The sequence below is a fragment of the Bacillus sp. FJAT-27986 genome, assembly GCF_001685035.1.
GTDB lineage: Bacteria > Bacillota > Bacilli > Bacillales > Pradoshiaceae > Pradoshia.
This window is the reverse complement of the sequence record NZ_MAYV01000001.1, coordinates 57,672-288,357: the sequence shown is the minus strand read 5'-3', so window position 1 is coordinate 288,357 and position 230,686 is coordinate 57,672. Positions and strand designations below refer to the sequence as shown.

Below are 230,686 nucleotides of genomic sequence, written 5' to 3'. Positions count from 1 at the left end.
GGACAGATTTGATAGTTTGATTTTTATTCTTCCCATATTGCATTTCTTCATTTTTTAAACGTAACTATACAATTGCTGGGGGAGGAGCTTTAATTTGAAAAGGATCATTTTATTAGGGGCTACAGGGTCTATCGGTATGCAAACGATAGATATTGTACGCAATCATCCAGAGGAATTTAAATTAACAGCTGTTTCAGGCGGAAGAAATGTGGACGGAATTCGGAAAATCATTCAGGAATTCCAGCCCGAGCTGATTTGTGTACAGCTAAAAGAAGATGCAGAAAGACTCAAGACGGAATATCCGGGTAAGAAAATTGTATACGGACATGACGGCTTAATAGAGGCAGCTACTTATGTAAATGGAGATATTGTAGTGAATGCCGTGATGGGAAGCATTGGTTTAATTCCTACCATGCAGGCAATGGAAGCTGGTAAACAAATTGCCCTTGCTAATAAGGAAACATTGGTGACAGCCGGACATTTAGTTATGGAGGCTGCCAAGAGGTTTCAAACGCCTATACTGCCGGTTGACAGTGAGCATTCTGCTATATTCCAGGCATTACAGGGTGAAAAGGCTAAAAATATTGAACGCTTGATTATCACAGCATCTGGCGGAAGCTTCAGAGACCGAACAAGAGATGAGTTAAAGAATGTTACAGTAAAGGATGCACTCAATCATCCTAATTGGTCCATGGGCGCAAAAATAACAATAGATTCTGCCACAATGATGAATAAGGGACTTGAAGTGATTGAAGCCCATTGGCTGTTTAATTTGCCATATGACCAGATTGATGTCCTATTGCACCAGGAAAGCATCATCCATTCCATGGTGGAATTCCACGATTCAAGTGTGATGGCACAGCTAGGGACCCCAGATATGCGTGTTCCTATCCAATATGCTCTTTCTTATCCGGATCGGTTACCGCTTATCTCTTCAAAGAGACTTAATTTAGCAGAAGCGGCAACTTTACATTTTAAAAAGATGGACTTTGACCGCTATCCATGTTTACAATACGCTTATAATGCCGGAAGAATTGGCGGATCAATGCCGACTGTTTTAAATGCTGCCAATGAGGTGGCTGTCGAATTGTTCTTACAGGGCAAGATTCCATTCTTGGAAATTGAGGCACTGGTGGAAAAAGCTATGGAGCGTCATCAGCTAATCAAAAATCCTGAACTCGAGACTATACAGGAAGTCGATCAGGAGACAAGAAGGTATATCGAGTCACTATATTAAAAGGGATGGTCGATTAAGTGGAAACAATATTAGCGTTTATACTTATTTTTGGAGGATTAGTGTTTTTTCATGAATTAGGCCACTTAATCTTTGCAAAAAGAGCTGGTATACTCTGTCGAGAGTTTGCCATCGGTATGGGTCCGAAAATCTTCACCATAAAAAAGAATGAAACGGTCTATACCATTCGTTTACTTCCGCTAGGAGGCTTTGTACGGATGGCTGGTGAAGACGCAGAAACAGTTGAGTTGAAACCAGGCTACCGAATTGGGGTACTATTTAACGAAAATCAGGAAATTAACAAAATCATTGTCACTAACAAGGATAAATATCCTGAAGCAAGAATTATTGAAGTGGAACAAGCGGATTTGGATCATCAGTTAATCATCCGTGGATATGAAGATGGAAATGATGAAACTATCCAAACCTTTAAGGTTCATCCAAAAGCGGTAATGGTAGAAGATGGCCTTGAGCTTCAAATTGCACCATATGACCGCCAGTTTAATTCTAAAACATTACCACAAAGAGCGATGGCAATCTTTGCGGGACCGATGATGAATTTTGTTTTAGCGGCTCTGTTATTCATGATTATTGGGATTGCCCAAGGTGTTGTGGTCGATGAGCCGAAGCTTGGCAAACTGACAGAAGATGGACCTGCTATTAGCTCTGGCCTTAAGGCAGGAGATATCGTACACTCCATTAATGGCGAAAAAGTTGATTCATGGAGTGATATTCAATCAACTATTCAAAAGAATGCCAATAATCAACTGACTTTTGAGGTTGAACGTGATGGCCAAAATAAGGAGATAAATGTCACACCTAAATTGGTGGATGATTCAGCCGGCAAACGGGGAATCATAGGGGTCTATGCTCCGACGGAGAAATCCTTTATCAAAGCGATTGGTTATGGATTTACGGAAACGTATTTATGGACTAAACAAATTTTCATTGTACTTGGTGATTTAATCACAGGAGGATTCTCCATAGATGCATTATCGGGTCCTGTGGGTATATATGTTTCCACAGAAGAGGTAGCAAAATCAGGTATTTTTTACTTGATAAAATGGGCAGGGGTCTTAAGTATTAACCTTGGGATTATGAATCTCTTGCCGTTGCCCGCGTTGGATGGGGGAAGGCTGTTATTCTTTGCAATTGAAGCAATTAGAGGGAAACCGGTTGATAAGCAAAAGGAAGGTATGTTCCATTTTATTGGATTTGCCTTATTGATGCTATTAATGATCGTCGTCACCTGGAATGATATACAGCGATTTTTCTTTTAAAATAGTCAGTAGCAGGGGTTAAACACGTGTTAAGCTCCTGCTATACATTAAGTAAAGTGATTTGGATAGAAAGGTGAATAGATATGAGACAAAGTATGACGATGATTCCAACATTAAGAGAGGTGCCATCAGACGCTGAAGTAAAAAGTCATCAATTATTGCTTCGTGCCGGATTTATGCGCCAAAATGCAAGTGGAATATATAGTTATCTTCCACTTGGTTTAAAAGTAATTCAAAATGTTGAAAAAATTATTCGAGAAGAAATGGAGCGCGCAGGGGCGGTAGAATTACTAATGCCGACACTGCAGCAGGCAGAGCTATGGCAGGAATCCGGCAGATGGTATTCTTATGGTCCTGAGTTAATGAGAATGAATGACCGCCATAATCGTGAATTTGCAATGGGACCAACCCATGAAGAAGTCATTACAAGCTTACTTCGTGATGAGGTGAAATCATACAAGCGTTTACCTCTAACTCTTTATCAAATTCAAACAAAATTCCGCGATGAGAAGCGTCCCCGTTTCGGTTTGCTTCGCGGCCGTGAATTTATTATGAAGGATGCGTATTCATTCCATTCCAGCCAGGAAAGCCTGGATGAAGTGTATGATCGTATCTTTACAGCCTATTCCAATATTTTCAGCCGTTGTGGTCTTGATTTCAGAGCGGTTATAGCAGATTCTGGAGCTATGGGCGGAAAAGATACACATGAATTTATGGTGCTTTCTGAAATAGGTGAGGACACAATCGCTTATTCGGATACATCTGACTTTGCAGCTAATATTGAAATGGCACCTGTTGTTAACACGGCTGTAAAAACAGGTGAAGAGCTTAAAGAACTGACTAAAGTATCAACACCTGATCAAAAAACAATCGAAGAAGTATCAAGATATTTAAATACAACTAATGATAAGTGTATTAAATCACTTCTTTGGAAAGTGGACGATCAGTTTGTGCTTGTATTGATCAGAGGAGATCATGAATTAAATGATATTAAACTAAAAAATATCTTTAATGCTACAATCGTTGAACCTGCAAGTCCGGAGGAGACACAGGATATACTGAATTGCAGCGTTGGTTCTATTGGACCAATTGGAGTGGATGAAAACCGCGTGACAATTATTGCTGATTTCGCTGTTGAAGTTTTGGAAAATGCGGTTTGTGGAGCCAATGAAGAAGGGATACATTACATTAATGTAAATCCTGACCGTGATTTTACTAATGTGAAATATGAAGATCTTCGTTTTATACAGGCTGGTGATGCTTCTCCAGATGGAAAAGGCACCATTCAGTTTGCTAAAGGAATAGAAGTGGGTCATGTATTTAAGTTAGGAACACGATACAGTGAAGCAATGAACGGTACGTACTTGGATGAAAATGGTCGCAGTCAGCCGATGATTATGGGTTGCTATGGAATTGGAGTATCCAGAACCGTTGCGGCGATTGCTGAGCAATTTAATGATGAAAAAGGTTTAATGTGGCCTGCTAATATAGCTCCATATCAAGTGCATCTTATTCCAGTTAATATGAAGGATGAAAATCAACGGAATCTAGGTGAGAAATTATATGACGAGCTTATGCAAGCTGGATATGATGTATTAATGGATGACCGTAATGAACGTGCAGGTGTTAAATTTGCTGATTCTGATTTAATTGGACTACCTGTTCGAGTCACAGTTGGTAAAAAAGCTGCCGAAGGAATCGTAGAAGTTAAAGTGAGACGAACAGGGGAAAGTTTTGAAGTGCCTGTTACTGATCTTGCTGGTCGATTAAACGAAATCCTGTAAAATATTAAAGTACAAGCTCTCCCTTTTGCAATGGGGAGAGCTTGTTTTTTACGTGCCGATTTTTTTTGATAGTTGTTTTAAGGTTTGGATAATGCTTTTTACTCCCAACACCGGTTTTTAATAAGTATGGCTAAAGGTGTTTTCTGAATTGATGAAAACATTAATCTTTGCAAGAAGGGATTTGAATAAAAAAGAGTTGTGTTATAATTACAAGACGGAAAAGGAGAATGACGTTTGGGAGAGATAGAAATGGAAGAGAATTCTCGTATTAAACAAGATAAATTCAGAACGTTGCTCCAGCAACTTCAGCTGACGGAAGATGCGGTTGTTGTGCATTTTTCTAATGCGGAAATCGATAAAGTAATCATTGAAAAAGTTGCCCGCAAATGGCATTTCTTTTTCAGATTTGAACATATAATTCCTTGCAGTATTTGGACCAGATTTACGACACAATTAATGCAGGTCTTTTCTCCAATAGCCACTGTCGGGTATTCAGTTGAGGTTAGGAATCCACTCATCACGAATGAATTGATTACGGATTATTGGAAAAACTGTATTAGCGAAATCGATGGAATTTCTCCGGCAATTCTGGAATTATTGCATGGACAAGCTCCAAAGGTTGAAGGGAATAAGCTGATTGTAACTGCTCGTAACGATGCAGAGGCCGGCCAGCTTAAACGGAAATATACCGGCTTAATTTCAGAAGTTTATCAGCGTTTTGGTTTTCCGCCATTGCAGCTCGATGCCATTGTAGATAAAGATGCATACAGTGAGGCAATGGAGACATTTAAAAAGCAAAAGCAAATAGAAGATGAAGAAAAAGCTCTGCAGGCAGTTCAGGATATGAAGAAGGCCGCAGAGGCTAAGGATGATGGCGGAGTACCTGAAGGCCCATTGGTTATCGGGTACAAAATCAAGCCGGATGCTGATTTTAAGACACTTGATGAGATAGTTGAAGAAGAACGTCGAATTGCCGTTGAAGGGTATGTCTTCGATGCTGAAACAAGAGAGTTAAAGAGCGGACGCACCTTATTAACCTTTAAAATTACGGATTATACAAATAGCATTCTTGTTAAAATGTTCTCACGCGACAGAGAAGACGCAAGCCAATTGGCACGTGTGAAAAAAGGTATGTGGGTACGTGTACAAGGAAGTGTACAAAATGATACATTCGTCCGTGACTTAGTAATGATTGCAAATGATATTAATGAAATAGCAGGTAAAAATCGTAAGGATACAGCACCCGAAGATGAAAAGCGTGTTGAATTACATTTGCATACACCAATGAGCCAAATGGACGCTGTTACACCTGTCTCTACACTAGTGTCCCAGGCAGCTAAGTGGGGACATAAAGCGATTGCTATAACAGATCATGCGGTCGCACAGTCATTCCCTGAGGCTTACGCTGCCGGAAAGAAAAATAATATTAAAATCTTATATGGCGTAGAAGTAAATTTAGTGGATGATGGCGTGCCGATTGCTTACAATACGGCAGATTTAAATTTGGAAGAAAGCACATATGTTGTATTTGACGTGGAAACAACAGGACTTTCTGCCATATATGACACCATTATCGAGCTTGCGGCAGTTAAGATGAAAAATGGTGAGATTATTGATCGCTTTGAGTCTTTTGCCAATCCACATCATAAATTATCATCTACAACCATTAATTTAACAGGGATTACCGATGACCTTGTAGAGAATGCTCCTGAAGTCGATGAAGTTTTGACGAAGTTCAGGGATTGGTCTGAGGATGCAATTTTTGTTGCGCATAACGCGAGCTTTGATATGGGCTTCTTGAATATGGGTTATAAAAAGCTTGGGTTTGGTAAAGCCACCAACCCGGTCATAGATACATTGGAGCTGGCTCGTTTCCTCTATCCGGATTTGAAAAATCACCGCCTGAATAATTTGGCGAAAAAATTTGATGTTGAGCTTGTTCAGCATCACCGTGCGATTTATGATGCTGAAACAACCGGTCATTTGTTAATGAAAATGTTAAAGGATGCCAATGAAAAAGGCATTACGAATCATAATCAATTAAATGACAATATGGGAAAAGGAAAGGCATTCCAGAGAGCGCGTCCGTATCATTGCACATTACTCGCGCAAACACAGGAAGGTTTAAAGAATTTATTTAAGCTTGTTTCCATTGCTCATATTGATTATTTTTACCGTGTCCCAAGGATTCCAAGATCCGTCCTTATGCAATATCGAGAAGGGATTTTGGTTGGATCCGGCTGTGATCGCGGCGAAGTATTTGAAAATATGATGCAAAAATCATTTGAAGAGGCAGAGGATGTCGCTGAATTCTATGATTATCTTGAGGTGCATCCAAAAGAAGTTTACGCTCCTCTTATCGAAATGGAACTGGTTCAAAGCGATAAGGCTCTTGAATCTATAATCGCCAATATTGTAAAGCTGGGAGAGAAATTAAACAAACCAGTTGTGGCGACAGGCAATGTTCATTACCTGAATCCAAATGATAAAATCTATCGAAAAATATTAATCAATTCACAAGGGGGAGCAAACCCTCTAAATCGCCACAGCTTGCCTGATGTACATTTCCGTACAACAGATGAGATGATGAATTGCTTCTCGTTCCTTGGGCAAGAAAAAGCAAAAGAAATTGTTGTAACAAACACCAATAAAATTGCCGATTTAATTGATGAAATCAAACCGATTAAAGATGATTTATATACACCGAAAATCGAGGGTGCTGAAGAGGATATTCGGGAAATGAGCTATACAAGAGCACGGATGATCTACGGTGAAAATTTGCCGGAGATCGTGGAAGCTCGTCTTGAAAAAGAATTGAAGAGTATCATTGGTCATGGATTTGCGGTTATTTACTTAATTTCGCATAAGCTGGTTAAGAAATCACTTGATGATGGATACTTGGTTGGATCCCGTGGTTCCGTAGGTTCATCCTTTGTGGCAACGATGACTGAAATAACGGAAGTGAATCCATTGCCTCCCCATTATGTATGTCCGAAGTGCAAGAAGTCTGAATTCTTTAATGATGGATCGGTCGGGTCAGGTTTTGACCTCCCAGATAAGGATTGTCCGGACTGCGCTGTAAGCTATGTGAAAGATGGACATGATATTCCGTTTGAAACATTCCTTGGCTTCAAGGGGGACAAAGTTCCAGATATTGACTTAAACTTCTCGGGTGAATATCAGCCGCAGGCTCATAATTACACAAAAGTCCTGTTTGGTGAAGATTATGTATATCGAGCAGGAACGATTGGTACGGTAGCTGAAAAAACGGCATATGGATATGTTAGAGGATATGCCCAGGAAAATAATCTTCATTTCCGTTCAGCAGAAACAGATCGTTTAGTAAGTGGATGTACAGGTGTTAAGCGTACAACCGGGCAGCATCCGGGCGGAATTATTGTAGTTCCTGATTATATGGATATTTATGATTTCTCGCCTATCCAGTTCCCGGCTGATGCGAGTGACTCTGAATGGAAAACGACTCACTTCGACTTCCATTCCATCCATGATAATATTTTGAAGCTTGATATTCTGGGTCATGATGATCCAACTGTAATCCGGATGCTACAGGATTTAAGCGGAATAGATCCAAAAACGATTCCTACAGACGATCCTGAAGTCATGAAGATTTTCAGTACACCGGAAGTACTTGGTGTTACTGCAGAACAAATCAATTGCAAAACAGGTACACTGGGTGTACCCGAATTTGGTACTCGTTTTGTAAGGCAAATGCTTGAGGATACTAAGCCAACCACTTTTGCAGAGCTTGTTCAAATATCCGGGCTCTCACACGGTACAGATGTGTGGCTGGGCAATGCACAGGAATTGATTCAGGATAATATTTGTAATCTAAGCCAGGTAATTGGCTGTCGTGATGATATTATGGTGTATTTAATTTATCAGGGTCTTGATCCATCACTTGCCTTCAAAATTATGGAGTCTGTCCGTAAGGGGAAAGGGCTCTCTGAGGAAATGGAAGAAGAAATGCTGAAGAACAATGTACCAGGATGGTATATTGGCTCATGTAAAAAGATTAAATATATGTTCCCGAAAGCCCATGCGGCAGCATATGTATTAATGGCTGTCCGAATTGCTTATTTTAAAGTGCACCATGCACTCCTGTACTACGCAGCTTATTTCACGGTTCGTGCAGATGATTTTGACCTTGATGCGATGGTGAAAGGATCAGAAATGATTCGTTCCCGCATTGATGAAATCAATCAAAAAGGTCTCGAAGCCTCTACTAAAGAGAAAAACTTGATGACTGTTCTTGAAATAGCACTTGAAATGTGTGAGCGAGGATATAGCTTCCAAAAAGTTGATTTATATCGATCCAGTGCAAATGAATTTATTATTGACGGAAATACTTTAATTCCACCGTTCAATTCAATCCCAGGACTTGGAACGAATGCGGCTTTCAATATTGTGAAAGCTAGAGAAAACGGCGAATTTTTATCTAAAGAAGATTTGCAGCAAAGAGGCAAAGTTTCCAAAACTATATTAGAATACTTGGATAATCACGGTTGCTTGGGCGATATGCCTGATCAAAACCAACTTTCTTTATTCTGATACAGAATCGCTAATTTGCAAAAACCAACTCTTTATGTTATATTCAAGTAAGAATTACTGCTGATACGTATGTGCTAAAGAGTGGGGAAACCCACTCTTTCGTTTGTATTAGGATGATATTCAGTCGTTTACATAGACGTAAAGGAGTGAAAGCATGAGCAAGAAAGTCACTGAGATTGTCGAGGAAATGGCTGCCCCGATCCTCGAAGAATTAAACCTCGAGCTCGTTGAAGTAGAGTATGTAAAAGAGGGCAGAAACTGGTTCCTTAGAGTGTATATCGATAAGGAAAACGGTGTGGACATTGAAGAATGCGGTATTGTTTCTGAAAGGTTGAGCGAGAAGCTCGATGAAAAAGATCCAATTTCCAATAACTATTTCCTGGAGGTTTCTTCTCCAGGTGCTGAACGCCCATTAAAAAAAGATAGCGATTTTATGAAGGCAGTCGGTAAAAATGTACATATTAAAACATATGAACCGATTGATAATGAAAAAGAGTTTGAAGGTATCTTAAAAGATTTTGATGGTGACACCGTTATAATCGAAATTAAAATTAAAACACGTAAAAAGGAAATAACTATTCCTTATGATAAGATTGCCAAGGCAAGATTAGCGATTAGTTTTTCATAAGGGTTTAAGATTGTAAGGAGGGGATTAGTAAAATGAGTAATGAATTACTCGATGCACTGACCATTTTAGAAAAGGAAAAAGGAATTTCAAGGGATGTGCTCGTAGAGGCGATTGAAGCCGCTCTTGTATCAGCCTATAAGAGAAATTTTAATCAGGCTCAAAATGTCCGTGTGGATTTTAATTTGGTGAATGGATCCATGCGTGTATTTGCTCGTAAAGAAATTGTTGATGAAGTTTTTGATTCCCGCCTTGAGATCTCTTTGGAAGAAGCAAAAAGCATCAATCCAAACTATGAAGTAGAAGATGTTCTGGAGCTTGAAGTTACACCAAAAAACTTTGGTCGTATCGCAGCTCAAACAGCTAAGCAAGTTGTAACTCAACGTGTACGTGAAGCTGAAAGAGGCATTGTATACAATGAATTTATTGACCGTGAAGAAGACATTATGACTGGAATTGTCCAACGCCGTGATTCTAAATATATATATGTAGCTCTCGGTAAAACAGAAGCATTGCTTCCAGCCAATGAGCAGATGCCGAATGAATCCTATCAACCGCATGAACGTTATAAAGTATTTCTAACAAAAGTAGAAAAAACTTCAAAAGGGCCGCAAATTTTCGTTTCACGTACACATCCGGGCCTTTTAAAGAGATTATTTGAACTTGAGGTGCCTGAGATTTTTGACGGCACAGTTGAAATTAAATCTGTTGCCCGTGAAGCAGGAGACCGCTCAAAAATATCAGTTCATACTGATAATCATGAGGTGGATCCGGTAGGTGCTTGTGTAGGTCCTAAAGGCCAACGTGTTCAAGCGATTGTAAACGAACTAAAAGGCGAAAAAATTGATATCGTAAAATGGTCAGATGACCCTGTTGTTTTCGTAGCTAATGCTTTAAGTCCTTCAAAAGTACTTGAAGTCATTGTGAATGAAGAAGAGAAGGCAACAACAGTTATTGTACCTGACTATCAGCTTTCCCTGGCAATTGGTAAACGTGGGCAAAATGCTCGCCTTGCTGCAAAGCTTACTGGGTGGAAGATAGATATTAAGAGTGAAACAGATGCGCGTGAAGCGGGAATCTATCCTGTTAATCGCCTGACTGAAGAAAGTGATGAAGACGAGCTCGAATTTAAAGGCTTTACTTTCGGACTCGATGATGAAACAGAAGAATGATCCTATTGGTGAGGTGAAAATGGTGAACAACCGAAAGAAAGTACCGCTGAGAAAATGTATCGGCACCGGTGAAATGAAACCAAAAAAAGAAATGATCCGGATTGTTCGCTCCAAGGAAGGAGAGGTTTCAATAGATCCGACCGGCAAGAAATCAGGCCGCGGGGCCTATTTGAGCCTATCTGAGGAAGCCATTAACGCTGCCAAAAAGAAGAATAGCCTATCTAATCATCTGGAGGCAGATGTAGATTCTTCTATATACGAAGAACTTTTAAAGCTGGCTGCTAAGGAGAACAAATCACGACCATGATGCAAAAACAATGGATGTCCCTTTTGGGACTCGCATATCGAGCGAGAAAAGTTATTTCCGGGGAAGAATTGGTTATAAAAGAAATACGCTCTCGTCGAGCGAAAATAGTTTTATTATCAAAAGATGCTTCTTTAAATACGGAAAAGAAAATCACCGACAAATGTCATTTTTACAAAGTACAGATATGCCGAGTTGAAAACCGAACCGTGCTTGGTCAAGCAATAGGCAAGGATTCAAGAGTGGTAGTCGCTGTACTTGATGATGGATTTGCAAAGAAATTAATCTCCTTGCTCGATTAACTAATTCGGGGGTGAAGGAATGGGTAAAGTACGTGTATATGAATATGCGAAGAAGAACAATGTTTCTAGTAAAGTGGTAATTAATAAACTTAAAGATATGGGGATTGACGTCAATAATCATATGACGGCTCTAGAGGATCAGGCAGTAGAAAAATTAGAAAAACTGTTTAATCCTAAATCGGAAAAGATAAATACCGAGAAACCTCAAAATACTAACCAAACTAGAACTAGTCAAAATCAGAACCAGAACCAAAACCGAGGAAATATAAACGGGCAACAACAAAAACAGCAAACAAATAGTAACCAGCAAAGAGGTGGCCAGCAAGCTTCAAGGCAATCTCAAAGTTCCGCAAGACCTAATCCTGGTGTAACAGCAACTAGGAATAACCAGGGAACTAATCAAAATACAAAGAATAAACCGGCATCTAAGGGTAATGAAGGGAAAAAAAGCGTGCAAGATAATCAAAAAAGAGGTAACTTCAGAAATAATCGAAATAAAAAAAATAACCAACGTCATCAAAGTAAGTCAACTTATCAACCAACACCTAGAAAAGAAAGAGAATTACCGGAGAAAATCACATTCACCGAATCTCTGTCTGTGCAGGAGTTAAGTAAAAAGATTTATCGTGAACCAAGTGAAATTATTAAAAAACTATTTATGCTTGGAGTCATGGCAACGATTAATGCAGAATTAGATAAAGATGCAATTGAACTTATTTGTGCTGATTATGGCGTAGAAGTAGAAGAAATCATTAAAATTGATGTAACAGATCTTGAAGCTGTCATTGCGGATGATGAAAATCCAGATGAAAATACAGTGGAAAGACCGGCAGTAGTTACGATTATGGGTCACGTTGACCATGGTAAAACAACATTGCTGGATGCAATCAGAAATACAAAAGTTACTGAAGGCGAAGCAGGCGGAATTACGCAGCATATCGGTGCTTATCAAGTTGAGGTAGATGGTAAGAAAATCACGTTCCTTGATACACCGGGACATGCTGCCTTCACTACAATGCGTGCGCGTGGTGCTCAAGTAACGGATATTACAATTATCGTTGTAGCTGCTGACGATGGAGTAATGCCACAAACAGTTGAAGCGATTAACCATGCTAAAGCAGCAGAGGTTCCAATTATTGTGGCAGTTAACAAGATGGATAAAGAAGGAGCTAATCCTGATCGCGTAAAACAGGAATTGGTTGAAAATGGCCTGGTACCAGAAGAGTGGGGCGGGGATACTATTTTTGTACCAATGTCTGCGAAAAAAGGTGAAGGTATCGAGACATTGCTTGAAATGATTTTACTTGTAAGTGAAGTAAATGAATATAAGGCAAATCCTAAACGTAAAGCCATTGGTACGGTTATTGAAGCGGAATTGGATAAAGGACGTGGATCTGTCGCTACTTTACTTGTTCAAAATGGAACACTGCGTATAGGAGATCCAATTGTTGTTGGAGATACTTTTGGTAAAGTACGTGCGATGGTAAATGATTTAGGCCGCCGTGTTAAAGAAGCGGGTCCATCCACTCCGATTGAAATTACCGGATTAAACGAGGTGCCTCAGGCAGGCGATCGCTTCGTTGTATTTGAAGATGAAAAAACAGCACGCCAGGTTGGGGAAGCTCGTGCTCAAAGACATATCTTAGCTTCACGTAATGAAAGCTCCCGTGTAACACTTGAAAACTTGTTTGATCAATTAAAACAAGGGGAAGTAAAAGAAATTAATATCATTGTAAAAGGTGATGTTCAAGGTTCTGTTGAAGCGGTAGCTGCTTCCTTGCAAAAAATTGAGGTTGAAGGCGTAAAAGTTAAAATTATTCATGCGGGTGTTGGTGCAATTACTGAATCCGATATTATTTTAGCGACTGCCTCTAATGCAATTGTAATTGGTTTCAACGTGCGTCCGGATGTTAATGCTAAGCGTGCTGCTGAAGCTGAAAAAGTAGATGTACGTCTGCACAGAATTATCTATAAAGCAATCGAAGAAATCGAAGCAGCGATGAAAGGGATGCTTGATCCTGAGTATGAGGAGAAAGTAATCGGTCAGGCTGAAGTTCGTCAAACCATCAAAATTTCCAAAGTAGGAACAATTGCAGGAAGCTATGTAACAGATGGTAAGATTACACGTAACAGTGGAATCCGTCTAATCCGTGAAGGCATCGTAATCTTTGAAGGTGAACTGGATACACTTAAACGCTTCAAAGATGACGTGAAAGAAGTAGCTCAAGGCTACGAATGCGGAATAACGATCAAAAACTTTAATGATATTAAAGAAGGCGATGTTATCGAAGCATATGTAATGGAAGAAATTAAAAGAGCATGATTGCTGCGGCAGAATGTGAATGTTTGATTCCTAATGCTCAATCCTTAAAGGAAAAAAGAGCGGTTCTGCAGCGCGTTATGACGCGATTAAAACAAAAATTTAATGTTTCTGTCGCAGAGGTTGACTATCAGGACATGTGGCAACGCACGGTTATCGCAATCGTGGTTGTCTCGTCGTCCAGAACCAGTTCTGAAAGGGAATTGCAAAAAGCATTATCCTACCTCGATTCTTTTCCTGAATTGGAGAGTATTGCGACAAATATAGAATGGCTTTAAAAGAGGTGAAAAATATGAGCCTTAGAGCTACCCGTGTGGGAGAGCAAATGAAAAAAGAACTCAGTGATATACTTGGCAGAAAAATCAAAGATCCACGAGTTGGATTTGTGACTGTCACAGATGTTGAAGTTTCTGGAGACCTTCAGCAAGCCAAAGTCTATATATCGGTTCTCGGTGATGCCGAAAAAAGAGAAGATACACTTAAAGGTCTTGCTAAAGCTACTGGATTTATTCGTTCTGAGCTGGGCCAGCGTATTCGATTACGAAAAACTCCGGAAATTATTTTTGAATTTGATGAGTCGATTGACTATGGAAACAGAATTGAAAATCTATTGCATCAAATTCATCAGGAAAATAAAGAACCCAATGAATAAGGACTAGGATAGACGTTATGTCTATCCCCTTTTTATATAAAAAATTAGGAGAACAGGGTGATAGTGATGGAAGAGTTAAATGGAATCCTGATTCTCAATAAACCGGCAGGATTTACTTCTCATGACTGTATTATGAAAGTCAGAAAAATACTGAGGATGAAAAAAGTCGGACATACAGGAACGTTGGATCCGGATGTCACAGGTGTACTGCCTATATGTCTTGGAAAAGCAACCAGAGTTGCGGAGTACATAACGGATGCTGGTAAAGAATACATAGGTGAAGTGACTATTGGCTGGTCCACAACCACAGAAGATGCTTCGGGCGACATGGTGGATAAGAAGGTAATTGAGAAGCCGATAAAACGTACTAAGATTATCGAGATTTTGAACTCGCTCACAGGAACGATTGTTCAAACACCTCCAATCTACTCAGCTGTTAAAGTAAATGGAAAGCGCTTGTATGAGTACGCATTAAAGGGAGAAAAGGTAGACATCCCCTCGCGTAAGGTGAATATTTATGAAATTGAACTTTTGGACGATAGAGAACTATTTGAAGGTGAATCCATTTCGTTTTCTTTTCGTGTCTCATGTGGGAAAGGAACGTATATCAGAACGCTCTCCTGCATGATAGGTGACCAATTAGGTTATCCAGCCCATATGTCTAAGCTCATCAGGTCACGCTCAGCGGCTTTCACCCTTGAGGAGGCAATTACACTTGAACAGCTGGCTTTACATGCGGAGAAGGGCACTGTAAGCGACGTACTGAAGCCTATAGAAGAAGGTGTTCCCAATCTGCCGATTATTAAGGTTTCCAGTGAAATTGCAGAAAAAGTCCGTAATGGTGCTGTACTGACCTCTGACAACCTATCTGCTGAAAATACGGAGAGTCCTTTTGCTATTTTTAATGAACAAGAAGAACTAATGGCAATTTATCAGCATCATCCAGAGAAAAAAGGATTGTGTAAACCGGTTAAAGTTATTCCATTTATATAGTATGATATGGATGGAGATTGAAATTAGAGGGGAATAGAGATGAAAATAATCAATATTACACATCCCCATGACTATAAGCGGGGGGACTTTCCGCCAATAGCAGTAGCTCTTGGTTATTTTGATGGCGTTCATATTGGCCATCAAAAGGTTATTGAAACGGTAAAACAAATTGGTGAAGAAAAAGGGCTGGCAACAGCGGTGATGACATTTGATCCTCACCCATCTGTCATTTTGAATAAACATATAAAGCACGTGAGGCTTTTAACACCATTGCAGGATAAAATTGAATTAATGAAGAACATAGGGTTGGATTATCTTTTTATTGTCCAATTCACACCTGATTTTTCAAGTCTTTCACCACAAAAATTTGTGGATGATTATTTGATTTCATTGCATATTCAGCATGTGGTTGCCGGCTTTGATTATTCATATGGACAATACGGAAGAGGAACTATGGAAACTCTTCCGCACCATGCAAAGGGTATGTTTGATGTAACAACCGTGTCAAAGCAAGATATTGGAGAGGAAAAAATCAGTTCCACTCGTATTCGAGAGGAATTAATTAACGGCCATACTGAAACAATTAATCAATTATTAAGCAGGTATTTCACTGTTAAAGGATGTATTGTAGATGGAGAGAAACGCGGGAGGTTATTAGGGTTTCCTACTGCCAATATAGAAGTGGACCCCGATTATTATCTTCCTGGTACCGGAGTTTATTGCGTACGTATGAAAGTACGAGGTAATTGGTATAATGGTATATGTAATGTAGGCTATAAACCTACTTTTCATACGGAAAAAGAAGAGATTCCCACTATAGAAGTACATCTATTAGATTTTGAGGCTGATATCTATCAAGAGAGAGTTGTGGTAGAGTGGCATAAACGCATACGGAGTGAACAGAAATTCAGCTCTGTGGAACAATTGGTTACTCAGCTTGAAAAAGATAAACAATTCGCAATAGAATATTTTGGAGTGAATTAAGTACTTGCTTTTTTAACCGAGAAGTAGTATTCTTAATATCGTATGAAAAGAACCTTTCCTTGGCTAAGCGCATCACCAACGTTCGCTCAGGAATAGGGGATTTTGAAAATTTTAGGAGGTGAATTAGGATGGCATTAACGCAAGAGCGTAAAAATGAGATCATTAATGAGTATAAAACTCATGAGAGCGACACTGGTTCTCCAGAAGTTCAGATCGCTGTCCTTACTGAACAAATCAACACACTTAACGAACACTTACGCACTCACAAGAAAGATCACCACTCACGTCGCGGTCTTTTGAAAATGGTAGGTAAACGTCGTAACTTACTTACTTACCTGCGTAATAAAGACGTTACTCGTTATCGCGAATTAATCAACAAGCTTGGTTTACGTCGATAAACTACTCAGAAAAAGCGGGATTTTTCCCGCTTTTTTGTTATACATAGAGGAGAAAGAGGAAAGTTAAAGGGTAATGTCGCTTTTTAACTCGACAACTATGGAGTATACTAATATTAATTTGATTGAAATCCAACAGATCTTGTCAAAATGATGAGAAACAGGATAAATTTTGTAAGATTATTGTAAGTAGAGAGGAGCAATGAAGAAATGGAGCAAACAAAACGCACATTTTCTTTAGATTGGGCAGGACGTCCATTAACGGTTGAAATCGGCCAATTAGCAAAGCAAGCTAATGGTGCTGCTTTGATTCGCTATGGCGATTCAGCCGTATTAAGTACAGCTGTAGCTTCAAAGGAACCGAAGAATTTAGATTTCTTCCCATTAACTGTAAGCTATGAAGAAAAATTATACGCAGTAGGTAAAATCCCTGGAGGGTTCATTAAACGTGAGGGTAGACCAAGTGAAAAAGCGGTACTTACAAGTCGTCTAATCGACCGTCCAATTCGCCCGCTGTTCGCAGATGGGTTCCGTAATGATGTACAAGTAGTCAGTATGGTTCTTAGTGTAGATCAAAACTGCCCAACTGAAATGGCAGCTATGTTCGGATCCTCATTGGCACTTTGTGTTTCTGATATCCCGTTTGAAGGACCAATTGCCGGTGTTATTGTAGGTCGCGTTGATGGTAAGTTTGTCATTAATCCAACGATCGAACAACTTGAAAACAGTGATATTCATTTAACTGTTGCAGGAACAATGGATGCTATTAACATGGTTGAAGCAGGAGCACAGGAAGTGCCGGAAGAAACCATGCTGGAAGCTATCATGTTTGGACATGATGAAATCAAGAAACTGATTGCATTCCAAAATGAGATTGTGGCTGCAGTTGGTAAAGAAAAACGTGAAATAACTCTTTATGAGCTAGATGCAGAATTAATCGAGGAAGTTAAAGGTATGTGTTTAGAAGAAATGAACACTGCTGTGCAAGTTCAAGAAAAACATGCTCGTGAAGATGCAATCAAAGCAGTAAGAGAAAAAGTTGTTGCTGTCTTTGAAGAAAAAGAAGCTGATGAAGAAAAGCTTAAGCAAGTAAATGAAATCTTGAGTAAATTGGTGAAGGATGAAGTTCGCCGTTTAATTACGGAAGAGAAAATCCGCCCTGATGGAAGAAGTCCTGAAGAAATTCGTCCATTATCCTCTGAAGTTGGCTTATTGCCTCGTACTCATGGTTCCGGATTATTTACTCGTGGACAAACTCAAGCCCTTTCTATTGCTACACTGGGTGCATTAGGAGATGTTCAGATATTGGACGGGCTTGGCCTTGAAGAGTCTAAACGTTTCATGCATCATTATAATTTCCCGCATTTCAGCGTTGGTGAAACTGGACCTATCAGAGGACCAGGCAGACGTGAAATCGGACATGGTGCATTAGGTGAGAGAGCGCTTGAGCCGGTTATTCCAAATGAAAATGATTTTCCATATACTATTCGTCTTGTGTCAGAAGTACTTGAATCTAATGGCTCTACGTCTCAGGCAAGTATTTGTGCAAGCACATTGGCATTAATGGATGCGGGTGTTCCAATTAAAGCGCCGGTAGCAGGAATTGCAATGGGTCTTATTAAAAAGGGAGAACATTATACAGTTCTTTCCGATATTCAAGGAATGGAAGACCACTTGGGAGATATGGACTTTAAAGTAGCAGGTACAGCAAAAGGTGTAACTGCACTTCAAATGGACATAAAAATTGCAGGTCTGACTCGTGAAATCTTAGAGGAAGCATTAATGCAAGCTCAAAAGGGCCGGAATCATATTCTGAATCACCTTACAAGCACATTAGAGCAGCCAAGAAAAAATCTTTCTCAATATGCGCCTAAGATTTTAACGATGGCTATTAAACCTGACAAAATCAGAGACGTTATTGGACCAAGCGGAAAACAAATCAATAAAATTATTGAAGAAACCGGTGTAAAAATTGATATCGAGCAGGATGGTACAATCTACATCGCATCCACTGATCAGGAAATGAATGAAAAGGCTAAAACGATTATTGAAGATTTGGTACGCGAAGTTGAAGTTGGCCAAATTTATCTTGGTACGGTTAAACGTATTGAGAAATTTGGATGCTTCGTTGAAATCTTCAAAGGTAAAGATGGTCTTGTCCACATTTCTGAACTGGCAGAAGAACGTGTAGGAAAAGTCGAGGATGTAGTAAAAATTGGTGATGAGATCCTTGTTAAGGTAACTGAAATAGACAGACAAGGAAGAGTCAACCTTTCTCGTAAAGCAGTTCTAAAAGAACAAAAAGAAAAAGCAGAACAGAAATAAACATGACTTGGTCGGCTAGGAGACATTGGTTTCCTAGTCTTTTAATCATGTTCATATCTAATTATGGATTCTTGCGGTTCTAACCTGTCCTACCTGCTCATACATTTTGTGTGAGGAGGAGAAGAGATGGATAAAAAAATGTTGCAATTTCTTGCATTTTGTACCATTTGCGTTATATCATGGGTGTTGGTGCAAAGCTCATTTATGGACCAATATGTAAAAGGTATTCCAAATGGAACTGTCGCTTATGTTACAAATACAAATGATGAACTGTACCAACAAATTGAACAAGCAGCTAAAACATATAATCAAGAGCCTGTAGACGCTGTTATAGATAAGGTGTGGAAGAAAACACCCGGATACAATGGCATTCAGGTCAACATTGAGAAATCTTATAAAAAGATGAAAACTAAGGGGAAATTTCAGGAAGCTCAACTCATTTTCAAAGAAAACAGCCCTAATGTTCATTTACAAGACTTGTCACCATCGCCAATATACCGTGCGAATCCAAATAAACCCGTTGTATCCTTTATTATTAATGTAGCCTGGGGTAATGAGTATATTGAAGGAATGCTGGACACTTTAAAGAGACATAAGATTCATGCTACATTTGTATTGGAAGGACGCTGGGTAAAGAATAATCCGGATCTAGCCAAGCGGATAGCAGCAGCCGGTCATGAATTAGGGAATCATTCATATACTCATCCAAATATGCAACAATTATCAGCTGCGGCTGCCGAGAAAGAAATCAGCGAAACAAACCGGGTCATCCAGGAGGTAACAGGATATACTCCTAAGCTATTTGGACCTCCGAGCGGAAGTTTTAATGATCGTACAGTTAAGGTTGCAGCAAGTCTTGGAATGGAAACCATATTATGGACAGTTGATACAGTAGATTGGAAAAAACCCACACCGGAAGTCTTAACAAAAAGGGTCCTTGACCACATACATAAAGGTGCGCTTATTCTTATGCACCCAACAGAATCAACATCAAAATCAATGGATATATTAATCAAGAACATTGAGAAGGAATATAAAATTGTACCTGTCAGTGAGGCATTCAAAGAAGAACGTATAAGTCCCTGAAGACTTTCCTGCCTTTATTTTGGCGGGAAAGTTTCTCTATGCTATAAAAATGTATACATATTGGGTATGGTAATAAAGAGGGGCATCATGAATAGGAGGAACATTTGTTGATAAAAAAATATACTTGTCAAAATGGGGTCCGTATCGTATTGGAAACAATCCCTACTGTTCGTTCAGTGGCGATTGGTATTTGGATTAAAACCGGTTCCCGAAATGAAGATTCCTTAAATAATGGAATTTCGCATTTCTTGGAGCATATGTTTTTTAAAGGAACAACAACAAGATCTGCCAAAGAAATAGCCGAATCATTTGATCGGATTGGCGGTCAGGTAAATGCTTTCACCTCAAAAGAATATACGTGCTACTATGCCAAAGTATTGGACGATCATGCACCTTATGCGCTGGATGTTCTTGGTGATATGTTCTTTAATTCTACATTTGCTGAAGAGGAATTGAAAAAAGAAAAAAATGTAGTTTGCGAAGAGATTAAGATGTATGAAGACACACCTGATGATATTGTTCATGATATTTTAAGCCAGGCTGTTTACGAAAAACACCCGCTTGGTTACCCTATTTTAGGTACAGATAAAATTCTTGATACCATTAATTCAGAGACATTGAAACAATATGTCTATAATCACTATACACCTGATAAAGTGGTAATCTCGATTGCAGGGAATGTGGATGAGAGTTTTATCAAGCAGGTTGAAGGTTTATTTGGAAGCTATGAAGGCGGTACAGCACGTCCTGAATTGGAAAAACCAACTTTCCATACCAATAAGATTGTCAGAAAAAAAGATACCGAACAAGCCCATTTATGTCTTGGGTACAACGGTTATGATATAGGCAATGAAAATATTTATAGCTTAATCACTCTGAACAATGTACTTGGAGGATCTATGAGCAGCCGTTTATTCCAAAATGTGCGAGAAGAAAAAGGGCTTGCTTACAGTGTCTATTCCTATCATACCTCCTATCAGGATAATGGTATGGTGGTTATTTATGGTGGAACAGGGGCAAACCAAGTTCATCAGCTTTATGATACAATACAGGAAACTCTTACTGAATTGCGTAATGACGGCATTACTGCCAAAGAGCTTGATAACTGTAAAGAGCAGCTGAAAGGAAGTTTGATGCTAAGCTTAGAAAGCACAAACAGCCGAATGAGCCGTAACGGTAAAAATGAGCTATTATTGGGTAGACATCGAACTCTTGATGACATAGTTGAATTAATCGATGCTGTTTCGCTTAACAGCGTAAATCAGTGTATAGAAGATATTTTTACAGACTCCTATGCAGCAGCTTTATTGGGTCCGCAAGATGAGTGGAACTTAGATTAAAAAATAAATCTCTGGCAAGCTGGCGTGAACATCCATTGGATTTTGCGCTGGCTTGTTTTTTTGCGTGTTTGGAACAACTTTTTCTTCTAAAAGGATGTCACTCATTCATATAGTGAGATTAAGCAGAATGTGATAGGAGTGTCCTAAAATGAAGCTGAGCGAATTAAGTGGCAAAGAAATTGTGGATGTAAAAAAAGCAGAACGATTGGGCGTCCTTGGTCAAACAGACCTTGAGATCGATGAGTTAACCGGACAAATAACCGCCCTTTTAATCCCATCTGGAAAATGGTTTGGTTTTAGAAAGAATGATGATGAGGTCCGTGTGCCATGGAGTCAAATAAAAAAGATTGGTACGGATATGGTCATCATTGATATTCCTGACTGAAATTCAATAAAGGAAACTTAAAAAACGCCGAAGGGCGTTTTTTTTTTGTTTACCTCGTTTTTATCACGTCTGGTTCCTGTATTTCATACTATGGGTTGTATGAATTGATCTTTAAAAAATAAAGAAGGTGAAAATCTTCCATGCTCACAGGAATGAATATTGCCGTTCTTGGTGGAGATGCCAGGCAGCTTGAAGTGATTCGAAAATTAACCGAGTTGGACGCAAAGGTATATTTAACAGGTTTTGAACAGTTAGCACATGCATACACGGGAGCAGTAAAGGAAAAACTGGAAGATTTGCCGGTAAAAGAGCTGGATGCGATTATTTTGCCTGTTGCTGGCACAAATATGGAAGGTAAGCTGGATACCATTTTTTCAAATATGCAAGTCATCCTGACAGAAGCTTTTTTAAAGGAGACACCGGAACATTGTACAATCTATTCCGGTATAAGCAATGATTATTTAATAAATATAACGAAACAGGCAAACCGTAAACTAGTTCAATTATTTGAACGAGATGATGTAGCTATTTATAATTCTATTCCCACAGTAGAAGGTACCATTATGATGGCCATTCAGCATACAGATTTTACGATACACGGATCAAATGTGATTGTTCTTGGATTAGGAAGAGTGGGAATGAGTGTGGCACGTGCTTTCCATGGACTGGGGGCCAAAGTTCAAGTTGGTGCCCGTAAATCAGAACATATAGCCAGAATAGAGGAAATGGGGTTAACTCCCTTCCATTTATCTGCGTTGGAATCTGTGGTTGAAAATGTGGATATTTGCATTAATACGATTCCTCACAAAATCATTACCGCAGGAATTATTTCAAGGATGCCGTCCCGAACGTTGATTATTGATTTGGCTTCGAAACCGGGCGGAACAGATTTTAGATATGCAGAAAAACGTGGAGTTAAAGCCATATTAGCACCAGGGTTACCCGGTATAGTGGCCCCAAAGACAGCCGGTCAGATTATTGCAAATGTGCTGGGACAGTTATTGTTGGATGATTTAGGAAATGGAAGGGAGACACCATGATGGATGTTAAGGGGATGAGAATAGGGTTTGGATTGACAGGATCGCACTGTACGTATGATGAAGTATATCCACAAATTGAAAAGCTGGTACATGCAGGAGCCGAGGTTGTCCCTGTTGTCAGTTATACTGTTAAAAATACCGACACAAGATTTGGCAAGGGAGAGGATTGGATAGCAAGAATAGAAAAACTGACAAACAGAAAAGCGATTGATACCATCGTCGATGCGGAGCCTTTAGGTCCCAAATATCCGTTGGATTGTATGGTGATTGCACCCATGACAGGTGTTTCGATGAGTAAATTTGCAAATGCACAAAATGATTCACCCGTTTTAATGGCTGCAAAAGCTACACTTCGGAATCATCGCCCAGTTGTTCTCGGTATATCGACAAATGATGCCCTAGGTTTAAATGGTGTGAATTTAATGAGACTCTTAAGCACTAAGGACATATACTTCATTCCATTTGGCCAGGATGATCCTGAAAAAAAACCAAATTCTATGGTTGCCCGAATGGAAAGTCTCGTGGAAACGGTGGAATATGCTCTTGAGGCAAAACAAATCCAGCCTATTATCATCGAAAAATACAGAGATTAAAGTGCATGATTTAAAAAAAAGATATCTTATGATATATTTTATAGAAGAATATATTCATTGTTCTGAAAAGAAGGTTGCTCCTTTTATAAAAAATATATAAATAGCTATGACAGCATATCTTATTATTTCTAGTAGTTTACATGAAAATAAATACCTAATTTTATAGGAAGGGGTAACAAACATGAATGAAAAAAAATTACACGTAGCTGTAGTCGGGGCTACTGGTGCAGTTGGACAGCAAATGATTGACACTCTTCAAAAAAGGAATTTCCCTATTGGGAAGATAAGTCTGTTATCCTCTTCTCGTTCAGCAGGTAAACAAATCGAATTTAATGGAGAGACCATAACAGTACAGGAAGCAAAGCCAGAGAGCTTTGAAGGGGTAGACATTGCCCTGTTTAGTGCTGGCGGAAGTATATCTAAAGCATTAGCTCCTGAGGCTGTTAAAAGGGGTGCTATCGTTGTGGATAATACAAGTGCCTTCCGTATGGACGAAAATGTTCCGCTTGTAGTTCCTGAGGTGAATGAGGATGATCTTCGTAAGCATCAGGGAATAATAGCTAACCCTAATTGTTCGACAATCCAAATGGTAGCAGCACTTGAACCAATCAGGAAAGCCTATGGACTTAAAAAAATTATTGTTTCCACTTATCAGGCTGTTTCTGGAGCGGGTGCAGCAGCTGTTGAGGAATTAAATACGCAAGCAAGCGATATTTTAGCCGGTAAGACTGTTAATCCATCTATATTACCTGTTAAAGGTGCGGAAAAACATTATCAGATAGCTTTTAATGCTATTCCTCAGATTGATGTTTTCGGTGAGAATGGGTATACATTTGAAGAAATGAAAATGGTAAATGAAACGAAGAAAATTATGCATTTGCCGTCACTGCAGGTAGCAGCAACATGCGTTCGCCTTCCAATCGCAGTTGGTCATTCAGAATCCGTGTATATAGAAATTGAAAATAACGGTGTCAGTGCTGAGCAAGTAAAAGAAATATTACTAAATGCTCCTGGAATTGTCCTTCAGGATGATCCCGCCAATCAAGTCTATCCAATGCCGGCAGATTGTGTTGGGAAGAATGAAGTTTTTGTTGGGAGAGTAAGGAAAGATTTGGACGAAGATGCCGGGTTCCATATGTGGGTTGTTTCCGATAACCTATTAAAAGGGGCCGCCTGGAATTCTGTTCAAATTGCAGAGAGCCTTATTCGATTAGGGCTAGTGTAATTATTGAAATGATAGGATATCTTGGCCTTCTTATTTTCTCTAAAGTAGGAAGGCTCATTTTGGGGTGTAAAAAGTGAAGATCATCATTCAAAAGTTTGGCGGTACCTCTGTAAAAGATGCAGAGAGCAGAGAGTATGCGTTTCAACATATAAAAAGAGGTATAGACAAAGGGTACAAAATAGTGGTTGTTGTATCTGCAATGGGAAGAAAAGGTGATCCATATGCAACGGATTCCTTACTTTCACTTGTTAATGAAAAAGGAATGTACTTGGGGGAACGTGAGCAGGACTTGCTATTATCTTGCGGAGAGATAATCTCAGCGGTTGTATTTACCAATATGCTCTTAGAAAAAGGAATTCGAGCGACTGCCTTAACTGGCGGACAGGCCGGTTTCAGAACAAATAATGACTATACAAATGCAAAAATAATGGAAATGAAGACCGATAGACTGATTGATGAGCTAGGAAAATCAGACGTTATCGTTGTGACCGGTTTTCAGGGTATTGCTGAAAATGGCGATATTACAACGATAGGGCGCGGCGGCAGTGATACATCTGCTGCAGCCCTTGGAGCTGCACTGAAGGCAGAGTATGTTGACATTTTTACGGATGTAGAGGGAATTATGACAGCTGATCCCCGTATTGCGGAACAAGCCAGACCGCTGTCAGTAGTAACCTATACAGAGGTATGTAACATGGCCTACCAGGGGGCTAAGGTCATTCATCCACGTGCTGTTGAAATTGCGATGCAGGCAAAGGTGCCGATGCGAATCCGTTCAACCTATGCTGAAGGTGAGGGTACGCTGGTTACAGGTCATCCGAAACACCGTCGAGGCAGTGATATACAGGAACGTCTTGTTACTGGTATTGCCCATGTAAGCAATATCACTCAGATAAAAGTAAAGGCTAAGGAAGATCAGTATGATCTGCAGGCGGAAGTCTTTACAGCGATGGCGAATTCAGGCATAAGCGTTGATTTTATTAATATTTATCCAAATGGTGCTGTGTATACTGTCTCCAACAACGATGCTAATAAGGCAATTTCGGTATTACGTGAATTAGGATATGAGCCTGGTATCCAATCAAACTGTGCCAAAGTGTCTGTCGTTGGAGCCGGGATAACGGGAGTGCCGGGAGTAACAGCGAAAATTGTTACTCCATTATCAGAACGAGGCATACAGATTCTGCAATCCGCAGATAGCCACACAACGATATGGGTATTAGTTAAAGAAGAAGATTTAGTAGAAGCTGTAAATGCTCTTCATAATGCCTTTAATCTCCATTTAATGGACGATGATCTGTTTGAATGGGAAGAACTTGCTGAATAATAAAATATAAGATTGGAAGTGGAAATATGGGTCTTTTTGGACGCGTGTCCACCGCGATGGTTACACCTTTTGATAATAAAGGAAATATTGATTTTGGTAAGACTGCAAAACTCATAGATTACTTAATTGAAACAGGCACAGATTCACTGGTGGTTTCAGGAACTACTGGTGAATCCCCAACCTTGTCAACAGAAGAAAAAGTGGCATTATTTGAATATGTCGTGAAAATTGTAAACAAACGCATCCCTGTGATAGCAGGAACTGGCTCAAATAATACGTATGCGTCCATCCATTTAACAAAGAAGGCGGAAGCGGCCGGTGTAGATGCGATTATGCTTGTAGCGCCTTATTATAATAAACCAAACCAAGAGGGGCTATATCAACATTTCAAATCTGTGGCGGATGCTACTACTCTGCCGTGCATGATTTATAATGTGCCAGGCAGAACGGTGACGAATATTCATCCGGAAACCGTTATTCGCCTGTCAGAGATTCCGAATATTGTTGCTGTAAAAGAGGCCAGCGGTAATTTAAATGCAATGACAAAAATTATTGCCAACACACCGGATGATTTCGATTTATACAGTGGAGATGATGGTTTAACTTTACCTGTACTTTCAATTGGAGGAGCAGGTGTGGTCTCGGTGGCCTCCCATATAATCGGACGTGACATCCAAAAAATGATTGAACATTTCTACGCTGGTGAAATGGCTGAGGCAGCCCAAATGCACCAGAAATTACTGCCAGTCATTGAGGGGTTATTTTTGACACCAAGCCCAGCTCCTTTAAAGACAGCCTTGCAAATCAAGGGTATGAGCGTTGGGTCTGTTCGTTTGCCTCTTGTACCAATGAATGAAGTTGAACGGAACACATTGATAAATCTATTAAATACATTAAAATAATGCTTAGTTTGTCTGTTTTTAGAGTCTGCCTGAGGATAAGCCAATCCAATGCGATTGGCTTATCTATCTATTTAGTACAATTTTGTACATATTCTTTTTTATACATGTTTAGTTAGCATTGAAGATGTCTGCTTTTTTGTTATGCCTATAGCAAACAAACAGCAGTGTATATATATTATGAACCTAAAGAAAAGCATATTTTCAAAAAAAGAACGATAGTCGGAATTCATAGATAAATCTAAAAAGATGATGTCAGTGGCATGCCGATACACTATCGGTTATAATGGATTCAACTGGAAAATGGACGAGTAGTTGATAACAGGAGGAACAATAAATTGGTTAAACAAATTAGACAGAAGATCAAAGTAATTGCATTAGGCGGAGCAGGAGAGATTGGAAAAAATATGTATCTCGTCGAAGTAGACGAAGATATATTTGTGCTGGATGCCGGGTTAATGTTTCCGGAAACCGAAATGCTTGGAATAGATGTAGTAATTCCAGATATCTCTTACCTTATCGAAAATAAAGAAAGAATTCAGGGGATTTTTCTATCCCATGGTCATGAGGATCATATTGGTGCACTCCCTTATATTATTGAGGAATTGGATGCACCGGTTTATGGTACAAGATTGAGCATAGAATTAACAAAATCCAAAATCGCAGAAATTAACGAAAATTTAAATGTTGACTTTGAAGTAATAGATTCAAATACATCCCTGCGTTTTTCTTCTGCAAGAATCACATTTTTTAAAACGAATCACAGCATTCCTGATTCTGTTGGAATCTGTATTGAAACAAAAGATGGTGCAATTGTTTATACGGGTGATTTTAAATTTGATCAGGCTGCCCAGGGACTTTACAAAGCGGAAATTGGCAAAATGGCAGCAATCGGTGAGTCAGGAGTTCTCTGTCTATTATCAGATAGCTCAGGAGCAGAACGGATTGGATTTACACCTTCTGAATCCCTTGTTGCAAGAAATATGTCTGATGAATTTTACAATGCAAAAGGCAGAATTATTGTAGCATGCTATGCATCTAATCTTAACGGTCTTCAGCAAGTGTTCAATGCTGCGTTTGATAATCATAAAAAAGTAGCGGTTGTCGGTAAATCCATGGAAAAAGTATTGGAAATTGCCTTGGAATTTAATTATTTGGATGTCCATGAGGATGTGTTGATTCCGATAACTGAGATCGACCAATATGAAGATCGTGAAATAATTATCCTTGCGACTGGATTGCAGGGAGAGCCATTTGAAGCACTGCAAAAAATGGCTAAGCATGGTCATAAACAAGTTAATATTAAGCAAGGTGATACTGTATTATTGGCGGCTAATGCTGTCCATGGCGGAGAATTGCTTATGTCCAGGACTATCGATTTATTATTTAGAGCAGGTGCAAAGGTAGTAGCTGGTAAAAATCAAATCCATGTATCGGGCCATGGCAGCCAGGAAGAGCTAAAAATGATGCTTAACCTCATGAAACCGAAGTATTTTATTCCCATCCAAGGTGACTATAAAATGCTAATTGCTCATATGCGCATTGCAAAATCAATTGGCTTTAACCAAAATCAAATCCATATACCAGAAAATGGTGAGGTTATTGAAATAACAAATGACGCGATTGAAAGCGCTGGAAAAGTGACTGCTGGGAATGTTTTGATTGATGGAAGTGGCGTTGGGGATGTAGGAAATATTGTCTTGCGTGACCGCCGTTTGCTATCTCAGGACGGAATTCTAATTGTAGTTGTGACTTTAAGCCGTGCGGATAAGAGTATAGTAGCAGGTCCTGAAATCATTTCACGTGGATTTGTGTATGTTCGAGAATCAGAATCATTAATGGAACAATCAACAAATATTGTGCGTGAGATTGTAATCAAAAATACTTCTAAAGATCATTTTGACTGGGCCGGAATGAAACAGGAAGTCCGAGATAGTCTAAATCATTATCTGTTCGATAAAACAAAACGACGCCCAATGATTTTACCAATTATTATGGAAGTGTAATAAAGGACGTAAATGGCTATCCAGCGGATAGCCATTTTTCTTATTCGGGTAAGTTCCTGGTGAAAAAGATAGGCTAGTTTATGAATTAAAGAAGAATGGGAGAGTGATACATAGTGATTACATTTGAACGCGTAACAGAAGAGAATTTATATATAGCAAAAGAAATGATGGATTCTAATTCTTCCTATTTTGATAATGAGTACGGTATATCGAAAAATAGGGAGGAAGTGTTAAAATTATTGACTCCAAACCAAGGTGATTATTTGATTAAAGCCGAGGATACGTATATTGGACTAACTGCTTTTATGGAGCATAAAGAGGAGCAGCTCGTTACGATTAATCTGATGATCATTCATGCAGATTACCAGGGATTTGGTTATGGTACTACAGCCTACTATGAATTGGAGGATCTATTTATCAAGCGTGGATTTAAAAAAACTACACTGAATGTGAGAAGTGATAACAACAGAATCAAATTATTTTGGGAGAGAAATGGGTATACAGCTAGTGAACAAGATACAAGTAATGAGAAAGATAGGGTTCATTACGAAAAGCATCTAGTTTAGTTTTAAGGTTACAGGCGGCTTGTTATAGAAAAGCCGCTCTGTTTTGTTTCTGCTCACATTTAAGACTGATGATATGGAAGTAATTTCACCAATCAAAAAAAATAAAAAAAATTTAAATGAAAACGGTTTATTCTCTTAGAAATGGGTATTATATAAATAAGAAAGGAGGAAACAATAAAGTTTAACACTTCAGGTGACTCAATCATATAGTGTTCGTTCCGTAAAAGGAAGCTTAAGTAATAAGAGTGAACGATATATGATCGAAACTATTTCTAAAAGGATTATGTGAATCTTAAACAAATGTGATAATGTGGTTTAATTCTAATGGTGAATTCTTAGGAAATTAACTCAAATGGGGAAGGATTGAAAGACAGATTTATACTGGATAGTAAGAAGTTTCAGTATAAAAAAGTCCAGATATGTTTAACCAAAAGCCTTTCACCGGATATTTTTCAAAAGGGTGGAGTTAATAATAATAGGATTCTTACCAAATGAAAAAACCAAAAAAGGCAAGGTGATGGTCACAATTGGATAAGAGTGGAATGGTTGTTTAGTTCCACATAATCAGGATTGATTGAAATGGAAAATCGGGTATGAGTAACCAATAATTGAATATGCAGTGTGTTTTCAAGGTAAACGTAAAAGGTGTAAAGAAACCTTTATAATGCGGAACTAACACACTTCAGCTGAAAAGTTTGTACAGAAGTACCGGGCAGTAAAAAGTTATAATCAGCTGATGCATGGTTGAGTCTCCTAAGGTGTTAAACGATTGTTTCTCCTCAAGAATCCTAAATAAGGATTCTTTTTTTTGTATGTACTAAGTGCCCCTCAAATTGAATGGAAATGATTCCGCTGTACATACTAAAGGGGAGAGCGTTTTTGTAGAGGGGGATTAAGAGTGGATAAAAAGTTAGAGGTACCTCATGAGGAAAAGCCAGTGGATGATAATAAGGGAGCTCCCAGTGCACTTGTAGATAAGATACAAGCTTTGGGACAAACCAATGTGCCGCAGTTGCCAAAAGATTCAACCATCCATTGTTTAACGATTATAGGGCAAATAGAGGGTCATGTACAATTACCTCCACAGAATAAAACAACAAAATATGAACATGTTATTCCACAGCTGGTGGCAATAGAACAAAATCCTGATATTAAAGGGTTATTGGTTATCTTAAATACCGTTGGGGGTGATGTGGAAGCAGGGCTTGCTATGTCAGAAATGATTGCTTCTCTATCAAAGCCGACTGTATCTATCGTTTTGGGGGGAGGTCATAGTATCGGCGTCCCTATTGCAACTAGTTGTGACTATTCTTTCATAGCAGAAACAGCTACTATGACAATTCACCCTATTCGTCTTACAGGACTTGTAATCGGAGTACCCCAATCATTTGAATATCTTGATAAAATGCAGGATCGGGTTGTGAATTTTGTGGTCAAGCACTCAGAAATTAATGAAGACACATTTAAGGATTTGATGTTTGCGAGAGGTAACCTTGCGAGAGATATTGGAACAAATGTAGTGGGTGAAGATGCTGTGAATACAGGTTTAATTGATGAGGTTGGCGGAATCGGTGCAGCGATTTCTAAGCTTAACGAGATGATAAGAGAAAAGAGTGATCCTTCGAAAGGAGATTAAGTATGACTTTTTATACAATTATGCCTTTAGATACTTTGATGTATGAAGAATTATATCAAGCCAGCCATGAAATGTTTAAGAAGGATGGTATTCCGTTTATTGGTGAAAGATTACCTAATGGATCAGTAAAGGTTAACCGGATTATCAGTACAGATCCGAATGATTTCTTATCAGAGACACTTGCGCCAGGAGCGGTAATTAACAACCTGTAATAGCAGTCAGTGTGTATTATTTATGCTATAATAAAAGGTGAACGGGGTAAAGGCAGCCAAGTTGGCTGCTTTCTTTCGTTTTTAATTCTATATGAAATACGGGTGGTCGAATGAGTAAGAAAAAAAGGAAATCTCGCTCCAAAAAAGGTGACCAAATAAAGTCAACTTTAAAATATGAAATATCGGGACTTTCTATTTTTGGGTTTTCTGCGATTGCGATGGCAAAGCTTGGGGCAGTAGGTACTTCATTCGTGTTTCTTTCTAGGTTTTTTATGGGTGAGTGGTACATTTTACTTCTACTTGGCTTAATGGCCTTTGGTGTGTTCCTAATGTGGAAAAGAGAGATTCCATTCTTTTTTAAACGCCAGCTGGTCGGTATATACTTCATTATTTTAGCAATCTTACTCTCTTCACATATTATTTTATTTGAGAATTTGTCCTCTAATAATGGATTTACCCAGCCAAGTGTCATTTTAAATACCTGGGAAATCTTTTGGATGGAATTACAGGGAACAGCGAGTACCATTGATCTTGGCGGTGGGATGATAGGTGCAATTCTTTATGCTGTCTTCCATTTTTTATTTGCAGATGCCGGCAGTAAATTTATTTCATTTTTATTGATTGTTGCAGGTTTAATTCTTATAACCGGTAAAGGTTTAAGTGATTCAATTGGCAAAGTACTTGGTGCGATTGGAAGATTTATCGTCAGCCAGTGGAAGTCGTTTATGGCAGAACTGCGAGAGCCTAAGACCTCAAAGAATAAAAACAAAAACCAGAAAGCTAAAAGTAAAAGTGAAACGGTACAAGCTTCCTCAGTACTAGAAGATGAGGGAAGTAATCCAGAAAAAGAAGATACACTTGAAGAAAGAATTATTTCGAATTTTGCTGATCGTGCCTATTTGGATGAGGAAATTGATGATAAGAAAAATGATGATCAGATAAGTAAACCAAATGATAGCACAGAAGCCCCTGCTGAACCTGTGCCACATATGAATTTTACAGAAGTTGAAAATGTGGACTATAAACTGCCAAAATTATCGCTATTGAAGTCACCAAAAAAAGCAGATCAAAGTGGAGAATATGAATTAATACATACAAATGCTGAGAAATTAGAGAGTACTTTTAAAAGCTTTGGAGTGAAAGCTAGGGTCACTCAAGTTCATTTAGGACCTGCAGTTACGAAATATGAAGTACATCCTGATGTAGGTGTAAAGGTTAGTAAGATTGTGTCATTATCAGACGATCTGGCATTGGCGCTCGCTGCTAAGGATATACGTATTGAAGCACCAATCCCAGGTAAATCAGCTATTGGGATAGAAGTGCCTAATTCAGATGTGGCAGTCGTTTCATTAAGAGAGGTTCTCGAGGTACAGCCTTCTGAAAAAAGCGGTTCTAAACTATTAATTGCTTTGGGTAGAGACATATCAGGTGAAGCAGTTTCTGCTGAACTGAATAAAATGCCTCACTTACTCGTAGCCGGAGCAACTGGAAGCGGGAAAAGTGTCTGTATTAACGGAATCATTACTAGTGTACTCATGAGAGCAAAACCTCATGAAGTTAAAATGATGATGATTGATCCAAAAATGGTGGAGTTAAATGTTTATAATGGAATTCCTCATCTATTAGCTCCAGTTGTAACGGATCCTAAAAAAGCAGCTCAGGCATTAAAGAAAGTTGTTATGGAAATGGAAAGACGTTATGAGCTGTTTTCCCACTCAGGAACTCGAAATATTGAGGGGTACAATGACTTAGTGACGAGACAAAATTTAGAAGAAGGCGAAAAAAATCCTTTATTGCCATATATTATTGTCATTGTGGATGAGTTGGCAGACCTTATGATGGTTGCGTCCAGCGAGGTGGAGGATGCGATAACAAGGCTTGCACAAATGGCAAGGGCTGCAGGCATACATTTGATTATTGCAACCCAGCGGCCATCTGTAGATGTTATAACAGGAGTTATAAAAGCTAACATACCATCAAGGATTGCCTTTAGTGTTTCCTCCCAAATTGATTCAAGAACCATATTAGATATGGGAGGGGCAGAAAAACTTCTCGGTCGCGGGGATATGTTATTCCTGCCTGTAGGTGCGTCAAAGCCAGTACGGGTACAAGGTGCCTTTTTATCAGATCAGGAAGTGGAAGATGTAGTAGACTTCGTGATTTCTCAGCAAAGAGCCCAATATCAAGAGAATATGATTCCGGATGAAGTTCAGGAAACAGTAAGTGAATCAACAGATGACTTATATGATGAAGCCGTCAAATTAATTGCTGATATGCAAACCGCCTCTGTTTCGATGCTCCAAAGACGATTCAGGATTGGGTATACAAGGGCTGCACGTTTGATCGATGAGATGGAAGCTCGCGGTGTCGTTGGTCCGTATGAAGGAAGCAAACCAAGAACTGTACTTGTTCCCAAGGACTTCGATCAAGCTAGTAATTCATAAAAAGAGCAGTATAGATACCAAACCCGAAAGTTAGATTAAAAAACTAACTTTTGGGTTTTTTAGTATGTTAAATAACTGAATTTTGAACTGTAAAGAAATTTTATAAGTGAGTATTTTTTCAAAAAGTTATCAATAATTTTATATTAGGATAATTTATTTATTTTTACTTAAATTCATGTTAAATTAAAATCGAATTAGCAAACATATATATATATAATTATCAGGAAATAATTTTTCCGGATAAGAAGTACATGCACTTATTTATTGTACATATTTGTATAATACAAAAGCGAAAAATTGTACCCAAGTACACAATGCACCATTTAAGTATGGATTTTCTATAATCATTTAACAGATTCATCTAAAACGATGTTATGTGTAAAAGGATAGGGAAAAGCTCATACTATATGGAGCACCGACTAATTATTTTGGAGGTTGTTATGTTGAAAAAGAGTAAATTTGGACTGGCTTTGTCTCTTGTGCTAGCTGCTAGTACCATTCTTGGTGCTTGCGGAAGCAAAGAGGAGAGCAATGAAGGCGGCACGGCCAATGAGAAAAATAATTTCACTGTCGCAATGGTTAGTGACACAGGTGGTATTGATGACAAATCCTTCAATCAATCTGCATGGGAAGGTATTCAAGCTTTTGGTAAAGAGAATGGATTAAAAGAAGGTAAAAACGGCTATACCTACCTGCAATCTGAATCAGATGCTGATTACACCACAAACTTAAACCAACTTGTACGCCAAAAGTATAATTTAATATATGGTGTCGGATTCACAATGGAGGATGCAATTAAAGAAGCGGCTGATCAAAATCCGGATGGGAAATTTGCAATTATCGACTCAGTGGTTGAAGCTGATAACGTTGCAAGTATCACATTCAAGGAGCATGAAGGTTCATTTATTGTAGGTGTTATTGCCGGTATGCAAACAAAATCCAATAAAGTTGGCTTTGTAGGTGGAATAGAGAACCCGCTAATTCAAAAATTTGAAAAGGGCTTTATTGCTGGTGTTAAAACAGTAAATCCTAATGCTGAAGTACAAGTGAAATATACAGGAAGTTTCAGTGATGCATCTCTTGGTAAAGCAACAGCATCAGCTATGTATAAATCAGGTATTGATGTCATTTATCACGCAGCAGGAAATGGTGGTAAAGGAGTCTTCACTGAGGCAAAAAACATTAAGAAAAGCAATCCTGAAAAAGATATATGGGTAATTGGTGTAGATAAAGACCAAGCTGATGAAGGTGAAATCAGCGGTACAGACATGAACGTAACGCTCACCTCCATGGTTAAGCGTGTTGACTTAGCTGTACAAGAAGTTTCAAAACAAGCGATGGAAGGATCCTTCCCAGGAGGAAAGAACGTAGAGTTTGGTCTTGAAAATAACGGTGTTGATATTGCACCGACTAAAGATAACTTATCTGACGATATACTTAAAAAAGTTGATGAATATAAAGGTAAAATTAAGAATGGTGATATAAAAGTACCATCTACTCAAAAAGAACTTGATGCATTTTTAAAATAAGATAAAGGGATAAGGGCCTCGGTCCTTATCCCTTTAATCTCTAAAGGACCTATTAGGACTTAGCAAAGGGAAAATAGTTTTGAGGATGGACCATGATGCCAGTCTTTCGTAATTAGGCTAGAAGAATATGAAAGGTATTTTAGAAAAATATTAAAAGTCAGTCACATGGTACAAAAGGGTAGCCTAGCGATTAGATGGAAAATAGATATTTATTGAATTTTTTTCAGTTTATGTTTTAACAGAATATTTATAATATATAAACTTTTTTTGTAGGAAAAAAGACTTACGTGAAAAAAAGTCAGATATACCAGGGTTTTTTCGACATTTCCGTGGAAAAAAACGGATAAGGTAACGCTTCCAAAATATGATATTTTTGTGAATAGCTATTTCTTTCTTTGGAAATACATGATAAATTATGAGTGGTTAGTAGATAACATCAATAGAATGAGAGTGGGAAATTTCCTGGGGGAAAAGAGTATGTCTATCAGACACGACAACCGACAATTATATCTGCAAGTAATCGACAAGATTAGACAGGACATAAGAACCGGTATCTATAAGGAGCATGAAAAATTGCCATCTGAGTCTGAATGGGCCAAAATACTCGGTGTGAGTAGAGCGACATTAAGAGAAGCACTCAGAATTTTGGAAGAGGATAATGTGATTATACGCAGGCATGGGGTAGGTACTTTTGTGAATTCCACTCCTTTATTCTCTTCGGGAATTGAACAATTAAAGAGTGTGACAGATATGATTTGCGAAGCGAACATGAAACCAGGAACAATTTTTTTAAACTCATTCATAGAGGGTGCAACAGAAGAAGATATGCGAAGGTTCGACTGTCAAATTGAGGATCAGTTTTTAGTAATCGAGCGAGTCAGAACTGCTAATGGGGAACCTGTCGTTTATTGCTTGGACAAGATACCTGTTCGTGTGTTACCGGAACCATCTCTTTATCAAGAGGAATCATTACTTCATGTCTTAGAAAGAACTGCCGGTATACAAATTACATACGCTGTGGCTGATATCGAACCACATGGCTATCACGAAAAGATTTCACCTATTTTAAATTGCAAATTGGACACTGCTCTGCTTTTACTAAAACAAACTCACTATGATAGTAAGGACAAACCATATCTATACTCGGCCAACTTCTTTAAAGCGGATACATTTCGCTTTCATATTTTGCGTAAAAGAACATAATTTATGCGCAAAATAAGAGAACTACTGCCAAAAAAATATAGGGGGTTAAGACCTTGAAAAAACGCAAATTTGGAATGGCATTGTCACTAGTTCTGGCTGCGGGCACAATTTTAGGTGCTTGTGGAAACAAAGAAGAGAAAGGTAACAGCAGTGAAACAGAAGGTAAGGACAATTTCACAGTTGCCATGGTAACAGATACAGGCGGGGTTGATGACAAATCCTTTAACCAATCCGCTTGGGTAGGTATACAACAGTTTGGTAAAGATAACAATCTTGAAAAAGGTAAAAACGGTTATGATTACCTCCAGTCCAAATCTGATGCTGATTACACTACTAACTTAAATCAGCTGGTACGACAAAAATTTGACCTTATTTATGGGGTAGGTTTCTTATTGTCTGACTCCATTACAGAAGTTGCCGAGCAAAATCCTAAGAGCCAATTCGCATTAATTGATTCTGTTGTAGATGTTGATAACGTGGCAAGTATCACATTCAAAGAGCATGAAGGATCCTTCCTGGTAGGTGTAGTAGCCGCGATGCAAACTAAATCCAATAAAATTGGATTTATTGGTGGAGTTGAAAGTGAACTTATTAAAAAATTTGAGAGCGGATTTATAGCAGGTGTTAAATCAGTTAAACCTGAGGCAGATGTTCAGGTAAAATATGCAGGTGATTTTAATAAAGCTGATATTGGTAAAGCTACAGCACAAGCAATGTATAAATCCGGTATTGATATTATCTACCATGCAGCCGGCGGAACAGGTAAAGGCGTATTTACAGAAGCAGTTAACATCACTAAAAATGATCCAAGCAAAGAAATCTGGGTTATTGGGGTTGACTCTGACCAAGCAGCATTAGGTGATGTACCTGGTACAGACAAAAATATCACATTAACATCTATGATTAAACGTGTTGATTTGGCAGTTGTGGAAGTATCCAATCTTGCTAAGGAAGGCAAATTCCCTGGCGGAGAAAATGTTGAATTTGGTTTAGAAAATGATGCAGTTGATATCGCACCTTCACAAGAAAACTTGTCAGATGAAATTAAAACTAAAGTTGCAGAATATAAAGAAAAGATTAAGAGTGGAGAAATTAAAGTACCATCTACTCGTGAAGATTTAGATACATTCTTAAAATAAGCACTTCCTAGTAAGGGATGAGGATGTGATCCTTATCCCTTGCGATTACCTTGGCTGATGTCAGTCTGACATCAGACCTTTAAGCAATATGGTAAAGGAAAGGTTGCTAAAACTAGATTGGCAACTTTTCTTTTGTCATCTTACTTATGAATCTTCTCTGGAAAAAGGAGTGAAAAAACTGTGGACTATGTTATTGAGATGTTGCACATCCGTAAAGAGTTCCCGGGCATCGTCGCAAATGATGATATCACCTTGCAATTAAAAAAAGGTGAGATTCATGCGTTGTTGGGAGAAAATGGTGCAGGAAAATCCACGTTAATGAATGTCTTGTTCGGTCTTTACCAGCCAGAACAAGGGGAAATCCGTGTAAATGGTAAGGAAGTAAAAATTACAAGCCCAAATATTGCAAATGACTTGGGCATAGGAATGGTGCATCAGCATTTCATGCTTGTTGATACGTTCACAGTAACAGAAAACATTATTCTTGGTAAGGAGCCCACCAAAGGTGGAAAAATTGATTTAAAAGAGGCTGCCCAGGAAGTTAGGCAGTTATCAGAAAGATATGGATTGAAAATTGATCCGGATGCCAAGATTTCTGATATCTCTGTAGGTATGCAGCAAAGGGTTGAAATCCTTAAAACTCTATATCGTGGAGCTGACATTCTTATTTTTGATGAACCTACAGCCGTATTGACACCACAGGAAATCAAAGAGTTAATACAGATCATGCAAAATTTGATCACTGAAGGTAAATCCATCATACTGATTACTCACAAACTTAAAGAGATTATGGAAGTCTGTGACCGTTGTACGGTTATTCGTAAAGGAAAAGGAATTGGTACTGTAAATGTCAGTGAAACGAATCCTAATGAATTAGCGAGTCTGATGGTAGGGCGAGAAGTGGTTTTTACAACTGTGAAGCAGGATGCAAATCCAAGTGGAGAGGTATTGAATATACAAGATCTTGTAGTTAAAGACTCCCGTGGTGTTGAAGCAATTCGAAGCCTTAACCTATCCGTTCGTGCAGGAGAAATTGTGGGGATTGCAGGTGTCGATGGAAATGGACAATCTGAGCTGATTGAAGCAATCACTGGCCTGAGAAAACCAGAATCCGGTACCATTTCTATAAATGGGACTGAAATCCAGAAGAAGAGTCCAAGGAAAATTACAGAAACAGGAATTGGGCATATTCCTCAGGATCGACATAAATATGGTCTTGTACTAGACTATTCAATTGGCGAGAATATGGTTCTCCAAACATATTATCAAAAACCACTTTCAAAATGGGGAATCTTAAATTATAAAAATATCTTTAATAAAGCTCGTACTTTAATTAAAGAGTTTGATGTTCGTACTCCAAGTGAGTATACTCCGGCAAGAGCTTTGTCTGGAGGAAACCAGCAAAAGGCGATCATTGCTCGTGAAATAGATCGAAATCCTGATTTGTTAATTGCTGCTCAGCCAACACGTGGCCTTGATGTAGGAGCTATTGAGTTCATTCACAAACGTTTAATTGAGCAACGAGATCAGGGGAAAGCAGTATTGCTTGTTTCCTTTGAGCTGGATGAAATTTTAAATGTTAGTGACCGAATTGCTGTTATATATGAAGGTTCCATTGTGGCTATTGTTGATCCTAAGAAAACGACTGAACAGGAACTCGGATTATTAATGGCAGGAAGTAAGGTTAAGGAAGCGGGGAAAAGCTAATGTATAAAAGATTATCGAACTTATTAATCCCTGTTATAGCTGTCTTGCTCGGTTTAATCGCAGGTGCTATCGTAATGTGGGTCAGCGGTTATGATCCGATAGCTGGTTATGGAGCTTTATGGGATGGTATATTCTATGATTCCTATGCAATAGGTGAGACAATCCGTCAAGTGAGCCCTTATATACTTGCAGGTTTAGCCGTTGCCTTTGCATTTAGGACTGGACTTTTTAATATTGGTGTTGAGGGCCAGTTTTTAATGGGATGGTTAGGTGCTGTTTGGATTGGAACGTTATTTACTGACCTTCCTAAAATCATCCATTTGCCGCTTGCGGTCATTGTTGCTGCTTTAGCTGGTGCTTTATGGGCATTCATTCCAGGTCTCTTAAAAGCTAAATTTAGAGTGCATGAAGTTATAACAACCATTATGATGAACTACATTTCTCTTCATGTAGTTAACTATATTATCACTTACGTTTTAACAGATAACATGGACAAAACTGAAAAGATTGCTCCATCAGCATCTTTACGTTCTGACTTTTTAGCTGAAATGACGATTAACTCTAGATTACACTGGGGATTTGCGATAGCTATTCTTGGAGCAATCATAATGTGGTTTTTATTAGAGAAAACAACAAGAGGCTACGAATTAAAAGCTGTCGGTTTTAACCAGCATGCATCTAAATATGCAGGTATCAGTGTAGATCGCAATATAGTTTATGCCATGCTGATCTCTGGTGCTTTTGCAGGACTTGCTGGTGCTATGGAAGGACTTGGAACATTCGAGTATATTGGTGTAAAAGGGGCGCATACAGGAGTAGGTTTTGACGGAATCGCAGTTGCATTACTAGGTGCTAATACAGCGATTGGAGTTGTGCTTGCAGCTTTATTATTCGGTGGATTGAAATATGGTTCATTAAATATGCCAATGGAAACTGGAATACCAACTGAAATCATTGATGTAGTTATAGCTTTAATCATATTCTTTGTTGCATCCAGTTATGTTATTCGTCTCATGCTGAGAAAGTTTAGCAAGAAAAAGGGGGTGGAATAAGTGAGTTTTTTAGAGATACTAGCGATACTTGTTCCTTCTACACTTGTTTACGCCTCTCCACTTATTCTGACAGCCCTCGGTGGTGTATTTTCTGAGCGTTCTGGTGTAGTAAATATTGGATTAGAAGGTTTAATGGTAGTTGGTGCTTTTACAAGCATTGTATTCAACTTGACATTTGCAGATACATTTCATGAATGGACTCCTTGGATTTCATTAGTTGTAGCTATGGTAGTTGGTGGGATTTTCTCCCTATTGCATGCAGTTGCATCTATAACATTCAGGGCTGACCAAACAGTCAGTGGGGTAGCTATTAATATGTTGGCGCTTGGAGCTTGTATGTTCCTTGTGAAATTAGTTTACGGAAAAGGACAAACTGATAAAATTGCTGAACCATTTTACAGTTTTGATATACCTGGTTTAAGTGATATACCTGTATTGGGTAAAATTTTATTCTCAGATGTATATTTAACCTCGATTCTGGCGATTGTGATTGCTGTGATTTGCTGGTATGCCATTTATAAAACACCGTTTGGTTTACGCCTTCGTTCAGTTGGTGAACATCCAATGGCCGCTGACACAATGGGGATAAACGTTAATAAAATGCGTTATATTGGTGTTATTTTAAGTGGAATTCTGGGAGCGTTGGGTGGAGCTATTTATGCTTCGACTATTGCTTTAGACTTTACTCATGCGACAATATCCGGACAAGGTTTTATGGCGCTTGCAGCTATGATATTCGGTAAATGGCATCCAATTGGTGCAATGGGCGCAGCGTTATTCTTTGGATTTGCGCAATGTTTAAGTATTGTAAGCTCAATGCTGCCATTCTTTAGTGACATTCCGAATGTATATATGTTAATTTTGCCATATGTATTAACGATTCTGGCTTTAACAGGATTTATTGGACGTGCAGATGCTCCAAAAGCATCCGGTACGCCATATATCAAAGGAAAACGTTAAAAGGTAAACTCATTCATGATTTAATCAAAGACAAGTGCTGTTCTTATTGCAAGAGCAGTCCTTGTCTTTTTTTTTCTAACCTAAAGCGTGTCGATTTTAATTAGATCGAATTTAGAAGAAAGAATGAAAGAAGGTCAGGGTCAGTTCCTTGATTTACATTCCATTTAACCTGTATATTCAAACTAAAGGTTTAAAAAAAATCCTTGAGACGAACAATATGGTTAAGAACCTGCATAACATTGAGTAAAGGGAGGTCAAAAATATGGCAGTTATTGATGAGATTAAACTAAAACAAGCTGGCATTACGATTCATTTTGTACCAACTAAGAAATTTAAAACAACGACGCTTGTTTGGAAGATGAAAGCACCTTTAAAGGAAGAAACCGTTACATATAGAGCTTTGTTGCCAAATGTCCTGCAAAGTAATACAGCTGCATATCCAACATCTACAGCTTTCCGCTCCCATCTAGATCAATTATATGGAGCCAGTCTTTTTACAGATGTCAGTAAAAAAGGCGAATATCATATTATGAGTTTTCAAATGGAAATGGTAAATGAACGATTTTTATCCAAGCCTGAACCGCTGTTGGAACAAGCGTTTAAGCTTTTACATGATGTTTTGATTAATCCTAATGTAAAGGGAGATGCTTTTGATGCGGATACAGTTGCAAAGGAAAAGCGTGCTCTGAAACAAAGGCTGCAGGCTGTATATGATGATAAAATGCGTTATTCTTCATTACGCTTAACTCAGGAAATGTGTATGGAAGAAAATTATCGGCTGGAAGCAAACGGGATTATAAGCGAAGTCGATGAAATCACTCCTGAATCCCTATACAATTATTATAAAAAAGCGTTTGCCGAAGATGAATTGGACCTCTATGTAATTGGGGATTTGGATGAAGCCAGGGTAACGCAAATGTCTAGTGAATACTTTCAGTTCGCGGAGAGAAAACCTGAACGGGTTATGCATAATAAACATGATATCCTTGAAGTGAAAGAACTGAAAGAAACGCAGGATATCAAACAGGGTAAGCTGAATATTGGCTACCGAACAAATATCACTTATGGCGATCGAGATTATTTTGCTTTGCAAATGTTTAATGGGATATTTGGAGGGTTTTCACACTCTAAACTTTTCATAAACGTTCGTGAAAAAGCAAGTTTGGCGTATTATGCCGCATCACGACTTGAAAGTCATAAAGGTCTTTTAATGGTTATGTCCGGCATTGATAATAAAAATTATAATCAGGCAGTAACGATCATAAAAGAACAAATGGAAGCTATGAAAAAGGGCGAATTTTCGGATCAAGAAATGGAACAAACAAAAGCAATCATTAAAAATCAATTGCTCGAAACGATCGACACCTCCCGTGGTCTAACAGAAGTTCTATATCATAATGTGGTTGCCGCTGTTGATAAACCATTGGATGATTGGTTGTCTTCGATTGATAGAGTAACAAAGGATGAAATTGTGGCTTGTGGAGAAAAAATTCAAATGGATACGATCTATTTTTTAAGTGGAGATGAGGTGACTGAGTAATGGAGAAAATACTATTTGACCAGCTTCAGGAAGAATTATATTTCGAAAAAATGGATAATGGTTTGTCTGTGTACATCCTTCCGAAAAAAGGATTTAATAAGACCTATGCCACTTTTACAACTAAATATGGATCAATCGATAATCATTTTAAAGAGCCCGGTGCAGATGAATATTCCAGGGTCCCGGATGGAATTGCGCACTTCCTAGAGCATAAATTGTTCGAAAAAGAAGATGGTGATGTATTCCAGCAGTTCAGTAAACAAGGTGCAGCGGCCAATGCTTTTACATCCTTTACTCGAACAGCGTACCTTTTTTCCAGTACAACGGATGTAGAGAAAAATTTAGAAACATTAGTTGATTTTGTCCAGGAACCATATTTCTCGGATAAGAGTGTGGAAAAAGAAAAAGGGATTATTGGCCAGGAAATTACCATGTATGATGATAATGCAGATTGGAGATTATATTTCGGTATTATTGAAAATCTATATCATAATCATCCTGTGAAAATTGATATAGCTGGTACCATTGAGTCGATTTCAGGAATAACAAAAGAACTGCTCTATAAGTGCTACAATGCATTTTATCATCCAAGCAACATGCTTCTGTTTATTACAGGGCCATTGGATCCGGAAACAATCATGCAGCAAGTTCGTGACAACCAGGCTAAGAAAAACTTCGATAAACGTGGGGAAATCGAACGGAAATTTGATGCAGAGCCGGCTAATGTCGCTACTAAAAAACGCTCAACCAATATGCATGTCCAGACGCCTAAGTGTGTGGTTGGATTGAAGGCAAATAATCCAACTCTCCAGGGGATTGATTTATTAAAACAAGAGCTATCTATCAACCTCTTTCTGGATATGACTTTTGGAAAAAGCTCCGAGTATTATGAAAAACTATATTCTGAAGGGTTAATTGACCATTCATTCTTTTATGATTATACACAGGAATATGGATTTGGATTTGGAATGGTCGGCAGTGATACAGATAAGCCGGATCATTTAGAGGAAGAATTGAAAAATATTCTTTTTGCGGCCCGCGAAGGAAAAATTGTAACAGAGGAAAAATTAAATTCAATTCGTAAGAAGAAAATTGGTGCCTTCCTCAGGTCATTGAATTCACCTGAATCGATAGCCAATCAATTTACACGATATGCTTTTAATGACATGAAGCTATTTGATGTTGTGACTGTTTTGGAAGCTTTGACCTATGATGAAGTGAATAAAGCAGTACAGGAATTTATAGATGAGGATAGAATGTCAGTATTTCAAATACTTCCATCCTGAATGGGTAAGAGCCAAGCCGTAATGGTTTTGGCTCTTTTTGTATTTAAATTTGTTTATATAATACAAGGTAAACGGACAATTAACCAGCTTAACTGATTCACTGGTTTACGATAACTATTTGGTAGGATTAAAGAAGCTTATATTAGAAACAATTGACTATTTTCAATTGGTGGTTTTACTTTTCATCTTCAAGCTTTATAATGAAAAGTATTGTAAGTGTTATTTACGGCAAGGGGTTTTTATTATGAATGGAAAATATGCACTCATTACGGGTGCTAGTGGAGGAATTGGTCAAGCAATTGCATTACGTTTGGCTGCAGAGGGCTGGAATCTATATCTCCATTATAACCGTAATCTTAGCGGAATTAATTCGCTTTTAGATCAGTTAAAACCATTTCAAATACAGGTGAAAGTAATTCAGGCTGATCTAAGTAAAGATGGCGGACATCAAGTTATAATTGACGAAATTAATCAAATTGATACGATAATACTAAATAGCGGTGACAGTCATTTTGGTTTAATAACAGATATAACCGATGACCGAGCCAAACAGATGGTTTCATTACATATTACATCTCCCTTTTTATTGACTAAAGGACTAGTTCCTAAGTTAATACAAAAAAAAGATGGCAGTATCATTGCCATTACTTCTATTTGGGGAGAAGTGGGTGCTTCCTGTGAAGTTCTTTATTCAATGGTAAAAGGTGGACAGAATTCTTTTATCAAGGCACTTGCGAAGGAGCTTGCACCTTCTGGAATCCGTGTAAATGCTATATCACCCGGTGCAATTTCCACACCTATGCTCAATCGATTCGATTCTGAAGAGCTTAGAGAATTGGAAGAAGAAATCCCAATGGGGCGGCTGGGGCATCCGAAGGATATCTCTGGAGTTGTTTCCTTTGTCCTCTCAGAAGACTCCAGTTATATAACAGGGCAGATTATCAGTGTGAATGGCGGATGGAATACATAAGTATTTAATGCTACACTATGTATTTTGCTTTCCACTCGTCAGTAAATCAGATATGATAGGATATAGGGAAAATATTGAAGGAATTTGTCAAATATTTCTCTTAGGGGGAACGGTATGGACAAGAAGGAATGGTATTTTGAATATGAAATTAAAATTAACCGTCCCGGTTTGTTAGGGGATATTTCTTCTTTGCTAGGAATGCTCTCCATAAATATCGTAACCATCAATGGTGTGGATGAGGGGAGAAGAGGTATGCTTCTCTTGGCGAAGGATAATCGTCAAATTGAACGCCTGGAATCAATTCTGCAAACAATGGATACGATAAAAGTAACTAAACTTAGAGAGCCGAAATTAAGAGATCGGTTAGCAGTCAGACATGGTCGTTATATACAAAGAGATGCAGATGATCGAAAAACATTCCGATTTGTAAGAGAAGATCTTGGGCTTCTAGTTGATTTTATGGCCGAGCTTTTTAAACAGGAAGGCCATAAACTAATTGGAATCAGGGGTATGCCCCGGGTTGGTAAAACTGAATCGATTGTTGCTGCAAGTGTTTGTGCGAATAAGCGGTGGTTATTTGTATCTTCCACCTTATTAAAACAAACCGTTCGAAATCAATTAATTGAAGATGAATACAATGAAGATAACTTATTTATTCTGGATGGGATTGTTTCAACTCGCAGAGCCAATGAAAGGCATTGGCAGCTTGTGCGTGAGATCATGAGACTTGATTCAATTAAAGTTGTTGAACATCCTGATGTGTTTGTACAAAATTCAGAGTATACAATGAACGATTTTGATTATATTATTGAACTACGTAATGACCCGAACGAAGAGATCACATATGAAGCAGTAGACCAACAGTCCTCTTTATTTGGAGGATCCGAATTTGGATCGTTTGATTTTTAGTGATTAGAAGGTGTTTATATGACGGAATTAGGTAAAGTATTAAAGGAAGCCAGAGAGTCTAAAGGATTAACCCTGGATGACCTTCAACAGATAACCAAAATACAAAAGCGTTATCTTGTTGGTATAGAAGAAGGCAATTATGAAATGATGCCGGGCAAATTCTATGTCAGAGCGTTTATTAAACAATATGCTGAAGCAGTTGGATTAGATCCTGAACAGCTTTTTGCGGAGCATCAAACGGATATTCCTGCGGCAGTTCAGCAGGAGGAGATTCCTCAAAAATTATCTAGAGTGCAATCGAAAAAAACATTGCCAGTACAGCATTCAAAGTGGATGGAAGTACTTCCTAAAATTTTGATAGCTGTGTTCCTTGTTGCAGTAGTGGCTATTATTTATTACTTTGTAGCAAAAGCCATTGGTAATAATGATGACACAGGGACAGTTAATCAAAACGGTGACCCTGTAAGACTTGAGCAGGGTGAATCCACAAACCAAGAAGAAAACACCAATGAGAAAGAAGAAGCGGAAACAGAAGAAGAAAGTAATCCAGAGAATGCTGAGGAAGAATCTAAAGAGCCGGAAGAAGCAGGTTCTGCTGAGCTGAAAGTGACCTCCGCGAATGGAAAAAATACAACATATGAATTAAGTAATACAGATGAATTTAAGGTATCAGTAAAATCTACCGGCGAGACATGGGTATCTGTTAAAAACTCCAAGGGAGAAAATCTCTTCAATGGGGTGATTCAAAATGGAGAAAGCCAGGATTTTGATCTTTCAGATGATAATCAAATAGTCATGAATATAGGGAAAACTCCAGACACTGAAATTTTTGTTAATGATGAAAAACTGGAGTATGAAAGTGAACTGATTGTTCAAAACATAACGATTGATTACACGAAGGAGTAAGATTGGAAGGTCATCAATGGATGGCCTTCTCTCGTCTATCCTTTTATAAATAAAATTTAAAAGTAAAGTGAGGAACATCAAGTGAATTTACCGAACAAGATAACGATTTCCAGAATTTGCATGATCCCTGTGTTTATGATTATCATGCTTCCATCCATTGATTGGGGAACGTGGGTGATTAACGATGTGGAGTTGCCTATCTCTCATTTTGTTGGAGCTATCATTTTTATCATTGCTTCCACTACTGATTGGATTGATGGATATTATGCTAGAAAACATAATCTGGTCACAACCCTTGGAAAGTTTCTTGATCCGTTGGCAGATAAACTTCTTGTATCTGCAGCATTAATTATCCTTGTAGGATACGAGTTGGCCCCTGCTTGGATTGTTATTTTAATTATCAGCCGTGAATTTGCGGTAACAGGTCTTCGCCTGGTTCTAGCCGGTGAAGGTGAAGTGGTTGCAGCGAATCAATTGGGTAAAATTAAAACATGGACTCAAATCATAGCTATAGCTGCATTACTATTGCATAATCTACCATTTGCGTGGATTAATTTCCCGTTTGCTGATATAGCTCTTTACGTAGCCTTATTCTTTACTCTATGGTCTGGCTGGGATTACTTTGCTAAGAATAAACATGCGTTTTTAAATTCTAAATAAGGGTATCATTCTAAATATAACTTGTTAAATGGCGGGTGACAGAATGAATGCAGAATTAATAGCGGTAGGCTCTGAGTTATTACTTGGACAGATTGCAAATACCAATGCTCAGTTTATATCAAAAAGCCTGGCAGAGATAGGTATTAACGTATATTACCATACAGTAGTTGGGGATAATCCTGTACGATTAAAAAAGGCTATTGAAATTGCAGAATCCCGAGCAAATCTCATAATATACACTGGTGGGTTGGGACCAACAAAGGATGATATAACAAAAGAAGTTGTAGCTGCCCATATAGGTAAAACATTAATAACAGACCAAAAAGCTATGGAAAATATTGAAGAATATTTCAAGAAAATAAAACGGGTGATGACAGAAAACAACCGGAAGCAAGCATTGGTTATTGGAGGATCGGAAGTATTCCCTAATCAAAATGGAATGGCTCCCGGAATGGTTGTGTCTCATGGGGATATTCTTCACATTTTATTACCAGGTCCTCCAAGTGAAATGCAGCCAATGCATCAAAATTTTGCAGTTCCTTATCTTTTGAGATTAATGGACAGGGTGGAGCGTATAGATTCCCGAGTCCTCCGTTTCTTTGGTATTGGGGAATCACAGCTTGAAACAGAAATAGAAGATTTACTGGATCAGCAAAGTAATCCGACAATAGCGCCTCTTGCCTCAGATGGAGAGGTAACTCTTCGTATTACAGCTAAACATGAATCTATTGAAGAAGCTGACAAACTATTAAAAGAGACAGAAGAAAAAATTCTTTCGCGTGTGGGAGAATATTTTTACGGATATGATGATGCGACTATTATGACTGAACTTATCAATCTTTTAAAAGAAAATGAGCTTACAATATCGGCAGCAGAAAGCTTAACCGGCGGAATGTTTCAGGAAAAAATGACGGATATACAGGGAGCCGGTTTAATCCTTAAGGGCGGTATTGTTGTTTATACCAATGAAGCAAAGGAAAAGCTTTTGAAGGTCGAACAATCAACCATCGACCAATATGGAGTTGTCAGTGAGCAATGTGCTATGGAAATGGCTGATAATATTAAAGCCATGCTCCAATCTGATATTGGGATTAGTTTTACTGGAGTAGCTGGACCAGATGAATTGGAAGGTCATCCGGTAGGGACTGTTTATATCGGTATAGCCATTTCCGGTCAGAAAACGTACGCAAAGAGATTGGACTTAGGCGGTATGCGTGAGGTTAATCGGGTAAGAAGCATGAAGTATGGCTGTCATTTTCTTATCCGAAAGTTGAGAGAGTTATATGCATAATAGAAAACCCCAACTTATATGGTTGGGGATTTCTATTGTTTATAAAATTGAGATAATTTTAGTTTTACTTTAATTACTGCTAAAAGCATTCTGTTTGCTAGAGAGTTTCTTTAAATTTATTAGCAAAATTACCATTAAAACAATACGAATAAATGTTCGCTTTTTTACTTGTTAAATGGGGACAGATGAGGTATAGTATAAATAAGTTCTAAATTATACATGTAATGTTTTTATATAGATATGGGGAGGAAATAAACTGTGAGTGAACGTCAAGCTGCGCTCGATATGGCGCTAAAACAAATTGAAAAGCAATTTGGTAAAGGTTCAGTAATGAAGCTGGGGGAAAGAGCAGACAGAAAGGTTTCTACCATTCCAAGTGGTTCGCTTGCTCTTGATTCAGCCCTCGGTGTGGGTGGATATCCAAGAGGTAGAATAATTGAGATTTATGGACCGGAGAGTTCCGGTAAAACGACAGTAGCTTTACATGCAATTGCTGAAGTACAGGCACAGGGTGGACAAGCAGCATTTATTGATGCAGAACATGCTTTAGATCCGGCATATGCACAAAAGCTTGGCGTAAATATAGATGAATTATTACTTTCCCAACCAGATACAGGTGAACAGGCATTGGAAATTGCTGAGGCGCTTGTACGAAGTGGTGCAATTGATATTATCGTTGTTGACTCAGTGGCTGCTTTAGTACCAAAAGCTGAGATTGAAGGTGAAATGGGAGATTCTCATATGGGTCTACAAGCCCGTTTAATGTCTCAGGCTCTTCGTAAACTTTCTGGATCCATTAATAAATCTAACACCATAGCAATCTTTATCAACCAAATCCGTGAGAAGATTGGTGTTATGTTTGGTAACCCAGAAACAACTCCAGGTGGTCGTGCTCTTAAGTTCTATTCTACGGTTCGCCTTGAAGTAAGACGTGCAGAACAACTGAAACAGGGAAATGATATTGTAGGGAACAGGACTAAAGTAAAGGTTGTTAAAAATAAAGTGGCTCCACCTTTCAAAGTGGCAGAACTTGATATTATGTATGGTGAGGGTATTTCCAAAGAAGGAGAAATCATCGACATTGGTTCTGAATTGGATATTATTGAAAAGAGTGGGTCTTGGTACTCATATAATGGAGATCGCTTAGGACAGGGAAGAGAGAATGCGAAGCTCTTCTTAAAAGAAAATCCAGATGTTCGGGATGAAATTTCCATTAAAATCCGCTCAGCCTATGGATTAAACGGTGAAGCGAAAGTGGTTGAAGCAGCAGAGGAAATGGATAAATTTGATTTACCTGAATAAGTAGTTTGTAATGGGCAAACCTGATTATGGGTTTGCTCTTTCTATAGGTGGGCCTCAGGGTGTGTTTTATTATAAATTTAGCTGTTTCTGAAGAGAATCATGAAAGAAATAATATTTAGGTAGTATTGTGACTGGCAGAGTATGATCAATCAGTAAGTGTTGTTTGAGAAAAATCTATAACTTTATTAGAAAAGATGCGAAAAACAAATAATTTCTTCGGCTTTTGTACTTTTACTCAACTTAATGGGAAGCGGCTGTCTTAAAGTGGAGAGTATTATTAGAAACTATGACCTAGGTGGATAGGGTCACGAAAATTGTATATCTGTCTGTATTTTCTAAAAACGATTAAAAGAGCGTCAGGACTTGCTCTTGACAACAAATTTTCATAACTTTACAATAGAAATGTATTAATATCTTTTTTTATGACATGCCTAAAAGCGATTGTGCTGTATATTTTTAGATGATGTACATGCCAGAATTGAAAACAATGTAGTAAAAGAGATTAAAAAAGTTAATAGCAAGAGGAGGTGTAATGATGGATCCAATCGCTATCATCTCCATTTTGCTTGGCCTAATTGTTGGTGCAGTTGTTGGCTATTTGTTAAGAAGATCTATAGCTGAATCTAAAATATCCGGCGCAACGAACGCAGCTGAAAAAATTATTGAGGACGCAAAGCGTGAAGCGGACGCCTTGAAAAAGGAATCCCTTCTTGAAGCAAAGGATGAGATTCATAAGCTTCGGACTGATGCTGAAAAGGAAGTTCGTGATCGACGAACTGAATTACAGAGACAGGAAAATCGAATTCTACAAAAAGAAGAGAATCTGGACCGTAAAGCAGACTCTCAAGATAAACGTGAGGCTTTATTGGAGAAGAAAGAAGATTCTCTGAACCAAAGACAACAGCATATTGAACAGATGGAAAGCAAAGTGGACGAGATAATTCAAGCTCAAAGTTCTGAACTTGAACGTATTTCTAGCCTGACTAGAGAAGAAGCAAAAGCCATTATCCTTGATCGTGTTGAGAAAGAGCTATCACATGATATTGCAATCATGATGAAAGAGAGCGATAACCGAGCGAAGGAAGAAGCAGACAAAAAGGCACGTGAAATCTTGTCACTTGCGATTCAACGTTGTGCAGCAGATCATGTGGCCGAAACGACCGTTTCTGTTGTTAATCTTCCAAATGATGAAATGAAAGGTCGAATTATCGGTCGAGAAGGACGTAATATTCGAACACTTGAAACGTTGACGGGAATCGATTTAATTATTGATGATACACCTGAAGCTGTCATTTTATCTGGATTTGATCCAATTAGACGTGAAACTGCAAGACTTGCCCTTGAAAAGCTTGTTCAGGATGGGCGTATCCATCCGGCTCGTATTGAAGAAATGGTTGATAAAGCAAGAAGGGAAGTCGATGAGCATATCCGTGAAATCGGTGAGCAAACAACATTTGAAGTTGGGGTTCATGGCTTACACCCAGATTTAATAAAAATTCTTGGCCGCTTAAGATACCGTACAAGCTATGGTCAGAATGTGCTTAAACATTCGATGGAAGTAGCTTATTTATCCGGCTTGATGGCAGCAGAACTTGGTCAAGATATTACATTGGCAAAGCGCGCTGGACTATTGCATGATATCGGTAAAGCGATTGACCATGAAGTAGAAGGAAGCCATGTGGAAATAGGAGTGGAACTTGCTACGAAGTACAAGGAACATCCTGTTGTCATTAATAGTATTGCTTCTCACCATGGAGACGCCGAACCAAAATCTATAATTGCCATTCTGGTAGCAGCTGCTGATGCATTATCTGCAGCTAGACCTGGAGCTAGAAGTGAAACGCTTGAAAACTATATTCGTCGCCTTGAAAAACTTGAGGATATTTCTGAATCCTATGAAGGTGTTGAAAAATCATTTGCAATCCAGGCAGGACGAGAAGTTCGTATTATTGTTAAGCCTGAAAGTATTGATGATTTAGAGGCACACCGATTAGCCAGAGATATTAGAAAACGTATTGAAGATGAACTGGACTATCCGGGACATATTAAAGTGACGGTTATTCGTGAGACCAGAGCAGTTGAATATGCAAAATAAAGCGGTGTTCCTCACCGCTTTATTTTTTTGGAGATCGAAACTTTTTTAAACAAAAAAGTTAAACTATACCAAAGATAATCTTGGCCTAGTTTCAAAGAAAGGAAAGCGAAAATGAGGTTATTATTTATAGGGGATATTGTTGGATCACCTGGAAGAGCAATGGTGAAAGAATATTTAGGGAAGTTAAAGGAAAAATATAGACCGCAGTTTGTCATCATTAATGGAGAAAATGCTGCAGCTGGAAGAGGGATTACCCAAAAAATTTATAAAGAATTACTTGAGTACGGAGCTAATATCATTACACTTGGTAATCATTCCTGGGACAATCGTGATATTTTTGAATTTATAGGAGAAGCAAAATATCTGGTGCGCCCTGGGAATTTTCCGGAGGGAACACCGGGCACGGGACTTTCCTTTGTTAAGATGAATCAGTTTGAATTGGCTGTTATTAACCTGCAGGGCAGAACCTTTATGCCTGCGCTTGATGATCCATTTTTATGTGCAGATAAATTGGTAGAAGAGGCCAGTAAGCGAACGCCATTTATATTTGTTGACATGCATGCTGAAGCAACCAGTGAAAAACAGGCAATGGGATGGTATCTGGATGGACGAGTGTCAGCGGTAGTTGGGACCCATACACATGTCCAAACAGCTGATAACCGAATTCTGCCTAAAGGAACTGCTTACATGTCTGACGTAGGAATGACAGGGCCTTATGATGGTATTCTAGGAATGGAACGCGATGCTGTCATCAAGAAATTCTTAACAAGCCTGCCTGTGAGATTTGAAGTACCAAAAGAGGGAAGAGCTGTACTTAGTGGTTTAATTATTGATTTAGATCCTAAAACGGGCAAAGCGAAAAAAACTGAGAGAATTTTAATTAATGAAGATCATCCATTCTTTTATTAAAAACGATTGCGAGGAGCCAACCTATAGGGGTTGGCTTTTTTGTATGGTATATCTTTTGTTCATTATGAATATAGTTAACAGAAAAAACATACTCACTAGGGGACATGTCTTGGAATAAGATGAGGAGGACCAGAAATGGAAATATTAAAGGTTTCAGCAAAATCTAATCCCAACTCTGTGGCTGGAGCGCTGGCTGGAGTACTTAGAGAAAGAGGAGCAGCAGAAATCCAAGCAATAGGTGCAGGTGCATTAAATCAAGCAGTAAAAGCCGTAGCGATTGCAAGAGGATTCGTCGCACCCAGCGGGATGGATCTTATATGCATTCCTGCTTTTACAGATATCTTAATTGATGGTGAGGAACGTACCGCCATAAAACTAATTATAGAACCACGGTGAAATGAAACTGCAGTAAAACTGGAGCTGACTCTGATAAGGGATCGGTAGGCGTATTCTCCGACCGGGAGGATGCTCCTTTTTGTTAACCGAAGCTAACATAACATGGGGGATTAGCTTAAATGAGAATATTTGATGCACATTGTGATGTGTTAATGAAGCTGTTTCTTAATCCAAAATTGGACTTTTATCATAGCAGGGAGCTAGAGGTAACAAATCTTGGTTTGAAAGCAGCTAATATACAAGTACAAGTTTTCGCTATTTATATACCGGAAAATGTACATCCTTCTATCCGCTTTGATGCAGCTCTTGCCATGGTGGATATTTTTTATGACCAAATAATTGGCACAGGGAAGTTAAAATTCATTCGAAAGTATAAGGATATTGGCAGGCTTAAAGAGGGAGAGACAGGTGCGATTCTCATGTTGGAGGGTTGTGACTGTATTGGCGACGACATGTTGAAGTTGAAGCTATTACTGAGGCTTGGTGTTACAGTGGTAGGGTTGACATGGAACTGGGCTAATCTGGTCGCTGATGGTGCATTGGAAAAACGCGCTGCCGGTCTAACCGCCTTTGGGAAAAAGGTAGTTGAATTGTTGAATGTTACGAACAACTGGTGTGATGTATCTCATTTATCGGAGAGAGCATTTTGGGATTGCATGGAAATACATAGCAGACCAATTGCTTCTCACTCAAATTGCCGATCGCTAGTTGATCATCCAAGAAATTTGAGTGATGAACAAATTAAAGCATTAATTCAAAAAAAATCGGTTATGGGACTTACATTTGTCCCTGAATTTTTAACAGGTACCAATCAGGCAAACTTGACTGATGTATTGAGGCATCTGGAACATGTTTGTTCACTTGGAGGTGCCCGTCATGTAGGATTTGGATCTGACTTTGATGGGACGACAACAAGCGTACATTCTCTCAGCAGAGTGGAACAATATAGTAATCTGGTTAACGAGCTGCTGAAGTATTATAAGGAAGAGGATGTCCGTCACTTCTTATTTGATAATTTTGCATCAAGATATGGCCAATAGGGGTTGAATTGAATACGCTATTTCTTTATTTATGGTTTTTTTAGAAACTTAAGCTTAATATTGTAGACATAATGGTATATTCTAGTAAATAATAAAATTATTGTTAATAGTTTTATAGCTGACATGAAAAACCAATATTTCATATAAGGGAATCGAAGGGGTGTAAAGGAAATGAATAAACAACTTTCATGGAAAGTTGGAGGGCAGCAAGGTGAAGGCATAGAAAGTACTGGAGAAATTTTTTCTATTGCATTAAATCGTCTGGGATATTACTTGTATGGGTATCGCCATTTTTCTTCCCGTATTAAAGGGGGCCATACAAATAATAAAATTCGAGTAAGCACAACACAGGTTCGATCAATAGCCGACGATTTGGATGTGTTAGTGGCATTTGACCAAGAAACCATTGATGTGAATTATAAAGAATTACATAAAGACGGTATTATTTTGGCCGACACCAAGTTTGATCCCAAAGCTCCTTTAGATACCGAAGCAGTACTCTATTCCGTCCCATTTACAGAAATAGCCTCTCAGCTTGGGACATCTTTGATGAAGAACATGGTAGCTATCGGCGCTTCTAGTGCTGTGCTTGGTTTAAATATTCAGGTATTTTCAGAAGTGGTTGAGGAAATATTTGGAAGAAAAGGAGCCGCTGTCGTTGAAAAGAATTTAGAAGCGATTCAAGCTGGCTATGACTTTTTAATGGAACAAATGGGTAACAAGGCTGGAGTGTTGCAGCTAGTAGAAGCTGATGGAAAAAAACGTTTATTCATGATTGGTAATGATGCGATTGCCATGGGTGCTCTGGCTGGTGGAACTCGCTTTATGGCTGCCTATCCGATTACGCCTGCCTCTGAGATAATGGAGTATTTAATTAAGCAACTGCCAAAGTTTGGAGGAGCCGTCATACAGACAGAAGATGAGATTGCTGCTTGTACGATGGCAATTGGCGCAAATTATGCAGGTGTACGCAGTTTAACAGCTTCAGCTGGTCCAGGTTTATCGCTAATGATGGAGGCAATTGGATTGTCGGGTATTACAGAAACTCCGCTTGTAATTGTCGACACACAACGTGGAGGCCCTTCGACAGGTATGCCTACAAAACAGGAACAATCCGATTTGATGGCAATGATTTATGGAACTCATGGTGAAATTCCAAAAATCGTTCTTGCACCAAGTACAGTGGAGGAAGCATTCTACGATACAGTAGAAGCTTTTAATTTAGCTGAAGAATATCAGGTTCCGGTGATTATCCTTTCCGATTTACAATTATCATTGGGTAAACAAACCGTTGAGCCTTTAGATTTTAGCAGGGTTGAGATTAGGAGAGGTAAATTAATTTCTGAGGAGTTACCTGAGCCTACTGATAAAAGTTATTTTAAGAGATATGCTGTAACGGAAGACGGGATATCACCAAGACCTCTTCCAGGAATGAAAAATGGAATCCATCATGTTACAGGCGTTGAACATGATGAGACGGGAAAACCCTCAGAGGTTGCTTCCAATCGTGTAGCTCAAATGGATAAACGAATGCGCAAAATCGAGTCTGTAAGATTTAAAGATCCAATCCATATAAATGCTGTCCATGAGAATCCAGACTTGCTATTGGTCGGATTTATTTCTACTAGAGGTGTCATTGAAGAGACGATGAAAAACCTGGCTGATGACGGGATTAAAGTCAACCATGTACATGTAAGGCTTCTTCATCCATTCCCTGCCCATGAGTTACTGCCCTATGTTCAGGATGCGAAAAAGGTAGTTGTTATCGAGAATAATGCAACAGGACAACTTGCCAACATTCTGAAAATGAATATTGGCCATGCCGAGAAGATTACGAAGCTTTTAAAATATGACGGCAATCCATTTTTGCCGTACGAAGTGTATACAAAATGCAGGGAGTTGGTTTAAATGGCTACATTTAAAGACTTTAGAAATAATGTAAAACCAAACTGGTGTCCCGGCTGTGGTGACTTCTCTGTTCAGGCCGCTATCCAGAGGGCAGCAGCTAATGTAGGTCTGGAACCGGATCAACTTGCTGTGATTTCCGGAATAGGCTGTTCAGGCCGTATTTCCGGTTATATCCAATCCTATGGGTTTCACAGTATACATGGCCGTTCTTTACCAATCGCACAGGGTGTCAAAATGGCGAATCGTGATTTAACCGTCCTTGCCTCAGGTGGAGATGGTGATGGATTTGCAATTGGCATGGGTCATACAGTACATGCGATTAGGAGAAATATTGATATCACCTATATTGTTATGGACAATCAAATATACGGTTTAACGAAGGGTCAGACATCACCGCGCTCTGCAGCCGGCTTTAAGACGAAATCTACGCCTGGAGGTTCGATTGAACAGGCGATATCTCCAATGGAAATGGCCTTGTCAGTTGGTGCGACTTTTGTGGCGCAAAGCTTTTCCAGCGACTTAAAAGATTTGACAGCATTGATTGAAGCAGGTATTCGTCATAAAGGTTTTTCTTTAATTAATGTTTTCAGTCCATGCGTGACCTATAATAAAGTGAATACGTATGATTGGTTCAAGGGTAATTTAACAAAGCTTTCAACAATTGAAGGTTACGATCCATCCAATAAAGAAGCAGCGATGCAGACGTTAATGGAGCATAAAGGCTTAGTTACCGGCTTAATTTATCAAAATACTGCTCAGCCTTCCTATCAGGAATTAATTCAGGGGTATGCTGAAAAACCTTTATCTTCTGCTGATTTGAAATTGACTCAGGAACATTTTGATAAATTGACAGCAGAATTTATGTAATTGAATAAACACCGGCCGAGTAATCGGTCGGTATTATTTTTATGTAATGTGAGGTAAGTATTCATGGAGAAATCTCTTGAAGAATGAACCCCTTGATATATCAGGGGTTTTTATTATGATTAGCAGATACCTTTGATAACGACTTATACATGGGGATTCATTCTTAGATGACAATGTAGGTTGTCTTAGTCCGGAAAAAATATTCACTTTAGTATACTTTTTTAAAAAAATATTCTTCTTATAATCAACTGTCCGCCATACGAGGAATAGCCTATTTACATAATTAAGTTAAAAATTTAAAATTTTGGTATAAACCAGGTTTTTTTAGACAGGAGTGTGTATACGGTGGATGGAAAAATGAAAGCGGTTGTAAAACATAAAAGAGGTTATGGAGCAGAACTCCAATTGATTGATATTCCTTCTATCAAAGAGGATGAAGTGTTGATTAAAGTAAAGGCGACGTCCATATGCGGGACGGATGTCCATATTTATACTTGGGATGAATGGTCTCAACATAGGGTTAATCCTCCTTATGCATTTGGGCATGAATTCTCAGGAGAGATTGTTGAAGTGGGAAATAAAGTACAGGATTTCCAGATAGGTGATTATGTTTCCGCTGAGACACATTTAGTTTGTGGAATCTGCCCTCAATGTATGACGGGACAATATCATATATGTAAAAACACAAAGATAATTGGGGTTGATACACAGGGGTGTTTTGCTGAATATGTAGCTTTACCGGCATCTAATATTTGGAAAAATCCTGTAGATATGCCTATAGATGTAGCTTCTATACAGGAGCCTATGGGGAATGCGGTCCACACCGTATTGTCAGGTGAAGTAGTCGGGAAAACGGTCGCTATTATCGGTTGCGGTCCAATTGGTATTATGGCAGTGGGAGTGGCAAAAGCAGCTGGGGCTTCACAGGTCATTGCGTTAGATCTTAATGATTACCGTTTAGAGCTAGCGGGTAAATTGGGCGCTACTGTGATGATTAATTCATCGAAGACAGATCCTGTTCAGGCAGTTTATGATTTAACGGGTGGCAATGGGGTTGATATTGTTTGTGAAATGAGTGGTCATCCTATAGCCATCGATCAAGGATTTAAAATGATTACGAATGGAGGCAGGTTTTCTATTTTAAGCTTACCCTCTAAGCCTGTGCCTCTCAATATTACTGATGATATCGTTTTTAAGGGGATAACCGTTCAAGGAATTACAGGGAGACAAATGTTTAAAACGTGGCAGCAGGTTTCCCGATTGCTGGAATCAGGGCAGGTTGATGTTAAACCATTAATCACCCATCACTTCCCTTTAGAAGAGTATGAAAAAGGCTTTGACCTTATGATCAAAGGTGAGTGTGGAAAAGTGATATTACTGCCGTAAAAGGGTGCTGAATGAGGAAGAGTAATAAATTTATTCAATACTATTGATATAATGCAAAAATATAGGGAATAGAAGGAATATAAGGTAAACAATTGGATGAGGAGGAAGCGATTTGAAGGGGTTTGAATACTTGCAAACAGAATTAGACGAAATGAAAGGAACAGGTTTGTTCCATCCATTAATTCCTCTGGAATCAGAACAAGGTACAAAAGTTAAGATTAATGGGGAAAATTTGATTCAATTATCATCTAACAACTATCTTGGATTGACTTCACATCCTCGTTTAAAGGATGCAGCGCTTGATGCCATTGAAGAATATGGAGTGGGAACAGGTTCGGTACGTACAATTGCCGGTACCATGGATATGCATATAGAGTTAGAAGAGAAGTTGGCGAAATTTAAACATACGGAAGCGGCTTTAGTATTTCAATCTGGATTTACAACGAATCAAGGAGTTCTATCCGCGATTCTTACACAGGAAGATGTGGTTATATCGGATGAATTAAACCATGCTTCCATAATCGATGGAATAAGACTAACAAAAGCTACACGCCGTGTTTATAAGCATGTCGATATGAACAGCTTGGAGGATGTCCTGAAAGAGACTCAATCCTATCGTAAACGCTTAGTTGTAACAGATGGTGTCTTTTCCATGGATGGCAATATCGCACCGCTACCCGAGATTGTGGAGTTAGCAGAAAAATATGATGCACTTATTATGGTCGATGATGCGCATGCCTCAGGAGTACTTGGCCAAAATGGGCGTGGAACCGTCAATCACTTCGGTTTGGATGGACGTGTTCATATTCAGGTAGGTACGTTAAGCAAGGCTATAGGGGTTCTTGGAGGATATGTGGCAAGCAGCCGTACATTGGTTGATTATTTAATTCATAAAGGCAGACCTTTCTTATTTAGTACATCACACCCGCCTGCAGTGACAATGGCTAATATAGAAGCAATTGATGTATTATTGGAAGAACCGGAATTAATTGAGCGTTTGTGGGAGAATACAAAGTTTTTCAAAGAAGGACTAGAATTTATGGGCTTTAATACCGGAAAAAGCGAAACACCGATCACTCCCATTATCGTTGGGGATGAGGCTTTGACAAATAAGCTGTCTAATAAATTAATGGAATATGGTGTATTTGCTCAGGGGATTGCATTCCCAACTGTTGCAAAGGGTCATGCACGTGTCAGGACCATTGTAACAGCAGAACATTCCAAAGAGGAGCTGGCTAAAGCATTAAATGCATTTGAAAAGGCTGGTAAAGAGCTGGGGATTATTAAATAAACTGTATGAATGGTCTTTCGAAAATAGTTATTTAAAATAATAGGCTACTTAGAGGGAACTTCAGATATCTCTAATTAACAAGTTAATAGTAATACAGAAAAGCATTAATTCATGAAGAACGTGAATTAATGCTTTTTTTAGTTAGTTAGTCTGTCGCTTGTTCCATTCTTCTCTCAGTAAACCATATACATGTACATCATGGAATGACCCAAATCTGAAGATTTCATTTCGTAATGTACCCTCCTTACTAAAATAGCATTTTTCGTAAGAGCGGATAGCATTGGTATTAAAACTGAACACCTGAAGTTTGATTTTATGGATATGGATGTAATTAAAAACAAAAGAAATTAATGTATTCATAGCATCTGTGCCAAAGCCTTTATTGTGCCACTCGTTGCCAATGGATATCCCAACAAAACACGTGCTATTCTTCCAGTTAATTGCGAATACACCACATGATCCAATAAGTTCATTTGATTCTTTCTCAAAAATACCAAACATAAACTCTTCTTTTTTCCCACTAATCGTTTTGAAAAAATTTGTGTGATCTTCAGCTGTTAATGGAAATGGAATATCATCATTTGCAAGTAATAGTGTACTATTTTCATTTTCAATTTCAGCAAAGCGCTCAAAATGATGTGGTTCCATTTGTTTCAATAAAACTGTTTTACCTGATAAATAGTTATCAAAAAATTGTTTCATGTTTTTCTCCCTTTAATAAGGGGTGCAGTCGGAGATACACTCCCTCAGATTATTTGTTGGTTAACAAAACATCTACTGCCATATGCGCGGACATATCCACAACTCCTTTTTATTAATAGTATAACTATATCCCAAAACCAAATATTTGAGAATTACAAATAGTATTTAAAAGGATTCTCGCTTGTTTAATTACTTAGGATGAGTAACCTTTAGGGTCGATATCTCTGAAAGTAGTTTCAATGAACAAAATGAAGAAAAAGCAGTGGGGGGAAACTTGTCATTGATTCACTAGGTAATCCTATTCAGGTGGCTTTATTCTATGTAATTGTCCTATTGCGCTATCTGTTTTTTTGCTATTCTCCAACAGTCTTTAAGTGGTACAGAAAATTCATTAAGAATGATAGAACATAAAGGCTTGTTAGCTCATTGACATTGTACGTCTTATACATCCAACACGTTTGTATTTTTCTTTGTAAGGGAATGAATGAAGAAGAGAACAGAGCGGGTGTACATGAATTAGGTTAAAGGAGTACGGTTTATGAATGATAAGATAAATATAGGAAAAGAAGCTATGTCAGTGTTTAAATCTGTCGTATTGGCAATTGTTATTGTGACTTTAATGCGTCAGTTTGTTTTTACGCCAACTACAGTGAGGGGAGAATCTATGCTTCCCAGTCTCGAGGATGGAAATCGGGTTATCTTAAGTAAAATGACAACGATTAACCGTTTTGATGAGGTCGTATTTCATGCAACAGATTCATCTGATAGTTATGTAAAACGTGTAATTGGTCTTCCAGGAGATACTGTTGAGATGAAGAATGATGTTCTATATATCAATGGAAAAGCGGTTGATGAACCTTATCTGGTGGAATTTAAGAAGGATTTACAAGAGAGGGAACGTCTGACTGAAGATTTTACATTGAAGAATTTGACAGGTAAACAAAAAGTTCCAAAGGGACAAATGTTTGTTCTTGGAGATAATCGCTTGTACAGTAAAGATAGCAGGATATTTGGTTTTGTGCCGATGGATCGAATTATTGGTGAAGTGAAACTGCGCATTTGGCCAATAAGTGATATTGGTTTTGCGAAGTAACATGAATAGTGTTGTTGGAGGATGTTTGTCTGCCTTATATCAAAGAATACATTGGTATAACGCAGACAAACATTTTTTTTGGAGACATATGTGATTGATTTAGGGATTGTTTAGAAAGACAAATGCTCTTAAGTAATAGGAAGAACTAAAAAAATTGTATATATGCCTGTACAGGTATTTTTATCTGCATGTTTATCCCAAAAAAGGCTATTTTACACTTCATATTGAGAAATTTGCCCAAAACCATTATACTAAATGAATGTGACAACGATAGTTTTAAAAATGATTGCAATACAGTTTGTAATTGTTATTTTTGAGTTTAGTGCTTTTATAATTGTGTTTATGAGTGGTTTGGTCTATTTAATAATATATATAGATTTAATCAATAAGTGTGGATACATGGAAGGGGATTTATATGAACGAGCAGCAACGATTGGATACGACGACCGCTGTTAAAAATGACAAAAAGCAAGAGAAAGATTATAGCAAGTATTTTGAAACGGTTTACATGCCACCATCCTTAAAAGATGCTAAGAAACGCGGAAAAGAAGCGATTAATTATCATAAGGATTTTAATATTAATGAACAATTCCGTGGTATGGGTGAAGGACGCAAGTTTTATATCCGTACGTACGGTTGCCAAATGAATGAGCATGATACTGAAGTTATGTCCGGTATCTTTTTAGCTCTTGGATATGAACCAACTGACAGCGTGGAGGATGCCAATGTAATTTTATTGAATACATGTGCCATTCGAGAAAATGCTGAAAATAAAGTGTTCGGTGAACTTGGCCATTTAAAAGCATTGAGAAAAAATAAGCCTGATTTATTGCTTGGTGTATGTGGATGTATGTCACAGGAAGAATCTGTTGTGAATAAAATTTTACAAAAGCATGCCTTTGTAGATATGATATTTGGAACACATAATATCCATCGTTTACCGGAAATACTGATGGAAGCATATATGTCCAAAGAAATGGTTATTGAGGTTTGGTCCAAGGAAGGGGATATTATTGAGAACCTTCCAAAAGTAAGAAAAGGAAACATCAAGGCTTGGGTTAATATTATGTATGGCTGTGATAAGTTCTGTACGTACTGTATTGTTCCATTTACACGTGGAAAGGAACGGAGCCGCAGACCTGAAGATATCATTCAGGAGGTTCGTCAGCTGGCTGCTCAAGGATATCAGGAAATCACATTGCTTGGGCAAAATGTAAATGCATACGGTAAGGACTTTGAAGATATCGACTATCGTCTAGGCGATTTAATGGAAGAAATTCGTAAAATCGATATCCCGCGTGTGCGCTTCACGACAAGTCACCCTCGTGATTTTGATGATCATTTGATTGAAGTTCTGGCTAAGGGCGGAAACATGATGGATCATATCCATTTGCCTGTTCAATCCGGTAATAATGATGTCTTAAAAATCATGGCTCGTAAATACACTCGTGAACAATACTTGGAATTGGTTCGTAAAATCAAGGAAGCAATCCCTAACGTCACACTGACAACTGATATTATAGTTGGCTATCCGAATGAAACGGACGAACAGTTTGAAGAAACGATGTCTCTTTATAAAGAAGTTGGATATGACTTGGCTTATACATTTATTTATTCTCCGCGTGAAGGTACACCAGCCGCAAAAATGAAGGATAATGTTCCGATGGAAGTCAAAAAAGAGCGTCTTCAACGCTTGAATGCACTGGTAAACGAAACAGCCAACAAAAAAAATCAATTATATAAAGGCCAGATTCTCGATGTTTTAGTTGAAGGGGAAAGCAAAAACAATCCGGATGTACTGGCAGGATACACAACTAAAAATAAATTAGTTAACTTTAGAGCTCCAAAATCTGTTATCGGTAAAATTGTAAAAGTAAAAATTACAAATGCTAAAACATGGTCACTTGATGGTGAGTATGTGGAAGAAACAAATGAGGTAGAGGTGGGAGTTTAAAAATGGGGAACTACACGAAAGAACAAATTATTGACAAAGCAAAAGACTTGGCTAAAATGATCTCAACGACTAATGAAGTTGATTTCTTTAAACGAGCGGAAGCACAAATCAATGAAAATAAAAATGTAGCTGAGTTAATGTCAGTAATCAAGGGGTTACAAAAGCAATCGGTCAACTTCCAACATTATGGAAAGACAGAAGCCTTTAAAAAGACAGAGGAAAAATTAGCGAAGGTAGAACGTGAATTGGATGAAATTCCGATTGTCCAGGAATTCAAACAATCGCAGATGGAAGTTAATGATCTTCTGCAGATGGTAGCTAATGTCATCTCAAATACAGTGACAGATGAAATCATTAAAGCAACTAATGGTGATTTGTTACGTGGGGAAACTGGCTCAAAAGTAAAAAATAATTCTCACAGCCATAGCTGCTAATTTTAGAAAGCCATACATTACTCCTTTATTAAAAAGGTGTGATGTGTGGCTTTTTTACTTATTTAATAATATGGATTCATTTACACATACTAAGCAAAAAGGAAGATGTAATTTGTCTTCCATTCAAAGGACAGTCAGGATGCTGAAAAAAATAATTATATATTTCATTAACGGTCTTTTACTGTTTAGTACCTTTATAGGCTTGCTTTTAGTATGGGTGAATTATGATATTAAAGCGGGAAGAGAAGCGGCGGAAGCAGGTAGCCAACCTCATACCTATCCAATTCGTAACAGTAATTTTGGATTGTACACGGATTGGAAAACTTTTTATCCTCAGTTTTCAAAAGATATTTTAGAGGCTAAGGAATATGTGTATATTCATTATTTTTCAATTGGTAGCGGTGAAGCAAGCGAAAAATTTTTCGATTTATTGAAGAAAAAGGCGAATCAAGGAGTCGAAGTTTATTATTCGGTAGACCGAGCAGGCTCTTTAAAGGGTAAGAATGATTGGTTTGATGAACTGAGAAAAGCAGGGGTGCATATAACCTATAGCAATGATCCTCATTTTCCTCATATTTGGTACTCCATCCAGCATAGAAATCATCGTCGAATAGCTGTGATAGATGGGAAAATCGGATACACAGGCGGACTTAATGTAGCACAAAAATATACAAAGAATACATGGCATGATTATCAGATCCGTATGACAGGTGAGGGTGTTCAGGACTTTGAACAACAATTTTGCGAGGATTGGAAGGTAAATACAGGTAACTCTCCACCTATACATAAGGTTGACTTGGAAAAAGGAGAAACCAATCATTATTTGAAGGTATATTCAAGTGGATTTGGCTTGGTTGAGGATTTTATTCAAGAATTCGATGCGGCAAAAAAACAAATTATCATTGCGACCCCCTATTTTATTCCAGATAATCGTGATTTTATGGATGCTTTAAAACGGGCAAGAAAACGTGATGTGGAGGTTATCATCATGTGGCCCAAACATTCAGATGGATTAATGTTAACCCAGGCTGCGTATCCTTTTGTCAGAGAAGCACTCGAAAACGGAATGAAGGTATACCAATATGATAAAGGAATTTTCCATGGGAAGGTTGTCCTAGTAGATTATGAAAGATTAATGACTGGAACAGTCAACATCGATTCACGTTCATTTAGGTTGAATGATGAAATGACTTTATTTATGAAATCATCACCATTTAGTCAAACGGTTCAAAAACAATTAGATGTAGATCTCGGGGATTCAAAGGAAATTAAATTAGATTATTTTGATAACCTTAAAATGAAAGATAAAATACTGATGAAAATTGCCAAATGTGTACATTATTATCTATAATAGAAGTAACTTCTAAGAAACGGATCATTGTAATGATCCGTTTTTTTTAGGACTTTGGAAAGGAGAAATAAGAATGCCAAAAATAAAATGGGGTATTTTAAGTACGGCAGATATTGGGCAAACTCAAGTGATTCCCGCCATTAAACGTTCTGTCCATGGAGAGGCAACAGCGATTGCCAGCCAAAGTCAAAAGGCTAAAGATGTGGCTGCAAGCTTGGAGATTCCGAGGACATATGATTCATACGAAGAATTATTAGCGGATCCTGAAATACAAGCTGTTTATATTCCATTACCAAATCATTTGCATGCAAAATGGACAATGGAAGCAGCAAAAGCTGGTAAACATGTGTTGGTTGAGAAGCCAGCTGCTTTGACAGAGGCAGAAACAATTGAAATGATGAATGCGTGTGAGCGTTATGGTGTGAAAATGATGGAAGCGTTCATGTACCAATTTCATGCCCAACATAAACGTGTAAAAGATATTATTAAAACGGGAGAAATAGGCGAGGTAAAGTATATGTATGCCAGTCATTCGTTTTTATTAAGTGATGATGAGGATAATATTCGTTTATCTTCGGAAAAAGGGGGAGGGGCCCTATATGACGTTGGCTGTTATAATATCCATGCTATCAGGCATATTTTAGGAGCTGAACCAATAGAAATAATGGGCTTTGCAGATCTGAATAATCCTTATGATGTAGACTTAACTACCACAGCGCATATGACGATGGATAATGGTGTGCGAGCGATGTTTGATTGCAGTTTTGAAATGACTAATCGAAATGAATACCGCGTGGTTGGCACTCTAGGAGAGATTATATGCAGAAATGCTTATCGTCCAGATCTTGTTGGACATCAAGGGGAATTATTGGTTAAAAGCGGAGGGGAGACCCGAAAAGAAGTGATTATGTGTGATCAATATATGATGCAAGTGGATCATTTTGCAGAATGTATACTTAACGATCAAACCCCAGCATATACGCCATTGGATACCGTGCAAAATATGAAAATAATTGAAGCTTGTTATAAATCAATCAAAGATCAAAGTATTGTTAAGTTGTAACTTTTAATTGAGGTCTGTTAAGTCCGAAACATAAGTTTTTTCTGTGAGTATATGAAAGAAGAGTTTAGACAGATCAACATTGATTATACTTACTATATACTGCCAGACGAGCAAAATTTCCAGTTTGTGTATCCAGTTGTGGAAGAGCTGGTTATGTAAAAAACAAAGAAGTGGAAAGAGGCATTCAGGATCTTGGATGCCTCTTTAAGTTTTCAAACCAATGATTAAGGCTAAATGGCAACCCAGTGTCCGGCAGACACTTCCACTAGTTTTGTGTTTTCAACATTATACTCTTTTTTCTCTGTTTTAATTGATCCATCATTTTTTCTTTTTTGTGTTTCAATCTTTGGATCCGGGATAGGGATCGAGGCCAATAACGATTTTGTGTAATCATGCTGAGGGTTAGAATATAATTCTTCACTTTCGGCCAACTCTACTATTTTTCCTTTATACATGACGGCTACCCTATCGCTAATGTGTTTAACCATGGAAAGATCATGAGCGATGAACAGGTAGGTGAGACCGAGCCGTTGTTGCAAATCTTCCATCAATTCAACGATCTGTGCTTGGATGGAGACATCGAGGGCTGATAATGGCTCGTCACACACGATGAAGGCAGGGTCGACTGCTAAAGCCCTGGCGATACCGATTCGTTGTCTTTGCCCTCCAGAGAATTCATGCGGATATCTCATCGCGAATGCAGGATCCAAACCAACCATATCAAGCAAAGTCTCAACCCGTTTCTTTCGATTTGATTTATTGGTGGCGAGATGATGGACATCCAGTGCTTCACCTATGATATCCAATACCCGCATCCTTGGATTGAGAGAAGCATAAGGATCTTGAAAGATCATTTGCATATGACGCCGCATGATGAGCATTTCATTAGGAGAAAAGTCGTTTAGCGCCATACCTTTAAAAAGAATATCCCCTCCGGTAGGGGTATGTAATTGAAGGATTGAGCGTCCGGTAGTGGATTTACCGCTTCCTGATTCGCCGACGATTCCTAATGTTTCCCCAGCTTTAATACTGAAAGAAATATCATCTACTGCTTTTATTGTATTGCCTTTGCCAATATCGAAGTATTGCTTAAGATTGCGCACTTCCAGCAACGGGACATCTTCAGTATTTCTGATTATATTAGGTACCGGTTTCAATTTCTTCTTTTCATTTAGTTTCGGAAGTGCATGAAGTAACTTCTTTGTATAAGGGTGAGTGGGTGAGGTAAAGATTTTCTCTGTCGAACCAGTCTCTACAATTTCCCCGTTTTGCATGACGGCTACTCGGTCGCACATTCCAGCTACTACACCAAAGTCATGCGTGATTAAAATGATTGAAGTTCCGAACTTTTCTTGCATCTTCTTCATTAGATTAAGGATTTGCGCCTGAATGGTGACGTCAAGAGCAGTTGTAGGTTCATCTGCTATTAGCAAAGACGGTCGGCATGCCAATGCTATTGCAATCATTACCCGCTGTCTCATTCCCCCAGAAAATTCATGAGGATACTGTTCATAGCGAATTTCGCTGTCCTTAATACCGACCAATTCCAACATATCGAGCGCTTGGTTTTTGGCTTGTTTATCGGATAGATTTTCGTGTTTTATTAATCCTTCTGCAATCTGATCTCCGATTTTCATGGTCGGATTCAAAGATGTCATTGGATCTTGGAATATCATTCCGATATCGCGTCCACGAATGACCTCCATTTCTTTTTCTGAGTATTTCCCAATATCTTTTCCGTTAAAGAGAACCGTTCCGTTCTTTCGTCTGGCGCTCACTGGTAACAGCTGCATGATTGAACGTGCAGTGACGCTTTTACCACTGCCTGATTCACCGACAATTCCTAAGGTTTCTCCTTTATTAAGTGAAAAGCTGATATTTTGTACAGCTTGAAATTCCTGTTCTTCTTGTTCAAAAGATACCGATAAGTGTTGCACTTGCAATAATGAATTCATCAAAAGACACCTGCCAAATCATCATATTGGTCCAAAAAAGACTAATGGATATATTTCCTCGTACTGTTGACTTTTACCAATTGCTAAAATAAAATATACTATACCACTCGGAAAAGTGCAATTATTCTTAAATCTTTTGTTTATACGAATGATTATATGTATTCGGCTAAACGCTGAAGGAAAAAAGGAGGGGATATTATTGATTAATGAGCAGGAGTGGAAGGGGAACCATTCTTTTGTAAAGAGGATAGATCAAATTTTTAGGAAAATGATGGCTAACTCTGCATATAAAAGTTTCCTCCTGATTTTGGGGGCTCCGCTCTTTTTAATTGTTATGTTTTATTATCTTTTCAAAAGAAACAAAGGTAGTTATACAGCTGCAGAAGCAGAGCTAAAGCAATCCCTTATCGATTCTGGCCATTTCACTGCTTTTAAGAAGGACTATCAGGATCAGCTTAGAAAAAAGCGGGATTTCTTTGACAAGAAAGTAGACGATAAGGAGATTGAGCAAAAAGCAACCCAACTTGCCGAGCATCGATTAAATGTCTATATATCAGAGTTAATGGTCTCTTCGACTCGCGATGATAGTGAACCGTGGAAAGGGAAGATGCAGTTCGAGGATGTATTTTCTGTATTGCTCCGCGAAAGGTGGTTCTTCTTCATTTCCTTCATTGCTGGTTTTTTTATGTACATATTGATGTTTATCTTTAGTTACCCTTATGTAAAATACGTGATGGAACGTTTAATCATGACTATTTTCGTTGTTTTGGGTGTAAGTATACTTGTCTTTACGATTTTGTATATTTCACCGTTCAATCCTGCTGCTAACATATTGGGAGAAACGGCAACGAAGGAGCAGATTGCCGCATTCAATACTTTGCATGGATTGGATCAGCCCTACTTTATTCAATTACGAGACACCATAATCGGAATCTTCACTTTTGATCTAGGTAGTTCTTTTGCTGGAAATGAAGACGTGATATCTTCCATTATGCGTAAGTTTCCAATTACATTGACGATCGCCGTCTTTTCTTTATTGCTCGCAGTACTGGTCGCATTACCAACCGGAATCATTTCGGCTATCAGAAGGAATACAATCTTTGATCATTCTTTTATGTTAATTGCCTTGCTTGGACTATCAATTCCGAGTTTCTGGCAAGGGCTGATCTTCATATTGGGCTTCTCGGTTCATTTAGAATGGCTACCTGCAACGTATCGTGCTAACAATTGGCTTTCGCTAATCATGCCTGTCGTGGTACTTGGAACAGGACTGACAGCTGCAGTTGCCAGAATGACCAGGTCATCGACACTTGAAGTCATACATGAAGATTATATGTTGACGGCAAGGGCAAAAGGTTTAAGTGGAAAAAGAGTTGTCATGAGACATGCAGTACCAAATGCTCTTATCCCAATTATTACGGTGATAGGACTACAATTTGGAGGAATGCTCGGAGGGGCAGCAGTCACAGAAAAAGTGTTTAATATCAGCGGTCTGGGCAGTTATATTGTCGATAAACAATTTATACCGGATGTGCCGGCAGTAATGGGCGCTGTCATCTATACAGCCATTATCATTTCTATTGTTAATATGTTCATCGATATCTTGTATGCATTCTTTGATCCGCGGATTCGGCATAAGATGAAACAATACTAAAGCAGGTGTATGAAATGAATAGTTTAAAAGCTTCACAGGAATATAGACAGGCGAAGTTCGCTTTAGGTATTTCTTTGATACTTACAATCATTTTTCTGCTAAATGTCTATGATTTCAAAAGTATGGAAAGTAGAGGATTTTTCTTATGGATGTTTGGGATTTATACCTGCTTTACTGCCATACAGGGCATTTTGCTGAGGAGAATGAAAATAGACTTACTGGAAAAAGGAGATATTTCGATTATTACCAGGAGGTTGGGGATTATTCAACTGGCAAGTCTATTCAGCGGGAATGTCTTTTTGACAGCAGCTGCGTTGATCTTGATTAAAAAGAAGAAAAATCTCTATTACTCTCTTGGAATTTATATGCTATTGGTTGATTGCTTTGTAATAGGTGTTTCTGCCCTTAATTTGTTTAAACCGTATGTGTCAAACAGTTTTATGACAGGAATGGCTACCTTGATTGCGATAACATTGTTCCATCTGTTAGGTGTTTTGTTGCTCCTGAAAGGGAGACTGCATAAGAAGGCATCCATCGTTGTCGCTATTTTCTTTCTGTTGAGCACCCTTACCGGAAATCTGTTTTCTCTAGTGTTTGGAATAACGATCCTACTAAGGGCTAGAAATCTGCAGTATGGTGTTAAGACAGAGTGGGAATCAATATGGGAAAGGTTATCAAAGCATTTTGCAGCGATGCTGAGTTTGTTTTTTATCATCTTTCTGTTCATGATTTCAGTGTGCAGTATGTTTACTTTTGAAATGAGTCTTGCAATCGAAAATAATTACGGAGCAATCTTGCAATCTCCGAGTCTCGTTTATCCATTCGGTACGGATAATTTCGGCAGGGACGTTTTTTCCAGGCTTGTATTCGGTGCTAGAATATCACTCATTGTTGGTTTCCTGGCTACCCTTATTCCTGTATTGATCGGAGGATTCCTAGGTGCCATCTCAGGCTATTATGGCAGACATACTGATAATATCATCATGCGGCTTTTAGATATTTTATATGCTATCCCAGGTATTTTGCTGGCGATTACAATCATTGCTGCCTTTGGAGCTAATACTGTTAATTTGATTATCGCCTTAAGCGTAGGGGCTATTCCTACATATGCCAGGACGATGCGCGCTAATGTGCTCCAGGTTTCTAATTATGAATTTGTAGAGGCTTCGAGGGCTCTTGGAGTAAAGGATCGTGCCATCATTTTCAAACATATCATCCCTAACTCCATGGCTCCTATGATCGTGAAATCCACTTTAACAATAGGTGCAGCTGTCATATCGACAAGCAGCTTAAGTTATCTTGGACTTGGGGTTGAACCACATATACCAGAATGGGGAAATATTTTGCGAATTGGAAGCGCCTACTTGGAATCTAATCCTTATCTTGCTATTTTTCCTGGAGTAGCAATCGTTTTGCTTGTGTTGTCATTCAATTTTCTTGGGGATGGTCTGAGGGATGCACTTGATCCTAAGCTTGATCGATCATCCTGATTATGAAAAGAAGCTTTATCAAATATGAATCATTTGGGGGAGTTATTTTGAAGATAAAAGGATTTATGCCGTTATTGCTTGTATTCTTATTGGTTCTTAGCGCATGCACAGTCCAAACAAAAGATGATGTAAGTAATAAAGTTAATGATGGTGAAAAAAAGGAAGCTATTGAGATTGAAATATTGAGTACGAGTGCCAACGAGTCAGATGTAAATATTCTTCGTGATCAACTTACGAAAAATGGATTTGAAGTCAAATTGAATCTTCAACCGGATTTCGGAAGCTTTAAAGCACAGGAAGATGCAGGCAATTTCGATGTGTCTATGTCGAGTTGGACCACAGTTACGGGTAATCCGGATTATGCGGTGCGATCGTTGTTTATAACAGGAGGGGATTATAGCATTATATCAGATCCTAAATTGGATAAATTGATTAATAAAGCATCTACTCAAACTCCAGAAGAATATAAAGGAACCTACAAAGAGTTAGAAGACCACCTTGTATTTGAAAAGGCTTATATTGCTCCTTTGTATATATCCAACAAAAATCAAGCGGTTAATACAGATATATTAAAGGAAAAATCCGTACGTTTGTCGAAGTCGCGGGCCTTGGCGTGGGATTCAATTGATTTTGCCGATACTACAAAGCGTGATAAGGAACCTTTGAAATTGACACAGTCGATGTCTACGCTAACTTCTCTTGATCCAATCAAAGGGAATGATGGTTCCATCAACCAATTGAATACGAATATGTATATACGTTTGGTGAATTTGACTGACGATGATAAAATCACCTCGGATGCATCCTTATCGTTGAATCATGCCATTGCTGAAGGAAATACGGAATATTATTTTGTACTCAGAAATGACATTCGGTTTGCTAAAGTAGAAAATAAAAAGGCAGTTGACTCAGGTGAAAGAGTCGGAGCAGAAGATGTCATATTTTCCTTGAATCGTGCGAAAGACAAAGATTCCGTACCGGACCACAGAACATACAGCTTGCATGAGCATATCAAGAAAGTAGAAATCGTTGAGGACGTGGCGAGCCTTGAATCAGTGAAGCTTTCCAATGAGAAAGGCACCGTAAAGGACGCTCTTAATAAAGATCTGGAAAGTGAAATAACGGGACTAGTCAAAGCAAAAGAGGATGCCGATCAAAAAAATGGGAAGTATCAAGTCGTAAAAATGACAACAACTGAGCCATTCCCACAGGTGTTGAATTATCTAGCCCACCAATCTGCAGGAATTGTTTCGAAAAAACAAGTTGAAAGCATCAATACTTATGATGTAGCTTCTTTCGATGTCAAGAAAGATATCCCTTATGGAGATCAAAGTACGGTAACCGAGGGCAGCCAATATAATAACACGTTATATACAAGCGGACCTTATATAATGCTGTACAAAAATGACTATGAAGCTGTATTCCAAAAGAACCCTGCTTATATGGAAGGGGGAGAATACGAACCATATATTAATAGAGTTTCCGTACGATTTATCAAAGACCCTGATAGCGCATTTAGTGCACTACGAAGCAGTGAAATCGACATGCTATCCGGTGTACCAGAAACAAAGTTTGATATTCTTAAGGAAGACAGCAAGATGAAACTACAAAGCATCCAGAGTAATGCCGTTTCTTACTTGTTATTTAACACGAAAAATCGTGATGTTGCACAAAGTGAGAACTTAAGAAAGGCAGTTCTTTATTCCATTAATCAGGATGAGTTCATTCAATTCTATAAAGGCGATAAAGCAAAGGCTATTTCAACCGTCAGCCCGCTTGTTGATACAGGTAACGAATTATCCCCTGATGCTGAAAAAGTCAAAAAAGCTTTAGAAGCCTATCGCTCTGAAAAGTAAATAGAAACAAAAAAAGAATCCCGAAAAGGATTCTTTTTTGTTCAGTATGACTGATTAAGAATATATTCTGTATATACAAAATACGAAACTGGGAAAGGAAAACAAACTGATTTTCTATCGCCGGGTTCAATTATGGTATTGATTAGTTATAGGTATTTATAATTTACCAGCCTCTCGAAGCCCCGCCGCCGCCAGATGAACCGCCACCGCCGCCGCGATTTCCACCTCCACGACCTCCGCCGTTCCTTGAAAATGCAGACAGAATGTGAAGAAGCATATAAGTAAATGTACCACCAAAGAAAGTCATATCAATAATGATAAATGTAACAAGTGCAGCTCCTATTAATAGTTTTTTCCAGGTCGCCATACCGCCTTCATTATTTACTTCGGAGACATAAGCTTTCGAATCGGTTGATTCATTTAGTTGATATTCCTGAGAGACGACATTAAATAATTCCTTATACGTATTGATGACAGCCTCGTTAGGTTGGTTAGATTGCATATATGGAATAGTATACGTGTCCAATATTCTGCCAACCTTTCCATCAGGCAATGCCCCTTCAAGACCGTATCCAACTTCAATACGGGCTTTTCTATCCTTATTCGCTATTAATAAAAGGACACCATTATTAAGTTCCTTATCACCTAGCTCATATGTACGGAAGGCATCCAGTGCGTATTCTTCAGGTGTTTGATTATCTAAAGTATTTACGGTTAACACAGCAATTTGGGCTTTTGTTTGATCTTCCAATGTACGACCTAACTGAATCAACTGTTGTTTCTCACTGTCATCTAATAGATTGGCGAAATCCTGAACGTAAATATCCCCTTGTGGTTTGGGAACAGCTGCGGACACTGGACTTCCAATCAAGCTGACCAATAAGAATAAGAAAGTCGCCATTGAGTGGAGAATTCTTTTAAACATCATTCAGTTCCATTAAAATCTACTGTCGGTGCCTGCTCTGCGCCATCAGCAGCTTTAAAATATTCCTTGCTATCAAAATTAAATAATCCGGCAATCAAGGCACCGGGAAATTGCTTCACTTTTTTATTATAAGTGGATACTTCCGTATTATAATCCTGTCTTGCTACAGCAATCCGATTTTCAGTACCGGCCAGTTCATCCATTAATTGCTGGAAACTTTGATTGGCCTTCAGATCAGGATAGTTTTCAACAACAACTAATAGTCGATTTAATGCACCTGTAAGTTCATCATTGGCCGTTGCTTGTTCCTGCGGTGTATTAGCACCGGCAAGATTTGCACGAGCAGTTGAGACATCATTTAAAACGGCTTCTTCATGCTCGGCATACCCTTTAACGGTATTAACTAAATTAGGAATTAAGTCCATCCTTCTTTGTAATTGGTTGTCGATCTGGGAATAAGCTTTATCGACATTCTCTTCTGCGTTCACAAAGCCATTATAACTCGAAGCAAACATAGCGATTATAATGCCAATAACCACAACCCCAGCAAGTAATATGATTGATCCTCTTTTCAATATTTTTGCACTCCTTTCTTACACTATATAACGTTTGATGGGTGAAAAAGTTTCATTAATCATCATACCCCTAAATATAAAAAAGCAATCTTAGTTGAAAGGCTTCATTTCCTAATTATAATTGGGTTTACCTAATAAAAAGAATGTTTTAATTAATATTCTTGCCAAATTGTCAGGTTAGTATAGTAAAGAGAAATGTTAAAGAGAGGTCAGTCTAAATCAGATAATAATTTGCAAGCAAGTTGAAGCCAATTGAATAAAATGCGACAGAGTACTGTCGGCCATTTATTATCTAAACAGTATAGGAAGAGTTTTGTTGAACTATTCTCCAAGTTCTAGGTGATAACCTGGCTATTGTATTAAATGGTTAAAGGGTTGTGAATTGAGGAATATATTGACTATCTTATTCTTGGAAGGGGTTGTTTATGATTAGACGGGAGTTAAATACTCTTGTCTTTATCTTAATTGTGGTTATTAATGCTTTGGCTAACTTGCTGCCAATCAACGGTCAGACGACAGGAGAAATATCAAATCGAATTGATGTATTAATCACACGTGCAGGTTACGCATTTTCTATCTGGTCTTTAATATTTTAATAGGTATATGGATTATTCGACAGTATCCAAGGGAGCGTCGAGGATTGCCTGTTTATACAAATACTAGCATTATATTTATGTTAAGCGGGCTATTGAACTGTACGTGGATCCTGACCTGGCATTATGAATATTTCATAGCTAGTCTTGCTGTTATGTTTACCTATTTAATCAGTTTGATCATCTTGTATAGGCGAATGAAAAATAGCAATCCTGGCTTATTAGACATCGCACCATTTTCAATCAATCTTGGATGGATTAGTGTTGCGACAATTGTTAATGTAGCTTATGTATTGAAAGAATATGGGTGGGACGGCTTTGATTTATCCGGTGAGATATGGACAGCTATTATGCTTGTGGTTGGTACAGGACTGGCGATTATCTTTAAATTTAAGGAATCGAATTATTGATATCCCTTTGTCTTTGTTTGGGCATACAATGCGATTGGAATTCGTAATCAGGAGACTTCAGAGGGCATTGCCTACATGGCATATGGGTTGGCTGTTATCATCTTTATTGCATCATGTATCCCGGTAAACAAACAAAAACAAACATATAATCACAACGTAAGGTAGATAAATAGTTAATGTTAAAGAGGCTGGGACAAATAAAACGAAATAAAGACAATAGAGCTCAGCATAATCCTCCTTCAAATATACCGATCAGAATGCTAGTTTATAAATTTGAAAGGGATATGAAGGGTATACATAAAAGAAAGTTTGGAGAATTATTCCGTGATTGGCTGAACCGGATTCATTTAAATAATGATGAGCTGAATCGTCAATTAAGCGAAATATATGAAAGATCTCGTTATGGGGAAGAGGATATTCCGAAAAACGATGTAAAGGTATTTAAAGAGATGCTTAAGCAAATTAAGAAACAATTGGATAAATCAGCTGAATAATTGGATATAAATAGATATGATAAGCACCGACTGGATAATAAATAACAAAAATATATTATAGCACGTGCAATAATGAATTAAATTTATAGCAATGTAATAATACAGCTGCCCACAGATTTTCTTCTAGAAGGATAAAAATTTCATGATTATTAGTTAGATAAATAAGTAAAAGGGCTTATCTTCCTTAAATATTAAAATGACTTTGGGCATCTTTTCATATCCGTAGGTAACGACTTATACTAAAAATATAAATTAGTCAGAATATTTGGTATTATGGAATTGGAAAAACTCTAAAGCAGGGAGGATGAAAGATTTGTTGATTCATTCACACGAAAAGAGTTTACATAAAAATAGAAGCAGGATAAGTACACAGGTATCCTATATGGATAATCCGGATCAAAAACTTGATGTTTTATTAAATGTAGCCGGGAATGTACTTTTGGTTCAAGGTTATCTGATGGAATTTGAGAAGATGATTCAATTATCTAAAGATGCAAAAAGGATAAAGAGACAGTACATAAAAATTATGAATTATATTAATGCGGAATTGCATGAAGATTATCGGGAATATTATTCAGAACGTGCCCAAACTTTATATGCTGAGTATATGAGATCATCTAAAAAAAGAAACTTTGGAGGAATCCATATACTTCATAGATACATACCACAGCGTAAATCCATCTATTAATAACTAATCATATTATTTTTCTGATCTTTATAAGAGCCTCATTTCCTTTTTAGGGAATGAGGCTCTTAGTTTATTTTACAATACTAGGAATACTTAGGAAAAAAGTATATACTTCGACAAAACTTGTTATTATACTAGGACTATAGACTTGTTTTACCAAAAATTACAAATAGGTAAAGTGTATAAAACTTTTCAATAATCCAGTAACGAAGGGTAAGAAGTGATGTGGAATGTATGAGTAAAATAAATATTCTTATAGGAGAGAGTCAGGCCATTATTCGTGATGGATTATTTATGATTTTGAAGGATGAACATGACTTTGAAATGACAGGTTGTGCTGGAGATACTGATAGTCTTATAAAAATGATGTCTGAGCAAAAACCAGATGTAATACTCCTTGATAGCAATCTTCCTCCAAATGGAGGGAATGAAGCCTTAGCAATCATTAAAAATGCCTATCCTTCTAGTCAAGTAATCATGCTTGCAGCGGATACAAATGAAGATGAAATCATCGATAGTATCAAAAAGGGAACAACCGGGTATATTTTAAAAAATGTGGAAACGAAGCATCTTCTTTATTCAATTAGGCAATGCGTGAATGGGCATATCGTACTGCCCTCTATTATTCAAAAGAATTTAATTATGTATTTACAAAATGAACCATCATCGCCAATACCAATTAAACTGGAGAAACAGGGAATTAACCTGAACGATCGGGAACATGACATTATTAAACTATTGTCAGAAGGGCATACAAATGAACAAATAGCCCACTATTTATTCTTATCTAATGGTACAGTTAAGAATTATGTAAGTCAGCTATACAGAAAGTTTAAAGTAAATAACCGTTCAGAATTGATGGCTTATATATATTCTTTAGTGAATTAAATAAATAGGAATGAAATAGTCGATTGAACTTCACCCAAGAATGGTCGATAAATAGAGTGGGATTCTTTTTAATACTCACTAAATTATTGATTAGGCTGCTAGAAATGAAAAGAGGTGAGCTATCTTTGTTTAGTCATTATTATACCTATGGATTCATGTCGCCGGCTGTATTCATCAAGATAGCTGAAGAGGCCAAACTTATTGTACCGCTTGAAAGGTTAATTATCCGCCAAGTATTCCAGCAAATTAAGGTATGGAAAAGGGAAGGGATATATATTCAACTTATTTCAATAAATATATCTGTTATTCATTTTTCACAGGAGGACTTTGTTGAATTTTTTGCAGAAGCATTAAAAGAATATGGGTTAACCGGGAAAGAAATTGGTATTGAAGTGATCGAAACTATCATGATGCATGATAAACAGGAAAATAATCATTTATTACAACAGCTCCGTCAAATGGGGATACAAGTCAGTATTGACGATTTTGGAACCGGATATAGTTCATTTAGTTATTTAAATCAATTGGCTGTTGACACTTTAAAGATTGATAAAAGCTTTGTTGATGATTTCGAAAGTAATAGTAAAATCATTTCTGCTATTATTTCGATGTCACATTCTCTAAATTTGAAAGTAATCGCTGAAGGTGTGGAGACGGATAAGCAGATGGCATTTCTAAAAAGTATCCGCTGTGACGAAGTCCAAGGTTATTTATATTCAGAACCTGTGCCTGCACATGAACTAAAAACAAAGCTTAGGAGAATCGCTAATTAACTAGTAAATTAGGTCCTTGTTCTTATGCATAGAACAAGAGGCTTTTTAGTTGAGGGAAAGTATCTATCCAAAAATAAAAAACGCGAGCAAGGCTATTAGGATCTATTGCCTTCTCGCGTTTTATTCAATTTTAATCGAAGCATCCATCATCTGTGCAAAATTCATTTACATGTTGTTTGTTTGAAGCGGTCATTAATGCCATATCATATTCTTCTTCCCATACATCCTGAAGCACTTCTTTAAGTGTTTCAGTGCTTTGGGCTCCGGAGATGGCATATTTATTATTGAATACGAATAAAGGGACTCCCTTAACTCCTATTTGTTCGGCTATTTGTATATCCTCATTTACTTGTTGTTTATATTGCTCCGTGTTAAGTACATCTAGTACTTCATGTCCGGGAAGTCCTATTTCATTTGTAAGTTTCAGAAGGGTTGCGCGGTCTCCTATATGCAGTGATTCAGAAAAATAAGCTTTAAGTATTCGTTCAGTCATCTCCTCGCTTTTCCCATACTCCTTAGCATAGTGGGTAAGACGGTGAGCATCTGTTGTATTTGTAGGAATCATTGAATCAAAGCGAAATATAATCCCTTCTTCGCGGGCCTGTTCAGATATATGTTCATTCATTTTTCTGGCATGGTCAACTGTAGTGCCATATTTAGCAGCAATAAGCTCATGAATATTTGAATTTGATTTCTTTGGAGCATCAGGCTGCAGTTGATAGCTGTGAAAATGTACTTCTATCTGATCTTTGTATATGAATTCAGCTATGGCGGCTTCTAATCGCCGTTTCCCTATATAACAGAAAGGACAAGCATAATCGAACCATATATCAACTCTCATTTTTCAAGCCTCCCTGGTCTATCTGGTTGTATGTTCAAAGTATACATTTTCAAATAGGGCATGACAATATACATGCTTGCAGGTGTGTGTCTTATCGGGTAACAGTTCGGAGTTTAATTGCTCTATGTAGTTTGCCTTAGATACATATTATACATGTTGATATATATATGAATGCTGCAACCAGAGTATCTGGACTAATTAAATTTTCACCTTTTGAACAAAGGAATACTGCATTGGATTTACAAAGGAATCCTGATAAATACAGTTATTTTATTTGATTATAATGACTTTTACAACAATGGAATAATCCTTTTTAAAAAGCGAAAGAGATATGTCACTTTATACATGGTTATCAATAAAACAATGAAATTGAGTTAAATAATGTCATTTATTTAGATAGTTATATATAATTAATAGAAATACTCGAAATATTTGAAGTATTTATTGGTTAGAGAGTGGGAGGGATTTTTGAGTGGTCACAAAACAGGATACGAATCAGCCGTTGCGCAAGGAAGTAAAATTGCTAGGCAATATACTAGGAGAGGTTCTCATCTATCAGGGTGGACAAGAGCTTTTTAATACCGTTGAAAAGATTCGTACAATGTGTAAATCTCTTCGTTTACACGTGGAAGATGAGACGTATCATACATTAAAAAAGGAAATAGAAATGCTTAGCCCAGAGACAAGAATGCAAGTTATTAAGGCTTTTTCCGTTTATTTTCACTTAATAAATGCAGCTGAACAAAATCATCGTATTCGACGAAAGCGTGAATATCAACTGAACAATTCCGATGAGCAGCCTGGTTCAATTGAAAAAGCCATCCAATCTATGAAGGATAAAAATATTAGTGGTGAAATTATACAGCATGTTCTTGAACGAATATCACTGGAATTGATTATTACTGCCCATCCTACAGAGGCGGCTAAACGGTCTATATTAGAAATCCAAAAGAGATTATTACTTCTCCTTAAAACGCTTAATAATCCTATGTTAACCGAAAATGAATATAAGGAAATTAAAGAAGACCTCTATAATGAGATTACTACTTTATGGCATTCTGATGAATTAAGGGACAGGAAACCAACAGTCATTGATGAAGTCAGAAATGGATTGTATTATTTTGATAAGATTTTCTTTGATGTCATACCCGAAATACATCAGGAAGTAGAAGACAAATTGACTGAACATTACAGCGGTGAAATCTGGAATGTGCCAAATTTTCTTCGATTCGGTTCATGGATTGGAGGGGATCGGGATGGAAATCCGTATGTAACCCCAGTTGTTACATGGGAAACTCTAAATAGACACAGAGCATTAGTTCTCAAAAAATATGAAAAGGCTTTAATTGAATTAATGAAACGTTTATCTCACTCAACAGTCCAAATTAGAGTTGGTGATGAGATAATGAGATCGATAGAATTGGGAGAATCAAAATATATAAACGACGATAAAAAATGGCCTGTCAAAAATGAAGCGTACCGTCGTAAATTGGCTATTATGGTTGAACGTGTCCGCATGGTGGCTAATGATGAACGAGGGTATCAAACATCGGAAGAACTGCTTGAGGATCTACTGATGATTAAAGAAAGTATAGATACGCATCATCCAAAAGGGCATCAGTTAAAGCTTTTACATAAATTAATTAGACAGGTTCAGTTGTTTGGCTTCCACCTTGGAACATTGGATATTCGAAATCATAGTGATGAGCATGCAGGTGCCATTGATGAAATCCTAAGGAAAATTAAGATTACAGACAGTTATGCAAATTTGACTGAGCCTGAAAAAGAAAAGCTGCTGGAAAAATTGTTGATGGATCCAAGGCCGCTATTGCTAGACAATGAAGAATATACCAAGGAAACGCAGGAAATTATTACGGTATTTAAATTAATCAAAAAGGCCCATAAAGAATTTGGAAAAGCATCCATTAGGGTCTATATCGTCAGTATGACACGTTCGGCAAGTGATTTGCTGGAAGTTTTATTATTGGCCAAAGAAGCGGGATTATATAAGCTTCATGCAGATGGTACAGTTGAAAGTGATTTGAATGTAGCTCCATTACTAGAAACAATAGAAGATTTGTCAAACGGACCTGCTATTTTAAAAGCATTGTTTGACCTGCCAGTTTATCGTGAGCATCTAAGAAAGCTGAAAAACCAGCAGGAAATTATGCTGGGGTATTCGGATGGCAGTAAGGATGGGGGGACTCTGACCGCCAATTGGAAGCTTTATAAAGCACAGATAGAACTGCATGAATTGGCAAAGGAATATGATATTTCAACAAAATTCTTTCACGGCCGTGGTGGTTCTCTTGGCCGTGGTGGCGGGCCTTTGAGCAGAAGTCTTCTCTCTCAGCCGCTCGAAACACTGGGAGACGGGGTGAAAATAACAGAGCAAGGAGAGGTATTATCGTCTCGTTATTTAATAGAAGACATCGCATATCGTTCCTTAGAGCAAGCAACGTCAACGCTTCTGGAAACGGCTGCTAATGTTTCGAAATCTTCTGAACAAGGCCATTTAAGGGATGATAGCTGGGTACGCGCCATGGAAAGTATCTCTGATATCTCTTATGAAAAATATCAGTCACTTGTATTTAAGGATGAAGGTTTTTTAACTTACTTTAACCAAGCTACACCTCTAAAAGAAATTGGTGAACTGAATATTGGTTCCAGACCGATGGCTCGTAAAAACAGTGATAAGTTTGAAAATTTACGAGCTATTCCCTGGGTGTTTGCCTGGACACAAAGCAGACAGTTATTTCCTGCTTGGTATGCTTCCGGTACTGGTCTAGCAACATACGCATATAAAGAAAAAGGCAATATAGAGACATTGAAAGAGATGTATCAGGATTGGCCATTCTTTAGATCCACAATTGATAATTTGCAAATGGCATTAATGAAAGCAGATCTTAAAACAGCGAAAGAATATGCTGATTTGGTTGAAGATCCTTTAATTGGAGATCGGATATTTGAGGATATAGTGGAAGAGTACAACAAAACCAAATCAGTTCTGCTTGAGATAACTGGAGATGAAGAATTACTTGATCAAACACCGAATATTAAGGATTCAGTTCGTCTTCGAAATCCTTATGTGGACCCATTGAATTTCATTCAAGTTCACTTAATTAAAGAACTAAGAAGTTTAAAGGAAGTGGATACCCAATTAGTTGTTCAGGTATTACATACGATTAATGGTATAGCCGCAGGTCTTCGTAATACAGGATGATTGATTAAGGTAGGGAGGATGACAGTAGAGTCATCCTTCTTTTTATTTTCTTGAGATGCGTAAAAGCATTTATTTGAATTTATTGTGAAAAATTAAAAATTAAATTTTACAGGTAAATTTTCTCCGAATTTAAAGGTTTTCCTACGGGAAACATGAAAATTATACGGTAAAAACTGCTTATTTATTATAATTTTGCTATAATACCAATTTCAAAATATATTATTATAATATAAAAACCTAAGGATGTAAATAAACGATAGATTTTAAGGTAAAGACGCTTATAAAAAATGATATAGGAAAGATTTGGAGAAGAATGTCGGTTGTCATATAATTATTTAAGGATAGGATAAAAATCCTATCTATTTCCAGGAAAGGAGATTAAGAGGATATCAGAAATTGGGCCTGCAGTCTGGGGGACCGGGCCCAATAGTCTGTTGCTGGGTACACCAACATAATAGTAGTATACCCATTATTGAATAGAAAGCAAATATAATTCAAAAAGGGTGGAGTATATGATAGTGGAAAACAGACCATATATTAGGATAGATACAAAAGTTTTATTACCCGTTTTTGTGGAAGGTTATTTGTATACTCAGTTATATTTTCAGGATACTTTTTATATGGTGGAGAAATCTCCGCTTGCTATTTTAAAAGACAGTATCATTGGCTATGGTGCTGATTATCAAGGGGCAAAAAACAGTTCAAAATCATATCTGGGAGGAAGTTATATTTTGCCTCTGCAGATTAGCGGCCAACATAGTATTTATATGTTTCCGACTCATTCTTGTCGTGATGTAGAATGTGCTTGGATAGCACTAGATCACTATCGAGGATGCGACCCGATTGATAGTAGTGAGTGTTACGTATACCTTTCCAATCAAACAACTATAAACATTAATTGTAAAGCATCCATACTAATGAAACGATATAATAACGCATTAAAGCTAAAAGATAAAATAGAAAAGTTCAGTCTCACTTAATGATCTTTCTTTGAAATCATGAAGGCTGTTTAATAGAAAGTTTCGTAATTTTGAAAAATGATATTCTAAAAGTTTAGATTAAAAGAATTCAGCACTAGACTGGATTCTTTTTTGTTAGGTTTTAAGTGCAAAGCGACAGACGTACTGCTACTTCTATCTATTTAAGATATAAATAGTAAATAATCAGAATAGTAGTTATTTTAGAAAACAAAATGAGAAAATAGACTCTTTTTTTTGAAAACTCAATTGATTCTTAATACTATTTGTGTTAAATTCTATGTAAATGGTCACAAATTACACTGATTTGTTGAATTAATTACTAAATTATGCATAAAAATTTATATATTAGTCTGATGAGGAGGAAAAGAAGTGGATAATATGCTACTAAATGAACTTGCTATAGAGGATAAAGGTAAAGTGGGAGATATCGTTGAATTTGAGCGACGTGGTCTTTCTATTTTAGGAAAAGTATCAATTGTTAGGGAGTTATCATGTATTGTTGAAATAGATGAAGAAGTAGCAGAGCATTTTTGTTATGAAACACCGAGAACGGTCGTGCGCCATAATAATTACAAAGTAGTTAGATCATCATCCATGTAACCTGTATCTGTCTATAAAACTAGCACTAAACTGAATGAAATAGATTTAATAATCTGAAATATTCATATATAGATAAAAGCACTCGGTTTATGAACTGTACATAAAAGTTAGCTGCTTATCTAACTTTCTTAGTTCAGATTTTTATGCTGAGTGCCTTTATCTGTTCATTCTTCTTGTAACCAGGGACTTGGTCTATCAATCTGTATAAAAAGCTGGTTATTCCCACAACAAAAAAATTTATTCCCCCAACAAATTATCATAATAATTTTTCTGAATATTTAAAATTATAGGTAGGAATTTAAAGGTCGTGTAAAGAACATATTGTAAGAAGCATAGTGGAATTAATCATCTGAAAAAAGATAGCTTTGTTTGTATCGACAGTTTTTTAAAATTTTATTTGAAAACGCTTACATGCAAAGGGGGTGTTTAATAGGCTTTGTTTATTCTTTTATTTACGTCCTGGAGTCTTTAGATAAAAAGGTAAAGTAGTACCGTAATCTTTCTTTGTTTCTAATATGCAAGAGAATGGTTAACTGCTACATTGAAAATCCTTTGGTAAATTTATGAATCCTCTGAGGTATCGTAGCGTTTTAAATAGGAATAACACTTCAAGATTAGCAGTGTTCAGTTTGATATAATTGGTAGTTTTAATTGGTAGGTCCTTATAGGAAGCTTCAAGCTGGAGACATGAGAATTTATTTTTTTTGTGAAAAATTCCGCGAATTGGAGGAGAAAAAGTGAAGCTATCACAATTGCTTGATTCGAATATCGAAAAATTCGATGAGTACTCTTTTTTATTCTATGGAAACAAGCAATTTACAAATGTAGAGACAAGGAGATATGCCAATCGATTGGCCAATGGATTTAGAAATAGAGGGATTCAGCCAGGAGACAGAATCCTTGTCATTATGCCAAATATGCCTGAAGTATTAATTGCGTATCAAGGGATAACAAGAGCCGGTGCTATCATTGTACCTGTTATGTTTTCACTCCATCCAAAAGAAATTGCCTATATTGCCGCAAATTGCGGAGCCAAACTAATTATCACCTCTAAAATCATACTCGATCATATCCAACAAGCGATTGATTTATTAAACATAAAACCAACCGTAATTATTACAGATGATGATACTTCCAGTACTGCGATTAATATATATGAATATATGGATTCCAATGAGAATTTGGACAAGCGATTTTCTATAGATATCGATTCAAAAGATACTGCTGTTATTCTCTATACCTCAGGTACTACAGGTAACCCAAAGGGAGTTATGCTGACTCATTCAAACCTCTATTCAAATGCGGTTAACTCTGCCAAACATGCTAATACAGAGAGAGGAACGACACTCGGAATTCTTCCGCTAGCTCATGTGTATGGGTTAACCATATCAAATACATGTTACATAGTGGGAAGTTCAATTGTTATCTTCTCCAGGTTTGACCCTGCAAAAACATTAGCAGCAATAGAAAAGCACAGAATTAAATCGTTTGCCAGTGTTCCTGCCATGATTCATGCCTTGGTCTCGTATCCTGATTATAATCAATACGATCTTCAAAGCTTGGAATCTATAAGTTCAGGTTCTGCGCCATTACCCACTGCCTTGCTGGCAGCATTTGAAGAAAGGTTTGGGGCAAAGGTTTATGAAGGTTATGGATTATCTGAGGCCTCACCTATTGTTACAGCTCATAAAAAGGGTCAGCCGGTTAGACCCGGATCTGTTGGATTTCCTATACCGGGGGTACAAATTAAAATTGTGGATGGATTGGCTTTGGAGCTGCCAACCGGTGAGATTGGAGAAGTGGTGGTGAAGGGAGAAAATGTGACACCCGGTTATTTTCACAATGAAAGCGAAACAAACAACGTATTAATAGACGGTTGGTTGCATACGGGAGATTTAGGACGTATCGACGAAGATGGTTATTTATATATTGTCGACCGAAAAAAAGATTTAGTTATCCGTGGAGGGTTCAATATTTATCCACGTGATGTAGAGGAGATATTAAGTCAGCATCATGCGGTATCTGAAGTGGCTGTCATTGGAATACCAGATGCCAGTATGGGTGAAGAGTTGGTAGCATGCATTGTCAGGGAATCAAAAAAAGATATCCAGGAAGAGGAACTAATTGCATATTGTCAGGAACATCTTGCAAAAAATAAAACGCCAAGAAAAATATTATTTTTTGATGCACTACCGCGGAATGGTGTAGGGAAAATTCTGAAGACTCATCTCCGAACTGCCGCATCCGAGAGAATAATAGAGCGGGACTATAAATAATTTTAATGAAGGGAGTTTATAAATATGAGAGAAACCATTACAGCTACGTCAAGAGGCCTCTTGGTAGATTCATTTCCATATCGTTTGTATCAAAAAGCAAAAAGGGTGGGGACATGGAATCCAGCTGATATCGATTTTACAAAGGATGCTACGGATTGGAAGCAGGCAACACCGGGACAAAGGCATAGCATTCTTCGTCTTCTTTCACAATTTCAGGCAGGAGAAGAAGCTGTCACACTTGATTTATTACCGCTTATGATGGCAATTGCCAAGGAGGGACGGATTGAAGAGGAAATGTTCCTGACTACCTTCCTGTTTGAAGAAGCAAAGCATACTGAATTTTTTAGAGCCGTCTTGGACGCAATTGGAGAAAAGGGTGAGTTAAATCCTTTATTAACAGATACGTATAAGCAAGTATTTCAAGTCATTTTACCAAATGCAATGGATCGCCTGCTTACAGATCAATCACCTGAGGCGATTGCGGATGCCTCCACTGTATATAACATGTTTGTAGAAGGGGTACTTGCTGAAACGGGATATTTTTCATTTTATCAATCGCTGGAAAAATCAAATTTAATGCCAGGATTGCTTGAGGGAATTGGCAATTTGAAGAGGGATGAATCTCGCCATATCGGCTATGGTACTTACTTGCTTCAGCGTTTGATTTGTGAGCATCCTCATATATATGATGATGTTGTCATGAAACGGATGGCGGAGTTAACGCCGATGGCTCTAACAATTGTGGAAGAGGGATTAACAGATGCGGATATAGAGGCATTTGGGACAAGCCCTGAAGAGGTTGTTAACTTTTCCATGAAGCAGCTTCAAATTAGAATGGATATTCTATCAAGGGCGAGAGGAAAGAAAATTGAAGAGATCTATAGAACTTCTGAAAGCGAAGTTGGCATGATTTAAGTAAGAACACTCGACTCTATAAATCTAGTAAATCTATTCAGGTGCTCTATAGAGCATCTGTAAATAAAACATACCGACTGGTTAGTATTTAAATGATAGGGGGATTAGTATGTATTTACGTTTAACTGATGAACAAAAAATGGTTCAAAAAACAATTCGTAGATTTGTGGAAAAGGAATTAATGCCATTAGAAAATGAAGTGTTACGAAATGAACGAGAAGGGAAACCAAGCCTCTCTCCGGGTAAGCTTAAGGAATTACAATTAAAAGCGAAGGAAGCTGGATTTTGGGGCATTAACACACCTGAAGAATATGGCGGCGCTGACTTAGGTCAGATGATGATGGCTATTGTAGCTATTGAGGTAGCCAAAACGTTTGTCCCTTTCACCTTTGGCGGTTCAGCGGACAATATTCTGTACTATGCAAATGATGAACAAAAGAAAAAATACTTGATCCCTACAATAAACGGTGACAAGAAATCCTGTTTCGCCATGACAGAACCAGGTGCAGGCTCGGATACGCAAAATATAAAAATGACAGCTGTAAAGAATGGCTCAGAATGGGTCCTTAATGGAGAGAAGACCTTTATTACGGGAGGAAATGATGCTGACTTTGTTATGGCCATGGCAATTACCGATAAACAACAGCACATCGAATCAAGAGGTCGTGAAGGAGTAACCTGTTTTATCGTAGACCGTGATATGGGATGGCGTTCTGAGTTTATCCAAACGATGGGGGAAGGAGGTCCAGCCGGATTAGTGTTTGATAATGTTCGAGTTCCTGAGGAAAATATCTTAGGTGAATTGCATAAAGGATATAATTTAGGGCTTGAATGGATTGGCTTTGCAAGATGGATTGTAGGAGCGCGCGCTGTTGGTGCGGCTGAGCGATTATTGCAAATGGCAATTGATTATGCAAAGGAGCGTATCACATTCGGTAAACCAATTGCCGAGCGACAAGCCATTCAATGGCAGATAGCTGATTCTGCGGTTGAGATTGAAGCAGCGAGGTGGCTTACCTTAAATGCTGCATTTACTCTTGATCATGGGGAAGATAACCGGCATGTAGCGTCGATTGCAAAATTGTATGGGGCCAATATGGGAAATCGGGTGGTCGATCGGGTTTTACAAATTCATGGTGGTATGGGTTATACGAGAGAATTACCGATTGAGCGTTGGTACCGTGAAGCAAGACTTTGGAGAATTTATGATGGAACTGACGAAATCCAGCGAATGATCATCGCCCGTAATCTTATAAAAGGTCATGTTAAAATAGGAGAATTTAGCTGAATCAACTCCTAATAAAAGGAATTTTATGGTTTTTGTAGAAATAATTAACGTTTATCTTATTTGAAAGGGATGTGAACGTAGCATGACTGGGAGATTTGAAAATAGAGTGGCCATTATTACCGGAGGAAGTAGAGGGATAGGTAAAGCAATTGCAGAAAATTTGGCCGTACAAGGTGCTAAGGTAGCGCTTTTTGATGTAAATGAAGAAGCACTGCAAGCGACTGCGGAACAATTTAAACAGAAAGAATTTGATTGTATGACTCGTGTTGCAGATGTTACTTCATCAGAGGAAGTGGAGAAAGCTGTAAAGGAAGTATATGAACACTATGGCGCTATTGATATTCTGGTTAATAATGCAGGAGTCATCCGAGATAACCTGATTTTTAAAATGACAGATACAGATTGGCAGTTGGTAATGGATGTTCACTTGAAGGGCTCCTTTAATATGACTAGAGCAGCGCAAAAATATATGGTCCAGCAAAAGTATGGGCGCATTATTAATATCTCCTCCACCTCAGCGCTTGGGAACAGAGGGCAAGTGAATTATTCTGCAGCAAAGGCCGGTTTGCAGGGGTTTACTAAAACCTTGGCTATTGAACTGGGTGGGTTTGGTATTACGGCTAATTCAGTGGCACCTGGATTTATTGAAACAGATATGACAAAGGAGACAGCTGCTCGAGTCGGTATACCATTTGAACAGTTAATTGAAGCAAATGTTTCAATCATTCCTGTTGGACGCAGTGGTAAACCTGAAGATATTGCTAACGCTGTTTTATTTTTTGCTGATGAAAAGTCTTCGTTTGTAAACGGACAGGTTTTATATGTGGCAGGTGGACCTAAAAATTAATTGAGGTGAGATGAATGTTTGCTCAAGCAGTAGGCAAGAGATCAAATCGAGTGTTAAATAGAGTTGACAGAGAACGTGTTAAACAATTTGCCAAAGCAATTGGAGATGAGCATCCTATATATGTTGATCGGGAATATGGCAAGAAATCAAGATACGGTGAGAATATCGCTCCACCAACATATCCAAGAGTATTCAATTATGGAGAGTTAGAAGGTCTGGAGCTGCCATCTAAAGGACTAATCCATGGAGAGCAAATCTATCATTATGAGAGACCTTTATTAATAGATGAAGAAGTATATTGTTTTGCAAAAGTAAAAGATTATAAAGAGAGAACTGGAAGTAACGGAAAAATGGGCATTTTGCGGATTGAAAACAATGGTGAAGATAAAGAAGGAAACTCGATATTTACTTCTACCATTGTCATTATTATAAATGAAGTTGTGCAAAAGGAGTTGAAAGCATGACATGTTTGCTTGATATACAGACTGGTGATGAATTGGAAGAAGTAAAATTGGAACCTGTTTCTAAAGAAGCATTGGTTGAGTACGCTAATGCTTCTGGGGATCATAATCCTATCCATAAGGATGAGGAGCAAGCAAAAAGATTAGGACTTCCGGGTATTATAGCACATGGAATGTGGACAATGGGGAATCTGTCAAAACTGTTTACCCCTTATTATGAGGATGGATTTATAAAAGATTTTACAATTCGTTTTCGTGACATGGTCTTTTTGAACGATTCAATAAGATTAAAAGCAAAGCTTGAAACAAAATTAGAAAATGAGTTACATTTTATCGTTTCTGCTATTAATCAAAAAGAGCAGGAGGTACTGAAAGGTACCGTAGTGTATTATTTATACGAAACTAGTTAAATACAGGCAGCTTTTAAGCTGCCTGTATCCGGTAAATGATTAACGATAGAAGAGGCCTAATGAGATATCTAACAGACGCTGTTTTTCATCCTCTGTTAAGGTTCTGCCATATAGCACAATCTCATTCTCATGCATGAATTTATGCAAGTCATAGGATCCTTGTAACTGTGTTAATTCAGGTATTTTTCGTTCATTAGAGTTACCCAGTAAATAATCGACAGATACATCAAAATAATGGGCAAGTTCCAATATTCCGTCAATACTTGGTTCGCGTGTTTCCCGTTCGTAAGATCCCATGGTTGATTGTGCGACCCCTATAATAGCTCCTAGTTCTTCCTGTGACAAACGCTTCTCTTTACGCAACTCTTTTAACCTGCTTCCAAAAGAGGATTTCATGGTTGCTCCCACCTTTTACGAAACGTATTGTATATATATATTATAGGACAAAAGTTACAAATGAGCGAGTAATAAGGTGTAAAATGTCTCTTTATAGTACATTTTATATGTCTTTTTATCGTGCATAATTAGAAATCACCCAAATTGTGCCTATGATCTCTTTTATCCTTCTTGTTGTCTAAACAATGCCGTAATCCATATTTAAGTATTGCCAATCAGTATGGCTCAACCATTAATTTCGTAAACTTTTCCTGTTGTAACGTTAACTCCATACCATCCCCAGGTTGCGGTATGCTGGCTTTCTCCCTCATCAACTACTACTTCATATACATGTATAGATAAATCCTCAGTGCCTGATATCTTCCCTTGGACTTCGAAATGAACGTTTGATTCATTGGTATAATTAATATGATCCTTTACGAGATTAATAGCCTGATCCTGAGCGGATTCGAGATCAGAAGTGCCCTGTTGTTTTTCGTTTTCTTCATCAGACGAGAGTTTGGTTGTTTCATCTTCAACCGTATTCGTTGTATCAGCAGTGTTTATTTTATCTTCTGTGGAGTTTATATTTGAATCAACATCATCGGTAATAGGTGATTCCTCTTCGGCGTATTTTTCGATTTCTTTGTGTAAATTTATGATTTCCCTTTCCAACTGTTTATTGTTTTCTTTAGCAAGATTAATTTCTTTATTTAATTGTTCCAGCTCAGCGGAAGCTTTAGAATGCTGATAGTAATATTGAATGATTAATCCGAGGCTAAACAAACCTGCTAAAACAAATAATAGTACTATTTTTCTTGTGTTTAATTTTCTCATATGAATCTCCCTCTTGTTATTTTAATATAATTTTATAAATAAATAGGCTAGATGTGTAGTCTAAAATGCGAATATTCCGTTTTATCTTGAGTTGCTAAAGTGTGTTGATAAAATTGATTTAATAAATGCATAAGTGGTGATATGATTACGAAGAATAGTTTTATAAGAATAGGGAATAGGTACATAAGAAATGATTGATAGGGAGTGACATTATGAGATTAAAGGATAAGAAGATTCTAAGTTTTGTACATCATGAATTTGAGGACCTCGAATTGTGGTATCCAATTCATCGACTGCGTGAAGAAGGAGCAATAGTTCATTTGGCGGGTGAACAGGCAAAAGTCAAGTATATTGGCAAGTATGGCGTACCCGCAGAAAGTGAGTATAGCTTTGCAGAAGTAAATCCAAATGATTATGACGCAGTTTTAGTTCCTGGAGGCTGGGCTCCTGATAAACTTCGCAGATTTCCAGAAGTATTAGAGTTTATCCAAAAAATGGATGAACGGCAAAAACCAATCGGACAAATTTGCCATGCAGGCTGGGTATTGATATCAGCTGATATTTTAAAGGGAGTAAAGGTGACAAGTACACCTGGAATACGAGATGATATGGTCAATGCAGGAGCTTCCTGGTATGATGAAGCGGTTATCGTAGACGGACATATTGTTTCAAGTCGACGCCCGCCTGATTTACCGGATTACATGCGTGAATTTATCAAAGTACTAGAGAACTAATAAAGAAGCCAGTGTTTAAATGTAAACACTGGCTTCTTTATATTGTCTGTGGATCCTAAGACTTAAGATGGAATAGCTACTCTTAATTGTCGAATCACATTATTAATATATTTTCTGTTTTTGTAAATGAAAAGTTTTAATTGATCACCTGAAAGCTGTAATTCATCTATGTCGCTATAAAACTCTCCCTTACCATGCGCTGTCCATTTTCCTTCTTTATCATAAAACATTAAGGTCCAGTGGCCACCTCTAATATGGTCTTCAAAGATAAAGTAATACTTCTTACCAACTTCATCATAAGAAGAGATAGATTTAAAATCAGCCAGGAATTGATCGATATCTTTTTTATACACAATGACCTTCATACAAGTTCCCTCCTAATTTATTATTCTACTCTTAACATGAGTTTTTTATAAGAAACATGTGTGTATGGTGTCCTATAAGATTTAATTATATAATTTTATCTGAATTTTCACCATAGCTAGATTTTCGATATTGTTAACTAAAATTTAATATGGAGAAAGTTCTTTTAAATGACCAAAACTGTAATATTTTTTATTTATAATTATTATAAATAAAAAGGGTTCTTGGAGAGCGAATGGGATGGAATAGATACACTTATAAAACTTTTTTAGTGATATTGATATTTTAAAGGTTTATAAGTGTTTTTTAAAGGGGGGAGAGTGTGGGCGCTATTCTTGTTATAGGTATGTTGATTATACCGGCCTCAACTGCCTATCTTTTAACAGAGCGCCTGAGTGTCATGATTATGATCAGTTTAATAGTTGGGGTAAGCTCCGTTTTCGGTTATTACACAGCCGTTGTTTTATATGTCTCTATTGCCGGTTGTATGGTTGCAGTGTCTGGCTTGATTTTTGGACGTGTTTTTGTTCTCACCTACCCATGGAATCGTGTTTAAAAATTTCCAACATAGAAAATTAAGAAATTATTTTATTTAAAATGTTCAAAGGTAAATGAAGCGATTGTCTAATAAGCTGAACAGAAGCAGTTTATTGAGCAATCCTTGTTTTGTTTATGTTCTTTATTCATCTGGCGGTTTAAAGTATGGTAACATGCTAAGGGAAGATTTTAGGTAAAAAGGATAAAAGGAGTTTTTATGAAAGTTTTTAAGTTCATCAGTTCTTCACTTGTAATTGTAATAGCTTATTTTTGTCGTTAAAGAGAGCATTTGGCTTTATCCGTACTTGCATATGTCGATAGGATTCATGTTTATGGTGACGTGTATTGAACAAATACGTTTAAAACATAAGGGATTAGCTATAGTAAACGGTGTGCTATCGTTTTTCTTTTTCAGTTTAGCTCTTATTAGGCTATTCTACGCTGAATTGTAGAATATTTTATGACCATGCTTCATTTTTCTGGCGTGAATGACGAAATAATGTATAAGAGATGATGGTCATTTAGCTGTCAATGAAGAAGCAGGTGTAAAGAATGAAATGTCGCTATTGTCAGAATGAAATAAATACCCGAAGTAAGTACTGTTTGCATTGTGGTAAATTGAAGAATGGACCAAAAAGAAAAAGATCAAAAGTTGTCTTGGTTTCTTTTAGTATCATCGCTATTCTTTCAGCAAGCATCTATTTATTAGCTGCAAATCAAACGGATAATCATAAGCAGGTCGAATATGGAAGCATAAAAGAAATAAAATTGGTACATAAAGAGAATGGAAAAACGAATCAAGCAGAGGAAATTAAAACAACGCCTAAACCGGCAACTGAAATAAAAGTAGATACCAAAAAAGAGGTTTCTGAGATTATAACTGAATCACTTGCAAAAGTTTTTACTATTTTCACTGAGGATAATCAAGGTACTGGATTTATCATTAATGATCATGGAGATATCCTTACAAATGCTCATGTAGTAGAGGGCTCTGTTGATATAACAGCAATCGATTATACAAGTCAATCCTATGCAGGAAAAGTCATTGGATATTCGAATATCCATGATGTCGCAATTATCAGGATACCTGAATTGGCGAATCAGCAATCCTTGGGGCTAGCTACCCAGGAATATGCTTCGATAGGTGAGGAAGTAATAGCATTGGGGAGTCCGCTCGCAAAAACTAATACAGCAACTTTGGGAACAATTGCAGCCATTAACCGAAGTTTTTATATTGGGGAGCGTATATATGAAAATATTTACCAAATGACTGCTCGGATATCTCCTGGAAGCAGTGGCGGTCCATTAGTATCTGTAAAATCAGGCAAAGTAATTGGAATCAATTCAGCGAGATCGATTGAGGATGAATCAATTGGGTTTAGCATTCCCCTGAAGGATGTTTATTCGTTTATCAGTGGTTGGGTTTCAAATCCGTTATCGGAGAGTGATATACCAGGCTTGTTTTATACGGAGACCGGTGATTTTCATTTTGAGGAAGAAGATGAAGAAATTGACGAAGGATATTTTGAAGGTGGAGAAACAACTGATGAGCCAGGGGTTTATTACGAAATTCCTGAAGACTGGTATGAGGTAGATGGGGAATATAATAATCAATCTGAGGCTGAAAAAGAGGATGTTATTGAAGGAAATCTTTTAGACAATAAACAAGAGGAACAATTAATAGTAGAACCCAGTGACGAAAAACCAGTAAGTATTTCTGTAAAAGAACAAAAGGAGAACGAAGAATAATCAACTTCTGTAAGGTTATCCATTATGGAATTTTCGCTGAAGTAATTTTGGGGTCTAATTATAATAGACAGAGGGAAAAAATGTACATATTTGCCGAAGGATAGGAATCGTCTGATCTAAATTGAAAACCTTATAGGTCAATAGTGTTAGAGTGATTTGGATAATCACTCTAATTTTTTGTTAAGTATCATTTAAAAATATGAGGCTACTATAATTTTAATATCGTCGATAAACACATAGGTATGAATAAGAACAAAATAGATAAGTAAAGGCAAAATAAAACACCAGCTGGTTCGCCCTTTTTTTATTAGTAAGCGTTTCATCTCCTTTTCATCGAGATGTGGATGTTTACGTCTTATCTGTTCAACATGTTTTTTTGTACCGGCTAAATATAAAAGATTACCGCTTCTGCCTATATAAAGGTGCATTAATGCGGCAAAAACTAACCAATAAAACAGGTGATTACGGAATAGAAGAGATACCAAAATATCAATCAGGATGAAAATACCGACAATCAGATATCTTTTTCGATATGCAAGCCAGAACATCCCGAAGACTAAACCGAAAAAATTCCAACTTTTAATTCTATGATTCTCATTTAAAAATGAATGATAGTGATCGCCGATATATACCTTTATATTTTGTTTTTCCTGCTGAGAATCTTCTAATTTAACCATAAAAATACCTCATTTTTATTTACACGATTGAATGATGGTTGATCAATGACTGCTACTAAATTTTATTATTAAGCTATTATATTTTGCCATTGCACTCAGGACATTTCTTTATGGCAGGATATAATCTGGTTGCCCTTTTAAAGGCTTCGTCATAGGAAAAATGGCTTACTTCAATAAGGCGAACTAACTCACGGTCTAGATTTTCATATTGCTCATGTTGTTCATCAACTATATTCCCATCAAAGCATTCTTTGCAAATTGCCATCTTATTACTCTCCTTTATTATTTATCTATATAGAATTTTAACCAATTTTTGTTGATTAGGCAAAGAATTGGAAACCTCACTGCACAATTAAGAATTCGAAAGTTTAGTATTAGACTATTTGGCAAGATGTGAAGGATTGAAAGGTTTATTTGTTGAAAATAACGGTATGTAACTAATAAAGATATTAATAAGGAGGAGACTTGATGAAGTTAGGTTTAATTGGTCTTGGCAAGATGGGGATGAATTTGGCTAAAAATTTAATAGACCACCAAATTATTGTGCATGCTTATGATGTAAATTCAGCTTCGGTTGAGAGCCTTCAAAAATATGGAGCCATTGGCAGTCCTAATATGAAAGACATAGTGGATAAACTGGAGCAACCCAGAGTCATATGGCTGATGGTACCACATACTGTGGTTGATAATGTTATAGAAGAGCTTTTTCCACTGTTAAGTCCTGGAGATATTTTAATAGATGGGGGAAATTCAAATTATAAGGAATCGATGAGACGAAGCAGGGTATTAAAAGAAGCTGGAATCTATTTTATGGATGTCGGTACTTCCGGGGGAATGGAAGGAGCAAGAAATGGGGCATGTTATATGATTGGTGGCAATCAAAACGCATGGAAAGTAATTGAACCATTATTTGCAGCCACTTCCGTACCAAATGGGTACTTATATGCAGGTGATTCGGGGAGCGGACATTATTTAAAAATGGTTCATAACGGAATTGAGTATGGGATGATGGCAGCTATTGGTGAGGGATTTGAAATCCTCGAAAAAAGTGAGTTTAATTTTGATTATGAACAAGTAGCAAGAGTCTGGAATAATGGATCGGTTGTGCGCTCCTGGTTAATGGAATTAACGGAGCAAGCTTTTGCTAAAGATGCCCGTTTGGAAGAAATTAAGGGAGTTATGCATTCGTCTGGTGAAGGAAAATGGGCACTAGAAACTGCTTTAGACCTTCAAGCCTCGACACCAGTAATGGCATTGGCCCTATTAATGCGTTTTCGCTCACAGGAAAATGACACATTTAACGGTAAGGTTGTAGCTGCTTTAAGAAATGAGTTTGGCGGCCATAAAGTCGAAAAAAATGAATAAATACAAGTAGTACATGATTAATAGATTAATGAACAAGCATACCTGTTAATGGAGGTATGCTCTTTGTATAGGGGATTTGTTACTAATTTGATCAACTCTTTGCGACCAAAGAACGAGTGAATCAAATACTTTTAACAAAGATATAAAGTTTATCACGGAAAAATATTTATGGAAGTGTGAAAAAGCCAGCTTCATTAGGAAACGGACAACGGATTATTCAACTAAGTCCCCGACTGCGGAATGGGAGATTATTATCAATTAAAGGCTTTCCATCCTTTATCGCCCATGACAGTCAATTCGGAAGCTGGAAAGCTATCATGAAAATATAGGACTCCTGTCTCATTATCACGAATAATTTTAGATAATCCCCTGTATAAACATCCTCAAAATGTTTATTTTCCACTATGACATACTCTTTTTTGGTTTGTTGAAGTAGCTAACTTCATATATAATGGCACCACAAAATAGTAATTTTATTCTTCTTATAAATCAAAATCTATTAGAAAACAGCATTTTATAGAAGCGACCCACAAAGTTAATTAGTAAATCATAATACTTAAAGAAATGATAAATAATGATTTGGAGATGTAGAATAAGTATATTCGAGTAGCTATTTAAATTCCTATATAGGAATTACTTTACAGGAAGTGGTTCATTGAATGGACATAGATGATTTATTGAAGTAACCGATGATTCTCAATTCATAATTCATAAGAAATAAATATGTGATTTTCAAGATTTAATAAGCCAATAAAAATACGAGAAACAGCTTTTAATAAACAAAATTAGATTAAAAAAGATTGGCTTATTGTTTTGTCAGTAGCATCACAAAGTTCTATCTTTATCATTATAAATGGAAGATGAGCGGAACCTGACTTTAAAGAGGTCATGCTATTTAAATCCCCGATACCCTTAAGAAGTCATGAGGATGAATAGATCATAAATAAAATTAATTGATTGTAATTGTTCTTGATATATTTATAGTGTTGTACGTAGGTTTAGACAGGGTGAGTAAGAATGTATTTCAGTTGTTTTTAAGGAGAGTTAGTAGATTGAAAAAGAAAAATATATATAAAACACCTTCGAGAACTGGATGTAAACTCGAAGGTGTCGTTTAAAGCGAAATGTGTTAGTTTAAAATTTGAATGTTAACTTGTTTACGTCCCCAATTAAGAGCAGCATCTTGTGTAGGGATGAAAACATCTATTTTGTTCCCTTTAATAGCACCACCGGTATCAGCAGCAGTAGCATATCCATAACCTTCAACATAAACTTTTGAACCTAATGGAATTACACTAGGGTCAACTGCGATTACTTTAGCATTTGGATTCGCATTTAAATCGACTCCGGTAGCAGTGACGCCAGAACAACCGTTACAACTAGCTGTATAAGCTGTGGCTGAAACAGAGAGAGTTTTTCCTGCTTTTTGCCCAGTAGACTTTGCAGTAGTAGTTGTTGTCTCTGTTTTTGTTTCAGTTTTAGTAGTTGTTGATGTAGTTGTTGTTTTTTGTTGAACAGCTTCAGTATTATTTTTTGCCGGTTGGCCTACACCAGACAAATTAAGGACTTGACCTGGTTGAATAATTTCTGAATTTAAGCTATTCCAACTTTTTAGCTGATTAATAGAGATTTTATTTTTAACAGCTATCTTCCAAAGACTATCACCTTTTTTAACGGTATAAGTTTTTGGTTGGTCTTCCTTTACGATCAATTTAGTATTCTCAATAATGATATCGGAATCTAAATTATTGAGTTCTTTAATATGATCAACAGAAGTGTCGTATTTATTTGAGATACCCCATAGTGTATCACCTTTTTTGATTGTGATTTCTTGGGCAGATGCTTGGGGTCCGCCCATAGCAACGGCGATGGAAGCTACCGCTACGAATGATAACAAAGTTTTCTTCATGTAGTTTGAACCTCCTAAAATTGTTTGTTTTGAGCTAACAGTGACAATCTTATCAGGTTTACGAGAAAGAAGTAATAACGAGGAGATGATAAATTCATTACTGATATAACGGGAATATGTCAAATACATATCTAATAATTTGAATATTCAGAAAACTATAGGTAAAAAAACTTAATAAAACCATGGTATTAATATATTTTTCTAGTAAATTTAGATAGAGGAGTTTTTGTCATAATTGTCACAAAAATATCCATTATTTTGAATTAATGGTAAAAAAAGAGATTAAAAAAACTGAGAAAAAATATTAAACTTATGAAAAACAATGCTTAAAATTGGAAGAAAAGGGTAATGGATGGGTGTGATTGCTATAAAGTAAAAAATGAAAATATCAAAAATTATAGTTCGTAGTTATAAGAATAGATGTAAATTTAGTTTTTAAGAGAATGGATGTTGATAACTAATTAGTAATTAAAAGAAACTTTAGTAAATTCATTTTCCTGTATGTAAGGAAGCATATTAGCTGGTCGATTTTCATTCTTTTGTTGTAATAAAATAATCTATTCCTATTATACCCTAAAATATGACATAGTTCTAAGGTTTTTTTAAATAAATTAGGTTAACGGACTTAATTCGTCAAAAAGATAATTAATCAGTTCTTGAAAGAATCAATATAATAGAAGAAACACGATAACAATTTGTTAGAAATCTGCTAATGAAACGCTAAATTACCGTATGTCGAGAGCTTATAAAGATGAGGAGATTGTTTTTAGTCAGATATCGGAACGAAAGAGAGTAACTGATGCCATATCTGGATAGTATGTAATAAAGAATTGACTGGATACATAAGAACTTAAATAATGCCTTATATGCTTGGAGGATTGAAAAGTTTTATTACTTGAGTTCCAGCCCTTTTAGAAAGATGAGGTGAATTATTTGATTCCTGATAGAAATATGAAAAATGAAACATTTAGCTGGTTAAAGTCCATTCTGATCATTGTTGCTGTCATTATGTTAATCAGGACTTTCCTATTTACTCCGTATAAAGTGGAAGGAGTATCGATGGAACCTACTCTCCGCAATCAAGAGAGAATACTGGTCAGTAAATCATTAGTAGAAAAGAAATATAATAGAGGAGATATTGTCATCATTAAGGGTGATAACAGTGAAATGTTCATTAAGAGAATAATTGGTGTAGCAGGGGATAAGATTGAAGTAAAAAATAATATCCTTTATATTAATGATGTTCAGAAAAAGGAAAGATATCTGGATAAAAATCGACAAGAAACCCATGAAGAAGGCGAAAAATCAAATGGAGATTTCGAAGCGATTCTTATTCCTGAAAATGAATATTTTGTTATGGGTGATAATCGTCTTGTAAGTATGGATAGTCGCAATGGATTAGGGTTAATTAAACAGGATCAGGTTATAGGACAAGGTAAATATGTCTTTTATCCATTTACCGATTTAAGAAAACTGGACTGAGGAGTCTTCTTAAATCAATGAAAAATAATTCTATTTCAAGTACATATTAATAGTTTATAAAAAGTGAATTTCTTAATAATAGTAAAGTATGTGGTGTATTGTCATTTTTTGTTATAAAATAAAGTTAATATATGGAGGCGGAGGTAGTCTGCGTGGTGTATATATTAACTTTATTCATTGTTATGATTGCTTTTTTATTGTTTATTAAATATAAACGGGATGAGAGAAATACAATTATACTCAGGATGAATGAAACGTATCCAAATGCGAATGAATATGTAGTTGCCATTAAATATGAGTTGGAGAAACAAGGGAAATATGTTGCCTACTCTGGCAATGGACATTTTATCGTTGATGGAATGAATTACAAGATAAAGGAACGGAAAAAAATCATAACAGACGGTATATCGATGCAGCTTACTATACTTAAGTGTCTAAAGTCCTCCTGATAAAGAAGAAAACATCCAACCAAGATTGGATGTTTTTTTGATTGAATTGAATTTCTTATCTTTAGAGGTTTCGTACTATGGAATGGTAATTTAGTTGATTTTTAGCTTCATTTAAATAGTTATTCTAATTGGTTACAAAGTAGGAAGGGAATTGTCAATCACAGCCCGAAATAAATGGATATACCACAATTTAGGAGGGTTGAATATGTTAAAAAGACATGAAGTACTCTTTAAGCAATTGGCTGATTATCGGCATGAATTGTTAGTGGCGGTGGATTCGATGAATGAGGATGAGGTGAATATTGTACCTGAGGGATTTCGAAATAATATACGATGGAACCTGGGACATGTATACCTGGATCAATATTTGTGGATTCAACATTTGACAAAGGAACCAATCATCCTGCCTAATCATTTTAATGAATGGTTTGGTTATGGTACGAGCCCGGAAGATTGGAGGGGAGAGGTTCCTAAACTTGATTATTTAAAAAGACTGCTTGCTGTACAGCCTTTTATGATTCGAGATTTATATGGAGAAAGACTGGAAGAAGAATATTCTGTAACGGAATCTGGAATGTTTACAGTGGAACAAGTCCTCGTTAGAACTATTTTTCATGAAGGAATACATTTGGGGAATATTCTTGCATTGAAAAAGCTTGTTACATCTCAAGAGGTATTAAGTTAAAATAATTTAATCCTTATAGGAAGACAAGTAAAAAAAGCTGAATGAATCCCTATTTTATATGCATGATAGAATAAAAAAACATTCAACTCCATTTATTTGTTTTCCTCTTTAATTAGTAGCCATATATCCCTTGTGCTAAATCAATTAAATTATATAACTCTAAATAATAATTATTTGTAATGATTTTCTTGGAAAAATATGAAGAAGTGCACTTAAAGTGCATATGGAATCCATAAAGTGATCAGAAACTGTAATATATAATATATCTAAAAGCCTCGCAATTCCCAATGGATATGTTTTTTTAAGAAACGGAAATGTTTTAATGGTACTGTTAAATGGCTGACCTCCTTAAATATCATTAATTCGAATATCCAAATACCATAATGAAGATTTTTGTAATTTTTTATAAACTCCATCAGTCCATCCTGTACTTTGTTCCTTTTCGAAATCTCCATGATTCAAAATCCAACGAGCTATTTTTAGTAGTTCCTCATCTTTAAGCTCTTTCTGAATAGCTGTTAATTTGTCCAACCAAGGCTTTTTTGGTGAACTGCCAACAGCATTATCTAACCAAATTATACAATCTCTTTTAATTTCGAATGTCCTGTAACTATTAGTTTTGAGATCATTAAAAATGAAGCTTATAATTTGATAGCACCCCTGATTATTATTTACTTTGTAATGAACAAGGTAATGTATGATATCCGTATTATCTGGTTTTATAAATCCTATAATTTTCTTGAAATCCTTGATAGTATGATGGAATCCTCTTATCTCATTTAGGTCCAGTAGGTATTTAAGAGCTTTATTGCGCATAAAAAAATCAGCAGAATGAAAGAATTTACTTAGTTTTTCTATTTTCCAAATATAATCAAACCTATTAAAGAAAATGCTTCATCTATATACTCTTTAATCTTCCATGTAGTACGATCTATAACGGATGAAAAAACATTGCCCCACATAGAGTCGTAAATCTTAAGAAGCCGACCTAAAATATATTTTAAAGAACTACTATCTAAAGAATCTGATGCTTCCTGCAGAGTATTATAAATCGAAAAAAAACCCTCCGTTTGTTTGCTCCCTATTTCTTTCTTTGTATTGATTTCGATCAACGATTCCACCCAATTATCTATCAATTTTGCTTCTTCTTTTTGTAGTTTAAGACTGGCGGCAAAAGTAGCAGCTTGAAGAATTTCTGTTTCTCTGTATCTTTCTAACTCGTTCAAAAACATAGATTCACCTTCTATTCGTGGATTATTAAATTGAAGTACAGAGCTTTGTGGCTAAAAAAAGGGTGTGCGTGTGCGGTTCTTTTTTATTTATTTTCCAACCCCCCTAAGAGAATTGCTGCTATTGCAACCATACTGAAATGATAGATTTTCCTATAAAAAGTAAAACCTTTTTATATAGAAGAATATTGATTTCTAAATCAGTTCACTCCATTTTTATATTGAAATTGTACTACTTATTTTACAAACAGATTACATAGAAGACATCATCCTTACAATAACGTTATAATCTGATGAATTCATACATTTCTGGCAAAGACTTTTGATATAGTACAAGAGTAACAAAAAGTAGTAAAAAAGTTGCTAATGAAAAGGAGTTTATATGATTAAATTACAACCTAAACTATTTGGGAAAATTGCTATCAGTTTACTATTCATTTTTGCGTTAATCGCAAGTACGACTATACCGGGACAAAAAGCTGATGCAGCAAGTAGCAGTTTAGCTGGATTTAAGTATTCAAAAAAAGTTCCTTTGCCTAAAGCTCAACAACAATATCTCTATAAAATGACTAAACAAAGAGGATTGGATTATAAAGAAACGCTGGCAGTGATGCTGCATGAAAGCAATATGAAAGTAAAAGCAAAAGGTGGAAGTAATTACGGATATTTCCAAATTAATAAAATTAACCATAAAAATTTAGCTAAAATTACAAAGACAAAGAACAAACCCTATGATCCATACGTAAATATGAATTGGGGAACATACATGTTATCCGATTTACAAAAGAAATATAAGAAAAAAGGTTATAAGGGTACTGCTTTAAAAGAAGCTACCTTGAGTGCTTATAACAAAGGTGAAGGTGGATTTAAGAAGTATGGAAAAGCCAAAGCCTACATAAAAAAGCATAACCAATGTCTAGCGAAAGTTAAAAAATGGTTCTAATTAACACTAATTAACAACAGCGTTCGTTTATCGGACGCTGTTGTTGTTTGATTAATGAAAGTGCATAAATATCTATAATTATAAGGAACAGTACTATAATGATTAAGGTTTATCGGAAGAATTTTATTTAAACAGCAATTAAAAAGAAGTATCTAGAATCTCCTGTACCAGTAGCTTAGGTCTTCTTTATAGAAACTTTACCTTCTTGATTTCTCTCATTATCCCATTCGACCTGAATCTCAAATGTTCCTTCTTCAAAAAACAATGGAAATCTTCTTCTTATAGATTCTTGCATAGGGAGATTAGAAGCTTCATCTATATGAACCCATACAGGTTTACCCTCGGTTGAGTTTTGCAACAATGTGCCGCTAAAACTAGTAGCTAAATAGTTAAAAATAATATGTCTGTCATGTTTTTCGGGATTGACATACTCATAAAGCCCTTTGTAGACAAGATTACTTACATTTAACCCTGTCTCTTCTTTCACTTCTCTAATAGCGGAATCCGTAAAACTTTCTGGAAACTCTACTTTTCCTCCTGGTGGTATAAATCCCTTGAAATGATTGTGTTGTCTATTTAATAACAGGACATAATCTCCATTCTGAACCAAACAAACAGTCCAAAATTTGTAATGAATAGATTGCTCCAGTTCCACCTAATTCACCTCGATCATCAGTCTTTAATAACTATCGGTATTAAATTTAATTTTACCTTAAAATTCCATAATATCACCAAACTAAATTAGATAAACCAGATTGATCAAAAGATAAAAAAGAATGGAGAAGAAATGAGGGATGTCGGGGATTGAACAAAGTGTTTGGTGGTTTAATCGATCCTTTCCTATCTATATAGACATAAAAAATGGCCGATTTCTAAAAATCGACCATTCTTTTTTTAAATAGCGGTCTGTTCGTATTTAAAAGATGGAACCGTTATAAATTGGTGTTATTTAATTTGAAATTCATTTCTGGATAATAAGCGTTTTTAACCAATACATTTGGACCTAGGCATTTTACTGTCGGGCAATGGCAATTTAATGAATCGGCCAGGCTTGATTTCATCCAATTATTATAGGCGACAGGCAATGACTGCTCCTTAATATTGCCAAGTGGCGGAGTATCTCCAAAGTCAGTTACGATTACATCACCACTAAAGATATTTACATTTAAACGAGATCGTCCGTCAGGGTCGTTCCGAACAGTCACGTTTTTACTTGAATATAATCTTTGCAGTAATTCGAGATCTTCACTGTTTTGGCTGCATGGGTAAAAAGGCAGTGTACCAAACAGCATCCAAATGTTTTCATTACGAATATCCAGAAGATGGTGAATGGCTTTTCTTGTTTCATCCAATGAAAGTGTTTCTAAAGTAGATGCAAAAGAACTAGGGTACATAGGATGCACCTCATGCCTTTGGCAGCCCATTTCTTCAACAATTTGTTTGTGAATATGTTCTAAATGGGGGAGCGTTCTTTTATTGAGCATGGTTTCAGCAGATACGAGTACTCCCGCTTTCGTTAATGCCTGGGAATTGGTAATAATTCTATTAAATAAGACTTCTCGCTGTTCACGAGTTGGTTTTCTTTCCATCATAGCAAAACCGCCATCTATAAAATCATCGATGGTTCCCCAGTTATGTGAAATATGTAAAACATCCAAATAAGGAATAATTGTTTCATATCTCTCTAACGGAAGTGTTAAATTAGAATTTATTTGTGTTCGCACCCCACGTGAGTGTGCATATTTTAATAGAGGCTGAACATAATTTTCAACACTCTTTTTTGAGAGCATAGGTTCACCGCCGGTTATACTGATGGAACGTAAAGCAGGGATTTCTTCCAGACGGTGTAAGATTAGTTCCAAAGGCAGAGCATCAGGATCTTTCGGTTGCAGGGTATATCCAACAGCACAATGCTCACAACGCATATTACATAGAGTTGTGGTTGTAAATTCTATATTAGAAAGGGTTAGCTTTCCATATTGTTCTATATCCATATAGGTTTCCCATGGGTCATAATCCGGGCTTAAAGGCGTTGCTTTTTGTGTGCTTTTCGTGATCATCCTATTACTCCTCATAAAAATTCATATCCCATATTATGGTCATTAATTTAGAAGTATGTCAACATTCTTATAATTGAGATTCTATAAAATTATTAAAATTGAAATGGAGAGAAGACTCGGATAATAGATAAAGGGCATAAGAATATCCTATTAGCTTCAGTGAAAATAAATGATTGGGTTAAGAATGGGTAGGATATGAGGATTTAATCCCCACTTACAGAAATATTTGGTAAAAAGCGGAAAATATATAACGAATATGCTAATTTTATTTTGATGGTAGGCGTTTAATTTATACTTCGAGAGCTAAGGGGAATTTTATAAGTGATAATTCAAGATGGATTAAGAAATTAGTATCTACAATGTAACGGTAAAGTTTAACGCACTGGGGGAGCAAACATTAGGATAATCATAAGAAATTTACTATCGGTTATTATTGTTTCTGTATTAACATCCTTATTTCTTACAGGTACTTCATATATCTTAGGAGAACAAAGTGATAATGTAATTAAATTTTTTTAATTCTTGGCATTTCCATATTCATTCCTGTTTGTTTTTCTTTATGGATTTATAGCATCAATCATTGGAGAAATAATCGCTGGTCTAGTACAGCATAAAAAAGCACGACTTCTAATAAAAATTACAGTATATGGAATGTTTCTTTCAGGATTTTTATTTGTAGCAATGGAGACTAAATTTTTTGCTTATCTTGGGATTGTTGCAGCGATTTTGTATGTAGTAATAGATGAATATCTTAGAAAAAGAACAAACCTAGCTTTTACGGATTCACACTATAATAAAGGATCTGTTGGGAATGACCATATCGGTTAATAGAAAAAGGATTTATTGAAATAGCAGAAGCAAAGGTAAGCTTATATGTAAAAATTGTTTTCTGCATTCGAATAGAACTACACCCATTCGAACGAGCGACCCAAATGAGGACATCTCTACTGATTCTTGCAGTGTGTTTTTTAATAAATCAATCGCTTCTTCTGTTTATTCTATAGACATTAGATGTAACTATAGCATAAAAAACCTCCATTACAGTAATCTCATTATATAAGCCTATTGTACCAATTTATGAAGAGAATAGTTATTATTGTAAACATCATAATAAGCATTTAAAATGTGTAAAGTATTTAAAATGTTTACTATAGTAATAGAGAAAGAGAAGGGAGATTTAGAGAATGCAACAAGTTACATCTATAGAAGAATTTGATAATCAAATAAAAAGCGATAAACTAACAGTAAATATATTTACGACTACTTGGTGTCCAGATTGTAAACGACTTGATTTATTTATTGACGAAATTATTACGGAGCATCAAGATAAACAATGGTTTACAATTGATAAAGATGAATTACCCGAATTGGCAGAAAAAGAAAATGTTATGGGAATTCCGTCCTTATTAGTTTATAAAAATGGAGAAAAAATAGCTCATTTACATAGCGCTAATGCTAAAACGCCTGATCAAGTCAGAGATTTTTTAAGCAATTTCTAAAAAAGAGGTTAACCAATCATCTCTATTGCTGAGAAAAATTATCCAGGCATAAAGTAGATTAAATAAAGAGCATAACAGATTAGAATATCATATCTGTTATGCTCTTTATTATTGGCTTTATTCGTATATATTATTGCTTTTGCACCTATTTTACATAGTTTGCTTTATAAGAGAAGTAGATATGTATAGTACGTCTCAAACTAGGTTGGTCTAATATGGATGCTTCTCATTGAATGGGAATGGATTCTATAGCCAGTGAGAACGTTCTGATTAAACTTTTTGAATATAATCACTCAGTAGCGAGTGGAGAGGGATTCGATCCGCTAAGCTGTTCGCTCCCTAGAGAAGGACCTTAGCATGCAAATGAAAAATATCTATCACTATATAATGTAAATAAACGAGAATATAAGGAGTAACTGAAGAAAATAAACGGAACGAAATCTTTAAATATTGCATTTTTAATACTGATAATATCTGTCCTATCAGCTTGTGTTTCAAATCCCGATTTCGAGTTATACGAAGGAAATGCCTTACGGATAGCTGTTGTTGGAGAAAAACCGGAAGTGAAAGAAGAACAAGTGGAATTTACAGAAATTTCATTTGGAGAAATGACAAACAAAGAAATGAACTCTTATGATGCTGTCATTATTTCGGAAAATAACCTTTTGAAGCTGCTGAAAGTCAATATGCAGATGTTTACTTAAATTCTGCTATCCCTTACTTTTTTATGAGAACAAATCATTATGCCTCTTTTACTGAAAAAGATTTGGAATACGATAAAATAATGAATTGGACTTCAGGTAATAGTTATGCTGTTGGAATTTTTACAACACAAGATGATGATACATTAAAAAAGTGGGGATATGGTTTATATAATGATGAAAAAAATGATGAACATATAAAAGATGTATATTCCAGGATTTTCAAGACAATAGATGAACTAAATTCAAATGAATAATCCTAATAATATAAATTGGGGCGTTAGATCAATAATGGAGACAGCTATAGTCGGCTGTCTCCATTATTGATTTATTAGCAACAAATGTCTGGACAGAGCCCTGTTATTTAAGCTGAATTACAGTAGTATAATATTTGAAGTAATTTAGTCTAATTTATGGATTTCCTGATAATTGGATAATTCATAACAAGAATATCGACTTAATCATTGCGAAATAGTGAATTATAGGGTTAGATTATTAGTCTTATCCTCTCTATTAACAAAGTTTTAGTTTTCGCTCATTTTACCTCTATCTTTTCAGAAAAATTATTGTACAATATATAGGCATTGATTGATATTAAATGTGAAGTGAGTTGACGAAAGTGGCAGTAGACAAAAATAAGATTATTATTGATGCCAGTCTTCTGGCCGGGCGTATTATGCTGGAAAACGGAGCGGAAACGAGCCGGGTAGAGGATACAATGGAAAGAATGATTAGTACTTCACTAGGAATAAAGCATGGAACAAATGCATTTACATATGTGACAGTTAATGGAATTTTTGTGAATATAGGCTTGGACAATACGAATTTCGTTAGAATCGATAATCGGGATCATAATCTTGAAAAGGTAACGAAGGTCAATCAAATATCAAGAATGTATTCAGAAGGCCGTCTGACAATTGAGGAAGTTCTTTCGGAACTGAAAGCAGTGGATCAGGACCCGCTTGACTACCCCTTATGGTTCAGACTTATTTGTACAGCTGTATTGAGCGGAAGCGTTATGCTGATTATGAATGGCACATTTGTGGATTTACCGGCTAGTATGATTGGTGGCCTTTTGTGTTATATAACCTATTTAATTGGCTTTAAAATAATGAAAACACCATTCATAGTGGAATACATAGCTGCTTTTTTGGGTGGGATTGTTGCCTATTATATTAACAGTATAATGGGAAGTCATTTAAATTCCGTCATGATAGGGACGGTTGCACCGCTTGTACCTGGAATTGCGATGACCAATGCTATTCGCGATATGATGGCAAAGCATTATCTCTCAGGAACAATCCGGTTAGTGGAGGCTGTCTTCATTGCGGGTGCGATTGGTACGGGTATTGCTACCGTCTATTATTTATTTATCAATTAGGAGGCGGAAATAGTGAATCAGATCCTTATTCATATGGTTTTTAGCTTTCTATCATCGATATCCTTCGCAGTTATTTGTAATGTTCCGCGCAAGTCTATACCAATAGGAGGACTTGTAGGGATGTGCGGTTGGATGGGATACTGGATTTTAAGCACGGAAGGGTACGGCGTATTTCTATCCAGTATAGTGTGTTCGTTGTTATTAGCCTTTGCCGGACAAATCTCTGCACGAATTTTTAAGATGCCGCTGACTGTCTTTTATGTACCGGGACTGGTGCCAATCGTTCCGGGAATAACAGCTTTTCAGGCATTTCGTTTATTAACACTACAGGACTATGATGGTGCGCTAATCGGATTTTTAAATGTTGGTTACTGTGCAGTTGGAATTGCAATTGGACTGGTTGTATCAGATATCCTATTTAAGAGCAGTTTATATATGATTAAAAATTTCAAGATAGTTCGTTAAGGCAGTATGATAATAATCATACTGTTTTTTAGTGGAGTTAATTAGGAGAGAAAATTATCTAGTGGAATAGGTTCCTTTAAATGAATATATGATAAAAATGGAAGAAATGTTGCTAGATTAGAAATTCATGAACCGAGCTAAATAAACAATAAAGGACGTTCCAGAAAAAGGGTTGGTTCTTTATTGTTTATTTTTTTGCTGGTTATGATAAAATTAAATTGGAATATTTTCCAATATTGCTATGCTAAATGATTTTTATTGGAGCCAAATAAGGCTTAATGATATCCATCAGGCATTCAATAAATAAAGGATCGTCATTGGCAGCTTCTATATAATGATATTTTTCACCGCCGTTTTCCATAAAAATAGTATGATTCTCAACCTGAAGTTCTTCCAGTGTTTCCAGGCAATCTACTGTAAAACTGGGAGCGAGAATGTGAATATGTTTAGAACCGCTTTTGGCAAGATGACGTAACGTTTCACTGGTTGAAGGTTCAAGCCAAGGTTCCTTACCAAATTTAGATTGATAGCATGTAATGATAGTGTGATCTGGCAATTCTTTTTTTAGAGCTTGAGTGGTTTTTAAGCATTGGTATGGATAATCGTCACCATCAGATACATATCTTTTAGGTATGCCATGATAGGACAGGACTACCGCATCAGGGTGGCCATGTTCTTTTGTGCATAGTTCAATACGCGTTTTTAATAATTTAATCCATATTGGATGATCAGGGTAGTCACGTATAAATATTACTTCCGGGATATCTCTCCATTTAGATAATGTTTGGTTCAAATGATCCCATACAGATCCTGTAGTAGTGGAGGAATATTGCGGAAATAAAGGCACGACAATTAATCGGCGCATTCCCCATCTATGCAGCTTTTCTAATTCATCCTTTATAGATGGTTTACCATAATTCATAGCAAGTGAGACTTTAATATTAGAATGTGCGAATTGTTTCTCTAATTCTTGTTTTTGTTTAATAGAGATGGTTAATAAAGGTGATCCTTCATTCGTCCATATAGATTGGTAGAGCTTTGCGGTTTTCGGCGGCCGTGTTCTCAGAATAATTCCGTGCAGGACAGGCATCCATTTCCACCTAGGTAAATCAATTACTCTACTGTCACTTAGAAATTCTTTTAAATACGAACGTACAGAGGACGTGGTTGGTTGATCAGGTGTACCCAAGTTAACTAAAAGAATAGCTGTCTTTTCCATATCCATTCTCCTGCCGTATAATAATATTGTTATTATTATTTTAATATATATATAATTTATATTACAAAAACTTTTTGTACAAAAACGTACTATTTGACTCAATTGTTACAGTCCCAGATAAAAGGAGTGTGTATATTGCTTGTTCTAAATCAAAAAATACTCGCAAAGACCATTCGGATGATGGAACGTAAGATGGTACAGGCCTCCTTCCTGAAACCTAGTATAAAACCTAACGTTGAAAGGGAGGAGCGGTTGATTGAAACAAATTTAGGAAATACTCGCGTCATTACATATCGGCCAAACCGTAATACAGAGGGACCATTACCCGTTTTTGTGAATATGCATGGCGGTGGATTTGTGATGGGAAGTGCTGAATTGGATGATGCGTGGTGTCCTGTGATAGCGGACCGAGCCAGTTGTTTAGTAGTGAATATTGATTATCATCTGGCACCAGAATACAAATTTCCTGCTGCAATATATGAATGCTATGATATTCTGAAATGGCTTTATGAGAACCCCAATGTCCTTCAGGTAGACAATAAGCGAATAGCAGTTGGGGGACATAGTGCAGGTGGGAATTTAGCAGCTGCTCTTTGTTTGCTGAACAAGGAGAGAGAGCAGATTCCTTTAGTGAAGCAAATCCTTAATTATCCACCGCTGGACCTTGCTACTGATCCGGACCTGAAATTCAAGCATAAAAAAGCCATACCACCCAGACTGGCAAAACTGTTTAATGAATCCTATTTAAAATCAATGAAAGATGCGGAAAACCCATTGGTCTCTCCTGTATATGCTGAGGATTTGGAAGACTTGCCGCCTGCTTTAATCATCACTGCTGAATTTGACTCTCTTGCAGATGAAGCCGACTACTATGCAAGCCAGCTTGAAGAAGCTGGGGTGACAGTCAAGAAGAAGAGGTACATGGAAGCTGCACATGCATTTACTCATACAGGTGAATTGAAACAGGCTGAAGAGGCATGGCACTTAATTAGTGATGAATTAAAAGAGGCCTTTTCCTAGATTAATGCTGGGCTTACGCTGTCCTGATGATTTTTGATAAATCTATATAAATAAATCGAAAAACAATGGCGGTTCAATTCATTTAGAGTTGGACTGCTTCTTTTTATAAGCACATATCCTTAAACATATTTATTAAAAAAGTTCATAATAATGTTATTAAATGGATATATATACATGAATGATGGATTTTATTAATAATAAGGCTGTTTTGTATAGTTTGTGCCCTGTATAAATGGGTATAATTGATTTAAGGATAATATTGGAAATTATCTCTATTGGTTCCATTGGCTTGAATCAGGAAAAGATTTAGGATTTAATAAACGCGTGGAACAAATGTTTATTTCAAAAAAATCTAATTATAAAACAGTTGGAATGTTGAGAAATGCATAAAAAGACCTTGATATGTGTGATCACCTTAAAGAGATATCTAAATATTTTTCATATCTTTGCTTTTCAATGTTCAGTTCATATATTCTAATAAAATCTACTGTAAAATTAGGGTACGGTTTCAACTCTCTATCTGCTATTTTTTCCATTTCTATTAGTTCTTTTTTAGAGAGCCCAGTAGAAATATTTCCACCGTATTTTTCTTTCCCCAGAGTTAAGTGAGGTACAAAGGCATCAAGTTCAAAATACTGTTTTATTAAGTCTTCTGACGGTGAAATCTCATTAATGATTTTTTGATGCAATTTGTGTAAGTTAGTTGAGTTAACACTCAAATATAAAACGCTATCTCCAAAATAGTTGGGCTTATCTAATGATACTTGAAAAGGTTTGAAGGTATCGCATACGGTTTGTACCTTATCAATCCATTGTTTATCTGGAGTTAGTCCTCCTTGTGCTTTCAATGTTATGTGTGGTTCTACACCCGATTGTTTAATCCATTTACTTTGAAAATGCTCAATACGTTCCAAATATTCTTCAGGTGGAACAATCCCTATAAAATACTCCAAATTCATTCTTCTTTACACCCTTATTTTCAGTTTTAATTATTTTAACAGAAAATTCCGAACATGCAAATGGAATTATTACGTGAAAAACAACAGCCATAAAAAAGATGCTATTCATATACTTTTAATGAGACAAAGAAACTTTAACTGTCTCGAAGTTTAAGACTTTAATATAAAATTTGTATTCAATTATATCTTCAATAGTCCTTATGAGGATTAGCTTCTAAAATGTTATATACCGATAATCAACCAGTCTATTCATATACTTTACAGATGTCATAAATAATAAAAGATGGGAGAGGGTTATTGTGCCTGGCTGTAGTAACGATTTTTATATAGCAATTGGCGGTAATATTGTTGCTCAGATAGAATTTGTGGCAGATGAGCAAGAGGTATCTGAACAAGGGAGTATCATCATTAATCATACATTAGTTGCAAATAGCTACAGGGGGAAAGGTTTGGGCAAGGCATTAGTAAACCGTGTAGTATTGCATGCAAGAAATGAAAATAAATATATTAAGCCCGTTTGTCCATTTGCAAAAATGATGCTTGAAAATAAAAAAGAATATCAGGATGTTTTAATGTAATCCAATAATCTAAAATGTACACACCTATTTCACTTCCTTATTTGCAAAAGTAAGGATTTTTGTTTTTAAAATATGGATATACAAAATCTGTTTGGGCCGAGGTACTTCTTGTTTTGCTGACATTAAAGAGGCTTTCACCCCTTTATGTTAATGATTTGTTATTTCGAATACAGATTTTTACGAAAAGCAGAAATAGTAGATATCCCGTCCTCCAAAAAGTATGATAAAAGTATAGAAATAACAAAATATGGCGATGCATGGAGTGGGAGTGTGAATAGGTAATGAAAGTAATAGGATTATCAGGTTCCATAATTGGTGAAAAAACACCTAAATCAGTGGAAGAGGTATTGGCAGCTGTAAACAAAATAGATAATCAATTAGATACAGAATTAATAGATCTTAGAAATTATAATGTGGAATTTGTAAGAGGCATTCCTTTTTCATCCTATAATCAGGATACCCGAACGGTAGTCAATAAACTAAACGATGCGGATATTATAATAATTGGTACACCCATTTATCAGGCGTCGATACCGGGTGTTCTAAAAAATCTATTTGATCATTTAGCTCCGGATTGTTTTAAAGGAAAAGTGGTAGGAATTGTTACGAATGGAGGATCTGAAAAACACTTTTTAGTAACTGAGTACCAATTAAAACCGATATTATCTTATTTCAAAGCGATAATACCATTTAATAATGTATTTTTACATACAAGCTGCTTTGGACCTGGCAATAAAATTGTAAATGAAGAGGAGAATAATAGGATCCAAGCATTGGCTCAGGAAGTTATTGATTTAAAGGAGATTCACTAAAATTTTATCAGATCCTCTAACTAAATGTGAATGAGAAAAATGGTATCTGCATTCCTAGCATTTCAATAGAATATAGAGCATTCAAGATAAAGATAGGAGTAGACGACTTACTAAGACATAAAAAAGTAAGAGATTTTCTTCCTACAGAGAATTGGATGAAGAGATTGAATTGATTTTTAAACTGCTCAATCTCTTTTTCATTCAATTTATATGAAAGGGTTAATTGTGTTTATTAAAATCAGATGAATAGTTTGAAATATCGCTTATTAATGATTTATCTTCATTGATATCCAATGTACGAAGTTTCATAATTAAATGTACGCGTCGTTTATAAAAATCTTTGTGTGATATGGACCGGTTATCATAGTACATTTGATAATTTTTTCTCAATTCATTTAATAATTCATTATATTTTTTTTGAGCGCACACTATATCACCTTCTTTCCTCATGATGTTATATTTAAATAATATCACAAAAGATTCTGTTAATTCACCGTTAAAATTTTTCCACATTCAAAATATTATGTAAATTATAACCCTTAAGACTAATGGTTAGTATCAAGTTCCTGTTAAAGGTAGAATCCTATTTAGAATTAGACCGAGATTGTTTATAGTAAAAATTGTATCACGACGAATTTCCTTTCGTAGGTTCCAACCTTCGCATAGAATGACATTCAAAAAAGCTTCAGGTAATGATAAATGGTCTAAAATAGACCATGATATCAAAGAGAAAAACTTACTGCCTTTTAAAGAGAGGCGAGGCTGGGACAAGTATTTCAGTTAATGATAAACCCAAACTATTAGGTGATATTTCAATTGGATATTCGCCGGCTAGGTTGCGTTTTAATTGTCTTCAATAGAAAGGTTCATTCTGCATACGATTATTCATATCAAGTGGAATGGAACGGAAGCCACTCGACTCCTTGGGAAGTAGAGGAGGCTTAAGACCCAGCAGGCTCAGCCGAGGAAGCGCCCAATGGAACAGACTTTTTTCTCAAACTTAACTCTTTAATAAGCAACAAAGTCTAGTAAGATTAATTTAGATATCGTTCGTCTACAGGATTGTTTTCAAGTTATTTCCCAGCCTCGTTTTTTTATTTGCTTATCTATAATACTCTCACAGCGAACGATTATGATTATTGGAATTTAGATGATAGAAGAATGAAGATTTAATATAGGACGGTTCTCTTCAACGATTTAATGTGGTACGTAAATATAATTTGTCTAAAAAGGCAGTGCAACAGGCCATAAATGACTGCCGCACTGCCTTTTAAATAGATTTGTATCATAAATGTTATTTCTAAAGTGGATTTTACGAATCATTGTTTACTTCGGAATAAGCTCCTAGAAATTGAGCTAACACTTCTTTGTTTTGAGATATATCTGCGAGTGTATAGCCATCTAATACGTTTAAAAAAGCATACAATGCTTTATTTAAAATACCTCTCAACGTACAAACAGGAGAGATGGGACATGTATTATGATCAGAAAAACACTCAACTATGTTAAAATCTTCTTCAGTTTTTCTTACTAAACCCCCGATATTGATTTCATGAGGTTTCATTGCCAGTCTCATGCCGCCATTACGCCCACGTATTGTTTCTATATAACCTAACTTGCCCAGCTGGTATATAATTTTCATTAAATGATTTTTGGATATGCCATAGGCATCAGCAATTTCTTTTATATTTACTAATCGATCGGGATGACTTGCCAAGTACATAAGCACCCTGATGGAATAGTCACTGAAATTTGTTAATCGCATAGTCACGCCCCGCTTCAGATTATCTACTCATCTTTAATACTACCATACATAAATAGGCTTCCAAAGAAAGTTCACAGAAAAGATGTATCTGAAATATTGCTTTTACTTTCCAATAGAGTAAAATTAAAGATGTATTTCAAATACATCTTTAAAAGGGGATTTTTATATGTTGTCTACTCAAACAATCGAAATTGTGAAATCAACTGCACCAATATTGGAAACAAGGGGTAAGGAAATAACTACGGTATTTTATAAAACGATGTTTGAAGCACATCCTGAGCTTTTGAATATTTTTAATCATGCAAATCAAAAAAGAGGCAGACAGCAGACTGCATTAGCAAATACGGTAACAGCTGCGGCCTATTATATCGATCAATTGGAAGTGCTTCTGCCGGTTGTAAAACAAATTGCACATAAACACCGTAGTTTAATGATTAAACCTGAGCATTATCCGATTGTAGGAAAATATTTATTGTTGGCTATTAAAAAAGTATTAGGTGATGCGGCTACAGATGATATTTTAAAAGCGTGGGAAGAGGCCTATGGGGCAATCGCTGATATCTTCATAGGGGTTGAACGTGAAATGTATGAAGAAGCGGAAAATAAGGTTGGTGGTTGGAGAGACTATCGAGAATTTGAAGTCATAAAGAAAGTGAGGGAAAGTGACGGTATTACTTCCTTCTATTTAAAACCAACCGATGGGCTGGCAATACCCGAATTTGAACCGGGCCAATATATAACTGTTCGGGTTCAAATTCCAGGAGAACAGTTTATGATGAATCGCCAATATAGCTTAACGAATGTATCCAATGGTGAATACTATCGAATTTCTGTAAAAAGTGAAAGTATGCATGACAATCCTGATGGTAAAGTATCTAATTACCTGCATAAGGAAGTATGTACGGGTGATATAGTACAACTAACGGTACCAGCGGGAGATTTTACTTTAGAAGAGGACACCGAGCCAATTACCTTTATAGCTGCCGGAGTAGGGATAACGCCATTTATTAGTATGTTGAATACACTTTATAAACAGGAATCATTAAGAAAAATTACTTTGATACACGCGTTTAAAAACAGGAAGCTTCAAGCATTTGCTGATGAGCTCTCCATGTTAAACAGGCAAATGCATGATATGACAATCAACTTTTATAATGAAGAAGCTGATGTAATCGAGGAGAATTATAAAATAGGCAGAATCAATGAAGAGGTATTGAGGCAATTAGATCAGAATGGAATTTTCTATGTTTGTGGGCCAGTCGAATTTATGCAAGGTGTCATTCAAATGCTTTATAAACTAGGCGTACCGCAAGAAAAAGTACGGTTTGAATTTTTTGGACCTTCCATGAAAATCGAAACAGTAACAGAAAAAGTGTGAAAAAAACATGCTAGGAAGTTTATTCCTGGCATATTTTTTATAAATTCCTCGTCTGTTAAACTCTTTGTTGTGAAAATCAGCAGAGAATATGTTTTGTCTCCGTAACTCACCATGATTTTATTATTCTATAACGATCCCAAACATTACTAAAAGTGTGCGCTGAATTGATTGGTTTAATAGATTAAAAGAGGGGAGGATGGTAAAGGAATATACAGAGATAAAGATTATAAAAAACAATAAGAAGAATTCCTCAAGCACCTTTAGTGCGTTTGTTGATCAGGTATTAATTACCGTCATTTGTTTAGTGAAAGACATTCAAATGAAGTGCCTAAGGATTAATCTAATACTTCTTGCCTTAAATCGGTATGTTCAGAGACACAACTATCTCAGCTGGTTAACCCTAAATGATTAATCTGCAGCTGTACACAAAAACCAGGTTTCTTTTAGTCTATATGTACATTTCATATGTTTGCATTGACATTTCATAAAGGTAGCTGATTGAATGGCTAGATAGTCAGTATACTTAATAAAAGGATCACCCGATAAAATCAGTCTCTATTCATATCGGTTAATAATTTGGTGTCGTGTATAATATGTACCGTAGCGAAACAAGAATTTCAATTGTAATTGACTCTCATTGATACAGAAATAATAAACAGTGTTAGTCGAATTTGACTCTTTTTTATAATTAATTGATAAAGAGCTTGCAACATTTTCTATATAATGTTCCATTTCCATCCGTTTAATTATGTGGCTGCCTAATAATTTCTGTTTCTTAAACGAATCTAATCTGTCTAATAGTTCCTTCTTTATTAGTATACAATCTTCCATATTTATAGGTAATCATCCCCTGTTTTTTTTGAATTTATTCATAAAAAAAGCCAGAAAAGGACAAATTTATTAATCCTTTCCTGACTTATGTATGGTTCTATGCCCACTCATTGCTATCAGTTATTTTATTAAGATGTTACAGATAACTTTATCGCAGATGGGGGTTATTGTCAATCAACCAATCAACTTTGCAAAATGAAAATAATATAGCTAGTATCTTTCTCGAAATTCCAAAAAGTAAATTTATCGATTATTTTGGTGTTTAAATAGTTCTCGAAGTTTCTTTTATGCTCTATTATCAAACGTTTCTCCAAATCCCGCTCGCGATCGTTAATTGTTCAGTAAAGCCGAACTTGATCAATTCCTTTTCGATCGGAACCATTATACCTTTTCGGACAATCATCAGCTGCCGCTTATTGAGCATAGTTGAATAGATTTCCACTGGTTCTTTTTGAGCAAGCTTGGTAACCTTCGCTAATTCTCGTTCGACTTTCTCTCTATTTCTATAATCACTGATGCTCGTTGCTGTTTTTGATAGCGTAATAATAAACATGCCAGTCGAAGTTTGCAAATTCCAATCATAAAAGAATTCATCAACTTTTGTTCCTAATGCTGCTTCAATATAGGAGGTGATGTCTTTGATTATGGTTTCCATGAGAAGGTCCCGGTTCTTTTGCACGTAAACTTCACCATCTTGATTAGCCAATAAGGATTTCTCCATAGGGGAAAGGAAATCGGCAAGATGCACAGCAAGAGTAGGAGACGATAACGTACAAATAACGTGGCTGGGGCCCCGTCCGAAGGTTTCTCTTAGCATTCTTCCTATATAACTGCTAATGTCTTTTTCGGCTTTTGTTATTTCCATATCATACACCTCAGGCTTTGTGACTTTCTTATCATTTATCCCTAAGTAATTTTTTTGAAACATCAGACAAAGACTTATTACAGGGGATTTTAGTCTGAATTAAAAGATTAAAGTCAACGAAAACATCTAGAAACGATTAGGACATGAGAGGGGTGATTGGTCAAACTTTGGCGCTGCGGAAATAATATTTAATATTATCAAATGTGCCGGGAAGTTTTCTTCCCGGCACATTTGTTTTATACGGCTTCATCTGCAAACTGGCTGTTATAAAGATCCGCATAGAAACCATTTTGTCTCAGCAACTCATCATGAGTACCTTGTTCAATGACGGTTCCTTTATTCATTACTAGAATTAAATCTGCATCTTTAATCGTGGATAAACGGTGAGCGATCACAAAGCTTGTACGATTTTCCATTAAGCGATTCATCGCTTTCTGAATAAAGATTTCAGTTCTTGTATCAACACTGCTTGTTGCTTCATCCAAGATTAGAATAGAAGGGTTTGCTAAAATGGCACGAGCTATTGTAAGCAATTGTTTTTGACCCTGTGATATATTGGATGCTTCTTCATTTAATTCAGTTTCATATCCTTCTGGCAATGTACGAATAAAATGATCGGCATGAGCTGCTTGGGCTGCTTCAATAATTTCTTCACGAGTGGCACCTTCACGACCATAGCCAATATTATCTGCAATGGTACCATTAAAGAGCCATGTATCCTGAAGAACCATACCGAATAATCCATGGAGATCTCCGCGTTTCATTTCTTTAATATCGACACCATCAATTTTTATGCTTCCGCCATTTAATTCATAAAAACGCATTAACAGGTTAATCATTGTTGTTTTACCTGCACCGGTCGGACCTACTATGGCTACTTTTTGCCCTGGTTTGACATCAAGATTCATATCTTCAATCAATAGCTGATCCTGCTTATATCCGAATGCAACATGATCAAAAACCACATGTCCTTTTGGAAGAGAAATCATTTGTGGATTCGTTGTTTCTGCTTCCTCCTCCTCCTCATCTAGCAGTTCAAATACACGTTCTGCAGAAGCAACAGTAGATTGAATAATGTTAGCGATATTCGCCGTTTGAGTAATCGGTTGTGTGAATTGGCGTGCATATTGTATAAAAGCCTGTATATCACCAACTGTTATTCTTCCGTTTGTAACAAAAATACCGCCAACTACACATATGAGTACATATCCGATGTTTCCGATAAATTGCATGAAGGGCATAATTACACCTGAAATAAACTGTGCTTTCCAGGATGATTCGTATAATTTTTCATTTATTGCCTCAAACTCTTCCAAAGCTTTTTCCTCTTGGCCAAAGGCTTTCACGACCTCATGTCCAGTATAGATTTCTTCAACATGGCCACTTAAATTTCCAAGTGATTTTTGTTGGCCAGCAAAGTAGGTTTGAGATTTTTTGGCTACAAATACAGCGACTACTCCGCTTAAAGGTAATGTTAAAAGAAGAATTCCTGTCATAACCGGGCTGATCGACAGCATCATAATAATAACACCAATAATCGTTACTACACTGGTAATAAGCTGTGTTAAGCTTTGTTGTAAGGTAGTGCTGATATTATCAATATCATTCACAATCCGGCTTAAAGTTTCACCTGTAGTTGTTCCATCAAAATACTTTAAAGGCAGCCGAGATACCTTAGCTTCAGCTTCTTCTCTTAATGTAAATACCGTATTTTGAGCAACGCTTGCCATAATATATTGCTGGATAAAGGCGAAGATTGAGCTAAACAAATATAAGGCGCCGAGTAGGAAGAGAATTCGAATGATATACTCAAAATCGATGCCTGCGCCAGGAATACCTGACATTTTTTCCATAATGCCTTCAAATATTTTGGTTGTCGCTTTACCTAATACTTTTGGGCCGACAATGGTGAAAACCGTACTGAGGATTGCAGCCAGCAATACAGTTAAAAGGCGAAATTTATAAGGTGCTAAATAACGAATTAATCGTTTTAACGTACCCTTAAAATCTTTTGCTTTTTGTATCGGTGCTCCTGGACCACCTGGAGGACCAAATCCCGGATTTGATTGTCTTCTTGTCATTCTGCTCATGCAATCTCCTCCTCAGAAAGCTGTGACTTCACAATTTCTTGATAGGTATCACATGATTTTAGTAATTCTTCATGTGTACCAATTCCCATAACATTTCCTTCATCCAATACAATGATACGATCGGCATCCATAACCGTAGATACACGTTGGGCAACCAATAAAACCGTTCCTTCCGTGGTTTCACTTTTTAAAGCTTTCCGCAGCTTAGCGTCCGTTTTGAAATCCAGTGCAGAAAAGCTGTCATCAAACATATAGATTTCCGGTTTTCGAACCAAGGCTCTCGCAATGGACAGACGTTGCTTTTGTCCTCCGGAAATATTTGTACCGCCCTGAGAAATAGGAGAGTCAAAGCCTTCCTTCATATTAGAAACAAAATCATAGGCTTGTGCGACTTTTGCAGCATGGATGACTTCCTCATCACTGGCATTCTCATTTCCGTAGAGGATATTTTCCTTTACGGTACCGGTGAATAAAACAGCTTTCTGAGGAACTAGACCAATTCGGTTACGTAAATCCACTAATTCCAGTTCCTTAATATTGATTCCATTAAGATAAATACTGCCTTCAGTCGGTTCATAAAAACGAGGAATCAGCTTTAATAATGTTGATTTCCCAGAACCAGTTCCGCCGATAATGGCTGTAACCTCACCAGGACCAGCGCTAAATGAAAGGCCTTTTAAGGCAGGTTCTTCGGCACCTGGATAGCTGAATGTAACATTCTTAAATTCCAGGTAGCCAGTTTTAGTTGGTTTAGCTTCATGTTTAATTGGCTCATCTTTAATAGTGGGCTTAATCGCCAATACTTCATTAATACGAGCTGCGGAAGCAGAAGCACGAGGAATCATGACAAACATCATGGAAAGCATAACCATGGAGAACATAATTTGCATGGCATATTGAATAAAGGCCATTAAATCACCGACCTGCATATCTCCATGATCAATCCTGATTGCACCAAACCAAACAACCGCAATGGTTGTATAGTTCATAATCAGCATCATGAGCGGCATAAGTGTAGCCATTAATTTATTCACTTTGATAGTAGTGTCTCTTAAGTCTTTGTTGGCCTTCTTAAAACGTTCCTTTTCAAAATTGATCCGATTAAAGGAACGAATGACACGGACACCAGTCAAATTTTCGCGAATGACACGGTTTACAGCATCCAATCTGCGTTGAACCAGTTTAAATAGAGGGACGCCTTTCCAGATGACAAAAAGAATAACGCCCACTAAGACCGGAATCGCAAGGATGATAACCCAGGATAGTTCGGGATCTTTTGAAAAGGCCATAATAATGCCACCAATAGCCATTAAAGGTGCCATTATCATCATTCTAAGGATCATGTTAAGGACCAATTGTACCTGTGTTATATCATTGGTTGTTCTTGTAATTAAGGAAGCAGTACCAACTTGTTCAAATTCATGAAGTGAAAAATTCTCAACATGGGAGAATACTCTGGAGCGAAGATTTTTGCCAAATGACATGGATACTTTGGCGCTGAAGTAACTTGCCGTAATAGAGCAAAGCGTACCAACTGCAGCAACCAAAAGCATAAATCCGCCAATTTTCCATATGTATGGTATGTTCTGATTAATGACACCTTTGTCGATGATGTCAGACATCAATGTGGGTAAGAATAATTCTGATAATGACTGTATAAATACCAATGCGAATATAAAAACAATCGGTAATTTATACGGTGCTAAATAGCGAAACAATTTCCTCAAAAATTAACAACTCCTTAATACTGATTTTCATTAAAAAACTCATACACTTTGGTTAATAATCGGGTGAGTTCCTTACTATCATCTAATCCGATATATTCCTCTAGAAGGGTAAAAGTTTGATGTAATTTAGCAAGTGCTGCATCTGCTACAGAATCTCCCTCACATGTTAATGTAACCAGTACCACCCTGCGATCATTTTTATCAATTCTGCGGGTAATTAGGTTATGCTGTTCCAGCTTATTTAAAATGGGGGTAACAGATGGCATTTTAACATTTAACTGCTTGCTGATCTCGGATACCTTAATCTCGGTAATATGTTGAGTTTTTTCTTTGATACATGTCAAAACTCTTATTTCACTTGGTTTATATCCTTTTATTGTTTTCTTTTCCCAATCCAATTTGTCAAACTGTGTAAAAGCCCTGATCAATTTTTCAACTGATCGGTCTTTGTTAACTGTCATACCTCCACCTCTAAAACAAAGTCTTCCTAATAGTTAAGTAACCAAATTAAAAGCAAATAAAATTATATTTATATAATATATACAAGTCAATATAGCTATACAGTTTCAGAAAGTGTAAAATATGACAAATTAAATACGATGGTTTTGTAGGTCTGTTAAATAAAAGAAATAGGAAATGAAAAAATGTATAATGTATAAAACATATTAAATTCAGCTTAAAATCCCAATGTTTTACATAATTAGGATTGTCTTTATATCAGTTCTTCGGTAACGTTATATATAGAAGCTAAACTCAGGAGGAAGAAAGTTTATGAAAGAAAGAAAACAGAAGGGGAGTTATAAACGCTTTTTTCGGTTATTGCATGCAACGAACCCTTCATATGGAAGACTTGGTTTTGCACTCGGTCTGAGTATTATTACTACCCTTATTGGGTTGCTCATTCCATTGTTAACAAAGGAATTGGTAGACGGCTTCAGTATGTCTTCATTATCTAAAAGTCAGATTCTCATAATTGTATTGGTGTTTATTGCTCAAGCTGGTTTAAGTGCATACGCGACCTATGCACTTGGATATAATGGTCAAAAAATCATTGCAGGCTTGAGGGATTTATTATGGAAAAAGTTGATTAAGCTGCCTGTATCGTACTCTGACAAATATGGTTCAGGGGAAATGATTAGCAGATTAACAAATGACACAATGGTCGTCAAAGAATTGATAACTACCCATTTAGTTGGGGCTATTACTGGAATGATTTCAGTTATTGGGTCTATAACGATATTATTTATCATGAACTGGAAATTAACCCTGTTAATATTTATTGTTTTCCCAATAGCAGCCATGATTTTAATACCAATTGGCCGAATTATGCATAATATCTCGAAGGAGACCCAAGCTGAAACTGGTAGATTTACAGGGGTATTAAATCAGGTCCTACCTGAAATCCGCTTAGTCAAGGCATCCAATGCAGAAGAAATTGAATATAATAGGGGAATGTCAGGTGTAAACCGGTTGTTCGCTCTTGGTTTAAAAGAAGCGAAGACCCAGTCTCTTGTTTCACCAATTATCACATTAGTGCTAATGGCTGCTCTAGTAGGAATTATTGGGTATGGCGGTATGCAGGTAGCGAGCGGAATTATTACAGCAGGTTCGCTTGTGGCTTTTATTCTTTACATTTTTCAAATTATTATGCCTATGGGGCAAATTACGACATTTTTTACTCAATTGCAGCGTTCGATGGGAGCAACCATGAGAATAATTGAAATCCTGAATGAAAAAGAAGAGGATTTACTCAAAGGGAAAGAACTAGTAAAAGCAAATGTCGATATCGTTCTCGATGATTTATCATTTGGATATGCAGAGGAGTCTTTAATTCTTCGTCATTTAAATGCAAAGATTGAAGCGGGAAAAGTAACAGCGATTGTTGGACCAAGCGGTGGAGGGAAGACGACTCTGTTTAAATTGCTTGAACGCTTTTACGAACCAAGTGAGGGATCAATCAGGATAGGTGAAATTCCTATCGGTGAATACAATTTGCAATCGTGGCGGAAGCATATTGGGTATGTATCTCAAGAAAGCCCGCTGTTGGCAGGTACGATCCAGGATAATATATGTTATGGTTTGGAAAGGGAAGTAACCTCCGCTGAACTGGAGCAAGCAGTTGAAATGGCTCATGCACTTGAATTCATTCAGCAGCTTCCAGAAGGATTCCAAACGGATGTAGGGGAGAGGGGATTGAAGCTGTCAGGAGGACAGCGCCAACGAATTGCGATAGCAAGAGCGTTATTGAGAAATCCAAGTATTCTAATGCTAGACGAGGCCACATCAAGTTTAGACAGCCAGTCTGAACAAATCGTGCAGGCTGCATTAAATAAACTAATGGTAGGGAGGACGACAATCGTTATTGCCCATCGATTATCAACCGTCGTCAATGCCGATCAGTTGTTATTTATTGAAAAAGGTGAAATTACAGGTAGAGGAACACATGAAGAATTAATGCAAACTCACAAGCTCTACCATGAATTCGCAACACAGCAATTAAAAATTAATGAGAATTTAAAAGAGAAGGCATAAATTGCACAAAGCATAACAATTTTTTTTGATATTTAAGAATGAACAACTAGCTAAACGAAACCAAAACGCGCTTAGAAATATTTTACTAAGCGCGTTTTGGTTTTTTTTAAAGCAATTTTACTATTATTTAAGGGTTATAAACCTGTAAATAGAATCAAAACGCCCAATTCCCATTTCGGAATATGGCCTCACGTGTACCATCAGGCAATTCTCCATCAATGTCCATATCAGCTGAACCAATCATAAAGTCCTCATGCACTTGGCTGATATTTACCCCATACTTATGCAATTGTTCGATATTCATTTCTTCTCCACCTTCGAGGCAAAATGGATATCCAGCTCCAATGGCGAGGTGGTTAGAAGCATTTTCATCAAATAACGTATTATAGAATAAAATATTTGATTCAGAGATCGGTGAATGGTGAGGTACCAGCGCAATTTCACCCAGGTATTTAGCTCCTTCATCAACATTGATAAGATGATTTAAAATTTTATTTCCTTTTTTCGCCACGGCATTTACGATTCTTCCTTCTTCAAATGTTAACGTAAATTCATCAATTACATTGCCGCCATAAGCTAACGGTTTTGTGCTTGAAACCGTGCCATTTACTCCATTTTTTAAAGGAATCGTAAATACTTCTTCAGTAGGCATATTGGCTACGAATTCTTTGCCGGTTGAGTCTTTAGCTCCTGCTGCGCACCACTTATGTTTCTCGGAAAGTTCAATTCTTAAATCCGTACCAGGTGCTTTATAGTGTATGTATTTATATTTTTTGTTATTTAAATAATCAGCTTTACTGATTAATGTATCAAGATGCTCCTCCCATGCTTGGATAACATTTTCCTGATCAACACGGACTGAAGAAAAGATGGCATCCCAAAGTAAATCTAAGCTGTTTTCTTGTCCAGGGAATATTTTTTTGGACCAACCCTCACCTGCAGCAGCAACGACTGTCCAACTGATCTTATTGGACTGCATTGCTTCGCGTAAATTATTGAGAGCCTTACCTGCAGCCTTTTGAAAATTAGCGATCCGATTTGAGTCGATCCCATTCAGTAAATCCGGATCTTGAGAGACAATCGTTATAAAAGTTGCACCTCTTTCAACCATTTCGTTTCTGGAGGCAGCCATCCATGAAGGAAATTCAGTAAATGCCTCGTCAGGTGCCAGCAAATATTTCGTTCGGTTAATTTCTTCATCACTCCATTCCACAAAAACCTGCTTTGCACCTGCTTCATAGGCTTTTTTAACAAGTTTACGTGTAAATGGTGCAGTTTCAATAGTGGATATGATGAATACAATTTGATCCTTTTGTACATTAGCAGCTTTCTTAACAGTCAAGTCAGCATAACGATCTAATTTTTCTTCAAAATTATTCATGGATTAATCCTCCCCATACAATATTATTTACTATAAAAGTATATCATCTAGATATCAGAAAATATCAAAAATTTATTGGGATAAAAATATAGAGCTGGATCTATAAGAAATCCAGCTCTATATAGCATTTTTATTAATGTCCTCCTAAGAAGACCAATTGAATAAGGAATAGTACACCAAAGATGTAAACAAGAGGTGGAACTTCTTTCGCTTTGCCACCAACTAATTTCAAGATTGGATAAATAATAAATCCAAATGCGATTCCAGTAGAGATACTTGAAGTTAAAGGCATCGCAAGAATAATAACAAATGCTGTAAAAGCTTCATCAAACTCAGACCATCTAATCTTTGATATACCTTCCATCATAAAGCACCCAACAATAATTAAAACAGGAGCTGTAATGGAAGCTAAGTTTGAGATGGCTCCAATAAATGGTGAGAAGAATAATGCTAAGCTGAACAATATAGCAACAACTACTGCTGTTAAACCAGTACGACCACCGGCAGCAACACCTGTACTTGATTCTACATATGCTGTTGAAGGACTTGTACCAAAAGCAGCACCAACAGTAGTAGCAATAGAATCACCAAGGAAAGCTTGCTTTGCCCTAGGAAACTTACCGTCTTTTAATAATCCGGCCTGTTCGGATACAGCCACCATTGTACCTGTTGTGTCAAAAATCGTTACGAGTAGGAATGAAAATACAACGGCGTATAAGCTGTTAGTGAATACACCACCGAGATCTAAGTCAAAAAATGCTATTCCTTCTGGAAGTGAAGGGAGTAATTGCTTGGCTGTAATGTCCAGCATGCCTGTAAAATAGCCAATAATTGCTGTAATAATCATTCCAATAAACAAAGCACCAGGTACTTTTCTTACCATAAGAATAAGGGTAATGAATAAACCGGCAATTGTTAATAATGGAACAGGAGCAGTTAAATCACCTAAACCAACAAGATTGCTTTCGTTTGCGACAAAGATTTGTGCTTGTTTAAAACCAAGAAACGCTATGAATAAACCAATACCGGATGTAATTCCATATTTAATAGAAAGAGGGATGGAATTAATGATCTTTTCACGTAAATTACTAAAACTTAATAACATAAATAAAAGTCCGGCGATAAATACTGCGCCTAAAACCACTTGATAGCTAAGTCCTTGTGTCGCAACAACACTCGTAAAGTAAGCGTTTATTCCCATACCTGGCGCAACGGCGATTGGGTATTTTGCATACAAGCCCATAATTAAAGTACCAATTACTGCCGAGATAATGGTAGCAATAAATACCTGATTAAAGGGAATTCCTGAAGCGGAAAGGATTGCCGGGTTAACTATTACAATGTACACCATTGTAAAGAAAGTAGTTATACCAGCTAAAACTTCCGTTTTAACAGTAGACCCGTTTTGGCTAATTGAGAAAAATTTGTCTAACAATTCGTATACCTCCATCTATTCACCTTAAAAAAAGCGAACGTTTTTGACGACATTTAATATAATATTCGCTTTTAGGTTATTTTTCAACCACAAATTAATAATTATATTAATTATTTGCAATAACTACTTATAATATGAGGATTAAAGAGAGGCTTTATCCTAGTTATGAGGTTGATATTTAAAACATTATCATACTAAAACTGATTGTTAGTATTAGAAGTCATTATGAATAGTGCTTCAACATTTCAGGACTTTGATTTGTAAATGGTTGATGTTACTTTTGTGACTTCTGTATAGGTTGAAATACAAAGTAGACTGTGACCAAAAAACAAAAAGAAATTTATGTGAATAAATTAAAAATATACAAAAATTAGTAGATGAAAATATTTACATTTTTCATATCGGGAGTATTATTATCAAAGTTTCTAATTTCTAAATCGCTTAAGCATAATTGCGCGGGGGACCCATTGTGTTCTGGGGTGAATCCATTATGGTAGGGCTACTCAGTAGGCACGAATCCGACAGCTAACTCCTCAGCGTTTTATGAGAAGGAAGGTGGAACTTGTGAGACGAAACTAATATAACGTCTGCAGGTCTATTTATTGATGGCTTGCAGGCGTTTTTTGTTGATCAAGCTATTAATTTATTAATTTCTTAATAATAAAAGCGGGTGAGCAGAGTGGTTTCATCAATAAAACGTATACTCATTGGTCGTACTTTAAAGTCAATATAAACACAGAGTGATTTCCGCTATTAATGGAATCACTCTTTTTTTGCTTAAACTACACATCCCTTTAGATTTAATAGTTATATGAAATAATGATGGCATTTTTATGCATAAAAATACAAGTAAGTATTTACCTCAAAAAATTATGGTGATATAATTTATTTACTTTTTTAAAGAGGGTGATCCCCATTAGAATGTTAATTTTAGAAGATGAGCCTGTTGCGAGAAAAGTACTAAGGAAAAGGCTTGAATTACAAGGATATACAGTAGATGATTTTGACGATCCAGAGGATGCAATTATAGCTTGTGATAAAGTGAAATACGATTTATTAATTTTTGATATTACCATTCATGGTGCAATTATTGATGGTTTGGAAGCTGCTTCTATTATAAGGAAAAAACATAATATTCCCTTTGTCCTCGTTACCGGAGCAGATTCGTCAGATGCAAGATTGCGAGGATTACAGGAAGGTGCGCTTTTGTATTTTACAAAGCCTTTCAGCTACAAAGAACTTGTCCTTAACATAAAAAATATTATGGAAAGTACAGCAGTAAAAAATAATTCGTATTATATACATAGAGGATTAAAAATTGAGCCTCTTCGTGGTACGATTACGAAAGAAGATGGCAGTGTTGAAACGCTATCGAAAATTCCAATGCAGGTGTATACGTATTTATTAGAACATAAAAATCAAGTTGTCAGTAAACAAGAATTATGGGAAAAAATATGGACTGAGCATGGGGATATGAGTGATGACATTATTAATACAACGATAAATCGGATTAGACGAAAGATAGGTAAGAATAGCATTAATACGATTAAAAATGTTGGATATGAAATCAATGATTAATAATTGGCTAACCATTAAGCGTTTTACCATTTTGTCAAATATTCTTTTGTTCTTAATATTTACATCCATAGTAATACTGCAAAATATTAATCGGGTAAGCGATTCTGCAAAACACCGGATTAATGAAGTATTGCCGAACTTCTATTTAGTTGAAACTCATTTAGCTGAATATGGGTTACAGGAAGATTTTTTAAATGATAAATTTGGTAAGCTAGCTGGAGCTTATGAGTATATGATGATTTTGGATCATGACTCAAGTTATCAAAATATTGCCTATAACCAAACAACAAAGAATATCAATATTTATGAAGGAAAAGATAAAAAATATTTACCAATTATTAAGTGGTTATTAAATCAAAATCAAGATGAGTTTTTTGTAAAAGATGGGTTGAGTGATAAAAAAATAAAGGTTGAACTTTATGAGGTTAACGGGTCTGTAATAGCGGAAATTGAGCATGCCATTCAAACGGAAGCATTCAATGGTCAGTTATATACGAAGATAAATCTCTCAGCTCTGCTTATTGAAGATTTTAAGGAAATACTCATTACGAATGCTTATTTATATTTAATCATATTCATCTTTTTCTATTTATTCCAAGCTTTATTATTTGAAACTATCTTTAAACCTTTATCAAAGATGACCAATCATTACAAGCTGAAAAACAAGTTTAATATTACACCTCATTTTATGAATGACTTTATGTTAAGAGAGATGAAAGAGTTAAACGATGTTACGAATCGTAGTGTTGAAAAAATGCTGGCTGTAACAGACGAGACACACGCTTTCTTGGAAGAGATTGTCCATGAGGTTCGTAATCCTGCACATAATATTAAGAATACCATTGAATATTTGGAGGACCTGATTGATAACGAAACTCATCCTGAGATTAAAGAAGGATTGTTTCATATTAAAAACCAATCTAGTAATATAGATTCGTTATTAACAGGTATTAAATTATCGCATGAACTTTATTATTTAGGAGGAAATCCTCCCGATAGCTGGATAGAACCAAAAGGTTGTATTGAACCATTAATGGCTGCCTATATGAGGAATTACCCCTCCTACACATTTATTTTTAATGATAATGTAAGTAAAACCACCAAAATCTGGATTGATGAGTATTCATTTGAATTAGTCATGCAGAATTTATTGAGCAATGCAGTGAAATATTCTACAAAGGAATCAACCATTTTTGTGGGAATTAGAGAGAATAAGCTTGATAATACTATTAATATTGACGTAACCAACACTGGCTCATCTATCCATTATTCTAATATCAATAAGATCTTTGATAAGTATGTACGTCTAAGTATGGCTAAGCAGATAACGTCTGGATCGGGTATTGGGTTATGGATTGTTAAAAGGGTTTCTGAAATTTATGATGTGAATATTGATGTAAATAGTACAAATCAATCAGCAACCTTTTCGCTGAAGTTCAAGCATATTAAACAGGAAAATATTGAAGAATAGCGCAGGGAAGAGTGGGGCAACAATTTAATGCATGCCTCACTCTTTTTTACATTACTGAATATTTCTTGGAGAATACGTTTTATTACTTGAAGTTTTAGATGAGAATGCTATTATGCTGAATGAAAATCGAATTAATAGAAAAAAGCGGAATATCCAAAATCGGACATTCCGCTTTTTTTCCTTAATGGTGATTTTAATTTGATTTTGTTTCCTCTAGCTTTGTTAATTTATTGCGCATCTCTAAAGAATCCTTTTTTCCATGCATAAAATAATAGACTACGATTAATGCCAATACGAGAATCGACATGATTAGATAGAGATTTCGATAGCCTGTGAAAGGAATAATCATTCCAAGTACATATGGGCCAATTCCGAAGCCTACATCCAAAAAGATAAAAAAGGTTGCTGTTGCTAAACCGATTCGGTGAGGAGGAGTCACTTTTACGGCAATAGCCTGAGTTGTAGATTGGATATTCCCAAAACCGAGTCCAATAATTGCGCCGGCTAAAAGCAAAATAAATCCGTTATTAGCATAGCTTAATAGAAGAAGTCCAAGGGCAAATACAAGTAAGCAGGGATACATAATAATATTAGATCCTTTTAAGTCTAACAAGCGGCCAGTAAAAGGTCTTGACACTAAAACCGCTGCTGCATAAACGACAAAAAAGAAACTTGCTGCTTCAACTAATTGAATCTCTTCTGAATAGAAAGTAATAAATGATAAGACGCTTGAATAGCATAGGGCTCCCAGCATCATAACGATAGCAATGGGGATAGCCTTTGGTTCAATAAAACTGGAAAGCTTAACTCTATTGTTTTCTGATTCAACAGAAGTGTGAGATTGTTCATTTTGTATTTTTAATAGAAAGGCAGTTAAAAAGCTAACAGCTCCCAATGCTATACAAAAGCTGAAAATGACTTCAAATGTTGTATGCTGTTTTAAATAAATACCTAAAAAAGGACCAATCGCAGTAGCAAGAGTGGCACTAAGGCTAAAATATCCAACGCCTTCACCACGTCGTTCTGCTGGTATGATTTGCGCTACAATGGTACCGGTAGCCGTACTTGCAATTCCTAATCCGATTCCATGTAATAAGCGGTTAACCATCAAAAAAGACAAGCTATTAATCCCAAAATATAAAATAGTAGTTAATGTAAAAACGATAAGTCCGAATAATAATATTCTTTTTCTGCCGTATTTATCGATAATTCTACCTGTCAGAAGTCGGCCAATAAGTGCTCCAATAATAAAAATTCCGGTAACCAGTCCTGCTTCACTCGTTGAAGCACTAAATTGTTCAACAGCATAGACCGAAATTGACACCATTAATAAATAAAAAACAAGTGTTAATAAAAAATTAATGGTGGATACAATGATAAAATCTTTTGTCCATAATTTTGCTCGTTCCGTTTGCATAGTTATCTCCTTACTCATTAAAATTTTGCTTAATCCTTTCTAGGATATTTAGGAATTGTTCTTGTTCATCTGTCGTAATACCTATTAACTTTCCAATCTGAAATTCATCAATCTCACTTCTTACAACTTTATATTGTTTCTCTCCTTTAGCAGTCAGTTGAATATTTTTCTTCCTTTTATCTGAGCTTGAAAATGACTGAATATACCCTTGCTGCTCGAGGCTGTTGACTGTGCGGGTTATCGCTGGCTTTTCGATACTTTGATATTTAGATATCTCAACAAGGGTATGTGGCCCATAATTAAAAAGGATATACATAATTGTCCATTGTGGTCTGTTCAAAGCATATCTACCTAGAATTTCATTTAACTGGTCAATATAAGGTTTATGCACCATAGACAACTCGTGAAATAACTGTTGATATCTTTCCATTTTACCTCCTTATAAATTAGTTACTTTAGTTAACTAATCCAATTTTTTTATTATGGCAGAGAAGAGGAGAAGATGTCCAGTCTTTAAATAATGGTAAAACATAGGCATATTATTTTGCTTTGAATTCAAACTATATTAAAATAAATTTACAAATCATATAACTTACATGGAGGTATACATATGACTAAAGTTTTATTTGTTAAAGTAAACGATCGACCGGCAGACCAAGCTGTTTCTGTTCAAATGTACAATGCATTTTTACATGCATATAAAGAAGCAAATCCAACTGATCAAATTACAGAGCTGGATTTATTCCAAGTAGAACTCCCTTACTATGGAAATGCGGCGATTACCGCTCTTTATAAAAACAATCAAGGAATCGAATTAACAGAAGAAGAAACTAAATATGTTAATTTAGCAAATCAATATATCGATCAATTCTTATCCATGGATAAAATTGTTTTTGCCTTCCCTCTTTGGAATTCAACTGTTCCTGCGCCATTAATTACGTATATTTCGTATTTGGCTCAAGCCGGAAAAATGTTTAAGTATACTGCTGAAGGTCCGATAGGATATGCAGCTGATAAAAAGGTAGCACTATTGTCTGCAAGAGGTTCTGATTACTCAGCTATACCAGGAGCGGAAATGGCAGTTAATTTAGTTAAATCTGCTATTAGCCTTTGGGGAATTACTAACCCAGAAGTTATGGTTATTGAAGGACATAATCAATACCCAGACCGTACGGTTGAAATTGTTGCAGAAGGGCTTGAGAAAACCGCTAAACTTGCTGCCCGCTTCTAATTAAGAAACATCAATACTATATCGTTGGATTTACCATTAATATAGAAAACAATAAAAACAGTGGGATTCGATTAAGAATTCCCACTGTTTTTATATATAAAGGACGATAAATGACGCGTTTGTTAAAAAATAAGCAGAATAGTACCAATTGTAATCGCAATACCACCAATAATCGTATTTTTATTAGGTTTTTCTTTTAAAATAATAAAGCTTAACACCATTGTAATGACTACGCTGAATTTATCGATGGGAGCTACGATAGACACCTTTCCGATTTGAATGGCAGCAAAGTAGCACAACCAAGATAAGCCAGTTGCGATACCCGATAGGATTAAAAAGACATAGGACCTATTAGAGATCGTTTTAAGATCTTTTTGCGTTCTTTGGAAAAATACAATGCTCCAGGCAAAAATTAAGATCACTACAGTACGAATGAAGGTGGCGACATTTGAATCGACATCCTCGATACCGATTTTCGCCAATATACTGGTTAGTGCTGCAAAAACGGCTGATAAGACAGCCAGGAAAATATACGACTGAAGATAGCCTTCTTTCTTCTTTTTTTCTCTCTTACCGATAAGAATAAAAGTACCAATCGTAATAACGACCCCTCCTGCAATCACTAACGGAGTCAACGGCTCCTGAAGGATGATAAAGGATAAAATAATTGTAATTATGACGCTTGATTTATCAATAGGAACTACTTTTGATACATCACCAATTTGTATGGCCTTAAAAAAACATAGCCACGATAGGCCAGTGGTTATACCTGATAAGATAATGAAAATCCATGCCTTAGGATGGATAGTATACAGCTCATCCCATTGCCCGGTTATTCGAACAACGGCATAAGCCATAATTAGGACTACAAACGTTCGAATCGCAGTGGCCAAATTTGAATTCACATTATTAATCCCGATTTTTGCTAATATTGACGTTAATGCTGCAAATAAAGCAGCCAGTAAAGCTAACAGTATGCTCATGAAAATCCTCGCTTATTTATGTACTTAGAATCGGTTTGTTCCTCTGGTTTTTTCTAACTTTAACTATAACTCAATTCCATTTAAAAAGGTATTTGGTTTCATATAAGTTTAAATACTTGATTCTTGAGTTGTATTTACATGAAGAAAAAATACACTCCTTATGTCACATAGATTATCTACCCGGCATAAAAAGTGTATTTTAGTTTTAGGATTCAAAGGATATATAGTAGGGATATGGGAATCTCATTTCAAGCTGTTAATTCAAACGTTCCAACGGTTTAACTGCTGGGCCTTCGATGACTTCCCCGTTAGGTGCAAAGCGGGATCCATGACATGGGCAATCCCAGGAACGTTCTCCATTATTCCATTTCACTTCACACCCCATATGGGTACAGGTAGTATCTACTACACAAACGTTACCTGTATGGTCGCGATAGGCACCGGCTCTTTTACCATTAAAGGTAACGATACTGCCTTCATCGGGTTTAAGTTCATCTGGACTGATATCTTTATCAGCAAGTTTTCCTTTAATTAATTCTTTTGCTACATTTATATTTTCTTTTATGAATTTACCGGCAGATTGTATATGTGTTTCTGAACGAGTGGGGGTAAACAGATCAAAATATGGATTTTCTTTTCCACGTACTAAATCACTTAAAATTAGAGCAGCGACAGCTCCGTTCGACATTCCCCATTTCCCAAAACCAGTTGCAACAAAAATATGATCCTTCATAGAAGAATATGGACCAATATAAGGGACATAATCCAATGTTTCTAAATCCTGTGCTGACCATCTGTATGGAAGGTCATTAACTGTGTAATACTTTTCGGCAAAATCCTTTAGTGCTTCATAATGCTTAAATGGATTTTCGCTTTGACCGGTTTTATGACTTTCTCCTCCAAATAATACCAGGGTTTTATCCCCGTCTTTTGTATGGCGGATTGAGCGGGTAGGCTGCTCGGCGCTAATGTACATTCCATCTGGTAGGTCTTCCTTGATTTCAGCGGCAACAATGTAAGAGCGTTTCGGGCTCAGGCGAGAGAAGTACAGTCCCTGCATATCATAGAATGGATAGTGGGAAGCAATCACAACTTTATTGCAATAAATGGTATGTCCATTCTTCACTTTAACTTGAACAGGTCCTTTATCGTCATCTTCAATAGCTTCTACTGGCGATTGTTCAAATACTTGTCCGCCTTTTTTTATAATCAGGTTTAAAATATGGCCTAAGTATTTAACTGGATGAAATTGTGCTTGATTAGGCATAATAATGGCATTTTTGATTGGGTAAGGCAAAGGCAGGTGTTCGACAAGTTTACCTGGAATGCCCAGTTTTTGATAAGCTTCGAACTCTGACTTGATTTTCTTTTCAAATTTTTCAGTCTCTGCGTAAAGGATGGCTTCCTGTTCTTCATAATCACAATCGATCTCTTCTTCTTTGTAGAGAGAATGGATAAATTCAAGGCCATCCATATTTGCCTGATAGTATAGTTTCGCTTTTTCTTCACCTATCGAATTAATTAATTTGTCATAAATTAATCCATGCTGGGCGGTTATTTTTGCTGTTGTATGGCCTGTTGTCCCATTCATCACTTCGCTTGCCTCAACTAATGCAACCTTTACTCCTTTGCTGACCAATTGATAAGCCGTTAAAATACCGACTATTCCAGCTCCAACTATAACAACATCTGTTTCTAAATCATTTTGTAGCTTATTAAATTTCAGTTCTTCTTGATTCTGCATGAACTTCGTCCAATATGAACTCGATTGATTAGGTAATTGATTCATTTTAACCCCTCCGGTTTTTCCAATATAGTATATAGTTACCCATGTTTTGTTAAAAAAATCAGCTAATTATGATAAACGGATTGTTTATAATGAAGACTGATTGGATATTAAGTAAAAAAATGGGGGCTGGAGGGGAATTCGATTGAGGAGTCAAACTAAAAAGAAATTATTGGTAATAGGAAGCTTTCTGTTGGGATTCGGCTTTATGGGTGCTATGGATGGGATTATTTTTCATCAGCTTTTACAATGGCATAGTGTCGTGATGGAAACGAGTCGCTCAGGTCAAATCATGAGTGATGGGATTTTTCATTTTGCGGTGACGATTGCTTTGGTGGCAGGGGGCTTTATTTTATGGCTTGCTGGTAACCCATCAGACCAAAAGCAGGGTGTCAAACAGATTATTAGTTGGTTTTTAATTGGCTCAGGTTTATTCAATATGTTGGAAGGGATTGTTAATCATCATATCCTGCAGATTCATAGGGTAAAACCAGGTGATCCCAATGCTTTATTCTATGATATAGCGTTTCTGATAGTTGGAGCTATTTTATTTTTGATTGGTTTGTATTTGAAAAATAGTGCGTACAGGCATAAGGGTGGCGAAGAGATTCATGTATAGAATACTTAGCTTTATTGTTATCGCTGGGTTTGTATCCATCATGCTATATTTTCATCAACAAAGCAGCCATTTCAGCAATGATGCTCATGCTGGGCATACGGGACAACATGATGGATTAGAAATAAGCAATATAAGCGAAGTGAAAATTCCGGAAATTAATGGATGGATCAAGCAGGATCAAACAGGGTGTTGGATGCTGAAAATCAACACAAAAAACTTTTCGTTTAAACCAGAAAAGCTGGGTTCGAATGAGCAACGAATTAATGAAGGTCATGCCCATCTATATATGAATGGAGATAAAAAGAATAGAATTTATGGTCAATATTATGATTTAGGCACACTCAAACCAGGGGTGTACAAGGTGAAGGTTACGTTAAATACGAATAATCATAAAGCACTAATGTATAACGGTAAGGAGATTGCCTATCACTATAAACTTAAGGTGAAATAGATTACAAACAGTCATCTGACAATTCAGAAGATATACCTATATGGTAATTTGGAATTAAATGGTATGATTATTCATATAAATGATTATCGATGGAGGATGAAATGTTTGGAAAAATTTATATTGCTATTCTAGTATGTTTTTCTCTCGTTTCTTGTATGATGGCCATCGTAAAACCTTCCATATTTGACTTGCATTTAAAAAATTTTCGCCGAAGCCTTTATACGTTATTTGTGCTTTGCCTCGGAATCGGCATTATTGCAGGCGGAATAAATATAACCAACTGGACATATATATTGAGTTTAACTGCAATCGTTGTTTTTATCGATTTATCCGTTCTTCTAACACCAAGCATTTTAAAGATATGGCAGGCAGAGTTTATAACAGGTTCTGAATTTCTTGAAGCTACCATAAAGGAAAATGAAAAAATTCAACGAGCGACGGTGACAAAGGTAGAGCATATGTCCTTATTAGTACAGGATGCTATCTATTATTTTGAGCAAAAGCCTGTTCCTGAAAACGGAGAAGAATATGAGAGAGAGTTAAAGAAATATCTTGTCCTGTATTGTGAGGAATTTGGTTTGTCAGTTGATATCAATCAGTACGAAGCTGACGATTCGATTGACTTAGATATATCCGTCAGGGAGAGAATTAAACAAAAGCTTATCAGGATTGATCATATACATAATTTCGATTTTAATCAGCAGCTTTTACAAAGCTTTACCGATTCGATTTTCAATTTAGAGGTTATCACCCTTGAAGACCACGATGCTTTGTTAATTCCTATCCATTTACAAATGTATAACTTTATTATAGTTTTAAAGAAAGATAAGGGCATTCCCATTGAAGTGGATGGTGTTCATATTGCTAATTTAGTTCACATTTATGATTCGTTTATGTAAAACTTTGGTATAATAAGGGTATAAAAGTTAAGGAAGAGAGGAGTAAGATGGCTATGAGGCGTAGGAGAAATAACATTCAGTCTGACGATTCCGCTGAGGCAATGGCAAAAGACTCCCAGTCAGGTCCCAAAATCACCCATCTCTCTGATAAATCAGTCAGTAAGCAGACAAAGAAAGTAAAAGAAATGAATAAAAAAGCATTGGCTTATATATACTCTGTAAAATAACAAAGTGATGGGACTTTGTTATTTTTTTTTGTATTGCTTTTTTGTGTTATAGCATAAGCTATAACAAAATGCACATGTTAGGAGCATAAAATATGACATCTAAGAATGTAACTAAACAATTAGGAAAAAACAGAAGGTACACAGTTTTGGGCAATAAGGCATTAAGGATCAGTAAAATGAATCATGAGGCCATTAGAGTTTTAAAAAAACTTCGAGGTAAATTTGGATAATTGAAGAGACTAAAGGCTAAATAAAACATTCGTTAAAGATAAAAAAGACAGCTTCCGGATAGGGAGAGCTGCCTTAAATTGTAATAAGAATATGTTATTATTTATCCCATGGAAGTAAGTAGAAGAGAATACAGAAGAAATGCATAACACTTCCGGCGATAACGAAAAGATGCCAAATGGCATGATGGAATTTGAAGCCTCTCCATACATAAAAGATAGCACCTACCGTGTATAGAATACCTCCAGTAACTAATAAAATCATTCCATTTGGCTCAAGGAAGTTGACCAATGGTTTCCATGCGAAGACAATCATCCAACCCATTACTATGTAAAGAAGTGTTGATACGATCATATATTTTTTAACAAAAAATGATTTAAAAACTGTTCCCCCAAAAGCTATTCCCCAGACAATACCGAATAAAGTCCAACGTGTCCAACCGTCCAATACAATAAAACAAAATGGCGTGTACGTACCTGCGATAAAAAAATAGATAGCTGAATGGTCGAATATTTCAAATACATTCTTAGCTTTGCCCTGGGGTAAGCTGTGCAAAAGAGTGGAGCACAGATACATAAGAAGCATTGTTATTCCAAATATAGTAAAACTAACGATGTGCCAAGCGGTCCCATATATAGAGGAATGGAAAACCAGCAAAATCAGCGCTACTATACTTAATATAACACCCAGGCCATGGGTAACTGCATTTGCGATTTCTTCACCTTTGCTATAAACATGAATGTCCTTCATTAAATTTCCTTCTTTCTAGTACAATATGAATTATTATCATTAGTATAATGCAATATCATTAATATGTAAATATTAATACTCTATATTATTGCTTCGACAATTCATTATATAGTTTTAATAACTACTTATCACCCTTTTTATAGTATGCATGTTAAATGAGATATTTTTGAATTCATCTTAATTAAGAAAAGGAAACTGGTTATCAGTTTTTTTGTGGTTTACGCAGGTCTGTTATATGAAAGATTTAACTATACCAAGACTCGCATTAGTTCTTCTGAGGCGTGTTGTTTAACTATTCAATAAGAATCATTATTTTAACCATTATAAATAATGAATGGCTTCTACGAATTTAATGAATATAGTAGTATACTAGTATGGTATTTATTTAAGTTACAGTAAAAGGAATGATTGACGTTGAGATTAATTGCAACAGACATGGATGGGACTTTGTTGAATGGTAAAGGTCGTATCAGTAAGGAGAATATAATCGCAATTGAAAAAGCACAGGCGGAAGGGATTCAGGTAGTTATTGTTACAGGAAGACCATACAGTTATGCCTTGATGCCATTGGAACTGGCTGGATTGTGTTGTCCTGTAATTGCATTAAACGGAGCTGAAATAAGAGACGAGCAGGGAGAAGTATTAAATAAACTCCCACTAAAAAAAGAATGGTGCCGCTCAATTCAAAAAGTACTGGAAAATAAAAACGTATATATTGAGTTTTTTACTAACGTTGGAGTTTTTTCTAAAAGTATGGAACAGTATATTGACATTAGAATGCAATTAAAAATGGAGAGATTCCCATACGCTGATGAAGCTCTAATGCTAGAGGATGTTAGAAGAAGAGCGGAGGAACGATTTAAATTCGAACACTGCCATTTTGTAGATAACTTTGAAGGTATATACCTGGATGAAGAATTGATTATCTATAAGATTTTAGTATTATCAGCTGATATGGATGAATTGGCACGTATAAATAGCGAATTAGCCGGTGAAACCGAGTATATCATTACCTCTTCTGAGCGCGGAAACATAGAATTTAATCATCCAAAAGCTCAGAAAGGAACATCATTAAAGATGTTGGCTGATCAATTTAATATCGAGATGAAAGAAGTTATGGCACTTGGTGACCATTTAAATGATGTTTCCATGCTTCAGCTGGCTGGACGTGGAGTAGCTATGGGAAATGCTTCCGATGAGGTGAAAGAACTCTGCCAATATCATACTAAAACGAATGTAGAACATGGTGTTGCCTGTGCGATTGAAGAAGTCCTTGCAATACGTCAAGTTTAAGGTAGTTAGTATGATTACAGCTTAAGTCAATTCTAAATGAGATTGCTAATAATATATTTCATCAAGTCTAATTCTAACAAAACTCAAACTTTATATATGATATATGATTTTCTGCTGATTCTAACGTGATATGTTTATAAATTTTCAGTTGTTAACATCCGTATATACATTCATTTTGTTTATATAAATATGTAAAACAATAGCGAAATAGAATGATTGGTGTATAATGGTAACGGAGCTGACTCCGTAAAATTTTGCAGGGTTATAATTGATCTAATTATAGCCTCAGGAGGAAAAACATGACGATAAGCACAGAAAATATTATGGAATTGATTACGGTTGACCAATGGGATGATGCATATTCAATAATGAAGCAATTACGTACTGATTTGGATAAGCATTCGTATTTAGAATTAATGAATCAAATGCATAAAGAAGGGTACAGGCTTTTTGCATTGTTTTTAGGTGAAGAAGTGGTAGCTGTAATTGGTGTTAGTTCTCGTGTGAATTTCTATAATAAACGTCATATCATTGTTCATGATTTGGTAACAACTGAAAGTAAACGTTCGAGAGGATATGGGGAAAAGCTGCTTGTTTTTATTCATGAATGGGCTAAGGAAAATGGTGCGAATTATGTAGCATTAGAATCTGCTCTTTCACGCACGGATGCTCACCGCTTCTATGAAGAAAAGTTAGGCTACGATAAATGGTGTTACTCATTTCGTAAAAAGCTGTAATACATGATTTCAGATTCTGCGGAACGCCCTTCTTTCGGCATACAAGGTGCAAGCTTTTCATATTTTATTTTTTTTGCCGTGACCATTTTGATATTTGCGTAAATCTTTATCTTTCTTTTTGCAAATAGAACATTTATTGAAAAAAGTGAACATACAAACTTTCTCCTTTAGGAATAAAATAATAGTAGCATAGAACTACTATGAGTATGATAATGAATAACAAAAAAGCCCAAGAAATGTTGTTAATCAGCATTTCTTCGGCTTTTTTGATATTTGCTGATGACTTAAAAAGCTTCATGCCACAGCATAGTTATGGTTAAGGCACTGCTGGAGTCATTTGGATTACCTGGGAATAATTTAATTAATATGGCTCCTGGTGTAAAGACTACCTCTGGGCGATGCTTTAAAGGTAAACTGTTAAGCATTCCTAAGATTTCATTTTTTTGCCCATGCTGAGCATACGTCATTATTTGTCTTGAAAACTGTGGATTGTTTTGAATGTGGTTAGTTATGGTGTAGGCATCATTTATAAGCTCCTTGGCAACCCCTGCTGAATTAATAAATATTACTGGTTGAACTGGAGGAAGCTGGCGATCATAATTTTGGTAATTATTATGGTAACCGGGGTGCATATTATTCATGTCATATGGATTATTCATGTTCCTATCTCCTTTTATCAAAGTAATTATAAATGAATGGATATTAAAGATGGTCTATAGTATTCATACCTATGAAGAGGACTGGCGATAGGTGAATCTTTGGATATGTAAGGAGAAGATGCCTGGTTAAAGTGTTAATGATACTTTTACTTATAATTACTCCTTGTTTTATTGGGATTTTAGTTGGGTCCTTAACCTAGACAACCTATATAGCTGGTTGTCTTTTTATTTACTCTTCTTTAAAAGAAGAACTAAAGAAAAAAATTCCACTAATAATCTGCTTTAAATAAGGCATGATATATCAGAAAAATGATATAGACGATCTAGCAGATTAACTCATTGTAAGTGTATTAGAAACTTTTTGATGTGAAGCTAACAGGAGGTATTTCATTGAATGCTGGAAAAGTGGATTTAGAAGAGAAAAAGGAGTTCAGGGCTGTACCAATGATGGCAGTTTTGGCAGTGGCAGCATTCATTGGTTTATTCAGTGAAACAGCCTTAAATTTGGCTTTAATCAATATTATGCATGACTTTAATATAGAAGCTTCAACAGCACAATGGCTGACCACAGGATATTTATTGACATTGGGAATTTTGGTACCTGTTTCGGCTATCTTAATTCAAACGTTTACGACCAGGCAATTGTTTTTTTTCTCTCTGGCGATGGGAATTGTTGGCACATTGATTGGTGGCCTTGCGCATTCATTTCCTATATTGGTGTCGGCGCGAGTCATCCAGGCCATTGGAACCGCTATTCTTTTACCCTTAATGACTAATTGCACACTTATTATTTTTCCTCCGCATAAACGTGGGGTAGTGATGGGATTAATGGGGCTTGTTATCATGTCTGCTCCTGCATTTGGCCCTACCTTCTCTGGAATCATTGTAGACCAATTAAGTTGGCATTGGATTTTTTGGACATGTTTGCCGATATTATTGCTTTCCATGGGTGCCGGGATATTTTTTATGAAAAATGTTACAAAACTAACAAAACCAAAGATCGATATAAGGTCAGTAATACTTTCCTCAATTGGATTTGGCGGGATTGTTTACGGATTTAGTGCTGCCGGAGAGGGCGGAGGTGGATGGGGAGAAGCACATGTGTTACTCCCTATTGGAATCGGTCTATTTTTCTTGATATTGTTCTCCTTCCGTCAAATTTATACTGATAATCCTATGATTAATTTGCGCGTATTCACTTACCCTATGTTTTCCCTGGGTGTCTCATTGGTTTTTTTAGCTATGTTAATGATTTTATCGAATGCCATTCTATTACCGATGTATTTAAAAGGAGGGCTACTATTATCGGCATTTACAGCTGGTTTAACGCTTTTGCCTGGTGGGATAATGAATGGGATTATGTCTCCAATTAACGGAAAATTAATGGATAAATATGGGGCGAGATGGTTGGTGGTTATTGGGTTTGTATTAACTAGTATAGCGAGTATTTTATTTTTACAAATCACAGCTGATACTTCTTTATCGACAATTATCATAATGCATGTTTGCTTATCAATTGGCATTGCTTTTATCATGATGCCTTCACAGACAAATGGCTTAAATCAATTACCCAGAAAATATTATCCTGATGGGACCGCTGTCATGAGCACGCTTCAGCAAATTGCCGGAGCTATCGGAACTGCATTGGCGATTACCTTTATGACAATGGGGCAAAATTCATATTTAAATGAAGCAGGGAGTTATCCTAATTCAGAGGTTCTAACGGAGGCTCTCATTTATGGTGTGAAAAAAGGGTATATCCTTATAATGGTTGCTTCAATTACCGGGTTATTATTGTCTTTATTTCTGAAAAGAGTGAAAGTATAGAGAAAGAAAACTCCTTATGTGAAATAGGGAGTTTTCTTTTTGGGTATATAGGCCGATTATTTTGAAATAAATGTATATATTAAAGTAAAAAAATAATCAAAAAGTGTAAAAAGGGTTTATAAGTTTGTAAATAGAGGAATTTAGGTATAGGTGTTGTTCTGTTTGTATAATATGAAAGCTAATACAAAACATATAACTAACTATCTTTTATACAGATAGTAAATCGGAAAAGATAGTGAATTACCATAGAATACCACAAAAAATCTTGAATATTTTCACAGAAGCAGAAGAACAAAAGGGGTTGCTAAGACTTGAAGCTTAAAAATTTGTTGAGTGATGTCGCAAAAGTGTCAGATAAGGATAAAGAAATATATATTACCGGGATTGCTAATAATTCATTAGAGGTAAAAGAGGGATTCATATTTGTAGCCATTACAGGATTTCAGGTGGATGGTCATACGTATATTGAAAAGGCAATTGAAGCTGGAGCGAGAGTTATAATCGGCGAAAAAGAAATCACTGATCTATCGGTCCCGTATATTAGGGTTGAAAATAGCCGCGCTATCCTGGCTGATTTAGCTAAACGTTTTTATCCTGTGCAAGCAGATAGAACAATTATTGGAGTAACAGGTACAAATGGAAAAACTACTACTTCGTTTATGTTGAAGCATATCCTTGAAGCTTATGGTAGATCCTGTTCTTTATTTGGTTCGGTTTATAATTATATAAATGGTGAAAAATCTACACCCTCTGTAAATACAACCATGGATGCATTGCAATTACAAAAAGAATTATCAAGAAGTCAAGATGATATTGTCATAATGGAAGTATCTTCACACGCACTGTCACAATATCGAGTGAAAGGGATTAGCTATGATTATGCTCTTTTTACAAACTTAGACCATGACCATTTAGATTATCATAAGGATATGGATGATTATTTTTCAGTAAAAGCACAGCTTTTTACTCAATTAAAGCCAGATGGTGCTGCTGTGATTAATACGAATAACAAATGGGGCAGTAAACTTGAAAAAAGGTTATGCGGTACTAATGACCAAATTTTTTGTGTAGGGAATAAAGAATCTGATTTGTATATTCAGCAAAATAAAACGGGTGATATACAGTTTGTATATAAAAATAAAGAAATCTATCCTATTAGGCTTTCTATTAAGGGAAAACATAATATTCAAAATGCGGCGCTTGCATTTCTAACAGCGAGAAATATGTGTGTACCAGGTGAAGTAATAATTAATGCACTACAATCATTTCCTGGCGTGCCGGGGAGATTTGAAGTAGTGAATCACCCGACAGGTGCACAGTTAGTTGTAGATTATGCTCATACTTGCGATGCTTTTGCACAATGTCTTAAAACCGGAAGAGAGATGGGGGCAAAGCGCATCATTCATATCTTTGGATTTAGGGGAAATCGAGATGTGACAAAGAGACGTGGTATGGTTGAAATCTCGAAAAAGCACAGTGACCTATGTATTTTAACGCTGGATGATTTAGGGACCGAATCTTTTGAGGGGATGATAGAAGCACTACATGATTTAAAGCCATCTGCCAAAGGGAAGGTCATACCGGATCGTACGTCGGCAATCGAATATGCTTGGAAAATTGCAAAAGATGGTGACTGGATTTTTATTACCGGAAAAGGCAATGAAGTTTATAAAAATACGTATCTTTTACCGACTAATTCCGACATAGATACATTAACTTATCTTTCAAAAGAGGAAAAAACAGTTAAGGTAATTTGAGCCTGATTGCAAAATTTGTTGAATTAATAATAATATAGTCGAATTTCCAAGAAAACGTTTGACTATAGTAAGTAGTTAAATTATATTAAGTATGTAGTAATGATTACTACATACTATTTTTAATATAAAATTGGTCATACCATTTTGTTTAAAAGGGGAAGAGGGAATGAAACAAGAACCACCAAGAATTGCTTGGATTACAGACACGACATGCACATTAAACGAGAATTTTATTAAAAAAAATCGAATAAATATTATTCCTTTACAAATTGTTATCGATGGAGTTTCATACAAAGAAACAATTGATATTACAGAAAAAGAATTTTACGAAAGAATGGCAAGTGAAAATACCACTTTCCAATCATCACAACCATCAATTGGTGAATTTGTTGAATTATATGAAAAACTGAAAGAAGAGTATGATTATGGAATAGCGTTCCATTGCTCGGGTAAACTATCAGGTACTTTTTCAACATCTGTAATGGCTGCTGAGCAAGTAGGTTTTAAATTGTTTGCAATTGATTCACGTACTGGATCTTACCCTCTTTCTTATTTGATGAAAAAAGGTATAGAGTTATTTGAACAGGGTTTTGATGCTGAAGAAATTGTCAGACAAATCGAAGAAATCAAAACGAATGCAAGGCTTTTCCTCATACCGTCTAATCTTAATCAGCTCCATAAAAGCGGGCGAGTCTCAGGAAGCCAACGGCTCATTGCTAACTTGTTTAATATTAAGCCTATTCTTTCTATAGAAACAGAAGGGGCTAAAATTAGAGAAAAAGTTAGAACTGAAAAGAGAGCTATCCATTATATAATGGATTTATTAAGAGAAGATATGAAAGTTTGTAAGGTTAGTAAAATAGTAGTTATCCATGCTGATGACGAAGAAAATGCGCGTAAATTGGAAAAACAAATAAATGAAGAATTTAACTCCATTCCTACTGAGCGAATGCTATTGGTTCCTGTTGCTGGAGTCCATACAGGAGTAGGAACAATCGGAGTCTCATGGGTATGTGAATAAATAGTAAAACTAAAGAAACTAAAGCTCCTCGACTGGGAGCTTTAGTTTTTTATAGTTACATACTGGTTGTATCATTTAAATTTATTTCGTTTGGATTATCCAATGCTTCCTTAGGAAGTACAATCTTATCAATTTTATTATAGTCATAGTAGCTAGATTCAATACTTTGTTCTAATACAAGGGAATTTCCGTTTTCCGAGATACCTATATTCATATCTACATTCATCACCGATGGTAAAAAAGTATTTTTGTCTATAAAGATTTCATATTCGACTTCTTGTAGTGTCATAGATTTCAGAGCTGTTTCTAATTCAGGTATATTAGCAGGTAATGATCCTTTTACGTATTCATTTAATTTTTCATCATTGCCTGCTAAAGTTAAAACATATTGATCAGCTTCCTGCTCAAAGGTAAAGTCGTCTGCAAATGACTCTAAATCTTTCAGAGAATCTAATTGATTCGTTCCCGGCTGTAAATTAAGCCCTTTCGCCACCTCAGTATAATCTGCATTATATCTTCCCCACTGATCTCCCTCGATATCGTGCATGAAAAATCCTTCATCTGTTAAATATTGATCGATTTTACCTTCCTGTTCTCCGGTTGCTGGATTTTTATAATAAATTTCAATCTGTTGGTATAAGGACAAAGGTTCCTGAATCATTTTAGAGTCTGTCCTTGTTTCTGTTGTCAAAATGATTCCATCAGCTTCAGTTGATATTTCTTGATCTATATCTAATTTAAGACCAAGACTTTTAACTTCAGAAGAAGCCTCAACCATTTTTTTATAGACTTCCTTGGCTGTTAGTTCAGATTCACCATTTTTTGTTTCCTCTGCCTTTGCTACCTCATTGCCATTTTTAGATACCGGTGAGGCTTCCTCATTACAAGCAGTTAAAAATAAAATGAAAAAAATACTTCCCAAATAAGATACTGACTTCTTCAACATATGTTCCTCCTTGATATTGAATTCACTGAAGACGAAGTACATTCTAAAGCATATTAAGCAAAGTCATATATGTATAAATTAATTGCAAGTTTGCAAGTGCTTAACTAAGTAGACAATTGGACTGATATCAGGAAATGAATTTTTTATACTGATTGAGATGATACCTAATGAAGAGAGCATCTGGAGATTATTCATAGTGGTAATGATCAAATCAACAATAACACAATACCCTAAATTTTGTAAAAAATGCATCTTTATAAATATAATTAATATTTTGTTTGAATATGATTATAGCAACTGTATTACTAGTTATATAAGTAAACAAAACAGAAGAGAAGGGGGGCAAAAGCTGGTGTGAATTCTGAATGGAGGATACCGCTACATTAATCTAAACTTTAAATTTATAAATGATAATCTAAAAGTAGCAAAGAATGGCTGGATCAATGAAAGGGGTTCTGGCCTATTTTATATAGCCGGTTTTGTCAGAATGCAGATAAATTTTTTACTAGCAATAGTGGCAAAAAATGGATTGTCTTAATATCCAATCTTAAATAGTGTTTAAAAAAATAGGCTGTCGACAAAGTCGGCAGCCTAAAAACCATCTAATCTAAAGGTTATCATATATCAGGATTTATAGCTTTAAAATCAGAACCCTTCTTTAAATCATGGAATTTAACCTATGATTTAAAAAGTATTATTTTCATAGGTCTTTTTATTTATTTTATCGATTACCCTATGCAGGTCATCAGGTTTGTGGAATTCGATGGGGGAGAATCCCTTCTCAAATAAAATTTGCTCTGCTTCAATCACCAATACATAACGATTGTTAATTTTGGCTAAATGAATGGTTTCACCGAAATCGGCCAGCAATCCTTTAATATTCGTATTATCCAGCTTCATCTTTAGTTCAATATCCGGTTCTTGTTCAACAATTTGAGCGGCTGCTTCTACAACTTGTTCAGTTGTTAATCGTTCCTGAAGCTCACGCTTGGGACTGTCAGCCCAGATTTCAATAGCTTCTTCAAACTGACGGCGTTCCTCACTTTCGGGCTCATATACTTCACCAATATGCTCCTGTACCATGTCAATGACATGATTCTTCACTAATTCTTGTTTAGATTCACCATACTCTACAAATTTTAAAAAATCTTCGAAATATCGGGCATGTGAGGATTGATGAATTTTTAATTCGCTTTCCTCAATCATGCCTTCTTCAGGCATATGAGGGTATAGAATGGATTTCATATTTTTAGTAGTGATGGCCATCTCGACATTGCGAATTAATGTTTTTTCATCAGATATAGAAGCGACCTTTGGTTCAAAATCACATTTCATTAAAAATAAAAATCGATGTTCGAAAAATTTCCGCGGTACGGCTGAAGCCATAACAAACACACCGCCCCGAACTGCACTTGTATCAAGATAAGCATGAACGAATTCCTCACTGAATGCTTTAAAATCTTCTTTATTATCAGCAAAGCGAGTACGGTTAAATGCATTGTAGTTTGGATTTGAATCCAATGTATGACCTGGTTCAATTATAAAATGGCCCAGCTTTGTTGGTACTTGTTCTGAATTGGGATGACGATCGACTTTACGCTTTACGATTTTCTTGAATTCGCCATCAAGGAAATCTTTAAGAGCACTTTCCTCATATTCATCTGTATCAAGTGTTTGATAATGCTTAGCTGTAGGCTGTTCCTTATCTTCTGTTTCCACAACAAAGAAAGATAAAAATTTAATCTCAAATTCCATGTTATACACCTTTTTTCCTTAGAGTCAGCCTTTTCAGTATCCCAAAACAGAGGTATTTCGTCAATGAAGACATGGTCGAAGATCGAAATAAAGAAAGCTGAGAGTTCTTTTTAAATTTAACCAACCATCTAGCCATGAACTTTCCTTAGTGATGCAATAATAAAAGCGAATGAAGAGGGTGCTTCATTCGCTTAGAAGGTAGATATTCAGGAGGCTTCTATACTGTTTTTATGATTCCTGTTAAGTACCAATAAACGTCTTTTTAATTCATTGGCATATAGGATATCATGATGTTTCATAGCTATATTAAGTAAATCTAATAAATCATCAAGTGTTAGATGAGGGGTTGATTGTTCGTCAACAGAAGGCATTTGATCTTTAAGAGGGTTATCTTCATTCTGATTGGTATAAAAATCAGTGAAAATATCTACCAATAAGGCATCTGTGATTTTTTCCCCATTTGTTTCTGGTAGTCGATTCTGAGACTCAAGTTCTTCTACAACACAATCGAATCCTTTATCGGATAAGGAAAACTCTCCGTTTCTGCCGAATAATTGTTTGAAAATAGTAAGTAGGACTGGAGTTGTTAATGATATCAATAGCTTTTCATATACAGTTTTTGTCTGCCTGATTTCTGATACTATGATTTCCTTAGTCGTTAATTTCATTTAAATCCCCCTCAAAAAATAATAATCGCACAATATTTTGTTGGGACCATAATAACATATACCTTTATATGATTTACACTGTAGTGAACTGAATAATTGCAATTGTCACAATATAGTAGTATTTTCCCTATATTAGAAGGAATACCCTGTAATTAGATGGCATCTTTGTTGGAAATACTTCTATATGTAATCGCTTGGCAAAATAATCTATTTATAATGGTTGCTGATCAATTTTGATATTTTATTGTAATTAACATTTGTACGCATTAAAAAGGATGCCTTTTAAAAAAGCATCCCCACATATTTATAATTTTTATCGTAATAAAGAACAAATTTGAGAAAGGCGATCTTTAATATGTTCTGCATAAAGCTCATCATGATCTTCGTTTGCGAAATTAAGTAAATCCAGTAGGTCATCTACTGTTAAATCATTTGTTTCTTCTTTGGAGTCCCCTTCATCATCCTCCAAAACGGTCTCAGCCGTGACGTGCCTGCCAATCTTGTCATAAAATAAATGAATCAGTGTTGAACTGGCATATGGCACAGAAGTGTTTGGAAGCTCTTCCGTGTGGTCTTTCAATTCAGTAAGAATTTTATAATAAGCATTTTCACTTAACCGGTGTGTCCCAGAAGGTCCGAATAAATTATAAAACATTTTTATAATAATCGGAGCTGATAAAGAATGTAATAATTTTTGAGAAACTTGGTCTGATTGATTTAGTTCAGCAATAATTGTATGATATGTGTTTTTTTTCATCTTAAGACCTAACTTTCCTTTTTTAATAATCTATGATAGAACAAAAAATAAAAAAAACAAAATATTTTGATTCCATATGAATCATATATTACAAAATAAAGGAAAATAGGTGTTAACATTTGGCAAGGGATTACGGTATAGTGAAAGTAGAAGACTTTCAGAAAGGTTGAATAAGATGGCTCATATTATAATATTTAACAAAAATATTCTTACCACTATTATTTCTTTTATAAAGATAATTTGCTCTGCACTATTTGTTGGATTCATTGCTGTTGCTGGTATAGCATTAGTGATTTACACTTTTATGATATTAGAGGAATTCATTTCCTCAATTATATAGGTTGTGCTCGGTTTAACATATGCTTAGATTTTAAAATGATTGTTTACATAATATTTTTATTTAGTATTAGTAAAAGTTTTGACTAATGAATCTAAAAACAACTAAAAGTATAGAATTATGTATATATCTCTACATTATATAATAAGAATTAACTACATAGTTAAGGTGACAGCTTGTCTCTTCATTGGTCATTCAAATTAAGTATGTTCTACATATTTTAAAATTAGAGGTTATGGCTACTCCAATCATATAAAAAAGGATGCTAACGCCTGGCATTATTCTTTTTATAATATGATTGGTGATTCGAGCTGTTTGAATACTGTTGCCAAGACCACACTATAACTTTATAGGTCTTTCCATCCTTGTACATATTTTTCCCCTTGATAACCCCAACATTTACTCCAAACATCAAGACAAGCACTGGGGGTACTAACCCTGTTTCTGAAAACGTGTTTGTACATAATCTTCCTAACTCACAGTCTTTTTTAGCTGTTTCTTCATCCCCACACTATATAGCTAATAAATCAGAATATATAAAGTTAAGGGGGAGCAACCAATGTATTCGCGAACTATATCCCTTCTCTGAATGTTTTAACAATAGAAGCAGTACTAGTAAATATGATTAGGGAGAAGATAATTAGTAAAAAGTGTGAGGTCATTTTTTTTAAAATGATTCTCCTTTTAGGTGCTTTCATATACAAATTAATATGGCTATGCCTTCATAGCCAGTTATACTCTGCTGTTTAATAAAAGTGTTTTAAAAAAATATAGAAGGGGAGAGTCCATTGTACAAGCAGATGAAATGGTTATGTCTGTTAATGGTTGTTATGGTTATTAGTTTTAGCTCTGTCAGTCCCTTGAAAAAGGACGAGGCTTCTAATGCCGCTGGAGGAAGCCAGTTAAGCTCTAAAATCGCCAAGGTGCTAAGCCATCCTGATTTAAAAGGTGCCAGTATTGGAATAAGCGTGAGAAATGCATCTAATGGAAAAATAATATACAAGCATAATGGGGATACCAGATTAAGGCCGGCCTCAAGTATGAAGTTAGTTACCGGTGCTGCTGCTCTTCAATTACTTGGAGAAAACTATCGTTTCAAAACTGAGATCTATACAGATGGTAAACAAAAAGGAAGTACCTTAAAGGGAAATATTTACATCAGAGGGAAGGGGGATCCTACTCTAGGGGAGAAGGATCTAGACAATATTGCTTTAGCTCTAAAAAAGAAGGGGATAAAGAAGATTAAAGGAAATCTTGTGGCGGATGATACATGGTATGACCAAATCCGATTATCATTGGATATGCCATGGAGTGATGAGCAAGAGTATTATGGTGCTCAAATTTCTGGATTAACCTTTTCCCCCAATGCTGATTATGATGCAGGTACAGTGATTATACAAGTCAAGTCTGGCAATAAAGTAGGTAAAGCCGCCTCTGTAACCATGACTCCAAAGACGGATTATGTGAAGATATCGAACAAAACCAAAGTTGGTAAGGTTAACAGTAAAAATACTGTTAAGATACATAGAAAACATGGCAGCAATGGAATTACTGTCACCGGGAATGTCCCTCTAAATTCCGGTACTACAAAAACATGGATTTCTGTATGGGAGCCTACTCGATATACCCTTGCTTTATTTAAAAGATCTTTAGAAAAGCAAGGCATTAAAATTACTGGGAATTATACAGCCGGAAAAATATCAGCTAAGCCTACAAAGCTTGCCACCGACCATTCACCTAAATTGGGTACGATTCTTGTACCATATATGAAGCTTAGTAATAATACAATATCTGAGGTTCTTGTAAAAGAAATGGGCAGGGTAAAAGGAAAAGTGGGAAGCTGGGATAAGGGATTATCAGTTGTTGAGGGCCAGTTTGTCGATTTGGGGATTGGAAATGATGCCATACTTATGAGAGACGGTTCAGGGTTGTCTCATGTTAGTATGATCTCAGCTAACGCATTAACAAATTTACTTTATAAAGCGCAAACCAAACCATGGTATAAAACATATAAGAATGCACTTCCAGTAGCAGGTGATAGTGATCGAAGTGTAGGAGGGACATTAAGAAACAGAATGAAGGGCACAGCTGCACAAGGTAAAATCATAGCCAAAACAGGTACGATTTCAACGGTCAGTAGTTTGACGGGATATGTAAAAGGAAAGAAGGGGAATAAATACGTTTTCTCCATCATTATTAACAATGCCAAGAAAGAAAATCAGCTGAAGAAAATTGAAGACGAGATGGCTGTCATTCTGGCTAGCAATTAGAAAGAACAATCCAATTAAGTAGGACCTGCACTATTATGAGCTCAAGACCATCTAACCTTGGTGCAGGTCATGCTGATATCTGAATTAGTTTTGTATTTTATAGTAATCTATAAATTATTTGAAATCATGAGTATAAAGTGATGAAGATTCTTAATAGGAAGATCATTGGTAATAAAATGATAAATTTTGTCACGGAGTATTTCGATAGTCCTTCAATAACTAAAATGGCAAATACGGCATATATGGTTATAAGCAATCCGAAAATCCAGTCATTAAAGCCAAAGTTCAACTGTAAAAAGGTTATGCAGATAATCGCTAAGAAATGGAGACCGTCGTACTTATCTCTGTTCAAAAAAAACCGCTCCTTTCCTTTATAGTCTATTCATGATGTAGGAATGGGAACATTTTAAAAACATCATTAAAACAAATAAACATGTAACTGACGTCTTTATTCTGAGGCACATTCGTTCCTTTAAACTGTACACTATGTCAATTGTATTTTTATAAACATAAGGGGGAGACCTATATTAGGTATTACCTTATACTATAAAGTTAATGGCAAAGGTATACCTCCTATTTTTGTAAAATTCATTGGTACATAGAATAATGCTAATTAGTTGGAATCCTTTTACTTAAAAAGCGGCATTTAGCAATTCTAAATGATAATTTTTGATGATAAAATCAATAAATAAGTTTCACTTAATTATTGAAAAAATCAGAATACATGTTTAAGAATATGCTGATGAATTATGAGGAGGAAAGAGAATGCTTTTGCCTTCTGTTGTACTTGCGGTGATCGGTATATTACTCATGATGAGTGGGAACTCGATTAGAAAAAAAGGAAAAACGTCCTTTATCGCAGGGAATAATGAAGTCTTTATTCCGAAGAATGAGAAAAAATTGGCTGAAAGAATAGGGTGGCTATTGGTTTTATTTGGTTATGAAACCGTTGCTTTTCCCATCTTTTTTTATTATATAAAAATCCTTGAAGGATACCATTTCGCAATATTGGCAATTCTTCATTTGGCGATTGTTTTTATTTTTATGCTTATGGATCAATTCGAAGCAGGGAATTCATAAGAAGATATGCCTCTTGGAGTACTCCTTTTTAAAACTATTCATTACAAAAACATTGACTTAGCACATTAGACATATCGACAATGGGATGGTTTTTGCAATTCCGCTAATCTCATCCTTAATCATTAACAGAGTTGAAACAAAAGAATGTCGCAATAAAAGGAGTGGAATTTTCACTCCTTCTTTTAATTATTGGTATTATTTTAAGTCTCATTTTGCTTAAATGTAGATTGTGTGAGTGTTTGAGTAAAGTGCTGATAGGCTAAGAGAGAGGAAATAATAACTCCTGATAGTAGTATGCTGGAATAAATAAATTTTGTCCCCACATGATCAGAGAGTATCATTAAACCTGCACTTGCCATTACACAAGCCAAGACCGAAAAATAATAAGCATGAGTCTTTGGATTTTTAATACCAATATAACTGGCTAAGATGAGGATACTAATGAGACATATCAACATAATAGCAGGAAAAAACGGCTGGAATTTTGCAGCATAAACCAGGTAATCTAATTTTGATACTTGATCGGCATGTGAAATTCTTTCTGCTGTAAGCATAGTAAATGGAGTGGACCACCGCCATTCGAAAATGTCATCTCGGAGAGCACTTCCTTCATAAAAAGCGGCCATTGTTGATAAACATAGCAATAACAATGAAGCTGAAAGCGGAATAATGGTTTTCAGTTTCATTTTGTATCCCTCATTTTTTATAGTATGGATCATGTAGTTACCAAAAAATATGACTGGAATCTTCAATTGTTAGCAAACTCTGAAAAAATATCTTATAATCATGTGAAATCCAGCTCAGGAAAATCAATATAGGGATTTCGATTTCCTTGGAGTTTAAAAATTGCCCAATTTCGATGTTTTTCATGAAGAGAGACCGGATGGTTGTTGTGCCATTTTTTGTATAGGTCGATATCAATCAATGACATTTTTTCTTGTATAATTTCATCAGGATACCTCATTAAAAAATATAAGCATGCTCGTGCTATTTCACCTTTGCCATTTTCAGGCTCAAACCTTTGATTGCCATCTCTTTTTCCGCAAAAGGATTTTATGACTTCTTTATAAGCTCCAGGTTTGTAGTCTTCAAAATCATAATAAGGAATATTACTTCTGAATGAATTACAATCTTTTTCACACGTAAATAAATGATGAAGATCTCCAACCATGGGGTGTCTTTTCTCAAACCACGATTGTGGAATGACATGTTCAATATTGAATTGGAGAGACCGCAATACGGACTCAATCAATATATTTTTATGTTCATGAAGCACTCCGAAATCCTTACTCAATACTTGTATCATTTGGTCGATTGCCGCATCTTCCAGCAGTTTATCCTGAGCAATTACATCACTGGGATTTAAGCTTTGGCCGGAATATATGCTTTTTATTTGACCATCTTCACGCAAATCTACCCATGAATGGAGCGCTTTTCTGCTGGTTGAATAGGAGAGCTGGGGATTATGAGTTCTTGTCAGCAATTCGGTCAGCTCCGAAACTAAATTGTCATTTGAAAAGTCATCCAGTGGAAGGTTTTTGTAATACATATCAATAATGCTCTGGTCCTCTTTTTCATCGTAATAAATTTCATTAATCATGTCTGTAACTAGCTGGAATTCAATTTTCTCTGTAGGTTGTTCCTGAAGTTGGCGGGTAAGGGGTTGTGTAACATGAATAATAGAGTCATAGCATACATTAAGAGTTTCCTTTATCAAACGGTGTGAGGGATTTTTATGGAATAAAGCTAGCAAAAAATGGACGGTATCCTGCAAGATTATTTCATAGGAATGAGAAAAAGACGGATGGATTCTTTTTTTCATCAGCTTCACCTCTTTATTTTGATAATATCAAGTGTGGAAACAAATGTAAATAAATGATGGTTACAGATTATCTAGAGGTTAAGAAATATATGATTTCAGTAGAATGATTATAAGATAATCATAGAGTGAATATTAACAAAAAGGGTGAAGAAATTCTTCGAATAATAAAATTTTCTATAAATCAATGTATAATATATCGTTTAAAGTTAGAATTAGCTATTGTATACGAGGGTAGAACTATTTATTACATAATGTAATCATTATTCCAATATTGTAGTTATATTTAAAAGAAAATTCTAAATATAATTACTTTTTATATCCTTCCATATATAAGAAGACAACTTTTGGTAAACCGTTTATACTTTTAAGTACTTAGCAGAAGGAGTTGGTATTTATGGTTACAAGCACTAGTTTAGAAGTAGAAGAAGAGATTAAGGCTATACAAGCTGAACATGAAATGTTAGAAGACACGCCTGAGGATTTCTTTGAAAAAGCTCCGTATCACTACAAAAATAATTACGGTGTAAAATTTGCTGCAATCATTGAAGAAGACTCTGTATTATTTACGAAGGATGATCAGGATTGGGGAAATAAGCTTTTAAGATTCTCAAAAGGTCAAGCTGAAGAAGCTATTATTCAATTAAAAAAAGAACAGATAGGTAAACTTGATAGAGAATCGATTAATATGCATAATCCAATGAATCGAATTTTAATCAGTATAGGAGAAACTCTTTTTTTAGCATCTGTATTACAGACTGCACTTGAAAAATGGCGCAGTCCCAAAAAATAAATATTTGAATATTACTATTATAACGAAATAATACCTCTAGTCTCATAGACTTGTCTATGGGGCTTTTATTATATCGGCCGATGTTAATTTATCATGAACTATAAAAAGTGCTTTTTCTCTTTTGGCTTATTTAATACTCTGATTATCGTTTGTTTCACAAAGTCCCTTATTGAAAGATTCAGTATGATTAGACTATGTATCGTCTTTTACCGCTGCTCCTTCATTTATTAAAAATATTTGTATATCTAGCACCCAAGAGGAAATAAATGTTAGAAGTGATAAATGCTTGATCAAACGCTAGCAGGAAGCGAAAAAATTATAGATATGTTTGGTATCTGATAAATGGAAATGTTTACGGATATTACTTTTGGGCATACATCTAATGTAAAATACTCTAAAATTTGAAACCATGAGTGTTGCTGTACGTAATGATAGTATATGTTAAATAACTAAAGGATGAAAAATTTGTTACATTATAAAATCTATAGTCAACAACATAAAGAATGGGTTGTTTTAGTACACGGTGCAGGAGGTAGCTCAACTATTTGGTACAAGCAAATTCGAGTATACCGTAAGCATTTTAATGTGTTGGTCGTCGATCTTCGCGGCCATGGTGATTGTGAGATTGAGAACAGTCCAACTAAATATACACTTGATTTGGTTAGCGAAGATATTTTAAATGTTTTAGATGAAGTAAAGATTGATAAAGCTCACTTTGTAGGAATTTCACTGGGGACAATGCTGATTCGTCAGTTAGCTGAGACGAACCCTGAAAGGTTTCATTCGATGGTACTTGCAGGCGCTGTAATACGTATTACACCAAGGCTGCACTTTTTACTTGGTATCGCAAATATGTTTAAGAAAATAATCCCATTTATGTGGTTATATAAACTATTTGCCTGGATTTTAATGCCGAGAAAAACCCATGAAACTTCACGTCATTTATTTGTTCAAGAGGCGAGAAAAATTAAGCATAGAGAATTTTTGCGTTGGTTATCACTAACTGGTGATATCGCAAGCTATTTATTGAAAATCAATGAAAAAGATACACATATTCCTACATTATATATTATGGGAGATGAGGATTATGTGTTTTTAGAACCAGTGAAGCGGCTAGTAAAAAAACAATCATCAAGTCAGTTAGTCATATTAAAGGATAGCGGTCATGTATGTAATATAGATCAAGCTGCCCAATTCAATGAGATATCCTTACAATTTTTATTGGCGCATTGAAATAACAAAAAGCCAAAGTTGATGATAGTAAAGCGATTGGCATATATATCGATTAAACAATTCATTTACTAAAATAATCTTAATTCTTTTACATCGGTTATTAAACCTTTTAGAGTGATGTGGTAATCTCTCTAGAAGGTTTTTTATTTTGGACTGTGAATGGGTGTGATGAGAGAATATAGTCCACTCTCCTCTTAATATTAGTACTTGTTTTGTATATATTGAATATAAACCCAATTATTCATCATAGGTTATTATATAAACCAATCAATAAGTTTTTTAATCCAGTATTGAGGGAAAAGAGAGATAGATAGAGAGATGGGGGTATACAGAATGTCTAAGATAGAAATCCCAGAACTTCAAGTGGAACAATCCTACCTACAGTTCATCTTCCCCTTTCAAATAAAGGACTCACGGAGTGAGGGCTTGGTTCAGCAGTTAATAAAAGAGCAGTGGGAGTTTTTTGATTTAAGAGATACAAGTCAGGATTGCAAATTTTATGGAGATATACGAGTATCTCATGAACGCATGGAGAAATTTTTTCTTCCTAATATGGAGCCCATTTTATTTCCCCCAACTATAAAGGATAAAAATGCATTTCGTCGCTTTAGTAAAATTATCAATCAAAAGGGTTGTTTACAATCCAAGTATTTAGAAACTGATTTTATATTAGTATCTTTTGATATCTTTGTTTGTCCGTATAATATTGGCATTATGAATATGCGAATTAATTTGCCTGATCATATGAGCTATAATGATGTTCTTCATTTTATAGACTTATTCAGACAACTAGATAAACCGCATGATATAGTTATTAGATTAAATGAAAAAGAGTATTCTGAAACAAAAGGAATTATTTTCAATGAATATTGTCCATGGCTGGAGGATCATTTATCAAAGAAAGAGCATACAACCTATTTTGGCAGTTTGCCATTTTTTATAGAAGAACGTATGCAAGTTTACTACTATTTAGCTTTCGAAAAGAATACCCTCCTGGATGAAATTTCTTTATACAGAGCCGCTTTGATTAAGGGATATGATAGGGAAGGACATCCCTATGCCGGTGCTAAATCGGAGGCATACATCCATCGCTTTTGTGATCAGCATGTATATGATCGATGGGGCGATTCTTCCTATTATATAATCAGTAATTATGCATTTGTCTGTCTATCAAATGAATGTGAAGAGAAAAGTAAATTTATTGCTGAGCGTATGTATGGAGAAAATTTTTACACAAATATTTTATTCTTTTTCAATCGACTCCTCTTATTAGAATTATCGTATGAGAATTCCCAGCTGAGAGTGGATGATAAAAAAGGTTCTATTGAAAAGCTTATCATTCGAATCACGAATTTTTCTGCACAATTTTATCAGCCTGAAGTACATAGCCGGATTTTTGGGAAAGAAATCTATTTAAAAATGAAAGATATTTTTCATATGGATGAGCTTTATAATCATGTGAACCGAACACTTGGCAATCTCTATAAAAACCACGAAAAGCTAACAGGGAAACGACATGAATATTTACTTACGTTTTTAACTACATATACGGTTATTTCGGGAATTTACGGCATGAATCTGGTCATTGAACAGGATTGGAAAGGGAATATTAACTGGTCCCAGGCTGCTTCCTATTCCTTCTTTGAATATATCGCTTTATTCGTAGCATTATCCGGAATTGCGTTGGGTGGAGTGTTAGGAATCGTAACAGTCTATAAATGGATGAAGGAAAAAATAAAATCTAAGAATGATTGAGCAGGGGAATGGCAGATGATTGTAGAACCTAACAAACAAAGGAATTATAAGGAGGTGTGAGTTTGAAAAAAAGTCTAAGCTTTATTTTATGTATCCTCCTGTTGGCAGCATGCGGGCAAGAACCCAGTCCAAACAAAGGAAGTGATGATAAACCAGTGAATATAGATAAGAGTACAAATCGTATCAATGATGCAAGTTTAACGTCAAGCTTAGTCCAAAAGAACAAAGTCGAAAATGATTACTTATTTGTATATACAGTTGAAAACGAGACAGCGAAACCGATTAAATTAACGTTTAACAGCGGCCAAACGTTTGATTATATTTTAAAGGATCAAGCGGGAAAAACAATCATCCAGTATTCAGAGGGAAAATCCTTTATACAGGTTATTACTGAAAAAGAACTGGTTAAAGGAGCGCAATTAACGCATGATATCCATTTGAAAGACCTTGAACCTGGAGAATACACTCTAGAAGCATGGTTAACAGCCAAAGGGGTGAAGGATGACTCAAGGAAAAAAATTCAGTTCAAAGTAGACTAACGAAAGGAGGGTACCAATTTATATTATATTTGGATACTCAACCTTCAAATCAATGTAAAAAAATAGCCCAATCATATTTTAATTTTATAATATGATTGGGCTATTTTTTTATGATTCAATTCCTAATGATTCTACCTTATACAACTATCAAGCCAGACACATTCGTGTTCATTAAATAGTTAGTTTTGTGTTTCTATCTTCTTCTTAGCAGCACGTTTTCTCGGTTTAGATACTTTAGCCAGATATAAAGCTTTATTATTTATTACATCTGTGAACCCGCTTAGCATCATTTGAGCGGATAAAATGGTTAATCCTAAAAATAGGATAGGTATAAGTGGTAACCAGGGATACCCGATCAGATTATCGTAAGCTTGGCCAATCAAACCTGACCATTCGTGAGAAGCTGAGTTAGCATTTCCATCAGAATCCTGTAATGTACCGCCAAAGAAAATTTTTAGTACTCCTAGATGAGCTAATACAACGAGTACTTGTATGTACTGCTGAATCAAAATAATAACGATATTTTCTTTTAAATGAGGAAGTATATGTGTCTTTAATTTATGTAGTTTACCGCCACCTAACACCATAGCAGCCTCCATGAATTCTTCTTTATGAAGTTTTTTTATTTCATTAGCTTGATAGATAGCCAATGTCGGTACAGCATAAAAAGTTAGAATTGCTATTTCAAACAAAGCTCTTTCCCAAAATGGAAAAGGAGAACCATCTCCTCCATAGACAATTACACTGAATAGAACATAGTATGCTACTAACGTTAGTGGAATCACCGTAATTGGATCAAATATTTTTTCGTACCAACGAATATACTTTTGGCAATATACTCCTAAAAAAGCGCCAAATATTAAGGCAAATAAAACCCGTAAGATAGCAATGAGAAAAGCAATCCCTATCGTAAATTTTGCACCATGTATAATCATATGAAGTAAATCTCTTCCACCTGAATCTGAACCAGCTATAAACCCATGTGTAAATGGCTGGTAAGGAGGAGAATCTACTATATTCGCTTGATCATCCATATATAGAGGCACAGTTCTAATCGTACTATCGTTAAAGAGTGTATTAGCCATACTCAAAATCAATAAGATAAATACAAATAAAAATCCAACCATAAATGTTTTATTTTTTAGCAAAAGTTTAATCAATCGCTTCACCTCTTACAACCGGGGGAATTAACCAATCGCATATACGATAAATAAGATATAATGGCAAATAAATCATCAGTATACCGATTACAAATATTTCGGGTGATTTTCTAAAGATAAAATAGATAATCCCTGTCATATTGAACATATACTCCAAAATAACCAAATTAGATATAACAAACCAAATCGCCGTTTTGGAATAGTGGTATAAACTGAATAATACATTTTTAAATATATGAATATTAAATATGTATAGTGGCTTCATTCCCTTAGTTACAGCATATTCTACATATAACTTCCCTTGTTCTTTCTCAAATTGCTGTATTAAAAATTTAGTCAACAGTAAGGTTAAAGGCAAACTAAGACATACAATAGGGAGAAAAAAGGCCCGATCATCCCCCGCGGAAGCTACGTTAAATAAGAGCGTACCTGTTTTTTTAAAGGACATAATAGTAAGAAATTGAAGTGCGATTATATAAAATATATCTGGTAGGGACTCAATAATCGTGAGAAACCACATAATCTTAGCTTTAATTGTTTGAAAAACTAATAGGATTAGGTAAGTTAATAAGAATGCAAGTATGGTTGAAATTAAAAGTGATGCAACAATCAGTAGGACTGATTCTTTATAATGGTAGAATATTTGTGGAAAAACTGGTCTTTGGATGCCCATCCCATATGTGATATCTAGAGGGTGTAATAACGATAGAAAAGTGTTTTTGATTTCTACTAAGAAAGCAAAAAAATTAACAGAAATATCTCTGAAGAGTGTTGGCAATGCACTAACGCAGATAATTACAAAAATGGCTATAAGCACTTCTGTTATCATTACTGCAGTTTTTTTGAAAATTAAAATAAAATCATCTCCTTTTTATCCTAATTTTTGGATATAATTTTATCATAATTATATCTATCTTTTTTGTCTATAAATTATTTTTGTTTCCAGAATACGAATCTTTAAGTCTATTTACACGAATATATGGTTATTTAATAAAAGGAAGTTTGTTAAAAATAACTGAGAGGAAGTGATTAATAATAAAAGGTTTCTGCCCATATTTTTGCTTATTTTTCTTGTAACGTTAGTAAGCTGTTCTCCAAAAAAAGAAACCGAAAATAATAAACCAAAAGAAACCATAATGAATCAAGAATGGCAAGTTCGTAATGAATATAAATTTTATTAACGGTAAATCCAGAACCTAATTTAATAGCAGGTAAACCATTTGGGTAGGTATTCCATTTTACTGCCCCTTTTAAAACCTTTGAAGGTAAAGAATTAGCTATATATGCCTATCATAAAGAAACAGAAGAGAAGATAACGGCTCTAAATCCAATAAGAATCAAAGAACCGTCACCGGGTTATTCAAAATTAGAGCGTTTTACAGTTAATTTTGAAGTTCCTCAAAGTGGGTTATGGCGTTATGAAGTTATATAAGACAATGAGTTTTATGCAGACGTTGTTTTTTTAATTAAAAATAAATAGAGTAATAGATTTAATAGCGGCATTGATTCAAGGCGAATTACTGCCTTTTTTCGATGAATTCTTACAGGGGTAAAGGGCAGTTCTTCGGAAGAAAGAAGGACTTTCTATTTTATCTGTCGAATAAATTTAAATTATATGTCGTTAAAAGGAATGGTCTATATGAAGTTAATTAAACAATTTATTTTAAAACGTCCTGCTGAAAAAAGACTTACTTATTTTTATGCTATGGTTGTGACGGATGAACAGGTGTGGCTACTTCGTGATAAAAATAATGGCGACTTATTACTATTAGAAGATGAAGGAGAATATCATTTTTTGCTTCCAGTTTGGCCAAGCCGAAGTTTTGCTGAAATAGAGGCTGCTAAAATAGATCATAATTCATACGAAGCTTTTAACGTTCCATTAACTACATTTTTAGATGATATACTTGTTGATATTGAAAATGACCGTGGTATTGCGGTGATTTTTCCTAACGGGAAAGATTCGAACATTCAATCACGTGATGAAATTAAGGAAATGATTCGTAATCTATAGGATAGGTTGTTCCTACTGGCTGGGTAGGTTAAATGAATAATAAATGGAATTATTTTGTACTGTGAAAGGGGAATAGGATTGTGATTTTTAATTATAGTGATTTTATTAGTCTATCTCTTTGACTTTGTAAAACTGAGAAAGCAAAATGAAATAATAATCGCACAAAACGAAAAAGTTATTGCCCTATTGGAGAAAATTGAAAATAAGTAGTATATATTTTGCGGCTTGCGGAGGGATATAATTGGGGTTTTAATAGTTCTTTTATATTGGATATACCATTTTCCTTGTCTGGTTAAATTCAAATAAAAGAGGATACCTAGCCTCTATAATAGACTTGGTATCCTCCATTCTGCACACTCTTTTTCATATAAGAGAAATTATGCCCGTTTCTCAAATAATTGTACAAGTTCTATGATGACTTCGGTGGCTTTTTCCATACTTTCAACAGCTACATATTCATATTTACCGTGGAAATTTTCTCCTCCGGCAAAGATGTTAGGAGTAGGCAGGCCCATATAGGATAGTTGGGAACCATCTGTACCGCCGCGAATTGGTTTAACAATTGGTTTAATGCCCAAGTTTTCCATGGCTTGATGGGCGACATCGACTATTTCCTTTACAGGTTCAATTTTTTCTCCCATATTATAATATTGATCATTCATATCTAATATAATATTTTCTTCGCCGTATTTAGCCTTGTATTTTGCAACAAGGTCTTTCATCGTCGCTTTTTTGGCTTCAAATTTTTCACGGTCATGATCGCGGATAATATAAGCGGCATGAGTACGTTCTACATCACCGTTTAACGATAGGAGATGATAGAAGCCTTCGTAGCCTTCTGTATATTCGGGTGATTCTTCTTTTGGAAGCTCATCATTGAAATTCATGGCAATCTTTAAGGAGTTGACCATTTTATTTTTAGCGGATCCTGGGTGGACATTGGTTCCTTTAAAAGTCAATTTTGCCCCTGCAGCATTAAAGCTTTCAAATTCAAGTTCACCAATGGGACCGCCATCCAGTGTGTAAGCAAAGTCAGCATTAAAACGCTCCACATCAAACTTATGAGGGCCTCTGCCAATTTCTTCATCCGGTGTAAAAGCGACACGAAGTTTGCCGTGCTTAATTTCCGGATGTTTAATTAGGTAATCCATTGCCGTTACGATTTCAGCGATGCCTGCTTTATCATCAGCACCAAGCAGAGTAGTGCCGTCAGTGGTAATAAGTGTTTTACCTATATACTCTTTTAGCTCAGGAAAGTCTTTCGGTGATAGGATGACATTAAGATTTTTATTAAGCGTAATATCACCGCCATCATAATTCTCTACGATTTGTGGTTTTACATTCTTACCGGTAAAATCAGTAGCCGTATCGACATGAGCAAGGAAGCCGATTGTTGGTACTTCTTTTTCTGTATTCGCGGGAAGGGTGGCAAATAAATAGCCATTTTCATCAAGTGTTACTTCTTCCATTCCTATTGTCTGCAATTCATCTTTTAGAAGATTTAAGAGGTCAAATTGCTTCTCTGTAGAAGGGCATGTTTGACTGTTTTCATCGGATTGGGTATCAATTTTTACATATGTAAGAAAGCGTTCAACTAATTTTTTATTCATCAGATTCATCTCCTTCTGTATTCCTATTATAACGAAAGTTTTATTGATCAACAAAAAGTTATTCGAATTTTCTTTAGGTTAATATTTCCGTACAGAGGTAATTTTATTTATTTCGGGTATTCTTATATAATGGGGATGGAAAGAAAGAAGGGATCGATACAACCATGTTTACAATTGGAAGCCGCACAGTTAAGACAGCGATTGGCGCGATGATTGCCTTGGTTATTGCTCAAGTTTTGTCGCTGGAAAATACAGCAACCGCTGCAGTTATCACCTTATTAAGTGTTCAGAGTACACAGCGCAGAAGTATACAGATTGCATGGCAGCGGTTTGCAGCTTGTATACTTGGGATTTTATTGGCTGTATTGATATTTGAAGGATGTGCTTATACGGCTGTTGCAGTAGGTTTATTATTATTTATTTATATACCGGTCATGGCTAAGCTGGGGCTTCAGGACGGTATTGTACCTGGTTTTGTTATTGTCATGCAATTATACATATCGCAAAATATTACGTATGAGCTTATTTTAAACCAAATCTGCATCGTATCGATTGGAATTCTGGTCGCTCTTTTGTTCAACTTATATATGCCAAGTGTTGAAGGTGAGATTAAGAAGATTATAAAGGAGCTAGAAGGAAATTTTAAAGTGATCTTCTTGCAATTCGGTCAGTTTATTCGGAAAAAAGAACGTGTTTGGAATGATGAATACATTATTAAAACAAAGAAGCTAATCGAAGTGGGTATGGAATTAGCCAAGAGAAGTGAGGAAAATTCCTTTTTTAAAAGAGACTCCTATTATTTGCAATACTTCACTAAAGTGCATCAGCAATTCCAAATCGTTGAGCGAATGGCTCCTTTAATCATTCATCTGCCTACAACATTTGAGCAGAATGAAATGGTAGCTGACTTCGTAGATGATTTGGGTGCAAATATAGAAGACCGGAATCGTCTACTGTTAAAATTACAGAATCTAAGAGGTAAGTTTGAGAATATGGATTTACCAAAAACAAGGGAGGAGTTTGAAACTCGTGCTGCCCTGTTAATCTTGATCAATAAAATTGAGCAATTTATCGAAATCCAATCGTAGTAAAGAGAACGTGCTGTTTTCAAAACAGTTCGTTTTTTTTGTGTGGAAGAAAGGTATGGCGTCTATAATATTGCTGCTTCTGGCCGTAAACTTTCACAGTATTCATGCAACAATTTCCATCCATCTTCATATCTTTTAAATCTCTGTACAAACAGTTTAACAACCTCTTTCTTTTCACCATCCATTTCAAATGTTACCCAAAATAAAACAATGACCTCATCCTCAGACGCTGGAGTAGTATGTAAAATAGTAAAATTCCATTTTGGGTTATGTCCGCAATATTGTTCAAAAGCTTCTGCCCATCCTAGGCAAGCCTCCTTATATCCCCAATCTGAAACGACACCATCCGCATTTGCCCAACGAACAGATAAATTCAGAGAAAGCTTGGAAATCATCAATTCAGTATTACAGCTATTCCATATAGATTGAAATTCAAGAAAGAAGGACTTAAAATCCTCAATAAGTACTGACTGATTCAAATTGGAACCTCCTCGTTAAAGTAAAGATGGAGCCTCTTTAATACTATTCTATACAATGGATATATTTCCCTTTTATCAATAAGAGAAACTATTTTGTATGAGAGCATTTTATCATTCATTTTGAAAGCATGTGTTTAAAAATGCAAAAAGCGCGTCTATGTTGCTAAAAGAACACAAAAGTACAATATAGATCAAGCTTTGCTCTTTTTCAACAAATATATGGTGTATTGAATTAATTCATGTCAAAAAGGAGCGAACGATTCATTTGCTCTTCAGATGGTAATTAATTGAAAATGGAAAATAGATGGAATATACTGAAAGCGTTCACAAAATGATGGATATAAATGGAGGGAAATAAATGACCACTACTATAAGCTCTAATATTAGTCCCAAATTAGCAGAGTTTCTAAAAGGTACAAAACAGTTATATATGAATGGTGAATTCGTAGACTCAGTATCTGGTAAAACATTTGAAACAATGAATCCTGCTACTGGTGAAGTTTTGGCTGTGATTTCAGAAGCGCAATCTGAAGATATTGATTTAGCTGTCAAAGCTGCACGTAAAGCATTTGATCAAGGACCATGGAGAACAATGAATGCTGCAGAACGCAGTCGTTTAATATACAAATTGGCAGATTTAATGGAAGAAAACAAGCTGGAGTTGGCTCAATTGGAAACATTGGATAACGGGAAGCCTTTCCGTGAAACATCTAATGCAGATATTCCATTAGCCATTGAACACTTCCGCTATTTTGCAGGTTGGTCGACTAAAATCATGGGACAAACCATCCCAGTAGCCGGTAATTTTTTTAATTATACAAAACATGAACCAGTTGGAGTGGTTGGGCAGATTATCCCGTGGAATTTCCCATTATTAATGGCTGCCTGGAAACTCGGAGCGGCACTTGCTACCGGGTGTACAATCGTATTAAAACCAGCAGAAAACACACCTCTTTCTGCATTATACCTGGCACAACTAATTAGTGAAGCTGGATTCCCGGATGGAGTCGTCAATATTGTCCCAGGATATGGTCCGTCAGCAGGACAACCATTGGTCGATCATCCAATGATCGATAAGATTGCCTTTACGGGTTCGACTAAGGTGGGTAAACAAATTATGAAATCAGCTGCTGATACGCTGAAACGCGTAACATTGGAACTTGGAGGAAAATCGCCGAATATCATTCTTCCGGATGCAGATTTATCAAAGGCTGTTCCGGGTGCATTAATGGGTATCATGTTCAATCAGGGGCAAGTTTGCTGTGCAGGCAGCCGTTTATATGTCCAAAAGAAAATGTATGATAATGTCGTTTCTGATTTAATAACGTGTGCCAAGGATATTAAACAGGGTAATGGGTTAGAAGAAGATACAACGATGGGCCCGCTTATTTCCGCCCAGCAGCAGTCCAGGGTAAAAGGATATATTGACCAAGGTGTTGAAGAAGGAGCCGAAGTGTTAATTGGAGGGGATATTCCATTTGATAAAGGCTATTTTGTATCACCGACCGTGTTTGCAGATGTAAACCATAGCATGACAATAGCAAAAGAAGAAATATTTGGACCTGTTGTAGCGGCCATGCCATTTGATGATATTGATGATCTTATACAAAAAGCCAATGACAGCAACTACGGGTTAGCGGCAGGTGTTTGGACACAGGACTTGAAAAAGGCTCATCAAATCGCACATAAGTTACAAGCGGGTACGGTATGGGTAAATACCTATAATACATTTGATGCGGCTTCTCCTTTTGGAGGGTACAAACAATCCGGTATTGGTCGTGAAATGGGAAGCTATGCACTCGATAACTACACAGAAGTGAAGAGTGTATGGATTAATATGGACTAAGATCTTTAAGAAAGCAGTGTGGTTATGGACGGTAATCACACTGTTTTTCCTTATTTGGTTAATCAGTTAAATAAGAGCATAAATAAGCCCCATAAAAGTCAGAGCTATGTCTGTCTTTTATGGGGTGATTTTATTTATTAAGAGCTTAGCTTTTCTTTAAAGATGGCTCAGTTTGAATTTTTGGAAGGTCTTTTGGTTCTTCCTGTTTAAAGATACTTTGTAAAACGAATGTCTGGATGATCAAGAAGATTCCGCTTGTTATCCAATAGAGCGGAAGAGCAGCCGGAGCCGAAAAAGAAATGAACATAATCATCATAGGTGACAAGAGTCCCATTAATTTCATTTGATTCTGCTGTTCAGGCTGCATTTGGCTTGAGCTGACTTTGAATTGGAGATAGTAAATCAATCCGGCAATTAACGCCATGATCATGTTCGCCTCGCCAAGACTAAACCAAAGGAAGTCATGGGTTGCAATTGTATGTGAGTCCCTAATGGCATAATAGAATCCCATTAATATCGGCATTTGAATCAGCATTGGTAAGCATCCGATATTGAGAGGATTTACGCCATGCTTCTGATAAAGCTGCATCATTTCCTGTTGAATTTCTGCTTTCTTCGCTGCATCAGTTGTTTGTTTTAATTTTTCTTGTATAGCTTCCATCTCAGGCTTTAAAACTTCCATTTTCCGTTTCATATCAGCTTGAGTTTTATACTGTTTAACAGTCAACGGCATGAGCAATAATTTAATCAGCAACGTAGCCAAAATAATGGCGAGCCCATAATTCCCCTGAAATAGATCTGCATTAAATTCCAGTAAGGATAATAAGGGAGAGACAATAAAGTGTTGGAAAAAACCGTCTCCGTTAGAATTGGCTGAACATCCACTCAACAACATTCCTGCGAATAAAACACCTATTAATTTTTTCAATCCATTTCCTCCGATCATGTATTTGTTTATACGATGGGATGGAAATGGCTGCTTTCTTTATCTCCGGGGTTTACCTTAATACGAAATAAAGTGAAAAAGCGTTGAATATGGCGTTTATCTATAATTGGCTGTTTCTTATTGCTTTTTAAAATCGGTTGATTCGTTCCTTCTTCATAGTGGTTACTGAAAAGGACTTTATTTTGCTTATGCACTATGAATAAGGCGGCTAACGGAAAGACAACCGAGAATAAAAAGGCAATTATTAATGTCTGCTGTATGACATCATAATCGTATTCAATTAATAATCCTATCATGGCTGGCAACTCTCCGTTTAAGATTTTCAAATTATGAAGTGATTTGTTATGGATACTATACCATTAAATGAATGCCAGGGATAGAAGAAGTTCTCTTATTAAGTGAGAAGAGACGAATAAGAAGGGAATAAAGTTTTAGCTGAGAGGTGAACAGTTTTTTTTGATTGATATTTACTTATATAAACAAAGGTGTTAGCTACCTTAATCATTATGCTGCAAGATCAAAATAAAGTTTAATAAAAGGATTTAACAATATTTTAATCGAATAAATATAGATGGATATAAAAGAGTCAGAATTCGAAGGGAAATTTCTTTATGTTTACTAGAATTAAAGAAGGGGGAGATAGATTTGGAAATAGATATATTAGGTGCAGGAATAAATTTTGGGCTATTTTGTATTGGGGTTGGATTAGCTTTATTGGGGCATTACATAGGTAAAGGACTCATAAATTTTCGTCAGTCTAAAAATGTAATTGATTACAATGTGTTTTTAAAAGAGAGTGACCTAGCCTATATTTTTAAATTAAATAGGAATGAAATAAAGGCTTTATTGACTGAACATCAGGATGTCCCTAAGCTGGTATTAAACGGAACTACCTATTCTCCTAAAACAATTAATTGAATGGATTTCATCCAAGAATTTTAGCAGTTAAACGGACGGTTTAAGTAAAAAAAGAACAAACGGCTGGTTTCCCAGTCGTTTGTTCTGTTATTTATAAGCGAATAGACTCTATCCTATAAAAATACTTATATAGAAAGTAAGTAATCACACCGTAATAATGGTTACCTCAATATTTCCTCGCGTTGCTTTAGAATAAGGGCAAACCTGGTGGGCCATATCAGCATATTTTTTAACTTCTTCTTTATCCAAACCAGGGATAGAGACATCTAAGCGGACAGCCAGTTTAAAACCGCCATCTTCTTCATCTTTACCAATCGTTATATTAGACGTGACCGTTGTATCTACTTTTTTTCGATCCTTACGTAATACGAGGTTTAATGCACTGTCATAACAGGCAGCATATCCTGCTGCAAACAGTAATTCTGGGTTTGCAGCTTGTTCTCCGCTACCTCCCAATGCTTTTGGTTGCCTCACATCTAAATCTATAATCCCGTCTTCAGATTTTACATGTCCTTCACGACCGCCTGTAGATGTGACGGTTGCTGTATATAATGGTTCCATCAAACCAACTCCTTAATTAATGATATATAGCACTTTTCCCTATTTTGGTTTTATTAAACAGATTGTCAAAAGAATAGGTATTAATCATTATGAAAATATCTCCTTTTTTATCTAGACTACATAGAAAAGCTAGGCATATAATAATGGTGAAAGTAAATATATGGGAAGTAGTGTGTATATGTATGGAAACAGAAATGCTAACTATTTTTGATGAATCAGGTTCCGCGATTGGGGTAGCCACACGCGATGAAGTCCATAATAAAGGATATTGGCATCAAACCTTTCAATGTTATGTGGTTGGAAAAGAAAATCATGAAGAATATATGTATCTTCAACTTAGAAGTCATTTAAAAAAAGATTTTGCTAATGTTTACGATATAACTGCAGCGGGACATATTCTTTCAAACGAAACGGTAGCTGATGGTGTAAGAGAAGTTAATGAGGAACTTGGATTAAATGTTACCTATGATCAACTAAACAGCCTTGGTATGTTTCCTAATGTAATAGAAACAGAGACAATCAAAGACCATGAATTAAGTCATGTTTTTCTTTATGAAATGACAGAACCTATGGAGACTTTTATCCTGCAGCCGGAAGAAGTATCTGGAATGGCAAAAGCTCGATTATACGATTTTATTTCTTTTTACAATGGAGATTCAGATCATTTGGAGATTGAAGGCTATAAGCAGGATTCTAGCGGAGGTAAAACCTGGTTTAAGGAGACAATAAGTAAGGACCGGTTTGTACCGCATTCTAAGCAGTATTTTGTTAGCGTGGCAGAAGCTATTTGCTCTAACCGGAAAGCTTAAATCGAGGAAGTGCTTAGAAAAGATAAACGATCGGTAGCATAGTCAACTGAATCTCGGAATGGACATAGAAATCAAAGTAAATTATAACTCAATATATGCCGAGTCTATGCAGCAAGTCTATCAATCTGTGGGCTGGAATAAGCATACAATTGAAATGATTAATCAAGTATTCACAGTAAGCACGCATGTGGCCATTGCTTTTAAAGAAGATAGACTAATTGGTTTTGGAAGAGCGCTATCAGATGGTGTATTTAATGGTGCGATTTATGATCTCGTAGTCCATACAGACGAACAGGGTAATGGAGTAGCTAAGGAAATTATTAACTCTCTATTAACACAATTGAATCCGTATCTTGTATCCACTTAATTTCGACAGTCGGAAACGAGGAATTTTATAAAAAATGCGGATTTTACCCATTGAAAACAGGTATGGCCCGCTATTTGAATCAGGAGTTGGCTGAAACCTATTTGGTTAAATAAAAAAGGGGGAATACAATGTTTGAACAGATTATAACGGAGGCAAATGAACTGCGTGCTCTGATAGGAGAACCAAGTAAACTAGTACAAAATAAAGTGATTAAACGATTGGATGATCATTGTGTGCATTTCATAAGTAAATCTCCGTTTGTGTTTATTGGTACAACGGATGGAAACGGGAATTTAGATGTTTCACCTAGGGGAGACCAAGCTGGATTTGTTCGAATATTGGATGAAAATTATTTGATAATTCCAGAACGGAGAGGCAATAAAAGAATGGACACCTTATACAATCTTCTAATGAACCCTGGAGTAGGCTTGTTGTTTATTATTCCAGGCTTGGGTGAAACCCTCCGTGTAAATGGAAAAGGGTACGTAGTAAAAGATCCAGACTTGCTTGAGTGTTTAGGTGTTAATGGAAAGACACCAAACATCGGTATTGGGGTTAAGGTAGAGGAATGCTTTATTCATTGTGCAAAAGCATTTATTAGATCAGAATTATGGAACCCGACAACGTGGCCAGATAAAAATTCTCTTCCTCAAGCTTCAAAGATACTTGCAGCGCATGCCAGCCAATTGAAAACAAGAGCTGAAGACATTGAAATTCAATTAAAGGAGGGTTACACAACCAGATTATTTTAAGCAATCTTTTGTTGCTTTCTGATAGTAATCTTATTCTTTCGCCATAGTAAAAATAAGACTGTTTTCGTAAGGATGTTGCTTTTGTATAATTTATTCTGAGTTGTAAAACCGCCACCTCCAGGAAGGAAGTGGCTGTTCTCGTTATTTAAAGAAATGACGCGTTAATTCATATACCTTTTTACATAATTATAGAGTGGTTTTACATCATTAATCGGTTTATTTAATACAGGTACGGCTTTTTGCATCCATATTGTCGTGTAAATATCTCGAAGTTCTCCCTCAATCTGTAAATCCAGTCTATATATGTTTTAATCAGGATAGAATGTTCATTTCATCGCATATATTTCATCGCCAAATTGCTTCTATCCGAGCTATAATATAATTAAATATTACGAATTTACCCCATTTTTAAAACTCTCCAGCGAAAAAACATTCTAATCTGCCTATTTATATGAATTGAGGTGTTTATATGGAAAAAATCATTGAGGTACGCCGCCTCTCCAAAACCTATGGTGACATTACTGCGGTGAATGATATTGATTTTTATGTAGAGCAAGGAAAGCTGTTTGCCTTCCTCGGTCCTAATGGCGCGGGCAAAAGCACGACAATTGATATGTTATGCACGCTCTTGAAGCCAGATAAAGGAGAAATCATCATCAATGGCTTTCAGATTGCTAAAAATGATTCAAAAATCCGTGAATCAATCGGGGTAGTCTTCCAGGAAAGTCTGCTCGACCCTCTCCTGACTGTACGGGAAAATCTCCTAACAAGAGCCAAATTCTATCAGATTCCAAAATCGGAGCTCAAATCCAGAGTGGAACAAGCAGCGATTGCAGCTGATGTCATGGACTTTATTGATCGCCCATACGGAAAATTATCAGGAGGACAAAGGCGCCGCGCTGATATAGCAAGAGCTCTTGTGAACACACCGAAGGTTCTTTTCCTGGATGAGCCGACTACCGGTCTTGACCCCCAAACAAGAAGAAGTGTTTGGGAGACGATTACGAACCTGCAAAGAGATCAGGGACTGACTGTATTCTTGACGACACATTATATGGAGGAAGCCGCCTCTGCCGACTATATCATGATTATTGATGATGGAGAGATTGTGGCAAAGGGAACTCCTTATGAACTGCGAAATACATATAGCTCAGATATGCTGAAAATTGAACCGATTGACTATGCTGCTCTCGATGAGCTTTTTCAAGCCAATGGAATCAGTTACAAAAACGAGCATCAACTGATGATCATTAAAATAGCGAATACAAAAGAGGCCCTCTCGATTCTAAAATTGGCAGAGCCCTTGATTGCAAATTTTGAAGTGATGCATGGGACAATGGATGACGTGTTCATCGAAATCACAGGAAAGGAAATACGTGCTGATGTTTAATTTAGCAAAGCGTAATCTAAAACTATTTTTTCGGGATAAAAGTGCGGTCTTCTTCTCCTTATTGGCCGTCTTCATTATCATTGGCTTATATGTCCTCTTTCTTGGAGATACCATTGCAGGGGACATGACCGAAATTAAGGAAGCTCGATACTTAATGGACAGTTGGATTATGGGCGGTCTTCTTGCCGTTACCTCTGTCACGACGACAATGGGCGCTTTTGGCACAATGGTAGAGGATCGGGCAAATGGCAATGCAAAAGATTTCTATGCTTCGCCATTAAAAAGGTATCAAATCGCTGGTGGTTATGTAATCAGTTCATTTATGGTCGGCCTCATCATGTGTATGGTCACTTTTGTCTTAGCGGAGATATATATTGTCGCAAACGGTGGGGAGCTTTTGCCACTCATAGGTATGTTAAAAATCATTGTGTTGATGTTCCTATCGGTTCTAGCCTCAAGCGCAATGGTGTTTTTCTTAGTTAGCTTCTTTTCAAGTGTTAATGCATTTGCAACTGGCAGTACGATTATCGGGACATTAATCGGGTTTCTTACCGGCATTTACATACCAATTGGCAATCTTCCTGATGCTGTACAAATGATTGTGAAGATCTTTCCGGTCACCCATGCAGGCGTCTTATTTCGTCAGGTATTTATGGAAGAGCCCTTAAAAATATCATTCGACGGTGCACCAAGTGCTGCAGTCGATGGTTTTAAAGAAGAACTGGGTGTTGTGCTGACATATGGTGACTTTACTGCCCAAGGCAGCACGCATATTCTTGTCCTGGTAGGAGTCACCATTTTATTTTTCGCTCTTGCCGTATGGAATGTATCACGAAAGAAATCTTAGCAGGGGACATAGTTTCCTGCTATTTTCATGCACTAATATAGTTATCTTTTTCCTGAATCAATTTCATGTTAATCCAGCTAAATTGCCCTTCACCGCATCCTCAACCAGTATTTTTTAATAATGACTCTTATTCGATTATTATATCGAAGCTGTATGATCCTTTCTTATTCCCTAAAGCTTTAATTAGAATCAATATTAGGGAATGTGAATTGCAAATATTTTCCTAATATTTGATATAATGGTAGAGGTTGGAGAGAATTGAAAGTAAGAGGAATTACTATAAAGGTATATTTTTATAATTCAAACAGCAAAAATACCATTAACAAATACCGCGGAAAAATGATAATAAGGGGCGAATAAATTGATCAAAACCACTGAAGAATTGTTAATTGCTCTGCGAAGTGTTATTCAAGAAAGCCGAGTAACGACCAATCATACTATTTTAGAACAACACAGCATAGATGAATCGTATCATCGTGCTAGTCTGCCTGATATAGTAGTGTTTCCGACAAACACAGAAGAAGTGAGGGAGATAATTACTATAGCGGATCAATATAAAGTGCCGATTGTGCCATTTGGAAGGGGAACAAGCTTGGAAGGGCATGTTATTCCTTATGACCATGGAATCATGATTGACTTTTCTCTTATGGATAAAATAGTAGAGGTTAGGGAGAAGGACTTTCTTGTGAAAGTTCAACCAGGGGTGACGCGTTCTCAGTTGAATAAAGAGCTGAAAAAATACGGATTGTTTTTCTCCGTAGATCCGGGAGCAGATGCAACACTTGGTGGGATGGCAGCTACAAATGCCAGTGGAACAACATCTGTTAAATATGGAATTATGCGTGACCAAGTTCGGGATTTAGAGGTTGTTCTCGCAGATGGCACAGTGATTCATACAGGAAATTTAGCAGAAAAATCTTCTTCTGGCTATCATTTAAATGGTGTATTTGTTGGTTCGGAAGGGACACTTGGATGTTTTACTGAATTGACATTAAGAGTGTACGGTATTCCTGAAAATATTATGGCAGCGCGAGCATCCTTTAAAACAGTTAGTGATGCTGTTGAAGCAGTCTTGAATATTTTACAAGCGGGAATTCCAATTGCAAGAGTTGAGCTCGTAGATGAACCTTCTATGAAACAAGTAAACCTTCATAATAAGACGGCCTATCTGGAACAGCCAACCTTATTTTTAGAATTTGAGGGGAATGAGGCGGGCTTAAAGCAAGATGTTGAATTTATGAAAGAGATTGTGGAGGCTCACAATTGTGAACGTATTGAATTCGAGACCGATAATGCTGCTCGAAATCAGCTATGGGAAGCTCGCCATAATCTAGCTTACTCCTATATTCATGGACACCCAGGAAAAAAACTCATGATAACCGATGTTTGTTTGCCCCTTTCCAAGTTAGCAGGTGCTATTGCTCATGCAAGAGAAACACTTGATTTGTTAATGCTTACAGGCGGTGTTGTTGGGCACGTCGGTGATGGCAATTTTCATGTTCTGTTAATGATTGATATGAATGATTTTGATGAACTGAAAAGAGCTGATCAATATAATGAAATGATTGTCATGTATGCACTTGAACGAGGAGGAACTTGTACAGGAGAACATGGTGTCGGCATTGGGAAACAGAAATACCAAGAGAAAGAACACGGAGAAGCACTGCTGGTGATGGAAAAGATTAAACGGGTACTAGATCCAGATAATCTTCTAAACCCAAATAAAATTTTTAAAATAAAGAAAGAGAAATAAATAGATTGGTAGAATTTGTTTTAACCTTGATAGCTCTCTTAAGATAGAGACATGTATTGGTGGATGAGTTTTTATAATGATAACAGGAGGGTTTTAGGGGTGGAATTACAACAATGGTTTGAAAAAGGTTTAACAACGGAACAGTATATCGATGGTATGAAAACAAATAAAGAAAATCTCCTAAAGGTATATGAATCGTTCCATCTATCAGGGGAGAGTAAAGAGGCGCTTTTAACTATACCGCCCACTGGGATTAAGGTTATTGTGTTGACAGAAGATTGGTGCGGGGATGCAATGGTAAATATCCCGATTTTACTGCGTATTGCAGAGGCAACAAATATCGACGTTCGTTTTATCCTGCGTGACAGCAATTTAGAGTTAATGGATCAGTATTTAACCAATGGAACGGCTCGATCGATCCCGATTTTTATTTTCATAGATGAGGATGGAAATGAATTAACCGTCTGGGGACCACGCGCTGCTAAAATTCAACAAAGCTTTGAGGAATTGAAATCACAGTTACCAAGCGCAGATGCCCCTGATTTTAAAGAAAAACAACTTGAGATGTTCAAAGAATTTGTAAATAAATTTACGGTGGATTATGATACTTGGCATGTTATTGCAGATAGCATTATTAGTAAGTTAAAAGAAATTAAGTAGCGAGTGATTCATCTAAAAGTATTAGAAGAGGATATATCACCGAGAAAAGCTTAGGCGACATACAAGGACGGGCTTCAATGATTCAATAGAATGGAATCCAGCCGTAAAATTTTGACAATCATTTAACTTCAGGCTTCGGTAATTAGGAACTTAAAATCTAGATAATTGAATGTGTAGAGAAAATATTTTTGGAAAGGACAGAAGGAGCAGGCTTCCCAACAAGAAGAAACCTGCTTTTATATATGGGCCATTAAAAAATGTGAAAGGATTGCAAAGTCAATAAAAGACGGTGGAACTGCAAAGTTAGTCAAGTACTCAAAGGAATAGAATGCTGGTTATATGAAAGGATTTTTGAATTGGAGAAATATAAAAAAAGAAAGTGTCCGTTTGTTATTTCAATTGCTGCTGTTTCAGGTGGAGGAAAAACGACCATCACCTCTTACCTGAAAAATAATTTGCAAAATAGTGGAACTCTATCCTTTGATGATTATGATTTTAATGGTCCCAATGACATGATTAATTGGATTGATAATAGAGGTAATCCAGATGATTGGGATTTATCACCGCTTCTTACAGATATAAAAAAGTTAGTTAATGAACCGCTGGATTACATAATAGTAGATTTTCCATTCGCTAATTTACATAGTCAAATGAAGGAAATTATTGATTTTGCAGTATTTATTGATACTCCACTGGATATTGCCATGGCACGAAGATTAACTCGAGATTTTAGAAATGGTGCCGTTGAGGAGATTATGATGGATTTAAATTACTACATTGGTTGGGGAAGAAGGGGATATCTTCATATGTTGAATACGATCAAACCGATTTCTGACCTCATTGTAGATGGAACATTACCTGAATATGAGATTGTAAATATTATTACTAAAAAAATAGAAACATAGTTGATTTTAGGGGGTAAACATGGTGAATATACGCTATGTAACAACAGAAGAGGAAAAGCAAAAGGTCTTGTCAGCCTATTTTAAAGAAGGTTTGAGTGGTCAATTAGATACTTTTCCGAGTAAGGAGAAAAGAAAGCTGATCATTTTACAAAATATAAGTGAACGTTTTGAACTGGGGAGAGTATATTCAGAAATAGAAATTAACGAAGTATTGAAAACAATTTACGGTGATTTTGCAACAATTAGAAGAGAGCTTATTGTGTATGGATTTATGAATCGCAGCAAGGATTTTTCGGAATATTGGATAAAAGAAGATTAAATGGATAAAATTTATATTGAGCAAGCCAAGCAAAAATGTTAGGGGATAATAGGATATTTAAATTATGTTGAATGATGAACTATTTAGTCTCACCCTTTGGAGCCCGGTATTCTATCAAACTATAGCGAAAGTCCACGGCTGTCAAATTGACGGTCTTCTTTTATGCTGTTAAAGAGCAGTTTAGTTGAAAACAAATAGTGGATTGATAAACTGAAATAAGTGTATATTTATACTATGAGTGTAATAATGAAACTAATTTGATTAGTAGGTTTTGTAATCATAATACAAGTATACTGCATGAAATAAAAGTTTTTTTACATAATATGATTATTATACGGCAATCATTTCTTTTGACCGACGAAAAAGGGTATCGGATAACTAATTATATAAATTATACAACTAAGGGTGAGGTAGCATGAAAAACTTAAAAAAAAAGATAACCCGATTTTTCAAAACAGATAAAGAGTTATTTATTGAAGAATTGAACGATTACCGCCAAATATTAGATGATGCTATAAAAATTTTAGAGGAGAACATTCAAATTTTAAAGTTAGCATTAGCAAAGCATATAGAAATCGGTCATTACTTGGATATGAAACAATCGAACAAGCTTATTCGAATTGAAAGTATAAATAAGTTAGTCACACAGTATGTGGATCATAAGAAAGATACAGCTGCCAGGGAAATGATTCGAGAAAAAGTTAAGGAACAGCAGAAATTACAATGTCTGAATGAAATAATAGATATGCATAATCAAAGAATCCAAGAATATCAATATAGGCTAAATAAAGCCCTTTGTGTTTTAGATAATGATAAAAGCAATCGAGAAGCTTTTATTATCAAACAGAAAATAGCATTACAGGAATTGGTGATTTCTGAAAAGTTAGACAGAGGGAACTGCAAGAAGCATATTGAACGGATTAAAAGGGAAATTATCGATAAAGAGTCCTATAAAGAACTTAATCCAAAAGAGGATACAGTAAATGAAGTGTTAATAGATAGCGAGATTGAGAAGGAACTTTCCATCTTTAAACTGAATTACTCTTCAAGTAATGTGTAAATCCTTTAAAATCAAAAGCTTATGTTGAGCTTTTATGAGGTTAGTTTTGGTCGGGCTAATCGAATAAAGGTTTATGATGCCATTAACGTATGAATATTAAGATTGAAGACAGGGAGATTATTTCTCTGTCTTTTTTACTTTTTCATTTAGGACTTCGCTTTCTTGCTGTTAAGAATGATCATTGCCATACTATCTTGTTCGATATTATCTTGGTTCAGTTTATCAACAGAAGAATTGAATTGAAGTAAGGATAATTACAACGATAACGAATGGAGTAAATTATAAATGGTGATAATTTAAATATTTTAATAATTCAAACACTTAAAGTATAATAATGGAATATCTGGAGATTTTTATTATTCCTACAAAACATTACATATTTCTCTTGAATGGGATGGAAGGTGAGGGATGGTAGTTGAATTATTCGTTACATCCACTTGGAGACCGAGCAATTTTAATTGAATTTGGCAAAGAGATAGATGAAGAGACCTATAACTCTGTCCGAAAGATAAGCAACATATTGGAAAGTGAGCAACCTGAGTGGCTGATTGAGGTGGTTCCCGCGTATACAACACTTACCTTATTTTATTCTCCTGAATATGTTTATCGAGCATTTCAGGAAAGTCGGCTACCATATGAAGTAATCACTAGTGAATTAAAAAGATTGCTAGACCGTCTTCAACCATCAATTAAAAACGAACAAAGAAGAGTGGAAATTCCAATTTGCTATGGCGGAGAATACGGTCCGGATCTAGTATATGTGGCTAAATATAATTATTTAACTGAACAGGAAGTTATTGAGATTCATTCAAGTGGTGATTATCTTATATACATGCTTGGTTTTGCACCTGGATTCCCCTATATTGGAGGAATGTCTAAGGAAATTTCAGCACCAAGAAGAAAATCGCCAAGACAAAATATACCCCCGGGAACGGTAGGAATTGCTGGTGAACAAACAGGAATTTATCCAATTGAAACACCAGGAGGTTGGCAGTTGATTGGCAGAACTCCTCTGAAATTATTTAATCCAACTGATTCGTCACCCACTTTATTGCAAGCTGGGGACCGGGTTCAATTTAAACCAATTAGCCATGAAGAGTATGTCAGTCTGGAGGGGGAACGGCAATGTTAATAATTGAAAAATCGGGTTTGTTAACCTCCATTCAGGATTTAGGAAGGTATGGATTTAAAAAATATGGGATTATCACAGGCGGAGCAATGGATCCGTTATCTCATAGAATGGCAAATCTGTTGGTCCAGAATCATGAAAATGAACCGACGATTGAAATGACCCTCTATGGTCCAACTATACGATTTTTAGAGAATACGATAGTTTCTTTGTGCGGAGGAAACTTATCCCCTTCTTTAAATGGCAGGCCAATGCAAATGGCAAGTCCTATTCACATTCAAAAAGGGGATGTTCTGACATTCGGCCAGCCTAAGACAGGATGCCGTGCCTATTTAGCAATACGCGGGGGCATAAAGATTCCAAAAGTGATGGGGAGCTATTCCACTTATTTACGTGCACAAATAGGGGGATTCAAAGGGAGACCTTTGCAAAAGGGCGATCACTTAGGGGCTGGTCCTTTAAAACTTGAGAGGGATGTAATTAGCACGAAGTGGTTTGCTTCGGACTTGTTGCATATAGAGCCAGAAGGCCGTAAAAAGGTAAGGGTTTTAAAGGGTAGGCATTTTGAAGAATTTACAAAAAGGAGTATAGATGCCTTTTCTAAGCAATCTTATAAAATTTCTCCTCAATCAGATAGAATGGGTTATCGTCTTGATGGAGTCTCGCTTGAACTTTTTAAGCAGAAAGAGATTATTTCAGAAGCCGTCACTTTTGGGACGATACAGGTTCCTGCAAATGGGAAACCAATTATATTGATGGCTGATAGTCAGACGATCGGCGGCTATCCAAAAATAGCAGAAGTTATTTCGGTTGATTTGCCAGTTGTTGCCCAGGCAAAACCAGGTGATTCTTTGCAATTTGAATTCGTCACATTGGATGAGGCGCAGCAGCTTTATATTAATCAAGAAAAACAACTGAAAATTTTAAAAAGGGGAATTGGGATGAAATTTAATAAGGGGAAACAATATGTATAAGATTGACATTAATTGCGATATGGGAGAAAGCTTTGGGCAGTATCGATTGGGGCGAGATGAAGAGATACTAAATTATGTATCTTCAGCTAATATAGCCTGTGGTTTTCATGCAGGCGATCCATCGACAATGAAGAAAACAGTACGGTTAGCGCTTTCGAAGGGAGTTGGAATAGGAGCACATCCGGGCTTTCAGGATTTAATAGGTTTTGGGCGCAGGGAAATGAGGGTTAGTCCTGAGGAAGCCTATGATCTGGTAATCTATCAAATCGGTGCATTATATGCGTTTACAAAGGCAGAGGGAGGCAAGCTACAGCACGTAAAACCGCACGGAGCTTTATTTAATATGGCGGCAAAGGATGTTGCTCTGTCCGAAGCCATTTCGGAAGCGGTATATGATGTCGATCCTGAATTGATTTTATTTGGATTATCCGGTGGAGAATTGGTGAAGGCGGCCAAACGTATTGGTTTACGTGCTGCCAGTGAGGTTTTTTCAGACCGCACTTATCAGGCGGATGGAACATTAACCTCCAGAACGGAAGCCAATGCATTGATTAAAGATCCAACAAAAGCCATTCATCAAGTTGTTCGTATGGTGAAAGAGCAGAGGGTTACTTCCGTTCAGGATGAGGTGATAACGATAAAAGCAGATACAGTCTGTATTCATGGAGATGGAGAAAACGCGTTGGAATTTGCAAAGCAAATCTCAGAAACATTAAAAAGAGAAGATATCGAAATTCAAAAAATAGATCGTTTCATAAATGAATTGATATAAAAAATCTCTTTGGAAGACATTTGAATACAGCTGGTTGTTATTCTAACTAATGAGCCAAAGCTGGATGGGGGAGTCGTATGAAAAAGAAAGAATCGCATTTGAGTATTTTAGTAGGGGCTGCCTTTTTAATGGCCACATCAGCGATCGGCCCAGGATTTTTAACACAAACGTCTGTATTTACTGAACAGCTATTGGCGAGTATGGGCTTTGTTATTTTGATATCCATTATTATAGATATTGGGGCACAGGTGAATATTTGGAGAATTATAGCTGTATCAGAAAAGAGGGCGCAGGATATAGCGAATGAATTACTACCGGGATTAGGTTATTTTTTAGCTACTTTAATTGTATTAGGGGGATTAGCATTTAATATTGGGAATATTGCGGGGGCAGGACTCGGTATCAATGTAATCACTGGGGTCGATGCAAAATGGGGTGCGCTTTTAAGTGGATTAGTTGCGGTAGGAATATTCTTAGTTCGTGAGGCTGGTAAAGTAATGGATCGGTTTGTACAAATTATGGGCTTTATTATGATTTTTCTTACTGTTTATGTAATGTTCACAGCTAATCCTCCCTATGCCAAAGCTCTTGTACATACAGTGTGGCCTGATGAGATTAATCTGCTGGCGATTGTCACATTGGTTGGAGGAACAGTCGGTGGTTATATAACTTTTGCGGGTGGGCACAGATTAATTGATGCCGGGTTGACTGGAAAACAAAATTTACCTCAAGTTACTAAGAGTGCGGTTAGTGCCATTGGCATTGCATCCATCATGCGAATATTTTTGTTTTTAGCAGTATTGGGAGTGGTTTCACAGGGCTTTGTTTTGGATGCCGGTAATCCGGCAGCCTCTGTCTTTAAGCAAGCTGCAGGGAATGTAGGATATAAAATGTTTGGGGTCATAATGTGGGCTGCTGCCATTACTTCAGTTATAGGTGCAGCATATACATCGGTTTCCTTTATCAAAACCTTTAGTAGTTTTGTTGATCGTTATCAAAAATGGTTTGTCATTGCTTTTATCGTTATTTCAACGGCAGTGTTCGCGACAATTGGCCAGCCTGTACAGATTCTCGTGCTGGTGGGGGCATTAAATGGTTTGATTCTTCCTGTGGCTCTTGGTGTTATGCTAATAGCAGCCTATAAGAAGAAAATAGTAGGAGACTATAAACAGCCTTTATGGCTTACTGTTTTTGGTGTAGTTATCGTTATTGGTATGGCGATAATGGGAGGTTATTCACTCATTAATGGTTTGTCACAATTGTTTTAGTAAATAATCTTTGATTAATGAGTCTCAATATCATTTAATCCATTGAGAAGTTATAACATCTAGATTTTAATCAAAACCCTAATTTCGTTCATATAATCTTTGTGAAAATCAGGGTCTTTTTATGTAATGTTCCGCATATATGGTTCGTGGCACGGATTCATTCATCGGTTAATTTTCCAGGAAAGGAATCAACTTATTGTATATTATATTCACCCCTGTTTATCACCGGTAATCAGCGGTGATTTAAGCGGATTTCCTTAGAGTTTTGCGCCTTTTTATACACCTTAAATTTATGGTTATTATACGTAAGTGCGTGGAATAAAATTTCATTTTACATCAACACAAAATGTTTTGTCAATAATTAATTTGTAAAAATATCAAAAAAATGGTATAATAGTTTTACAGTTGTTTTTTATCGTATTTCAAATTCCGCTGGACTTTTCTTTACAGATAGAATTTGCATACGTTTTTTTTTATATACTTTTATAAAACGAAGGAAAATTCAGATGTTTTTTAAGCTTTAAAGTAAGTTAGTTGAATAAAATTTTCAATAAACTATTTATCCCGTTCAAACTGGTGCTAAGACTCCGCCTTCAAACGTAAGCAGAAGCAATCACGGTTAAGGCGGAGATAAGCGTCGGTAAGAACCCGATTGGTTCAACGAATGCTCGGGAGGGGATGAAAGAAAACCTTCACCGAGCAAAGTTTCACTTTATTAGTAAACGAGTTTTTATATACAAGGAGGACTTTAATAATGAATCTAATCAATAAGAAAGTTACACACAAACGTTTTGGAACGGGTAGTATAGTTGGGCATAATGAGTCTAAAATTGAAATAAATTTCGAATCGGAAAATAAAATGTTTGTTTACCCTGATGTTTTTGGAGAGCATCTAAAACTACATGATAAAAGTGATGCTAAGTCACTCGAAGAAATTATACAAAAAAAGGAAGACGAACTAAAAGAGGAAGAATGGAAAAAGGAAGAAGAAAAAAAACTACAACGAAAAAAACAGGAACTTCGCGTAGAACACGAAAAACTTATGAAGCATCATAAGCTACATCCTGAATCACAAATGGTTTTTTGGTGTGACACAGAAGAACAGAATAGTTCTCTTTCAGAGTGGAAGGTTTTTTCGGGTGTAATAAAAAGCGGTAAAAACAAAGGAAATCCGAACAAGCCAGTCCGTTTACATCAAAATAGCGCTGTCCTGTTAACTGCAGTCGATTCCAATATGTCTGAAAAAGACAGACGTATCTTAGGTGTCTATATGGTGCATGAAAATTTTGTCGGAAAGATGTGTGAAGATGGAATTATTCCTGCTCATTCAAAATACAGAATCCAACTTACAGAAGAGGAATCAGATCAGTTGGCTTTCTGGGAATATTATGTAAATGAGAAAAATCCAGAAAAAATGACATGGAATACAGGTAAATACCGTTATTTCGATAATTTATGGATGGCTCAAATTTTACTTGCTATCATTTCGTTGAAAAGTGACCCGAATGAACGAGAACTTGCACAGCAATTCTTTAATCATTTTTGTAAAATGAATCAGATCATGGAACAAGATATACCAAAGCCTAATGGCGCTATAATGCGTACTTAGACGCTAGTCTAAAGATTAGTTGAAGACGAATAAAAAATAGCGAGCATATGTCATTAAAACCAACAGATCATGTGTACACACATATAGTATACTCTAGGTTGAGTGAATGACACAGATTGAAACAGTTTTAATTCGAATGAAAGTACCCTAATCTCTGAGCGGAGATTAGGGTTTTTTATATGCCGTGTGAAAAAGTAAAATTAAAAATCTGATTTTTGATTTATAGGTATATGAACCACTTGATGTTATATTAAAATATTGGTGGAGACGTATATATAATTAATTTTATACTGTGAGTGGTTACTGAAGTGTAGATATATTTAAAAATTTGAATAGCTCTTTTGCAAACTATATTTGTTTTCGTGAACAATGAAACCTCAGTAAGAGAAGCTGGAACATTAGAAATTTGATTTTTTATTACCAAGGTAATGCTAATGACTTAAAGGTTGTTACAGTTGTCTGTCTAAATTTCCTTTCGTTTTTTAAGCCTTGAAATAGTGAGTTGAGTAATGAGAGAGAGGGATTATTTATGATTGGTGCGATTATAGGTGATGTTGTTGGATCTCGTTTTGAATTTAATAATCATCGTAGCAAGGAATTTGAGTTGTTTACCGAAGAGTGCCGAGTAACGGACGACAGCATTATGACTCTTGCGATTGCTAAAGCTTTTATGGAGACAGAAGGGTCTATTCACTCTTCTATCACTGCAAGGGATTATGACGGTGAGTACGAGACACTGCTTGAGAGTATGTCGATTACATTTATGCAAGAATTGGGGCGTAAATATCCGAATTGTGGGTTTGGTGGGATGTTTGCGAAATGGGTCTTCAGTGATAATCCCGAACCTTATAACAGTTTTGGAAACGGGGCAGCGATGCGAATAAGTCCTGTAGGTTTTTTAGCCAGAACCGAGAATGAAGCAAAGGATTTATCTAAGATTGTTACCAGAACAACCCATAATCATGAAGAGGGAATAAAGGGTGCTGAGGCTACCGCTCTAGCCATATTTATGGCGAGACGTGGATTTACCAAAAGTGAAATTAAAAATAGGATTAATGGTTATTACTATCATTTAGATTTCTCAATTGATCAAATCCGAGACACATACGTGTTTAATGAGATATGCCAAGAGACCGTTCCGCAAGCGATTGTTGCTTTTTTAGAATCAACGTCCTTTGAAGATGCAATTCGTAATGCCATTTCGATTGGTGGAGATAGTGATACTCTGGCAGCCATTACCGGCGCTATAGCGGAAGCGTATTACGGAGTACCTGAAACCCTGAAGGAAAAGGTATTAACCTATTTGGATGATGAACTGCAGTCTATTTACGATGACTGGTGTCTTTATAAGAACGAACATCACTCTGGTAAGTTCACAGTACTAACAAAATATATACCTAAAATTTGTGATACGGATTCCTTTGGTGAATGGTTTATAGATCGAGAGTATAATGAAACACTAGGGCAATCCATCCAAATGCCATATGTCATGTATAAAAAGCTTATAAATTTATTTGTTAAGGAATTCTATCACTTTTCCGAATCCCATCCGGAATACAATTTGACCAGTTACAGTGATATTTTGGAGAGGAATGGTCTTAAATGGAATCAGGAAGCAATGCGTAATGCGGATGAGGATTCTCTCGATGCCCAATGTATCCTTGCACTCATTATGGGTGCCACTCGAGCGGAGCGATTCAGTGAGGGGGCTCTGCTAAGCTTTTTTGAGAATGGATGCATGGTGAAGTGGCTAAAAAGGTTGAAAACGATTGATGAGAATAATTCTACTGGTATTAATGGAATTTGTTAAACTGGTGAGTATCCGGAAAGAAGAATGTTAAGTACCAATATTGTGTAATTAATAAAGGATTATATCCAGAGTATTTTAAATAATCATCTGGGCGTAATCCTCACGTATATGTATCAATACATAACAATCGCATACTTTTTTTCTTCTTCCTCTTCATCAAAGATAAAGGCAAAGTTAAGTGTCACATCCACTCCATCTTCTGTTAACCAATTAAAGGGAAAAGTGGCAGGCTGAGCACTAGTTGTTAATCCATGCTTTAAAATTACCTTTCTTTCGAATGTGCTGAATGCTTCTTCAAGTCCGTGCTCCTGAAAATCGTATTCTGTTATTAAATAATTTTTTAATAAGTGCCAGCTGTAAAATTCAATCACGATAGAAACTCCTTTATTTGTATAGAATCAGGTTTATTATAAGTGTTGCTTGATGGATAAACAAATTCAAGTGCTTGATTACAACATATACATAAGTTTGAACCATTATTCTAAGAGCACAATGGCAGTAAAGCCTTTGTGTTTTTATTCGTTATAAAAATTAATATACGATATTTGATACCGTAGCTGTTAATTCACTTTTTCTCTTTTATATAATTACAAACTTTAATCTGACCAACCAATCAGGTATAAAAAATCGTTAAATAACTTGAATTAACGTTTAATTATAAGAATTTAGAGAAATTATATTAATATAGAATAAATGCTCTTATTAAGAGAAATAGACTTATAAAATCGAAAACAAGCTAATGGGAAGGAGAGAGGGCAAATGGTCAAAGGACTAGGAATTGACTTGGGAACAACTTTTTCATGTGTGGCGTATATCGATGAAAACCAAAATCCAATTGTATTAAAAAATGCAGAAGGCAATGCTACAACACCATCTGTTGTTTATTTTGAATCACAGGAAAATATTGTAGTAGGAGAAGTAGCAAAACAAAGCTTGGTATCTGAACCGGATAATACGGTAGCCTTTATTAAGCGTGATATGGGGAAAATAGACGATGAAACAAAGGCGCCAATTATGAGAACAATTCATGGAATAAGTATGTCTCCACAAGAGATTTCGGCAAAGATTCTTACGAAAATAGTCAAGGATGCTAATGCTGAGCTAAGGAAAATAGGGAAATTAAGTGATGGAAATCCAGATATTAAGGATGTGGTGATTACCTGTCCTGCCTATTTTGGTATGGCTGAAAGAGAGGCAACTAAGGCTGCAGGCAAGATTGCAGGTTTAAATGTAATGAATATTATCCCAGAGCCTACAGCTGCAGCATTAAATTATGCTCATGTTAATAAGGGTAAAGAACAAACCGTTATGGTTTATGATTTAGGCGGAGGTACATTTGACGTTACGATTATTGAAGTCCACGATGGTATTCCGCGAGTTATTTGTACAGATGGTAGTCATACATTAGGCGGGAAAGATTGGGATGATGCACTTGTTCAATATTTTGCTGAAAAATATATAGAAGAAAAGGGTGAAGACCCTAGAGAAAACCTGGATATCTTACAGGAGTTATTTTTAAAGGCGGAACAAACTAAAATAACTCTGAGCAACAGAGAATCAGCACCAATTATGATTATTGGTGATTCAGGACGAATAAACTTTACGATGACACGCAACGAATTTGATGAAAAAACGAAGGATCTATTAGAAAGAAGTATTAGTTATACAGATAAATGTTTGAAAATTGCTGCAGCGAAAAAATATGGAAAAGATATTGAAGCTATAACGAATGAAGAAATAAATAAATATCTTCATGAAGAACTTACCGACATATTATTAGTCGGGGGTTCTTCCAAAATGCCTCAAGTATCAAAATTAATTCAGAGTAAATATGGTATTAAAGCAAAAGAAGCAGACTTGGATGAGGCTGTTGCAAAGGGAGCGGCCATTTGTGCAAGCAATGATTATGTGGAATTCAGTGAAGAAGACTGGCAATTGGTAAAAAAATCAGTTGGCGAGCAAGATTATGATTTTGTGAAAGAAGCGATTCAGGAGGGAAATGAAAGCATAATCAAACAGTATGAAGATGTACTGCCAAGACATATGGTTCAAAAGCAAGAATCGCGTGGCATGATTTTTACAAATGTTTCTCCAAGAACATACGGAACAGCAGCCTATGAAAGCTCTTCCAGAGATAAACTAGTAATCTTTAATTTTATAAAAAGAAATGATGAACTTCCACAAAAACAAACCCTGATGTTTTATACGATGGATGAAGGGCAAGTTGGAGTGGATATTGACGTATATGAATCATTTACTATGAGTGCAAAGGCTGAACTTGAAGAAGGTAATAAAATTGGATCAGGAATACTTGAGTTTCCAAATAGCATGCCGAAGGGAACACCTATTGAGATCACACTTCGCATGAATAGTGCTGGTTTATTGGAAGTTAGTGCCTTTCATAAAGAAACAAATAGTATGTATAATGGTACTTTTGATGTTTCGAACTCTTTATCCACTGAGGAAACAAAACGAGCTATAGAACGTAATAAACACCAATCATTCAATTAAGAAGAAAATCATACAACCTTGGAATGTGGTGATTGATATGACGAATGATAATTATTTTGATTTGTTTAAACTTAAAGTGGATGAGTCGCTGATATTAAATCCTACTTCTGAGTATGAAGAGCAAATAAATAAAGCTTTTTTAGAAACGGAAAACAGATGGAAGCAATTAAAGCTAAAACATTTAGGTAAGAAAAGCGATGAAGCGTCTGAAAATTTAAAGAGATTGAAAGCACATGAATTTGATATTTTAAAAAATCCGACAGAACGACAACGGTATTACTTGAAAATTAAAGAGGAGAAGCAATCGGAACTAAAAACTAGATTAATCGAATCTAATGAAGAGGATATGGATCTTGAAGCTTTAAAGAAACAATACCATCAATATCTAGATGAATCGGAAATTGAAAAAATAGTCAAAGAGATATTTAAAGCTAAAGAAAGACCAGATGAAGCCATATCAATGAATCTACTTAATAAGCTAGCCATTTATGAAAATGAATTGAAACAGTTAGGAGAAGTGAATTTATTTACTGCTTTTGGATTTGATGAAAAAGCAAACTATGAAACAGTCAAAAATAAAATCAAGCAAAAACAAGATGATTTACAAAAAATATATGATGAGCACCCAAATGATAGTAGTTATAAAAAATATATTAATAAGAAGGATATCCTGAAAAAGTTTGAAAAAGAAGTGTTCTTAACAAATGATTTCAAAGATCACTATGAGGAATATAAACATTTTCTAAAATATTCAATGTTTATCCAATTATTACTGAATATAAAAGATAAGGATATTACTACCATTTATTTCAAAGATATTTTATTGGAGAAAGTAAAAGAAGAAGGTATCGATGAAAAAAAATTCATCTTGTTTTTATTAAAAAACCACAAGTATTTTGGCATTAAAGGTATTTCTCCTGTTACGGATTATTATATCGCCAATGTCGGGCATAAGGATTTTGGAGAGGAAGATACTCAACAAACATTGCAAAAAGTTCTTTCTATAAAAGATTATGAGTATCATTGTGGTCGTGAGGCATTAAAAAATAAAGAGTTTGATAAAGCTTTTGAGCATTTTAAAGAATCTAATATTATTGATCACAGTTATGCACTGTATGAATTAGCTGAATTATATTATACAGGTACAGATAGCCTTCCTAGGGATCTGAATAGGGCAATAAAATTACATGAAGAGGCGATAAATAAAAACAATTCTAAAAAAGGAAATAATAAAAATTCGTTGTATCGGATAAGTCAGATGTGTTTCAGTGGAGAGGGTTGCGTAAAAAATGAACAAGTTGGTTTTAGTCATTTAAAGGAATTTGTCAATAATTTGCATGCTTCGAATGATTTTTACAATCAAGCTCATTTAGATTTAGGTGACTGTTATTATAAAGGGAAAGGCACTACTAAGAATTATAAAAAAGCACTGGTTCATTACAACAAAGTAAGTGATGAAACGGCTAAAGGAAGAATAAGAAAAATAGAGCGAGAGATTACTTATAGACCAATTATAATGATTGGGATAACTTCAGGTTCTTATATTTTATTGTGTTTAGTATCTTTGTATTATTTACAAGAAGTTCTTCCAACTGATTTTAATATAGCTAATGTATTAATCTATTTTGGGATATTATTTGCATGGATGATCTTTACAAGCTTGTATTTCTATATAAATCCATCATGGTTAAATCAACTAATCAAGTTTGATAATATAAGGACACTTCAGGCAAAGATTGTACAATATATATATTTAAATAAAAAGCGGATATTAACCATAGCGATATTATTGTTTGGATGTGTTTGTTTCTTGTTGTTTTACACGGAGGGGTTAATTAAACCTTGGTTAACTGAAGCAGACGTTGGAGAAATCCCGGAATTTTTATCCCTCCTATTAAATTATGGAGTAAACTGGGTTTCTGTGGGAATATATTTAATAGTGTTGTTTCCTCTATATATTATTAAGGAAGTTCATAGTCCAAATGACGCAATTAAGGTCAATGTTAAAACAATCATTTTTGACGGAGTAAAAACTTATTTATTCGCATCAGGTATCTATTATGCTATCCAGTGGTCTGCAGAAAACGTATTAACAGAGTTTAGTGTATTAAAGTATATTGGAATAAGTATTTTTTTGTTGATAATCGTATCAATAATTAATACTACAAAAATAATTAATCGGTTATTTAATGGAAAGTTAACCGTATATGTATTTGCGGTGTTATTGTTGTACGGTTCATTAACTTGTGCATTAGTGGCTGAAAATAACCGGGACTTGCCAATAGCTACTACATTGCTGCAAGTCGCGTTTACCTCTCTTTTTATAGAGACAAAGAACCCATAAATTATTTTTTGACTTTGGGTTAGTCGTTTTGCTAATTAATACAAGAAATGATTCAATAAATAATACGTTAAATTAACTTTAATACCATCTAATTGGTAATGGTATAGTTAGCTCTATATGAAAATAAATTTCATTATATAATTAACAGACCTCCAATTGTAAAAACAATTGGAGGTCTTTCGTTCTTTAAGATTATAGGTAAAGAATATTAAAACTACAGGCTAGATTAAGACCTATTTGCTTTATCTAATTCGGCTCCCAAAAATTTTGCGAGCTCAAGCATTCCATATAGGCCTGCCTCAGCTTCGGCGTCGGAATTATAGTTTGTATTTGTATTGATATCATATGTGTAAATCATTCCATCCTGATCACGGATAAACTCAATTCCGGCAATGTCAATACTTGCTGAGGTAAGAAATTCTTCGTATTTCGCAATAATAGGATCATTGAAATCCTTAATAATTTTAAATTGCGGAGATATATCCTCTTGTTCTCCAACTGGGCAAAATAAATCCTCTATTTGGCAGGCATCGGCAGGACATAATTCAAAACCTTTTGATGTATCAACACGAACAGCATAAAGAAATTTTCCTCCAATAAATTCACAACGGGTTATTGAAGAATCAGGAGAGAGGATATATTGCTGTATGAGTGTGATCCCATCTACTGGCTCTTCAAAAAGAGGGCTGTTTACGTATTCCTCTAGGGCTTCTACAGATTGAAATAGCTGCACACCAAGACCTTTTCCAGCTCTGTTGTGTTTAGTAATAAAAGGTGTCATTCCAAGTTTTTTAGCGGCAGAAATGATATTACTCCGACCGACAGCTGCAATCGTGGCAGGAGTTTTGATACCTGAAGCTTGAAGAGCTGTATATTGATTGATTTTGCTGATTTCCATTCCTAAAGCCTTTGAACCGTTAAATACTTTTCGATTATGACGTTCGAGCCAGTTGATTACTCCGCTAGCAAGTTCAGGTGCATAACGGTGTCCGCGTGTGTGGGATGACGCACTCATACGGTTGTAAAAAATACCATCTGGCGGTGTATCCGTCAAATCGACTAAGCCCTCAGCTAAATGCCAGTTTTTGTATGGAAGGTTTAATTCTTCCATTCTATTAATTAAATGATTGGTCCAGTCATCATTTTCATGAATGATATGTATATGTGTCATTAGGAAAATCTCCCTCTAGTTTTCGTCAATTTATGAAAATCATACCATTTAACTTGGAATTGGGTCAAATGTTGAAATTTAGGAAAAATAATTATTGCAGTGGAAAAACCGTTTGGCAAAGTTTATACTGTTGATTGAGAAAGAGATTAAAAGGGAGATACCATGCCAAATTTTTCGCCATACAGATATTTTTCAAAAAAAGACTGGGCTAACTTGCGATTTAATACGCCAATGACATTGACTCAATCGGAAATAGAAGAACTTCAAGGTGTTAATGAAAAGCTTTCTGTTGAGGAAATTACGACTATTTATCTGCCGTTAACCCGTTTATTAAATTTATATGTGAACTCATCACAAATGCTGCACACGGTCACGGACACATTCTTTGGGAATACTACAAGAAAAGTGCCATATGTTATTGGTGTAGCAGGAAGTGTGGCTGTAGGGAAAAGTACAACAGCCCGTATTATTCAGGCTCTTTTATCCCGATGGCCAAATACTCCACAGGTAGAAATTATCACAACCGATGGATTCCTCTATCCTAATGCTGTGCTGGAGGAAAGAGGAATAATGGACAAAAAAGGTTTTCCTGAGAGTTATAATACGAAGGAATTAATCAAGGTTTTATCTAGGATTAAAGCTGGACATCCAAAGGTGAAGGCACCTATATATTCGCATCTGTATTATGATATAATGCCTAACCAATATACTGTCATTCAACAACCGGATATCGTAATAGTGGAAGGGATTAATGTTCTGCAGACTCCTAAACAGGATGATCATTTCCCAAGTGTTTATGTATCAGACTTCTTCGACATCTCCATCTATGTCGATGCCACTGAAAATAATATTTATAATTGGTATGTTGAACGTTTTAAAACGCTTCGTAAAACCGCTTTCGCCAATCCGGAATCTTATTTCCACCGCTATGCCGATTTGACGGATGAAGAAGCAGACGAAATTGCAACAAATATATGGAACACCATTAACAAAATCAACTTGGATTTAAATATAGCTCCAACTAAAACGAGAGCGAACATTATTCTTAAGAAGGATTCAGATCATTCTATTTCCTCAGTGAAGCTGAGAAAGATTTAAAAGGATGTACTATGGGGAGCGGGTGAAGTATGGCAACTGAGAAACAGAAAATGATTAATGGAGAATTATATAGGCCAAGATGAAGAGCTCGCCAATGAACGTCTCCGTGCCAGGAAGCTTACGAGACTATATAATCAGACAATGGAAACTGATTATGCAGAACGAACCGCTTTATTAAAAAAGTTACTCGGTTCAACCGAAAAAAATTGCTATATTGAACCGACTTTTAGGTGTGATTATGGGTACAATATTCATGTTGGTGAAAACTTTTATGCCAATTTTGATTGTGTTATTTTAGATACATGCGAAGTTCGAATTGGTCAAAATTGCATGCTTGCCCTGGTGTTCATATTTATACAGCCACACACCCGCTCAACCCTGATGAATGAAATTCAGGAAATGAATATGGAAAGCCGGTCACAATTGGTGACAATGTCTGGATTGGCGGCCGAGCGGTTATTAATCCAGGGGTGACAATTGGAAACAATGTAGTGGTTGCCTCAGGAACTGTTGTAACGAAAGGTATTCCAGATAATGTGGTTGTTGGCGGTAATCCGGCCCGTATTATAAAACGAATTGATAAAGAATAAGATTCTATTCCCATTTACATAATGAGTTGTGTAGGAAGAATAATATTCCTTGGTGCTATTATTCCATTGATAAATGAACTTATTGTTAAAATGAGATTATTTTGATTACATTATATGGGTACTTTTGATAAAATTTAATTAATAGTTTAAGATATAATAGCACTTATAACTTCAAATGAAGTACGAACAAAATTGAGGATGTGAAGAATGAAGAAACATATACCAAATTTATTGACTTTAGGAAATCTTTATTGTGGTTATCTGTCCATTTCTTACATTATCAGCGGGGATGTGCGAAATGCGACTATACTCATTTTTATTGCATTGATGCTTGATGCGCTGGATGGAAGAATGGCAAGAATTTTAAGGGTAGCCGATGATATGGGAAAACAGCTTGATTCATTGGCTGATATTGTATCATTTGGGGTCGCGCCTGCCTTTTTAGCATCTTATACATATTTATACGATTTTGAACAATATGGTCTTTTGATTGCCGGTTTGTTCCCGCTTTTTGGATGTTATCGACTTGCAAGATTTAATATTACGCCTACTGAGGAATCATTAAAGCATTTTAAAGGAATCCCAATTACATTTGCAGGGGGACTTGTTGCCTTTTTAGTACTATTTGAAAACTGGATTCATGTCAGCGTATTTGTCATTATATTCTTTAGTTTGGCAATCTTGATGGTCAGTACCATTAAAATCCCAAGCTTCAAAAAGGTAAAATTAAATTATTATACGGTCATTATAACTTTATTCCTATTGTATATGTTTTATCTTATTGCAAAGTCAGGGTTTAAAAGTGTTCCTGAATTTTTCTATGTTGCCATTGCTATTTATATTATCTTTATCATTGCCAGATACATAAAAGGTAAGACACCTAAGTTTCGTCTGAAAAAAATGAGAACGATTCGGGTCAGAAAAAAGAAAATTAATAAAGGAATGAAAAAGAAATAATGATCTATTGAGTCTACTGCACCTTATATTCCTTTTTGGTTTCTATGACATAGAAAGTTAAAAGGCATTCAGGTTTTAAAAATAAGAAGACTCATATTCAAACGTTTTATGATCCTCTGAGCTTTTTCACACCCCAAATGTTGGATTTCGAATCTGACTTTTGGGGTGTTTATTTATGGTTAATTTTTGAGAAATGGATAGCTGGGGAAGAATCCTATGTAACAATCGGAAAGAAAGGGTAGGATTCAGATTTAGATATGGAGTCTGAAAATTAAGACATCCGAGATAAGCTATCCTGCAACTATTTCTAGCTATTATCCTAAGTAAATGAAATTGATTGTTTGACAGCATAAGTGAAGGTGGGTATTTTTATGAATTCTTTTTTAGCATTAATCAAATATCTAAAGTCATACAAGTTAATTGTATTGCTTGGCCCCTTATGTATGATTGTGGAAGTAACTATGGACCTGATTCAGCCGACAATCATGCAAAATATTATTGATAAAGGGATTGCTTCGAGTGATAGTCGTTATGTAGTAACAATGAGTATAATTATGCTGTTCTCTGCAATTATAGGGCTGCTTGGTGGTATGGGAAGTACGATATTCAGTACGCGTTCAGCGATTCATTTTTCAACTGAGCTCCGCAGAGATGTTTTCGAGAAGATTGATTACTTTTCTGGTGAAAATACGGATAAATTCGGTGCTGGAAAATTGATTACCATCATGACGAATGATATAACAGCCGTGCAGCAGGCTGTCATGATGACCTTACGTATATTTGTTCGTGGCCCAATTATGTTTATTGGCAGTATTATTATTGTGTTTTTTACTGCCAGAGAACTTTTTCCAATTCTTCTGGCAGTTGTACCTGTATTAACAATATTAATCGTTTTATTTACATGGAAGGCCGGTCATCTTTTTCAAATGGTGCAGAAGGCAATTGATCGTGTCAATACGAAATTACAGGAAAACCTTGCTGGAATCAGGGTAATTAAAGCATTCGGTACACAGAACCATGAAATGAAACAATTTCAGATTGTTAATAAGGAATTAACAGCGGTCAATATCCGTGCTGACCAAGTCATTATGGGGTTAATGCCCATACTATTGTTTATCGTTAACATGGGAATAGTTGCGGCTATTTGGATGGGTGCGATTAAGGTTGATAACGGAAGCTTGAATGTGGGAGTAATTGTAGCATTTATAAATTATTTAACAATCATTTTGAACTCCCTTATGACAAGCAGTAATGTTCTCATGCAAATCACTAGAGCTTTTCCATCTGCAGGGCGGATTGTTGATGTATTGAATACAGAGCAAGACATTAAACAATCTGACCAACCGCTTGTTGCTGTACCGGATAAAGGTACTTTGGAATTCAAAAATGTGAGTTTTAGTTATAGCAAAAATGGGGAGAGAGTTCTTTCTAATGTTTCTTTTAGTGTACCGAGTGGACAAACACTTGGAATCATTGGAGCAACAGGTAGCGGAAAGACAACGCTGGTCAAATTACTACCTAGACTTTATGACGTGGATGAAGGGCAAATCCTGTTGAATGGAATAGATATCAAAGATATGGATATACAAGAATTACGAAAGTCCGTCGGATTTGTACCGCAGAAAGCGTTGTTATTTTCTGGAACTATTAGTCAGAATTTAACTCAGGGTAATGAAAATGCAACAAAGGACGACATGACAGAAGCTCTTCAAAATGCTGAAGCCCTTCAATTTGTAGAACAATTAGACCCGGATTATGCATATGAACTCACTCAGGGGGCAACTAACCTATCAGGTGGCCAAAGACAAAGAATATCCATTGCTCGGGCTTTTATACGGAAGCCATCCGTAATTATATTGGATGATTCTACTTCAGCGGTGGATGCGATATCGGAAAGCCGTATCAGAAAAGTATTGATAAATAAATATCCGGATTCAACTAAAATTATTATTTCTTCAAAGCTTTCATCATTAAAACATGCGGATCAAATTTTGGTTCTTGAGGATGGTAAAGTAACTGGAATTGGCAGCCATAGTGATCTTTACCAAAAAAATGAACTCTATCGTGAATTATGCTCTATACAGAGTGAGCAGGGGGTGAGCCATCTATGAGCCAGCAGACGCAAACTCAAAAACAAGTGAATATGAGACCAGGTCACAGACATTCATTTGGGCCTAAAAGCAAGGCAAAACATCAAAAGGAAACGGTCCTAAGAATATGGACCTATCTTAAAAGGCGAAAATTAACACTGTATGCGTCAATCATATGCGTACTATTTTCGACTGTGTTCAGTTTGCTTGGTCCTTATTATATTGGTATCACAATTGATGAATATGTACTTGTTAAAGATGTAGATGGTTCTATTCGAATGACTTTGCTATTAGCCGTTATTTATATAGCAGGTGCGATTCTTACCTGGCTCCAGCAAAACTTGATGATACATATTTCATTAAAAACGATTCGGACAATTAGAGAAGAATTATTTTCAACCCTGCATACATTAAGCCTCCGATTTTTTGATAAACGCTCATCCGGCGATTTAATGAGCCGGGTAACCAACGATATTGATAATTTAAATAATGCATTAAGCCAAAGTGTAGTCCAGATTTTTTCTTCCTTACTGACAATCATTGGTGTCTCAATCGCCATGTTTGCATTAAATTGGGTGTTGTCTATTGTCTCATTTCTTGTGATACCCCTTATGATTTTTACATCCAAAAAGATTATCCAAGTGAGCAGCCGTAATTATGCCAAGAGGCAGCAAAATTTAGGTAACCTGAATGGGTATGTAGAAGAAGCAATAAGCGGCAAAGAGGTCATCACTCTTTTTGGACGAGAGCAGGAAACCATCAAGGAGTTTAAAAAGATCAATGAGGACTTGCGTGAATCGGCTATACAGGCTGATACATATGGTGGTTTTCTCGGCCCTGTCAATAACTTTATCAATAATCTCGGCCTTAGCTTGATTATTGGCACTGGGGCCATCATGTCGGTGCATGGGCTGACAACAATAGGTGTAATCGCTGCTTTTGTTACGTATTCAAGATTATTTTTCAGACCGATCAATCAGTTATCCAATTTGATGAATACGATTCAATCCGCTATAGCAGGAGCTGAGCGTGTGTTTGAGATAATGGATGAAGTACCTGATTTAAAGAATAAAAGGGGAGCTATACCAGCGACTTCTATAAAAGGGAATGTCCGATTTAAAGGTGTTCGATTTGGCTATGAGAAAGAGAAGGAAATTATAAAAGGTATTTCCTTAGAAGCTAAAAGCGGACAAACCATAGCATTGGTAGGCAAAACTGGTTCAGGAAAAACGACTATTATTAATCTGCTATCAAGATTCTATGATCGATTAAGCGGTGAAATTTGGATTGATGACAGATTAATAGAGGATTATTTAGTCGAAGATTTAAGAAAAAGGATAGGAATCGTTCTACAGGAAACATATTTGTTTTCTGGAACAATCATGGAGAATATCCGTTATGGCAAACTGGATGCCTCTGATGAGGAGGTCATTCGAGCTGCTAAGATTGCTGCTGCACACCAGTTTATTAAACATTTGCCAAATCAATATAATACAGTCATCACATCGGGTGGTATCAACTTAAGCCAGGGTCAAAGGCAATTAATCTCGATTGCACGAGCGGTTTTAGCAGATTCAGATATTTTAATATTGGATGAAGCCACTTCGAGTATTGATACACGTACAGAAATAGCCATTCAAAACGGAATGAAAAATTTGACTAAGGGTCGTACAACCTTTGTAATTGCACACCGCTTAAAAACAATCGAGAATGCTGACTGTATATATGTCATCGATGATGGGTTGATTGTGGAACATGGAACCCATGAAGAGCTTATTCAAAATAAAGGGTATTATCACAGACTATATGAAAGCCAATTCACGATTTGATTTCACTAAATAATATCCTTTTTTAAAGAAGAGCAATGGATTTACTTCTGTTGCTCTTTTTTTTGTTCAAACTGGAGCCAAAATCCTCACTTTAAACGAATGAGAAGCAATAACGAATTGTGGGAGACAAGCGGATTGGTTCAACTGATGCTAAAGCCCCGCACCAAGCATGTATGCTATCTTGTTTTCAGTCTTACACTTACATTCATCAGTACAGCGATATTTCTGCCAAGAATAAAACTGTACTTCACTTCCAAAAAAGTACAAATTGCATTTATATAAACAGCACGATATCGAGAAAAATACATCGGTTGCCGAGAAATACCAAACTAGCTAAGAATAGAGAAATAATATTTTTATAGATGCTCCTTTTTAGTTTCTTTATTTATATATAAGAGGTGAAAAGGAGGTGAGAACATGGAAAATCAATTCTTAGAGTTAACAAAGCTGCAAATTGAATTTGTTGTTGGGGTCGATGCACAAGGGGAACCAATCACCCAGAAAAGAACACTATCCAATATTAATAATGGGGCGGATGGTGAAGCATTAAAACGATGTGCAAATGCGATTATCTCTCTTCAAGTCCATGAAGTAGCAGGAGTAAGGCGCTTGGATACTTGGCAAATCTAGTATCGGTAAAAGGGAATATCGGATAGAAAGGAGGGGCTACAGATGGAAAATGTTCTAGAATTATATTTTCTAACAGAAGAAGGTAAAACTGCTAAACTATCAATTGATAACCCAAAAATGCCAGTTGACCAAGAAGCGGTTAGACAGGCAATGGATATCATTATTGAATCGAAAGTATTCTTAACAAAATCAGGTTTTTACGTTAGTAAAGAAGAAGCACAGTTAGTTGAAACAGCAAAAACCGAATATTCATTTATGTAATTGATGAACAGATGGCTAATCCAAATAAGCTGGATTAGCCATTTTTTAAGGATTGAGCGAGGAGGTGGCAATCCGTGAACGATTTAATTCCGTTAATTAAAGATGTGGGTTTCCCTATTGTGGTAACCGTTTATCTTTTATACCGTATTGAAGGGAAGCTGGAGATGCTGAATAATTCCATACAATCATTGCCTTTAATGCTTAGTGAACTGATCAAAAAATAATTATAAGGCTTGCCATCAGTAAGAATGGCAAGCTTTTTTTATTGGGCCATCACTCATTGCGAATACTAAGTGCCAGTGTAGTAAGTGCAAGTGATACGTATGAAATAACAACCGCTTTCAACACCAATACAGCTCTCTGGCTTCGGCTTTCTAGTTTTATCCTATATGTTTTATTTTCTACCTAATTAACATTTCTATATTAATTCCTTTTAACTTTTTAAGGTTTAAAAATAATGAATCAGTGGTATTTTTTGAAAAATGTGTATTTTTATATATGTTTATGTATATATGAAACCATTAGACAAAGAGATGAGGTAGAGATGATGGCTGATAACCATATTCAAAACAAAAAAGACAAGCAATTAGATGATTTTAGAGTGGATAATAGTGAAAAAAAATTAACAACCAATCATGGTGTACGAGTTTCTGAAGATGAACATTCTTTAAAAGCGGGTGACCGTGGACCGACTCTCATGGAGGATTTTCATTTTCGGGAAAAAATGACGCATTTTGACCATGAGAGAATTCCGGAACGAATTGTCCACGCTCGTGGTTTTGGTGCACATGGTTATTTTCAGGTGTATGAACCAATGACGAAGCTGACCAAAGCAAGTTTTTTGCAGGATCCATCTAAAAAAACACCAGTCTTTGTACGATTTTCCACTGTGGCAGGCTCCAGGGGATCTGCTGATTCTGTAAGGGATGCCCGTGGATTTGCAACCAAATTTTATACGGATGAAGGTAATTTTGATCTCGTAGGAAATAATATTCCTGTATTTTTCATTCAGGATGCGATTAAGTTTCCAGATTTAGTTCATTCCTTTAAGCCTGAGCCACACAATGAGATGCCTCAAGCAGCAACAGCCCACGATACTTTTTATGATTTTGTTGTAAATAATACTGAATCTGCACATATGGTTCTATGGACGAACTCTGATAGGGGTATACCTAGAAGCTATCGGATGATGGAAGGGTTTGGTGTCCATACATTTAGACTTGTAAATGAACAAGGAGAAGCCCATTTTGTTAAATTCCATTGGAAACCAATACTTGGGGTCCATTCTCTTGTCTGGGATGAAGCGCAAAAAATCGCAGGTAAAGATCCTGATTTTCATCGTCGTGATTTATATGAAGCGATTGAAATGGGAAATTATCCAGAGTATGAGTTTGGTATTCAGGTAGTTAAGGAAGAAGATGAATTTAAGTTTGATTTCGATATACTGGATCCTACTAAAGTGTGGCCAGAAGAACTCATACCTGTACAGAAAATAGGTAAAATGACGCTTAATAAAAATGTGGATAATGTATTTGCGGAAACGGAACAGGCGGCATTCCATATTGGTCATATTGTACCGGGAATTGATTTTACCAATGATCCATTATTACAGGGGCGTCTATTCTCTTATACGGATACACAGCTGTTAAGGCTTGGGGGACCGAACTTCCAACAAATTCCGATTAACCGCCCGATTTCACCCGTACACAATCATCAACGTGACGGATATCATCAAATGCGTATCGATAAAGGACAGGTTAGCTACAATAAAAATGGGTTAGCCAATAATTCTCCATCACCGGCCTCTCCTGAAGAAGGCGGTTTCGAGCATTATCAGGAAAAGGTAGATGGATCTAAAGTTCGGAAGAGAAGTGAAAGTTTTAAGGATCACTACAGCCAAGCTAAATTATTTTGGAACAGCATGTCTTCAGTAGAAAAACAACATATCATCGATGCATTCCGCTTTGAGCTTGGTAAATGTCTAAGTAAGAATATCCAACAACAAGTTGTTAATATGTATGCGAATGTGGATCATTATTTGGCTGAACAAATTGCGATTGGTTTAGGTCTTGAGGTACCATCAAATACTGAAGTTAAAGAATCAAAAGTAATTGATTCATCACCTGCACTCAGTCAATTGAATACAACCATGGGTGCCGCGACAAGAAAGGTTGCTGTCCTTGTCCATAATGGATTTGATGGAATTGATTTAAAACAGGCGCTGGTAGCCTTTGAGGAGGCTGGTTTAATTGCTGAAATTGTTTCTGAGAACCAAGGAGAAATAACTAGCGCTAATGGAGCTGTGTTAAAGGTAGACCAGACGTTTTTGACAACAGATTCAGTTTTATATGATGCTGTCTATCTTGCTTCGGGTCAACATAGTGTAGATGCTCTAAAAACGATCAACAAGGTGAATGAGTTTATAATGGATGCATTCAATCACTTTAAAGCAATAGGTGCCCCAAAAGAAGCTGCAGATTTGGTTGCTCCATTTATCCGGACATCTAATGGAGCTGCCGGTATTATTACCTCGGCTTCTGATGAACCAATAAATAAGTCAGTTGAGCAGTTTATTGAAGCGGTTGCTAAGCATCGCCACTGGGATCGTATTCAATAAGAAAGTTCAAATATTGATTAAAAAGCCTCTAATCCACAACAACGGATTTAGAGGCTTTTTGTCAGTTAGGAAATATGAATAGGATCTTGTTTTTTTGTCGGATGAGCGAATTTTTTCTCCCATGGACGGCTGTGCCAGCGTTTGACTGCAAAGATTGCACGGAACCATTCGTCAATTCCCTGAGCAATCCATATTCCGAGTAAACCAAGCCCGAATGTAATGCCAAACAAATACCCGAAACCTACAGTAAATGTCCACATAGATAAAATGCCGATAATGACTGGGAAACGAACATCCCCTGCTGATTTTAATGAGCTCATTAAAACAATGTTGACAGCTCTGCCAGGTTCAACAAAGGCAATTCCCCAGAGAACAGGCAAAGCAATCGCTAAAATGGCCGCATCAGATGTAAATAACTCAATCAATGAATTTCCCATTAGTGCAAATGTCAGTGACACAGCTGTAGAGGCAAATACAGCTATTTTTACGGTTTTCATTCCTCTTTTTAAGGCCTGATCAAAGTGACCGCCCCCTATATATCTTGCAACCAACAGTTGTGTTCCCTCGCCAATCGCAACGCTGAATAAATAACAGAGCATTGTAATATTCGTTAAATAAACACGTGCAACTAATGAAGCATCACCGAGGGTGGCAACGAAAGCAGTTACCAACAGCTGTGAAAAATGATAGGATAAATTTTCACCGGCAGAGGGAATACCTATTTGAAAAAGATTTTTCATGTCTTCAGTGTTAATATGAAATAAATCACTTAATCGGAAGCGCAATGCAAGCTCTTTGGCAACGATCATTATTAAAGCGACCACTGCAAAACTTCGAGCAATAACCATCGTCCATGAAACACCAGTCACACCGGTTATCGGAAGATTGAATACTCCGTAAATACTAATGACATAGCCTAGTGTACTGATAATATTCATAAAGAGTGAAACATACATAGGTTCCTTTGTTCTTCCATGGCTCCTGAGAATAGCGCTTAGAACAAGTGAAATTGACTCAAGAAATAAAGAAAATCCAACAATCCTTATGAATAGAAGAGCATAGTCATAAACCTCTCCGCTAATGTCAAATAAATTCAATAAACTCTGCCCGAAAATAACTACAATAAGAGATATGAGGACACCAAACCATACATTAATGCTAAATGCAGATCTTGATAATTGTCTTGCTTTATCAAGACGCTGTGCCCCGATCCTTTGTCCAATTAAGATCATCGCACCAATAGAAGAGACATTAAAAACTAAGATAAAAATACTTATTAATTGGTTGGCGACACCTACTCCTGCTGCAGCTAGGTCAGAATAATGTCCAAGCATCAATGTAGCCAGTAACCCCATTGCTATATGTAAGCTAAGCTCTATAAATAAAGGCCATGATATAGAAAAAAGCGATTGATTTTTTAAATTTTCTGTATTTACCAATCCGTCTGACTCCTTTAGTTTAAATTAAACACCTAATAAATCATTCTATAATACTTTACCATTATATGTATAGAAGAGATTATGAAAACATGAGTTTTATCTTTTGGAAGTATCTTTTATCTGGGGGATTTGGTTCGTTTTCAAGTATAATGAACCAAAAACAAAGGGTGAATAAAGGATGAATATAAAAGGGATTAATCATTTGTTATTTTCCGTATCCAATCTGGATCAATCCATTTTATTTTATGAACAAGTGTTCGAAGCGAAATTACTTGTAAAAGGGAGAACAACTGCATATTTTAATTTTAATGGTTTATGGTTAGCATTGAATGAAGAAAAAATGATACCTCGGAGGGACATAGAATATTCATATACCCACATAGCTTTCTCCGTAGAAGAAGCAGATTTCGATGAGTGTATAAATCACTTAAAAAAGTTAAACGTGAATATTCTTCCAGGAAGAATGAGAGATCTAAAAGATCAGCGATCCGTTTATTTTACTGATCCTGATGGACATAAATTTGAGTTCCATACTGGGAATCTTGATGATCGTCTTTCCTATTATAAAGAAGCGAAAACCCATATGAAGTTTTTTTAGTTGATGTGAAAGCAGCTTAAAGTAATCATTATTCTATATTTATTAAGCTTGGATGCCAATGATAATGTATTCACGCAGCATTTAAAAAAAGATAAAATGATTGAAACTTGTTCCTTAATTCTAACTTTTTTGCCGTTACGAATATTACACGTTTCATAGATAAACGTTTGAGGAAAAGAATGATTTTCTTGTTATTAGAAGGTTGTTAATAATTCCAAATGTACATTTTATTTTACCTACGCATCTTTTACATTTGTAAAACCTTTTATAATAGATGGTTTAAGAGAAAGGCATAGCCATTTTGAGAAGAATTTAGTATAGGGAGTTGATGTGAGTGCAATCCATATTGTTAGGTATATTGGCATCTTTTTTCTTTGCGGTGACATTTATACTAAACAGGTCAATGGAACTCTCAGGAGGTAGCTGGCTTTGGAGTGCGTCATTGCGCTATATTTATATGATTCCATTTTTAATGGCAATTGTTTATATCCGAAAGAATTTATAGCAATTGTTTGTTATTATGCGAGAAAACTTAAAGGCATGGTTTTTTTGGAGCTTTATTGGTTTTGGGATGTTCTATCTGCCTTTATGTTTTGCTGCAGCATATTCTCCAGGGTGGCTTACAGCAGGAACCTGGCAAATTACAATAGTGGCAGGTACTTTATTGACACCATTGTTTTTTGAATTTAAAGAGGGGATTTATTCAAAAAAAGGTATCATACCTAAAAAGCAATTGTTTTTCTCATGCTTTATTTTACTGGGGATTTTATTGATACAGATGGAAAATATGAATCAGTTAACAATAAAGGAATTCTTATTTGGTTTTATCCCAATCCTGATAGCAGCATTTGCTTATCCATTAGGAAACCGTAAAATGATGGAAATTACAAAAGGTCGGTTGGATGCATATCAACGAGTACTAGGAATGACCATAGCCAGCTTACCTCTTTGGATTATCGTCTCCATTCTGGCGCTGTCTACAGTTGGACCACCAAGCCCTATGCAAAATATTCAAACATTGATAGTTGCTATTTCTTCAGGAGTCATTGCCACCGTTCTATTTTTTAAAGCAACCGATCTCGTTAACCGTGATATGAAAAAGATGGCAGCGGTGGAGGCCACTCAATCCATGGAAATTTTGTTTGCTTTAGCAGGAGAGATGATAATCTTATCTATTTTATTTCCGTCCATCTCGGCTATGATTGGAATATTTATTGTCATGTTTGGATTAGTCTTGCATAGCTTAAGTTCTGTTGAGAAGAAAGAGAATACGATTACTGCAAAAGAAATATAAAAAGGTAGAAATATATAAATAGTAATCCTTCTAAAATGTTAATTCTGCTGAAATTGACATTTTTTCTTTTTTTATCTCCTAGTAAGACTTTATTCTGATTAATTTAACAAAAATTTCAGACATCTTTCTTGCCTAGGAGGATGGAAGCATTGTATTATTGGAAAGGTAGTTTGATAAAACCAACAATTTCTTATAACTTCTAACTTCAATACAGTTTATAACCTCCTCTGTTTAGTACATAAATGATTACTTACTCCGCCTCTGTACTTTCTCTTAAATTTCACAAATTGGACTAGTTAATGAATGACTGAATAGAAATACATCTTTAGGATAATGAATTAAATGCTTAAATATTGGAAGGAGTATTGTGAGAAAATGAACTATACAATTTTTAAAGATTACGAAGAAATGTCCACATCCGCGGCTGAAATAATCATACAAGAAATCAATGAAAAACCAAACCTTTTTATAGGTCTCCCTGCAGAAAATAGTCTAAGGCGAGTATTGGAGATATTAGCGAACCAATATTCATTGGGGTTGGTTGATTTTTCAGAGTGCCGTTTTGCAGTTATGTATGAATGGATGGGCAGAAGCACTTATGATGAAGGCAGCTGCAATCAATTCCTCTATAAAGAATTTTTTTCTAAAGTTAATGTCAAAGCTTCACAATTGGTTTTTTTTAACGGAAAATCTGAGATACCTCATAAGGAATGTAAGAGAATTGACAATGATATTATTAAAAACGGGGGATTAGATTTAGTCCTATTGGGAATTGGCGGAGATTGCAAGATTGGTTTTATTAGTCCCAGTAGTTCTTTTTCTTGTTATTCACATGTTCGCCGCATAGGAGATAAGGATTATTATAATCAGTCTGATACACAGGATCTGCCTGCAGCTTACTTGGTAGGATATAAACATATAATGGGAGCACGGGAAGTTATTGTGTTGGCGAATGGTTTGCATAAAGCGCAAATAATCAGGAAAACGTTAAAGGAGAATTTACATTTACATACACAAAAGAAAGTTTTACACCAAAATACAACTTTCTTATTAGATCAGGAAGCTGGAAGCTTATTAAGGGTTTAAAAAACGTACATGGTATAAAAATCAATATTAAGTAAAATAATCAGTCAGCTTTATTACATACCATTTTCTGAATATTCATTATACTATTTATCGGTTTTGAATCAGTGAAGAGGTCGGATAATCGTTTTTTGTATTAGTGATAAAATACGATTTTGTCTTTCATTTTTGAATCACGCCCATTGTTACACTCAGGTTAATTATAATGTTAACTTGTCAAATTATAACGATTGATAAGTAGTAACCATGAATCATGAATAATTATGTAAATAAGCTAATTAAAAATCAGTGCGAATGTACCTATGATATTTTTATATATATTGTTAAAATATGGGTAACAACTGGTACCGGCTTCAAATTAATCTCAAGTGGAGGAGATAAGATGAAGAGAGAAGTGCAAGTTATACCATATCATATTGATCAACAGCTTGATTCAGTCAATGAGGTGCCAAAGGGCATTGAAATGATTGAAGCCCCTGAAATCTGGAATGTTACGATGGGTGAAGGTGTAACCATTGCAGTGTTGGATACTGGTTGTGATGTGAACCATCCTGATTTGGCAAAGCAAATTATTGGCGGCCGGAATTTTACTACAGACGATGATAGTGACCCTGATAAATTCCAGGATTATAACGGGCATGGTACACATGTGGCGGGAACAATTGCAGCCACGCAAGATAAAAGTGGAGTAGTTGGGGTTGCTCCAGCTGCCAAGCTGCTTATTCTGAAAGTATTGGATAAGGATGGCTTCGGTGAATATGACTGGATTATTAACGGGATTCTTTATGCAATCGAGCAAAAAGCAGATATTATTTCTATGTCTCTAGGGGGAACAGAAGATGTACCTGAGCTGCATGAAGCAATTAAGAAGGCAGTAATGAATAATATTGCAGTTATTTGTGCCGCAGGCAATGATGGAGATGGTAATGAAGAGACGGAAGAGCTTTGCTATCCGGCAGTTTACAACGAAGTCATCAGTGTTGGCGCAATTGATCTCGAACACCGGTCATCCCGATTCTCTAATTCGAATAAGGAGATTGATTTGGTAGCACCTGGTGAGAAAATTCTATCCACTTATTTGAACGGAAAATATGCGACTTTAAGTGGAACATCTATGGCTACGCCTCATGTGGCAGGAGCAATGGCTCTTATTAAGGTTATGACCAATAACAGCTTTGAACGTAACTTAAGTGAGCCGGAAATATATGCACAATTAATAAAGAGAACAATACCGCTTGGGAACTCACCTAAATTAGAGGGAAATGGCTTGCTGTATTTGACAGCCCCTGACTATTTAACAGAGCTGGTTAATAAACTGTCCTTAGATGATGCTATAAATATGTAGATTGTTGACAGTACAAAAGTATTCTTGAATCGTTAAAAAGATTTATGATGCGAATGAGAAGATTTGAAAAGCTTCATTATAACAGTGATAGTAAGATTGGCCGCGTAACCATAAAAAGGACTGCCACACTGAATAGCTAGCTCAGTATGGCAGTCCTTTCGTTTATGTAGGAAATGGATTAGCATTCATTTTTAATGATGACGATTGATATGGTTTGTGTTGAAGATGCGCCAGCCTCTGTGAGTCAATGCGCCAATAAAGGAAATGAAGAGGAGAGCGCCAGTCCAAATTTCAAATTGTTCAGGAACATAGTTGAAAACGGAAAATGCTAGATTCTCAACTTTAAGGCTAAAAGATAAAATAAGTACAAACAAGCCTATCATTAACAGTTCTTTAAATAAATTAATAAGTTTAATGTTGTTCTGATCCCAGCGAATAAGAAAGAGAGCAATCGCTAGGGCGCCAAATAAATTCCAATCCAATGTCTCCACTCCTTTATTAGTTATTCTTTTAATATTTGAAAAATGATTGGTGGACAGGCAGGATAAAGGGCTTCATTAACGAATGCCAATCATTTAGGGGGACATCGTGAAAATGGATAATTTTGTATTCATTATAAAGGTAGACAAACTTCAGTGGCAATATATATTTTAAGGCAGGAATACGGTTTTAGATGTAGAAATGTTAATGAAGAGGGAATTAAGAATGTCAGGGAGTGGCAATATGGATTATAAGAATTTATACTTTACAGATAGTTTTTTTTCATCTGGCCAAAAAGATATTTATACAAGGGATGAACACATTGTTGGTAAATTAGATTTAAAAAGTGCCTTTACTTCCACAATCGATGTTTTAGATTTGAAGGGAAATATTTTGATTAGCGGCAAATTCCCGCTTTTCAGCAACAGGTGGATCGTTACAAATCAAGAGGGGGATGAACTTGGCTTCGTACGTGCAAGATTTAGCTTTTTTGCCAAAAAATACGAGTACACAGCTCATAACCGGGGAGTATTCCGTATTGATTCAGAGACCTTTTCCAAAAGATATGAAATCCTCAGTGAAAAAGGAAAGCAAGTTGGCCGATTTAGAAAAGTCAACTCCATCTTATCAAGTCCTGCCTATGAATTATCTAAAACTTCCAATGAAATCGAAATAGGTGAAATGATAGCTGTTGTCATGGGTGTAAATGCTATTCAAAAAAGGAGTCATTCGGCTGCGAACAGTACCGTATAAACGAGAGATTACTCTTTAAAACTTTAATTGATAGAACTAAAAGAGTAAATAGAGGTGACTTAGCCAGAATGATTGAACGCGATAATAATTGAAGTGCCTCCAATAAGTAATTGAACAATAAAGTTGAAGGCACCATGATAGGTTTTTAATATATCTAATTGGATAATCTTAATAAGTGTTATCATGGTAATAATGGGACAGACAAAATAAGCGAGCTGGGAAAAAGAAAATGTCCAATCCTGAAGTAAGGACTCTGTTAATAAGGGTAAAAGGATAAATAAGTTCATAGCTGTGACTCCATATAAGGATTTTATCGTTATCATCCTTAACCTCCGTTAAAAATTTTCATAATCCATATTAGTATATAATTGAATTTACAAAAAAGTAGTAGAAATTAAGAGTAACAATTTTTAATCAAACAAATGCTATGAGACTAAAATGAACTCTGTAAGCGAGATTATATGGGTTCATTCTAGTTTTTTTTATGTTCTTCTAAGTGACCAACGATTCGTTCCAGAATACTAACCCTTCATGACTTTTCTTTTTTAAAGGCTGTTTTCGTGATGGTTATACCAAATGGGGGTTGATATATTAAGCTTAAAGAGGGAATAACGATATTTTTTATAGTAGACTGAAGATCCGTTAGTATATTTAAGTTGTTGCAACTCAATATTTGATAACTGCCTCAATTGGTTTCGCTGGCTTAAATTAGGAAAGAGTTTAGGTGTGGAAAACACGTATAGACACAACTACATACAAGCTCAAAAATGTCAAAGATCCCCAATATCTTTTATACATTGAATCCCCCATCTAATTAAAATACTACAAGTATTTATATCACATTTCTCTTCGTATTTATTGGATTTTTTTCACTTTATTTTCCTCTAATTTGGGTTTTCGCACTCAACCTTTGACTACTAACAACAAACTATACGAAAAGCCTTTATAAAGGGTAAAATCCTTTGTAGCTTTTCTGTCATACGAATTAATAAGATGACCTATTAAATACTTTAGAAAGGAAGAGTTAATATTTTACGATTTTTGAAGTGTCTGATAAAATTTATGTAGCCAGACGACTATAATAGGAGGGATAGAATGGATACAACCTTGGATAAAGCTGCCATGATCAAAGAATATATCGTGGAAAATCGCCAGTCCTTTAGTGATATGTTATTATCTGAAGCAGTAAATGTCAGGCGGAAAATAGAAGAAATCTTACTGATTGGCAATATTGATTTGATAAATAACGCCCATAAACTGGTTATATACGTTCTTGACCAGGAGAAGAAAGAAGTTATTGATTTTGCTAAGCAAGAAGGCATAGCTTGGGCTACTCATTCCCTTACTTTGAATTTTAAATTGGAATGGGTACAGGCAATAAGAAGAACGATGTGGGCATTTATCAATCAATTTGTTCAACAATCAGAAGAATCTTTTAATATGGAAGATTTTTTTATTATGGAAAAACAAATTAACAATCAAATTGATAGTTTCTTGAATACTTTCTTTATCAGCTATTCGAATTATAAAGATATATTAATTGAAAAGCAGACTAAAATGGTTGAAAATTTATCCGTCCCGATTATACCGATCACACCGACGATTTGTATCTTACCACTAATCGGTGTATGGGATGATAATAGGTCCAAAATTATAGAAAAGAAAGCGTTACAGGCAGTTGGAGAACACCATATCCAAACCTTAATTATTGATTTATCCGGTATAGCTGAGATGGATCCTGATGTTATTGATCAACTAATGAAGTTAATTGAGGGTACTTCAATGATGGGGTGTGAATCCATTATCACAGGACTTCGCCCCGATATTGTACAGCAAATTATCCATATGGGGATTAATTTTGAAAACAAAGCTACTACAATGGGCAGTCTTCAACAAGCTATCAAAAGATTTCTTTAAAACTTTTAAGTAAAAGAAAAGTAGGCCCTGAAAATTCAGGACCTACTTTTTTTGAAATAGCTGGTTAAATAAATAATAATAAACTGATTGCCATTAACGCCATCCCTGCTATCAACCCATAAATGGCATGGTGACCTTCATCATACTTTTTAGCTGCAGGTAATAATTCATCCAACGAAATGAATACCATAATCCCCGCAACCGCCGAAAAGATAATTCCAAACAACATATCAGTTAAGAATGGCATTAACAGTAAGTAAGCTACTAGAGCACCGACTGGCTCTGCCAATCCGGAGAGAAATGAAAGTTTAAAGGCTTTTCGTTTGTCCCCGGTCGCAAAATAGATAGGCACGGCAACCGCTATCCCCTCGGGAATATTGTGAATAGCGATGGCGACTGCAATAGCAATTCCTAAGCCAGGATCCTGTATTGCTGATGTAAATGTAGCGATACCTTCCGGGAAATTGTGAATACCAATTGCCAAAGCGGTAAACACACCCATTTTCATAAGCTCATCACTATGAATTTCACTTCGCGGCTTATTCATGTCCTCCACTTTTTTTGGTTCATGAGGATTCCCTTGCTTTGGGATAAAACGGTCAATTAAGGCGATAAGTAAGATACCGCCAAAAAAACCAACCACAGTCATTGTATAGCCCTTTTCATAGCCTAAAGCACTGACAAGAGAATCTTTTGCCTTAACAAAAATTTCAACCATTGAAACATAAATCATGACGCCGGCAGAAAAGCCAAGGGAAACGGATAAAAATACTTTATTGGTACGAGATGTTAACAGAGCAATCAAGCTCCCGATTCCTGTTGCTAAACCAGCCATGAGTGTTAATGCAAAGGCAAATAAAATAGTTTGATCCATTATGAAAACCTCTCTAACCTTATAACTTAAACATAGTGTACCTTTTTGAATCAAGTAAAATCAAAATATAACTCTATAGATTATAATTCTATACTCTAATTAATATGTTCGTCAAAAGTATATTGTTCATAAAAAATTGAATCTTTAAAATAAATTAGGTATTATAAATTATTACTTCTATTTTGAAAAATATGGAGGATGAAACATTTGGATACTTCTAAAATTACATTAGCTAGTTATTCCGACGAATATATAGAAGGTATAAGAGATTATAAGCTACCCCCTGAACAATATCTATTTACATCATATCCGCTCGAAGCATTAGAACAAGTATATCAGGGTTGTGATAAGTTTCCAGTGTTGATTCTTAATAACGGAAAGGCAGTCGGCTTTTTCTGTTTATACAGTGGCAAAAGGGTGGCTGAAGTGACGACAAACCATAGAGCACTGTTATTAACCAGTTTTTCAGTTAATTATAAATACCAAAAGAGAGGGTTTGCCAAACAAGCATTATACTCCATCTCCAACTTTATCAAAAATCATTTTGAGGAAATTGATGAAGTTGTTCTGCTAGTGAATATGAAAAATATCCCTGCTCAATCTTTATACATAAACTGCGGCTTTAAGGATATGGGGGAGAGGAGAATGGGGAAAAGAGGAGAACAAATGGTTTTGCATTTGAAGATTTAAGGGGATAAGAAATGGAGGAGTTAAAATGGATTTTGTAGAATTAGAAACTAAGCGTTTACAATTAGTAAGATTAAATACCTCTCATCTAAACCAGTATTTTACGATCATGTCTAAACAAGAAGTAATGGAGTATTATGGGATGGAGCCTTTGACCAAAAAGGAAGATGCTGCTTTAATTTTTGCAACTCTGGATAGAGGGCTGGCACTTGGGCAATCCATAAGGTGGGGTATTACTTTAAAGGAATCTGGTCAGTTAATTGGTACAGTTGGCTTAAATAATCTTAGTTTAAAAAGCAAACGTGCCGAGATTGGGTATGAGATTCATCCGGATTTTTGGCGGTTAGGATATGCAACAGAAGCTATTATATCAGTAGTAAACTATTCCTTTCATCAACTTGATTTATTCCGGATAGGGGCTATTACGTATCCGGCTAATACTTCATCTAATCATTTGTTGCTGAAAATGGGTTTTACATTAGAAGGGACACTTCGAGGATATTTATATCAGAGAAATCAATCACATGATGCCTATGTATTTTCAATTACGAAACCGGAATGGAAACACTGATAAATACTCCGCTGTATTATTTTTCGGCGGTTGGACGTATACAGACATTAATAAAGCAAATAACGGAACTTATTGAAAAAGTCCCGTTATACTTCTAAGTTAATATCCTTATAACCCAAACATGATTTGTGTTATTTTCCGTTTCCTTTTTCGCCTGGATTTTATTGTATCAAGTGCAATCGGCTTAGAAATAGCGGGAGGTTTTTTTGTTCCGCTTAATTGGGTCTCAAGATGATCCATTCGAGTTGTTAGTTCATTTACGATTGACAGTAAATCCTCAAGTTCATTTCGATGTTGGAGTAGCTGGATGGACGCAACACCATCCGCTTTTTTATACAGTTTTAATTCAAGTTCATTAACTTTTAGTTTTAGTTTCTCTACCTCTTCGTTATTTGGATGAGAGAGCATTTGAACGGATTGAATTTGATCTTGATTATGATAGTGTTCCAATTGGCTGAATTCTTCCTTTGTAAAGATAAAGTGCCCTTTAGAATTTCTGGCAGGTTCAATAGATAGGTGTTTAACCCAACGTTTAACTGTACTCGATGAAACTCCTAAGATTTTAGCTACTTCGTTTGTATTCATTTTTAATACCACCTTTAGATTTTACTTCTTGCGTCGAAAACTCCACCATTTCTTTTCTGCTGGAACCATATCCTTTTCCTTTAAAGTCTGTTTATCTTGCTTATTTTTTTCTGTTTTGACTTTTCCTTTTTCCTTTGTTTTATTCTTTTTAACGTCTTTAAATTTCACTGTTTTTGGTTTTTCTATTTCTTTTGTAGGTGCCGCATCTCGGAAGCTCATGACCATTTGTTTAAAAGCTTCCTCTCGTTGACGGATATCATTTCGATACTGGTCTAATTCATTATTCATCGTTTCGAAATACTGCTCGCGATCCTGATACATGGCCTCTGTTACACTTTTAATTTCTTGTTGTGTTTCAGTTACGGACGCAGAGAGGTCTGCAAGTAAGTCACGATAACCATCTGCGGCCGCTTCGGATATCCGTTTGGAAAACGATTCAAAGGCTCCCTCTGAAGACCTCGCAATGGTGGTCGTTAGTGCTCCGAATGTTTCGGATGTACGCTCTGATGCTTTTGAAACATTTAGAGAAAGTTTTCGTAACTCTCCGTTTGTTTTTATATTGGATCGTTGAATCGTTTTCGATAGGCCTTTAATCGTATCAATTGAACCTTGTGAAATTTCTTTTTTTACCTCTTCAATCATAAGGTTCCGATTATTTCGTAACTCTGCTGACATTTCTTTCATTAAATTATTCTTATAATCATCCATGGCTACCAAGAAATCCTCCATCCTTGGTTCAGCTGGTTTTTCTACAACAGCCAAAGAGGTTCCGGAATCTTCAGAAGGGGGTTCTGAAACAGGCTGTTTTTCTTGAGTTAAATGTTTTTGTAGCATGTCCTTAATAATTTCCTTACTAAGATTTTTATCACGCATTTCCTTTATTCTTTTTAAAATTGAAATTTCAACTTCAGTATAAAAACGGGCTCCCTGTTTAGAACGCGGAATAATTAATACGCCATTTAAGTCCTTTTCCCATTGGCGGATTGTTCCTGCAGGTACATTTATTCTCCGTGAAACTTCTTTAATGGAATATGCTCGTAAGATTTGATTATCTTTCATAATTAACAATCCTTTCCCTTTGTCGTTTAGGTATATTTGTATCTTTCTAATACATGTATTCTTCACAGGCAATATACTTTTCCTGCTGCATGACAAAAGCTATCAAAACAAGTTGTATTTCTTCAGAGTCCTTGTTTTTATGTTCATTTCGGGAGGTTTACCTATCTAAAAACAGAGAATGCTGGGAAGGATTCATAATACGGACGAGGCATGGCAATTATATGCACGATAAAGGGGGAAACAGGATAGGTTGAAATATTTTGCGGTAGAAAAAAGTGAAGTTTGTAGCTTAACAGTAAAAAGGTGTAGGACAAAAAAAGCAAATAAAAAAACCCTCAGCAAGTACCTGAGGGCCAAACATTAAGAATGTTTTTTTACAAAGTTATAAACAGAATATCCTAGCATTGCCATTCCGATAAAGAAGACAAACCCGCCTAACAAAACTCCGTTGGAAATACTCTCAAGAACGGTTGTGTTGGAGTATACCTCAATACCATTTGGCTGTATGCTTCCGGAAACTTTAAAATGTCCTATAACAGCAAAAATAATGGAAAGTATAAATAACCCGTATGTTTTTAATTTCATTTGAACCCCACCCTTTGTAGGAATAGTAAAAAAATTTAAATTGTTACAATTATCGTAACAGATTGTGTATATTTTGTGAACAAATAATGCTTAATTATTTTTTTGTTAAGAGATCCTTAATTACGCAGGGCTGATTTCCAGGAATTAATTGTTTGTTGAGCATAAAATTTACGGAAGTAAAAAGGTGAAAAATGAATCATTTAGATTTTGTTATTAGCAATCGGTGCAGTGATGTATTTAGTTTGCGAAAGTAAAACCCAAAGAATCTTATATAGTAGCGAAAGTTGGCGTTGCTAATTTAGAGGGGATACTTCCTTTGAAAAGGTATTCAAATTAATGAAATCAAAAAAGATGTTCATGAGAAAAGGCCAGAGGGCATTTGGCCTCTGACCTGTTTTTTTCATGGGCTTTCAATTTATGCTAAGATGATTTACTGTCTTTCCAATTTGATAGTAGTAGTTGTTCCCATAGCTGATGCTTCATAGGAAATCACACCATCTTTATAAGTGAAATCTTTAGTGTCAGCACCAGATGCTAACAAGGCACTGTCAGTTTTTTCTTTATCATTTTTAGATGTCCATTCATATTCATTAGTGGATTTAGTTGGCGCTTCATATGTGCCAGACCAGTACAATGATTTTGTTTCCCCTTTATCACTGATCCAGTTGATTTCAATTGTGCCATCTGCAATAGTGGCTTCCTGCCAAGCTTCATCAGAATTGCTATTAATTTGAACCCATGTACCTGAAAGATCTAGTGGTTTAGCAGGTGTATATCCCTCCTGTTTACTACTAGATGAACCGCCACATGCAACTAACCCCGTGCACATTACAAGTGCAAGTATTATGAAAAAAAATTTCTTCATGTTTTTTTTCCTTTCTCACGTAAGATACCTATTTTTGTAATTACATTTTAATGAACATCAGGGAAGAAAGAAATAGTTTTATGCCTTTTGGTAATAAGTTACATTTTCTTGATGACTGCGCTAAGGCAAAGAGAATTCGAATACTTACGGATTAGGCCAAAGAAACTTCCGAATGTCCCTATTGCCAGAATGAATGTATAAATAAAACACAGGAAATGTTTAAATTTATCAGTTAACCACCATAACATTCCGCATTATCTAATAATATGACTGGAGGGGAATAGCTCTATTTGATTGATGAACCTCAGGAAATATAGATAGGATGCAATTATAAGAAGTTAATTGCAATCTTTATTTTTGTATAAATTCATCCTTAAATGAGGCTCTTTTGTTGATAAGCGGCATTAAACGTACTATAGAAAGAGGAATTACACAGTATTTGTTGAAATATAAAGAAGTAATCAGGCAATATATATATTATTTTTTAGAGTAATGTCTACAGTGGAAGCTACATGAGTATGAATCAAGGGGAGATATTCAATGGAATTAGCCGCTCCATTCGCGATGGGGAATACAGCAAATATATATCTTTGGGATAATAAGATTATCAAAGTATTTAAAGAGTATTTACCAGCGACGGAAGCAAGGTATGAAGCTAATAAGCAAAAGCTAGTTTTCTCTTTGGGACTTTCTGTTCCAGAAATAGTGGATGTGACAGTAATAGATGGAAAACAAGCAATCATAATGGAGTACATTAAGGGCAGAACATTTGGCAGTATCGTATCTGAAAACATGAGTAAGGCTGAATATTACATGAGTATGTCGATTGATATACAGCAGGAAATACATTCGGTTATTGCTGATTCTCTTGAACTCATGACAGATAAATTAATACGCCAAATTGAGCAGGCAGCAGTTTTAAAAAGAAAACATAAGGATATTTTGATACAAAAAATGAATGAAATGTCATATGAAAAGCGACTTTGCCATGGTGATTTCCATTTATTTAATTTAATCGATTCGGACAATAAAGTAACGATTATTGATTGGGTAGATAGCAGCTTAGGAGATATTCGTGCTGATGTATGTCGGACGTATCTTTTGTATTCAGAAGTTTCAATGGAGTTGGCCGAAATGTATTTGCATCTGTATTGCGTGAGAAGCGGGTTATCAGAAAAGGATGTTTTGCAGTGGATCCCAATTATTGCTGGAGCAAGACTAGCAGAGCATGTTTCCAAGGGAAAATCTAAACATCTACTGGAAATTGTTCATCAGCAATGTCCGCTATAGGAAGAGATTTATTAAGATAACCTTATGCGTTAGATGGATTTTAATTTACATAATATAATTATGGTTTTGTACTTATATAAAAGCAGACCGTTTAAAAATATAAAAAACTCATCTTAGAGGGTAAGAGAATGGAGGAACCAGTCGATGAGAAACTTTTTTATGGGGATGTTAATTTTCGTTTTACTTCTGATTACAGGTTGTTCAAATAATACAGGTAAAGAAAATGAAGCTAATGCTAATGAATTTCCTCCACATATGAAGGGAGAAGTAATAATTAATGGGATAGAGTATCAGCTGGAAAAAGGAAATTATAAATGGAAAAGGATTAACGGAGAAGAAGAAGAAGAAATGGTGGAAACAGATCACGCCTCTCCTTATCGGATGGCGGACAGCATAGAATCAATTAAGGTTAAATCTAATCAAAAAGCCACTATCCAAATTGACGATAACCCAGATATTAAAATTTATTTATGGAATGAAAAGGGCAGAGGACAAGAAATCGAACATAAAAATAAACAGTTTTATATTCCTGCAAGTAAAGGCCGTTATATATATGAAGTATTAGCTGAATGGAATGATGGAACGATATCTTATACATTTGTGTTAGATATTGAGTAGCATTAATAAGATTAATTAAAGGGTTTCTTTACTGAGTGAATCGCTCCCTGATATTAAATTTAAAATCTCTATTCCTTCATTATCTTAACCATTAAATGTATAATATATGAGGTATAATAGTAAAGTTGCTTCATTTATACATAGAAACTTGGAGAAACCTAGGGATTGTAACAAAAAGTATTGAAGTAAAAGCTTATTCGTATTACTATTTTTAAGTAGATATATAGTGGAAAGAGAGTGTTCATAATGGGACGTAAATGGAATAACATTAAAGAGAAAAAGGCTTCTAAGGATGCTAATACCAGTCGTATTTATGCCAAATTTGGACGTGAAATATACGTAGCTGCAAAACAGGGTGAACCAAGCCCCGAATCTAACCAAGCATTAAAAATGGTACTTGAACGTGCAAAAACATACAGTGTACCAAAAGCAATTATTGATCGTGCGATTGAGAAAGCTAAAGGCGGAGCAGAAGAAAACTATGATGAGCTTCGTTATGAAGGTTTTGGGCCAAATGGTTCCATGGTGATTGTGGATGCATTAACGAATAATGTTAATCGTACAGCTTCAGAAGTCCGTGCAGCGTTTGGTAAGAATGGCGGGAATATGGGTGTCAGCGGATCTGTTGCCTATATGTTTGATGCTACAGCAGTTTTTGGTATTGAAGGGAAAACATCTGATGAAGTGCTTGAATTGCTAATGGAAGCAGATATAGATGTTCGTGATATCCTGGAAGAAGATGAGGCGGTTATCATCTATGCAGAACCGCATCAATTCCATGCTGTTCAAGAAGCATTGAAAAATGTGGGAATTACAGAATTCACTGTGGCAGAGCTTACCATGCTTGCTCAAAATGATGTAACATTGGATCCAGATGCACAGGCGCAATTTGAAAAAATGATTGATGCAATTGAAGATTTAGAGGATGTTCAGCAAGTTTATCATAATGTTGATCTTGGTGAATAATTTTATTTAATGTCTCTCCGGGGTATTCCTTTGGAGAGACTTTTTGTTTAAAGAAGGGGGATACAAGGTAATAAAATGTTAAAACATTTATTACTGGAGGTTTATCATATGCCCTACAAATCTGTTAGTGAACTCCCAGATTCCGTAAAGGACTCGTTACCGCATCATGCTCAGGAAATATTTAAAGAAGCCTTTAATTCGGCAAGAGAAGAATATGATGAAGAAGAAACAGCTTTTAAAGTAGCCTGGAGTGCGGTGAAAAATAAATACAAGAAAAACGATGATGGCGAATGGGTAGAAAAAGAATAGGCTAATTTAAGAGGAATACTCCTTTCGATTATGGAGTATTCCTTGTTTTTTCATAAAGAATTTTTAAATCATAAAATTTAGGGTGATTTAATAAATGAAGATTATCTGATAAGAGAATTTCTTTTAGGGCATCTTCCTTTGAAATGGGGTAGCCAATGCTTTCTTGTTCAATCCATTGCCTTTGTTCAATAATCAGATAGCTGCCATCTTCCAAGCATGATATTCCTTTATGATAGGATAAGCCATCATTTAGTTGCTCCCAGTAATCTCGTTCAGTTTCTCCTTGAATGGATGCAAATAGTATATGTAATGGGTCATTTCCAAATACTTTAGCCATCTGACAATCTCCTTACATAACCGATTTAAGAATATGATGTCCGAATGATATTCAGCTATACGGCTAATTCCTAATTGTATAAATTTAGATAAATCCTCAAATAATGAAATCATAATTCAGAAGAAAAAATAAAAAATCGGCAAGCAATAGTAGCTTACCGATTTTGATTGATAAAGATATGCTTATAGGCTTCTTGCACCTAAGTATTTTGGTTTCCAATAGGATGATGTCATATCAGCCTGTACAACACCGCTGGAGCCAGCGTGGATGAATTTATTGTTTCCAACATAGATTCCCATATGAGAAGCACCGGAAGTATATGTTTCAAAGAATACAAAGTCACCTACAGAAGGTGTGTTTACTTTCTTCATAGTAGAGAAGTAAGTTGCTGTGTTAGTACGTGTAAAGCTTGGGCGTTCTTGTTTAACGATATAGTAAATGAACCCGCTGCAATCGAATCCTGATGGTGTTGTTCCACCCCATTTATAAGGAGTGCCAATTAAACTTTTTGCCGTAGCAACCATGCGCTCAGCTTCTGATTTTGTAACCGTACTGCCTGAAGTGGTACCAGTTGAAGTAGTTGATTTGCTTACAACCAATACTTGTCCAACATAAATGGTGTCGCTTTTTAAATTATTCCAAGATTTTAAGTTTGCAACAGTTGTATTATAGGTATTTGCAATTTTCCATAAAGAATCACCGGATTTTACTGTATATTTCTTTGTAGAAGTGCTTGCAGTCGTATTTTCACCAATATTAAGTGTTTGACCTATGTAAATAGTATCAGACGTTAGGTTGTTTTCCTTTTTGATTGCAGACACAGTAGTATTATATTTAACTGCTAATTTCCATAAAGAATCACCTTTAGAAACTGTGACGGTAGCAGCAGAAGCAGCACCAGCAAAAATAGAAGACGCCAGGACAGCGGTAGCAGTAATAGATAAAACTTTATTCTTCATGTTGACCCCCACTAAACTTAGTAAAATTTTAAAGTACTAGCCTAGTGTAGTAGATTCGACAAAAAATTACTAGGTATGTTTCCTAAATGTAACAAAACAGAAAGTTTATTGTAATAAAAGTGAGTTTTCTGTGTTTTGGATAAGTTTACTTAATTGTAAAATTTTTATATTCAGTAGCGACCTGAGTGTTAACCTCTACATGGTTTATTCGACTATATTTTGGGCCTATTCTAATTTTGCCAAGAAAATGATCCAATGCTTCTTCTGTTCCTTGTGCAACAATTTCTACATCACCATTTACTAAATTACGCACCCACCCATGTATATCATAATCTTTTGCTGTAAGCAGAGTAAAATAGCGAAATCCTACACCTTGAACAATCCCAGAGACAATTATGTGATATTGCTTCATTATTTATCCTCCTATTCTGATATATAGATAGAATCCCAATATCTTTAATCCCAAGCATCTCAAATATTTAGAATTTACATGAGTGTACAAGACTAGGTGCTTCAGCACTACTTGTTTTAAGAATTCATATTTCTATATTTTAATGGTACTTATTTTTTATTTAACTATCAACAATAGGATGACGTACTAACCAAAGCTCTAATGGAATTCCTTATATGGTAGAATATAGTAAATAAAATTTATAGGGAGTAGGAGAGTGTCGTGTTGAAATACATATATTTAGTTCGACATTGTGAGGCTACCGGACAGGGTTCTGAATGTGATTTAACAGAAAAAGGGAAAATACAGGCGAGGGAACTAGCTGATTTTTTTAACTCTATTTCAATAGAGCGTATAGTCTGCAGTCCATATAAAAGGGCAATTGAGTCTTCTGAAGCAATTGCTGAAGAAAAGAATATACAGCTCGAATATGATGATCGTTTAAAGGAACGGATCTTATCTGGACATGATTTACCTGATTGGAAAAATAGATTATACCAATCGTTTTTGGAACGTGATGTTAAATTAGCCGGAGGAGAATCCAGCAATGAGGCTGCTAAAAGAGGTTTTACTGTAATAAAGGAGGCATTGGATAGCGAGAATCTCAATATATTAATCGTAACACATGGTAACTTACTGACTTTAATCCTAAATCATCTGGATGAATCCTTTGGTTACGAAACTTGGTTGGGTCTGACTAATCCGGATGTGTATTGTTTAAAGATAGATGAGGATCAAAGCAATATCACAAGGGTGTGGAAGTAAGTCACTGATGACATCTCCGTTTTTGATTAGCAAGGTGAATAGGAGAGAATAAAATTTAGATTTCATGTCTTAGCATACATATTAATGGTTACTTTCCATGACTCGTTTAAATTTGTCGGAGGTTTATAAAATGAAAAAAAGAATCATTTTAACAGGTGGGGGATCAACTGGGCATGTTGCTGTCAATTTGGCGCTCATTCCCTATTTGATTGAAAGGGATTGGGAGATTTACTATATAGGATCTAAAGAGGGAATTGAAGTCTCTTTGATAAAGGAGTTTGATCGTGTCACTTATTTTCCAATATCCACAGGTAAACTTCGCAGATATATGGATATAAAAAATGTAAAAGACCCTTTTAATATTTTGAAAGGCTTTATGCAATCAAGAAAGATTATTAAGCGATTACAGCCGTCCATAATCTTTTCAAAAGGTGGCTTTGTTTCCGTTCCTGTCATTCTTGCTGCGGCGAGTAGAAAAGTACCGATCATTTCGCATGAGTCAGACATTACACCAGGGTTGGCCAATAAGCTATCATTGCCTTTTGTTCAAAAAATTTGTTATACCTTTCCGGAGGCTAAAAATCATATTCCTGCAGAAAAGTCTTTTTTCTTAGGGCCCATCGTAAGAGATGAACTGCGTCAGGGTGACCCATCGATTGGAATGAAAATATGCCAATTTAATACAAGGAAACCTGGATTATTGATCATGGGAGGCAGTCAGGGTTCTGAAGCAGTGAATAAGGCTGTGCGTAAGGACTTGGATCGATTGCTCAAAACCTTTAATGTCATTCATTTATGCGGAAAAGGAAAGGTAGATTCCACCCTACATCGTGATGGATATGCTCAGTTTGAATATATTAACCAAGGCTTGGCAGATATATTGGCTATGACAGCTGTGGCTGTTTCAAGGGCCGGTTCAAATTCTATTTTTGAATTTTTAAGTTTAAAAATTCCAATGGTCTTAATCCCGTTATCAAGGAAAGCCAGCAGAGGCGATCAAATCATGAATGCTGAATCATTTAAAAAGCAGGGTTTTGCCTATGTTATTGAAGAGGATGAGCTTTCGTTAAACACGTTAGCTGATAAGGTAGAAACTATATTTAAAAACAAACAGATGATTATCGATAAAATGAACAATTTTGAGGAAGAAGATGGACTGGAACGCTTGTATGAATTGATTGATACCTATAAAATTTAATGTTGAAATGATAAGTATTATTCTATATACGAAAAAAGCATTAAAACAGAACACTAAACAGGATTTGTAGCCAAAAAGTAGGAGTGTCGGAGCAATGAATCTTAAATGTTATACCCAATATGATGGACTTGGGTTAGCGAAGCTTGTAAAGGAAAAACAAGTATCCGCAATAGAATTAATAGAGGACGCATTTGAACAAATAAATGAACTAAATCCTAAAACAAATGCAGTTGTTCGAACTAGATTCGAAAAGGCAATGATGGAAACTGGAAAGTCTGAATCTATATACGGACCTTTTGCAGGAGTACCTATCTTATTAAAAGACTTATCACAATCTATTAAAGGCGAACCGATTACAGCGGGTTCAAAATTACATGTAAATCGGATTGCTAAACGGGATTCTAATTTTGTGAAAAAAATTCGTGAGGCAGGATTTGTCATTATTGGACAGACGAGTTCTCCGGAGTTTGGTCTGAAAAATATTACTGAGCCAGCTGTATATGGAGCGACACGTAATCCATGGAACCTGCAGCATTCATCGGGTGGATCAAGCGGCGGAGCATCAGCCAGTATAACTTCAGGTATGGTCCCAATTAGCGGTGCCAGTGATGGCGGCGGCTCTATTCGTATACCGGCATCATTCACTGGATTAGTAGGCTTGAAGCCAACAAGGGGAAGGACACCCGTTGGTCCAGGTGTGGGCCGCCAATGGCATGGAGCTGCGGTAGATTTTGCCTTAACCAAAACGGTTCGTGATAGTGCAGCTATGCTGGATGCCTTGCAAATCATTCAGCCGGATACTGCCTTTCAGGTACCTTTATATAATGGGAGCTATTTGAAGGAGCTTTCGAATCCATTGAAAGAAAGGTTTAAAATTGCTTTTTCCACAAAGTCTCCGGTGGGAACACCCGTTAGTGAAGAAGCTGTAGAAGCGGTACATAAGACAGTCAAATGGCTGGAACAGGCAGGGTTCACCGTTGAAGAATGTGATAATGGGGTAGATGGAATCCGCCTTATGGAAAATTACTATATTATGAATAGCGGAGAAATGGCAGCAGATATACTGTCCATTGAGGAAGCCATTGGACGGCCGATTACCGTTAATGATATAGAGATAGTCACATGGGTACTCAGAACTGCCGGGCAGAATGTATCAGCTGTTCAATTTACACGCAGTTTAGCTGAATGGGATACGGCAGCTGCACAAATGGCCAGGTTCAATGAGGATTATGATTTGTATTTGACGCCGGCAACAGCTTTCTCAGCTCCAAAGGTGGGCGAATTGACGCATACGGATGAACAGAGCTTGCAGTTATTGAAAGTAAATGAACTAAAACCCTCTGAACAGTTAGCAATGGTCTATGAAATGTTTAAACCAAGTTTAACGTATACGCCTTTTACACAGTTGGCGAACATCATCGGACAGCCTGCGATTAGCTTGCCTGTTCATATGACAGATTCTGGCTTACCCCTTGGAGTGCAATTGATGGCTCCAAAGGGAAGGGAAGATTGGCTTCTTAAAATAGGAGCGTTGTTAGAGCAATCCGATATATGGGTTGGACAGAAAGGGAATCCATATATTGGATGGTGATAAAAGTGATAGATCGACTAGAAGATGCGTGTAATTCAGTTGGTCAATTAGAACAGTCATTTCACTTGTTTAAATTTATGTGAATTCCTATATATCAAAAATATCTTCCGTTTACATTTTCAACATGATATATTAATAGTACGAAAATTTAAAACAATCATAAGTGCTCACTTTTGTGAGGTAAAAGGGAATCCAGTGTAAATCTGGAACAGCCCCCGCTACTGTAAGAGCTGATGAAATCACGTGACCACCTTTAAAAGAGGGAAGGTGTGAGAGTAAAGTGAAGCTCAGAGTCAGGAAACCTGCTTATGAATGTGTATTGCTTACTTTTCGGTGGGAAAAGGGATGGCGAACGTAGAGATGATTGTGTCTTTGCGCTGATTTTGACAGCGTTTTTTTGTCTGTGCATGAATCAAGCCTGTTTTCCTTAATCGGGAAGACAGGCTTTTTTATGTTTAATATTTCAGCGTAAATTCGCTAAATATAAATAAATTTTGAAAAAGGGAGAATAGTGAGATGAAAAAGATTGCAAGCTTATCACTTTTGGTGTTCTTATCCGTTTTTGCATTGTTTGCATGCGGAAATGATGAGACAGTAAACAACCAGGAAAAAGAAACAAACCAGGAAACAAGTGAGTATCCGAAAACCTTAACAGACGGTCGTGGGGAAGAGGTGACCCTTAAAGAAAAACCTTCAAGGATTGTTTCGACCACATTGGCTATTGATGAATATTTATTGCCTTTGGTTGATGAGGAGCGGATTGCCGCGGTAACGAAAATGTCTACAGACTCAGGGATTTCGAATGTAGCAGATCTAACAGATGGAATTGATACAAAAATTGAATCAGTCACATCTGAATTGGTGCTGTCACTTCAGCCTGATTTAGTGCTGATTCCTTCCTATGTAGATCCTGAGGTTCTTAAACAAATTGATGCTGCAGACATCACCACCTACCAACTTAAAGATGATTCCTCTATATCAGGTGTATTGGATGGTCTAATGGAGGTTGGTACCATTGTTGGCGAGGAAGATAAAGCAGAAGAAATCATAGCTGATGTCAAAAAGAGGATGTCAGATTTACAAACGAAAGCAAAAGCACAAACAGATAAAAAACGAGTGGTTTACTGGACACAGCAAAATTCTTCAGTTACTGAGAATACTACAATAGGAGAAATCATCACCTTAGCAGGCGGGATAAATGCCATTACAGAAGCGGGCATTACCGGTGAAGAGTATCCTGATTATCCAAATCTTTCAAAGGAAAAATTAGTTGAGATAAATCCAGATGTGATTATTACAAGCGATTGGCAGTATGACGGTTCAAAAGCAACATTCGTCGAGGAATGGCAAAAGGATCCGGCACTTAAAAATCTTAAAGCCTTTAAGAATAATGAAGTGCATGTGATAGATAGCGCAAATTTAACAACGGCTTCCCATTTTGTGATTGAGGGAGCAGAAGATATTTATCAAGTTTTATATGGAGAATAATATGGTTTGTAAACAGTCTAAACAGGTTCTTATTTTTGGAATCCTGATTTGTTCCTTGCTCGTATCGTTACTTTTAGCAACCATGTATGGCGGGGTCATCGTTCCATTTACGGAAACTGTGAAAGTATTACTCTCACTGCTTCCATTTATAGAGTTTGACTATAACCCAATGTATGAAACAATCCTTGTGCAGATTCGCCTGGGGCGGGTTGTTGTGGCTGGATTAGTCGGGGCAGCCTTGGCAATATCGGGAGTCGTGATGCAAAGTGTGTTTCGCAACCCGATGGCTGACCCCGGCATAATTGGTGTTTCATCAGGTGGAGCATTCGGAGGTGTACTGGCCATCTATTTTGGTTTGGCCGCGATCCATTCTCTTTTCGTCCCCTTAATGGGCTTTATCCTGGCTGCATTGACTTTGTTTGCAATTTATATGATTGCGACCAATCAAGGAAGGACCTCAGTACTGACATTGCTGCTGACGGGTATTGCGATTAGTTCTTTTTTATCAGCCTGTACCTCTCTGCTAATCTCTTTTTCGAATGGAGTGATGCAGCAGATTGTCCAATGGATGATGGGGAACTTAAACGGGCGTGATTGGAGTCATGTACAAATATTAACTGTTCCTGTTTTATTTTCGATTTGTGTCTTTTTGTACCATGCCAACGACTTAGATATCTTTCTGCTGGGTGAAGAGCAGGCCCAGAATATGGGGATTTCCGTTCAGCGCACCCGTAATCTATTGTTAATTACTGCTTCATTAGTAACTGGAATGAGTGTCTCATTAACGGGAGCCATCGGTTTTGTTGGTCTGATTGTCCCTCATATGATCCGTATGATCATTGGGCCCTCGCATCGAAATTTACTACTGGCTAGTGTCTTAGGGGGAGCGAGTTTCTTGATTCTTGCTGACTTAATATCCCGTTTGGCCATTAGGCCTGCTGAGATTCAAATCGGTATTATTACAGCTTTTTTTGGCGCTCCGTTTTTCCTTTATTTAATTTTAAAAAATAAAAAGAAGGGGGAAATCTGAGATGACAGCTATTTTGAATGCGGAGAAACTCAGCTTTAGCCGTGGCAAACAGGTGATTTTAAAAGCAATGGATATCTCTTTGGAAACTAACCAATTTACCTGCTTGATTGGTCCGAACGGTACCGGAAAATCTACTTTACTGCGCTTAATGGCAGGATTGCTAAAGCCACCTGCAGGGTCAATAGCCTTTAAGAATCATGCTCTCTCTGAGATGACTACTCTTGAAGTGGCCAAAGCAATCACCTATATGCCACAAAGCACGGTCCTTGACTATGAATTTACAGTGAGTCAGGTAGTACTTATGGGAAGGCATCCGCATCGGAAGAAATGGCAATTCTCACAAAAAGATGATAATCAATTGGCAGAGAAAGCGATGAAACAAACAGGAATTTATCATTTAAGAGACCGTTATATCACATCCCTTTCAGGAGGAGAACGTCAGCTTGTTTTCTTAGCTAAAGCCATCACTCAGAATTCTGAGGTTATTTTGTTGGATGAGCCAACTTCAGATCTGGATATTTATCATCAGGTCCAAATTGCCGAGGTCATCCGGGAGCTTGTAAAAGAGGGAAAGGCTGTCTTCGCGGCCATCCATGATATTAATTTAGCCACTCGCTATTGTGATCGACTCATACTTATGGGAAATGGAGAACTCGTTGCAGCAGGGGAACCCGAACAAGTCATTACGGATCTTAACTTGATGC

Annotated in this window: 214 protein-coding genes, 3 pseudogenes and 2 riboswitches (2 of these 219 only partly in view); of the genes and pseudogenes, 160 read left to right on the top strand and 57 right to left on the bottom strand. The window is 36.3% G+C overall.

The window, feature by feature from the left end; genetic code table 11:
• From A8L44_RS01285 to A8L44_RS01035, 51 genes are all read left to right on the top strand, one after another.
• Window positions 1–58 carry the 3' portion of a phosphatidate cytidylyltransferase gene (locus A8L44_RS01285; protein ID WP_066100358.1) on the top strand. It extends 734 nt beyond the left edge of the window, so 58 of the gene's 792 nt are visible here — the last part of the coding sequence; its start codon lies beyond the left edge, outside the window; the stop codon is at window positions 56–58.
• A 36-nt stretch (window positions 59–94) separates the two neighbouring features.
• On the top strand, window positions 95–1,237 hold the full coding sequence (gene dxr / locus A8L44_RS01280) for a 1-deoxy-D-xylulose-5-phosphate reductoisomerase (protein ID WP_066100355.1): 1,143 nt from the start codon (window positions 95–97) through the stop codon (window positions 1,235–1,237).
• Window positions 1,238–1,254: 17 nt separating this feature from the next.
• Window positions 1,255–2,514 carry an RIP metalloprotease RseP gene (rseP, locus tag A8L44_RS01275; protein ID WP_066100352.1) on the top strand — a complete coding sequence of 420 codons (1,260 nt, stop codon included), beginning with the start codon at window positions 1,255–1,257 and terminating at the stop codon, window positions 2,512–2,514.
• Window positions 2,515–2,597: 83 nt separating this feature from the next.
• The gene (locus A8L44_RS01270) at window positions 2,598–4,298 is read left to right on the top strand and encodes a proline--tRNA ligase (RefSeq protein WP_066100351.1); all 1,701 of its coding nucleotides are present in this window, start codon (window positions 2,598–2,600) and stop codon (window positions 4,296–4,298) included.
• Window positions 4,299–4,547: 249 nt separating this feature from the next.
• Window positions 4,548–8,867, top strand: coding sequence for a PolC-type DNA polymerase III (locus A8L44_RS01265; RefSeq protein ID WP_066102272.1), 4,320 nt, complete (start codon window positions 4,548–4,550; stop codon window positions 8,865–8,867).
• Between the two features lie 154 nt (window positions 8,868–9,021).
• Window positions 9,022–9,495 carry a ribosome maturation factor RimP gene (gene rimP, locus A8L44_RS01260; RefSeq protein WP_066100348.1) on the top strand — a complete coding sequence of 158 codons (474 nt, stop codon included), beginning with the start codon at window positions 9,022–9,024 and terminating at the stop codon, window positions 9,493–9,495.
• Between the two features lie 32 nt (window positions 9,496–9,527).
• Window positions 9,528–10,664, top strand: coding sequence for a transcription termination factor NusA (gene nusA / locus A8L44_RS01255; protein WP_066100344.1), 1,137 nt, complete (start codon window positions 9,528–9,530; stop codon window positions 10,662–10,664).
• Window positions 10,648–10,971 carry an RNase P modulator RnpM gene (rnpM, locus tag A8L44_RS01250; RefSeq protein ID WP_302621333.1) on the top strand — a complete coding sequence of 108 codons (324 nt, stop codon included), beginning with the start codon at window positions 10,648–10,650 and terminating at the stop codon, window positions 10,969–10,971. Before nusA ends, rnpM begins: the two co-directional genes overlap by 17 nt.
• Window positions 10,968–11,270 carry a YlxQ family RNA-binding protein gene (locus A8L44_RS01245; protein ID WP_066100341.1) on the top strand — a complete coding sequence of 101 codons (303 nt, stop codon included), beginning with the start codon at window positions 10,968–10,970 and terminating at the stop codon, window positions 11,268–11,270. The genes rnpM and A8L44_RS01245 overlap by 4 nt, the downstream gene beginning before the upstream one ends.
• Window positions 11,271–11,289: 19 nt before the next feature.
• Entirely contained in the window at window positions 11,290–13,593 is a 2,304-nt protein-coding gene (infB, locus tag A8L44_RS01240; RefSeq protein WP_066100338.1) for a translation initiation factor IF-2, read from the top strand.
• Entirely contained in the window at window positions 13,590–13,868 is a 279-nt protein-coding gene (locus A8L44_RS01235; protein WP_066100337.1) for a DUF503 domain-containing protein, read from the top strand. Before infB ends, A8L44_RS01235 begins: the two co-directional genes overlap by 4 nt.
• 14 nt (window positions 13,869–13,882) lie before the next feature.
• Complete coding sequence (rbfA, locus tag A8L44_RS01230) at window positions 13,883–14,242, top strand: 30S ribosome-binding factor RbfA (RefSeq protein WP_066102267.1); 360 nt, start codon at window positions 13,883–13,885, stop codon at window positions 14,240–14,242.
• A 66-nt stretch (window positions 14,243–14,308) separates the two neighbouring features.
• Entirely contained in the window at window positions 14,309–15,235 is a 927-nt protein-coding gene (truB, locus tag A8L44_RS01225) for a tRNA pseudouridine(55) synthase TruB (RefSeq protein ID WP_066102266.1), read from the top strand.
• Between the two features lie 39 nt (window positions 15,236–15,274).
• Complete coding sequence (gene ribF / locus A8L44_RS01220; RefSeq protein WP_066100336.1) at window positions 15,275–16,219, top strand: bifunctional riboflavin kinase/FAD synthetase; 945 nt, start codon at window positions 15,275–15,277, stop codon at window positions 16,217–16,219.
• Between the two features lie 128 nt (window positions 16,220–16,347).
• Window positions 16,348–16,617 carry a 30S ribosomal protein S15 gene (gene rpsO / locus A8L44_RS01215; RefSeq protein ID WP_066100335.1) on the top strand — a complete coding sequence of 90 codons (270 nt, stop codon included), beginning with the start codon at window positions 16,348–16,350 and terminating at the stop codon, window positions 16,615–16,617.
• A gap of 207 nt (window positions 16,618–16,824) precedes the next feature.
• The gene (pnp, locus tag A8L44_RS01210; RefSeq protein WP_066100333.1) at window positions 16,825–18,939 is read left to right on the top strand and encodes a polyribonucleotide nucleotidyltransferase; all 2,115 of its coding nucleotides are present in this window, start codon (window positions 16,825–16,827) and stop codon (window positions 18,937–18,939) included.
• A 126-nt stretch (window positions 18,940–19,065) separates the two neighbouring features.
• Window positions 19,066–20,025 (top strand): polysaccharide deacetylase family protein, encoded by a 960-nt coding sequence (locus A8L44_RS01205; RefSeq protein ID WP_139063784.1) that lies wholly within the window; start codon window positions 19,066–19,068, stop codon window positions 20,023–20,025.
• A gap of 107 nt (window positions 20,026–20,132) precedes the next feature.
• Window positions 20,133–21,365, top strand: coding sequence for a M16 family metallopeptidase (locus tag A8L44_RS01200; RefSeq protein ID WP_066100332.1), 1,233 nt, complete (start codon window positions 20,133–20,135; stop codon window positions 21,363–21,365).
• A 148-nt stretch (window positions 21,366–21,513) separates the two neighbouring features.
• On the top strand, window positions 21,514–21,750 hold the full coding sequence (locus A8L44_RS01195; protein WP_066100329.1) for a YlmC/YmxH family sporulation protein: 237 nt from the start codon (window positions 21,514–21,516) through the stop codon (window positions 21,748–21,750).
• A gap of 140 nt (window positions 21,751–21,890) precedes the next feature.
• Window positions 21,891–22,790 (top strand): dipicolinic acid synthetase subunit A, encoded by a 900-nt coding sequence (gene dpaA, locus A8L44_RS01190; RefSeq protein WP_066100326.1) that lies wholly within the window; start codon window positions 21,891–21,893, stop codon window positions 22,788–22,790.
• A complete protein-coding gene (locus A8L44_RS01185) occupies window positions 22,790–23,383 on the top strand; it encodes a dipicolinate synthase subunit B (RefSeq protein WP_066100324.1) in 594 nt (197 codons plus the stop codon). The genes dpaA and A8L44_RS01185 overlap by 1 nt, the downstream gene beginning before the upstream one ends.
• Before the next feature lie 181 nt (window positions 23,384–23,564).
• On the top strand, window positions 23,565–24,608 hold the full coding sequence (asd, locus tag A8L44_RS01180; protein ID WP_066100321.1) for an aspartate-semialdehyde dehydrogenase: 1,044 nt from the start codon (window positions 23,565–23,567) through the stop codon (window positions 24,606–24,608).
• A gap of 73 nt (window positions 24,609–24,681) precedes the next feature.
• Window positions 24,682–25,935 carry an aspartate kinase gene (gene dapG, locus A8L44_RS01175; protein ID WP_066100319.1) on the top strand — a complete coding sequence of 418 codons (1,254 nt, stop codon included), beginning with the start codon at window positions 24,682–24,684 and terminating at the stop codon, window positions 25,933–25,935.
• A gap of 26 nt (window positions 25,936–25,961) precedes the next feature.
• Window positions 25,962–26,837, top strand: a complete 876-nt coding sequence (gene dapA, locus A8L44_RS01170) for a 4-hydroxy-tetrahydrodipicolinate synthase (RefSeq protein ID WP_066100317.1) — start codon at window positions 25,962–25,964, stop codon at window positions 26,835–26,837.
• 335 nt (window positions 26,838–27,172) lie between these two features.
• Window positions 27,173–28,840 (top strand): ribonuclease J, encoded by a 1,668-nt coding sequence (locus tag A8L44_RS01165; RefSeq protein ID WP_066100314.1) that lies wholly within the window; start codon window positions 27,173–27,175, stop codon window positions 28,838–28,840.
• A gap of 113 nt (window positions 28,841–28,953) precedes the next feature.
• Window positions 28,954–29,406: a GNAT family N-acetyltransferase gene (locus tag A8L44_RS01160; RefSeq protein ID WP_066100312.1), complete on the top strand. Its 453-nt coding sequence runs from the start codon at window positions 28,954–28,956 to the stop codon at window positions 29,404–29,406.
• A gap of 937 nt (window positions 29,407–30,343) precedes the next feature.
• Complete coding sequence (locus tag A8L44_RS01155; RefSeq protein ID WP_441294132.1) at window positions 30,344–31,042, top strand: ClpP family protease; 699 nt, start codon at window positions 30,344–30,346, stop codon at window positions 31,040–31,042.
• 2 nt (window positions 31,043–31,044) lie between these two features.
• On the top strand, window positions 31,045–31,254 hold the full coding sequence (locus A8L44_RS01150) for a YlzJ-like family protein (protein WP_066100306.1): 210 nt from the start codon (window positions 31,045–31,047) through the stop codon (window positions 31,252–31,254).
• Window positions 31,255–31,364: 110 nt separating this feature from the next.
• Complete coding sequence (locus A8L44_RS01145; protein WP_066100303.1) at window positions 31,365–33,698, top strand: DNA translocase FtsK; 2,334 nt, start codon at window positions 31,365–31,367, stop codon at window positions 33,696–33,698.
• 443 nt (window positions 33,699–34,141) lie between these two features.
• Complete coding sequence (locus A8L44_RS01140; protein WP_066102259.1) at window positions 34,142–35,227, top strand: BMP family lipoprotein; 1,086 nt, start codon at window positions 34,142–34,144, stop codon at window positions 35,225–35,227.
• Between the two features lie 477 nt (window positions 35,228–35,704).
• On the top strand, window positions 35,705–36,430 hold the full coding sequence (locus A8L44_RS01135; RefSeq protein WP_066100299.1) for a GntR family transcriptional regulator: 726 nt from the start codon (window positions 35,705–35,707) through the stop codon (window positions 36,428–36,430).
• A 53-nt stretch (window positions 36,431–36,483) separates the two neighbouring features.
• Entirely contained in the window at window positions 36,484–37,569 is a 1,086-nt protein-coding gene (locus A8L44_RS01130) for a BMP family lipoprotein (RefSeq protein WP_066100296.1), read from the top strand.
• A 180-nt stretch (window positions 37,570–37,749) separates the two neighbouring features.
• Window positions 37,750–39,276, top strand: a complete 1,527-nt coding sequence (locus A8L44_RS01125) for an ABC transporter ATP-binding protein (RefSeq protein WP_066100293.1) — start codon at window positions 37,750–37,752, stop codon at window positions 39,274–39,276.
• Entirely contained in the window at window positions 39,276–40,328 is a 1,053-nt protein-coding gene (locus tag A8L44_RS01120) for an ABC transporter permease (RefSeq protein ID WP_066100291.1), read from the top strand. Before A8L44_RS01125 ends, A8L44_RS01120 begins: the two co-directional genes overlap by 1 nt.
• Window positions 40,329–41,288: an ABC transporter permease gene (locus A8L44_RS01115; RefSeq protein ID WP_066100288.1), complete on the top strand. Its 960-nt coding sequence runs from the start codon at window positions 40,329–40,331 to the stop codon at window positions 41,286–41,288.
• 262 nt (window positions 41,289–41,550) lie between these two features.
• Entirely contained in the window at window positions 41,551–42,828 is a 1,278-nt protein-coding gene (yfmF, locus tag A8L44_RS01110; protein WP_066100285.1) for an EF-P 5-aminopentanol modification-associated protein YfmF, read from the top strand.
• Window positions 42,828–44,114 carry an EF-P 5-aminopentanol modification-associated protein YfmH gene (gene yfmH / locus A8L44_RS01105; protein ID WP_066100283.1) on the top strand — a complete coding sequence of 429 codons (1,287 nt, stop codon included), beginning with the start codon at window positions 42,828–42,830 and terminating at the stop codon, window positions 44,112–44,114. Before yfmF ends, yfmH begins: the two co-directional genes overlap by 1 nt.
• 244 nt (window positions 44,115–44,358) lie before the next feature.
• Entirely contained in the window at window positions 44,359–45,084 is a 726-nt protein-coding gene (gene ymfI / locus A8L44_RS01100) for an elongation factor P 5-aminopentanone reductase (RefSeq protein ID WP_066100280.1), read from the top strand.
• A gap of 114 nt (window positions 45,085–45,198) precedes the next feature.
• On the top strand, window positions 45,199–45,993 hold the full coding sequence (locus A8L44_RS01095; RefSeq protein ID WP_066100277.1) for a DUF3388 domain-containing protein: 795 nt from the start codon (window positions 45,199–45,201) through the stop codon (window positions 45,991–45,993).
• An 18-nt stretch (window positions 45,994–46,011) separates the two neighbouring features.
• Window positions 46,012–46,899, top strand: coding sequence for a helix-turn-helix domain-containing protein (locus tag A8L44_RS01090; RefSeq protein ID WP_066100274.1), 888 nt, complete (start codon window positions 46,012–46,014; stop codon window positions 46,897–46,899).
• Between the two features lie 81 nt (window positions 46,900–46,980).
• The gene (gene pgsA, locus A8L44_RS01085) at window positions 46,981–47,559 is read left to right on the top strand and encodes a CDP-diacylglycerol--glycerol-3-phosphate 3-phosphatidyltransferase (protein ID WP_066100270.1); all 579 of its coding nucleotides are present in this window, start codon (window positions 46,981–46,983) and stop codon (window positions 47,557–47,559) included.
• A gap of 43 nt (window positions 47,560–47,602) precedes the next feature.
• Window positions 47,603–48,850, top strand: a complete 1,248-nt coding sequence (locus tag A8L44_RS01080) for a competence/damage-inducible protein A (RefSeq protein ID WP_066100267.1) — start codon at window positions 47,603–47,605, stop codon at window positions 48,848–48,850.
• A 258-nt stretch (window positions 48,851–49,108) separates the two neighbouring features.
• Window positions 49,109–50,152, top strand: a complete 1,044-nt coding sequence (gene recA / locus A8L44_RS01075; protein ID WP_066100261.1) for a recombinase RecA — start codon at window positions 49,109–49,111, stop codon at window positions 50,150–50,152.
• A 535-nt stretch (window positions 50,153–50,687) separates the two neighbouring features.
• Entirely contained in the window at window positions 50,688–52,247 is a 1,560-nt protein-coding gene (gene rny, locus A8L44_RS01070; RefSeq protein WP_066100258.1) for a ribonuclease Y, read from the top strand.
• A gap of 111 nt (window positions 52,248–52,358) precedes the next feature.
• Window positions 52,359–53,156: a TIGR00282 family metallophosphoesterase gene (locus A8L44_RS01065; RefSeq protein ID WP_066100255.1), complete on the top strand. Its 798-nt coding sequence runs from the start codon at window positions 52,359–52,361 to the stop codon at window positions 53,154–53,156.
• Between the two features lie 135 nt (window positions 53,157–53,291).
• Entirely contained in the window at window positions 53,292–53,552 is a 261-nt protein-coding gene (gene spoVS, locus A8L44_RS01060; RefSeq protein ID WP_066100252.1) for a stage V sporulation protein SpoVS, read from the top strand.
• A 119-nt stretch (window positions 53,553–53,671) separates the two neighbouring features.
• Window positions 53,672–54,592 (top strand): dipeptidase, encoded by a 921-nt coding sequence (locus A8L44_RS01055; RefSeq protein ID WP_066100249.1) that lies wholly within the window; start codon window positions 53,672–53,674, stop codon window positions 54,590–54,592.
• 171 nt (window positions 54,593–54,763) lie between these two features.
• Window positions 54,764–56,500, top strand: a complete 1,737-nt coding sequence (locus A8L44_RS01050; RefSeq protein WP_066100246.1) for a 2-oxoacid:acceptor oxidoreductase subunit alpha — start codon at window positions 54,764–54,766, stop codon at window positions 56,498–56,500.
• Window positions 56,501–57,367: a 2-oxoacid:ferredoxin oxidoreductase subunit beta gene (locus A8L44_RS01045; RefSeq protein ID WP_066100243.1), complete on the top strand. Its 867-nt coding sequence runs from the start codon at window positions 56,501–56,503 to the stop codon at window positions 57,365–57,367. It begins immediately after the preceding gene.
• A gap of 345 nt (window positions 57,368–57,712) precedes the next feature.
• The gene (gene tdh / locus A8L44_RS01040; RefSeq protein WP_077247936.1) at window positions 57,713–58,753 is read left to right on the top strand and encodes an L-threonine 3-dehydrogenase; all 1,041 of its coding nucleotides are present in this window, start codon (window positions 57,713–57,715) and stop codon (window positions 58,751–58,753) included.
• A gap of 112 nt (window positions 58,754–58,865) precedes the next feature.
• Window positions 58,866–60,044 (top strand): glycine C-acetyltransferase, encoded by a 1,179-nt coding sequence (locus tag A8L44_RS01035; RefSeq protein ID WP_066100241.1) that lies wholly within the window; start codon window positions 58,866–58,868, stop codon window positions 60,042–60,044.
• 141 nt (window positions 60,045–60,185) lie between these two features.
• On the opposite strand, the gene A8L44_RS01030 is transcribed toward A8L44_RS01035, so the two are convergent.
• Window positions 60,186–60,746: a GNAT family N-acetyltransferase gene (locus A8L44_RS01030; protein ID WP_066100238.1), complete on the bottom strand. Its 561-nt coding sequence runs from the start codon at window positions 60,744–60,746 to the stop codon at window positions 60,186–60,188.
• 538 nt (window positions 60,747–61,284) lie between these two features.
• Between A8L44_RS01030 and lepB (A8L44_RS01025) the strand changes: the two genes are divergently transcribed.
• The 5 genes from lepB (A8L44_RS01025) to A8L44_RS01005 all read left to right on the top strand — a co-directional run bounded on the left by lepB (A8L44_RS01025) (window position 61,285) and on the right by A8L44_RS01005 (window position 66,641).
• Window positions 61,285–61,839 (top strand): signal peptidase I, encoded by a 555-nt coding sequence (gene lepB, locus A8L44_RS01025; RefSeq protein ID WP_066100235.1) that lies wholly within the window; start codon window positions 61,285–61,287, stop codon window positions 61,837–61,839.
• A gap of 415 nt (window positions 61,840–62,254) precedes the next feature.
• Window positions 62,255–63,793: a tRNA (N6-isopentenyl adenosine(37)-C2)-methylthiotransferase MiaB gene (gene miaB, locus A8L44_RS01020; protein WP_066100232.1), complete on the top strand. Its 1,539-nt coding sequence runs from the start codon at window positions 62,255–62,257 to the stop codon at window positions 63,791–63,793.
• Window positions 63,794–63,795: 2 nt separating this feature from the next.
• On the top strand, window positions 63,796–64,227 hold the full coding sequence (locus A8L44_RS01015) for a RicAFT regulatory complex protein RicA family protein (RefSeq protein WP_066100229.1): 432 nt from the start codon (window positions 63,796–63,798) through the stop codon (window positions 64,225–64,227).
• A 139-nt stretch (window positions 64,228–64,366) separates the two neighbouring features.
• Entirely contained in the window at window positions 64,367–65,578 is a 1,212-nt protein-coding gene (locus A8L44_RS01010) for a phospholipase D-like domain-containing protein (protein ID WP_066102251.1), read from the top strand.
• A gap of 73 nt (window positions 65,579–65,651) precedes the next feature.
• Window positions 65,652–66,641 carry a Gfo/Idh/MocA family protein gene (locus A8L44_RS01005; RefSeq protein WP_066100226.1) on the top strand — a complete coding sequence of 330 codons (990 nt, stop codon included), beginning with the start codon at window positions 65,652–65,654 and terminating at the stop codon, window positions 66,639–66,641.
• A 230-nt stretch (window positions 66,642–66,871) separates the two neighbouring features.
• Here the strand turns inward: A8L44_RS01005 and A8L44_RS01000 are convergent, their stop codons facing one another.
• A complete protein-coding gene (locus A8L44_RS01000) occupies window positions 66,872–68,596 on the bottom strand; it encodes an ABC transporter ATP-binding protein (protein ID WP_066100223.1) in 1,725 nt (574 codons plus the stop codon).
• Window positions 68,597–68,798: 202 nt separating this feature from the next.
• Here A8L44_RS01000 and A8L44_RS00995 point away from each other — a divergent pair, with 202 nt between their 5' ends.
• From A8L44_RS00995 to A8L44_RS00985, 3 genes are read left to right on the top strand one after another with little or no spacing between them, the layout of a single operon-like run.
• Window positions 68,799–70,250 carry an ABC transporter permease gene (locus tag A8L44_RS00995; RefSeq protein WP_066102248.1) on the top strand — a complete coding sequence of 484 codons (1,452 nt, stop codon included), beginning with the start codon at window positions 68,799–68,801 and terminating at the stop codon, window positions 70,248–70,250.
• Between the two features lie 14 nt (window positions 70,251–70,264).
• Window positions 70,265–71,740 (top strand): ABC transporter permease, encoded by a 1,476-nt coding sequence (locus tag A8L44_RS00990; RefSeq protein ID WP_139063783.1) that lies wholly within the window; start codon window positions 70,265–70,267, stop codon window positions 71,738–71,740.
• Between the two features lie 47 nt (window positions 71,741–71,787).
• Window positions 71,788–73,596 carry an ABC transporter substrate-binding protein gene (locus tag A8L44_RS00985; protein ID WP_375138403.1) on the top strand — a complete coding sequence of 603 codons (1,809 nt, stop codon included), beginning with the start codon at window positions 71,788–71,790 and terminating at the stop codon, window positions 73,594–73,596.
• Window positions 73,597–73,759: 163 nt separating this feature from the next.
• Here the strand turns inward: A8L44_RS00985 and A8L44_RS00980 are convergent, their stop codons facing one another.
• Entirely contained in the window at window positions 73,760–74,521 is a 762-nt protein-coding gene (locus A8L44_RS00980; RefSeq protein ID WP_066102243.1) for a TPM domain-containing protein, read from the bottom strand.
• A complete protein-coding gene (locus A8L44_RS00975; protein WP_066100217.1) occupies window positions 74,521–75,096 on the bottom strand; it encodes a LemA family protein in 576 nt (191 codons plus the stop codon). Before A8L44_RS00975 ends, A8L44_RS00980 begins: the two co-directional genes overlap by 1 nt.
• A 425-nt stretch (window positions 75,097–75,521) precedes the next feature.
• On the opposite strand from A8L44_RS00975, the gene A8L44_RS19110 reads away from it, so the two are divergent.
• From A8L44_RS19110 to A8L44_RS00950, 6 genes are all read left to right on the top strand, one after another.
• A complete protein-coding gene (locus A8L44_RS19110) occupies window positions 75,522–75,692 on the top strand; it encodes a hypothetical protein (protein WP_225983674.1) in 171 nt (56 codons plus the stop codon).
• 44 nt (window positions 75,693–75,736) lie between these two features.
• Window positions 75,737–76,099 (top strand): hypothetical protein, encoded by a 363-nt coding sequence (locus tag A8L44_RS19105; RefSeq protein WP_368072413.1) that lies wholly within the window; start codon window positions 75,737–75,739, stop codon window positions 76,097–76,099.
• A 176-nt stretch (window positions 76,100–76,275) separates the two neighbouring features.
• Window positions 76,276–76,593 carry a hypothetical protein gene (locus A8L44_RS00965; protein WP_066100214.1) on the top strand — a complete coding sequence of 106 codons (318 nt, stop codon included), beginning with the start codon at window positions 76,276–76,278 and terminating at the stop codon, window positions 76,591–76,593.
• Window positions 76,594–76,897: 304 nt separating this feature from the next.
• Window positions 76,898–77,281 carry a hypothetical protein gene (locus A8L44_RS00960; protein WP_139063782.1) on the top strand — a complete coding sequence of 128 codons (384 nt, stop codon included), beginning with the start codon at window positions 76,898–76,900 and terminating at the stop codon, window positions 77,279–77,281.
• Between the two features lie 234 nt (window positions 77,282–77,515).
• Complete coding sequence (locus A8L44_RS00955; RefSeq protein WP_066100207.1) at window positions 77,516–78,169, top strand: response regulator; 654 nt, start codon at window positions 77,516–77,518, stop codon at window positions 78,167–78,169.
• Window positions 78,170–78,273: 104 nt separating this feature from the next.
• The gene (locus A8L44_RS00950) at window positions 78,274–78,942 is read left to right on the top strand and encodes an EAL domain-containing protein (RefSeq protein ID WP_077247933.1); all 669 of its coding nucleotides are present in this window, start codon (window positions 78,274–78,276) and stop codon (window positions 78,940–78,942) included.
• A 130-nt stretch (window positions 78,943–79,072) separates the two neighbouring features.
• Here A8L44_RS00950 and A8L44_RS00945 read toward each other — a convergent pair whose 3' ends face one another.
• A complete protein-coding gene (locus A8L44_RS00945) occupies window positions 79,073–79,783 on the bottom strand; it encodes a DsbA family oxidoreductase (protein ID WP_066100201.1) in 711 nt (236 codons plus the stop codon).
• A 472-nt stretch (window positions 79,784–80,255) separates the two neighbouring features.
• Between A8L44_RS00945 and ppc the strand changes: the two genes are divergently transcribed.
• The 9 genes from ppc to A8L44_RS00900 all read left to right on the top strand — a co-directional run bounded on the left by ppc (window position 80,256) and on the right by A8L44_RS00900 (window position 90,783).
• Window positions 80,256–83,006: a phosphoenolpyruvate carboxylase gene (gene ppc / locus A8L44_RS00940; RefSeq protein WP_066100198.1), complete on the top strand. Its 2,751-nt coding sequence runs from the start codon at window positions 80,256–80,258 to the stop codon at window positions 83,004–83,006.
• Window positions 83,007–83,524: 518 nt separating this feature from the next.
• Entirely contained in the window at window positions 83,525–83,986 is a 462-nt protein-coding gene (locus A8L44_RS00935) for a competence protein ComK (protein WP_175354212.1), read from the top strand.
• A gap of 378 nt (window positions 83,987–84,364) precedes the next feature.
• Window positions 84,365–84,586 carry a DUF2187 family protein gene (locus A8L44_RS00930; protein ID WP_066102241.1) on the top strand — a complete coding sequence of 74 codons (222 nt, stop codon included), beginning with the start codon at window positions 84,365–84,367 and terminating at the stop codon, window positions 84,584–84,586.
• 737 nt (window positions 84,587–85,323) lie between these two features.
• Window positions 85,324–86,862 carry a class I adenylate-forming enzyme family protein gene (locus A8L44_RS00925; RefSeq protein WP_066100192.1) on the top strand — a complete coding sequence of 513 codons (1,539 nt, stop codon included), beginning with the start codon at window positions 85,324–85,326 and terminating at the stop codon, window positions 86,860–86,862.
• A gap of 24 nt (window positions 86,863–86,886) precedes the next feature.
• Window positions 86,887–87,777 carry a R2-like ligand-binding oxidase gene (locus tag A8L44_RS00920; RefSeq protein WP_066100189.1) on the top strand — a complete coding sequence of 297 codons (891 nt, stop codon included), beginning with the start codon at window positions 86,887–86,889 and terminating at the stop codon, window positions 87,775–87,777.
• Between the two features lie 109 nt (window positions 87,778–87,886).
• Window positions 87,887–89,065 (top strand): acyl-CoA dehydrogenase family protein, encoded by a 1,179-nt coding sequence (locus A8L44_RS00915; RefSeq protein WP_066100188.1) that lies wholly within the window; start codon window positions 87,887–87,889, stop codon window positions 89,063–89,065.
• 82 nt (window positions 89,066–89,147) lie between these two features.
• On the top strand, window positions 89,148–89,912 hold the full coding sequence (locus tag A8L44_RS00910; RefSeq protein WP_066100185.1) for a beta-ketoacyl-ACP reductase: 765 nt from the start codon (window positions 89,148–89,150) through the stop codon (window positions 89,910–89,912).
• Window positions 89,913–89,926: 14 nt separating this feature from the next.
• Window positions 89,927–90,376, top strand: coding sequence for a MaoC family dehydratase N-terminal domain-containing protein (locus A8L44_RS00905; protein ID WP_066100182.1), 450 nt, complete (start codon window positions 89,927–89,929; stop codon window positions 90,374–90,376).
• Window positions 90,373–90,783, top strand: coding sequence for a MaoC/PaaZ C-terminal domain-containing protein (locus A8L44_RS00900; RefSeq protein ID WP_066100179.1), 411 nt, complete (start codon window positions 90,373–90,375; stop codon window positions 90,781–90,783). Before A8L44_RS00905 ends, A8L44_RS00900 begins: the two co-directional genes overlap by 4 nt.
• A 39-nt stretch (window positions 90,784–90,822) precedes the next feature.
• Here the strand turns inward: A8L44_RS00900 and A8L44_RS00895 are convergent, their stop codons facing one another.
• A complete protein-coding gene (locus A8L44_RS00895; protein WP_066100178.1) occupies window positions 90,823–91,179 on the bottom strand; it encodes a helix-turn-helix domain-containing protein in 357 nt (118 codons plus the stop codon).
• 225 nt (window positions 91,180–91,404) lie between these two features.
• Window positions 91,405–91,995, bottom strand: a complete 591-nt coding sequence (locus A8L44_RS00890; RefSeq protein WP_066100175.1) for an FtsB family cell division protein — start codon at window positions 91,993–91,995, stop codon at window positions 91,405–91,407.
• 212 nt (window positions 91,996–92,207) lie between these two features.
• On the opposite strand from A8L44_RS00890, the gene A8L44_RS00885 reads away from it, so the two are divergent.
• Entirely contained in the window at window positions 92,208–92,729 is a 522-nt protein-coding gene (locus tag A8L44_RS00885) for a type 1 glutamine amidotransferase domain-containing protein (RefSeq protein WP_066100172.1), read from the top strand.
• Window positions 92,730–92,791: 62 nt separating this feature from the next.
• Here A8L44_RS00885 and A8L44_RS00880 read toward each other — a convergent pair whose 3' ends face one another.
• On the bottom strand, window positions 92,792–93,094 hold the full coding sequence (locus tag A8L44_RS00880) for a hypothetical protein (RefSeq protein ID WP_066100171.1): 303 nt from the start codon (window positions 93,092–93,094) through the stop codon (window positions 92,792–92,794).
• A gap of 320 nt (window positions 93,095–93,414) precedes the next feature.
• Here A8L44_RS00880 and A8L44_RS00875 point away from each other — a divergent pair, with 320 nt between their 5' ends.
• Together A8L44_RS00875 and A8L44_RS00870 are read left to right on the top strand one after the other, a co-directional pair.
• Entirely contained in the window at window positions 93,415–93,648 is a 234-nt protein-coding gene (locus A8L44_RS00875) for a metal ABC transporter permease (protein WP_066100168.1), read from the top strand.
• A gap of 533 nt (window positions 93,649–94,181) precedes the next feature.
• On the top strand, window positions 94,182–95,378 hold the full coding sequence (locus A8L44_RS00870; RefSeq protein ID WP_066100167.1) for a S1C family serine protease: 1,197 nt from the start codon (window positions 94,182–94,184) through the stop codon (window positions 95,376–95,378).
• Window positions 95,379–95,569: 191 nt separating this feature from the next.
• On the opposite strand, the gene A8L44_RS00865 is transcribed toward A8L44_RS00870, so the two are convergent.
• Together A8L44_RS00865 and A8L44_RS00860 are read right to left on the bottom strand one after the other, a co-directional pair.
• Window positions 95,570–96,055, bottom strand: coding sequence for a DUF2628 domain-containing protein (locus A8L44_RS00865; protein WP_066100164.1), 486 nt, complete (start codon window positions 96,053–96,055; stop codon window positions 95,570–95,572).
• Window positions 96,056–96,131: 76 nt separating this feature from the next.
• Window positions 96,132–96,320 carry a hypothetical protein gene (locus A8L44_RS00860; RefSeq protein WP_066100161.1) on the bottom strand — a complete coding sequence of 63 codons (189 nt, stop codon included), beginning with the start codon at window positions 96,318–96,320 and terminating at the stop codon, window positions 96,132–96,134.
• 203 nt (window positions 96,321–96,523) lie between these two features.
• Between A8L44_RS00860 and gnd the strand changes: the two genes are divergently transcribed.
• Window positions 96,524–97,420 carry a phosphogluconate dehydrogenase (NAD(+)-dependent, decarboxylating) gene (gene gnd / locus A8L44_RS00855; protein ID WP_066100157.1) on the top strand — a complete coding sequence of 299 codons (897 nt, stop codon included), beginning with the start codon at window positions 96,524–96,526 and terminating at the stop codon, window positions 97,418–97,420.
• A 1,129-nt stretch (window positions 97,421–98,549) separates the two neighbouring features.
• Here the strand turns inward: gnd and A8L44_RS19530 are convergent.
• Window positions 98,550–98,840, bottom strand: a pseudogene (locus A8L44_RS19530) (3D domain-containing protein); the annotation flags it as partial.
• A 1,440-nt stretch (window positions 98,841–100,280) separates the two neighbouring features.
• On the opposite strand from A8L44_RS19530, the gene lepB (A8L44_RS00845) reads away from it, so the two are divergent.
• The 3 genes from lepB (A8L44_RS00845) to A8L44_RS00835 all read left to right on the top strand — a co-directional run bounded on the left by lepB (A8L44_RS00845) (window position 100,281) and on the right by A8L44_RS00835 (window position 101,945).
• A complete protein-coding gene (gene lepB, locus A8L44_RS00845; RefSeq protein WP_066102238.1) occupies window positions 100,281–100,811 on the top strand; it encodes a signal peptidase I in 531 nt (176 codons plus the stop codon).
• A gap of 152 nt (window positions 100,812–100,963) precedes the next feature.
• Window positions 100,964–101,260, top strand: a complete 297-nt coding sequence (locus tag A8L44_RS00840) for a hypothetical protein (RefSeq protein WP_066100150.1) — start codon at window positions 100,964–100,966, stop codon at window positions 101,258–101,260.
• A 205-nt stretch (window positions 101,261–101,465) separates the two neighbouring features.
• Window positions 101,466–101,945 carry a DinB family protein gene (locus A8L44_RS00835; protein WP_066100145.1) on the top strand — a complete coding sequence of 160 codons (480 nt, stop codon included), beginning with the start codon at window positions 101,466–101,468 and terminating at the stop codon, window positions 101,943–101,945.
• Window positions 101,946–102,293: 348 nt separating this feature from the next.
• Here the strand turns inward: A8L44_RS00835 and A8L44_RS00830 are convergent, their stop codons facing one another.
• Window positions 102,294–102,761 carry a hypothetical protein gene (locus A8L44_RS00830; RefSeq protein ID WP_066100142.1) on the bottom strand — a complete coding sequence of 156 codons (468 nt, stop codon included), beginning with the start codon at window positions 102,759–102,761 and terminating at the stop codon, window positions 102,294–102,296.
• A 38-nt stretch (window positions 102,762–102,799) separates the two neighbouring features.
• Entirely contained in the window at window positions 102,800–103,171 is a 372-nt protein-coding gene (locus A8L44_RS00825; RefSeq protein ID WP_139063781.1) for a hypothetical protein, read from the bottom strand.
• A gap of 385 nt (window positions 103,172–103,556) precedes the next feature.
• Here A8L44_RS00825 and A8L44_RS00820 point away from each other — a divergent pair, with 385 nt between their 5' ends.
• Window positions 103,557–104,117 carry a transglycosylase SLT domain-containing protein gene (locus A8L44_RS00820; protein WP_066100133.1) on the top strand — a complete coding sequence of 187 codons (561 nt, stop codon included), beginning with the start codon at window positions 103,557–103,559 and terminating at the stop codon, window positions 104,115–104,117.
• Between the two features lie 175 nt (window positions 104,118–104,292).
• On the opposite strand, the gene A8L44_RS00815 is transcribed toward A8L44_RS00820, so the two are convergent.
• Window positions 104,293–104,766, bottom strand: coding sequence for an 8-oxo-dGTP diphosphatase (locus A8L44_RS00815; protein ID WP_175354233.1), 474 nt, complete (start codon window positions 104,764–104,766; stop codon window positions 104,293–104,295).
• A 283-nt stretch (window positions 104,767–105,049) separates the two neighbouring features.
• Entirely contained in the window at window positions 105,050–106,177 is a 1,128-nt protein-coding gene (gene yfkAB / locus A8L44_RS00810; RefSeq protein WP_066100129.1) for a radical SAM/CxCxxxxC motif protein YfkAB, read from the bottom strand.
• Window positions 106,178–106,858: 681 nt separating this feature from the next.
• On the opposite strand from yfkAB, the gene A8L44_RS18815 reads away from it, so the two are divergent.
• The 6 genes from A8L44_RS18815 (at window position 106,859) to A8L44_RS00785 (ending at window position 110,223) form a co-directional block, all read left to right on the top strand.
• On the top strand, window positions 106,859–107,005 hold the full coding sequence (locus A8L44_RS18815) for a hypothetical protein (protein WP_175354211.1): 147 nt from the start codon (window positions 106,859–106,861) through the stop codon (window positions 107,003–107,005).
• Window positions 107,006–107,361: 356 nt separating this feature from the next.
• The gene (locus tag A8L44_RS00800) at window positions 107,362–107,676 is read left to right on the top strand and encodes a thioredoxin family protein (RefSeq protein ID WP_066100123.1); all 315 of its coding nucleotides are present in this window, start codon (window positions 107,362–107,364) and stop codon (window positions 107,674–107,676) included.
• A gap of 563 nt (window positions 107,677–108,239) precedes the next feature.
• Window positions 108,240–108,380 carry a hypothetical protein gene (locus A8L44_RS19100; RefSeq protein ID WP_225983677.1) on the top strand — a complete coding sequence of 47 codons (141 nt, stop codon included), beginning with the start codon at window positions 108,240–108,242 and terminating at the stop codon, window positions 108,378–108,380.
• An 80-nt stretch (window positions 108,381–108,460) separates the two neighbouring features.
• Window positions 108,461–108,634, top strand: coding sequence for a hypothetical protein (locus A8L44_RS19095; protein ID WP_225983678.1), 174 nt, complete (start codon window positions 108,461–108,463; stop codon window positions 108,632–108,634).
• A gap of 362 nt (window positions 108,635–108,996) precedes the next feature.
• Window positions 108,997–109,758 carry a threonine/serine exporter family protein gene (locus tag A8L44_RS00790; RefSeq protein ID WP_225983679.1) on the top strand — a complete coding sequence of 254 codons (762 nt, stop codon included), beginning with the start codon at window positions 108,997–108,999 and terminating at the stop codon, window positions 109,756–109,758.
• A gap of 12 nt (window positions 109,759–109,770) precedes the next feature.
• Window positions 109,771–110,223 carry a threonine/serine exporter family protein gene (locus A8L44_RS00785; protein WP_077247931.1) on the top strand — a complete coding sequence of 151 codons (453 nt, stop codon included), beginning with the start codon at window positions 109,771–109,773 and terminating at the stop codon, window positions 110,221–110,223.
• 244 nt (window positions 110,224–110,467) lie between these two features.
• Here the strand turns inward: A8L44_RS00785 and hemH are convergent, their stop codons facing one another.
• A complete protein-coding gene (gene hemH, locus A8L44_RS00780; protein ID WP_217491065.1) occupies window positions 110,468–111,442 on the bottom strand; it encodes a ferrochelatase in 975 nt (324 codons plus the stop codon).
• 126 nt (window positions 111,443–111,568) lie between these two features.
• Here hemH and A8L44_RS00775 point away from each other — a divergent pair, with 126 nt between their 5' ends.
• Window positions 111,569–112,462 (top strand): alpha/beta hydrolase, encoded by an 894-nt coding sequence (locus A8L44_RS00775; RefSeq protein ID WP_373925461.1) that lies wholly within the window; start codon window positions 111,569–111,571, stop codon window positions 112,460–112,462.
• Window positions 112,463–112,872: 410 nt separating this feature from the next.
• Here the strand turns inward: A8L44_RS00775 and A8L44_RS00770 are convergent, their stop codons facing one another.
• On the bottom strand, window positions 112,873–113,421 hold the full coding sequence (locus tag A8L44_RS00770; protein WP_066100113.1) for a 2'-5' RNA ligase family protein: 549 nt from the start codon (window positions 113,419–113,421) through the stop codon (window positions 112,873–112,875).
• Between the two features lie 251 nt (window positions 113,422–113,672).
• Here A8L44_RS00770 and A8L44_RS00765 point away from each other — a divergent pair, with 251 nt between their 5' ends.
• Window positions 113,673–113,999 (top strand): GNAT family N-acetyltransferase, encoded by a 327-nt coding sequence (locus A8L44_RS00765; RefSeq protein WP_077247930.1) that lies wholly within the window; start codon window positions 113,673–113,675, stop codon window positions 113,997–113,999.
• Window positions 114,000–114,280: 281 nt separating this feature from the next.
• Window positions 114,281–114,811, top strand: a complete 531-nt coding sequence (locus tag A8L44_RS00760) for an NADPH-dependent FMN reductase (protein WP_066100107.1) — start codon at window positions 114,281–114,283, stop codon at window positions 114,809–114,811.
• 1,312 nt (window positions 114,812–116,123) lie between these two features.
• Here the strand turns inward: A8L44_RS00760 and A8L44_RS00750 are convergent.
• The gene (locus tag A8L44_RS00750; RefSeq protein WP_066100101.1) at window positions 116,124–116,576 is read right to left on the bottom strand and encodes an RrF2 family transcriptional regulator; all 453 of its coding nucleotides are present in this window, start codon (window positions 116,574–116,576) and stop codon (window positions 116,124–116,126) included.
• A gap of 166 nt (window positions 116,577–116,742) precedes the next feature.
• On the opposite strand from A8L44_RS00750, the gene hmpA reads away from it, so the two are divergent.
• Window positions 116,743–117,954 (top strand): NO-inducible flavohemoprotein, encoded by a 1,212-nt coding sequence (gene hmpA, locus A8L44_RS00745; protein WP_066100099.1) that lies wholly within the window; start codon window positions 116,743–116,745, stop codon window positions 117,952–117,954.
• A 1,129-nt stretch (window positions 117,955–119,083) separates the two neighbouring features.
• Here the strand turns inward: hmpA and A8L44_RS00730 are convergent.
• From A8L44_RS00730 to A8L44_RS00715, 4 genes are all read right to left on the bottom strand, one after another.
• A complete protein-coding gene (locus A8L44_RS00730) occupies window positions 119,084–119,650 on the bottom strand; it encodes a DUF2294 domain-containing protein (protein ID WP_175354210.1) in 567 nt (188 codons plus the stop codon).
• Between the two features lie 236 nt (window positions 119,651–119,886).
• Window positions 119,887–121,740 (bottom strand): ABC transporter ATP-binding protein, encoded by a 1,854-nt coding sequence (locus A8L44_RS00725; RefSeq protein ID WP_066100090.1) that lies wholly within the window; start codon window positions 121,738–121,740, stop codon window positions 119,887–119,889.
• Complete coding sequence (locus A8L44_RS00720; RefSeq protein ID WP_066100087.1) at window positions 121,737–123,467, bottom strand: ABC transporter ATP-binding protein; 1,731 nt, start codon at window positions 123,465–123,467, stop codon at window positions 121,737–121,739. Before A8L44_RS00720 ends, A8L44_RS00725 begins: the two co-directional genes overlap by 4 nt.
• 14 nt (window positions 123,468–123,481) lie before the next feature.
• Window positions 123,482–123,928 carry a MarR family winged helix-turn-helix transcriptional regulator gene (locus A8L44_RS00715; protein WP_066100083.1) on the bottom strand — a complete coding sequence of 149 codons (447 nt, stop codon included), beginning with the start codon at window positions 123,926–123,928 and terminating at the stop codon, window positions 123,482–123,484.
• Between the two features lie 310 nt (window positions 123,929–124,238).
• Between A8L44_RS00715 and A8L44_RS00710 the strand changes: the two genes are divergently transcribed.
• Window positions 124,239–125,999 (top strand): ABC transporter ATP-binding protein, encoded by a 1,761-nt coding sequence (locus A8L44_RS00710; RefSeq protein WP_066100081.1) that lies wholly within the window; start codon window positions 124,239–124,241, stop codon window positions 125,997–125,999.
• A 154-nt stretch (window positions 126,000–126,153) separates the two neighbouring features.
• Here A8L44_RS00710 and A8L44_RS00705 read toward each other — a convergent pair whose 3' ends face one another.
• Together A8L44_RS00705 and A8L44_RS00700 are read right to left on the bottom strand one after the other, a co-directional pair.
• The gene (locus A8L44_RS00705; protein ID WP_066100078.1) at window positions 126,154–127,380 is read right to left on the bottom strand and encodes an aminopeptidase; all 1,227 of its coding nucleotides are present in this window, start codon (window positions 127,378–127,380) and stop codon (window positions 126,154–126,156) included.
• Window positions 127,381–127,513: 133 nt separating this feature from the next.
• Window positions 127,514–128,815, bottom strand: a complete 1,302-nt coding sequence (locus A8L44_RS00700) for an NCS2 family permease (RefSeq protein ID WP_066100075.1) — start codon at window positions 128,813–128,815, stop codon at window positions 127,514–127,516.
• 428 nt (window positions 128,816–129,243) lie between these two features.
• Window positions 129,244–129,370: riboswitch (cyclic di-AMP (ydaO/yuaA leader) on the top strand.
• A 366-nt stretch (window positions 129,371–129,736) separates the two neighbouring features.
• Here A8L44_RS00700 and A8L44_RS00695 point away from each other — a divergent pair.
• Together A8L44_RS00695 and A8L44_RS00690 are read left to right on the top strand one after the other, a co-directional pair.
• Entirely contained in the window at window positions 129,737–130,393 is a 657-nt protein-coding gene (locus tag A8L44_RS00695) for a response regulator transcription factor (RefSeq protein WP_066100072.1), read from the top strand.
• Entirely contained in the window at window positions 130,386–131,864 is a 1,479-nt protein-coding gene (locus A8L44_RS00690) for a sensor histidine kinase (protein WP_066100069.1), read from the top strand. Before A8L44_RS00695 ends, A8L44_RS00690 begins: the two co-directional genes overlap by 8 nt.
• A 193-nt stretch (window positions 131,865–132,057) precedes the next feature.
• Here A8L44_RS00690 and A8L44_RS00685 read toward each other — a convergent pair whose 3' ends face one another.
• Both A8L44_RS00685 and A8L44_RS00680 read right to left on the bottom strand, forming a co-directional pair.
• Complete coding sequence (locus tag A8L44_RS00685) at window positions 132,058–133,281, bottom strand: MFS transporter (protein ID WP_066100066.1); 1,224 nt, start codon at window positions 133,279–133,281, stop codon at window positions 132,058–132,060.
• A gap of 10 nt (window positions 133,282–133,291) precedes the next feature.
• Window positions 133,292–133,711 carry a MarR family winged helix-turn-helix transcriptional regulator gene (locus A8L44_RS00680; RefSeq protein WP_066100061.1) on the bottom strand — a complete coding sequence of 140 codons (420 nt, stop codon included), beginning with the start codon at window positions 133,709–133,711 and terminating at the stop codon, window positions 133,292–133,294.
• Window positions 133,712–133,891: 180 nt separating this feature from the next.
• Here A8L44_RS00680 and A8L44_RS00675 point away from each other — a divergent pair, with 180 nt between their 5' ends.
• Window positions 133,892–134,512: an FMN-dependent NADH-azoreductase gene (locus A8L44_RS00675; protein WP_066100058.1), complete on the top strand. Its 621-nt coding sequence runs from the start codon at window positions 133,892–133,894 to the stop codon at window positions 134,510–134,512.
• A gap of 122 nt (window positions 134,513–134,634) precedes the next feature.
• Here A8L44_RS00675 and A8L44_RS00670 read toward each other — a convergent pair whose 3' ends face one another.
• Window positions 134,635–135,495 carry an EamA family transporter gene (locus A8L44_RS00670; protein WP_066100054.1) on the bottom strand — a complete coding sequence of 287 codons (861 nt, stop codon included), beginning with the start codon at window positions 135,493–135,495 and terminating at the stop codon, window positions 134,635–134,637.
• Between the two features lie 256 nt (window positions 135,496–135,751).
• Window positions 135,752–137,284 carry an FAD-dependent oxidoreductase gene (locus A8L44_RS00665; protein ID WP_066100051.1) on the bottom strand — a complete coding sequence of 511 codons (1,533 nt, stop codon included), beginning with the start codon at window positions 137,282–137,284 and terminating at the stop codon, window positions 135,752–135,754.
• Between the two features lie 142 nt (window positions 137,285–137,426).
• Here A8L44_RS00665 and A8L44_RS00660 point away from each other — a divergent pair, with 142 nt between their 5' ends.
• The 4 genes from A8L44_RS00660 (at window position 137,427) to A8L44_RS18810 (ending at window position 139,477) form a co-directional block, all read left to right on the top strand.
• Entirely contained in the window at window positions 137,427–137,900 is a 474-nt protein-coding gene (locus tag A8L44_RS00660; protein ID WP_066100048.1) for a DUF2243 domain-containing protein, read from the top strand.
• Window positions 137,893–138,351 carry a hypothetical protein gene (locus A8L44_RS00655; RefSeq protein ID WP_066100045.1) on the top strand — a complete coding sequence of 153 codons (459 nt, stop codon included), beginning with the start codon at window positions 137,893–137,895 and terminating at the stop codon, window positions 138,349–138,351. The genes A8L44_RS00660 and A8L44_RS00655 overlap by 8 nt, the downstream gene beginning before the upstream one ends.
• A gap of 101 nt (window positions 138,352–138,452) precedes the next feature.
• Window positions 138,453–139,250, top strand: coding sequence for a type II toxin-antitoxin system SpoIISA family toxin (locus A8L44_RS00650; RefSeq protein WP_066100042.1), 798 nt, complete (start codon window positions 138,453–138,455; stop codon window positions 139,248–139,250).
• A gap of 53 nt (window positions 139,251–139,303) precedes the next feature.
• The gene (locus A8L44_RS18810; protein WP_175354208.1) at window positions 139,304–139,477 is read left to right on the top strand and encodes a hypothetical protein; all 174 of its coding nucleotides are present in this window, start codon (window positions 139,304–139,306) and stop codon (window positions 139,475–139,477) included.
• A gap of 327 nt (window positions 139,478–139,804) precedes the next feature.
• On the opposite strand, the gene trhA is transcribed toward A8L44_RS18810, so the two are convergent.
• Entirely contained in the window at window positions 139,805–140,455 is a 651-nt protein-coding gene (gene trhA / locus A8L44_RS00645; RefSeq protein ID WP_066100039.1) for a PAQR family membrane homeostasis protein TrhA, read from the bottom strand.
• Window positions 140,456–140,869: 414 nt separating this feature from the next.
• Here trhA and A8L44_RS00640 point away from each other — a divergent pair, with 414 nt between their 5' ends.
• Together A8L44_RS00640 and A8L44_RS00635 are read left to right on the top strand one after the other, a co-directional pair.
• Window positions 140,870–141,748 (top strand): Cof-type HAD-IIB family hydrolase, encoded by an 879-nt coding sequence (locus A8L44_RS00640; RefSeq protein WP_066100036.1) that lies wholly within the window; start codon window positions 140,870–140,872, stop codon window positions 141,746–141,748.
• Between the two features lie 299 nt (window positions 141,749–142,047).
• A complete protein-coding gene (locus A8L44_RS00635) occupies window positions 142,048–142,485 on the top strand; it encodes a GNAT family N-acetyltransferase (protein ID WP_077247926.1) in 438 nt (145 codons plus the stop codon).
• A 284-nt stretch (window positions 142,486–142,769) separates the two neighbouring features.
• On the opposite strand, the gene A8L44_RS00630 is transcribed toward A8L44_RS00635, so the two are convergent.
• Window positions 142,770–143,144: a hypothetical protein gene (locus tag A8L44_RS00630; protein ID WP_066100033.1), complete on the bottom strand. Its 375-nt coding sequence runs from the start codon at window positions 143,142–143,144 to the stop codon at window positions 142,770–142,772.
• A 444-nt stretch (window positions 143,145–143,588) separates the two neighbouring features.
• Here A8L44_RS00630 and A8L44_RS00625 point away from each other — a divergent pair, with 444 nt between their 5' ends.
• From A8L44_RS00625 to A8L44_RS00615, 3 genes are all read left to right on the top strand, one after another.
• The gene (locus tag A8L44_RS00625; RefSeq protein ID WP_066102227.1) at window positions 143,589–144,971 is read left to right on the top strand and encodes a DHA2 family efflux MFS transporter permease subunit; all 1,383 of its coding nucleotides are present in this window, start codon (window positions 143,589–143,591) and stop codon (window positions 144,969–144,971) included.
• A 311-nt stretch (window positions 144,972–145,282) separates the two neighbouring features.
• Window positions 145,283–146,728 carry a UDP-N-acetylmuramoyl-L-alanyl-D-glutamate--2,6-diaminopimelate ligase gene (locus A8L44_RS00620; RefSeq protein ID WP_066100031.1) on the top strand — a complete coding sequence of 482 codons (1,446 nt, stop codon included), beginning with the start codon at window positions 145,283–145,285 and terminating at the stop codon, window positions 146,726–146,728.
• 166 nt (window positions 146,729–146,894) lie between these two features.
• Window positions 146,895–147,749, top strand: coding sequence for a DegV family protein (locus A8L44_RS00615; RefSeq protein WP_066100026.1), 855 nt, complete (start codon window positions 146,895–146,897; stop codon window positions 147,747–147,749).
• A 55-nt stretch (window positions 147,750–147,804) separates the two neighbouring features.
• On the opposite strand, the gene A8L44_RS00610 is transcribed toward A8L44_RS00615, so the two are convergent.
• The 4 genes from A8L44_RS00610 to A8L44_RS00595 form a co-directional block, all read right to left on the bottom strand.
• Window positions 147,805–148,695 carry a DUF6612 family protein gene (locus tag A8L44_RS00610; protein ID WP_066100023.1) on the bottom strand — a complete coding sequence of 297 codons (891 nt, stop codon included), beginning with the start codon at window positions 148,693–148,695 and terminating at the stop codon, window positions 147,805–147,807.
• 684 nt (window positions 148,696–149,379) lie between these two features.
• Window positions 149,380–150,450, bottom strand: coding sequence for a DUF3900 domain-containing protein (locus A8L44_RS00605; protein ID WP_066100020.1), 1,071 nt, complete (start codon window positions 150,448–150,450; stop codon window positions 149,380–149,382).
• A gap of 206 nt (window positions 150,451–150,656) precedes the next feature.
• Complete coding sequence (locus A8L44_RS00600; protein WP_066100017.1) at window positions 150,657–151,118, bottom strand: hypothetical protein; 462 nt, start codon at window positions 151,116–151,118, stop codon at window positions 150,657–150,659.
• Between the two features lie 313 nt (window positions 151,119–151,431).
• On the bottom strand, window positions 151,432–151,875 hold the full coding sequence (locus A8L44_RS00595) for a hypothetical protein (RefSeq protein ID WP_066100014.1): 444 nt from the start codon (window positions 151,873–151,875) through the stop codon (window positions 151,432–151,434).
• A gap of 1,125 nt (window positions 151,876–153,000) precedes the next feature.
• On the opposite strand from A8L44_RS00595, the gene dacB reads away from it, so the two are divergent.
• Window positions 153,001–154,482: a D-alanyl-D-alanine carboxypeptidase/D-alanyl-D-alanine endopeptidase gene (dacB, locus tag A8L44_RS00590; RefSeq protein ID WP_254654676.1), complete on the top strand. Its 1,482-nt coding sequence runs from the start codon at window positions 153,001–153,003 to the stop codon at window positions 154,480–154,482.
• 124 nt (window positions 154,483–154,606) lie between these two features.
• Here the strand turns inward: dacB and A8L44_RS18670 are convergent, their stop codons facing one another.
• Window positions 154,607–154,834: a hypothetical protein gene (locus A8L44_RS18670; RefSeq protein ID WP_139063780.1), complete on the bottom strand. Its 228-nt coding sequence runs from the start codon at window positions 154,832–154,834 to the stop codon at window positions 154,607–154,609.
• Window positions 154,835–155,247: 413 nt separating this feature from the next.
• Between A8L44_RS18670 and A8L44_RS00580 the strand changes: the two genes are divergently transcribed.
• Window positions 155,248–155,562 (top strand): hypothetical protein, encoded by a 315-nt coding sequence (locus tag A8L44_RS00580; protein ID WP_066100008.1) that lies wholly within the window; start codon window positions 155,248–155,250, stop codon window positions 155,560–155,562.
• 200 nt (window positions 155,563–155,762) lie between these two features.
• Here the strand turns inward: A8L44_RS00580 and A8L44_RS00575 are convergent, their stop codons facing one another.
• Both A8L44_RS00575 and A8L44_RS00570 read right to left on the bottom strand, forming a co-directional pair.
• Window positions 155,763–156,248 carry a DUF4306 domain-containing protein gene (locus tag A8L44_RS00575; RefSeq protein WP_066100001.1) on the bottom strand — a complete coding sequence of 162 codons (486 nt, stop codon included), beginning with the start codon at window positions 156,246–156,248 and terminating at the stop codon, window positions 155,763–155,765.
• Window positions 156,249–156,346: 98 nt separating this feature from the next.
• Window positions 156,347–157,384 carry an endonuclease I family protein gene (locus A8L44_RS00570; protein ID WP_077247924.1) on the bottom strand — a complete coding sequence of 346 codons (1,038 nt, stop codon included), beginning with the start codon at window positions 157,382–157,384 and terminating at the stop codon, window positions 156,347–156,349.
• A gap of 394 nt (window positions 157,385–157,778) precedes the next feature.
• Here A8L44_RS00570 and A8L44_RS00565 point away from each other — a divergent pair, with 394 nt between their 5' ends.
• The 4 genes from A8L44_RS00565 to A8L44_RS00550 all read left to right on the top strand — a co-directional run bounded on the left by A8L44_RS00565 (window position 157,779) and on the right by A8L44_RS00550 (window position 161,701).
• On the top strand, window positions 157,779–158,174 hold the full coding sequence (locus tag A8L44_RS00565) for a hypothetical protein (RefSeq protein ID WP_066099998.1): 396 nt from the start codon (window positions 157,779–157,781) through the stop codon (window positions 158,172–158,174).
• Between the two features lie 465 nt (window positions 158,175–158,639).
• The gene (locus tag A8L44_RS00560) at window positions 158,640–159,407 is read left to right on the top strand and encodes an alpha/beta fold hydrolase (protein WP_066099995.1); all 768 of its coding nucleotides are present in this window, start codon (window positions 158,640–158,642) and stop codon (window positions 159,405–159,407) included.
• A 333-nt stretch (window positions 159,408–159,740) separates the two neighbouring features.
• Entirely contained in the window at window positions 159,741–161,162 is a 1,422-nt protein-coding gene (locus A8L44_RS00555; protein WP_066099991.1) for a hypothetical protein, read from the top strand.
• A 62-nt stretch (window positions 161,163–161,224) separates the two neighbouring features.
• Complete coding sequence (locus A8L44_RS00550) at window positions 161,225–161,701, top strand: BsuPI-related putative proteinase inhibitor (protein WP_066099988.1); 477 nt, start codon at window positions 161,225–161,227, stop codon at window positions 161,699–161,701.
• Between the two features lie 179 nt (window positions 161,702–161,880).
• Here the strand turns inward: A8L44_RS00550 and A8L44_RS00545 are convergent, their stop codons facing one another.
• Window positions 161,881–162,861 (bottom strand): ABC transporter permease subunit, encoded by a 981-nt coding sequence (locus A8L44_RS00545; protein ID WP_066099986.1) that lies wholly within the window; start codon window positions 162,859–162,861, stop codon window positions 161,881–161,883.
• Complete coding sequence (locus A8L44_RS00540) at window positions 162,854–163,690, bottom strand: hypothetical protein (protein ID WP_066099984.1); 837 nt, start codon at window positions 163,688–163,690, stop codon at window positions 162,854–162,856. The genes A8L44_RS00545 and A8L44_RS00540 overlap by 8 nt, the downstream gene beginning before the upstream one ends.
• Before the next feature lie 810 nt (window positions 163,691–164,500).
• Here A8L44_RS00540 and A8L44_RS00535 point away from each other — a divergent pair.
• Complete coding sequence (locus tag A8L44_RS00535; RefSeq protein WP_066099981.1) at window positions 164,501–164,875, top strand: DUF2750 domain-containing protein; 375 nt, start codon at window positions 164,501–164,503, stop codon at window positions 164,873–164,875.
• Between the two features lie 377 nt (window positions 164,876–165,252).
• Here A8L44_RS00535 and pepT read toward each other — a convergent pair whose 3' ends face one another.
• Window positions 165,253–166,485: a peptidase T gene (gene pepT / locus A8L44_RS00530; RefSeq protein WP_066099978.1), complete on the bottom strand. Its 1,233-nt coding sequence runs from the start codon at window positions 166,483–166,485 to the stop codon at window positions 165,253–165,255.
• A gap of 164 nt (window positions 166,486–166,649) precedes the next feature.
• Between pepT and A8L44_RS00525 the strand changes: the two genes are divergently transcribed.
• Entirely contained in the window at window positions 166,650–167,573 is a 924-nt protein-coding gene (locus tag A8L44_RS00525) for an aromatic acid exporter family protein (RefSeq protein WP_066099977.1), read from the top strand.
• Between the two features lie 62 nt (window positions 167,574–167,635).
• On the opposite strand, the gene A8L44_RS00520 is transcribed toward A8L44_RS00525, so the two are convergent.
• Entirely contained in the window at window positions 167,636–168,052 is a 417-nt protein-coding gene (locus tag A8L44_RS00520) for a hypothetical protein (protein WP_066099976.1), read from the bottom strand.
• Window positions 168,053–168,410: 358 nt separating this feature from the next.
• Here A8L44_RS00520 and A8L44_RS00515 point away from each other — a divergent pair, with 358 nt between their 5' ends.
• Window positions 168,411–169,898 (top strand): aldehyde dehydrogenase family protein, encoded by a 1,488-nt coding sequence (locus tag A8L44_RS00515; protein ID WP_066099972.1) that lies wholly within the window; start codon window positions 168,411–168,413, stop codon window positions 169,896–169,898.
• Between the two features lie 145 nt (window positions 169,899–170,043).
• Here the strand turns inward: A8L44_RS00515 and yidC are convergent, their stop codons facing one another.
• Together yidC and A8L44_RS00505 are read right to left on the bottom strand one after the other, a co-directional pair.
• Window positions 170,044–170,826 (bottom strand): membrane protein insertase YidC, encoded by a 783-nt coding sequence (yidC, locus tag A8L44_RS00510; protein WP_308810529.1) that lies wholly within the window; start codon window positions 170,824–170,826, stop codon window positions 170,044–170,046.
• 26 nt (window positions 170,827–170,852) lie between these two features.
• Window positions 170,853–171,140, bottom strand: coding sequence for a hypothetical protein (locus A8L44_RS00505; RefSeq protein WP_066099970.1), 288 nt, complete (start codon window positions 171,138–171,140; stop codon window positions 170,853–170,855).
• Between the two features lie 349 nt (window positions 171,141–171,489).
• Here A8L44_RS00505 and A8L44_RS00500 point away from each other — a divergent pair, with 349 nt between their 5' ends.
• Window positions 171,490–171,762, top strand: a complete 273-nt coding sequence (locus A8L44_RS00500; RefSeq protein WP_077247921.1) for a hypothetical protein — start codon at window positions 171,490–171,492, stop codon at window positions 171,760–171,762.
• A gap of 144 nt (window positions 171,763–171,906) precedes the next feature.
• Here A8L44_RS00500 and A8L44_RS00495 read toward each other — a convergent pair whose 3' ends face one another.
• Window positions 171,907–172,323 (bottom strand): organic hydroperoxide resistance protein, encoded by a 417-nt coding sequence (locus A8L44_RS00495; RefSeq protein WP_066099966.1) that lies wholly within the window; start codon window positions 172,321–172,323, stop codon window positions 171,907–171,909.
• Window positions 172,324–172,505: 182 nt separating this feature from the next.
• Here A8L44_RS00495 and A8L44_RS00490 point away from each other — a divergent pair, with 182 nt between their 5' ends.
• From A8L44_RS00490 to A8L44_RS19065, 16 genes are all read left to right on the top strand, one after another.
• A complete protein-coding gene (locus A8L44_RS00490; RefSeq protein WP_066099964.1) occupies window positions 172,506–173,132 on the top strand; it encodes an NUDIX hydrolase in 627 nt (208 codons plus the stop codon).
• 58 nt (window positions 173,133–173,190) lie between these two features.
• Window positions 173,191–173,499, top strand: a complete 309-nt coding sequence (locus A8L44_RS00485; RefSeq protein WP_306821531.1) for a GNAT family N-acetyltransferase — start codon at window positions 173,191–173,193, stop codon at window positions 173,497–173,499.
• Window positions 173,500–173,627: 128 nt separating this feature from the next.
• Window positions 173,628–174,251, top strand: a complete 624-nt coding sequence (locus A8L44_RS00480; protein WP_066099961.1) for a pyridoxamine 5'-phosphate oxidase family protein — start codon at window positions 173,628–173,630, stop codon at window positions 174,249–174,251.
• Window positions 174,252–174,720: 469 nt separating this feature from the next.
• The gene (locus A8L44_RS00475; RefSeq protein WP_066099958.1) at window positions 174,721–175,641 is read left to right on the top strand and encodes an ABC transporter ATP-binding protein; all 921 of its coding nucleotides are present in this window, start codon (window positions 174,721–174,723) and stop codon (window positions 175,639–175,641) included.
• Window positions 175,634–176,488 carry an ABC transporter permease gene (locus tag A8L44_RS00470; RefSeq protein ID WP_066099955.1) on the top strand — a complete coding sequence of 285 codons (855 nt, stop codon included), beginning with the start codon at window positions 175,634–175,636 and terminating at the stop codon, window positions 176,486–176,488. Before A8L44_RS00475 ends, A8L44_RS00470 begins: the two co-directional genes overlap by 8 nt.
• 361 nt (window positions 176,489–176,849) lie before the next feature.
• Entirely contained in the window at window positions 176,850–178,241 is a 1,392-nt protein-coding gene (locus A8L44_RS00465) for an FAD-binding oxidoreductase (RefSeq protein WP_066099953.1), read from the top strand.
• A gap of 99 nt (window positions 178,242–178,340) precedes the next feature.
• The gene (locus A8L44_RS00460) at window positions 178,341–178,901 is read left to right on the top strand and encodes a thioredoxin family protein (RefSeq protein WP_066099951.1); all 561 of its coding nucleotides are present in this window, start codon (window positions 178,341–178,343) and stop codon (window positions 178,899–178,901) included.
• Window positions 178,902–179,257: 356 nt separating this feature from the next.
• Window positions 179,258–179,806, top strand: coding sequence for an AAA family ATPase (locus A8L44_RS00455; protein WP_066099948.1), 549 nt, complete (start codon window positions 179,258–179,260; stop codon window positions 179,804–179,806).
• Between the two features lie 19 nt (window positions 179,807–179,825).
• Window positions 179,826–180,125 (top strand): DUF2087 domain-containing protein, encoded by a 300-nt coding sequence (locus A8L44_RS00450; protein WP_066099945.1) that lies wholly within the window; start codon window positions 179,826–179,828, stop codon window positions 180,123–180,125.
• Between the two features lie 415 nt (window positions 180,126–180,540).
• The gene (locus tag A8L44_RS00445; RefSeq protein ID WP_066099942.1) at window positions 180,541–181,185 is read left to right on the top strand and encodes a hypothetical protein; all 645 of its coding nucleotides are present in this window, start codon (window positions 180,541–180,543) and stop codon (window positions 181,183–181,185) included.
• A 415-nt stretch (window positions 181,186–181,600) separates the two neighbouring features.
• Entirely contained in the window at window positions 181,601–182,317 is a 717-nt protein-coding gene (pxpB, locus tag A8L44_RS00440; protein WP_066099939.1) for a 5-oxoprolinase subunit PxpB, read from the top strand.
• Window positions 182,311–183,288: a biotin-dependent carboxyltransferase family protein gene (locus A8L44_RS00435; RefSeq protein ID WP_066099934.1), complete on the top strand. Its 978-nt coding sequence runs from the start codon at window positions 182,311–182,313 to the stop codon at window positions 183,286–183,288. Before pxpB ends, A8L44_RS00435 begins: the two co-directional genes overlap by 7 nt.
• On the top strand, window positions 183,281–184,060 hold the full coding sequence (locus A8L44_RS00430; RefSeq protein WP_066099931.1) for a LamB/YcsF family protein: 780 nt from the start codon (window positions 183,281–183,283) through the stop codon (window positions 184,058–184,060). The genes A8L44_RS00435 and A8L44_RS00430 overlap by 8 nt, the downstream gene beginning before the upstream one ends.
• A 77-nt stretch (window positions 184,061–184,137) precedes the next feature.
• Complete coding sequence (locus A8L44_RS00425; protein WP_066099928.1) at window positions 184,138–185,328, top strand: NRAMP family divalent metal transporter; 1,191 nt, start codon at window positions 184,138–184,140, stop codon at window positions 185,326–185,328.
• A gap of 754 nt (window positions 185,329–186,082) precedes the next feature.
• On the top strand, window positions 186,083–186,937 hold the full coding sequence (locus tag A8L44_RS00420; RefSeq protein WP_066099925.1) for a malate synthase: 855 nt from the start codon (window positions 186,083–186,085) through the stop codon (window positions 186,935–186,937).
• Window positions 186,938–187,466: 529 nt separating this feature from the next.
• On the top strand, window positions 187,467–188,747 hold the full coding sequence (locus A8L44_RS19065; RefSeq protein WP_066099922.1) for an ADP-ribosylglycohydrolase family protein: 1,281 nt from the start codon (window positions 187,467–187,469) through the stop codon (window positions 188,745–188,747).
• A gap of 113 nt (window positions 188,748–188,860) precedes the next feature.
• On the opposite strand, the gene A8L44_RS00410 is transcribed toward A8L44_RS19065, so the two are convergent.
• Window positions 188,861–189,118, bottom strand: coding sequence for a hypothetical protein (locus A8L44_RS00410; RefSeq protein ID WP_066099920.1), 258 nt, complete (start codon window positions 189,116–189,118; stop codon window positions 188,861–188,863).
• Window positions 189,119–189,506: 388 nt separating this feature from the next.
• Between A8L44_RS00410 and A8L44_RS00405 the strand changes: the two genes are divergently transcribed.
• Window positions 189,507–191,258, top strand: coding sequence for an Hsp70 family protein (locus tag A8L44_RS00405; protein WP_066099917.1), 1,752 nt, complete (start codon window positions 189,507–189,509; stop codon window positions 191,256–191,258).
• Window positions 191,259–191,295: 37 nt separating this feature from the next.
• Window positions 191,296–193,602 carry an SEL1-like repeat protein gene (locus A8L44_RS00400; RefSeq protein ID WP_066099914.1) on the top strand — a complete coding sequence of 769 codons (2,307 nt, stop codon included), beginning with the start codon at window positions 191,296–191,298 and terminating at the stop codon, window positions 193,600–193,602.
• Window positions 193,603–193,828: 226 nt separating this feature from the next.
• On the opposite strand, the gene A8L44_RS00395 is transcribed toward A8L44_RS00400, so the two are convergent.
• Complete coding sequence (locus A8L44_RS00395) at window positions 193,829–194,773, bottom strand: ATP-grasp domain-containing protein (protein WP_066099910.1); 945 nt, start codon at window positions 194,771–194,773, stop codon at window positions 193,829–193,831.
• Between the two features lie 162 nt (window positions 194,774–194,935).
• On the opposite strand from A8L44_RS00395, the gene coaA reads away from it, so the two are divergent.
• The 9 genes and pseudogenes from coaA (at window position 194,936) to A8L44_RS00350 (ending at window position 204,845) form a co-directional block, all read left to right on the top strand.
• A complete protein-coding gene (coaA, locus tag A8L44_RS00390) occupies window positions 194,936–195,871 on the top strand; it encodes a type I pantothenate kinase (RefSeq protein WP_066099908.1) in 936 nt (311 codons plus the stop codon).
• 29 nt (window positions 195,872–195,900) lie between these two features.
• A pseudogene (gene maa / locus A8L44_RS00385) lies at window positions 195,901–196,461 on the top strand (maltose O-acetyltransferase).
• A 207-nt stretch (window positions 196,462–196,668) separates the two neighbouring features.
• Window positions 196,669–197,418, top strand: coding sequence for a CDP-diacylglycerol--serine O-phosphatidyltransferase (gene pssA, locus A8L44_RS00380; RefSeq protein WP_066099906.1), 750 nt, complete (start codon window positions 196,669–196,671; stop codon window positions 197,416–197,418).
• A 371-nt stretch (window positions 197,419–197,789) separates the two neighbouring features.
• Window positions 197,790–199,529, top strand: coding sequence for an ABC transporter ATP-binding protein (locus A8L44_RS00375; RefSeq protein WP_066099903.1), 1,740 nt, complete (start codon window positions 197,790–197,792; stop codon window positions 199,527–199,529).
• Window positions 199,530–199,561: 32 nt separating this feature from the next.
• On the top strand, window positions 199,562–201,337 hold the full coding sequence (locus A8L44_RS00370) for an ABC transporter ATP-binding protein (RefSeq protein ID WP_066102216.1): 1,776 nt from the start codon (window positions 199,562–199,564) through the stop codon (window positions 201,335–201,337).
• Between the two features lie 417 nt (window positions 201,338–201,754).
• Window positions 201,755–201,967 carry a DUF1659 domain-containing protein gene (locus tag A8L44_RS00365; protein ID WP_066099901.1) on the top strand — a complete coding sequence of 71 codons (213 nt, stop codon included), beginning with the start codon at window positions 201,755–201,757 and terminating at the stop codon, window positions 201,965–201,967.
• A 42-nt stretch (window positions 201,968–202,009) separates the two neighbouring features.
• Window positions 202,010–202,228, top strand: coding sequence for a DUF2922 domain-containing protein (locus tag A8L44_RS00360; protein ID WP_066099898.1), 219 nt, complete (start codon window positions 202,010–202,012; stop codon window positions 202,226–202,228).
• A gap of 74 nt (window positions 202,229–202,302) precedes the next feature.
• Window positions 202,303–202,452, top strand: a complete 150-nt coding sequence (locus A8L44_RS00355; protein ID WP_066099896.1) for a YvrJ family protein — start codon at window positions 202,303–202,305, stop codon at window positions 202,450–202,452.
• Between the two features lie 323 nt (window positions 202,453–202,775).
• Window positions 202,776–204,845 carry a catalase gene (locus A8L44_RS00350; RefSeq protein WP_066099893.1) on the top strand — a complete coding sequence of 690 codons (2,070 nt, stop codon included), beginning with the start codon at window positions 202,776–202,778 and terminating at the stop codon, window positions 204,843–204,845.
• Window positions 204,846–204,910: 65 nt separating this feature from the next.
• Here the strand turns inward: A8L44_RS00350 and A8L44_RS00345 are convergent, their stop codons facing one another.
• A complete protein-coding gene (locus A8L44_RS00345; protein ID WP_066099890.1) occupies window positions 204,911–206,284 on the bottom strand; it encodes an MATE family efflux transporter in 1,374 nt (457 codons plus the stop codon).
• A 178-nt stretch (window positions 206,285–206,462) separates the two neighbouring features.
• Between A8L44_RS00345 and fosB the strand changes: the two genes are divergently transcribed.
• The 4 genes and pseudogenes from fosB to A8L44_RS00325 all read left to right on the top strand — a co-directional run bounded on the left by fosB (window position 206,463) and on the right by A8L44_RS00325 (window position 210,604).
• A complete protein-coding gene (gene fosB, locus A8L44_RS00340; protein WP_066099887.1) occupies window positions 206,463–206,882 on the top strand; it encodes a metallothiol transferase FosB in 420 nt (139 codons plus the stop codon).
• A 334-nt stretch (window positions 206,883–207,216) separates the two neighbouring features.
• A pseudogene (locus A8L44_RS00335) lies at window positions 207,217–208,176 on the top strand (DMT family transporter).
• Between the two features lie 375 nt (window positions 208,177–208,551).
• Window positions 208,552–209,262: a 6-phosphogluconolactonase gene (locus A8L44_RS00330; RefSeq protein WP_066099884.1), complete on the top strand. Its 711-nt coding sequence runs from the start codon at window positions 208,552–208,554 to the stop codon at window positions 209,260–209,262.
• 379 nt (window positions 209,263–209,641) lie between these two features.
• A complete protein-coding gene (locus tag A8L44_RS00325; RefSeq protein ID WP_066099880.1) occupies window positions 209,642–210,604 on the top strand; it encodes a S8 family peptidase in 963 nt (320 codons plus the stop codon).
• Window positions 210,605–210,795: 191 nt separating this feature from the next.
• On the opposite strand, the gene A8L44_RS00320 is transcribed toward A8L44_RS00325, so the two are convergent.
• Window positions 210,796–211,086, bottom strand: a complete 291-nt coding sequence (locus A8L44_RS00320) for a hypothetical protein (protein ID WP_066099877.1) — start codon at window positions 211,084–211,086, stop codon at window positions 210,796–210,798.
• Between the two features lie 241 nt (window positions 211,087–211,327).
• Here A8L44_RS00320 and A8L44_RS00315 point away from each other — a divergent pair, with 241 nt between their 5' ends.
• Window positions 211,328–211,837 (top strand): hypothetical protein, encoded by a 510-nt coding sequence (locus A8L44_RS00315; protein ID WP_066102213.1) that lies wholly within the window; start codon window positions 211,328–211,330, stop codon window positions 211,835–211,837.
• 59 nt (window positions 211,838–211,896) lie between these two features.
• On the opposite strand, the gene A8L44_RS00310 is transcribed toward A8L44_RS00315, so the two are convergent.
• Window positions 211,897–212,160: a hypothetical protein gene (locus A8L44_RS00310; protein ID WP_066099872.1), complete on the bottom strand. Its 264-nt coding sequence runs from the start codon at window positions 212,158–212,160 to the stop codon at window positions 211,897–211,899.
• A gap of 772 nt (window positions 212,161–212,932) precedes the next feature.
• Between A8L44_RS00310 and A8L44_RS00305 the strand changes: the two genes are divergently transcribed.
• The gene (locus A8L44_RS00305; RefSeq protein WP_066099869.1) at window positions 212,933–213,754 is read left to right on the top strand and encodes an STAS domain-containing protein; all 822 of its coding nucleotides are present in this window, start codon (window positions 212,933–212,935) and stop codon (window positions 213,752–213,754) included.
• A 64-nt stretch (window positions 213,755–213,818) separates the two neighbouring features.
• Here the strand turns inward: A8L44_RS00305 and zupT are convergent, their stop codons facing one another.
• Window positions 213,819–214,628, bottom strand: a complete 810-nt coding sequence (gene zupT, locus A8L44_RS00300) for a zinc transporter ZupT (protein WP_066099864.1) — start codon at window positions 214,626–214,628, stop codon at window positions 213,819–213,821.
• 207 nt (window positions 214,629–214,835) lie between these two features.
• Here zupT and A8L44_RS00295 point away from each other — a divergent pair, with 207 nt between their 5' ends.
• Both A8L44_RS00295 and A8L44_RS00290 read left to right on the top strand, forming a co-directional pair.
• Window positions 214,836–215,318 carry a GNAT family N-acetyltransferase gene (locus tag A8L44_RS00295; RefSeq protein ID WP_175354207.1) on the top strand — a complete coding sequence of 161 codons (483 nt, stop codon included), beginning with the start codon at window positions 214,836–214,838 and terminating at the stop codon, window positions 215,316–215,318.
• Window positions 215,319–215,343: 25 nt separating this feature from the next.
• Complete coding sequence (locus A8L44_RS00290) at window positions 215,344–215,886, top strand: GNAT family N-acetyltransferase (protein ID WP_066099858.1); 543 nt, start codon at window positions 215,344–215,346, stop codon at window positions 215,884–215,886.
• Between the two features lie 108 nt (window positions 215,887–215,994).
• Here the strand turns inward: A8L44_RS00290 and A8L44_RS00285 are convergent, their stop codons facing one another.
• From A8L44_RS00285 to A8L44_RS00270, 4 genes are all read right to left on the bottom strand, one after another.
• Window positions 215,995–216,471 (bottom strand): MerR family transcriptional regulator, encoded by a 477-nt coding sequence (locus A8L44_RS00285; RefSeq protein WP_066099855.1) that lies wholly within the window; start codon window positions 216,469–216,471, stop codon window positions 215,995–215,997.
• Between the two features lie 21 nt (window positions 216,472–216,492).
• Window positions 216,493–217,530 (bottom strand): MerR family transcriptional regulator, encoded by a 1,038-nt coding sequence (locus A8L44_RS00280; protein WP_066099853.1) that lies wholly within the window; start codon window positions 217,528–217,530, stop codon window positions 216,493–216,495.
• Between the two features lie 360 nt (window positions 217,531–217,890).
• Window positions 217,891–218,115: a hypothetical protein gene (locus A8L44_RS00275; RefSeq protein ID WP_066099851.1), complete on the bottom strand. Its 225-nt coding sequence runs from the start codon at window positions 218,113–218,115 to the stop codon at window positions 217,891–217,893.
• A gap of 430 nt (window positions 218,116–218,545) precedes the next feature.
• Window positions 218,546–218,980, bottom strand: coding sequence for an LptM family lipoprotein (locus tag A8L44_RS00270; RefSeq protein ID WP_066099846.1), 435 nt, complete (start codon window positions 218,978–218,980; stop codon window positions 218,546–218,548).
• A gap of 540 nt (window positions 218,981–219,520) precedes the next feature.
• Here A8L44_RS00270 and A8L44_RS00265 point away from each other — a divergent pair.
• The 4 genes from A8L44_RS00265 to A8L44_RS00250 all read left to right on the top strand — a co-directional run bounded on the left by A8L44_RS00265 (window position 219,521) and on the right by A8L44_RS00250 (window position 222,163).
• Window positions 219,521–220,270 (top strand): aminoglycoside phosphotransferase family protein, encoded by a 750-nt coding sequence (locus A8L44_RS00265; protein WP_066099840.1) that lies wholly within the window; start codon window positions 219,521–219,523, stop codon window positions 220,268–220,270.
• Between the two features lie 144 nt (window positions 220,271–220,414).
• A complete protein-coding gene (locus A8L44_RS00260; RefSeq protein ID WP_066099837.1) occupies window positions 220,415–220,888 on the top strand; it encodes a hypothetical protein in 474 nt (157 codons plus the stop codon).
• A gap of 246 nt (window positions 220,889–221,134) precedes the next feature.
• Window positions 221,135–221,854 (top strand): YebC/PmpR family DNA-binding transcriptional regulator, encoded by a 720-nt coding sequence (locus tag A8L44_RS00255; RefSeq protein WP_066099835.1) that lies wholly within the window; start codon window positions 221,135–221,137, stop codon window positions 221,852–221,854.
• A gap of 108 nt (window positions 221,855–221,962) precedes the next feature.
• Window positions 221,963–222,163, top strand: coding sequence for a ChaB family protein (locus tag A8L44_RS00250; RefSeq protein WP_066102205.1), 201 nt, complete (start codon window positions 221,963–221,965; stop codon window positions 222,161–222,163).
• A gap of 28 nt (window positions 222,164–222,191) precedes the next feature.
• On the opposite strand, the gene A8L44_RS00245 is transcribed toward A8L44_RS00250, so the two are convergent.
• The 3 genes from A8L44_RS00245 to A8L44_RS00235 form a co-directional block, all read right to left on the bottom strand.
• Window positions 222,192–222,500, bottom strand: coding sequence for a hypothetical protein (locus tag A8L44_RS00245; protein WP_066099832.1), 309 nt, complete (start codon window positions 222,498–222,500; stop codon window positions 222,192–222,194).
• A gap of 182 nt (window positions 222,501–222,682) precedes the next feature.
• Window positions 222,683–223,459, bottom strand: a complete 777-nt coding sequence (locus tag A8L44_RS00240; RefSeq protein ID WP_066099829.1) for a C40 family peptidase — start codon at window positions 223,457–223,459, stop codon at window positions 222,683–222,685.
• A 145-nt stretch (window positions 223,460–223,604) separates the two neighbouring features.
• Window positions 223,605–223,871 (bottom strand): acylphosphatase, encoded by a 267-nt coding sequence (locus A8L44_RS00235; protein ID WP_066099827.1) that lies wholly within the window; start codon window positions 223,869–223,871, stop codon window positions 223,605–223,607.
• A gap of 261 nt (window positions 223,872–224,132) precedes the next feature.
• On the opposite strand from A8L44_RS00235, the gene A8L44_RS00230 reads away from it, so the two are divergent.
• The 6 genes from A8L44_RS00230 to A8L44_RS00205 all read left to right on the top strand — a co-directional run.
• On the top strand, window positions 224,133–224,675 hold the full coding sequence (locus A8L44_RS00230; RefSeq protein WP_254654674.1) for a histidine phosphatase family protein: 543 nt from the start codon (window positions 224,133–224,135) through the stop codon (window positions 224,673–224,675).
• Between the two features lie 130 nt (window positions 224,676–224,805).
• A complete protein-coding gene (locus A8L44_RS00225; protein WP_066099816.1) occupies window positions 224,806–225,873 on the top strand; it encodes an undecaprenyldiphospho-muramoylpentapeptide beta-N-acetylglucosaminyltransferase in 1,068 nt (355 codons plus the stop codon).
• A gap of 94 nt (window positions 225,874–225,967) precedes the next feature.
• Window positions 225,968–227,464, top strand: a complete 1,497-nt coding sequence (locus A8L44_RS00220; protein WP_066099812.1) for an amidase — start codon at window positions 225,968–225,970, stop codon at window positions 227,462–227,464.
• 144 nt (window positions 227,465–227,608) lie between these two features.
• A riboswitch (cobalamin riboswitch) is annotated at window positions 227,609–227,788 on the top strand.
• 192 nt (window positions 227,789–227,980) lie between these two features.
• Complete coding sequence (locus A8L44_RS00215; RefSeq protein WP_066099809.1) at window positions 227,981–228,952, top strand: ABC transporter substrate-binding protein; 972 nt, start codon at window positions 227,981–227,983, stop codon at window positions 228,950–228,952.
• 1 nt (window position 228,953) lies between these two features.
• Complete coding sequence (locus tag A8L44_RS00210) at window positions 228,954–229,982, top strand: FecCD family ABC transporter permease (protein WP_175354206.1); 1,029 nt, start codon at window positions 228,954–228,956, stop codon at window positions 229,980–229,982.
• Between the two features lies 1 nt (window position 229,983).
• Window positions 229,984–230,686 carry the 5' portion of an ABC transporter ATP-binding protein gene (locus A8L44_RS00205; protein WP_066099802.1) on the top strand. The gene runs 95 nt beyond the window's last position, so the window shows 703 of its 798 coding nt (coding positions 1–703); it begins with the start codon at window positions 229,984–229,986; its stop codon lies beyond the right edge, outside the window.

Coding starts and splice junctions, on each gene's coding strand:
- A8L44_RS01270 (WP_066100351.1), top strand. CDS start 2,598: ATGAGACAAAGTATGACGATGATTCCAACATTAAGAGAGGTGCCATCA.
- A8L44_RS01265 (WP_066102272.1), top strand. CDS start 4,548: ATGGAAGAGAATTCTCGTATTAAACAAGATAAATTCAGAACGTTGCTC.
- rimP (WP_066100348.1), top strand. CDS start 9,022: ATGAGCAAGAAAGTCACTGAGATTGTCGAGGAAATGGCTGCCCCGATC.
- nusA (WP_066100344.1), top strand. CDS start 9,528: ATGAGTAATGAATTACTCGATGCACTGACCATTTTAGAAAAGGAAAAA.
- rnpM (WP_302621333.1), top strand. CDS start 10,648: ATGAAACAGAAGAATGATCCTATTGGTGAGGTGAAAATGGTGAACAAC.
- A8L44_RS01245 (WP_066100341.1), top strand. CDS start 10,968: ATGATGCAAAAACAATGGATGTCCCTTTTGGGACTCGCATATCGAGCG.
- infB (WP_066100338.1), top strand. CDS start 11,290: ATGGGTAAAGTACGTGTATATGAATATGCGAAGAAGAACAATGTTTCT.
- A8L44_RS01235 (WP_066100337.1), top strand. CDS start 13,590: ATGATTGCTGCGGCAGAATGTGAATGTTTGATTCCTAATGCTCAATCC.
- rbfA (WP_066102267.1), top strand. CDS start 13,883: ATGAGCCTTAGAGCTACCCGTGTGGGAGAGCAAATGAAAAAAGAACTC.
- truB (WP_066102266.1), top strand. CDS start 14,309: ATGGAAGAGTTAAATGGAATCCTGATTCTCAATAAACCGGCAGGATTT.
- ribF (WP_066100336.1), top strand. CDS start 15,275: ATGAAAATAATCAATATTACACATCCCCATGACTATAAGCGGGGGGAC.
- rpsO (WP_066100335.1), top strand. CDS start 16,348: ATGGCATTAACGCAAGAGCGTAAAAATGAGATCATTAATGAGTATAAA.
- pnp (WP_066100333.1), top strand. CDS start 16,825: ATGGAGCAAACAAAACGCACATTTTCTTTAGATTGGGCAGGACGTCCA.
- A8L44_RS01205 (WP_139063784.1), top strand. CDS start 19,066: ATGGATAAAAAAATGTTGCAATTTCTTGCATTTTGTACCATTTGCGTT.
- A8L44_RS01195 (WP_066100329.1), top strand. CDS start 21,514: ATGAAGCTGAGCGAATTAAGTGGCAAAGAAATTGTGGATGTAAAAAAA.
- dpaA (WP_066100326.1), top strand. CDS start 21,891: ATGCTCACAGGAATGAATATTGCCGTTCTTGGTGGAGATGCCAGGCAG.
- A8L44_RS01185 (WP_066100324.1), top strand. CDS start 22,790: ATGGATGTTAAGGGGATGAGAATAGGGTTTGGATTGACAGGATCGCAC.
- asd (WP_066100321.1), top strand. CDS start 23,565: ATGAATGAAAAAAAATTACACGTAGCTGTAGTCGGGGCTACTGGTGCA.
- dapA (WP_066100317.1), top strand. CDS start 25,962: ATGGGTCTTTTTGGACGCGTGTCCACCGCGATGGTTACACCTTTTGAT.
- A8L44_RS01150 (WP_066100306.1), top strand. CDS start 31,045: ATGACTTTTTATACAATTATGCCTTTAGATACTTTGATGTATGAAGAA.
- A8L44_RS01145 (WP_066100303.1), top strand. CDS start 31,365: ATGAGTAAGAAAAAAAGGAAATCTCGCTCCAAAAAAGGTGACCAAATA.
- A8L44_RS01135 (WP_066100299.1), top strand. CDS start 35,705: ATGTCTATCAGACACGACAACCGACAATTATATCTGCAAGTAATCGAC.
- A8L44_RS01120 (WP_066100291.1), top strand. CDS start 39,276: ATGTATAAAAGATTATCGAACTTATTAATCCCTGTTATAGCTGTCTTG.
- yfmF (WP_066100285.1), top strand. CDS start 41,551: ATGGCAGTTATTGATGAGATTAAACTAAAACAAGCTGGCATTACGATT.
- yfmH (WP_066100283.1), top strand. CDS start 42,828: ATGGAGAAAATACTATTTGACCAGCTTCAGGAAGAATTATATTTCGAA.
- ymfI (WP_066100280.1), top strand. CDS start 44,359: ATGAATGGAAAATATGCACTCATTACGGGTGCTAGTGGAGGAATTGGT.
- A8L44_RS01095 (WP_066100277.1), top strand. CDS start 45,199: ATGGACAAGAAGGAATGGTATTTTGAATATGAAATTAAAATTAACCGT.
- A8L44_RS01090 (WP_066100274.1), top strand. CDS start 46,012: ATGACGGAATTAGGTAAAGTATTAAAGGAAGCCAGAGAGTCTAAAGGA.
- A8L44_RS01080 (WP_066100267.1), top strand. CDS start 47,603: ATGAATGCAGAATTAATAGCGGTAGGCTCTGAGTTATTACTTGGACAG.
- rny (WP_066100258.1), top strand. CDS start 50,688: ATGGATCCAATCGCTATCATCTCCATTTTGCTTGGCCTAATTGTTGGT.
- A8L44_RS01065 (WP_066100255.1), top strand. CDS start 52,359: ATGAGGTTATTATTTATAGGGGATATTGTTGGATCACCTGGAAGAGCA.
- spoVS (WP_066100252.1), top strand. CDS start 53,292: ATGGAAATATTAAAGGTTTCAGCAAAATCTAATCCCAACTCTGTGGCT.
- A8L44_RS01055 (WP_066100249.1), top strand. CDS start 53,672: ATGAGAATATTTGATGCACATTGTGATGTGTTAATGAAGCTGTTTCTT.
- A8L44_RS01050 (WP_066100246.1), top strand. CDS start 54,764: ATGAATAAACAACTTTCATGGAAAGTTGGAGGGCAGCAAGGTGAAGGC.
- A8L44_RS01045 (WP_066100243.1), top strand. CDS start 56,501: ATGGCTACATTTAAAGACTTTAGAAATAATGTAAAACCAAACTGGTGT.
- A8L44_RS01030 (WP_066100238.1), bottom strand. CDS start 60,746: ATGAAACAATTTTTTGATAACTATTTATCAGGTAAAACAGTTTTATTG.
- lepB (WP_066100235.1), top strand. CDS start 61,285: ATGAATGATAAGATAAATATAGGAAAAGAAGCTATGTCAGTGTTTAAA.
- miaB (WP_066100232.1), top strand. CDS start 62,255: ATGAACGAGCAGCAACGATTGGATACGACGACCGCTGTTAAAAATGAC.
- A8L44_RS01015 (WP_066100229.1), top strand. CDS start 63,796: ATGGGGAACTACACGAAAGAACAAATTATTGACAAAGCAAAAGACTTG.
- A8L44_RS01010 (WP_066102251.1), top strand. CDS start 64,367: ATGCTGAAAAAAATAATTATATATTTCATTAACGGTCTTTTACTGTTT.
- A8L44_RS01005 (WP_066100226.1), top strand. CDS start 65,652: ATGCCAAAAATAAAATGGGGTATTTTAAGTACGGCAGATATTGGGCAA.
- A8L44_RS01000 (WP_066100223.1), bottom strand. CDS start 68,596: ATGAATTCATTATTGCAAGTGCAACACTTATCGGTATCTTTTGAACAA.
- A8L44_RS00990 (WP_139063783.1), top strand. CDS start 70,265: ATGAATAGTTTAAAAGCTTCACAGGAATATAGACAGGCGAAGTTCGCT.
- A8L44_RS00980 (WP_066102243.1), bottom strand. CDS start 74,521: ATGTTTAAAAGAATTCTCCACTCAATGGCGACTTTCTTATTCTTATTG.
- A8L44_RS19110 (WP_225983674.1), top strand. CDS start 75,522: ATGATTAGACGGGAGTTAAATACTCTTGTCTTTATCTTAATTGTGGTT.
- A8L44_RS00965 (WP_066100214.1), top strand. CDS start 76,276: ATGTTAAAGAGGCTGGGACAAATAAAACGAAATAAAGACAATAGAGCT.
- A8L44_RS00960 (WP_139063782.1), top strand. CDS start 76,898: ATGAAAGATTTGTTGATTCATTCACACGAAAAGAGTTTACATAAAAAT.
- A8L44_RS00955 (WP_066100207.1), top strand. CDS start 77,516: ATGAGTAAAATAAATATTCTTATAGGAGAGAGTCAGGCCATTATTCGT.
- A8L44_RS00950 (WP_077247933.1), top strand. CDS start 78,274: ATGAAAAGAGGTGAGCTATCTTTGTTTAGTCATTATTATACCTATGGA.
- A8L44_RS00945 (WP_066100201.1), bottom strand. CDS start 79,783: ATGAGAGTTGATATATGGTTCGATTATGCTTGTCCTTTCTGTTATATA.
- A8L44_RS00930 (WP_066102241.1), top strand. CDS start 84,365: ATGCTACTAAATGAACTTGCTATAGAGGATAAAGGTAAAGTGGGAGAT.
- A8L44_RS00920 (WP_066100189.1), top strand. CDS start 86,887: ATGAGAGAAACCATTACAGCTACGTCAAGAGGCCTCTTGGTAGATTCA.
- A8L44_RS00915 (WP_066100188.1), top strand. CDS start 87,887: ATGTATTTACGTTTAACTGATGAACAAAAAATGGTTCAAAAAACAATT.
- A8L44_RS00910 (WP_066100185.1), top strand. CDS start 89,148: ATGACTGGGAGATTTGAAAATAGAGTGGCCATTATTACCGGAGGAAGT.
- A8L44_RS00905 (WP_066100182.1), top strand. CDS start 89,927: ATGTTTGCTCAAGCAGTAGGCAAGAGATCAAATCGAGTGTTAAATAGA.
- A8L44_RS00900 (WP_066100179.1), top strand. CDS start 90,373: ATGACATGTTTGCTTGATATACAGACTGGTGATGAATTGGAAGAAGTA.
- A8L44_RS00895 (WP_066100178.1), bottom strand. CDS start 91,179: ATGAAATCCTCTTTTGGAAGCAGGTTAAAAGAGTTGCGTAAAGAGAAG.
- A8L44_RS00890 (WP_066100175.1), bottom strand. CDS start 91,995: ATGAGAAAATTAAACACAAGAAAAATAGTACTATTATTTGTTTTAGCA.
- A8L44_RS00885 (WP_066100172.1), top strand. CDS start 92,208: ATGAGATTAAAGGATAAGAAGATTCTAAGTTTTGTACATCATGAATTT.
- A8L44_RS00880 (WP_066100171.1), bottom strand. CDS start 93,094: ATGAAGGTCATTGTGTATAAAAAAGATATCGATCAATTCCTGGCTGAT.
- A8L44_RS00870 (WP_066100167.1), top strand. CDS start 94,182: ATGAAATGTCGCTATTGTCAGAATGAAATAAATACCCGAAGTAAGTAC.
- A8L44_RS00865 (WP_066100164.1), bottom strand. CDS start 96,055: ATGGTTAAATTAGAAGATTCTCAGCAGGAAAAACAAAATATAAAGGTA.
- A8L44_RS00860 (WP_066100161.1), bottom strand. CDS start 96,320: ATGGCAATTTGCAAAGAATGCTTTGATGGGAATATAGTTGATGAACAA.
- gnd (WP_066100157.1), top strand. CDS start 96,524: ATGAAGTTAGGTTTAATTGGTCTTGGCAAGATGGGGATGAATTTGGCT.
- lepB (WP_066102238.1), top strand. CDS start 100,281: ATGAAAAATGAAACATTTAGCTGGTTAAAGTCCATTCTGATCATTGTT.
- A8L44_RS00835 (WP_066100145.1), top strand. CDS start 101,466: ATGTTAAAAAGACATGAAGTACTCTTTAAGCAATTGGCTGATTATCGG.
- A8L44_RS00830 (WP_066100142.1), bottom strand. CDS start 102,761: ATGCGCAATAAAGCTCTTAAATACCTACTGGACCTAAATGAGATAAGA.
- A8L44_RS00820 (WP_066100133.1), top strand. CDS start 103,557: ATGATTAAATTACAACCTAAACTATTTGGGAAAATTGCTATCAGTTTA.
- yfkAB (WP_066100129.1), bottom strand. CDS start 106,177: ATGATCACGAAAAGCACACAAAAAGCAACGCCTTTAAGCCCGGATTAT.
- A8L44_RS18815 (WP_175354211.1), top strand. CDS start 106,859: ATGGAGACTAAATTTTTTGCTTATCTTGGGATTGTTGCAGCGATTTTG.
- A8L44_RS00800 (WP_066100123.1), top strand. CDS start 107,362: ATGCAACAAGTTACATCTATAGAAGAATTTGATAATCAAATAAAAAGC.
- A8L44_RS19095 (WP_225983678.1), top strand. CDS start 108,461: ATGAATTGGACTTCAGGTAATAGTTATGCTGTTGGAATTTTTACAACA.
- hemH (WP_217491065.1), bottom strand. CDS start 111,442: ATGGAAAAGACAGCTATTCTTTTAGTTAACTTGGGTACACCTGATCAA.
- A8L44_RS00770 (WP_066100113.1), bottom strand. CDS start 113,421: ATGAATTTGGAGTATTTTATAGGGATTGTTCCACCTGAAGAATATTTG.
- A8L44_RS00760 (WP_066100107.1), top strand. CDS start 114,281: ATGAAAGTAATAGGATTATCAGGTTCCATAATTGGTGAAAAAACACCT.
- A8L44_RS00750 (WP_066100101.1), bottom strand. CDS start 116,576: ATGCGATTAACAAATTTCAGTGACTATTCCATCAGGGTGCTTATGTAC.
- hmpA (WP_066100099.1), top strand. CDS start 116,743: ATGTTGTCTACTCAAACAATCGAAATTGTGAAATCAACTGCACCAATA.
- A8L44_RS00730 (WP_175354210.1), bottom strand. CDS start 119,650: ATGGAAATAACAAAAGCCGAAAAAGACATTAGCAGTTATATAGGAAGA.
- A8L44_RS00725 (WP_066100090.1), bottom strand. CDS start 121,740: ATGAGCAGAATGACAAGAAGACAATCAAATCCGGGATTTGGTCCTCCA.
- A8L44_RS00715 (WP_066100083.1), bottom strand. CDS start 123,928: ATGACAGTTAACAAAGACCGATCAGTTGAAAAATTGATCAGGGCTTTT.
- A8L44_RS00710 (WP_066100081.1), top strand. CDS start 124,239: ATGAAAGAAAGAAAACAGAAGGGGAGTTATAAACGCTTTTTTCGGTTA.
- A8L44_RS00705 (WP_066100078.1), bottom strand. CDS start 127,380: ATGAATAATTTTGAAGAAAAATTAGATCGTTATGCTGACTTGACTGTT.
- A8L44_RS00695 (WP_066100072.1), top strand. CDS start 129,737: ATGTTAATTTTAGAAGATGAGCCTGTTGCGAGAAAAGTACTAAGGAAA.
- A8L44_RS00690 (WP_066100069.1), top strand. CDS start 130,386: ATGATTAATAATTGGCTAACCATTAAGCGTTTTACCATTTTGTCAAAT.
- A8L44_RS00685 (WP_066100066.1), bottom strand. CDS start 133,281: ATGCAAACGGAACGAGCAAAATTATGGACAAAAGATTTTATCATTGTA.
- A8L44_RS00680 (WP_066100061.1), bottom strand. CDS start 133,711: ATGGAAAGATATCAACAGTTATTTCACGAGTTGTCTATGGTGCATAAA.
- A8L44_RS00675 (WP_066100058.1), top strand. CDS start 133,892: ATGACTAAAGTTTTATTTGTTAAAGTAAACGATCGACCGGCAGACCAA.
- A8L44_RS00670 (WP_066100054.1), bottom strand. CDS start 135,495: ATGAGCATACTGTTAGCTTTACTGGCTGCTTTATTTGCAGCATTAACG.
- A8L44_RS00665 (WP_066100051.1), bottom strand. CDS start 137,284: ATGAATCAATTACCTAATCAATCGAGTTCATATTGGACGAAGTTCATG.
- A8L44_RS00655 (WP_066100045.1), top strand. CDS start 137,893: ATGTATAGAATACTTAGCTTTATTGTTATCGCTGGGTTTGTATCCATC.
- A8L44_RS00650 (WP_066100042.1), top strand. CDS start 138,453: ATGTTTGGAAAAATTTATATTGCTATTCTAGTATGTTTTTCTCTCGTT.
- A8L44_RS18810 (WP_175354208.1), top strand. CDS start 139,304: ATGAGGCGTAGGAGAAATAACATTCAGTCTGACGATTCCGCTGAGGCA.
- trhA (WP_066100039.1), bottom strand. CDS start 140,455: ATGAAGGACATTCATGTTTATAGCAAAGGTGAAGAAATCGCAAATGCA.
- A8L44_RS00635 (WP_077247926.1), top strand. CDS start 142,048: ATGACGATAAGCACAGAAAATATTATGGAATTGATTACGGTTGACCAA.
- A8L44_RS00630 (WP_066100033.1), bottom strand. CDS start 143,144: ATGAATAATCCATATGACATGAATAATATGCACCCCGGTTACCATAAT.
- A8L44_RS00625 (WP_066102227.1), top strand. CDS start 143,589: ATGATGGCAGTTTTGGCAGTGGCAGCATTCATTGGTTTATTCAGTGAA.
- A8L44_RS00615 (WP_066100026.1), top strand. CDS start 146,895: ATGAAACAAGAACCACCAAGAATTGCTTGGATTACAGACACGACATGC.
- A8L44_RS00610 (WP_066100023.1), bottom strand. CDS start 148,695: ATGTTGAAGAAGTCAGTATCTTATTTGGGAAGTATTTTTTTCATTTTA.
- A8L44_RS00605 (WP_066100020.1), bottom strand. CDS start 150,450: ATGGAATTTGAGATTAAATTTTTATCTTTCTTTGTTGTGGAAACAGAA.
- A8L44_RS00600 (WP_066100017.1), bottom strand. CDS start 151,118: ATGAAATTAACGACTAAGGAAATCATAGTATCAGAAATCAGGCAGACA.
- A8L44_RS00595 (WP_066100014.1), bottom strand. CDS start 151,875: ATGAAAAAAAACACATATCATACAATTATTGCTGAACTAAATCAATCA.
- A8L44_RS00580 (WP_066100008.1), top strand. CDS start 155,248: ATGCTTTTGCCTTCTGTTGTACTTGCGGTGATCGGTATATTACTCATG.
- A8L44_RS00575 (WP_066100001.1), bottom strand. CDS start 156,248: ATGAAACTGAAAACCATTATTCCGCTTTCAGCTTCATTGTTATTGCTA.
- A8L44_RS00570 (WP_077247924.1), bottom strand. CDS start 157,384: ATGAAAAAAAGAATCCATCCGTCTTTTTCTCATTCCTATGAAATAATC.
- A8L44_RS00565 (WP_066099998.1), top strand. CDS start 157,779: ATGGTTACAAGCACTAGTTTAGAAGTAGAAGAAGAGATTAAGGCTATA.
- A8L44_RS00555 (WP_066099991.1), top strand. CDS start 159,741: ATGTCTAAGATAGAAATCCCAGAACTTCAAGTGGAACAATCCTACCTA.
- A8L44_RS00540 (WP_066099984.1), bottom strand. CDS start 163,690: ATGATAACAGAAGTGCTTATAGCCATTTTTGTAATTATCTGCGTTAGT.
- A8L44_RS00535 (WP_066099981.1), top strand. CDS start 164,501: ATGAAGTTAATTAAACAATTTATTTTAAAACGTCCTGCTGAAAAAAGA.
- pepT (WP_066099978.1), bottom strand. CDS start 166,485: ATGAATAAAAAATTAGTTGAACGCTTTCTTACATATGTAAAAATTGAT.
- A8L44_RS00525 (WP_066099977.1), top strand. CDS start 166,650: ATGTTTACAATTGGAAGCCGCACAGTTAAGACAGCGATTGGCGCGATG.
- A8L44_RS00515 (WP_066099972.1), top strand. CDS start 168,411: ATGACCACTACTATAAGCTCTAATATTAGTCCCAAATTAGCAGAGTTT.
- A8L44_RS00505 (WP_066099970.1), bottom strand. CDS start 171,140: ATGATAGGATTATTAATTGAATACGATTATGATGTCATACAGCAGACA.
- A8L44_RS00495 (WP_066099966.1), bottom strand. CDS start 172,323: ATGGAACCATTATATACAGCAACCGTCACATCTACAGGCGGTCGTGAA.
- A8L44_RS00490 (WP_066099964.1), top strand. CDS start 172,506: ATGGAAACAGAAATGCTAACTATTTTTGATGAATCAGGTTCCGCGATT.
- A8L44_RS00485 (WP_306821531.1), top strand. CDS start 173,191: ATGGACATAGAAATCAAAGTAAATTATAACTCAATATATGCCGAGTCT.
- A8L44_RS00480 (WP_066099961.1), top strand. CDS start 173,628: ATGTTTGAACAGATTATAACGGAGGCAAATGAACTGCGTGCTCTGATA.
- A8L44_RS00475 (WP_066099958.1), top strand. CDS start 174,721: ATGGAAAAAATCATTGAGGTACGCCGCCTCTCCAAAACCTATGGTGAC.
- A8L44_RS00470 (WP_066099955.1), top strand. CDS start 175,634: ATGTTTAATTTAGCAAAGCGTAATCTAAAACTATTTTTTCGGGATAAA.
- A8L44_RS00450 (WP_066099945.1), top strand. CDS start 179,826: ATGGTGAATATACGCTATGTAACAACAGAAGAGGAAAAGCAAAAGGTC.
- A8L44_RS00445 (WP_066099942.1), top strand. CDS start 180,541: ATGAAAAACTTAAAAAAAAAGATAACCCGATTTTTCAAAACAGATAAA.
- A8L44_RS00435 (WP_066099934.1), top strand. CDS start 182,311: ATGTTAATAATTGAAAAATCGGGTTTGTTAACCTCCATTCAGGATTTA.
- A8L44_RS00430 (WP_066099931.1), top strand. CDS start 183,281: ATGTATAAGATTGACATTAATTGCGATATGGGAGAAAGCTTTGGGCAG.
- A8L44_RS00425 (WP_066099928.1), top strand. CDS start 184,138: ATGAAAAAGAAAGAATCGCATTTGAGTATTTTAGTAGGGGCTGCCTTT.
- A8L44_RS00420 (WP_066099925.1), top strand. CDS start 186,083: ATGAATCTAATCAATAAGAAAGTTACACACAAACGTTTTGGAACGGGT.
- A8L44_RS19065 (WP_066099922.1), top strand. CDS start 187,467: ATGATTGGTGCGATTATAGGTGATGTTGTTGGATCTCGTTTTGAATTT.
- A8L44_RS00405 (WP_066099917.1), top strand. CDS start 189,507: ATGGTCAAAGGACTAGGAATTGACTTGGGAACAACTTTTTCATGTGTG.
- A8L44_RS00400 (WP_066099914.1), top strand. CDS start 191,296: ATGACGAATGATAATTATTTTGATTTGTTTAAACTTAAAGTGGATGAG.
- A8L44_RS00395 (WP_066099910.1), bottom strand. CDS start 194,773: ATGACACATATACATATCATTCATGAAAATGATGACTGGACCAATCAT.
- coaA (WP_066099908.1), top strand. CDS start 194,936: ATGCCAAATTTTTCGCCATACAGATATTTTTCAAAAAAAGACTGGGCT.
- pssA (WP_066099906.1), top strand. CDS start 196,669: ATGAAGAAACATATACCAAATTTATTGACTTTAGGAAATCTTTATTGT.
- A8L44_RS00375 (WP_066099903.1), top strand. CDS start 197,790: ATGAATTCTTTTTTAGCATTAATCAAATATCTAAAGTCATACAAGTTA.
- A8L44_RS00370 (WP_066102216.1), top strand. CDS start 199,562: ATGAGACCAGGTCACAGACATTCATTTGGGCCTAAAAGCAAGGCAAAA.
- A8L44_RS00365 (WP_066099901.1), top strand. CDS start 201,755: ATGGAAAATCAATTCTTAGAGTTAACAAAGCTGCAAATTGAATTTGTT.
- A8L44_RS00360 (WP_066099898.1), top strand. CDS start 202,010: ATGGAAAATGTTCTAGAATTATATTTTCTAACAGAAGAAGGTAAAACT.
- A8L44_RS00350 (WP_066099893.1), top strand. CDS start 202,776: ATGGCTGATAACCATATTCAAAACAAAAAAGACAAGCAATTAGATGAT.
- fosB (WP_066099887.1), top strand. CDS start 206,463: ATGAATATAAAAGGGATTAATCATTTGTTATTTTCCGTATCCAATCTG.
- A8L44_RS00330 (WP_066099884.1), top strand. CDS start 208,552: ATGAACTATACAATTTTTAAAGATTACGAAGAAATGTCCACATCCGCG.
- A8L44_RS00325 (WP_066099880.1), top strand. CDS start 209,642: ATGAAGAGAGAAGTGCAAGTTATACCATATCATATTGATCAACAGCTT.
- A8L44_RS00315 (WP_066102213.1), top strand. CDS start 211,328: ATGGATTATAAGAATTTATACTTTACAGATAGTTTTTTTTCATCTGGC.
- A8L44_RS00310 (WP_066099872.1), bottom strand. CDS start 212,160: ATGATAACGATAAAATCCTTATATGGAGTCACAGCTATGAACTTATTT.
- A8L44_RS00305 (WP_066099869.1), top strand. CDS start 212,933: ATGGATACAACCTTGGATAAAGCTGCCATGATCAAAGAATATATCGTG.
- zupT (WP_066099864.1), bottom strand. CDS start 214,628: ATGGATCAAACTATTTTATTTGCCTTTGCATTAACACTCATGGCTGGT.
- A8L44_RS00290 (WP_066099858.1), top strand. CDS start 215,344: ATGGATTTTGTAGAATTAGAAACTAAGCGTTTACAATTAGTAAGATTA.
- A8L44_RS00285 (WP_066099855.1), bottom strand. CDS start 216,471: ATGAATACAAACGAAGTAGCTAAAATCTTAGGAGTTTCATCGAGTACA.
- A8L44_RS00280 (WP_066099853.1), bottom strand. CDS start 217,530: ATGAAAGATAATCAAATCTTACGAGCATATTCCATTAAAGAAGTTTCA.
- A8L44_RS00275 (WP_066099851.1), bottom strand. CDS start 218,115: ATGAAATTAAAAACATACGGGTTATTTATACTTTCCATTATTTTTGCT.
- A8L44_RS00270 (WP_066099846.1), bottom strand. CDS start 218,980: ATGAAGAAATTTTTTTTCATAATACTTGCACTTGTAATGTGCACGGGG.
- A8L44_RS00265 (WP_066099840.1), top strand. CDS start 219,521: ATGGAATTAGCCGCTCCATTCGCGATGGGGAATACAGCAAATATATAT.
- A8L44_RS00260 (WP_066099837.1), top strand. CDS start 220,415: ATGAGAAACTTTTTTATGGGGATGTTAATTTTCGTTTTACTTCTGATT.
- A8L44_RS00255 (WP_066099835.1), top strand. CDS start 221,135: ATGGGACGTAAATGGAATAACATTAAAGAGAAAAAGGCTTCTAAGGAT.
- A8L44_RS00250 (WP_066102205.1), top strand. CDS start 221,963: ATGCCCTACAAATCTGTTAGTGAACTCCCAGATTCCGTAAAGGACTCG.
- A8L44_RS00245 (WP_066099832.1), bottom strand. CDS start 222,500: ATGGCTAAAGTATTTGGAAATGACCCATTACATATACTATTTGCATCC.
- A8L44_RS00240 (WP_066099829.1), bottom strand. CDS start 223,459: ATGAAGAATAAAGTTTTATCTATTACTGCTACCGCTGTCCTGGCGTCT.
- A8L44_RS00235 (WP_066099827.1), bottom strand. CDS start 223,871: ATGAAGCAATATCACATAATTGTCTCTGGGATTGTTCAAGGTGTAGGA.
- A8L44_RS00225 (WP_066099816.1), top strand. CDS start 224,806: ATGAAAAAAAGAATCATTTTAACAGGTGGGGGATCAACTGGGCATGTT.
- A8L44_RS00220 (WP_066099812.1), top strand. CDS start 225,968: ATGAATCTTAAATGTTATACCCAATATGATGGACTTGGGTTAGCGAAG.
- A8L44_RS00215 (WP_066099809.1), top strand. CDS start 227,981: ATGAAAAAGATTGCAAGCTTATCACTTTTGGTGTTCTTATCCGTTTTT.
- A8L44_RS00210 (WP_175354206.1), top strand. CDS start 228,954: ATGGTTTGTAAACAGTCTAAACAGGTTCTTATTTTTGGAATCCTGATT.